213 protein-coding genes, 5 tRNA genes, 1 other RNA gene and 2 riboswitches are annotated in these 216,404 nt (G+C 42.2%); of the genes, 22 read left to right on the forward strand and 197 right to left on the reverse strand.

Features of this window, described 5'->3' with window-relative positions; translation table 11 throughout:
* Positions 1-523 precede the first annotated feature (523 nt).
* From DXC04_RS05900 to DXC04_RS05940, 9 genes are all read right to left on the reverse strand, one after another.
* Complete coding sequence (locus DXC04_RS05900; protein ID WP_021861151.1) at positions 524-2,512, reverse strand: 2-isopropylmalate synthase; 1,989 nt, start codon at positions 2,510-2,512, stop codon at positions 524-526.
* A gap of 163 nt (positions 2,513-2,675) precedes the next feature.
* On the reverse strand, positions 2,676-4,205 hold the full coding sequence (locus DXC04_RS05905; protein ID WP_118660400.1) for a sodium:solute symporter family protein: 1,530 nt from the start codon (positions 4,203-4,205) through the stop codon (positions 2,676-2,678).
* 451 nt (positions 4,206-4,656) lie between these two features.
* The gene (locus tag DXC04_RS05910) at positions 4,657-5,130 is read right to left on the reverse strand and encodes a methylglyoxal synthase (protein WP_021861153.1); all 474 of its coding nucleotides are present in this window, start codon (positions 5,128-5,130) and stop codon (positions 4,657-4,659) included.
* An 18-nt stretch (positions 5,131-5,148) separates the two neighbouring features.
* The gene (locus DXC04_RS05915) at positions 5,149-5,820 is read right to left on the reverse strand and encodes a hypothetical protein (protein ID WP_021861154.1); all 672 of its coding nucleotides are present in this window, start codon (positions 5,818-5,820) and stop codon (positions 5,149-5,151) included.
* A gap of 70 nt (positions 5,821-5,890) precedes the next feature.
* Complete coding sequence (locus tag DXC04_RS05920; RefSeq protein WP_118660402.1) at positions 5,891-7,927, reverse strand: DNA topoisomerase; 2,037 nt, start codon at positions 7,925-7,927, stop codon at positions 5,891-5,893.
* A gap of 16 nt (positions 7,928-7,943) precedes the next feature.
* Positions 7,944-10,061 (reverse strand): polyphosphate kinase 1, encoded by a 2,118-nt coding sequence (ppk1, locus tag DXC04_RS05925; protein WP_118660404.1) that lies wholly within the window; start codon positions 10,059-10,061, stop codon positions 7,944-7,946.
* 225 nt (positions 10,062-10,286) lie between these two features.
* On the reverse strand, positions 10,287-11,372 hold the full coding sequence (gene asd, locus DXC04_RS05930; protein ID WP_021861157.1) for an aspartate-semialdehyde dehydrogenase: 1,086 nt from the start codon (positions 11,370-11,372) through the stop codon (positions 10,287-10,289).
* Between the two features lie 25 nt (positions 11,373-11,397).
* On the reverse strand, positions 11,398-12,795 hold the full coding sequence (gene argH, locus DXC04_RS05935; RefSeq protein ID WP_021861158.1) for an argininosuccinate lyase: 1,398 nt from the start codon (positions 12,793-12,795) through the stop codon (positions 11,398-11,400).
* Positions 12,796-12,836: 41 nt separating this feature from the next.
* The gene (locus tag DXC04_RS05940) at positions 12,837-13,451 is read right to left on the reverse strand and encodes an epoxyqueuosine reductase QueH (RefSeq protein WP_117537256.1); all 615 of its coding nucleotides are present in this window, start codon (positions 13,449-13,451) and stop codon (positions 12,837-12,839) included.
* A 136-nt stretch (positions 13,452-13,587) separates the two neighbouring features.
* On the opposite strand from DXC04_RS05940, the gene DXC04_RS05945 reads away from it, so the two are divergent.
* Complete coding sequence (locus tag DXC04_RS05945) at positions 13,588-14,355, forward strand: ABC transporter ATP-binding protein (protein ID WP_021861160.1); 768 nt, start codon at positions 13,588-13,590, stop codon at positions 14,353-14,355.
* The gene (locus tag DXC04_RS05950; RefSeq protein ID WP_408640166.1) at positions 14,348-15,145 is read left to right on the forward strand and encodes an ABC transporter permease; all 798 of its coding nucleotides are present in this window, start codon (positions 14,348-14,350) and stop codon (positions 15,143-15,145) included. The genes DXC04_RS05945 and DXC04_RS05950 overlap by 8 nt, the downstream gene beginning before the upstream one ends.
* 144 nt (positions 15,146-15,289) lie before the next feature.
* Here the strand turns inward: DXC04_RS05950 and DXC04_RS05955 are convergent.
* The 17 genes from DXC04_RS05955 to DXC04_RS06035 form a co-directional block, all read right to left on the reverse strand.
* Positions 15,290-15,362, reverse strand: a tRNA-Thr gene (locus tag DXC04_RS05955).
* A 155-nt stretch (positions 15,363-15,517) separates the two neighbouring features.
* Positions 15,518-16,405, reverse strand: a complete 888-nt coding sequence (locus DXC04_RS05960) for a mechanosensitive ion channel family protein (RefSeq protein WP_021861162.1) — start codon at positions 16,403-16,405, stop codon at positions 15,518-15,520.
* A gap of 58 nt (positions 16,406-16,463) precedes the next feature.
* Complete coding sequence (gene pgeF, locus DXC04_RS05965) at positions 16,464-17,300, reverse strand: peptidoglycan editing factor PgeF (RefSeq protein ID WP_118660406.1); 837 nt, start codon at positions 17,298-17,300, stop codon at positions 16,464-16,466.
* Positions 17,301-17,310: 10 nt separating this feature from the next.
* A complete protein-coding gene (locus DXC04_RS05970; protein ID WP_021861164.1) occupies positions 17,311-17,664 on the reverse strand; it encodes a YraN family protein in 354 nt (117 codons plus the stop codon).
* Between the two features lie 26 nt (positions 17,665-17,690).
* Positions 17,691-18,362 (reverse strand): ribonuclease HII, encoded by a 672-nt coding sequence (locus DXC04_RS05975; RefSeq protein WP_118288513.1) that lies wholly within the window; start codon positions 18,360-18,362, stop codon positions 17,691-17,693.
* A complete protein-coding gene (gene lepB, locus DXC04_RS05980) occupies positions 18,355-18,921 on the reverse strand; it encodes a signal peptidase I (RefSeq protein ID WP_118660408.1) in 567 nt (188 codons plus the stop codon). The genes DXC04_RS05975 and lepB (DXC04_RS05980) overlap by 8 nt, the downstream gene beginning before the upstream one ends.
* Before the next feature lie 93 nt (positions 18,922-19,014).
* Complete coding sequence (gene lepB / locus DXC04_RS05985) at positions 19,015-19,575, reverse strand: signal peptidase I (protein ID WP_118660410.1); 561 nt, start codon at positions 19,573-19,575, stop codon at positions 19,015-19,017.
* Positions 19,569-20,420, reverse strand: coding sequence for a ribosome biogenesis GTPase YlqF (gene ylqF / locus DXC04_RS05990; protein WP_021859799.1), 852 nt, complete (start codon positions 20,418-20,420; stop codon positions 19,569-19,571). The genes lepB (DXC04_RS05985) and ylqF overlap by 7 nt, the downstream gene beginning before the upstream one ends.
* Positions 20,421-20,426: 6 nt before the next feature.
* Positions 20,427-21,089 (reverse strand): signal peptidase I, encoded by a 663-nt coding sequence (gene lepB / locus DXC04_RS05995; protein WP_118288515.1) that lies wholly within the window; start codon positions 21,087-21,089, stop codon positions 20,427-20,429.
* Between the two features lie 64 nt (positions 21,090-21,153).
* Positions 21,154-21,501 (reverse strand): 50S ribosomal protein L19, encoded by a 348-nt coding sequence (rplS, locus tag DXC04_RS06000; RefSeq protein ID WP_021859801.1) that lies wholly within the window; start codon positions 21,499-21,501, stop codon positions 21,154-21,156.
* A gap of 114 nt (positions 21,502-21,615) precedes the next feature.
* Complete coding sequence (gene trmD, locus DXC04_RS06005; protein WP_118660412.1) at positions 21,616-22,362, reverse strand: tRNA (guanosine(37)-N1)-methyltransferase TrmD; 747 nt, start codon at positions 22,360-22,362, stop codon at positions 21,616-21,618.
* 26 nt (positions 22,363-22,388) lie between these two features.
* The gene (gene rimM / locus DXC04_RS06010) at positions 22,389-22,895 is read right to left on the reverse strand and encodes a ribosome maturation factor RimM (RefSeq protein WP_118519298.1); all 507 of its coding nucleotides are present in this window, start codon (positions 22,893-22,895) and stop codon (positions 22,389-22,391) included.
* Positions 22,896-22,971: 76 nt separating this feature from the next.
* On the reverse strand, positions 22,972-23,202 hold the full coding sequence (locus tag DXC04_RS06015) for a KH domain-containing protein (RefSeq protein ID WP_021859804.1): 231 nt from the start codon (positions 23,200-23,202) through the stop codon (positions 22,972-22,974).
* Between the two features lie 24 nt (positions 23,203-23,226).
* Positions 23,227-23,472, reverse strand: coding sequence for a 30S ribosomal protein S16 (rpsP, locus tag DXC04_RS06020; protein ID WP_021859805.1), 246 nt, complete (start codon positions 23,470-23,472; stop codon positions 23,227-23,229).
* A 78-nt stretch (positions 23,473-23,550) separates the two neighbouring features.
* Entirely contained in the window at positions 23,551-24,903 is a 1,353-nt protein-coding gene (gene ffh / locus DXC04_RS06025; protein ID WP_021859806.1) for a signal recognition particle protein, read from the reverse strand.
* A gap of 4 nt (positions 24,904-24,907) precedes the next feature.
* Positions 24,908-25,252, reverse strand: a complete 345-nt coding sequence (ylxM, locus tag DXC04_RS06030) for a YlxM family DNA-binding protein (RefSeq protein WP_021859807.1) — start codon at positions 25,250-25,252, stop codon at positions 24,908-24,910.
* Positions 25,253-25,366: 114 nt separating this feature from the next.
* Positions 25,367-26,245 (reverse strand): S8 family peptidase, encoded by an 879-nt coding sequence (locus DXC04_RS06035; protein WP_117537270.1) that lies wholly within the window; start codon positions 26,243-26,245, stop codon positions 25,367-25,369.
* 152 nt (positions 26,246-26,397) lie between these two features.
* Between DXC04_RS06035 and DXC04_RS06040 the strand changes: the two genes are divergently transcribed.
* The 4 genes from DXC04_RS06040 to DXC04_RS06055 all read left to right on the forward strand — a co-directional run bounded on the left by DXC04_RS06040 (position 26,398) and on the right by DXC04_RS06055 (position 28,189).
* Complete coding sequence (locus tag DXC04_RS06040) at positions 26,398-27,030, forward strand: J domain-containing protein (RefSeq protein WP_021859809.1); 633 nt, start codon at positions 26,398-26,400, stop codon at positions 27,028-27,030.
* Between the two features lie 73 nt (positions 27,031-27,103).
* Positions 27,104-27,364 carry a chorion class high-cysteine HCB protein 13 gene (locus DXC04_RS06045; protein ID WP_117537271.1) on the forward strand — a complete coding sequence of 87 codons (261 nt, stop codon included), beginning with the start codon at positions 27,104-27,106 and terminating at the stop codon, positions 27,362-27,364.
* 120 nt (positions 27,365-27,484) lie between these two features.
* The gene (locus tag DXC04_RS06050) at positions 27,485-27,898 is read left to right on the forward strand and encodes a hypothetical protein (protein ID WP_118660414.1); all 414 of its coding nucleotides are present in this window, start codon (positions 27,485-27,487) and stop codon (positions 27,896-27,898) included.
* A 15-nt stretch (positions 27,899-27,913) separates the two neighbouring features.
* On the forward strand, positions 27,914-28,189 hold the full coding sequence (locus tag DXC04_RS06055) for a hypothetical protein (protein WP_118288518.1): 276 nt from the start codon (positions 27,914-27,916) through the stop codon (positions 28,187-28,189).
* 7 nt (positions 28,190-28,196) lie between these two features.
* On the opposite strand, the gene DXC04_RS06060 is transcribed toward DXC04_RS06055, so the two are convergent.
* Positions 28,197-28,673 (reverse strand): acyl-CoA thioesterase, encoded by a 477-nt coding sequence (locus DXC04_RS06060; RefSeq protein WP_021859933.1) that lies wholly within the window; start codon positions 28,671-28,673, stop codon positions 28,197-28,199.
* Between the two features lie 93 nt (positions 28,674-28,766).
* Here DXC04_RS06060 and truA point away from each other — a divergent pair, with 93 nt between their 5' ends.
* Positions 28,767-29,543: a tRNA pseudouridine(38-40) synthase TruA gene (truA, locus tag DXC04_RS06065; protein ID WP_118660416.1), complete on the forward strand. Its 777-nt coding sequence runs from the start codon at positions 28,767-28,769 to the stop codon at positions 29,541-29,543.
* A 177-nt stretch (positions 29,544-29,720) separates the two neighbouring features.
* Here the strand turns inward: truA and DXC04_RS06070 are convergent, their stop codons facing one another.
* Positions 29,721-30,335 carry an HD domain-containing protein gene (locus DXC04_RS06070; protein WP_118660418.1) on the reverse strand — a complete coding sequence of 205 codons (615 nt, stop codon included), beginning with the start codon at positions 30,333-30,335 and terminating at the stop codon, positions 29,721-29,723.
* 1 nt (position 30,336) lies between these two features.
* Positions 30,337-31,194, reverse strand: coding sequence for a patatin-like phospholipase family protein (locus tag DXC04_RS06075; protein ID WP_021859936.1), 858 nt, complete (start codon positions 31,192-31,194; stop codon positions 30,337-30,339).
* 477 nt (positions 31,195-31,671) lie between these two features.
* On the opposite strand from DXC04_RS06075, the gene DXC04_RS06080 reads away from it, so the two are divergent.
* Entirely contained in the window at positions 31,672-33,303 is a 1,632-nt protein-coding gene (locus tag DXC04_RS06080; protein ID WP_021859937.1) for an ABC-F family ATP-binding cassette domain-containing protein, read from the forward strand.
* Between the two features lie 212 nt (positions 33,304-33,515).
* On the opposite strand, the gene DXC04_RS06085 is transcribed toward DXC04_RS06080, so the two are convergent.
* The 4 genes from DXC04_RS06085 to DXC04_RS06100 form a co-directional block, all read right to left on the reverse strand.
* Positions 33,516-33,932, reverse strand: coding sequence for a hypothetical protein (locus DXC04_RS06085; protein ID WP_147366235.1), 417 nt, complete (start codon positions 33,930-33,932; stop codon positions 33,516-33,518).
* 257 nt (positions 33,933-34,189) lie between these two features.
* Complete coding sequence (locus tag DXC04_RS06090; RefSeq protein ID WP_118660422.1) at positions 34,190-34,690, reverse strand: hypothetical protein; 501 nt, start codon at positions 34,688-34,690, stop codon at positions 34,190-34,192.
* Between the two features lie 12 nt (positions 34,691-34,702).
* Entirely contained in the window at positions 34,703-35,221 is a 519-nt protein-coding gene (locus DXC04_RS06095; protein WP_021859940.1) for a hypothetical protein, read from the reverse strand.
* Between the two features lie 361 nt (positions 35,222-35,582).
* Positions 35,583-36,212 carry a histidine phosphatase family protein gene (locus DXC04_RS06100; RefSeq protein ID WP_118660424.1) on the reverse strand — a complete coding sequence of 210 codons (630 nt, stop codon included), beginning with the start codon at positions 36,210-36,212 and terminating at the stop codon, positions 35,583-35,585.
* A 177-nt stretch (positions 36,213-36,389) separates the two neighbouring features.
* Between DXC04_RS06100 and DXC04_RS06105 the strand changes: the two genes are divergently transcribed.
* Complete coding sequence (locus tag DXC04_RS06105) at positions 36,390-36,869, forward strand: S-ribosylhomocysteine lyase (RefSeq protein WP_118660426.1); 480 nt, start codon at positions 36,390-36,392, stop codon at positions 36,867-36,869.
* An 18-nt stretch (positions 36,870-36,887) separates the two neighbouring features.
* Here DXC04_RS06105 and DXC04_RS06110 read toward each other — a convergent pair whose 3' ends face one another.
* From DXC04_RS06110 to DXC04_RS06160, 11 genes are all read right to left on the reverse strand, one after another.
* Positions 36,888-37,424 carry a cysteine hydrolase family protein gene (locus tag DXC04_RS06110; protein ID WP_118660428.1) on the reverse strand — a complete coding sequence of 179 codons (537 nt, stop codon included), beginning with the start codon at positions 37,422-37,424 and terminating at the stop codon, positions 36,888-36,890.
* Between the two features lie 184 nt (positions 37,425-37,608).
* A complete protein-coding gene (rplT, locus tag DXC04_RS06115) occupies positions 37,609-37,965 on the reverse strand; it encodes a 50S ribosomal protein L20 (RefSeq protein WP_021859944.1) in 357 nt (118 codons plus the stop codon).
* Positions 37,966-37,998: 33 nt separating this feature from the next.
* Positions 37,999-38,196, reverse strand: coding sequence for a 50S ribosomal protein L35 (rpmI, locus tag DXC04_RS06120; RefSeq protein WP_021859945.1), 198 nt, complete (start codon positions 38,194-38,196; stop codon positions 37,999-38,001).
* A gap of 34 nt (positions 38,197-38,230) precedes the next feature.
* The gene (infC, locus tag DXC04_RS06125) at positions 38,231-38,725 is read right to left on the reverse strand and encodes a translation initiation factor IF-3 (RefSeq protein ID WP_021859946.1); all 495 of its coding nucleotides are present in this window, start codon (positions 38,723-38,725) and stop codon (positions 38,231-38,233) included.
* A 303-nt stretch (positions 38,726-39,028) separates the two neighbouring features.
* Positions 39,029-41,605, reverse strand: a complete 2,577-nt coding sequence (locus tag DXC04_RS06130) for a heavy metal translocating P-type ATPase (protein WP_118660429.1) — start codon at positions 41,603-41,605, stop codon at positions 39,029-39,031.
* A 19-nt stretch (positions 41,606-41,624) separates the two neighbouring features.
* A complete protein-coding gene (locus tag DXC04_RS06135) occupies positions 41,625-41,924 on the reverse strand; it encodes a metal-sensing transcriptional repressor (protein ID WP_021859948.1) in 300 nt (99 codons plus the stop codon).
* A 108-nt stretch (positions 41,925-42,032) separates the two neighbouring features.
* A complete protein-coding gene (locus DXC04_RS06140) occupies positions 42,033-42,545 on the reverse strand; it encodes a GNAT family N-acetyltransferase (RefSeq protein ID WP_118519291.1) in 513 nt (170 codons plus the stop codon).
* Positions 42,546-42,626: 81 nt separating this feature from the next.
* Positions 42,627-43,337 carry a tRNA (N6-threonylcarbamoyladenosine(37)-N6)-methyltransferase TrmO gene (gene tsaA, locus DXC04_RS06145; RefSeq protein ID WP_118660431.1) on the reverse strand — a complete coding sequence of 237 codons (711 nt, stop codon included), beginning with the start codon at positions 43,335-43,337 and terminating at the stop codon, positions 42,627-42,629.
* A complete protein-coding gene (locus DXC04_RS06150; RefSeq protein ID WP_118660433.1) occupies positions 43,334-45,034 on the reverse strand; it encodes an ABC-ATPase domain-containing protein in 1,701 nt (566 codons plus the stop codon). The genes tsaA and DXC04_RS06150 overlap by 4 nt, the downstream gene beginning before the upstream one ends.
* Before the next feature lie 2 nt (positions 45,035-45,036).
* On the reverse strand, positions 45,037-45,750 hold the full coding sequence (locus DXC04_RS06155; RefSeq protein WP_243112113.1) for a pentapeptide repeat-containing protein: 714 nt from the start codon (positions 45,748-45,750) through the stop codon (positions 45,037-45,039).
* A 14-nt stretch (positions 45,751-45,764) separates the two neighbouring features.
* Positions 45,765-46,307, reverse strand: coding sequence for a prolyl-tRNA synthetase associated domain-containing protein (locus DXC04_RS06160; protein ID WP_118660435.1), 543 nt, complete (start codon positions 46,305-46,307; stop codon positions 45,765-45,767).
* A 224-nt stretch (positions 46,308-46,531) separates the two neighbouring features.
* Here DXC04_RS06160 and DXC04_RS06165 point away from each other — a divergent pair, with 224 nt between their 5' ends.
* Positions 46,532-47,110, forward strand: a complete 579-nt coding sequence (locus tag DXC04_RS06165) for a Maf family protein (RefSeq protein WP_118660574.1) — start codon at positions 46,532-46,534, stop codon at positions 47,108-47,110.
* Here DXC04_RS06165 and DXC04_RS06170 read toward each other — a convergent pair.
* From DXC04_RS06170 to gpr, 58 genes are all read right to left on the reverse strand, one after another.
* The gene (locus tag DXC04_RS06170; RefSeq protein WP_021859955.1) at positions 47,107-48,348 is read right to left on the reverse strand and encodes an aspartate aminotransferase family protein; all 1,242 of its coding nucleotides are present in this window, start codon (positions 48,346-48,348) and stop codon (positions 47,107-47,109) included. The two genes, DXC04_RS06165 and DXC04_RS06170, sit on opposite strands and share 4 nt — an antisense overlap.
* 264 nt (positions 48,349-48,612) lie before the next feature.
* On the reverse strand, positions 48,613-48,789 hold the full coding sequence (gene rpsU / locus DXC04_RS06180; protein ID WP_004054229.1) for a 30S ribosomal protein S21: 177 nt from the start codon (positions 48,787-48,789) through the stop codon (positions 48,613-48,615).
* 143 nt (positions 48,790-48,932) lie between these two features.
* Positions 48,933-49,172, reverse strand: a complete 240-nt coding sequence (locus tag DXC04_RS06185) for a hypothetical protein (RefSeq protein ID WP_117537286.1) — start codon at positions 49,170-49,172, stop codon at positions 48,933-48,935.
* Positions 49,173-49,179: 7 nt separating this feature from the next.
* Complete coding sequence (locus DXC04_RS06190) at positions 49,180-50,031, reverse strand: bifunctional 5,10-methylenetetrahydrofolate dehydrogenase/5,10-methenyltetrahydrofolate cyclohydrolase (protein ID WP_118660439.1); 852 nt, start codon at positions 50,029-50,031, stop codon at positions 49,180-49,182.
* Positions 50,032-50,047: 16 nt separating this feature from the next.
* Positions 50,048-50,674: a cyclodeaminase/cyclohydrolase family protein gene (locus tag DXC04_RS06195; RefSeq protein ID WP_117537412.1), complete on the reverse strand. Its 627-nt coding sequence runs from the start codon at positions 50,672-50,674 to the stop codon at positions 50,048-50,050.
* A gap of 155 nt (positions 50,675-50,829) precedes the next feature.
* Entirely contained in the window at positions 50,830-52,233 is a 1,404-nt protein-coding gene (lpdA, locus tag DXC04_RS06200) for a dihydrolipoyl dehydrogenase (protein ID WP_118660441.1), read from the reverse strand.
* A 25-nt stretch (positions 52,234-52,258) separates the two neighbouring features.
* The gene (locus tag DXC04_RS06205; protein WP_118660443.1) at positions 52,259-53,257 is read right to left on the reverse strand and encodes a lipoate--protein ligase; all 999 of its coding nucleotides are present in this window, start codon (positions 53,255-53,257) and stop codon (positions 52,259-52,261) included.
* A 24-nt stretch (positions 53,258-53,281) separates the two neighbouring features.
* A complete protein-coding gene (gcvPB, locus tag DXC04_RS06210) occupies positions 53,282-54,712 on the reverse strand; it encodes an aminomethyl-transferring glycine dehydrogenase subunit GcvPB (protein ID WP_118660445.1) in 1,431 nt (476 codons plus the stop codon).
* Between the two features lie 3 nt (positions 54,713-54,715).
* Positions 54,716-56,026 carry an aminomethyl-transferring glycine dehydrogenase subunit GcvPA gene (gene gcvPA, locus DXC04_RS06215; RefSeq protein WP_118660447.1) on the reverse strand — a complete coding sequence of 437 codons (1,311 nt, stop codon included), beginning with the start codon at positions 56,024-56,026 and terminating at the stop codon, positions 54,716-54,718.
* A 37-nt stretch (positions 56,027-56,063) separates the two neighbouring features.
* Positions 56,064-56,444 carry a glycine cleavage system protein GcvH gene (gene gcvH / locus DXC04_RS06220; protein WP_021859963.1) on the reverse strand — a complete coding sequence of 127 codons (381 nt, stop codon included), beginning with the start codon at positions 56,442-56,444 and terminating at the stop codon, positions 56,064-56,066.
* An 86-nt stretch (positions 56,445-56,530) separates the two neighbouring features.
* Positions 56,531-57,619, reverse strand: a complete 1,089-nt coding sequence (gene gcvT / locus DXC04_RS06225; RefSeq protein WP_118660449.1) for a glycine cleavage system aminomethyltransferase GcvT — start codon at positions 57,617-57,619, stop codon at positions 56,531-56,533.
* 141 nt (positions 57,620-57,760) lie between these two features.
* A riboswitch (glycine riboswitch) is annotated at positions 57,761-57,856 on the reverse strand.
* 237 nt (positions 57,857-58,093) lie between these two features.
* Positions 58,094-60,733, reverse strand: coding sequence for an alanine--tRNA ligase (gene alaS / locus DXC04_RS06230; protein WP_118660451.1), 2,640 nt, complete (start codon positions 60,731-60,733; stop codon positions 58,094-58,096).
* Between the two features lie 89 nt (positions 60,734-60,822).
* Positions 60,823-62,334, reverse strand: a complete 1,512-nt coding sequence (locus tag DXC04_RS06235) for a 4Fe-4S dicluster domain-containing protein (RefSeq protein ID WP_021859966.1) — start codon at positions 62,332-62,334, stop codon at positions 60,823-60,825.
* A gap of 114 nt (positions 62,335-62,448) precedes the next feature.
* A complete protein-coding gene (gene asnA / locus DXC04_RS06240; protein ID WP_118288539.1) occupies positions 62,449-63,456 on the reverse strand; it encodes an aspartate--ammonia ligase in 1,008 nt (335 codons plus the stop codon).
* 64 nt (positions 63,457-63,520) lie between these two features.
* On the reverse strand, positions 63,521-65,920 hold the full coding sequence (locus DXC04_RS06245; protein WP_118660453.1) for a homocysteine S-methyltransferase family protein: 2,400 nt from the start codon (positions 65,918-65,920) through the stop codon (positions 63,521-63,523).
* A 26-nt stretch (positions 65,921-65,946) separates the two neighbouring features.
* Positions 65,947-66,594, reverse strand: coding sequence for a vitamin B12 dependent-methionine synthase activation domain-containing protein (locus DXC04_RS06250; protein WP_118288541.1), 648 nt, complete (start codon positions 66,592-66,594; stop codon positions 65,947-65,949).
* Positions 66,595-66,606: 12 nt separating this feature from the next.
* On the reverse strand, positions 66,607-67,479 hold the full coding sequence (metF, locus tag DXC04_RS06255; RefSeq protein WP_118288542.1) for a methylenetetrahydrofolate reductase [NAD(P)H]: 873 nt from the start codon (positions 67,477-67,479) through the stop codon (positions 66,607-66,609).
* Positions 67,480-67,711: 232 nt separating this feature from the next.
* Complete coding sequence (glgA, locus tag DXC04_RS06260) at positions 67,712-69,148, reverse strand: glycogen synthase GlgA (protein WP_118660455.1); 1,437 nt, start codon at positions 69,146-69,148, stop codon at positions 67,712-67,714.
* A gap of 68 nt (positions 69,149-69,216) precedes the next feature.
* The gene (gene spo0A / locus DXC04_RS06265; protein ID WP_021859972.1) at positions 69,217-70,008 is read right to left on the reverse strand and encodes a sporulation transcription factor Spo0A; all 792 of its coding nucleotides are present in this window, start codon (positions 70,006-70,008) and stop codon (positions 69,217-69,219) included.
* 145 nt (positions 70,009-70,153) lie between these two features.
* Positions 70,154-71,212, reverse strand: a complete 1,059-nt coding sequence (gene spoIVB, locus DXC04_RS06270; RefSeq protein ID WP_118660457.1) for a SpoIVB peptidase — start codon at positions 71,210-71,212, stop codon at positions 70,154-70,156.
* A gap of 149 nt (positions 71,213-71,361) precedes the next feature.
* Positions 71,362-73,038, reverse strand: a complete 1,677-nt coding sequence (gene recN, locus DXC04_RS06275; RefSeq protein WP_118660458.1) for a DNA repair protein RecN — start codon at positions 73,036-73,038, stop codon at positions 71,362-71,364.
* Between the two features lie 8 nt (positions 73,039-73,046).
* A complete protein-coding gene (gene argR / locus DXC04_RS06280; RefSeq protein ID WP_117537290.1) occupies positions 73,047-73,496 on the reverse strand; it encodes an arginine repressor in 450 nt (149 codons plus the stop codon).
* Between the two features lie 5 nt (positions 73,497-73,501).
* On the reverse strand, positions 73,502-74,335 hold the full coding sequence (locus tag DXC04_RS06285; RefSeq protein WP_118660460.1) for an NAD(+)/NADH kinase: 834 nt from the start codon (positions 74,333-74,335) through the stop codon (positions 73,502-73,504).
* Between the two features lie 14 nt (positions 74,336-74,349).
* Positions 74,350-75,156, reverse strand: coding sequence for a TlyA family RNA methyltransferase (locus tag DXC04_RS06290; RefSeq protein WP_021859977.1), 807 nt, complete (start codon positions 75,154-75,156; stop codon positions 74,350-74,352).
* Complete coding sequence (gene dxs / locus DXC04_RS06295; RefSeq protein WP_118660462.1) at positions 75,153-77,021, reverse strand: 1-deoxy-D-xylulose-5-phosphate synthase; 1,869 nt, start codon at positions 77,019-77,021, stop codon at positions 75,153-75,155. Before dxs ends, DXC04_RS06290 begins: the two co-directional genes overlap by 4 nt.
* 15 nt (positions 77,022-77,036) lie before the next feature.
* The gene (locus DXC04_RS06300) at positions 77,037-77,939 is read right to left on the reverse strand and encodes a polyprenyl synthetase family protein (protein ID WP_118519272.1); all 903 of its coding nucleotides are present in this window, start codon (positions 77,937-77,939) and stop codon (positions 77,037-77,039) included.
* On the reverse strand, positions 77,923-78,138 hold the full coding sequence (xseB, locus tag DXC04_RS06305) for an exodeoxyribonuclease VII small subunit (protein ID WP_021859980.1): 216 nt from the start codon (positions 78,136-78,138) through the stop codon (positions 77,923-77,925). Before xseB ends, DXC04_RS06300 begins: the two co-directional genes overlap by 17 nt.
* Entirely contained in the window at positions 78,131-79,342 is a 1,212-nt protein-coding gene (gene xseA, locus DXC04_RS06310; RefSeq protein WP_118660464.1) for an exodeoxyribonuclease VII large subunit, read from the reverse strand. The genes xseB and xseA overlap by 8 nt, the downstream gene beginning before the upstream one ends.
* 12 nt (positions 79,343-79,354) lie before the next feature.
* On the reverse strand, positions 79,355-79,756 hold the full coding sequence (gene nusB, locus DXC04_RS06315) for a transcription antitermination factor NusB (protein WP_021859982.1): 402 nt from the start codon (positions 79,754-79,756) through the stop codon (positions 79,355-79,357).
* On the reverse strand, positions 79,757-80,140 hold the full coding sequence (locus DXC04_RS06320) for an Asp23/Gls24 family envelope stress response protein (RefSeq protein WP_117537292.1): 384 nt from the start codon (positions 80,138-80,140) through the stop codon (positions 79,757-79,759). It abuts the gene before it with no gap.
* Positions 80,141-80,260: 120 nt separating this feature from the next.
* Positions 80,261-81,865: a peptide chain release factor 3 gene (locus tag DXC04_RS06325; RefSeq protein ID WP_021859984.1), complete on the reverse strand. Its 1,605-nt coding sequence runs from the start codon at positions 81,863-81,865 to the stop codon at positions 80,261-80,263.
* 120 nt (positions 81,866-81,985) lie between these two features.
* Positions 81,986-82,609: a SpoIIIAH-like family protein gene (locus DXC04_RS06330; RefSeq protein WP_118660466.1), complete on the reverse strand. Its 624-nt coding sequence runs from the start codon at positions 82,607-82,609 to the stop codon at positions 81,986-81,988.
* An 18-nt stretch (positions 82,610-82,627) separates the two neighbouring features.
* Complete coding sequence (locus DXC04_RS06335; protein ID WP_021859986.1) at positions 82,628-83,221, reverse strand: hypothetical protein; 594 nt, start codon at positions 83,219-83,221, stop codon at positions 82,628-82,630.
* Positions 83,205-83,555, reverse strand: a complete 351-nt coding sequence (locus DXC04_RS06340) for a stage III sporulation protein AF (RefSeq protein ID WP_021859987.1) — start codon at positions 83,553-83,555, stop codon at positions 83,205-83,207. The genes DXC04_RS06335 and DXC04_RS06340 overlap by 17 nt, the downstream gene beginning before the upstream one ends.
* An 8-nt stretch (positions 83,556-83,563) precedes the next feature.
* Positions 83,564-84,778 carry a stage III sporulation protein AE gene (locus tag DXC04_RS06345; protein WP_021859988.1) on the reverse strand — a complete coding sequence of 405 codons (1,215 nt, stop codon included), beginning with the start codon at positions 84,776-84,778 and terminating at the stop codon, positions 83,564-83,566.
* Complete coding sequence (gene spoIIIAD / locus DXC04_RS06350) at positions 84,775-85,161, reverse strand: stage III sporulation protein AD (protein WP_021859989.1); 387 nt, start codon at positions 85,159-85,161, stop codon at positions 84,775-84,777. The genes DXC04_RS06345 and spoIIIAD overlap by 4 nt, the downstream gene beginning before the upstream one ends.
* A 15-nt stretch (positions 85,162-85,176) precedes the next feature.
* Positions 85,177-85,371: a stage III sporulation protein AC gene (gene spoIIIAC, locus DXC04_RS06355; protein ID WP_021859990.1), complete on the reverse strand. Its 195-nt coding sequence runs from the start codon at positions 85,369-85,371 to the stop codon at positions 85,177-85,179.
* 11 nt (positions 85,372-85,382) lie between these two features.
* Positions 85,383-85,856, reverse strand: a complete 474-nt coding sequence (locus tag DXC04_RS06360; protein ID WP_199692530.1) for a stage III sporulation protein AB — start codon at positions 85,854-85,856, stop codon at positions 85,383-85,385.
* Between the two features lie 29 nt (positions 85,857-85,885).
* The gene (spoIIIAA, locus tag DXC04_RS06365) at positions 85,886-86,878 is read right to left on the reverse strand and encodes a stage III sporulation protein AA (protein ID WP_021859992.1); all 993 of its coding nucleotides are present in this window, start codon (positions 86,876-86,878) and stop codon (positions 85,886-85,888) included.
* A 139-nt stretch (positions 86,879-87,017) separates the two neighbouring features.
* Positions 87,018-89,105, reverse strand: a complete 2,088-nt coding sequence (locus DXC04_RS06370; RefSeq protein ID WP_021859993.1) for a polyribonucleotide nucleotidyltransferase — start codon at positions 89,103-89,105, stop codon at positions 87,018-87,020.
* A 236-nt stretch (positions 89,106-89,341) separates the two neighbouring features.
* A complete protein-coding gene (rpsO, locus tag DXC04_RS06375) occupies positions 89,342-89,608 on the reverse strand; it encodes a 30S ribosomal protein S15 (protein WP_021859994.1) in 267 nt (88 codons plus the stop codon).
* 132 nt (positions 89,609-89,740) lie between these two features.
* Positions 89,741-91,387: a Na/Pi cotransporter family protein gene (locus DXC04_RS06380; protein WP_118660468.1), complete on the reverse strand. Its 1,647-nt coding sequence runs from the start codon at positions 91,385-91,387 to the stop codon at positions 89,741-89,743.
* 12 nt (positions 91,388-91,399) lie between these two features.
* Positions 91,400-92,299, reverse strand: a complete 900-nt coding sequence (locus DXC04_RS06385; RefSeq protein WP_118660470.1) for a bifunctional riboflavin kinase/FAD synthetase — start codon at positions 92,297-92,299, stop codon at positions 91,400-91,402.
* A gap of 18 nt (positions 92,300-92,317) precedes the next feature.
* Positions 92,318-93,238: a tRNA pseudouridine(55) synthase TruB gene (gene truB / locus DXC04_RS06390; RefSeq protein WP_021859997.1), complete on the reverse strand. Its 921-nt coding sequence runs from the start codon at positions 93,236-93,238 to the stop codon at positions 92,318-92,320.
* 2 nt (positions 93,239-93,240) lie between these two features.
* Entirely contained in the window at positions 93,241-94,188 is a 948-nt protein-coding gene (locus DXC04_RS06395; RefSeq protein ID WP_021859998.1) for a DHH family phosphoesterase, read from the reverse strand.
* Positions 94,178-94,561, reverse strand: a complete 384-nt coding sequence (gene rbfA, locus DXC04_RS06400; RefSeq protein WP_021859999.1) for a 30S ribosome-binding factor RbfA — start codon at positions 94,559-94,561, stop codon at positions 94,178-94,180. Before rbfA ends, DXC04_RS06395 begins: the two co-directional genes overlap by 11 nt.
* 20 nt (positions 94,562-94,581) lie before the next feature.
* A complete protein-coding gene (gene infB / locus DXC04_RS06405; RefSeq protein WP_118660472.1) occupies positions 94,582-97,338 on the reverse strand; it encodes a translation initiation factor IF-2 in 2,757 nt (918 codons plus the stop codon).
* A 24-nt stretch (positions 97,339-97,362) separates the two neighbouring features.
* A complete protein-coding gene (locus tag DXC04_RS06410; RefSeq protein WP_186855643.1) occupies positions 97,363-97,653 on the reverse strand; it encodes a L7Ae/L30e/S12e/Gadd45 family ribosomal protein in 291 nt (96 codons plus the stop codon).
* A gap of 10 nt (positions 97,654-97,663) precedes the next feature.
* Positions 97,664-97,918 carry an RNase P modulator RnpM gene (rnpM, locus tag DXC04_RS06415; RefSeq protein ID WP_117537298.1) on the reverse strand — a complete coding sequence of 85 codons (255 nt, stop codon included), beginning with the start codon at positions 97,916-97,918 and terminating at the stop codon, positions 97,664-97,666.
* Between the two features lie 32 nt (positions 97,919-97,950).
* On the reverse strand, positions 97,951-99,144 hold the full coding sequence (nusA, locus tag DXC04_RS06420; RefSeq protein WP_118660474.1) for a transcription termination factor NusA: 1,194 nt from the start codon (positions 99,142-99,144) through the stop codon (positions 97,951-97,953).
* 18 nt (positions 99,145-99,162) lie between these two features.
* Positions 99,163-99,630, reverse strand: coding sequence for a ribosome maturation factor RimP (gene rimP, locus DXC04_RS06425; RefSeq protein ID WP_021860004.1), 468 nt, complete (start codon positions 99,628-99,630; stop codon positions 99,163-99,165).
* Between the two features lie 142 nt (positions 99,631-99,772).
* Complete coding sequence (locus tag DXC04_RS15520) at positions 99,773-99,949, reverse strand: hypothetical protein (protein WP_158575473.1); 177 nt, start codon at positions 99,947-99,949, stop codon at positions 99,773-99,775.
* A 72-nt stretch (positions 99,950-100,021) separates the two neighbouring features.
* Complete coding sequence (locus DXC04_RS06430; protein ID WP_118660476.1) at positions 100,022-100,396, reverse strand: hypothetical protein; 375 nt, start codon at positions 100,394-100,396, stop codon at positions 100,022-100,024.
* A 4-nt stretch (positions 100,397-100,400) separates the two neighbouring features.
* A complete protein-coding gene (gene nudC, locus DXC04_RS06435) occupies positions 100,401-101,282 on the reverse strand; it encodes an NAD(+) diphosphatase (RefSeq protein WP_118660478.1) in 882 nt (293 codons plus the stop codon).
* A gap of 16 nt (positions 101,283-101,298) precedes the next feature.
* Positions 101,299-103,539 carry a DNA gyrase/topoisomerase IV subunit A gene (locus tag DXC04_RS06440; RefSeq protein ID WP_118660480.1) on the reverse strand — a complete coding sequence of 747 codons (2,241 nt, stop codon included), beginning with the start codon at positions 103,537-103,539 and terminating at the stop codon, positions 101,299-101,301.
* A 12-nt stretch (positions 103,540-103,551) separates the two neighbouring features.
* On the reverse strand, positions 103,552-105,474 hold the full coding sequence (locus DXC04_RS06445; protein ID WP_021860007.1) for a DNA gyrase/topoisomerase IV subunit B: 1,923 nt from the start codon (positions 105,472-105,474) through the stop codon (positions 103,552-103,554).
* A gap of 102 nt (positions 105,475-105,576) precedes the next feature.
* Complete coding sequence (gene spoIIP, locus DXC04_RS06450; RefSeq protein ID WP_243112114.1) at positions 105,577-106,731, reverse strand: stage II sporulation protein P; 1,155 nt, start codon at positions 106,729-106,731, stop codon at positions 105,577-105,579.
* Positions 106,732-106,828: 97 nt separating this feature from the next.
* Positions 106,829-107,749: a GPR endopeptidase gene (gene gpr, locus DXC04_RS06455; protein WP_021860009.1), complete on the reverse strand. Its 921-nt coding sequence runs from the start codon at positions 107,747-107,749 to the stop codon at positions 106,829-106,831.
* Between the two features lie 194 nt (positions 107,750-107,943).
* Here gpr and rpsT point away from each other — a divergent pair, with 194 nt between their 5' ends.
* Positions 107,944-108,207: a 30S ribosomal protein S20 gene (rpsT, locus tag DXC04_RS06460; RefSeq protein WP_021860010.1), complete on the forward strand. Its 264-nt coding sequence runs from the start codon at positions 107,944-107,946 to the stop codon at positions 108,205-108,207.
* 122 nt (positions 108,208-108,329) lie between these two features.
* Here rpsT and DXC04_RS06465 read toward each other — a convergent pair whose 3' ends face one another.
* From DXC04_RS06465 to DXC04_RS06570, 22 genes are all read right to left on the reverse strand, one after another.
* Positions 108,330-108,974 (reverse strand): hypothetical protein, encoded by a 645-nt coding sequence (locus tag DXC04_RS06465; protein ID WP_021860011.1) that lies wholly within the window; start codon positions 108,972-108,974, stop codon positions 108,330-108,332.
* Between the two features lie 124 nt (positions 108,975-109,098).
* Positions 109,099-110,118, reverse strand: a complete 1,020-nt coding sequence (gene ilvC, locus DXC04_RS06470) for a ketol-acid reductoisomerase (protein WP_117537301.1) — start codon at positions 110,116-110,118, stop codon at positions 109,099-109,101.
* A gap of 92 nt (positions 110,119-110,210) precedes the next feature.
* A complete protein-coding gene (gene ilvN, locus DXC04_RS06475) occupies positions 110,211-110,741 on the reverse strand; it encodes an acetolactate synthase small subunit (protein ID WP_021860644.1) in 531 nt (176 codons plus the stop codon).
* Positions 110,742-110,879: 138 nt separating this feature from the next.
* Positions 110,880-111,761 (reverse strand): radical SAM protein, encoded by an 882-nt coding sequence (locus tag DXC04_RS06480; protein ID WP_118660482.1) that lies wholly within the window; start codon positions 111,759-111,761, stop codon positions 110,880-110,882.
* Positions 111,762-111,811: 50 nt separating this feature from the next.
* Positions 111,812-112,564 (reverse strand): ABC transporter ATP-binding protein, encoded by a 753-nt coding sequence (locus DXC04_RS06485; protein ID WP_118660484.1) that lies wholly within the window; start codon positions 112,562-112,564, stop codon positions 111,812-111,814.
* Complete coding sequence (locus tag DXC04_RS06490; RefSeq protein ID WP_118660486.1) at positions 112,561-114,573, reverse strand: ABC transporter permease; 2,013 nt, start codon at positions 114,571-114,573, stop codon at positions 112,561-112,563. The genes DXC04_RS06485 and DXC04_RS06490 overlap by 4 nt, the downstream gene beginning before the upstream one ends.
* Before the next feature lie 87 nt (positions 114,574-114,660).
* On the reverse strand, positions 114,661-115,965 hold the full coding sequence (locus tag DXC04_RS06495) for a sensor histidine kinase (protein ID WP_118660488.1): 1,305 nt from the start codon (positions 115,963-115,965) through the stop codon (positions 114,661-114,663).
* Positions 115,955-116,728, reverse strand: a complete 774-nt coding sequence (locus tag DXC04_RS06500) for a LytR/AlgR family response regulator transcription factor (RefSeq protein WP_118660490.1) — start codon at positions 116,726-116,728, stop codon at positions 115,955-115,957. Before DXC04_RS06500 ends, DXC04_RS06495 begins: the two co-directional genes overlap by 11 nt.
* Before the next feature lie 4 nt (positions 116,729-116,732).
* Complete coding sequence (locus DXC04_RS06505) at positions 116,733-117,338, reverse strand: coiled-coil domain-containing protein (RefSeq protein ID WP_243112115.1); 606 nt, start codon at positions 117,336-117,338, stop codon at positions 116,733-116,735.
* 2 nt (positions 117,339-117,340) lie between these two features.
* Positions 117,341-117,502 (reverse strand): hypothetical protein, encoded by a 162-nt coding sequence (locus DXC04_RS15860; RefSeq protein WP_243112116.1) that lies wholly within the window; start codon positions 117,500-117,502, stop codon positions 117,341-117,343.
* Between the two features lie 358 nt (positions 117,503-117,860).
* Positions 117,861-119,519, reverse strand: coding sequence for a glycoside hydrolase family 43 protein (locus DXC04_RS06510; RefSeq protein WP_118660492.1), 1,659 nt, complete (start codon positions 119,517-119,519; stop codon positions 117,861-117,863).
* Entirely contained in the window at positions 119,512-120,879 is a 1,368-nt protein-coding gene (locus DXC04_RS06515; RefSeq protein ID WP_118660494.1) for an MFS transporter, read from the reverse strand. The genes DXC04_RS06510 and DXC04_RS06515 overlap by 8 nt, the downstream gene beginning before the upstream one ends.
* Before the next feature lie 112 nt (positions 120,880-120,991).
* The gene (locus DXC04_RS06520; protein WP_118660496.1) at positions 120,992-121,825 is read right to left on the reverse strand and encodes an AraC family transcriptional regulator; all 834 of its coding nucleotides are present in this window, start codon (positions 121,823-121,825) and stop codon (positions 120,992-120,994) included.
* 386 nt (positions 121,826-122,211) lie between these two features.
* Positions 122,212-123,222, reverse strand: a complete 1,011-nt coding sequence (locus DXC04_RS06530; protein WP_118660498.1) for a GGGtGRT protein — start codon at positions 123,220-123,222, stop codon at positions 122,212-122,214.
* A gap of 54 nt (positions 123,223-123,276) precedes the next feature.
* Entirely contained in the window at positions 123,277-123,969 is a 693-nt protein-coding gene (locus DXC04_RS06535) for an iron-sulfur cluster assembly scaffold protein (RefSeq protein ID WP_021860656.1), read from the reverse strand.
* 154 nt (positions 123,970-124,123) lie between these two features.
* Positions 124,124-125,749 carry a GNAT family N-acetyltransferase gene (locus DXC04_RS06540; protein WP_118660500.1) on the reverse strand — a complete coding sequence of 542 codons (1,626 nt, stop codon included), beginning with the start codon at positions 125,747-125,749 and terminating at the stop codon, positions 124,124-124,126.
* Between the two features lie 7 nt (positions 125,750-125,756).
* On the reverse strand, positions 125,757-127,004 hold the full coding sequence (locus tag DXC04_RS06545; protein WP_118660502.1) for a competence/damage-inducible protein A: 1,248 nt from the start codon (positions 127,002-127,004) through the stop codon (positions 125,757-125,759).
* 1 nt (position 127,005) lies between these two features.
* Positions 127,006-127,548, reverse strand: a complete 543-nt coding sequence (pgsA, locus tag DXC04_RS06550) for a CDP-diacylglycerol--glycerol-3-phosphate 3-phosphatidyltransferase (protein ID WP_021860659.1) — start codon at positions 127,546-127,548, stop codon at positions 127,006-127,008.
* On the reverse strand, positions 127,548-128,870 hold the full coding sequence (rimO, locus tag DXC04_RS06555) for a 30S ribosomal protein S12 methylthiotransferase RimO (protein ID WP_117537312.1): 1,323 nt from the start codon (positions 128,868-128,870) through the stop codon (positions 127,548-127,550). The genes pgsA and rimO overlap by 1 nt, the downstream gene beginning before the upstream one ends.
* A 100-nt stretch (positions 128,871-128,970) precedes the next feature.
* Entirely contained in the window at positions 128,971-129,213 is a 243-nt protein-coding gene (gene rpoZ, locus DXC04_RS06560; protein ID WP_021860661.1) for a DNA-directed RNA polymerase subunit omega, read from the reverse strand.
* A 3-nt stretch (positions 129,214-129,216) separates the two neighbouring features.
* On the reverse strand, positions 129,217-129,837 hold the full coding sequence (gmk, locus tag DXC04_RS06565; protein WP_118660504.1) for a guanylate kinase: 621 nt from the start codon (positions 129,835-129,837) through the stop codon (positions 129,217-129,219).
* Between the two features lie 19 nt (positions 129,838-129,856).
* Positions 129,857-130,738: a YicC/YloC family endoribonuclease gene (locus tag DXC04_RS06570; RefSeq protein WP_021860663.1), complete on the reverse strand. Its 882-nt coding sequence runs from the start codon at positions 130,736-130,738 to the stop codon at positions 129,857-129,859.
* 144 nt (positions 130,739-130,882) lie between these two features.
* On the opposite strand from DXC04_RS06570, the gene DXC04_RS06575 reads away from it, so the two are divergent.
* The gene (locus DXC04_RS06575) at positions 130,883-132,622 is read left to right on the forward strand and encodes an Rqc2 family fibronectin-binding protein (RefSeq protein WP_118660578.1); all 1,740 of its coding nucleotides are present in this window, start codon (positions 130,883-130,885) and stop codon (positions 132,620-132,622) included.
* Between the two features lie 70 nt (positions 132,623-132,692).
* Here DXC04_RS06575 and DXC04_RS06580 read toward each other — a convergent pair whose 3' ends face one another.
* The 3 genes from DXC04_RS06580 to pheA all read right to left on the reverse strand — a co-directional run bounded on the left by DXC04_RS06580 (position 132,693) and on the right by pheA (position 136,529).
* Entirely contained in the window at positions 132,693-134,021 is a 1,329-nt protein-coding gene (locus DXC04_RS06580) for an MATE family efflux transporter (protein WP_021860665.1), read from the reverse strand.
* 1 nt (position 134,022) lies between these two features.
* Complete coding sequence (locus DXC04_RS06585; RefSeq protein ID WP_117537314.1) at positions 134,023-135,312, reverse strand: ATP-binding protein; 1,290 nt, start codon at positions 135,310-135,312, stop codon at positions 134,023-134,025.
* Between the two features lie 86 nt (positions 135,313-135,398).
* A complete protein-coding gene (gene pheA, locus DXC04_RS06590; RefSeq protein ID WP_021860667.1) occupies positions 135,399-136,529 on the reverse strand; it encodes a prephenate dehydratase in 1,131 nt (376 codons plus the stop codon).
* A 118-nt stretch (positions 136,530-136,647) separates the two neighbouring features.
* On the opposite strand from pheA, the gene DXC04_RS16180 reads away from it, so the two are divergent.
* The 3 genes from DXC04_RS16180 to DXC04_RS06605 all read left to right on the forward strand — a co-directional run bounded on the left by DXC04_RS16180 (position 136,648) and on the right by DXC04_RS06605 (position 138,455).
* Entirely contained in the window at positions 136,648-137,004 is a 357-nt protein-coding gene (locus DXC04_RS16180; RefSeq protein ID WP_334294206.1) for a putative ABC transporter permease, read from the forward strand.
* Between the two features lie 70 nt (positions 137,005-137,074).
* Positions 137,075-137,992 (forward strand): aspartate carbamoyltransferase, encoded by a 918-nt coding sequence (gene pyrB / locus DXC04_RS06600; RefSeq protein WP_118660506.1) that lies wholly within the window; start codon positions 137,075-137,077, stop codon positions 137,990-137,992.
* Between the two features lie 19 nt (positions 137,993-138,011).
* Complete coding sequence (locus DXC04_RS06605; protein WP_118288555.1) at positions 138,012-138,455, forward strand: aspartate carbamoyltransferase regulatory subunit; 444 nt, start codon at positions 138,012-138,014, stop codon at positions 138,453-138,455.
* Between the two features lie 256 nt (positions 138,456-138,711).
* On the opposite strand, the gene rnpB is transcribed toward DXC04_RS06605, so the two are convergent.
* From rnpB to DXC04_RS06655, 10 genes are all read right to left on the reverse strand, one after another.
* Positions 138,712-139,060, reverse strand: an RNA gene (gene rnpB, locus DXC04_RS06610) — RNase P RNA component class A.
* A 75-nt stretch (positions 139,061-139,135) separates the two neighbouring features.
* Complete coding sequence (gene rnhA / locus DXC04_RS06615) at positions 139,136-139,609, reverse strand: ribonuclease HI (RefSeq protein WP_118660508.1); 474 nt, start codon at positions 139,607-139,609, stop codon at positions 139,136-139,138.
* A 7-nt stretch (positions 139,610-139,616) separates the two neighbouring features.
* Positions 139,617-140,087, reverse strand: coding sequence for a MogA/MoaB family molybdenum cofactor biosynthesis protein (locus tag DXC04_RS06620; RefSeq protein WP_021860671.1), 471 nt, complete (start codon positions 140,085-140,087; stop codon positions 139,617-139,619).
* A gap of 75 nt (positions 140,088-140,162) precedes the next feature.
* Complete coding sequence (gene spoIVA / locus DXC04_RS06625; RefSeq protein ID WP_118660510.1) at positions 140,163-141,635, reverse strand: stage IV sporulation protein A; 1,473 nt, start codon at positions 141,633-141,635, stop codon at positions 140,163-140,165.
* Positions 141,636-141,718: 83 nt separating this feature from the next.
* Positions 141,719-142,132, reverse strand: coding sequence for a hypothetical protein (locus DXC04_RS06630; protein ID WP_021860673.1), 414 nt, complete (start codon positions 142,130-142,132; stop codon positions 141,719-141,721).
* A gap of 86 nt (positions 142,133-142,218) precedes the next feature.
* The gene (locus DXC04_RS06635) at positions 142,219-142,704 is read right to left on the reverse strand and encodes a sporulation initiation factor Spo0A C-terminal domain-containing protein (RefSeq protein WP_021860674.1); all 486 of its coding nucleotides are present in this window, start codon (positions 142,702-142,704) and stop codon (positions 142,219-142,221) included.
* 172 nt (positions 142,705-142,876) lie between these two features.
* Entirely contained in the window at positions 142,877-143,884 is a 1,008-nt protein-coding gene (locus DXC04_RS06640; protein WP_117537318.1) for an NAD(P)H-dependent glycerol-3-phosphate dehydrogenase, read from the reverse strand.
* Between the two features lie 19 nt (positions 143,885-143,903).
* A complete protein-coding gene (plsY, locus tag DXC04_RS06645; RefSeq protein WP_021860676.1) occupies positions 143,904-144,548 on the reverse strand; it encodes a glycerol-3-phosphate 1-O-acyltransferase PlsY in 645 nt (214 codons plus the stop codon).
* 2 nt (positions 144,549-144,550) lie between these two features.
* Positions 144,551-145,879, reverse strand: a complete 1,329-nt coding sequence (gene der, locus DXC04_RS06650) for a ribosome biogenesis GTPase Der (RefSeq protein WP_021860677.1) — start codon at positions 145,877-145,879, stop codon at positions 144,551-144,553.
* Positions 145,880-145,925: 46 nt separating this feature from the next.
* Positions 145,926-147,245, reverse strand: a complete 1,320-nt coding sequence (locus tag DXC04_RS06655; protein WP_118660512.1) for a DUF512 domain-containing protein — start codon at positions 147,243-147,245, stop codon at positions 145,926-145,928.
* Between the two features lie 165 nt (positions 147,246-147,410).
* Here DXC04_RS06655 and DXC04_RS06665 point away from each other — a divergent pair, with 165 nt between their 5' ends.
* A complete protein-coding gene (locus DXC04_RS06665) occupies positions 147,411-148,604 on the forward strand; it encodes a ribose-phosphate pyrophosphokinase (protein WP_021860679.1) in 1,194 nt (397 codons plus the stop codon).
* A gap of 158 nt (positions 148,605-148,762) precedes the next feature.
* Here DXC04_RS06665 and DXC04_RS06670 read toward each other — a convergent pair whose 3' ends face one another.
* The 13 genes from DXC04_RS06670 to DXC04_RS06730 form a co-directional block, all read right to left on the reverse strand.
* Positions 148,763-150,253 (reverse strand): polysaccharide deacetylase family protein, encoded by a 1,491-nt coding sequence (locus DXC04_RS06670; protein WP_118660516.1) that lies wholly within the window; start codon positions 150,251-150,253, stop codon positions 148,763-148,765.
* Between the two features lie 179 nt (positions 150,254-150,432).
* Complete coding sequence (locus tag DXC04_RS06675; protein ID WP_118660518.1) at positions 150,433-151,596, reverse strand: phosphoglycerate dehydrogenase; 1,164 nt, start codon at positions 151,594-151,596, stop codon at positions 150,433-150,435.
* 1 nt (position 151,597) lies between these two features.
* Entirely contained in the window at positions 151,598-152,680 is a 1,083-nt protein-coding gene (gene serC, locus DXC04_RS06680) for a 3-phosphoserine/phosphohydroxythreonine transaminase (protein ID WP_021860683.1), read from the reverse strand.
* Positions 152,681-152,710: 30 nt separating this feature from the next.
* Entirely contained in the window at positions 152,711-154,387 is a 1,677-nt protein-coding gene (gene ilvB / locus DXC04_RS06685) for a biosynthetic-type acetolactate synthase large subunit (RefSeq protein ID WP_117537323.1), read from the reverse strand.
* A 46-nt stretch (positions 154,388-154,433) separates the two neighbouring features.
* Entirely contained in the window at positions 154,434-156,107 is a 1,674-nt protein-coding gene (gene ilvD / locus DXC04_RS06690; RefSeq protein ID WP_021860685.1) for a dihydroxy-acid dehydratase, read from the reverse strand.
* A 33-nt stretch (positions 156,108-156,140) separates the two neighbouring features.
* The gene (leuB, locus tag DXC04_RS06695) at positions 156,141-157,226 is read right to left on the reverse strand and encodes a 3-isopropylmalate dehydrogenase (RefSeq protein ID WP_021860686.1); all 1,086 of its coding nucleotides are present in this window, start codon (positions 157,224-157,226) and stop codon (positions 156,141-156,143) included.
* Between the two features lie 184 nt (positions 157,227-157,410).
* Entirely contained in the window at positions 157,411-157,821 is a 411-nt protein-coding gene (gene cdd, locus DXC04_RS06700; RefSeq protein WP_117537324.1) for a cytidine deaminase, read from the reverse strand.
* A 14-nt stretch (positions 157,822-157,835) separates the two neighbouring features.
* A complete protein-coding gene (gene udp / locus DXC04_RS06705) occupies positions 157,836-158,624 on the reverse strand; it encodes a uridine phosphorylase (RefSeq protein ID WP_118660520.1) in 789 nt (262 codons plus the stop codon).
* Positions 158,625-158,846: 222 nt separating this feature from the next.
* Positions 158,847-159,584 carry a pyruvate formate-lyase-activating protein gene (pflA, locus tag DXC04_RS06710; RefSeq protein WP_118660522.1) on the reverse strand — a complete coding sequence of 246 codons (738 nt, stop codon included), beginning with the start codon at positions 159,582-159,584 and terminating at the stop codon, positions 158,847-158,849.
* A 40-nt stretch (positions 159,585-159,624) separates the two neighbouring features.
* Positions 159,625-161,877: a formate C-acetyltransferase gene (gene pflB, locus DXC04_RS06715; protein ID WP_118660524.1), complete on the reverse strand. Its 2,253-nt coding sequence runs from the start codon at positions 161,875-161,877 to the stop codon at positions 159,625-159,627.
* A gap of 297 nt (positions 161,878-162,174) precedes the next feature.
* Positions 162,175-162,480, reverse strand: a complete 306-nt coding sequence (gene yajC, locus DXC04_RS06720) for a preprotein translocase subunit YajC (RefSeq protein WP_021860691.1) — start codon at positions 162,478-162,480, stop codon at positions 162,175-162,177.
* Positions 162,481-162,571: 91 nt separating this feature from the next.
* A complete protein-coding gene (gene tgt, locus DXC04_RS06725) occupies positions 162,572-163,705 on the reverse strand; it encodes a tRNA guanosine(34) transglycosylase Tgt (RefSeq protein ID WP_117537419.1) in 1,134 nt (377 codons plus the stop codon).
* Positions 163,706-163,790: 85 nt separating this feature from the next.
* Positions 163,791-165,482 (reverse strand): L,D-transpeptidase family protein, encoded by a 1,692-nt coding sequence (locus DXC04_RS06730; RefSeq protein WP_021860693.1) that lies wholly within the window; start codon positions 165,480-165,482, stop codon positions 163,791-163,793.
* Between the two features lie 214 nt (positions 165,483-165,696).
* Here DXC04_RS06730 and aroC point away from each other — a divergent pair, with 214 nt between their 5' ends.
* A complete protein-coding gene (aroC, locus tag DXC04_RS06735; RefSeq protein WP_118660526.1) occupies positions 165,697-166,809 on the forward strand; it encodes a chorismate synthase in 1,113 nt (370 codons plus the stop codon).
* Positions 166,810-166,847: 38 nt separating this feature from the next.
* On the opposite strand, the gene DXC04_RS06740 is transcribed toward aroC, so the two are convergent.
* The 10 genes from DXC04_RS06740 to DXC04_RS06785 all read right to left on the reverse strand — a co-directional run bounded on the left by DXC04_RS06740 (position 166,848) and on the right by DXC04_RS06785 (position 177,965).
* Positions 166,848-168,503: a nucleoside kinase gene (locus tag DXC04_RS06740; RefSeq protein WP_021860695.1), complete on the reverse strand. Its 1,656-nt coding sequence runs from the start codon at positions 168,501-168,503 to the stop codon at positions 166,848-166,850.
* Positions 168,504-168,560: 57 nt separating this feature from the next.
* On the reverse strand, positions 168,561-169,361 hold the full coding sequence (locus DXC04_RS06745) for a Nif3-like dinuclear metal center hexameric protein (RefSeq protein WP_118660580.1): 801 nt from the start codon (positions 169,359-169,361) through the stop codon (positions 168,561-168,563).
* Between the two features lie 102 nt (positions 169,362-169,463).
* Positions 169,464-170,177, reverse strand: coding sequence for a tRNA (adenine(22)-N(1))-methyltransferase (locus DXC04_RS06750; RefSeq protein WP_118660528.1), 714 nt, complete (start codon positions 170,175-170,177; stop codon positions 169,464-169,466).
* A 13-nt stretch (positions 170,178-170,190) separates the two neighbouring features.
* Positions 170,191-171,303 carry an RNA polymerase sigma factor RpoD gene (gene rpoD / locus DXC04_RS06755; RefSeq protein ID WP_021860698.1) on the reverse strand — a complete coding sequence of 371 codons (1,113 nt, stop codon included), beginning with the start codon at positions 171,301-171,303 and terminating at the stop codon, positions 170,191-170,193.
* A gap of 38 nt (positions 171,304-171,341) precedes the next feature.
* Entirely contained in the window at positions 171,342-173,111 is a 1,770-nt protein-coding gene (dnaG, locus tag DXC04_RS06760; RefSeq protein ID WP_118519227.1) for a DNA primase, read from the reverse strand.
* A gap of 72 nt (positions 173,112-173,183) precedes the next feature.
* The gene (locus DXC04_RS06765) at positions 173,184-174,191 is read right to left on the reverse strand and encodes a deoxyguanosinetriphosphate triphosphohydrolase (protein ID WP_118660530.1); all 1,008 of its coding nucleotides are present in this window, start codon (positions 174,189-174,191) and stop codon (positions 173,184-173,186) included.
* Positions 174,192-174,398: 207 nt separating this feature from the next.
* Positions 174,399-174,483: transfer RNA gene (locus tag DXC04_RS06770), tRNA-Leu, on the reverse strand.
* Positions 174,484-174,619: 136 nt separating this feature from the next.
* Positions 174,620-175,174: a DUF5662 family protein gene (locus DXC04_RS06775; protein WP_118660532.1), complete on the reverse strand. Its 555-nt coding sequence runs from the start codon at positions 175,172-175,174 to the stop codon at positions 174,620-174,622.
* A gap of 107 nt (positions 175,175-175,281) precedes the next feature.
* Complete coding sequence (locus tag DXC04_RS06780; RefSeq protein WP_118660534.1) at positions 175,282-176,934, reverse strand: alpha-amylase family glycosyl hydrolase; 1,653 nt, start codon at positions 176,932-176,934, stop codon at positions 175,282-175,284.
* A gap of 29 nt (positions 176,935-176,963) precedes the next feature.
* Positions 176,964-177,965: a sugar ABC transporter substrate-binding protein gene (locus tag DXC04_RS06785; protein WP_021860703.1), complete on the reverse strand. Its 1,002-nt coding sequence runs from the start codon at positions 177,963-177,965 to the stop codon at positions 176,964-176,966.
* Between the two features lie 128 nt (positions 177,966-178,093).
* Here DXC04_RS06785 and DXC04_RS06790 point away from each other — a divergent pair, with 128 nt between their 5' ends.
* Entirely contained in the window at positions 178,094-178,393 is a 300-nt protein-coding gene (locus DXC04_RS06790) for a DUF1292 domain-containing protein (RefSeq protein WP_021860704.1), read from the forward strand.
* On the opposite strand, the gene DXC04_RS06795 is transcribed toward DXC04_RS06790, so the two are convergent.
* From DXC04_RS06795 to DXC04_RS06900, 22 genes are all read right to left on the reverse strand, one after another.
* Positions 178,388-180,220, reverse strand: a complete 1,833-nt coding sequence (locus DXC04_RS06795) for an ATP-dependent helicase (protein WP_118660536.1) — start codon at positions 180,218-180,220, stop codon at positions 178,388-178,390. The two genes, DXC04_RS06790 and DXC04_RS06795, sit on opposite strands and share 6 nt — an antisense overlap.
* 8 nt (positions 180,221-180,228) lie before the next feature.
* Positions 180,229-181,689: a glutamate--tRNA ligase gene (gene gltX, locus DXC04_RS06800; protein WP_021860706.1), complete on the reverse strand. Its 1,461-nt coding sequence runs from the start codon at positions 181,687-181,689 to the stop codon at positions 180,229-180,231.
* Between the two features lie 23 nt (positions 181,690-181,712).
* Positions 181,713-182,198 (reverse strand): threonine/serine exporter family protein, encoded by a 486-nt coding sequence (locus DXC04_RS06805; RefSeq protein WP_021860707.1) that lies wholly within the window; start codon positions 182,196-182,198, stop codon positions 181,713-181,715.
* A complete protein-coding gene (locus DXC04_RS06810; RefSeq protein WP_118660538.1) occupies positions 182,195-183,424 on the reverse strand; it encodes a GNAT family N-acetyltransferase in 1,230 nt (409 codons plus the stop codon). The genes DXC04_RS06805 and DXC04_RS06810 overlap by 4 nt, the downstream gene beginning before the upstream one ends.
* A 54-nt stretch (positions 183,425-183,478) precedes the next feature.
* The gene (locus DXC04_RS06815; RefSeq protein WP_118660540.1) at positions 183,479-184,624 is read right to left on the reverse strand and encodes an InlB B-repeat-containing protein; all 1,146 of its coding nucleotides are present in this window, start codon (positions 184,622-184,624) and stop codon (positions 183,479-183,481) included.
* 130 nt (positions 184,625-184,754) lie between these two features.
* Positions 184,755-185,909, reverse strand: a complete 1,155-nt coding sequence (gene grdD, locus DXC04_RS06820) for a glycine/sarcosine/betaine reductase complex component C subunit alpha (protein ID WP_021860710.1) — start codon at positions 185,907-185,909, stop codon at positions 184,755-184,757.
* A gap of 14 nt (positions 185,910-185,923) precedes the next feature.
* Positions 185,924-187,462: a glycine/sarcosine/betaine reductase complex component C subunit beta gene (gene grdC / locus DXC04_RS06825; protein ID WP_021860711.1), complete on the reverse strand. Its 1,539-nt coding sequence runs from the start codon at positions 187,460-187,462 to the stop codon at positions 185,924-185,926.
* A gap of 133 nt (positions 187,463-187,595) precedes the next feature.
* Positions 187,596-188,066 carry a glycine/sarcosine/betaine reductase complex selenoprotein A gene (grdA, locus tag DXC04_RS06830; RefSeq protein WP_117537328.1) on the reverse strand — a complete coding sequence of 157 codons (471 nt, stop codon included), beginning with the start codon at positions 188,064-188,066 and terminating at the stop codon, positions 187,596-187,598.
* 77 nt (positions 188,067-188,143) lie between these two features.
* Positions 188,144-188,461 carry a thioredoxin TrxA gene (gene trxA / locus DXC04_RS06835; protein ID WP_021860714.1) on the reverse strand — a complete coding sequence of 106 codons (318 nt, stop codon included), beginning with the start codon at positions 188,459-188,461 and terminating at the stop codon, positions 188,144-188,146.
* Between the two features lie 48 nt (positions 188,462-188,509).
* Positions 188,510-189,454 carry a thioredoxin-disulfide reductase gene (gene trxB, locus DXC04_RS06840; RefSeq protein WP_021860715.1) on the reverse strand — a complete coding sequence of 315 codons (945 nt, stop codon included), beginning with the start codon at positions 189,452-189,454 and terminating at the stop codon, positions 188,510-188,512.
* A 40-nt stretch (positions 189,455-189,494) separates the two neighbouring features.
* Positions 189,495-190,805 (reverse strand): glycine reductase complex selenoprotein B, encoded by a 1,311-nt coding sequence (gene grdB / locus DXC04_RS06845; RefSeq protein ID WP_117537329.1) that lies wholly within the window; start codon positions 190,803-190,805, stop codon positions 189,495-189,497.
* A gap of 20 nt (positions 190,806-190,825) precedes the next feature.
* A complete protein-coding gene (locus DXC04_RS06850; RefSeq protein ID WP_021860718.1) occupies positions 190,826-192,106 on the reverse strand; it encodes a glycine/sarcosine/betaine reductase component B subunit in 1,281 nt (426 codons plus the stop codon).
* Between the two features lie 67 nt (positions 192,107-192,173).
* Positions 192,174-192,560, reverse strand: coding sequence for a GrdX family protein (locus DXC04_RS06855; protein WP_021860719.1), 387 nt, complete (start codon positions 192,558-192,560; stop codon positions 192,174-192,176).
* 188 nt (positions 192,561-192,748) lie between these two features.
* Positions 192,749-192,861: riboswitch (glycine riboswitch) on the reverse strand.
* A 262-nt stretch (positions 192,862-193,123) separates the two neighbouring features.
* Positions 193,124-194,488 (reverse strand): alanine/glycine:cation symporter family protein, encoded by a 1,365-nt coding sequence (locus tag DXC04_RS06860; protein WP_118660542.1) that lies wholly within the window; start codon positions 194,486-194,488, stop codon positions 193,124-193,126.
* A 317-nt stretch (positions 194,489-194,805) separates the two neighbouring features.
* A complete protein-coding gene (gene purB / locus DXC04_RS06865; protein WP_021860721.1) occupies positions 194,806-196,239 on the reverse strand; it encodes an adenylosuccinate lyase in 1,434 nt (477 codons plus the stop codon).
* A gap of 47 nt (positions 196,240-196,286) precedes the next feature.
* Positions 196,287-197,714, reverse strand: a complete 1,428-nt coding sequence (purF, locus tag DXC04_RS06870; RefSeq protein ID WP_021860722.1) for an amidophosphoribosyltransferase — start codon at positions 197,712-197,714, stop codon at positions 196,287-196,289.
* 81 nt (positions 197,715-197,795) lie between these two features.
* Positions 197,796-198,482: an amino acid ABC transporter ATP-binding protein gene (locus tag DXC04_RS06875; RefSeq protein WP_118660544.1), complete on the reverse strand. Its 687-nt coding sequence runs from the start codon at positions 198,480-198,482 to the stop codon at positions 197,796-197,798.
* 11 nt (positions 198,483-198,493) lie between these two features.
* Positions 198,494-199,144, reverse strand: a complete 651-nt coding sequence (locus tag DXC04_RS06880; protein ID WP_118660546.1) for an amino acid ABC transporter permease — start codon at positions 199,142-199,144, stop codon at positions 198,494-198,496.
* Positions 199,145-199,219: 75 nt separating this feature from the next.
* A complete protein-coding gene (locus tag DXC04_RS06885; protein ID WP_118660548.1) occupies positions 199,220-200,041 on the reverse strand; it encodes an amino acid ABC transporter substrate-binding protein in 822 nt (273 codons plus the stop codon).
* Positions 200,042-200,154: 113 nt separating this feature from the next.
* On the reverse strand, positions 200,155-200,925 hold the full coding sequence (locus DXC04_RS06890) for a hypothetical protein (RefSeq protein ID WP_117537333.1): 771 nt from the start codon (positions 200,923-200,925) through the stop codon (positions 200,155-200,157).
* A complete protein-coding gene (locus DXC04_RS06895) occupies positions 200,900-202,183 on the reverse strand; it encodes a DUF5716 family protein (RefSeq protein ID WP_021860727.1) in 1,284 nt (427 codons plus the stop codon). Before DXC04_RS06895 ends, DXC04_RS06890 begins: the two co-directional genes overlap by 26 nt.
* Positions 202,184-202,201: 18 nt before the next feature.
* Positions 202,202-205,492 (reverse strand): DUF5717 family protein, encoded by a 3,291-nt coding sequence (locus tag DXC04_RS06900; protein WP_117537334.1) that lies wholly within the window; start codon positions 205,490-205,492, stop codon positions 202,202-202,204.
* A 128-nt stretch (positions 205,493-205,620) separates the two neighbouring features.
* On the opposite strand from DXC04_RS06900, the gene DXC04_RS06905 reads away from it, so the two are divergent.
* Positions 205,621-206,709 (forward strand): pyridoxal phosphate-dependent aminotransferase, encoded by a 1,089-nt coding sequence (locus tag DXC04_RS06905; protein ID WP_118660550.1) that lies wholly within the window; start codon positions 205,621-205,623, stop codon positions 206,707-206,709.
* Between the two features lie 29 nt (positions 206,710-206,738).
* Here DXC04_RS06905 and DXC04_RS06910 read toward each other — a convergent pair whose 3' ends face one another.
* The 3 genes from DXC04_RS06910 to DXC04_RS06920 all read right to left on the reverse strand — a co-directional run bounded on the left by DXC04_RS06910 (position 206,739) and on the right by DXC04_RS06920 (position 208,800).
* Entirely contained in the window at positions 206,739-207,749 is a 1,011-nt protein-coding gene (locus DXC04_RS06910; protein WP_118288483.1) for a GNAT family N-acetyltransferase, read from the reverse strand.
* 85 nt (positions 207,750-207,834) lie between these two features.
* A complete protein-coding gene (ispF, locus tag DXC04_RS06915; RefSeq protein WP_118660552.1) occupies positions 207,835-208,383 on the reverse strand; it encodes a 2-C-methyl-D-erythritol 2,4-cyclodiphosphate synthase in 549 nt (182 codons plus the stop codon).
* Between the two features lie 30 nt (positions 208,384-208,413).
* The gene (locus DXC04_RS06920; RefSeq protein ID WP_118660554.1) at positions 208,414-208,800 is read right to left on the reverse strand and encodes a hypothetical protein; all 387 of its coding nucleotides are present in this window, start codon (positions 208,798-208,800) and stop codon (positions 208,414-208,416) included.
* Between the two features lie 206 nt (positions 208,801-209,006).
* Between DXC04_RS06920 and DXC04_RS06925 the strand changes: the two genes are divergently transcribed.
* From DXC04_RS06925 to DXC04_RS06935, 3 genes are all read left to right on the forward strand, one after another.
* Positions 209,007-209,079, forward strand: a tRNA-Val gene (locus tag DXC04_RS06925).
* Positions 209,080-209,102: 23 nt separating this feature from the next.
* A tRNA-Met gene (locus DXC04_RS06930) sits at positions 209,103-209,176 on the forward strand.
* 73 nt (positions 209,177-209,249) lie between these two features.
* Positions 209,250-209,323: transfer RNA gene (locus DXC04_RS06935), tRNA-Met, on the forward strand.
* A 324-nt stretch (positions 209,324-209,647) separates the two neighbouring features.
* Here DXC04_RS06935 and DXC04_RS06940 read toward each other — a convergent pair.
* The 12 genes from DXC04_RS06940 to DXC04_RS06990 form a co-directional block, all read right to left on the reverse strand.
* On the reverse strand, positions 209,648-209,992 hold the full coding sequence (locus DXC04_RS06940) for a hypothetical protein (RefSeq protein ID WP_199692531.1): 345 nt from the start codon (positions 209,990-209,992) through the stop codon (positions 209,648-209,650).
* A 10-nt stretch (positions 209,993-210,002) separates the two neighbouring features.
* The gene (locus DXC04_RS16030; protein WP_279220496.1) at positions 210,003-210,137 is read right to left on the reverse strand and encodes a hypothetical protein; all 135 of its coding nucleotides are present in this window, start codon (positions 210,135-210,137) and stop codon (positions 210,003-210,005) included.
* A 24-nt stretch (positions 210,138-210,161) separates the two neighbouring features.
* Complete coding sequence (locus DXC04_RS06945) at positions 210,162-211,493, reverse strand: hypothetical protein (RefSeq protein ID WP_118660558.1); 1,332 nt, start codon at positions 211,491-211,493, stop codon at positions 210,162-210,164.
* 33 nt (positions 211,494-211,526) lie between these two features.
* A complete protein-coding gene (locus DXC04_RS06950; RefSeq protein ID WP_158580453.1) occupies positions 211,527-211,778 on the reverse strand; it encodes an ankyrin repeat domain-containing protein in 252 nt (83 codons plus the stop codon).
* Positions 211,779-211,912: 134 nt separating this feature from the next.
* Positions 211,913-212,440 carry a hypothetical protein gene (locus tag DXC04_RS06955; protein WP_118660562.1) on the reverse strand — a complete coding sequence of 176 codons (528 nt, stop codon included), beginning with the start codon at positions 212,438-212,440 and terminating at the stop codon, positions 211,913-211,915.
* Between the two features lie 68 nt (positions 212,441-212,508).
* A complete protein-coding gene (locus tag DXC04_RS06960) occupies positions 212,509-212,730 on the reverse strand; it encodes an ankyrin repeat domain-containing protein (RefSeq protein ID WP_158580455.1) in 222 nt (73 codons plus the stop codon).
* A 134-nt stretch (positions 212,731-212,864) separates the two neighbouring features.
* Positions 212,865-213,392 carry a hypothetical protein gene (locus tag DXC04_RS06965; protein WP_118660562.1) on the reverse strand — a complete coding sequence of 176 codons (528 nt, stop codon included), beginning with the start codon at positions 213,390-213,392 and terminating at the stop codon, positions 212,865-212,867.
* Between the two features lie 68 nt (positions 213,393-213,460).
* On the reverse strand, positions 213,461-213,667 hold the full coding sequence (locus DXC04_RS06970) for an ankyrin repeat domain-containing protein (RefSeq protein WP_199692532.1): 207 nt from the start codon (positions 213,665-213,667) through the stop codon (positions 213,461-213,463).
* A gap of 140 nt (positions 213,668-213,807) precedes the next feature.
* Positions 213,808-214,359 carry a hypothetical protein gene (locus DXC04_RS06975; protein WP_158580457.1) on the reverse strand — a complete coding sequence of 184 codons (552 nt, stop codon included), beginning with the start codon at positions 214,357-214,359 and terminating at the stop codon, positions 213,808-213,810.
* Positions 214,360-214,552: 193 nt separating this feature from the next.
* Positions 214,553-215,308 carry a phospholipase D-like domain-containing protein gene (locus DXC04_RS06980; RefSeq protein ID WP_118660570.1) on the reverse strand — a complete coding sequence of 252 codons (756 nt, stop codon included), beginning with the start codon at positions 215,306-215,308 and terminating at the stop codon, positions 214,553-214,555.
* Positions 215,305-215,697 (reverse strand): (deoxy)nucleoside triphosphate pyrophosphohydrolase, encoded by a 393-nt coding sequence (locus DXC04_RS06985; protein WP_242992896.1) that lies wholly within the window; start codon positions 215,695-215,697, stop codon positions 215,305-215,307. The genes DXC04_RS06980 and DXC04_RS06985 overlap by 4 nt, the downstream gene beginning before the upstream one ends.
* Positions 215,697-216,266 (reverse strand): hypothetical protein, encoded by a 570-nt coding sequence (locus DXC04_RS06990; protein ID WP_117537343.1) that lies wholly within the window; start codon positions 216,264-216,266, stop codon positions 215,697-215,699. The genes DXC04_RS06985 and DXC04_RS06990 overlap by 1 nt, the downstream gene beginning before the upstream one ends.
* Positions 216,267-216,404 lie beyond the last annotated feature (138 nt).

The following is a 216,404-nucleotide window of genomic DNA, read 5'->3' on the forward strand; positions in this document are numbered from 1 at the left end:
GTTATTCTACGCAAAATATCCTCAACACTATCGAAATCATCATTTTGGGTATATGAAAGTGAATATCCCGTCAAATTATACTGCTGTAATTTTTTGTTTCACTTTTACCTGATTTTGTAGAGATCCCTTTTATAAACTAGCTTCAGTTCCGAACATTACCACCCCTTTTCTTTCATTCAACCACGTCTGGATAATTTATCTTACATATATAGTAACAATCCACAACTCCATTTCGTGACATATAATATTAAATTTTTTAGAAACAGCAGGGAAATTCTGTTTCATGCATTCAGAAATCGCCCTGCTGTCGTGCTGCTTATATTATTATCTTTCTTTGATTAAAGCTTATCATTACTATAAGTATAGCAAAGTTTTGTTGCATTTGGAAGTTTTACTTACGGAATCTGCCACTGGAAGCTTCCTCCGGATACTATAACAATTAAAAAGCACCTCTCCCATGTCCTTTTACGGAACAACTGAAAGCGGTGCTTCATCTTATTTTCTCATTTTATTCTCTTCTTAATTATTTCTGATTGCGGAACTGAATCGGTGTCATGTTGTAAGCTTTCTTGAACATACGATTGAAATGTTCCACATTCTGATAGCCGACTGTGAGTGCAATATTTTCAACGGTCATATTGCTGCTCTTGAGTAATGCTTTTGCTTTTTTCATGCGGATTTTCTTTACCAGTTCGCCAAATGTCATGCCGGATTTTTCCTTAATATATTTGGAAATATATGGCTTGGACAGGTAGAATTTCTCTGCCAGATCATCCAGTGTCACATCAATATAATTTGCCTGAATATAATTCATAATCTCGATCATTCTTGCATCTTTGCATGTATCGGCGCTCCCAATATCTTCCAGCTTGTTGACTGCAACTGTCAGCGCTTCGATAGATGCTTTGATGATATCTGCATCGATACCAACGCCCCAGAATGGCTTGCCGTTGCAGAGGATTCCGACATAAGCAACAGCTTTGGAAGAAGATCCCTTTGTCAGAGAATGTTCTTCATAGAAGCTCAGTTCATAGCTAACGTTGAAATACTGTTTCAGTGCGTTGCTGACAGCGTCCAAACGTCCGTTACCCATTGCTGTGATCGTGCGGTTCTCATTCTGGTGATTGATCGTTACTTCTGCAGTAATTCCATCCGTCTGTTTGAAATGGCACTCGTCTACATGGAATACTGGTTTTGTATTAATGTAGTTATCAGAGAAGATCTGATATACCCATTCCGGACTCAACTCTTTGTGCGCCTTGTCGGATACGTCTTTTACAAGGTATCCGACCTCTGCACGCATCTGCTGTGGCAGGTTGATGCCGTGGCTCTGTTTCAGGATGTAGTTGACTCCACCCTTACCGGACTGGCTGTTGATACGGATAACATCGGAATCGTACTCTCTTCCGACATCCCTCGGATCGATCGGCAGATACGGAACTGTCCACAGATTGCTCTTGCTCTCTTCTCTGCACTGCATTCCTTTGGCGATCGCATCCTGGTGAGATCCTGAAAATGCTGTAAATACAAGATCTCCGGCATATGGCTGACGCTCGTAAACGTGCATTCTTGTCAGTCTCTCGTATGTCTCGCGGATCTCTTTCATATTAGAGAAATCCAGTCCCGGATCCACACCCTGTGAGTACATGTTCATACCCATAGTTACAATATCTACGTTACCGGTACGCTCTCCATTTCCAAATAAAGTTCCTTCGATTCTGTCTGCTCCTGCCAACATTCCAAGCTCTGCTGTTGCAACACCGCATCCACGGTCGTTATGTGGATGTAAGCAAAGAATAACATCATCTCTGTATTTCAAATGTTTATTTACATACTCTAACTGACATGCAAATGTATGTGGCATCGCATTCTCTACGGTTGTCGGAATATTGATGATCGCTTTGTTGTCAGCTGTAGGTTTCCATACATCCAATACTGCATTACAAACTTCTACTGCATAATCTACTTCTGTTCCATGGAAACTCTCCGGGCTATACTGGAATGTAAAGTTACCATCTGTCTCGTTTGCCAGTTTTAACAATAACTCTGCACCATCTACTGCAATCTTCTTAATTTCTTCTTTGCTTTTCTTAAATACCTGTTCTCTCTGTGCAACAGATGTAGAATTATAAAGATGTACAACTGCATGTGGAGCACCTTTAACTGCTTCAAATGTTCTCTTGATAATATGTTCTCTTGCCTGTGTCAGTACCTGTACGGTAACATCATCCGGAATCATATTTCTCTCGATCAATGTGCGCATGAACTGGTACTCTGTCTCAGATGCTGCCGGGAATCCGACCTCAATCTCTTTGAATCCGATATCTACAAGCATCTGGAAGAACTCTAACTTCTCTTCCAGACTCATTGGCTCGATCAGCGCCTGGTTACCGTCACGTAAGTCAACGCTGCACCAGATCGGTGGTTTTTCAATGTGATCTTTCTTTGCCCAATCGTATGTGACCTCCGGCGGCATAAAATAAGACCGCTGATATTTTTCATAATTTTTCATGTGTATTACCTCTCCTTCTATACAAAACTCATTGAATAATAATCATCAATTTAGTTGTTTATTTTTAACACTCACTTATACTAACACAGCTACATTAAAAAGGGAAGTGGTAAATTTAATCACTTCCCTTGATGTTTTTTAATTTGTTGTATTAGATTGTGTCTTATTTTGCCTCCAAAGAGCGTTTTTTCGTTATCACGACTTTTTCATCGTAACATTCAAAAATCTGATCCACCTTTCCGGTATCCGGTTTCGGTGATAATGCGCTCACTATCGGCACAATGATAAGTCCTGCGATCATCGCGATAGCTCCTGCATTGATTGGTGAAGCAATGTAGCCGATAAACATGTTCGATACGGTAATACCGACACCTGCTGCGAAGCTTGCCCATACAGCCGCTTTGGAAACTCGTTTCCAATACAATCCATACAAGAACGGTGCCAGAAATGCTCCGGCTAGTGCGCCCCAGGAAATTCCCATAAGCTGTGCGATAAAGGTCGGTGGATCTAATGCGATCGCTACGGAAAGCACGATGAAGAATACGATCAGTACCTGCATCGTCCGCACCTGCTTCTTCTCGCTCATATTTTTCATAACATTGTCTTTTAAGAAATCCAGTGTCAGTGTAGAACTGGATGTCAGTACGAGTGATGCCAGCGTGGACATGGATGCGGATAAGACAAGTACGATCACAATTCCGATCAGGATGTCCGGTAACGTAGACAGCATATACGGAACGATACTGTCAAAGACGACATTTCCTGTCTCATCGTAAATAGATGCATTGTCAAATAATCGTCCGAATCCTCCGAGAAAATAACATCCTCCGGAGATCACAACTGCAAATAATGTGGATATCACAGTTCCTGTATTGATTGCTTTCTCGTCTTTGATCGCGTAGAATTTACCGATCATCTGCGGCAGTCCCCATGTTCCGAGGGATGTCAGGATTACAACGCCTAACAGGTTCAGCGGATCCGGTCCGAAAAAGGATGTAAATGCGCCCGGCTGTCCCATCGTCACAGGTACATCACTTGGAATCTCTGCCATCTTGCGAATGGCCTGGATAAACCCTCCCTGTCCGCTAAGAACCGCTCCGATAACTCCGATAATTCCGCCTAACATGACGATTCCCTGGATGAAATCGTTAATCGCTGTCGCCATATAGCCTCCGAGGATAACATACACTGCTGTAAATGCTGCCATTCCGAGAACGCAGTATGTATATGGAATGTTAAATGCCATTCCGAACAGTCTGGATAATCCGTTGTATACGGACGCTGTATACGGTACAAGGAAAATAAATACGATTGCTGATGCAGTAATTTTCAGTGCCTTACTTCCGTATCTTTCTCCGAAGAAATCCGGCATTGTCTTGACATTCAGATGCTGCGTCATAACTTTGGTTCGTCTTCCCAATACAACCCATGCCAGCAAACTTCCGATAATCGCATTGCCAAGTCCGATCCATGTACTTGCAAGTCCGTATTTCCATCCGAACTGTCCTGCATAGCCGACAAATACAACTGCCGAGAAGTAGGATGTTCCATATGCGAAAGCAGTCAGCCACGGTCCTACTGACCTTCCTCCAAGAACAAATCCGTCAACACTGGTTGCATGCTTTCTTGAGTATACACCTACCGCCACCATCACAGCGAAGAATAATACAAGAAGTACAATCTTGATTCCCATAATAAACCCTCATCTTTCTTTTTACTTTTGTTTCTCTCGTTCCTTTTTAAGCAGAGGTTAGCTTCTCAATTCCTATCTTTCACCTGTTTTTTACTAACTCCGTTTCGCTCGTCGCTTTAAAGCGTAACGCTTTAAAGCATTAAAGTTTTAATTTCTTTTCATAGGATATCACAGCAACTGTGTACTTGTCAATAAATTTTCTCTCTTTCACCTTATCAATATTTGTAAAACCTGACACTGGCAGATTTCTCAGATACTATGGCAGTAAAAAACAACCACCTTGCATGTAATATTGTATTTATAACAATGTGTTCCTGCATGATGGCTGTTTTTTATTCTATATAATCTTTACGCTATAATACCTGTAGATTGTTCCATGCTTCGCACTCTCACAATCCCTCTCTCTATTCGCATATCGTGGTCTTAAAATCCCACTTTCATGCTCATATCATTACTTCATCTGATTCACACGGTCCTGGATCGTCTTGTTGAAGTTCTCAACCGTACGGTTGTAGCTTTCAGACATATATTTGGACTGCAGCATGAAATCTGCTGTTGCAAGGTTATTTGCAACCGGGATGTCATAAACAACGGCAATTCTAAGCAATGCCTTTACATCCGGATCGTGCGGCTGTGCCTCTAACGGATCCCAGAGGAATACCATGAAGTCAATCTGTCCTTCTACGATCTTGGCACCGATCTGCTGGTCTCCGCCTAACGGACCACTGTTGTAAGCTTTCACCGGAAGCCCGGTCTTCTCTGCGATCAGTCTGGCTGTTGTTCCTGTTCCGCATAAGAAATGATTTTTCAGAATGTCTTTATTTCTGTCACACCAATCTACAATTTCTTTTTTCTTTCCGTCGTGTGCTACCAGTGCAATGTGTTTTGTTTTCGCAATTTCAAATGATACATATCTGTCGTCCATATCTGGTCCTCCCTATCATTAATCTTCGTATTTCTCAACCACTTCACCCTGCTTTTTGTAAATGCTGTTTGCCGGCACATAACCGCGCACGCTGGAAAGCGGGTAAATATTGGTGTGGCTTCCGATCACACTTCCCGGATTCAGGATGGATCCACATCCGACTTCTACTTCGTCTCCGACCATAGCGCCGAATTTCTTGATTCCGGTCTCGATATTTTCTTTCGGTGTCTTCACAACAACCAGTTTCTTGTCTGATTTTACATTGGATGTAATAGAACCGGCTCCCATGTGGGACTTGTAGCCAAGAATCGAATCACCGACATAATTGTAATGCGGTACCTGTACTTTATTGAACAGGATAACGTTTTTAAGCTCTGTAGAGTTTCCGACAACCGCGCCTTCACCTACAATCGCATTTCCACGAATAAATGCACAGTGTCTGACTTCTGCGTTCTTTCCGATGATCGCAGGTCCGTGTACATAAGCAGATGGAAATACATTCGCTGATTTGGCGATCCATACATCCTCTCCTACTTTGTCATATTCCTCTTCCGGTAATGTTTTTCCCAGTTCCAGAATGAAAGCACTGATCTTCGGCAGCACTTCCCATGGATATGTCACACCTTCAAAAAGATTTTTTGCGATTGTCTCATCCAGTGTGTATAACTCCTTCACTGTTATTTCTTTCATTTGTTTCTTTTCTCCTTTACAGTAATCTCTCTTTTGTATCAGCATACCACGTTCTTAAGTAGCTGGCAAATCATTTACCTTTATTCGTCTTCTTATAAAACTGCGCGATCTTATCATAGCAGTTTCTGAGCTGGCTCTGATTTCTGAGTCCGCGCACACCCTCGGTGCGACTGACGATAAAATGATCCAGCTTCTGCATATATTCTTCGGAAGTGATGTCACCTTCCGCAACATAGTTGAGTCCTTTTTCCCAGCTTGCGGTCAGTTCCGGGTTAAGGAGTGAACGGATGGAATTCTGCACAACGTCATATACCATCTCTCCGAGCATGGACGGAGTTACGATCTGCGTCTTTTTATTAAGAGATAAATATTTGATGTTAAATAATTTTTTTAAAATCTCTCCCCTTGTTGCACTTGTTCCGATTCCGCTTCCTTTAATCTGTGCACGCAGTTCCTCATCTTCGATCAACTGCCCCGCATTTTCCATTGCAAGAATCAGTGAACCGGAATTGTAACGCTTCGGCGGTGATGTCTTTCCCTCTTTGATGTCTAACGCCTGTACCGGGAGAGACATACCCTTTTTTAACGTCTTGATCTTCTCAAAAAAGTTTACATCCGCCTCCATCTGTCCATCGTTTTGTCCGTCATCCGGACTGTCAGCGTTATTTGTCTTTGCTTTTTTCTTCGCCGGATTGCCTGCGACTTTCAGATATCCTTCTTCTGCCAGTACTTTGAAACTGGAGAAAAAGGACTCTTCCTTGATTTTCGTCACAATCGCAACTTTCTGGTATACAGCCGGTGGATAGAAAATACTCAAGAAACGTCGCACGATCACTTCATACACCTGTTTGGACAGATGGGATAAACCATTCAACGCCCCCATACCCTGTCCGGTCGGAATAATTGCATAGTGATCTGTGATCTGTTTGTCATTTACATACCTTGTCTTCTCCAGTCCTTTATGGGAACCGAAGGATACGATTTCTTTCAGATATGGAACGGCAACGTCATATTTCATCAGCCCGTTTAAGTTCTTGTGGATCTCTTTTGCCACTGCTGTTGAGAGGACACGGGCATCCGTTCTCGGATATGTAACCAACTTCTTCTCGTATAATTCCTGCACGATTCTGAGTGTCTCATCCGGGCTGATCTTGAATCTTTTGGAACATTCATTCTGGAGCTCCGCCAGGTTATAGAGAAGCGGCGGATTCTTCTTTTCCTTTTTCTTCTCAATGGAAGTGATCTGACAGGTCAGTGGTTCATTATTTTCTTTTAAATACTGAATGAGCGCCTCTGCTTTGTCTTTTTCTTTGAAACCATTTTCCTTATAAAGATCAAAGGATTCAAAATAGCGGGAGCCCTTCACGGCGCGCCATTCTCCCTCGAATGTCTGTCCGCTCTCCCCGATCGCACTGAGCACACGGTAAAATGGCGTCTCCACAAACTCACGGATCTCCCGCTCTCTGCGCACGACCATTCCGAGGACGCACGTCATGACACGCCCTACCGATATCACGGAATATTTTGTATTCAGGTAACTGGAAATACTGTTCCCGTATTTCAGTGTCAGCAGTCTGGAAAAATTAATTCCCATCAGATAGTCTTCCTTCGCGCGAAGATAAGCGGACGCCGACAGATTATCATACTCGGAGAGGTCTTTTGCTTCTCTGATCCCTCTTAATATCTCTTCCTCTGTCTGCGAATCAATCCACACCCGAAGCCTTTTCTTGCCGGTCACCTGTGCCTGCTGCTCCACCAGGCGGTAAATATATTCTCCTTCTCGTCCGGAGTCGGTACAGACATAGATTGTATCCACATCCGCTCTGTTTAATAACCCTGCCACGATCCGGTACTGTTTTGCAACACCCGGGATTACTTCGTATTTGAATTCCTGCGGAATAAAAGGCAGAGTCGCAAGGCTCCACCTTTTCAGTGACGGATCATACTCTTCGGGATAACTCATTGTAACGAGATGCCCAACACACCACGTTACAACGGCTTCTTCCGATTCCAGATATCCGTCTTTTCTCTTTGCAAAAATATTCAGTGCTTTGGCAAATTCCTGCGCCACACTTGGTTTCTCCGCGATATATAATGATTTCCCCATATATCTTATCTAACTCCTAGTGAAATATATTTTTTATCTTTGATAAAAGACCTTTTTTCTTCTTCGGTCGTTCTTTTGTTTTCTCTGCCGCCCGAATCATCTCGTCCATGAAAACTACCTGTGAATCAATATATGGTTCTGTCAGTTCTCTCTTTCTGTAAGTGCCATCTTTCTGCAAAATACGCGCTTTGATATTATCACTTAACATCACTTTCAAATCATGATTAATAATTTTCTTAATCTCTTCATCCAGCACCGGACACGCAACTTCCACACGTTTTTCTGTGTTTCTCGTCATCATATCTGCCGAACCGATATAGATCTTCTGTTCTTTTCCGGTTCCAAAGCTGAAAATACGCGGATGTTCCAGAAAGCGTCCGACAACGCTCATCACGCGCACATTTTCTGTATATCCCGGTACACCCGGAAGAATACAGCAGATACCGCGCACGAGGAGATCTACTTTTACACCGGCACAGGAAGCCTTAGATACTTTCTTAATAAAATCAACATCTGTGACGGAATTCATCTTCATCACGATGCGTCCTTTTATGCCTTTTTTAATCTCCTCATCCATCATTACAAGAATTTTCTGCTTCAGGCTGGTCGGTGAGACGATCAGATACGTATAATGACCATCCAGATTGCCCGTCGCCATATTATTGAAAAATGCAGACGCATCTTTTCCAATAGCCGGATCTGCTGTTATCAGAGACAGATCGGTGTACATTGTTGCTGTCTTCTCGTTATAATTACCGGTTCCTACCTGGGTAATATACTGGATATCTCCACGGTTCCGGTAAGTGATCAGGCAGATTTTGGAATGGACTTTGTAATTTTCAAATCCATAGATTACACGGCATCCGGCTTCTTCGAGACGCTCAGACCAGTCAATATTATTCTGCTCGTCAAATCTTGCCCTCAGCTCAATGAGAACGGTAACTTCTTTGCCATTCTCTGCTGCAGCACACAAATATTCTACCAGTCTCGCCTTACTTGCCAGACGGTAGATCGTAATCTTGATCGTCAGCACATTCGGATCTGTCGATGCTTCTTTGATGAGATTCAGGAACGGTTGCATACTTTCATATGGATAGAATAATAACAGGTCTTTCTTCCGGATCTGACGCATGATACTGCCATCTTCTACTGCCGCAGACGGCTGTGGTGAAAACGGCGGATAGATCAACGCTTTCTTCAATGGCTCCGGCAATTTTCCGCTAATTGCAAAAATATATGACAGCTTCATCGGCATCTTTGTCCGGAAAATCTGATCCGGAGTGATCTGGAATTTCTCGCAGAAAAATGCCTGCATATCTTCGCTTAATTTCTCAGCTACTTCCAGGCGTACCACTGCCATTTTTCTTCTCTTATGCAGGGTGCTCTTCATAAGTTTGCGGAAATCGTCCGTTACTTCCAGTGCCTCATCATCCGGCGCAACGTCTGCATTTCTTGTCACGCAAATGTAGTTTGCATCGGAAATGTCATACCGGGTAAAGACAAGATCCAGATATTCCATGATCACTTTTTCCATGCGGATATAACGGATATCCTTGCCTGGTAAATATAAAATATCGGAAATAAACTGCGGAATCGGAACGATACCCATATGCACTTTATTCTTTTTATCTTTCTGTGTAAGACTTGCCGTTACATAGATTTCTTTATTCAGAAGATGTGGGAACGGATGATTCGCATCCACAATCTGCGGAGACAATACCGGAAGAACCTGTTCTTTGAAATATTTCTTCACATATTTTCTTTCCTGCTGGTCTAACTCTTTAAAATCCAGCCCGCACACACCGTAAGGACTCAACTGACTCTTGATGTCAGCATAGGTCTTATCACGCTCTTTGTAAAGCGGTGCCACCGCAGCGTAAATCTTCTCAAGCTGTTCCATCGGTGTCATGCCGGACCGGCTGTCCGTTGCCTGCGCATCTGTATGTGCCATGTCAAACAGACTTCCGACTCGGATCATGAAAAATTCATCCAGATTGCTTGTGAAAATCGCTACGAATTTCATTCGCTCCAGAAGAGGAACGGTAATATCTCTTGCTTCTTCCAGTACCCGTTTATTAAATTCCAGCCAGGAAAGCTCCCGGTTCTGTGTATAATTCAAAATTTCTTTTTTCATGTCCTCTCATCCCTTCCTGTCTGTGCGTGATTATTTCTGTATTCTGCATGCTCCCACAAGATTACATCCTACTTTCGTATGTTTTCTATCATACCACATTCTGCCCGGACGGACAAGAAAGGAAGGCGTAAGCCCGATTGTGTCCCGGCTCGCCTTCCTTTTATGCATCTCTGGTATATCTTATGATACCAACGGATTACTACGTGCTAACGCACTCTGGTATCATTATTTCGCCTGAATGTATCCCTTGGCTGTAAGTGCTTCTGCGCAGAGCACAGCTCCACCTGCTGCTCCTCTGACTGTGTTGTGAGACAGACCAACAAACTTATAATCAAACATGCTGTCTTCTCTGAGACGCCCGATGGATACGCCCATTCCATTCTCGTAATCTACGTCCATTTTTACCTGCGGACGGTTGTCCTCTTCCAGATACTGGATGAACTGCTTCGGAGCACTCGGAAGTTCTGCTTCCTGTGGGAATCCTTTGAAGTTTACAAGCTTCTCGATAAGCTGTTCCTTTGTAGGCTTCTTCTCAAAATTGATAAACACTGCTGCTGTATGTCCGTTAAGAACCGGTACACGTAAGCACTGGCATGTAATCTTCGGTGACTCGGCAAGTGTGATCTGTCCATTCTCATATGTTCCGAGAACACGAAGTGGCTCCTGCTCACTCTTCTCTTCTTCTCCGCCGATATAAGGGATAATGTTCTCCACCATCTCCGGCCAGTCTTTGAATGTCTTACCTGCTCCGGAAATTGCCTGGTATGTTGTTGCAACAACTTCCTTTGGTCCGAATTCTTTCCATGCTGCAAGGCAAGGTGTATAACTCTGGATAGAGCAGTTTGGTTTTACTGCGATGAATCCTCTTGTTGTCCCAAGACGTTTCTTCTGGTCGTTGATCAGTTCAAAATGAGCCGCATTGATCTCCGGTACTACCATCGGTACGTCCTTTGTCCAGCGATGTGCACTGTTGTTGGAAACAACCGGTGTCTCTGTCTTCGCATATGCTTCCTCGATCGCACGTATCTCGTCTTTTGTCATATCTACAGCGCTAAATACAAAATCTACATCAGCAGCTACTTTCTCCACTTCATTAACATTGGCAACAACCAGTTTCTTCACTGCTTCCGGCATCGGTGTGTCCATCTTCCAGCGTCCGCCAACTGCCTCTTCGTATGTCTTTCCTGCAGATCTCGGGCTTGCTGCCACTTTTACTACTTCAAACCAAGGGTGATTTTCCAGCAGAGAAATAAAGCGCTGTCCTACCATACCTGTTGCTCCTAAGATTCCTACTTTTAACTTCTGTTCCATCTTTTCTCTCCTTCTTTAATTCTCTCTATTCACTTACACCATCTTCATATGCTGACAGATAATCCTGACAGATCTTTATTACCTGTGCCATCGCATCGTGTCCCGGCGCACCGATCGTCAGACGCTTATTTACACAAGTCTTTAAGCTGATAGCTTCATAAATATCTTCTTCAAATACCGGGCAGATCTCCTTGTACTCATCTAACGGAAGATCATCCAGTGCGATCTTCTTCTCGATACACAGAAGTACCAGTCTTCCGACAATACCGTGTGCATCTCTGAACGGAACTCCGTGATTTACCAGATAATCTGCCGCATCCGTCGCATTGGTAAACCCATGTCTTGCACTCTCTGCCATGCGCTCTTTATTGAACTGCATGGTCTTTAACATTCCTGTAAATAAAGCAAGACAGCCCTTTGTTGTATCGATTGCATCAAATACCCATTCCTTGTCTTCCTGCATGTCCTTATTATATGCAAGCGGGATTCCCTTCATCGTTGTAAGGAACGAATTAAGTGCTCCATACACTCTTCCGGTCTTACCTCTTACAAGTTCTGCAATATCCGGATTCTTTTTCTGTGGCATAATACTGCTTCCGGTGCTGTATGCATCATCAATCTCCACAAACTTATATTCATTGGTATTCCAGATGATCACTTCCTCTGAAAATCTGGATAAATGCATCATGATCGTAGACAATGCAGATAACAGTTCGATCAGATAATCTCTGTCGGAAACACCGTCCATACTATTAAGTGTCGGTCCGTCAAAGCCAAGCAGTTCTGCTGTATACTCACGATCCAGCGGGTATGTAGTACCTGCAAGTGCTCCTGAACCAAGCGGGCAGGTATTCATTCTCTTTGCAATATCGATAAGTCGCTCATGATCTCTCTTAAACATCTCAAAATATGCGCCCATATGATGTGCCAGTGTGATCGGCTGTGCTTTCTGTAAATGCGTAAAGCCCGGCATATAAGTGTCAAGGTGTGCTTCCATGATCTCAAGAAGTACTTCCATCATCTCTTTCACCAGATGATTAAGCTCTTTGATCTCATCTCTCGTGTAAAGTTTCATATCTAATGCGACCTGATCATTACGGCTGCGTCCGGTATGCATCTTCTTTCCTGCATCACCGATCCGGTCGATCAGTACCGCCTCTACGAAGCTGTGAATATCTTCATACTCAGAGGTGATCTCAAGCCTTCCTTCTTCTACATCTTTTAAAATTCCATTCAGTCCATCAAGGATCTGGTCTCTCTCTTCTTCGGTCAGGATTCCCTGTTTTGCCAGCATTCTGACATGTGCCATGCTGCCCTTCATATCCTGCGCATAGAATCTCTTATCAAAAGAAATCGATGCGTTAAAGTTATATACAAGCTGGTCTGTTTCTTTGGTGAAACGCCCGCCCCATAATTGTGCCATCAGCTCTACTTCCTTTCACAAAAATATTGTAAATAATTTTATCACATTTTGTCACGGTTTTCCATGGAAAATTCACATCCACAATAATCTTGTCGATATAGTCCATATATTTTCGATAATTCGATGGAACGTTTGTATCCATTTTTCTTCTTAAAATCAGATAACAGATATTCCACCTCGTATTCTTCACCCAACCGCTGTCCAATCTCATTTAAACGCTCTGCTTTCTTAAGCGGGCTGATACTGAGTGTCGTTGTAAAATAATCAAACCCGGCATTTTTAGCGATCTTTGCCGCTTCCCTTAAGCGCAGCTCATAGCACTTCATGCAACGTGCGCCTCCTTCTTTTACATGCTCCAGACCACTTGCCATCTCATAAAAGCGTTCCTTATCATACGGACCTGCCATAAAGGATATCGGATGCTTCGCAGGCAGCTCATCAATAAGCTTCTGCTGCTCCCAGATTCTTTTTGTATATTCGCTCTCCGGATAAATATTCGGATTATAATAAAAAACCGTGATCTCAAAATACTGGCTCAGATATTCCAACACATAGCTGCTGCATGGTGCACAACAGCTGTGCAGAAGAAGTTTTGGAACTCTCTCCTCCTTCGTCAGTTTTTCAAGTGTCTTGTCCAGTTCTTTCTGATAATTCATAAGTTACCTTCTCTCTGTTGTTTTAACATACTACAAAATTATAGCTTTTCTGAAATCCTATGACAAGTAAATACTTGCACTTATTTCTTATATTTACATAAACTAATATTAAATTCCTGTGCGGAGTCTGTAAAATATGGAACAAGTGCTTGAACTTCGACACATTTATTATTCCTATCACACGCCGGAAGGAGAGACACCGGCGCTTGCCGATATTTCTTTTTCTCTTTCCAAAGGAGAATTTATCGCCATCGTCGGACCGTCTGGCTGCGGCAAATCTACCCTGTTATCCGTGATCTGCGGTCTTCTGTCTCCGGAAAAGGGGCTGATCCGTATCAATGGCAAATACATGCGGGAAAGTACGACAAATATCGGATATATGTTACAGCATGATGAGCTGTTCGAGTGGCGGACAATTTTCAATAATGTCATCCTCGGACTGGAAGTACAGCATATGCTGACTGCAAAGACAAAAGAGAAAGCCGGAGAACTTCTGGATCTTTACGGTCTTGGAAATTTCAAAAATTCCCGACCTTCTGAGCTGTCCGGCGGCATGCGGCAACGTGCCGCTCTTATCCGCACACTCGTACTGGATCCGGATCTTCTGCTTCTGGATGAACCATTCTCCGCGCTGGATTACCAGACCAGACTCCAGGTCGGGGATGATATCGGACAGATCATACGGAAAGAAGGCAATTCTGCCATTCTGGTCACCCATGATCTCTCAGAAGCAATTTCCCTTGCTGACCGGGTGATTGTCTTATCCGGAAGACCGGCAACGATACAGCAGACGATTCCACTTATCTTTGACCTAGATCGGGATACACCGCTTGCAAGACGCAATGCTCCCGAATTTAAAACATATTTTAATCTGATCTGGGAGGAGCTGAATGCAAATGTATGAAATATCCAGAACACACGCGGACTATCTTAGGACAATACGAAGGCATAAACACATTGTACACATTTCCCGGATACTGATTCTTCTAAGTTTCCTCTTTATCTGGGAATTTACTGCAAATGTCGGTATCATCGATTCTTTTATTTTCAGCAGTCCGTCAAAGATTGTACAGTGCTTTGCAGGCATGGCTGCTGACTGGAGCATTTTCCTGCACATCGGTGTCACGATTTACGAAACACTCTTAAGCTTCCTGCTCGTCATTGCCATCAGTATCCTGATGGCAGTTCTTCTCTGGTTCAGCCCGAAGCTTTCAGAAATTGCAGATCCTTATTTGGTCGTGCTGAACAGCCTTCCAAAATCTGCTCTTGCACCGCTTCTGATTGTCTGGCTCGGTGCAAATAAAACGACGATCATTGTTGCAGGAATGTCTGTTGCCATCTTCGGGAGTATTTTAAACCTTTATACAAGTTTCCACACCGTAGATGCCGGGAAACTGATGCTGATCTACACACTTGGCGGCAGCCGTTTTCATGCGCTGTATAAAGTCGTTCTCCCCTGCTCACTGCCTGCCATCATCAGTAATATGAAAGTCAACATCGGGCTCTGTCTGGTCGGCGTTATCATCGGCGAATTTCTTGCCGCCAAAGAAGGGCTTGGTTACCTGATTATCTACGCAAGTCAGGTATTTAAAATGGATTGGCTTCTAATGTCTATTCTTTTGCTCTGCATCCTTGCCACTATCCTCTATTCGCTCATCAATCTTCTGGAGAGGCGGTGCAGGCGCCGTTATTAGAACAACCAAAAAGGACCATTCACTGCTACGTGACGGTCCTGTCTACATATCTTATTCTACAAACACGCAAATTCATCCTGAATCGCATATTCTGGTTTTTGAAATATATTCTCTGTAAGTCTTCTGAAAATAAATAATAAAAAAAGCTGGAAATCGGACTTGAACCGACGACCCCTTCATTACGAGTGAAGTGCTCTACCGACTGAGCTATTCCAGCATGGACTGCATCAACTCGCAGTCACAAATTATATTATACCTGATTTTTTTACTTTTGCAAGAACTTTTTTACGAAACCGATTTCAAACTGATTTTCAAATCGGCTTTTCCATTTTCAAACCAGTCTAATTTTTAAATCTGTTCCAGACTTCGTCCTTATGCGTTTTTGTTCATATGAACGGTCAGCTGGCGATACGGAATCTCAATCTGGTTCTCATCCATCTTCTCTTTAATGTTCTCCAGTATACGCCATTTTGCCTGCCAGAAGTCCGCACTCTTCGTCCAGGCACGGGCACCCAGAACAACAGAACTTTCACCCAGTTCATCTACAAATACGACAATCTCATCTTCTCGGAGCACTGCCGGATCATCATTTAACACATCCATGATCATTGCTTTCGCCTTTTTAAGATCCGCATCATAGGAAATATCTACCTTGAGATCCAGACGTCTCTCGTCCTTCGCTGTCGCATTGGTCAGACTGTTATTCGTCAGTATCCCGTTCGGTATGACAATTGTCTTGTTATCAATCGTTGTCAGTTTCGTGTAAAAGATCTGTATCTCTTTTACAGTTCCTTCATTTTTGTTCGTATCTTCAATAATGTAATCCCCGACTTCAAATGGCTTCAGGAGAAGGATCAATACACCACCCGCAAAGTTGGAAAGACTTCCTTGCATGGCAAGGCCGATTGCCACACCACCGGATGCGATCAATGCCGCTACAGAAGAAGCATCGATTCCAAATTTCGTTCCGATCATAAATAACAGAAGAAAATATAACGAAAACTTTAAAAGTGAATCAACGAATTGTTCTACACCTTTGTCAGCACCTGAGCGCTGCATGGATTTGCGTACGAGTTTGCGAATCCAGCGGATTACAATTCTTCCAATAAAGAAAAACACAAGTGCAAATACTACTTTTATTCCAAAAGAGATCAAATCGGGAATATGATTTTGCAGATATGTCGTAAACTGACTGACTTCTTTAACCGTATCCTGTGTCGTCTTTGTTGCGGCTTCTACCGTTTTTGTTGTGTCATCCATAGATTTTGTTATCCTCCTGCATATTTTTATATATGCTTTTTCTTACATATGCTTTCTCTTACACTTCTTGTAATGCCAGGAACGCACTTAAATTGCCTCTCGCATTGCCTGTTGTTCTATGTGAAAACAGCAGATCCGGGTTACAGTGTGTGCAGAGATTTGTCACCGCTATATGTTCTTTTAAAATACCGGCTTCTTCAAAGACTGCCTCATTGGCACGCCACAGATTTAACTGGTATTTTCCATTTTCTTTTTTATAAAATAATTCTTCCCAGAGTGACGCATCAAAAGCTTCTTTAAATTTTTCAATTACATCTTCGCTCACTTCATAGCAGTCCTGACAGATCGAAGGTCCGATCGCAGCGAGAATATCTTTCGGGTCACTGCCGAATTCTTTCACAAGCTTCTCTACTGTTACTTTTCCCATCTTGCCGACTGTACCACGCCATCCGGAATGGCTGAGTCCAATCGCTTTCTTCACCGGATCTACAAAGAAAAGCGGTACACAGTCTGCGTAAAATGTTACAAGGCAGATCCCCGGCACATTTGTAACCAGTCCGTCTGTCTCCATAAAATGTCTGCCTTTATCCTCCGGCATGACACGTGCAACATTCGTCGTATGTGTCTGGTGTGTGTAGGTAAAGTCTTCCTTATGTACACCGATTGCACCTGCGATACGTTCCTTGTTGATTTCCACATCCTTCGGATCATCGCCTCTTGTGATACTGATATTCATAGATGTCCAGCATCCTTTGCTGACACCACCCAGTCTTGTAGAAAATCCATGATTTACAATCCCAGTATTTTCGAACAACGGGTACGAAAGAAACGGCACATTATTTACTATCTTTTCATTAAAAATATGTTCGTCATTTTTATATTTGAATCCCAGCATATCGCTCCTCCTAATACGCCTCAAATGCATTTTTTACAAGACAGATCTCGTCATTCATAATTCCGATCACATCAAACCGACATGGTACTTCAGATAATCCGTGGTTTATAAGATAAATTCCTGCACATCGTGCGATCGTCCTCTGCTTCTTCACATCAACAGCCTCCAGCGGATGTCCGCCGGACGAACCATTCCGATACTTTACTTCACAGAAGACAAGATATTCACCGTCTCTTGCGATAATATCAATCTCGCCTGCACGGCATCTGTAATTGTATTCCAGTATCTCATATCCGTGCTTCTTAAGATATGCACCGGCTTCTTTCTCAAATTTGCTTCCGATTGCTCTGTTATTCTCTCTCATAAACAGATCTTGTCCTCATCTTTGTCCTATACAAAATGTGTAATAAATGTTTTCCTGTGTATCGGTGTCGCTCCAAGTTCTTTTAAGCCTGCAATATGCGCTTTTGTTCCATAGCCTTTATTTTTTGCAAAATCATACCCCGGCAGAACCTGGTCGTACTCGATCATCAGATGATCCCTTGTGACTTTCGCTACGATACTTGCCGCTGCAATGGAAATACTCTTCGCATCTCCCTTGATGATCGGCACCTGTGGAATATCCACTTCCGGAATCGTCACCGCATCATTGAGCAACAGATCCGGCTTTTTTCCGAGTTTTCCTGTCAGATCCTCAATTGCCATCCGCATTGCTTCATAAGTTGCCTGCAAAATATTGATCTCATCGATCCTTGCCGGACCAACCGCGCCGATCCCGACCGCAACAGCTTTTTCCATAATTTCATCATAGAGTAATTCTCTTTTTTTCTCAGATAATTTCTTAGAATCATTGAGATATAATATCGTAACGTCTTTTGGCAGCACAACTGCACACGCCACTACCGGACCCGCAAGCGGTCCGCGTCCGACTTCATCAATCCCGCAGATATGCGTATACTGCGCATATTCTTTCTCGTACGCGGACATGACTTCCAGTCTCTCCAGCTCTTTTCTAAGCTTCTCTTCTTTCTTGCGCAGTCTCTCTTCTTCTCTTTTATTCATGTTTGATCACTCCGAACTTATTCAGCGGATAAATTCTGATAAATGCTCTTCCAAGCAGATCACTCCGCTTCAATACTCCAACATACGGATCACGGCTGTCCTGGCTGTGATTACGGTTATCTCCCAGCACAAAATACTCATCGGAGCCAAGCTTAATTGGTTCTTCGGCAATTCCCGGTTCATCCATCACTTCTCTTCCGTAAATGTCACTGGTTAATTTCTTTCCATTAATATAAGTATAGCCATCCTTTACCTGGACAATCTCACCCGGCAGTCCGATAATTCGTTTAATATAGAATGTATTTTCTTCATATTTGTATGGAAATACGATAATATCATAGCGCGACGGGTCATGGAAACGATAAGATATCTTATCTACGATCAAATTGTCTCTATCCTGCAGTGTCGTCTCCATTGACTGTCCGCTGACTCTTGTTCTCTGTCCTACAAATGTTACGATCATCCAAGTCAGTCCGATGATCACTAATATGTATAAAATATATCCAAGAATCGTTCTTAACATGCTCTTTGAACGCTCCTTTTCTTTTCCTTTTGCCATTCTTAAAACCCCTTTCCGGATGCTCTCTTTCTAAAAAACTTTCATCCGTTATCTATCCGCGAAACCTTCTGTCGGCAGTTTTCAGCAGATATGCTACTTGTGCCGGAGCAGTCCGAATTTGTTAAACGGATAGATCCGAAGCCACGCTCTTCCCATCAGATCATTTTTCTTCAGTACGCCGACATCCGGATCACGGCTGTCCGTACTGTCATTGCGGTTATCTCCCAGCACGAAATACTCGTCTTTTCCAAGTTTTACCGGTTCTTCGGCAATTCCCGGTTCATCCATCACTTCTTTGCCGTATATATCACTGGTCAGTTTCTTTCCATTAATATATGTGTAACCATCCTTTACCTGCACTGTCTCGCCCGGCAGTCCGATGATACGTTTGATATAAAATGTATTTTCTTCAAACTTGATCGGAAATACAATAATATCATACCTCTCCGGATCATGGAAACGGTACGATAACTTATCTACGATCAGGTTATCTCCATTATGAAGTGTATTCTGCATGGAAGGTCCGCTGACTTTTGTACGCTGTCCTATAAATGTTACGATAAGATATGCAAGCCCGATGATCACTAACAGATATAAAAGCCATCCAATTAATGAACGCCCTGTGCTTTTCTTCTCTTCTTTATTATCTAACATACGCCCTCCGGATATTCCAGTGTCAGTCTGCCAAGACGTCCGTTACGGAAATCATCTAACAACAGCATGGCTGCCTTCTCTGTATTTAATTCATTTCCTCTGACAACACAGTTACGGTTCTTCGCAATCTGATGCAGTACTACATAAGGATCTTCATCCGGTTCTACGGCATATTTTTCCGGTAAAACATCCGGATAATATGTTCCGAGGAATTTAATAAGCTCTGCCGCCAGTTCTTCTGTATTTAAGATTTCATCCTTCATAGAACCGATAAATGCAAGCCGGAGTCCGACTGCCTGGTCTTCGAATTTTGGCCAGAGGATTCCCGGAGTATCCAGAAGCTCCACCTGCTTGTTCAGGCGGATCCACTGCTTGCCTTTTGTGACACCCGGTTTATTTCCTGTCTTTGCACAGGCTTTTCCTGCCAGTGCATTGATAAATGTAGATTTACCGACATTCGGGATGCCGACAACCATCGCACGTACCGGACGGTTTAAGATTCCTCGCTTTCTGTCGCGTTCGATCTTTTCTTTGCAGGCTTCACGGATCACACCCTGGATGGACTTGATCCCGCCGCCTTTTTTGGAATTGACCTTCACAACAGAGTATCCTTTGGCTTTAAAATATTCTGCCCACGCATCATTCCATTTATCTTCTGCAAGATCAGCTTTATTCAGTAAAACCAGTCTTGCTTTGTTTTTTCCTAGTTCATCGATATCCGGATTCCGGCTGGAAATCGGGATTCTGGCATCTACCAGCTCAATCACAAGGTCAATTAATTTAATATTTTCCTGCATCATACGCTTTGCTTTCGTCATATGACCAGGGTACCACTGAAAATGCATATATCTTTACCTCACAAATCCAAAATGTTTTCTCGGTAACGCAACAAACCACGCTTTTCCGTAAATATAACTGCGCTTCACATTACCGATATCTGCATCACGGCTGTCATCGCTGTTCTCTCTGTCATCTCCGAGGACAAAATATTCATCGGAAGCAAGTTTCATCTGCTCACCTACGATACCGACATCACTGATCTTCGATGTCTTGTAATCTTCTTCCAGTTTCTTTCCATCTATATAAACATTATTCTCGATAATCTGGATCGTCTCACCCGGCAATCCGACAATACGCTTCGTATAATAATGATCGTTCTCATTTCCTTTTGGTTTAAAGACAATAATATCTCCCCGCTTCGGTGTCGTAGCATTATACACAATCCGATTTACCAGTACAACATCTCCGTTCTTCAGAACCGGATTCATGGAATCGCCAACTACACTGACACGCTGTCCAAAATACCATACCGATACAAATGCCAGCAAGCAGACTACTGCAATCTGAAAGATCCATTTGAAAACGCCTGCAACGATGTAACGGTCCGGTTTGAAAGAAAACTTCTTCTGTCCGAATTGTTTTCTCCTGTACCTTCTGCTCCGATATTTTTTGCTTTTAAAATCTTTTCTCCGCAAATGTCTTCCTTTAAAAAGCGCCCTTCTCTTTCTTTTCATAAGATCCCCTTATATCAGAAAAGGACAACTACAAATATGTACTTGTCCTCTTTAAACCTGTTTCTTATTTTACTAATTCTTTAACTTTCGCTCTCTTACCAACGCGGTCTCTTAAGTAGTTCAGTTTAGCTCTTCTTACTTTACCTCTTCTTACTACTTCAACCTTCTCTACGTTTGGAGAATGAAGCGGCCAAGTCTTCTCAACACCTACTCCATTAGAAGTCTTTCTAACTGTGAATGTTGCTCTTGTACTTCCGCCCTGTTTCTTAAGAACTGTACCTTCGAAAACCTGAATTCTTTCACGGTTTCCCTCTTTGATCTTACCGTAAACTTTTACAGTATCACCAACGTGGAACTCCGGTGCATTCTCTTTTAACTGCTCAGCTTCAATATTCTTAATAATATCGTTCATTGTGTGACCTCCTTGTTTACTTGGATGTTCTTAATACGCTTCGTACCAGAGGACCATCTATTTTCTTCACAACATATGATATGTTATCATAATCCTAACCAAAAAGCAAGAACTTTATTCGCTTTTTGTCATTTCTTTCTGTATCTGCGCTGCAAGGATTCTCTCCTTGTCTGTAAGTTCTGCTTTTTTCAGCAGATCCGGACGGTTCTTCGCTGTACGGATGACAGACTGCTCTCTGCGCCATTTTTCAATATTGGCATGGTGACCGGACATCAGAACTTCCGGAACTTTCTTATCATGCCATGTCTCCGGTCTTGAATACTGCGGATATTCCAGAAGATTATCCTGAAAACTTTCAAACTCTGCGGAAACATCATTGTGGAGCACTCCCGGAACAAGTCTGGAAATCGCATCTACCATGATCATTGCCGGAAGTTCTCCTCCGGTCAGCACATAATCTCCAATCGATACATAATCCGTAACAATCTCTTCCAGCACGCGCTCGTCAATGCCTTCATAATGACCGCACAAGAATACGAGTTCTTCTTCTTCCGCAAATTCTTCTGCCATCTTCTGATTAAATGTCTGTCCCTGCGGCGACAGATAGACTACACGCGGACGTTTTCCGATCCTGTCTTCCAGTGCTTTGTAACACTGGTATACCGGCTCTGCCTGCATGAGCATTCCTGCGCCGCCGCCATATGGATAATCATCCACGCTGTTATGCTTGTTAAATGCATAATCCCGGATATTAATTGCTTCGATGGAAAGCAGTTCATTCTTTATCGCACGTCCGATAATACTTGTCTTAAGACCGCCCATCACCATCTCCGGAAATAATGTCATAATATAAAACTGCATTTGTTATGATTCCTTCCTGTAAGCAATCAGATCAGTCCATCCATCAGATGGATCATCATCTGCCCTTTTTCTATATCTACACTGCGGATACATTCTTTGATCGCAGGAACAAGCACTTCGCCGTGCTCCGCATTTTCAATCACATAAACATCGTTGGCGCCTGTCTCGATCACATCTTTTAATGTACCGAATATATTGCCATCTTCTGTGCATACTTCCATGCCGATCATATCCGCAATGAAATATTCGTCTTCTTCCAGCGCTACTGCATGTTCTCTTGTTACATAAAGCGAACATCTTTTATACTTTTCAATATCATTTATATTATCAATGCCTTTAAATTTTAAGATTACAAACTGTTTAAAAAATTTTACACTCTGAATTTCTAACGGCATTGTCTCTTTTCCTGTATCAAGAATGACCTGTTTTAACTTTTTGAAGCGGTTCACATCATCCGTAGTCGGAAAAACTTTGACTTCTCCCCGCACGCCGTGTGTCTGTGTGATCACGCCTACCTGAAGCATATCTTCCATTTACAAATCTCCTTCTGACTGCTTTAAAAAAGGACAGGTACTACTACAGACCTGTCCTGTAAGCATCCGTTGGTAATTAATCTAAAATATCAACGATTACTTTCTTATCTTCCTTTGCAGCTGCTGCTTTTACCACAGAACGAATTGCTTTTGCAATACGTCCCTGTTTTCCGATTACTTTTCCCATGTCGGAATCTGCAACCTTCACTTCCAGAACGGTAGCTTTCTTATCTTCACGTTCTGTTACAACAACACTGTCAGGATCATCTACTAAAGCTTTTGCGATAACTTCTACCAGCTCTTTCATAGCTGTGCACCTCCAGGGTATTAATTATTTCTCGATGCCTGCTGCTTTGAAAATCTTGCTTACTGTTTCTGTCGGCTGTGCACCTGTTCCTAACCATTTCTTAGCTGCTTCTTCGTCAACTGAGATTGCGCTTGGCTCACAGTTCGGATCATATGTTCCGATCTCGTCGATGAATTTACCATCTCTTGGTGATCTAGAATCTGCTACTACGATTCTATAAAAAGGAGCTTTCTTCTGTCCCATTCTTCTTAATCTGATTTTTACTGCCATTTTGTTTACCTCCAAATAAAATTTTATAAATATTTTTTAATTTCTATATATAATGCGTAATCACGCCTTATATCAATGTTAGAACGGCATGCGGAACTTGCCGCGTTTTCCGCCTTTTCCCATCATCTTCATCATCTTCTTCATCTCACCGAACTGCTTGACCATACGGTTCACTTCACTGATGTCCACACCTGCGCCTCTTGCGATACGATGCTTTCTTGAAGGATTCAGAACATCCGGATTTCTTCTCTCTTCCACAGTCATGGAATAAATGATTGCTTCCATGCGCGCCATGTTCTTCTCAGCCTGCGCTGTCTGCTCATCATCAAGACCTTTCATCTTGCCCATTCCCATACCGCCAAGTCCCGGCAGCATGCTCATGATGCTGGAAAGTCCACCCATATTTTTCATCTGCTTCATGCTTTCCAGATAATCCTCGAAGTCAAACTGTGCCTTCTTAAGCTTCTTGGACATCTCTTTGGCTTTCTCTTCATCAATCTGTGACTCTGCCTTTTCGATCAGTGTCAGCACATCACCCATACCAAGGATTCTGGATGCCATACGTTCCGGGTAAAACTGCTCCAAATCTGAAAGTTTCTCTCCCATACCTGCGTACAAAATCGGCTTTCCGGTAACTGCCTTAACAGAAAGTGCAGCACCACCTCTTGTGTCACCATCTAATTTGGTAACGATCACACCGTCAATGCCGATCTTATCATTGAAATCCTTCGCCACATTCACGGCGTCCTGACCGGTCATCGCATCAATTACAAGAATCGTCTGATGTACTTCTACGGTTTCTTTGATCTCCTGAAGTTCTGCCATCATATCTTCATCAATATGAAGACGTCCTGCAGTATCGAGGATCACCGGCGTGTTGCCATTCTTCTTCGCATGCTCGATCGCAGCTTTTGCGATATCTGCCGGCTTGTGGTTTTCTCCCATTGCGAAGACTTCCACTCCCTGTTTCTCACCGTTGACCTGTAACTGCTTGATTGCAGCAGGACGGTACACATCACACGCTACCAGTAATGGCTTCTTGCCTTTTAATTTATATTTGCCCGCCAGTTTCGCGGTCGTTGTTGTCTTACCTGCTCCCTGAAGTCCTGCCATCATAATGACAGTGATTGCACTTCCCGGCTGTAACTTGATCTCCGTTGTCTCAGAGCCCATCAGCTTAACCAGCTCTTCATTAACGATCTTGATCACCATCTGTCCCGGATTCAATCCATTCATGACATCCTGCCCAATGGCTCTCTCCTGGACATTCTTGATAAACTCCTTTACAACCTTGAAGTTTACATCCGCAGCTAACAATGCACGTTTAATCTCTTTTAATGCTTCTTTTACATCTGCCTCTGTAAGTCTACCCTTGCTCCGCAGATTCTTAAACACATTCTGAAGTTTTTCTGTCAGACTGTCAAATGCCATATATCTATAACTCCTCTATAATCTCATCCGATATCTTACGGATCTCTTTCACGATCTCTTCTGCACGCTCTTTCTCATAGCCATCCAGCAATTCCTTGATCGTTCCTGTCTTCTCTTTTATTGCCATGAACTTCTCTACCAGATGAAGTTTCTCTTCATATCCGCTCAATGTCTGATTACACCGTCGGATCAGATCGTGTACTCCCTGCCGGCTGATGCCTGCCTCTCTTGCAATCTCACCGAGAGACAGATCCTCCTGAATGAACTGTCCGTAAATCTCTTTCTGATGATCTGTCAGCAATTCTCCATAGAAGTCAAACAATAAAGCCTGTTCAAGAATTTCATTCATGTTTATCACCTGTGTTATCATACACGATAGCTGCGCAGGTGTCAAGTATTTTTTCTTGACACCCTGATTTTCTTCCTTTTTTCTTATTTTTCCTACTTCTTTCGTGCCTCATTTTTATGCAAGCAGCTGTTCCACACGCAGTGATCTGCCGCACCGCTTCAGCAAATATCTCTTCAGCTCCTCACCTTCCAGTTCCGGATATTTGCTTTTTGCAAGTGCAAGCGCACCTGTTACGACAGGTGTCGCCATTGACGCACCGCTCTTTCTTATATAAGGAAAAAACTCTTTTCTTTGAAAACAGCTTTCCCCGTTTACCGCTTCATATCCGCAGGATACAATTCCCTCTCCCGGCGCAAAAATATCCGGTTTCCACACACAGATTCTTTCCCGTCCTGTTCCGCTGCAGTATCTGCCCATGCCACTGCGCCTGTAAGCTCCGACAGTGAGTACTTTTTCATTTGTACCCGGAACACTTACTTTCCGGCTTTGCAGTCCATAATTTCCGGCAGACACAACGACCGTGATTCCACAGTTACACAGTTCCTCCACAGCTTCTGTAATGCGGTTCTCCTTGACCGGATCAAGTCCCACGCCGGCGCCAAGTGACAGATTCACAAGTGCAATTTTATTTTTCTTATTCACTTTTCTTACATGTTCCATTCCCCGTAAAATATGCATGGCATTTCCTTCCCCTTTTTCATCCAGTATTTTCACGATCAGAAGTTCCACTCCCGGTGCCATCCCTGCATACCTTCCACCGGACATTTTCCCGTCTCCGGCAAGAATTCCTGCCACATGTGTTCCGTGCCCGCTGTCATCATAAAGTCCGCATCGTCCATGCTGCATATCTGCAAATCCAATGACTCTTCCTTTAAAATCCGGATGTGGATATGCACCTGTATCCAGGATAGCAGCTCTCACACCTCTTCCTGTAATCCTTCCATTTATTGTATCCGGACATGCATATCCGATCTGGCGCTTTACGTTGTCCATATGATTATCACCTTTTTTATCAGCATATTCACCGGCATGCTTTCCGGCAGATATTATCCGCTAAAATTTTCCAGAATTTCAAATTGATTTCCTATAAAAACTGTCGTAATATAAATATGTTCTATTTACATAGACATATAAGGGGAGAATCTATGAAATCAAAAAATTATTATGACATTCTGGGTGTTTCTGTGAAAGCGTCTGCGGAAGAAATCACATCGGCGAAGAACGAACTGGCAAAAAGATACCATCCCGATGCAAATATGAAGAACGGCGTTGATACAACCAGCCGGATGCAGGAAATTCTCGAAGCATATAAAGTACTTTCAGATCCGGCACGCCGCAAGGCATACGACCGCTCCTTAACCGGGCGGAAAGCCGTTATGCGTACTTTTGATCTGTTCGATATAGAAGAAGAATCGAACGGCGACACCGGATTTGTCGTTTACTGGAAAGCAGCAAATACATTATATGATATCGTTCTGGAGAGTGAACCGTTATTTCACAAACGGGAGGCTAAAGGCAGACTGACTGCACTTGCCATCCGAGCCCTGCGCCCGATCATCACACTGCGGGAAGCGCAGATCCCGGAGCGCTACTGGCATCCGGATATTATGAACTGGCTACTTTTTACGTCTTACCAGAATCCAAACTATACTGTTACTTATCTGCTTGCGCTCTATGACACCCATATCAGATCAAGCCGCAGCATGGTTGAAAAGCTAAAAGCCCAGAACGCTGCTGCCAGATATGAACATACTGTCAGGAAATTATTAAAATATTAGCCGGTGCTTTACTCACACATCCTCCGGATTCGCATATGTTATTACTGTAAATATTTCATCGGAGGATTTTAATATGAGTGATTTAAGTGCTACAAACTGTGGCTGCGGATGTGACGCTGACAGATTCGGAGGCGGATGCGGCAACAATAACAACTGCGGATGTGGTTTCGGCAATAACAGCTGCCTGTGGATCATCCTTCTCTTATGCTGCTGTGGCGGATGCGGCAACAACAACGGATGTGGCTGTGGCAATGACAGCTGCCTGTGGATCATCCTTCTCTTATGCTGCTGCGGTGGTTTCGGCAACTGCGGATGTGGAAACGGATGCTGCTAATTCATCCTTCACACTGTTTCCGATATGATTCGGGATGGAGTTTATACTCCATCTCCTTTTTTATGTATATTTCCACGTTATTCCTCATATATATTTACAACGTAAAAGGAAGGAACTGCCATGGAAAAGAAAACACCCAGATCATTGCTACCGTTCGATGAACTGACCATGCCCGGGGACTTATATCTTCTGAAACTTCTTTTGCCGTTCATCCCCGCACATATGCAGAAATCACTTGCCATTTTTATTAAATATCTGGAACTTTCCTATACCTTGCGTACGTTTCAGGGATTTGCCCGGAAAGAATTTTCCCTGCAGTCTGTCTCCGAACTTCTTCCATACATGGATCCGGACAGCTCAGACAAATTCCGCCAGTTGGAAATGATGATGCAGATGTTTTCCATGTCAGAAAATGACACAGACTTTAATCCTTCTGATATTTTAAATGGAATGTTTACAGATAAACAGCAGGAAGAATTTGCTGCATACAGTCAGATGTTTGATGATGCGTTAAACAAAGATTTTGGAAAATGAAAGGAGTGTTTATCTATGGCAAATGAATGGATGAATCACCCGGATCTTAAAAATCTCGATCCGATCAAATTACAGCTGATCCGCACTGCTGCCGCCAATACAGGGAATAAAACCGGAAAGGATCTTGCTCCGGTTATGATGGCTCTTATATCCAGTGCCGGAAAGAAAGGGATCCGCTTCACTCCGGATGAATTTTCCCTGATCCTTGAGATCTTGAAAGACGGGAAATCGGATCAGGAGAAACAGAATATTGATCAGATGGTACAGATGGTAAAAGGTTATATGAAGTAATAGCATTCTAAAACCCTTCTTCCTTGCGGAGCATACGGATCTCCCGGCGCTTCTTTGCCTTTTCCCATTCCGCTCTCTCTTCTTCTGTCTCAAGAACGAGTCCCGGAACGTGCGCCGGTCTGTCATTCTCATCAAGACCAACCATTGTAAAATATGCACGATTGATGAGTGTACGTTCACTGTCCATATGCTCTACATAGGTGTCTACTTTTACTTCCATGGAAGTAGTTCCGACATACGTTACGCTTCCTATAATAATCACAACATCCTTTTGATACGCACCGTGGAGGAACTTCAGATTGTCTACAGATGCTGTGATCACATTCATTCTTGCATGTCTCTTTGCCGCGACTACAGCCACTTCATCGATCCACTGCATCAGGATTCCACCAAACAGACGATCTGCACCGTTTAGATGGTTTGGACGCACAATATGGATTGTCTCAACGACTGATTCAGATACTTTTCTTTCTTCTGCCTTCATAAAATAATCTTCTCTTTCTTATTTTCGTGTCTTTTATTATACCACAAGATTTGTTATACTAACACTACAAGCATACAAAAGGAGCATTTTAACATGAGAAATATAAAACTTACGATAGAATACGATGGCAGCCGTTATCAGGGTTGGACAAGACTTGGCAAGAATGAATCGAGCAATACAATTTTCAATAAGATCCAGGAAGTTCTGCGGAAGATGACCGGTGAATTTGTTGTGGATCTCTACTGTGGATGCCGTACAGAAGTTGGTGTGCACGCCTATGCACAGATTGTCAACTTCAAGACTGAGAGCACGATGGATGTACAGGATATCAAGCATTATCTGAACCGCTATCTTCCAATGGATATCGCGATTACAGATGTGGAAGAAGTCGATGACCGTTTCCATGCACAGTTGAATGCCAGATACAAGACTTATGTATACCGCATGACGATTTCCGATGTGCCGAGTGTATTCGACCGCAAGACAACTTACCACTGCTATAAGATTCCGGACAAGAAACGCATGCAGCAGGCTGCCCTGCACTTGATCGGCAAACATGATTTCAAGAATTTTTCAACCGTTAAGAAGACCAAATCTACTGTCCGTGAAGTTACAAACATTGAGATTTATGACGATATCGAAGAAATGCAGATCACACTCCGCGCCGATGATTTTCTTCATAACATGGCGCGTATCATTATCGGTACACTTCTGGATATCGGTTTTGGCACTCGAAGTCTTGATGATATCGATGCAATCTTTGACGGCACTGCCGATGCAAGTGCCCCGTGTGATCCGAAAGGATTATATCTGCAGGATATTGAATATGCTGCACCGGTCGGCAATGCACCAACAATGGGCGAGATATAGTTCTGGAGGCTTAAACAACAAAAGAGTATTGCAATTAGAACATCTCTCTATTTTGCAGTACTCTTTTCTTATCTTATATCCTTATTACTTTATAGTGTATCTCTTATAGTGTATCTCTTACATAGTTCCTTTCACGCTACATTTTTCTCTTCTGCAAGATTATTTTCACATTACATTTTATAGAAACCCTTTTTTATCCTGTAGCCCCATCTGTTCATCCAGTGCTTCATCTACAGCAGCGTCAATCTTATCCAACGTATCCTGACGTATCAGTTCCCGCATCCGTTCCAGATAAGGATGTGCTTTTGCCTGCTCCTGCCCATAAGTCAGCTGCAGATCATACTCCAGTGGCAGCCACGTATCAATCGACGCTTCATTGTGCTGGATTATAGCTTCCATCTTATCCAAAGCATGCACAATCTTCGCTTCCATCGTCTCACTTGCTTCCAGTTCTTCAAGAAGCATAAGAAATTCTTTTCGCTTTTTATCCGGCAGCACTTCTGCAATCTGATAAATCGCATCTTTCTCTGTCATCCGGTCTTCTTCTTTCTTCTCAAATGCCGGAACATCTCCTGTCACTGCTTCTCCCATATCATGCAACAGACACATTTTCATAATGCGGTCACTGTCACACTCTGGAAATGCATCCTCCACAAGCCACGCAAACATTATCAGCCGAAACGTATGCTCAGCCACACTCTCCGGACGTCCGCTGCTCGTACAAGAATGGCGGAGATTACATTTTAATTTCTCCGCAATCGTCATAAATTCTAACAGACTTCTCTGATCCATTTTATTCCTCCAGATATTTCATCATTGCATCGTACTGTTTTTCCATCAGCTTATAGCCATGATTATAGAAATTCATCAATGTATCATAGTCTTTCTCCAGACGGGAAACTGTCGGGATCAGTGGACGAAGCACGAAAATCTTTCCTTCTTCTTCCAGTTTCTCTACATGCTCCATTGTCTGATTATATACATGATTTCTGCGGATCGCTGCTCGCACCAGATTTGGATATTTCTTATATGCTTTCCGGTAAATTCCTGCCATTCCTTTGGAAATTGGTTTCTTTCGGTAGCCTGGATTCCTTGTCAGTATCAGAACAATCTTCTTATTGCCAAGCTCCATCGCACGGCGTAGCGGAATGGAATCCGCAATTCCACCGTCCAGATACGGAACTTCGTCAATATTTACAATCGGAGATACGAGCGGCATACTGCTGGATGCACGGCAAATCTTCATCAGTCTGTCAAAATCATGATCTTCCGTCATGTATTCTGCTTTTCCTGTCTCACAGTTTACTGTCACGATTTCGCATGTCATATCTGATGCGAAATATGTCTCATAATCAAACGGGAAGATTTCCTTCGGATATTTGTCAAATACCATATCCATATCCAGAATACTCTTCTCTTTGATAAACTCACGGAAGCCATAATAATAGCTATACTCTTTATCTTTATGAATCATACAGTCTCTCGTGCGTCCCGGCTGTTTCGACACATAATCCACCGCATTGCAGGAGCCTGCCGATACACCGATCACATGAGAAAAATACTGATCTTTCTCCATAAGATAATCCAGTGCTCCTGATGTAAATACACCTCTCGTAGCTCCGCCTTCTAATACAAGTGTTCCATTTATCATAAATTCCACGCTCCTTTTCTTTATATAGCTCGATTCTGTCACTTTCTATGCTCTATAGTATTTCTGATTACAGCCTGTCTTAATAGCAAACTTCTCTTGCCATGTATATTCTATAACATTTCCAGTTGCGGTCTGTCTTAATATCATTACTTCTGTAAATCTGTATATTCTATAGCACTTCCAGTTGCAGTCTGTTTTAATATCATCCCTTCTGTAAACCAGTATATCTATAGCATTTCCAGTTACTATCCTGTCTCAATATCATCAACCTGTATGTTCTATGATATTTCGGTTACTGCTTATCATAACATGATTTTTCAGGAAACGTAACCCCTATGCGACAACAAACCCGAAAAACAACCTCTGCGTCCAGCTTAAATTTCCTTGCCATTTTCCATCAACTCTGATAAGATAGGCTTTGTATGCAATGAAATTAATAATAAGAAGATAATCAAAATAACAAGGAGAATGTAAAATATGATCAGCACAAGCAATATTACACTGCGTGTGGGTAAAAAAGCATTATTTGAAGATGTAAATATCAAATTTACAGAAGGCAACTGTTATGGTCTGATTGGTGCAAATGGAGCCGGTAAATCTACTTTTCTTAAGATTTTATCCGGACAGCTTGAACCAAGCAAGGGAGAAGTCATCATCACTCCGGGTGAGCGTCTTTCTTTCCTGCAGCAGGATCATTTCAAATACGATGAATTTCCGGTACTGGATACGGTCATGATGGGAAATGCTCGATTGTACGAAATCATGAAAGAAAAGGAAGCCATCTACGCGAAAGAAGATTTCACTGATGAAGATGGTATCAAGGCAAGCGAATTAGAAGCTGAATTTGCTTCCATGAACGGATGGGAAGCTGAGTCTGATGCTTCTACTTTATTAAATGGTCTTGGAATCGGGACAGAACTTCACTATGAGACAATGAAAAATCTTGCAGGTCCTGAGAAAGTCAAAGTGCTTCTCGCACAGGCATTATTCGGCAACCCGGATATCCTGCTCCTCGACGAGCCGACCAACCACCTAGACCTGGATGCGATCGCATGGCTGGAAGAATTTCTGATCGGATTCGACAATACAGTCATCGTTGTATCCCATGACCGTTATTTTCTGAATAAAGTCTGCACACAGATCGCAGATATCGACTATGGAAAAATCAAACTGTATGCCGGTAACTATGATTTCTGGTATGAATCCAGCCAGCTTCTGATCCGTCAGATGAAAGAAGCCAACAAGAAGAAGGAAGAGAAAATCAAAGAATTGCAGGAATTTATTTCCCGATTCAGCGCTAACGCTTCCAAATCCAAGCAGGCGACATCCAGAAAACGTGCACTGGAGAAAATCCAGCTTGACGATATCCAGCCGTCCAGCAGAAAATATCCTTACATTGATTTCCGTCCAAACCGCGAGATTGGTAATGAAGTTCTGTCTGTAGAAGGCTTAAGCAAGACCATCGACGGTGAGAAAGTTCTGGATAACATTTCCTTTACACTGAACCGTGATGACAAAGTTGCTTTCGTTGGCGGTAATGAGCTTGCCAAAACCACTTTGTTTGAAATTCTCGCCGGTAACATGGAACCGGATGAGGGAACTTATAAATGGGGAATCACTACCACACAGGCATATTTCCCATTAGACAGCGGAGAAGAATTTGACAACGATTATACGATCGTTGAATGGCTGACTCAGTATTCTGAAGAGAAAGATGCTACTTATGTACGTGGTTTCCTCGGACGCATGTTGTTCGCCGGTGATGACGGTGTGAAACGTGTAAAAGTATTATCCGGTGGTGAGAAGGTGCGCTGTCTGCTTTCCAAGATGATGATTTCCGGTGCAAATGTGCTGATGTTTGACGAGCCGACTAACCACTTGGATATGGAATCGATCACTGCACTGAATACAGGTATGACCAAGTTTTCTGGCGTTATCCTGTTCTCTTGCCGTGACCACCAGATTGTCCAGACAACTGCCAACCGTATCATGGAGATTGTTCCGGGCGGAAAGCTCATCGACAAGATTACTACTTACGATGAGTACCTTGAAAATGACGAGATGGCAAGAAAGAGACAGACTTACACTGTTCAGGAAGAAGACAACTAAACAGCTCCGTGAGGATCGCATTTTTGCGATCCTCTTTTGTTATGTCTTGTTAGCGTTTTCTTTTAACTTGTTAGAGATTCCTTTTAGTTTATATCAGCTTGTTTGAGATACGTCAAACATACCCCTTACAGTTCTATTGTTTATATAGGGATATCACATCTCATTAGCTTGTTGGGGATACGGCAACCCGCCAGTCTGTATCTAATTTACAATTATCTATCTGAAAATCTAAAATAGCGATCTGCTTCTAATTCTGTAGGAAACATCTGTGCACCTATTTGTTTTAATTTTTCTTTTATCTGCCTCTCACATTTTCCCGACTTATGTATAGCATAATAAAAATAAAGTACTTCCTCTTTCTCAGGCATCTTCCTGTACAATTCCTCAATCATACATTCATTGTTCTTCTGTAATTCTTCAACCACAGCACCTTTTCCCCAGAAATAAAAGTCTGTTGTACTGCAGATCCAGCCAGTCAGCAGCTGTATTTTAGTTGCCATAGCATCCGTAGGAATCTGCCAGTGGCAGGTTCTATAGGCATTATTTTTAAAATTTGTTTCCGCATATTGAAGTATCTGGAAGAAATTATCTGCACCTTTATATGTTGTATGATAATCTTCTCTTTCCATGTAAATATCTTCCATCTCAAGCCATATGTTAGCAAGATTTGCCAGAAACTCTTCCGCAGGAACCATTGACACCCATTCTATATTTTGTAAAAGTCTTTCTCTGTCTTCTCTTGTTTCAGCCCGTTTTAAATATTCCCTGTCAAAAAACGGGCCGACTTTCATTTTATTTTTCATTTCTTCCTCACTGAAAATCCAAACATAACTCTGGATTCCGTTCTTTTCTCTAATGTCCCATCACGAATCTTTTTTAATTTGCTCTAAATTCCAATCACGAACCCTGAATCCGTTCCATTCTTTACTTTCTTCTTATAGGTGTCGCCCCATTTCGGTTCTCTGTATTTTACATTATAATTTGCTTTCCAGACACCATTCTCATTTACAATATCAGCATTCCAAGTAATCGCTGCACACTGTATTTCATCTGCTATATAATAACTCATCTCATATACTTGTTCCGGAACACCTTTTCCAAGAGCATTCTTCGGTATGCTGATATAATATTGATATTCTGTTGCGTCTTTGTCCCAGCTAAACAGCTTAATTTTATCATGACTTCTCTTCAGCCATGTATGCTTAACCGGCTTCTCTGAATCTCCGGAAACCTTAACTTTCACAACATTTACATCCTTAATCTCTTTTCCATTATATGTAATATGAATCTTACATGTTGTAAAATGATTCCATCCAATTCCTGCATACATTACAATTGCCAGACATACAACAACTACTACACACTGTGAAATTCTACTTTTCTTCATCTTTTTTCCTCCTTACCAGCTTCCTCTGCACGCGATTCGCTCGATTGCAGCGACCATTACAGTAGTTACAACATTCGCAGCCGCAATCACACCGAGACTCTTCTTTTTATCATGAATTTCATCCTGCACAATTGCATAAACAATCGGACATTCTATGATCAGCGTCAGGAACAGGTATGCACTGTTAATGGTATAAAAATCCATCGATTCAAATGTCTGTTTTATCGTTTCATATACTCCATCTTGATAATAAGTGGCAAAATACGGCACCATAAAAGATACGAGATTTGATATACAGACAGCGATCAGCACTCTTTTTTTATTCTGAATATGTAAAATATTTTTAATCATCAAATATTCGATCACAATTGTCAGCACAGCTACAAATGGCAATAGCTGATATGGTGCCGTCGTTGTAAACCATATCCAGGAAGAATCAGCATAGACAACTTTCGGAATACAAAGCACCAGTAAAACAATAAGCAGTATGCTCTCTTTTGTTCTTGCAAAAATTTTATCTGATTTTTTCATAGGCTTTTCCCTCCTTTTTCTCATTATAACAAATCAGTGCTTCAATTTATGACATATTTTCTGAAAATTCCTTTAAGATTCTCTTAATTCTTCTCTTTAATCATTTGAATCATTCTTATAAAACCGAAAGCTGGTAGCTATTCTTAATATTTATTGCGATTTTATTAATACAAACTGTAATAAAAAAAGAGAGAACCCTAATCGTCCTCTCCTACTCCTTTTTCAAGTATATTATATTGATTATATTGCTTATAATATTAGTCAGCAATGCTATTCCCAGAATCAAGTCTAATTCTTCTGTTACTGCCATATAGCATAGACATGCGAATGTCACCCATGATGTTATTATTATACTCTTCATCTACCAATTCTTCACCTTTTCTTTGTAAAATGTCCGGTTCTCATAAATAATCCGGGCAACGCCATCCTGCACTTCTACTTTTGTTACTGCACAGTTTTTATGTACACCAATATCCCAGTATGCTTCCAGCGGCTGATTCTTAATATTATTCATAAGCCCTGCAAGCGCTACACCATGGGTGGTAAGCAGTACACATTTACACGCATATTCCGGTGCATGTATCAGCCAGTCCAGAAATGCGCCGGTACGTTTTTTCACTGCCAGAAAATCTTCGCCACCCTGTGCAGGCTTGAAACCAACCGGATCATTAAAAAATGCTCTGAAAGATTCCGGAAGATCCCATCCTTCTTCTGCGCAGCATTTTCCTTCGTACTCTGCGAATCCCATCTCTATGATCCGTTTATCTTCTATGATCGGCACATCTTTCCCCGCAAGGATAAGCTCAGCCGTCTCTTTCGCTCTTTTTAACGGGCTTGTAAAACATATATCAAATGGTATGTCCTGAAGCGCTTCTCCTGTTTCCACTGCCAGTTGTCTGCCAAAATCATCTAAAGCGACATCCGCCTGTCCCTGCAGCCTACGCTCTTTATTCCATTCTGTCTCTCCGTGTCTCACCAAATATAATTCCATCCTCTAAAACTCCTTATATATCTCATGTCCACTGCACTTGACAGCGACATCTTCTCACTCATGTGCTGTTGCACATGTCTGTATCCCGTCAAAAGCAACAGTCTTAAAATATTTGCTACTCTTCCATAAAAATGCTATACTCTTACAGAATCATTGAAACAGGAGGATATTCACATTATGGAAAAAGTAACAAGTTTTACAATTAATCATCTGAAATTAAAACCGGGTATCTATGTATCGCGTATCGATCATGTAAACGGTAACCCACTCACAACTTTTGATCTTCGCATGACAACACCGAACAAAGAACCAGTTATGAACACAGCGGAAGTTCACACGATCGAGCATCTCGGTGCGACATTTCTTCGCAATCATCCAACTTACAAAGATCTGACTATTTATTTCGGACCAATGGGATGCCGTACCGGATTCTATTTGATCCTTGCCGGGGAGCTTACTTCTAAGGAAATCGTTCCACTCATCTGCGAAATGTTCCGGTTTATCGCAGATTTTAACGATGAAGTTCCTGGTGCGGCGGCAAGAGACTGCGGCAATTATCTGGATATGAACCTTCCGATGGCAAATTACCTCGCAAAGAAATATCTGACAGAAGTTCTGGATCACATTACCGATGATCGTCTCGTTTATCCGGAATAATTCTTACAGATAATTCTTCTAGCATTTGATCTGGCACATCCGCATAGCTGCCAGTGCTGTCTCATGACTGTCTGTTGTCACTCCGGCACAACAGTCTTTGTCAACATATACCGGCACTTCCGGCAATGCGGCTTTGCTAATCATTGCATTTGAAATCACACAGATATCTGTGCAAAGTCCGACAAGCGTAATCGATGTAATCCCATCCATGCCATTTCCACGCAGCTCTTCATCTTTTTTCTTTAACAGTTCTCCCAGCTCCATGCTTCCAAATGTCGGCTTATCGATCACAATGTCATTTTCACTGCGAAGCGCCTCTAACTGCGGGCAAATCTCCCAGCCTTTTGTACCACGGATACAATGTGCTACCGGAAGATTCCTGCCTTCCTGTGTATCCAGATAATTCTCTTCATGGGTGTCTCTCGTATAAATAATTTCACCGTCAAAGTCTTTAATTTTTTTTACAACATCCGGTACAATCGCTTTTGCTTCTTTCGTTCCAAGTGCACCGTCAATAAAGTCATTCTGCATATCCACAATAATTAATATATCCATGATCTGCCTCCTTAATGTTCCCCATACAAATTATCAGAAACGCCTTCCACCTTATTCTGATATTGTGGGCGGTTATCAAATACATCTTGCTCGCATGAATGTATTTTCCTCATCGCATTTACAAAAAGCAGTTACCGGAATTTCCAATAACTGCTTTGTATATTCTATCTATATTCTGCTAAAATTAAGCAAGTTTTGCTTTTGCAGCTTCTGCAAGTGCTGTAAATCCTTCAGCGTCATTAACAGCCATCTCTGCAAGCATCTTTCTGTTGATGTCGATGTTTGCAAGTTTCAGACCGTGCATCAGTTTGCTGTAAGAAAGACCATTCATTCTTGCTGCAGCGTTGATACGAGCGATCCATAACTGACGCATCTGACGTTTGCGCTGTTTTCTTCCTGCGTATGCAGATGTAAGAGCTCTCATAACAGACTGTTTTGCTACTCTATACTGTTTAGAACGTGCTCCTCTGTATCCTTTTGCTAATTTTAAAGTTCTATTGTGTCTTTTTTTAGCGTTTAATCCGCCTTTGATTCTTGCCATGTCTTATCTCCTCCTTCTATTCTCTACACTATCTTACAGATATGGTAATACTTTCTTCATGTTCTTTACATTAGTTGCATCTGTAATGATTGATTTTCTAAGATTTCTTTTTCTCTTTGTAGATTTCTTAGTTAAGATATGGCTCTTGTAAGCTTTATTTCTTTTTAATTTTCCTGTACCTGTTTTTTTGAAGCGCTTTGCAGCTGCTCTATTTGTTTTAATTTTTGGCATTGTAATATTCCTCCTTAGATTTATAAATGTATTTTTAACGTTTTTCAGTTAAAACCATGCTCATACTTCTGCCTTCCTGCTTTGCCGGTTTCTCGATCACAGCAACATCAGCAAGTGCCTGCGCAAAATCATCCAGAATGTGTTTACTCTGTTGCATATGCGCCATCTCACGGCCACGGAAACGTAAAGTGACTTTTACTTTATTTCCTTTACCGATGAACTTCTTTGCATTGTTCATCTTCGTATTCAGGTCATTCGTATCAATATTCGGTGAAAGACGTACTTCCTTAACCTCTACAGTTTTTTGCTTCTTCTTTGCTTCTTTTTCTTTTCTCGCCAGCTCATACTTATACTTACCGTAGTCGATGATCTTACATACCGGCGGCTGTGCCTTCGGAGCAATCTTTACAAGATCAAGATCTGCCTCTCTCGCAAGTTTCATGGCATCCTTGGATGACATGATACCAAGCTGTTCTCCACTTTCGCTTATCACACGAACTTCCTTATCTCTAATCTGTCCGTTAATCATTAAATCGCTAATGTTCCTGCACCCCCATTATAAAATAAAAAGTGAATAGTTTTCAGACTATCCACTTTCCTGTCACAATAAAATCAAATCTATCTAAAAATGATTCATGTTCAATATCAACCAATAGTCACCCGATTGTGCTATGGTGAGAGTGGATACTCTTCTTTGTTGTTTCACACAAAAGATAATTTACCATAAATTCATATTACTGTCAACTGTTAACTTGAATTTTCTTATCATTTTTCTTATCTTCTGTTCCTCTTCCACATTATAAGCCTCTTTTTTCTCAAATGCAATTGTTAATTAGCCGACTGAGACTACTTTGTAATCTTTGTCTTCTACTGCTTTTGTAAGTACATCATCTGCAACTTCGTGGCTCATCTTTACAACTGCTGTTCCTGCTTCGTGGCTGACAATTGCCTCTTCTACGCCGTCTAATGCTTCCAGCGCTTTTTTTACTGCTGCCTCACAGTGTCCACACATCATTCCTTCAATCTTCATTGTTTTCTCCATTGTTGTTTCCTCCTCTTTCTTTTCATTATTTTTAATTGCTGATCCTTCATCTGCCATTTCTACAGTTCCGGTTTTTGCAGCTTTTTTTAATTTTTTATCTTTGCTTGCATCCAACATGTTAAACCAGTTCAGACGCAATGCATTGCTCACAACACAGAAACTTGAAAGACTCATCGCTGCTGCGCCGAACATTGGATTTAATTTCCACCCAAAGATCGGATACCACAGTCCTGCTGCCAGCGGGATTCCGATCACATTGTAGAAAAATGCCCAGAACAGATTCTCATGAATATTCCGAAGTGTTGCGCGACTTAAACGAATCGCCGCCGGAACATCACTTAAGCGGCTCTTCATCAATACAACATCCGCTGCATCAATGGCAATATCTGTACCTGCACCTATGGCGATACCAACATCTGCTCTTGTCAGTGCCGGTGCGTCATTGATACCATCGCCGACCATCGCTGTCTTGCCCTGCTTCTTTAAATCACGGATCACTGCTTCTTTTCCGTCCGGAAGCACACCTGCGATTACTTCATCTACGCCTGCCTGCTTTCCGATTGCTTTCGCTGTCCGCTCATTATCACCGGTCAGCATGACAACATGGATACCCATATTCTGTAGTTCACGGATCGCACGCGGACTGTCCTCTTTCATAACATCCGCTACGGCAATGATTCCCATTAATTTGTCTTCTCTTGCGAAGAACAAAGGCGTCTTCCCATCTTCGGCAAGCTCCTGCGCCTGTTCTTTCATTTTCTCACTTATTTCAACCAGACCGCTGATATACCGGTAACTGCCTCCAACCAGCTTCTGTCCGTTTAACATACCGGAGAGACCATTTCCAGCTGCGATCTGGAAATCTTCCACTTCTGCAAGATCATCAAGACCTTCTGTGCCAAGACTTTCTACAGCCGATGTGATTGCTCGCGCCAGTGGATGTTCACTCTTTCGCTCCAGCACATACGCTGTGAAGAGCAATTCTTCCTCACTGACATTATCTTCCGCAACAAGATCCGTTACTTTCGGTTCTCCCTTTGTAATTGTTCCTGTCTTATCTAATGCGACAATCTCTGTCTTTCCTGTCTCTTCCAGGGAAACGGCTGTCTTAAACATTATTCCATGCTTTGCACCCATTCCGTTACCAACCATGATCGCAACAGGTGTTGCCAGTCCAAGCGCACACGGACAGCTGATTACAAGAACTGCAATTCCTCTTGCCAGTGCAAAACCAATCGTCTGTCCGGCGATCAGCCAGATCAGAGTTGTTACAGTCGCAATCCCGATAACTGCCGGCACAAATACGCCGGATACCCGGTCTGCGACTTTGGCGATCGGCGCCTTTGTAGCCGCTGCGTCACTGACCATCTGAATAATCTGTGATAAGGTCGTATCTTCTCCGACTCTTGTCGCTTCACATTTTAAAAATCCGGACTGGTTCATGGTAGCTGCCGACACACTGTCTCCAACTGTTTTGTCCACCGGAATACTCTCTCCGGTAAGTGCCGCTTCATCCACTGCACTGCTTCCTTCTATAACCGTCCCATCTACCGGAATATTCTCACCCGGTCTTACAACAAAGATATCACCAATCTTCACCTGATCAATTGTTACTTCTGTCTCTTTTCCCTGACAAAGAATGACTGCCTTCTTCGGCGCAAGCTTCATAAGTCCTTTCAGCGCATCGGTTGTTTTACCTTTCGATCTTGCTTCAAGCATCTTGCCGACTGTAATAAGCGTCAGGATCATTGCCGCTGACTCAAAATAAAATTCATGCATATAGGACATAACAAGCTCTGCATTGCCCTTCATCTGCGCATCTGTCATCGCAAATAATGCATACGTACTATATACAAATGATGCGCCGGATCCAAGTGCAACCAACGTGTCCATATTCGGTGCACGATGAATCAATCCTTTGAAGCCGCTGATAAAGAACTTCTGATTGATCACCATGATCACGATTGTAAATAGCATCTGGATAAGTCCCATCGCTACATGATTGCCGCTAAGGAACCCCGGCAGTGGCCAGTTCCACATCATATGGCCCATAGATAAATACAACAGTGGCACAAGAAAGCAAAATGACGCAATCAGTCTCTTCTTAAGAACCGGTGTTATCTTATCCTTCAGGAAATCTTCATCCCGGACTTCTTTTAATTTCTCCGTTCCTTTCATAGAAGCTCCGTATCCTGCCTTTTCTACCGCCTCTATAATCTGCTCTGGTGTAGCTGTCCCATCAACTCCCATTGAGTTTGTCAAAAGACTTACAGAACAGGATGTCACTCCGTCTACTTTCAACACAGCCTTTTCTACACGGGTACTGCAGGCTGCACAGCTCATACCCGTAACGTTATACTGTTCCATTCTGATCATCCTTCTCTTACTATTTCATCAGTTTTTGAAGTGTAGCTACCAGTTCATCCACTGTCTCTTCTTTTCCTTTGCGGATATCTTCTGCTACACAGGTTCGGATATGGTTTGCAAGCAACACTTTGTTGAAACTATTAAGTGCTGCATTCACAGCTGAGACCTGTACAAGAATATCGGTACAGTAAACATCGTTCTCCACCATCTTTTTGATTCCCCTTACCTGCCCTTCAATACGGTTCAGTCTGTGGATCAAATCTTTGTATTCTTTTTCCGAACGTTCTTTCGTTTTGTGACAGCATGTTTTTTCTTCCATATTCTTCACCTCTTTCCGGTCTATATTATATACCCCTCATAGGTATATTTCAACCATTGTTTTTCATTCTTACTGAATCTTTTTTTCGATACGGATGTCAGAATTTTTTTATAATATCTTTTCGAAACCTATGCGGAGTGCACCTTTCTCCGGTCCACCTGCCAGATGGATCTCTCCGCATCTTTCAAATCCGGCTTTTCCAAGTGCTCTCTGCATCGGAATATTCCCCGGGTGGGTATCAATACGCACACTTGAAAATCCAAGTGTTTCTGCCATACGGAACCCATGCGCAAACATCTTTCCTGCCACTCCTTTTCCTTTTGCTTCCTCTGCTACACATACGCGGTGCATTGCTGCATACGGTCCCGCACTAATCCACTCGCCTTCTATTTCATAATAAGATATGTCCGGTGTTGTCTGAAATGCAAAGATTCCAAGAATGATTCCATCTTCTTCTGCCACGTAAGTACATTGGTTCTTAATATCATTCTCCCAGATTTCTCTCGATGGATATCCTTTCTGCCACTGATCCAGTCCAAGATTTTTAAGTCCAGCCTTTGCCTGTGCGGTAATCTCACACATACGTTCCAGATCTTTCTCTCTTGCAATTCTAAATTCCATTTTGTTTCTCCATTTCTGTTTATTTTTCTTTGCTTTTCATTTTTTATTCTTTGAAATAATATTTGCCGCTATTATTTGCAATCATTGCATTTCATTTCTATCCTCTTCAATTTCACATACTTCAGCAACACCATCCACTACCCGGAAACGCACTTCCATTCCTGCAAAGCTCATTCCATATACCCTCTCCGGGTTTTCCTGATACGCCGGTCTTGGATCTTCTGCAAGTATTTCCTTTAAAGCCGGAATCTTTTCACGTTTTTCTTCAGATAGTGACTCTTCAATTTCAGGAGGGATTGATACTCCCAGACCGTATTCTTTTACTCGTCCTGCAAATCCAGCTTCTGCTTCCGGATACGCATCGATATGTGGTAAATATGGTTTCACATCATAAATTGGTGTCCCGTTCATCAGATCTGCTCCGCTTACGATTAGCACCGGTCCATCCTCATGTTCCCAGTCAATGGTTGTCAGTTTTACACAGGATAACCCCATTCCATTTGGACGAAATGGGGATCTAGTTGCAAATACACCGACTCTCTGATTTCCTCCAAGCCTTGGCGGGCGGACAGTCGGACGCCAGTTTGTACCCTCTGCCTCTGAAAAATCCCAGATCAGCCACAGATGTGAATACTCTTCCAGTCCACGGAACGCTTCCGGCTTGCGGTATTCCGGCAGGAAATGAATCTCTGCCTGTGTATTTACAAGGCCACTCTGCCTTGGGATTCCGAATTTTTCCGGGAAATCCCCTTCTATATATGCAATTGGCCGAATACTCTTTTCTGTCATCATAACTGAAGCCCCCGGTAACGGTTCAGACATGCGCAGAGTTCCTCTTTTCGCGGAAGTGCCAGATTGCCTGGAAGCTCACGCTCTCCGAGAACATCCTTTAACCCCTGTCTTTCTATATCTCTGTATAAAGATTCAACCAGTTCACAAATGGAAGTCTTCCCATTCATCCGATGTGTTTCCAGTTCTCTCATAAGATACCCCAAGCAGGTAAGCTGTTCTTCATCTGCCACTTGTTCTACATAACGCAGATCAATTGTTTCTGCTCCCAGCATAATACCATCTTTTCCCAGTGTTTTTAATTTGATTCTTCCTCTGTGTTCCAGTCCTGTATTTTTCTTTGGACATCTTTTCATGATCGGTTTCTGAATTTCTTTTTCTAAAAACTGAAGTCCCTGATATCCGGCTGTTGCCTCTTTTGCTCTGGACGTGATCTCACGTGGCTGGTAGCGGTCCATCTGCACGATCACATCTGCCACCTGAAAATAAGCCCCGGAACTTCCTGCTACAAGTACTGTTGAGATACCAAATTTCTTATAAAAATACTGCATCCGTTCTATAAATGGTGTGATTGGTTCCATATCTTTGTGAATCACTTTCTGCATCAGCTCGTCTCTCACCATAAAATTTGTTGCACTGGTATCTTCATCAATTAAAAATGTACTCGCTCCGGCTTCCATCGCTTCAATCACATTTGCCGCCTGCGATGTACTGCCGCTGGCATCTTCCGTATCAAAACTGACGGTATCTTTCTGATTTGGAAGATTACTTATAAACATAGAAATATCTGTATGTTTAATACTTCTTCCATCTTCTGCCCGAATCTTCACAGCATCCGGATCTGTGATCACATATTCTCTTCCGTCTCCGGCTATATGAGGATAAATCCCCATCTCCAGTGCTTTCAGAAGCGTAGATTTTCCATGATAGCCTCCGCCGACGATCAACGTAATCCCGCGCCTGATTCCCATTCCGCTTATCTCACCATAATACGGAAGCTTTAAAGTCACTCTCACAGATTCCGGTGATACAAACGGTACTGCATCTTTCATCGGCTTTTGGGATACACCTGACATTCTCGGCAGTACAGAGCCATCTGCCACAAAAGCCACCAGACCATATTCCTTAAGCTGTCTGCGGATTGCTTCCTGATCCTCCGAAAGTTCCATAACATTTTCAAGTTTCCTTATATCCAAATTTTTATAATAAAGTGTCTCCTGCACGCAAGACGGCAGATATTGAAAAAAAATCTTCTCCAGTTCTCGCGCATTTACCGTTCTTCCATTTGCCGGGAAGCCCACTTCAAACCGTAGAATAACGGTTCCGTCTTCCCTTATATCTGCGGCTGTCCGCTCCAGTACTTCCTGTCCGCAGTTTGTCACACGGATCAGACCACTTTTACCGGAACCTTTTGCCTGAAACGAATATTTTCTGATCCCGGATGCAAATATACGGATAAGCGCATCTTCAAGCGCCATCTTCTTCCACTGTTTATCATACAGTCTTTCTGGCAATCCTGCTGTTTTCTCCTCAACTTCTATATGTACTCTGGACGGTGCCGCAAACGGATCACCCTGCACATGGTCAATTCCAAGCACATATCCTGAAAACCGGTAACTGCCTTTCAGATTTTTGTATGCCGGATAGCTCTTACGATCGATCTGTCTTAATAAATTTCTTAATTCTTCTGCTGTTTTCATCTCTAATATGCCTCTGCTTCTTCTCTTGTCATCCAGAAATGGATACCGGTTGTGGAATCCATCCACCGGTCTTCGTTAAAATCTTTTACTTCCACCCACTCACCTCTTTTATATTCAAAGTTTTCATCTACGAGAGACCATGCCTCATCATAATTTTTTTTGAAATCGAAACTCTTGATCGTCAGGACCTTGGCTTTGTTGCACCGGCAGGACGGCTTTGTTGCTGACGTGCGAAGTGCATCTGCCGGAATCAGAAGCTGTACCATCCGGTCATTAACGCATTTCTTATATCCTAAAAATGCTCCCGTCTCCGGGCAGTGCAGACGGAACCACTGTGTCGCTTCGTCCGACTGTATATTTGTAAGATCTGCATTTTCCAGCACAGCCCCATAGAGGTTTGCGCCTTTTATATTGCAGTCACTCATATCGCAGAACCTGAAAGATGCGGTCCTCATATTTGCATTTTCAAAATTTGCACCGTGCATGGAGCATCCGTCAAACAGCGCATTCTCCACACTGCTGTAGTGGAAATCTACATTATTTAACATCACGCCATCAAAGGAACACAGTGTAAAATCCGTATTACTTAAATCCGTTCCGCTTAAATCTCCTTTTTCCAGCTGTACTTCACGAAATACAAGCCGTTCTCCCGGTTTCCTGTTTTCAAGCTTCTCTTTCAGGTCGGATAATTTCAATTCCTGCATCCTGTCATTCATATACTCACATCCTTTTACAAATCAACAATTTTAGCTCTATGATGAATATGCGGCAAAAATTTCTTCAACAGATCTTCTGTCTTAATCTTCAAATGCGTCGTATTGATTCCTGTATTGCATACAAAATACTCGCCCTCAACCACCTCTTTATCAAGAATAAGCTGTACATAATCATCTTCATCATTCAAAAGTCCGACAACACTTGCAGATCCCGGTTTTGTTCCCAGATGCTCCCACATATGCTCCGGTGAAGCAAATGACATATGTGATACGCCTAGTTTTTTACTGAATGAGGACGCGTCAAAGTCTTTCTCCTCCGGCATTACAAGAAGGAAAAATGTAGTCTTCTTCCGGTTGCACAAAAACACATCTTTCCGCACCGGTGCGCCAAGAACTTTACCGATATCCCTACACTCTTCCATGGAAGATGCCGGATCGTTATCGACTCTTTCAAATGGGATTCCAAGCTTGTCAAATACTTTATACACTTTCTGCTCCAGCGGCACACGCTCGCTGACATTTTCCGGTACTGTTGTTACAATTTCACTGATATACATTTCTATGTTCCTCCTGTCTGTTTCCTATTTTGCTATTATAACACAACACGCTTTTCTTCCAATATGGTCTTTCTATTTTTCTTATAATATAATAGCATTTTTCATTCGGTTTTTCAGAAAATACAAACAGTACTGTAATTAACTACAGAAAAAATATTGATTTTTACTTTCTTAGGGAAAACTGATATAATATGAAAGAATTTTCAAAGAAAGGAATTTTATTTATGAAATATATTTTAGCTTCTGCTTCTCCACGTAGAAAAGAACTGCTCAGAAAAACCGGCATTTCATTCGAAATCATGCCATCTTCCAAAGAAGAAGTCATTACCGAGGAATTACCGGCTGATGTTGTTACTGAACTGGCTTATCAGAAAGCCGCAGATATTTTTAGTCTTTACCACAAAATTCATGACGAAGATTTTACTGTCATTGGAGCAGATACTGTTGTTTCTTATAAAGATGAAATACTTGGCAAACCTGCCGATGAACAGGAAGCATTGGATATGCTTTCTATGCTCGCCGACCGTACCCACCAGGTCTACACAGGTGTTTCACTTCTAATCTGGAAAAATGGCAGAAAAATAATACGAACTTTTTATGAAAAAACAGAAGTTACATTCTACCCGATTATGAGAGAAGATCTGCTGTCTTATATCGCCACCAGCGATCCAATGGATAAAGCGGGTGCCTACGGCATCCAGGGGGATTTTGCTATCCATGTAAAATCTATCAATGGCGATTATAATAATGTAGTAGGTCTTCCAATCGGTCATCTGTATCAGGAATTGAAACTTGCATTTTAGCCTGCAAGTTTCAGCTCTTCGTACTTTTCTGCTGCGTCTGCAATGGCAGCTTTCATAATGATCATCAGTTCATCAATCTGTTTCTTTGTAACAATAAGCGGCGGGATCATACGGTTAACGCTGTCTCCGATCGCTGTGATCAGTGCCATGCGGTCCAGGCAGCCATGTTTTACTTCCAGTGCGATCGGTATATCATACTCACATCCAACAAGAAGTCCACGTCCTCTTGCTTCTTTTACATGTGGAAGTTTTGCAAGCTGTTCTTTCATATATTCTCCCATTTCTTTTGCATTTCCACTCAGATCGTTGTCCAGGATTTCACTGACTGCTGCATATGCTGATGCGCAAGCAAGTGCGTGTCCGCCATAAGTAGATCCGTGTGTTCCTGCTGTAAATGCTTTTGCAACTTTTTTTGTTGCGCAGCATGCTCCGATCGGCATTCCGCCACCCATTGCTTTTGCCATGGACACTGCATCCGGTTTTACGCCATATCCCATGTATGCCATCGGCGCTCCGGTACGTCCCCATCCGGTCTGTACTTCATCAAACAGAAGTAACATATCGTTATCATCACATAATTTGCGGAGTCCTTCAATAAATTCCTGTGTTGCAGGATGTACACCACCCTCGCCCTGTACAGGTTCGATCATGATCGCGATTGTATTTTTTGTAACTTTGGAAGCAAAATCTTCCAGATTGTTATATTCTGCATAAGAAAATCCTGGAAGCATCGGTTTGAACCCCATCTGGATCGCATTGTCTGTCTGACCGGTTGCAGACATTGCTCCGTAAGTTCTTCCGTGGAAACCATTTTTCGCTGTGATGATATGATATCTTTCCGGTCCGAAATTATCTGTTCCATATTTTCTCGCCATCTTGATCATACATTCATTTGCTTCTGTTCCGGAGTTTTGATAAAATATCTTATCCATTCCGATCGTATCACAGATTTTCTTTGCAAGTAATGCCTGCGGGATTGTATATGGATAATTAAATGTATGTACAATGTCACCTAACTGGTCTTTGATTGCAGCTTCTACTTTTGCATTTCTATTACCTGCACTGTTTACAGCAACACCACCGTAGAAATCAAGGTATGCATTTCCCTCTTCGTCATATATATACATTCCTTCAGCACGTTCTGCGATAAAATCATATCTTTCGTAAGTTTCTACCATGTATTTGTTGACAATTGCTTTCAGTTCCTTTGCTGATAAACCTGTATCTTTTAATCTCATTGTCTCATTCCTCCTAATAATAAATTTATCTTCCGCTTCGTGCGAGTGCGCATCCTGCGGAGCATTTTTATATATCTTTCAAGATATATTTTTGTTACACAGAAAATAGAATTTTCTGTGTACAGCGATAAAACACGCTTCGCGAGTTTTATCCGCTGATTAACGGTCGTCAAATGCTGCCATGCAAGCATGTCGCATTTTCCTCGTCGTTATAACAAAAAAGGACACTGTATCATCTGATACAGCATCCTTGCTTTGCACATATTAGTTATATTTGCGCTTTCTTGCAGCTTCTGATTTTTTCTTACGTCTTACGCTTGGTTTTTCGTAATGCTCTCTCTTACGAATCTCCTGCTGAATACCAGCCTTTGCGCAGTTTCTTTTAAATCTGCGTAAAGCGCTATCTAACGTTTCGTTTTCTTTAACGATTACATTTGACATAGTCTCACACCTAACCTCCCCTCCAGTCCTATATTGTGCATCATACGACTGATCGGGTATTTTTATTGCACTACATAAGATTATAGCACATATTTTCTTTACGTCAATGTTTTTCTTTAACTTTGGGAAAACTTTCCAATTTTTTATGCCATCTGGTGCTGTTTCATCATCATTGTTACTACACTGTAATACAAACTGAATGCAATCACTGCACACACACCGGTTGTCACAATATATTGTGGTATCCGACTTATGAACAGCGCAGTAAATGATGTTCCGTACAGCATGCTCAAAGCATACGTTGAGACAAAGAGCACTGTAACCAGATTACTTACTGCTGTTGCAACAACAAAACGCATACAGCTTTTTTTCTCCCATCCCATCTGTTTTTCATTCTATTCTGTTTTTTGCACTTCTTACAACGTGGCTTGCAAGCACGGACGTTGTTACACTGCCCACTCCTTTTGGAACCGGGCTGATATAAGAAGCCTTCTCCTTTATCTTCTCATAATCTACATCACCGCACATATTACCGTTTTCGTCAATGTTAATTCCTACATCCACCACAACAGCTCCTTCTTTTATCATATCTGCAGTAATAAATTTTGCTTTTCCTGCACAGGCAACGACAATATCTGCGTTCCTACATTCTTCTTTCAGATCTTTTGTTCTTGTATGACATACCGTGATCGTTGCATGATTTTTTAACATCATCATAGCCAATGGTTTTCCAACCACCATACTGCGCCCCACGATCGTCGCTTTCTTTCCTGTCAGATCTATGTGGAAATGACGAAGCATCTCCATAACAGCCTGTGCTGTGCATGGTGCATATCCTTCAGTCTCACCTAAAAATACTCTCGCACTGTTGAACGGACTCATGCAGTCCACATCCTTCTCCGGATGTATCATAAGCTTCACCGGTTCTTCATCCAGGCCTTCCGGCAATGGACGGAATAATAAAATTCCATCTACTTTCGGATCGTCATTTACTTCTGCAAATACGCGTTCGAAATTCTCCTGTGAAATTGTCTTCGGAAGTTCTACAACCTTACAGTCAATTCCTACCATTTCCATACGTTTTTTTGCGCTTCTTTCATACGCAAGGTCATCTCCTCTGGCGCCAACACGGATGATCGCAAGGCATGGATGGATTCCTTTTCCTTTTAACAGTTCCACATCCCGAATCAGCTCTTCCTTCATGGTCTTCGCAACTTCTGTTCCAAGCATTACTGTACTCATAGCCTTCTCCTCCGTATTAACTTTTAAGCTGGACACAGACACCGGCATAAATTCTTTCTTTGTATGCCTGCCCCTCTGCAATAAGCCGGTTTGCAGTTTCATTCAGTTCGCAGGCACGTTCCGCGTTCTTCATCAGACCTGTATTGATAAATACATTCAGTGAAGCACCCTCCAGTGCCGCCTGCGCAAACAGGATTCCAACACCGACATCACTGATCGCGATGCGGCTGCCCTTCTCTCCCAGTATCTCCAGAAGTTTCATGGATTCCAGAACTGTTTTCATGATCTCCATCGGAGTCAGACTTGCCTCGTACAAAGCCTGCTCCAGGATCCGCTCTTTCTCCGCCTTCTCCTCCGGCGTATTCTTCGGAAGTCCATATGCTTTTGACAATGGTTCAAATGCTTTTGCATCCTCGTCTGTAAGCACAATAAGACGATCTCTGATCTTCTCTAATCTTCCACATATCTCGATCATTTCTGCTTCTACATCCGCATACTTTTTCTTTCCGACTGTCAGATTGGCAACCATCATGCCAAGTGCAGCCCCAAAAGCACCAACAGCGGCGGAAGCTCCTCCGCCGCCCGGAACGGGTGCAGAAGAAGAAAGAACATTCAAAAATTCTGTTGTTTTCTTCTCCAGCATCATCCTTCATTCCTCCTGCCTTTTTATGCATTTTCCCAATAGCCGGAAGACGATATTGGAAATTCAGCTTTCGGCACTTTTTTCATTATATTTTAAAGTGCTGTCTGTTGCAACTAAATTTCTTCTATTTGGATGAATTTCTGTTAATTTTTATCTTATTTTTTCTTTTTTGGTGCAATATGGATTGCTCCACCTTCCAACTCTTCCAGTGCCTCCCCAATACCTTCATTGTAAGTCGGATGTGCGCGCATTCCTTTTAACAGCTGCGCTACTGTCATTTTATTTGCAACTGCTGTTGCGATCTCGCCGATCATATCTGTTGCACGTGCACACATCATCTGTGCTCCAAGAACAACATCTGTCTCTTCTTTTGCAACAATTTTAATAAAACTTCTCTCTTCTTTTGTGATTAATGATTTTCCGTTGGCGCTCATAATGAACTTACCTGTTTTTACCGGAATTTCCGCTGCCTTCGCATCATCCTCTGTTATACCTACCGAAGCAATCTCTGGCTCTGTATATACACAGCCCGGCACAACTGACAAATCAATGGATGGATCTTTTCCGTTCAAATATTCGATCACAACCACCCCCTGTGCACTTGCTGTATGTGCTAACTGCATTCCCTTGATCAGATCACCGATCGCATATACTCCCGGGATGCTGGTCTTGAAATGTTCATCTACAACAATTCTACCTCTTTCCATCTCCGGCACAGCATCTTCCGCAAACAATCCTTCTGTATTTGGAATACGTCCGACTGCGCAGAGAACATACTGGGCAGATGCTTCACATTCTTTCTCCTTTTCGGTATATTTGCAAACGTATGCGCCGTCTCTTTCCTCTACGGACTGTACGCCGGCAGATGTATGCACATCAATACCTCTCTTTTTCAGCAACATCTTAAGACTCTGTGAAATCTCTTTGTCCATATTCGGTACAAGTCTTGGCATTGCCTCAAGAATCGTTACTTTACATCCGAGTGCTGAAAATGCAGTTGCGAACTCGACACTGATAACTCCACCGCCAATAATTACGAGACTTTCCGGCATTTCTTCCAGCTTGAATAATTCATCACTGGATAATACCCCCTTAAGATCCATTCCAGGAAGTGGAAGCATAAATGGTTTACTTCCTGCTGCAAGAATAATATTTCTAGCTTCAAGTACCTGTATTTCTTCCCCTTCCACCTGTACTCTATGACTTCCAAGCAATGTTCCGTGTCCGGATACAAGTGTTACTCCGTTCGCTTTTAAGAGCTGCTCGATGCCCTGAACAAGCTGATCGGTTGTTCCCTGTTTGTATTCCAGAATCTTACTGTAATTAAAAGAAACATCGGATGCCGACACACCAAATTTTTCTGCTTCCTTCATCTCTCTGTACAGAGAGGATGCATGAATCATTGCTTTTGCCGGAATACAGCCGCGGTTCAGGCATGTCCCTCCAACACGGACATTCTCTACCAGCGCAACCTGCATGCCTTCTTTTGCTGCCTTGATCGCAGCCACATAGCCACCCGGTCCTCCTCCGACAACAATTACATCAAATTTATCACTCATGTTCTCGATCTCCTCTACAATCTGATTACCATTCGACGGTTTTTAACCAGGCAATAATGTCTTTCATCATTTGGTTTTCACCGTCATCTTCCGACCAGTACAGCCCAAGTTCTGTACAAATATTATCTTTTTTATACTTGATTCCCTTTAAATATTTTGGAATTTCTTCTGCTATTGCCGGCTTTAACGCATCTGTATACACAATAATATCTGCAATCCTACCTTCCTGCACACATATATCCAGTGATATCTGTCCCCAGTTAAACCGATGTGTAAGTGTCTCGTTAAACGGAATTTTACGCCCAAACTTCCAGTTCCATGAACCCAGACGTTCTGTAATATTATTAACCTCAGCCGGTTCTAATTTTTCCATTGACAGCACTTCAGCCTGCCCGCCATATACTTCTTCGAATGCTTCTCTGAGCGCTTCTTTCATGCGGTCCACTGTAATATCCGGAACCAGCTCTTTTATATTCACTACCCTGGATTTTACAGAATTTACACCTTTGGACTGTAATTTTTCTTTGGATACTGTCAAATATTTTGACATCTCATCCAGTTTTACATCCAACATGATTGTTCCATGATGATAGCAACGTGAACCTTCTTTGTAAAATGCATTTCCGGAAAATTTTCTTCCATTAATTAGAATATCATTTCTTCCGGATTTTTCAGTACAGACACCGAACTTTGCTACCGCTTTTTGAATAACTTCAAGCTGTCTGTCTACATTATAATTTTCTTCATTTACAAGGAAAGTAAAATTCAGATTACCAAGATCATGATAGACTGCGCCGCCGCCGGATAATCTTCTTGCCAGATATCCACCTTCATTTTCCAGCTTCTCTGTCAGACATTCTGCCCATGCATTCTGATTCCGGCCGATCACAACCGTATGCTGATTCTGCCACAGATATAAGATACATTCTTCTTTTTGACAGTGGAAGAAAAGATATTCTTCCACTGCCAGGTTTTTATAAGGATTATACTGCTCGCTCTCAATATATGTTAACTTATTAACCACTTTATTATTCTCCTGCCATTCTAATTAGTCTTCAAACTGATATCTAAGAATCGGATGTCTTGCTGCTCCTACTTCATCCATTCTTGTTACTGGTGTTGTCATCGGAGCATTATGAAGACTCTCTGCATCCTCACCGGCAGTCTCATACAATTTGCGGAATACTGCAATCGCCTCATCCATTGTCTCTTTAGACTCTGTCTCTGTAGGCTCAACCATTAATGCTTCGTCCACGATCAGAGGGAAATACATTGTCGGTGGATGGATTTCGAAGTCGAGAAGTCCTTTTGCAATATCCATTGCTGATACACCTGTCTGTTTTTTCAGATCTGCAAGACTCATAACAAATTCATGCATGCACACTTCATCATAAGCCATTGTATAGAGATCTTTTAATTTATTCATCATATAATTAGCGTTCAGAACTGCATTCTTGCTTGCTTCCGGAATTCCTTCTTTTCCAAGTGTCATAACATAAGCCAGGGCACGTACTACAACAAGGAAATTTCCATAAAAGTTCTTCATCTCACCAATACTGTTTTTTTCTTTTACAGCAACCAGTTTGTCTTCACCTTCTACAAGAATCGATGGAAGGAATGGAACAAGGAATTCCTTGCATCCTACCGGTCCACTTCCCGGGCCGCCTCCACCGTGCGGAGTTGAGAATGTCTTATGAAGATTCAGATGAATAACATCAAATCCCATATCTCCAGGTCTTACTGTTCCCATAACTGCATTTAAGTTTGCTCCGTCATAGTAGCAGAGTCCGCCACAGTCATGAATAATCTTTGTAATCTCAAGAATATTCTTATCAAACAGACCTACTGTATTCGGGTTTGTAAGCATAAGCCCGGCTACATCATCGCCTGCAATTTCTTTTAATTTTTCAATATCTACGCATCCATCCGGTCCTGAAGGAACACTCACTACTGAAAATCCTGCCATTGCAGCACTTGCCGGGTTCGTTCCGTGTGCAGAATCAGGAACGATAATCTTTTTACGTTTTTCATCTCCGTGGCTTTTATGATATGCTTTGATCAGAAGAAGTCCTGTAAACTCTCCATGCGCACCTGCTGCCGGTTGGAAAGTCATACGCTTCATTCCGGCGATCTCGCACAGATAGGATTCCAGTGTTTTTAATACTTCCAGACATCCCTGCACAGTCTCTGTCGGCTGTAACGGATGAATATCTGTAAATCCTTCCAATCCTGCTGCCACTTCATTAACTCTCGGATTATATTTCATAGTACAGGATCCCAATGGATAGAATCCATCGTTCACACCATGTGATTTCTTTGCCAGTTCTGTGTAATGTCTGCTAAGCTCGCCCTCTGAAAGCTCCGGCAGATGTAATTTCACTTCTCTTTTATCTTTTGCATCTAAAGTAACGACTGGTACATCGCACTCCGGAAGGTTCTGGCATTTCCTTCCTGTTTTGCTTTTTTCAAAAATCAGCATCCACTACACCTCCTTTAAGATCGATACTGCTTTGTCGATCTCTTCTTTTGTGTTCATCTCTGTACAGCACCAGAGAATCCGCTTGTCATCCAGTGGATATCCACCAAGGATGTCTTCGTCTTCCAGTGCCTTCAGTACTTTTTCAGAAGGTGTATCTGATACAGTTACAAATTCATGGAAGAAATTCTGTTTGTTTTCCACCTTAAATCCTGCTCCCGCAAGTTTCTCTGCCATGTAATGTGCTTTGGACATGCTCTGCTCGGCTGCTTTTGTCACACCTTCATTTCCCATGCAGGAAAGATATACACCAACAGCAAGTGCACAAAGTGCCTGGTTTGAACAGATGTTGCTGGATGCTTTCTCACGACGGATATGCTGCTCTCTTGCCTGTAATGTCAGAACATAGCCTTTCTTTCCGTTGTGATCTTCTGTCTCTCCGACAACTCGTCCAGGAAGCTTTCTCATCGTACTTTCCACGCATGTCATGAAGCCGAGATATGGTCCGCCAAATGCAATTGGAAGTCCGAGTGGCTGTCCGTCGCCAACTGCAACATCTGCGCCATACTCTCTTGGTGTCTTCAGTGCTCCAAGAGAAATCGGATTCACACTCATAACGTATTTAGCGCCTGCCTCGTGTGCCACTTCGCCGATTGTCTGTGCATCTTCCAAACTTCCATAATAATTTGGATGCTGGATCAGCACACATGCTGCCTGTTTATCAATATGTTCTTTCAGATAAGCAATATCTGTCACTCCGTCTTTTTCCGGAATTACTTCGATTTCTAATTCGTTACCGAAGCAATATGTTTTAATAACTTCTAACACACTTGGCATTACTGTTGCTGAAACAAATGCTTTCTTACGTTTTCTGTCAGCACACATTGCAACCGCCTCTGCTGCTGCCGTAGCTCCGTCATAAACAGATGCATTGGATACATCCATTCCTGTAAGATCCGCTATCATTGTCTGATACTCAAAAATGGATTGCAGAATTCCCTGACTGATTTCTGCCTGATACGGTGTATATGCAGTCTGTAAATTTTCTTTTGAAATGACATTGTTTACCATAGTCGGAATATAGTGTCTGTATGCGCCTGCACCACGGAAGATTGTCGGAAATACTTTATTTTTCTTTGCGATTCCTTTCATCTTTTTCAGAACTTCCATCTCTGACATTCCTTCCGGAATATCTAAGCCGCCCTGGATCTTAACCTGCTCCGGGATGTGGCGGAATAAATCATCGATGCTCTCATATCCGATTTCATTCAGCATCGCTTTTCGCTCATCTAATGTGTTTGGAACATAACTACCCATGTTCTTTATCCACCGCCTTTCTTCACATTCTTATGTATTAAGCCTCTTCGCTTTCTACAAATGCTTTGTATGCGTCAGCATCTAACAGTTCTTCTGTCTCTTTTACTTCACCAACTTTTACAAACCATGCATCATAAGGTGCTTCGTTGATAGATTCCGGAGCATCTAACAGTTCTTCGTTGATCTCTGTTACAACACCTGAAACCGGTGAGAATACATCAGATACTGCTTTTACAGACTCAACATCTGCGAATGCTTCTCCGACTGTTACTTCATCTCCAACTTCCGGAAGGTTTATAAATACAAGATCTCCTAATTCAGACTGTGCATAATCTGTTAATCCGATCACGCTTACGTCTCCATCCTCTTTTATCCACTCGTGTGATTTTGAATACTTTAATTCTGCTCTTAATTCCATTGTTTTAATCTCCTTTTCTTTTATGATATAATATGCCCCTGTTTGTGATACCCTCGGTTTCAGACCTTTTCCTGGCATCCTTATATTTATTTTGCTCTCTTATAAAACGGAAGTGCTACAACTTCTACATCAACCATACGTCCTCTGACATCTACCTGTAATTTTGTTCCTACATCTGTATAGTCAGTTTCCAGTAATGCCATTCCGACAGCCTTGTCAATGAAAGGACCTTTTGTACCGGATGTTGTATGTCCGATCACTTTGCCGTCTGCATATACATCCTGATGTTCACGGATGATTCCTCTTCCAATAACTTCCAGACCTACTCTCTTTCTCGTTAGTTCTGCATGTTCTTCCAGAGCTTTCTTACCGATGAAGTCATCTTTTTTCATCTTCACTGCGAATCCAAGTCCTGTCTCCAGCGGTGAAACATCATCATCCATCTCGTGACCGTAAAGTGGCATTGCTGCTTCCATGCGAAGTGTATCTCTTGCTCCAAGACCACACGGGATAAGTCCTTCTTCTTTTCCATTTTCAAGAAGTGTATCCCACATCTTCTCTGCATACTCGCTTGGCAGATATAATTCTACTCCATCCTCACCTGTGTATCCTGTCTTGGAAATGATACATGGGATTCCGGCTACTTCTGTGTCGAATACTGCATGGTAGTATTTCTGAGGAATGTTCTCTTCTGCTGTCAGCTTTCTTAAGATATCCATTGCTTTTGGTCCCTGCAGTGCAAGTTGTGCATACTGAGCAGATACGTCTGTAAATTTGACTTCTCCAAACTGATGATTTAACATCCACTGATAATCTTTATCTTTGTTTGCTGCATTGACAACAATAAAGTAATGATCATCGGAATGTTTGTAAACAATCAGATCGTCTACTGTTCCGCCATGTTCATTACACATCGGACTGTATCTTGCCTGTCCATCCACCATATTGTCAAAGTTATTTGTCAGTATCATCTGGATATTTGCAAGTGCATCCTTTCCTTCGCATAAAACTTCTCCCATATGAGATACATCAAATAGTCCTGCCTGAGTACGAACAGCCATATGTTCTTTGATTACACCTGCTTCATACTGTACCGGAAGAAGGTAACCTCCAAATGGTACGATCTTACCTCCTGCCTTCACATGTGCATCATAGAGTGGCGTTTTTAATTCCATGATAAAAATCCTCCTTTTTTCTCATCATGAACTGCTCTGTCAGCGGGTCTTGTTCCGTTAAAAGTTTGTCGGAGCAAAAAAATAAGAGACATGTCCTATTTCAGGACTTCCTGCCTCCCTGTCTGCTTTCTTTCAGAGCTTCGTCCGAACCCAATTCTTCTGCCTGAGAGTTTCGAATTACTTCTTGCCCCTTCGGCGCTATTACTTATTGCTAATAATCTCTCTTAGGTTCATCACCCGATCACTTTTCTTTTATTTTGACAGGCTTATTGTAACAGTCCTTAAATTATCTGTCAATAATTGTTTATTTTTTAACTTTTCTGTTATTTATAGGCAATTGCAACAGTCATTATAGTTATTATCTATAAAAAAGAAAGATACATTTTCACTTTTTTGTAGAAAATGTATCTTTCTTTATTTTCATTGTATTTTATTGTACTATTATCTGCGTATTTTCATACTTCTAAAGTGCACTTATGCAAGCTGTTCAGCCAGTACTTCTTTCGCTTTTGTGAGTGCATCATTCATGCCTTCCGGCTTCTTGCCCCCAGCTTGGGCCATATTCGGGCGGCCACCACCACCTCCTCCAACGCATGATGCACAAGCCTTGATCAGATTACCTGCATGTGCGCCTTTATCAATTGCTCCTTTGGTAGCCATAGCCATCAGGCTGACTTTACCATCTGTAGCCGATACAAGCACGACAACACCTTCGCCAAGCTTGTCTTTTAACTGGTCACCAAGATCACGGAGTCCGTTCATATCCACGCCTTCTACCTTTGCGGCGAGCAGTTTCACACCGACAACTTCTGTCACCTGATTCATCACATCACCTATAGCATCTTTGGCAAGCTTGCCCTTCAGGCTCTCCACTTCGCTCTTCAATGCCTTATTCTCAGCCTGCAGATGACTGATCTTCTCTTCCATATTATCCGGAGTTGTCTTCAACATCTTCGCAGCTTCGTGAAGCTTCTGCTCCTGTTCCTCGTAATATTCCATCAGTCCTTTGGAAGTCAGTGCTTCAATACGGCGCACACCGGCTGCGACACCGGACTCGGAAAGGATCTTAAATGCCATGATATCACCGGTATTTGCCACATGTGTACCACCACAGAACTCAATAGAGAAATCTCCCATGCTGACAACACGTACAATATCTCCGTATTTTTCACCAAACAGAGCCGCTGCTCCTGTCTTTTTTGCTTCCTCGATCGGCATGTTGCGCACAACAACCGGAAGATGATTACGAATTTCTCTGTTGACGATTGCCTCTACTTCTTTGAGCTGTTCTTCTGTCATAGCAGAAAAATGCGTAAAGTCAAAACGAAGTCTGTTCGCATTGTTCAGAGATCCAGCCTGTTCTACATGTGTTCCAAGCACCATGCGGAGTGCTTTCTGTAACAGATGTGTTGCACTGTGGTTATTTGCAGCAAGTGCACGGTTTTCACGATCAACCTCCATTGTCACTTTATCACCGAATTTGATCATGCCTTTTGTCACATGACCGACATGTCCGAATTTGCCACCGAGAAGTTTTACAACATCTTCTACTACAAATTCACCGTCTGCACTGCGGATCACACCTTTATCAGCTTCCTGTCCACCGCTTGTTGCGTAGAACGGAGTCTTCGCTACAATGACCGTTCCCTTTTCTCCGTCAGAGAGTGCATCTACAATCTCTTCTTCATTTGTAAGTGCTGTAACTTCTGACTCTGCTTCCATATTGTCATATCCGACAAATTCTGTTGTCAGTTCCGGATCAAGCGCATCATAAACGCTTGCGTCTGTACCACTGTAACTGTGTGTTCCAAAAGTTCCTTCGGACTTCGCGCGCTGTTCTTTCTGTGCTTTTTCAAAGCCTTCTTTATCATATGTCAGTCCCTTTTCCTCCAGGATCTCACTTGTCAGATCCACCGGGAATCCATAAGTATCATAAAGCTTGAATGCATTCTCTCCGGAAAGTACGGTTGTACCTTCTGCTTTCATATCTGCTTCCATGTCAGCAAGAATAGACAGTCCCTGATCGATCGTCTTGTTAAACTGCGCTTCTTCTTTTGCAATGACATTGAAAATAAAGTCTTTTTTCTCTTCCAGTTCCGGATATCCATCCTTGGAACCATCGATAACAGTCTGTGCCAGTTCTACGAGGAATGCTCTCTCAATGCCAAGCAGTCGTCCATGACGGCAGGCACGACGCAACAGACGCCGCAGCACATAACCTCTTCCACTGTTGGACGGCATAATTCCGTCAGAGATCATAAACGTGACAGAACGGATATGATCCGTGATAACACGGAGAGAAACATCTGTCTCATCGCTTGTTCCATAAGATACACCTGTAATGCGGCATACATGGTCGCGCAGTGCTTTCATTGTATCGATATCAAACATAGAATCTACATTCTGCACAATACATGCAAGACGCTCCAGTCCCATACCGGTATCAATATTCTTCTGTTCAAGTTCTGTGTAGTTGTTGTGTCCGTCATTGTCAAACTGTGTAAATACGTTATTCCAGATTTCCATGTACCGATCACATTCACATCCTACTGTACAATCCGGACGTCCGCAACCATATTTCTCACCGCGGTCGTAATATACTTCTGAACATGGACCACAAGGACCTGAACCATGCTCCCAGAAGTTATCTTCCTTGCCAAACTTGAAGATTCTCTCCGGTGCAATCCCAATCTCTTCATTCCAGATCTTCCACGCTTCATCGTCCTCAAGATAAACAGATGGATACAGACGATCCGGATCAAGACCTACAACTTCTGTCAAAAACTCCCATGTCCAGTGAATTGCATCGTGTTTAAAATAATCTCCAAACGAAAAGTTACCAAGCATCTCGAAGAAAGTACCGTGTCTTGCAGTCTTTCCTACATTCTCGATATCTCCTGTACGGATACACTTCTGACAGGTTGTCACTCTCTTTCTTGGTGGAATCTCCTGTCCTGTAAAATATGGTTTTAACGGCGCCATACCGGAATTGATAAGCAACAGACTCTTGTCATTGTGCGGCACCAGTGAAAAGCTTTTCATAGCCAGATGTCCTTTACTTTCAAAAAATTCAAGGAACATTCTACGTAATTCATTTACTCCGTATTTTTGCATAATTTCCTCCTCCAAACTCACTATCTCCTAATTATAATAAGATACCCGCCGTTTGTCAACGACAGGCATCTTTGCACATTTCTTCTTTTTTACTTTAATTCAATCTCTGCCAATTCTTTTGGCGGAAGTTTTTTCGTGGATGCTTTTACAAATTCTTTGATATTCTTCTGCGCTTTCGGAACCGGAATATTTGTTCCTGCACCTGCCACGCATCCTCCTGGGCATCCCATTCCTTCGATCAGACATCCGTTCATGCGTCCTGCTTTTGCAAGAGCAAGCATCTTCTTACACTCAGCCAGTCCTTCCGCATGTTCGATATTTACTTCTACATCCGGATAATACTCATGGATACATTTCTCGATTGCCTCTGCAACGCCTCCTGCTACTGCATACCCTCTTCCTGCTCCGGTCGCATCATGGAAAGACGATTCTGCTTCATACTGTGTCAGGTCAATATTCTTAGCATCGAACATTGCCTGCAGTTCTTCAAATGTAATAACAAAATCCACATCACTTCGCACATCCCGGCGCATCGCTTCCAGCTTCTTTGCCGCACACGGTCCAATGAATACCACTTTGGCATTCGGATGCTTCTGCTTGATCGTACGTGCAGTCGCAACCATCGGCGTTAACTCCTGTGATACCTGATCAATGAGGTCCGGAAAATACTTCTTAGCAAGCATCGCCCATGACGGACAGCAAGATGTAAGAAGGAACGGCAGTTCTCCTGTCACAACTTTTTCCACATAATGATGCGCCTCCGCAACTGCACCAATATCTGCCCCAAGTGCAACTTCATAAAATTCCGAGAAACCAAGTTCCTTGAGTGCCGCTTTTAGATTTCTCGGCGTGATATTATCTCCAAACTGTCCTGCATATGCCGGAGCAATCTCGGCAACAATCTCTTCACCATCTTTCAGTGCATGCGCTAACTGGAAAATCTGCGATTTATCAGAAATCGCACCAAACGGACAGTTTACCATACACATTCCACAGGATACGCATTTATCATTGTTAATGTAAGCTCTTCCCATAGCATCTGACTCAATTGCTCCTACACCACATGCCATTTTGCAAGGTCTTGCCTTACAGGAGATTGCGTCATACGGACAGGCGGATTTGCATTTTCCACACTTGATGCATTTTTCCTGGTCAATGTGAGATTTACCATTTACCATGGAAATCGCACTCTTCGGACAGACTTCCATACACGGATGTGCCAGACAGCCCTTACACATATTGCTCACTTCATATCCACGTTCCTCACATGCTGCACACGCTGACGGTATGACCTGCATAAGCGGCGGCTCATAGTATTTATCCGAAATATTACTCGCCTCCACACCGGCAGTCAGATGAACCGGTTTGTTCTCCGGACGGAGTGACAATCCCATAGCAAGACGAAGACGCTCCCTGACAACTGCTCTGGCTCTGTAAATGCTGTCCCTGTAAACAGGGCTTTCTTCATTCACCATAGCATATGGAATTGCTTCCATGTCGTCACAAAGCGTCTCATCATTTGCCTCGAAGCCAAGTCTTGCAACTTCTTCGAATACTTTCCGTCTCAAACGTTTGACTGTCGTATCTAATCCTCTGATCATATTGACACATCCTCCTGATTCTCTTTCCTAATAGGATTTCTCATAAACTCCTTTAAGTATAAAAAATCGTTAATACAGTGTCAATATTCCCGCATGTACAGAATTAAATACAACTTACAGTAATACGATATTATGCTCTTTGCATGTCTTTTTCATTTCTTCCGGCCAGATACTTGCCTGAACCTCTCCGACATGGGCACGATCCAGAAGCAGCATACAAAGTCTTGACTGACCGATACCTCCACCGATCGTATACGGCAATTCTCCATTTAAAAGCATCTTATGATACGGCAGTTCTTTGCGTTCCTCGCATCCGGCTTTTTTTAGTTGTTCTGCAAGAGATTTCTCATCTACACGGATACCCATGCTGGAAATCTCCAGTGCACAGTTCAGATTTTCAAACCAAAATAGGATATCTCCATTTAACTGCCAGTCATCATAATCCGGTGCACGACCATCATGCGGCTCCCCGCTTGCCAGCTTGTCACCGATCTGCATAACAAATACACAACCGTATTCTTTCGTAATCAGATTTTCTCGTTCTTTTGGTGTCTTATCCGGATAACGATCTTCCAGCTCCTGAGAAGTGATAAACGTCACTCCGTCCGGCAGATGTTTCACTGCCTGTGGATACTTATACCATACTTCATGCTCCATATGTTTGATCACTTTGAAAATTGTACGCACGGTATCTTTTAATGTCTCAACTGTACGCTCTTCTTTTGTAATTACTTTCTCCCAGTCCCACTGGTCAACATAACAGGAATGAAGATTATCCAGTTCTTCATCGCGGCGGATTGCATTCATATTTGTATAAAGTCCTTCGCCTGGTTTGAAGCCATATTCATGAAGGGCCATACGTTTCCATTTTGCAAGAGACTGTACAACTTCTACTTCTTCTCCTTTAATCCCTGCAATATCAAACTGTACCGGACGCTCCACACCATTCAAATTGTCATTCAGTCCGCTCTTCTTCGTAACGAAAAGAGGCGCTGAAATTCTTTCCAGATTCATCTCTTTTCCAAATTCTTTCTGAAAGGTGTCGCGAATGTACTTGATTGCTTCCTGCGTCTCTCTTACCGAAAGATGAGGGTCATATTTTTCAGGTAATATTAATGCCATGTTTCTTCCTCCTAGTTGTGACTTGTTTTATGTTTGCTCTATTGTTATGAATCTTCTTATCTGTCTATTCCCGTCCGAATACTTTCTGTGCATAGTATACGGATTGCATTGCATCTTTTCCATAGAAATCTGCATGGATCTGGTCTGCATAATCCTGATTTAGGACTGCACCGCCTACCATAACTTTACAATCCGGCTTTTCTTTGTTGAGCTGTCTGATCGTTTCTTCCATGCTGACTACAGTTGTCGTCATAAGCGCACTTAATCCAACCAGTTTAATATCTTCTTTTACTGCTGTCTCAACAATCAATTCCGGCGGTACATCTTTTCCAAGATCCAGAACATCAAAGCTGTAATTTTCAAGAAGTACTTTCACGATATTCTTGCCTATATCGTGAATATCTCCTTTTACAGTTGCAAGAATGATCTTGTCTTTTTCCTCTTCTTCTGTGCCGCTCTTTGCCAGTTCATCCTTCAATACCGCAAATGCAATCTTAGCGGCATCTGCACTCATCAAAAGCTGCGGAAGGAATACCGTACCTTTTTCAAATCCTTTTCCAACTCCGTCTAAAGCCGGAATCATCTCCTCATTGATAATATCAAGCGGTGCCATCGTCTTTACAAGCTCATAGGCTGCATGATGCGCTTCTTCTTTTAAGCCTTTTTCAATTGCACTCTTGAGCGTAATCTGCGTATCTTTGGCAACAGGTTTGTCTGCCTTTACGCTTCCGTATTGTCTGATATATTCTTCACAGTTCTCATCATAATTCATCAATGCACAATAAGAATAGTATGAACGCATCATATCTTCTGACAGAGGATTGATAATTCCTGCACTCAGACCGTTCTGCATTGCCATTGTGTAGAAATTGGAATTGACTGCCGGGCGGTATGGAAGTCCGAATGAAATATTCGATACTCCAAGCACCGTACAGACTCCATATATCTCCCTGACTTTTCTCAGAGATTCCAATGTGATCCGGGCGCCTTCCGGTTCTGAACTGATCGTCATTGTAAGAACATCGACAACAATATCTTTCTTCGGGATGCCATATTTTGCTGCTTCTGTAATGATCTTTCCGGCAATCTCCACACGTTTTTCAACTGTTTGTGGAATCCCGTCTTCATCGATTGTCAGCGCTACTACTGCTCCGCCATACTTTTTGATCAGCGGGAATACCTGATCCATGGACTCCTGCTTTCCATTCACGGAGTTTACCATCGGTTTTCCGTTATAGATACGCATAGCGGCTTCCATTGCCTGCTGGTCAACTGTATCGATTTGAAGTGGCAGGCTTGTAATACTCTGCAGGTTCATGACAACTTCACACATCATCTCTACTTCATCAATATCCGGAAGTCCGACATTGACATCCAGGATATGTGCTCCATGATCCTGCTGGGAAATCGCTTCACGCAGAATATAATCCATGTCGTGATCTTTGAGCGCCTGTTTAAACTTTTTCTTACCGGTTGGATTGATACGCTCTCCGATGATCAGCGGCTTCTCACCTAAAAATGCTGCTTTTCCGTAGGAAGATACGATCGTTCTCTCACAAACTTCCGGCAGTTTTCTTCTGCTCCATGCATCGGATGCTTTCACGCTTGCAATCATCTGACGGATATGCTCCGGTGTTGTACCGCAACAGCCTCCGATCACAGCAGCTCCTTTCTCAACAATCTTTATCATATATTCGGAAAATTCTTCCGGATCTACATCATAATAAACTTCTCCGTCCTTCTGTTTCGGAAGTCCGGCGTTAGGCTTGACAATGACCGGAACGGAAGTATATTTTAAAATCTCATCAAGGATCGGCATCATCTGTTCCGGTCCCATACCACAGTTAATACCGAGTGCATCTACGCGGAGCCCTTCCAGCATCGCAACTACAGACGGAACATCTCCACCTGTGAGAAGTTTTCCTTTTTCATCAAAGATCATCGTTGCAAATACAGGTAGTGATGTATTCTCTTTTGCAGCCAGTATTGCCGCTTTCACCTCATAAGTATCGCTCATTGTCTCAATGTGGATCAGGTCTGCACCGGCTTTTTCTCCATAAATGGCAACTTCTTTAAATGCATTATAGGCATCCTCAAAGTCCAGATCTCCCATTGGTTTTAATAATTTACCGGTCGGTCCGATATCAAGTGCTGCATACACTTCTCTTCCATCCGTAACACCTTCTTCTGCCGCTTTCTTTAAATTTGCAACAGAAGCATTCACAATCGCTTCCAGTGAATACTGCGAATCGTGAAACTTCAATGCATTTGCGCCAAATGTATTACTCAGTACAATATCGCTTCCAGATTCATAATATTTTTTATGAATCTGAACCATTGTATCTGGATGCTCAATGCTCCATGTTTCCGGAAGTTCTCCCGGTTTTAATCCATTTTCCTGCAAAAGAGTTCCTGTTCCTCCATCAAAAAACAAAAGCTCTTTCCCCAGCCTGTCTAATAGCATATTCTTGCTCCTTTATCTTTGATTTTCTATGATTCTCTGCGATAAATGCAGTCCTTCTTTCCACAGACCTCGCAACCCTTCTGATGACAGTTCTCCTGCGTCGTACTAAGACCGATCAAAGCGGTTACTGATTTTGTCGGTGTGAGCATACTACTTTCTGTCATCGTCAGACCAATCTTCTTCGATGCCTCCATCAATGTTAAAATCTCTCTCTGGTGAAGAATGGAAAAATCACCGTATCCCGGGCTGAATCGCGGGCGCAGATACAAGTCCTGTTTTTCCATCTCTGTGCGTATCTCTTCCTGCCTCTCATCCAAATACTCTTCTAACAGTGCTGCTGCACACGCCTGCATTACAACAGCTTTTGCCATTTCCGTATAAGAATATCTCTTAATGAGATAGTCCACTTCAATCCCTAGTGTCCCGCACAGCAGAACGACCTGACGGCAGCCTTTCAGATTCTTTGAAAGATTCCTGCTATGTATTTCCATCATCTCTATCCGGATCGTATCTGTCTGCTTCCACTGAAGTTCAAATGTACGATATATGCTTCTCGGTTTCGCAGTTTCATCCAGTTCTCTAAACGCATCTGCCACCAATCCAAGCGTCTGTTCATCCGCTTCCTGTCTTCCATATCCAAGATAGCGGATTGCTTCTTTGGTTCTGTTATCCATTCACTATCACACCTATCCGTTTTTTACGATATCAGATAAATTGTGCATAATTGCTGTTGCTACTGCCGGATTATTCATAGAATATACATGCACATGATTGATTCCATTTGCAAACAGATCAATAATCTGATCGGTTGCATATGCAATACCGGCCTGCTGCATTGCTTTCGGATCTTCGCCGAAGCGATCCAGTACATCACGGAATCTCTGTGGCAGCACTGTTCCGGACATCTCACTGATTCTCTTCATCTGGTTGCCTTTTGTTACCGGCATAATTCCCGGCACAACCGGAACCGCAATTCCGATTTCACGGATTCTATATAAGAAATTATAGAAAATTGTATTATCAAAAAACATCTGTGTTGTAAGGAAATCCACACCGCAGTCTACTTTTTTCTTCAGATTATAAATGTCATCTTTCTTATGTTCTGCTTCCACATGACCTTCCGGATAGCATGCAGCTCCGATGCAGAAATCACCCTTGCTTTTGATCTCTTCAACCAGCTCATATGCATATCTGTAATGATTCGGAAGTGGAAATTCAGATTCCTTCGGAATATCCCCACGGAGTGCCAGAACATTTTCAATATTATTCTTCTTCAACTCGTCAATTACGCGTGCTACATGTTCTTTTGTAGAAGAAACGCATGTCAGATGCGCCAGACTGGTAAGTCCCAAGTCGTCCTTGATATGTGATGCAATATTTACCGTATTCTTGCTAGTTCCTCCACCTGCTCCATAAGTTACACTCATGTAAGATGGTTTTAATGCACCAATCTGATCCGTAGCAGATAATACACTTGCAAATCCGGCATCTGTCTTCGGTGGAAATACTTCAAAAGATATGTGTGGTGTCTTTTCTTTTAAAATGTCTTTAATCTTCATATAATCTCCTTTTCTTTCTATGTAAATATATAATTATTCCTATAAAAGCTTTATTATATACGATAAAACAAATTTGCATAAAATGCAAGAAAAACATCCTTCTCATTCATATTCATTCATATGAACAGAAAGGATGTTTTCTCTTTTTAATACATTATTATATAATATTGTGGTTAAAACTCATTCACTATGATACCTGTGAATGTTTCATGATCTATGCTCCTGCAAACTTCTACATGCTTTCATATAAGTCTTCATACTGTTTTGCAGAATTCTTCCATGAAAAGTCCCGTTTCATGCCACGTTCTACAATCTTATTCCAGTCTCTCTTCTTATCATAATAGATACGCTCTGCATAGCGGATTGTTCCAAGCATCTCATGTGCATTATAATTCATAAAGCTGAATCCAGTTCCTGTCTTTTCATATTCATTATATGCTTCTACAGTATCTTTCAGTCCTCCGGTCTCTCTTACGATCGGAACTGTTCCGTATCTTAAGCTCATAAGCTGACTCAGTCCGCATGGTTCAAAGAGTGACGGCATCAAGAATGCATCACAGGATGCATATACTTTATGCGACATCTCTTCGGAATAATAAATATTCGCAGATACTTTATCCGGATACTTCCATGCAAAATGACGGAACATATTCTCATACTGTTCTTCGCCAGTACCGAGTGCCACGATCTGCACAGCATCCTGACAGAGCTCGTCCATCACATATGCTACCAGGTCAAAGCCTTTCTGGTCAGTCAGTCTGGAAACAATACCGATCATCATCGTCTTATGGTTCTTCTCCAGATTCAGTTCTTCCTGAAGCGCTGTCTTGTTCTTGATTTTCTCTCTCCGGAAATTCGATACATCATAGTTCTTCACAATGCTTGGATCTGTCTTCGGATTATAATCCTCATAATCGATTCCGTTCACAATACCGGACAGACAGTTCGTTCTTGCATTCATCAGACCGTCCAGGCGTTCTCCATAGAATGGCATCTTAATCTCTTCTGCATAAGTATTGCTTACGGTTGTGATCCGATCTGCATAGACAATTCCACCTTTCAGATAATTGGCATCCTCATATGCTTCCAGCTTATCCGGTGCGAAATAATACTGCGGCAGTCCCGTGATGTCACGAATCCGCTTCGTATCCCATGTGCCCTGAAACTTCAGATTGTGAATGGTCATGATCGTCTTGATTCCTCTATACCACTCATTACCATAGCGGAAATTATCAAGGTATACCGGAACGAGTCCTGTCTGCCAGTCATGACAGTGAATGATATCCGGTCTGAAATCAATAAGCGGCAGTGCACTTAAAACTGCTTTTGAGAAGAATGCGAACTTCTCAACATCTGTATAGGTATCTCCATATGGTGCGAAACCATTAAAGTAATATTCGTTATCTATGAAATAAAAAAGGATTCCCTCATATTTCATCTGAAGAATTCCTACATATTGTTTTCTCCAGTTCAGATCCATATAAAAATGTGTGACGTATTCCATCTTCTCTTTCCATGTCTCTTTCATACACATGTACTTCGGTAACATAACACGTACATCATATTTATCTTTATCAAAATACTTTGGCAGTGATCCAACTACATCGGCTAATCCACCTGTCTTGATAAATGGTACTGACTCTGAAGCTACAAATAGTATTTTTTTCATATTGCTTCCCTTCCTCTCGATCCACGATATACAATCATTATATCGTATTTTTGTCAAGAAGAAAAGTGTTATCTGTTCTTATATTCCAATCGAATCGTATCTGCGATCAGTGCTATGAACTCTGAATTTGTCGGTTTCCCCTTTCCAGTGCTCACCGTATATCCAAACAAATGATCCAGTGTATCCAGTTTTCCTCTGCTCCATGCGACCTCGATCGCATGTCTGATTGCACGCTCTACGCGGCTTGCTGTTGTCTGATGCATCTTGGCAACTGTCGGATACAGCACTTTTGTGATTGCATTTAGCACATCCATATCTTCCACTGCCATGATGATCGCATCTCTAAGGTAATGATACCCTTTGATATGCGCCGGGATTCCGATTTCATGGATCATATCTGTTACCCGGTTTTCAAGCTGCATCTGTGGCTGTGCCGGAAGCACACCACCTTCTTTCGCAACCGGCTTTATATTTTTTGTCATATTCTCTCCGGCATTTTTTATCCTTTTTATCACCGTATCGTTGTGGAACGGTTTCAGAATATAATAACTTGCCCCTTTCTTGAAAGCATCTTCCGTGATCCGTTCCTGTCCGATTGCCGTGATCACAATAAAATCCGGATGCTTTCTTAATTCCTGATCATTGTTTACCTGATCCATAACACTTAGTCCATCCATCTTCGGAAGGATCAGATCCAGTAATACTACATCCGGCTGTTTCTGCCTGATCATTTCATAGGCATCTTCTCCATTGTTGGCTTTTCCGACCAGCTTCAATTCCTTATCCGCATCAATCATATCGCCAAGTAAATCCAAAATTCTCTCATTATCATCAGCAATTGCTACGTTTATCTCATTCATTGCTCGAAATGCCCCCTTTCCGTTTGTCACAGGTTCTTTCTTTTTGTTAATTGTCATTATAAAGAGTGCCAAAATGTAAATCAAGAATTTAATGTCGTAAAAATCTGACGGTTTACGACTGCATTTTCCATTCATTTCCCATGTTCTACCGGGAGAGCATATTTTCTATGAAAATTGCGTAACCTTTTGTCGGATTATTAACCAGTACATGTGTCACCGCACCCACAATTTTTCCATCCTGCAGTAATGGGCTTCCACTCATTCCCTGGACAATGCCACCTGTCACTTTCAGAAGTTCCGGATCTGTCACTTCCAGAAGTATTCCTTTATTTGCTTCTTTCGCTTTTGTATTGATCTCCAGAATACGCACCTCATACTCTTTGACTTTTCCTTCTACAGCACAGCGGATCTTTGCTTTTCCTTTTCGAATCTCTTCTTTTTTTGCCGTTTCTACCGGCTTCTGTTCCGTAAAAAGCGTATCAATCCGTTCGACTTTTCCAAAAATTCCATTTTCCGTATTCTCACTGATTTTTCCAAGGATATTGTAGTTATTGTAAACAATGATTCCTTCCATGCCGCCGGGTGTTCCGTATTTTCCTTTCTGGATATCGCGAATACTCGTCGCATACACCCTGCCTTCTGAAATACTTAAAAGCTTATTCGTATCTACATCATGAATACCATGACCGAGCGCTCCGAAATGGCTGTCCGCATCCAGATACGTGATTGTCCCAAGTCCCTGTGCATTATCTCTCACCCAGATTCCGAGCTTGTATTCTTTTTTTACATCCCTGACTGCTTTTGTTTTAATCCGGATATTTTCACGGTTCCGCCGGATTGTAAGGACAACTTCCTCTTCTTTCAGTTTTTTCATCTCTTCGATCAGTTCATTTTTAGTCTTTACTGTTGCATTATTGACTTTCTGGATATAATCTCCTGCCTTTACAAGATGACCGGAGGGATTCTCTTTCACGCCGTCCTCACGCTCAATTGCATCTGTTCCAAGCACCATAACACCTTTTGTCTCCAGATAAATACCGATTGGCATCCCGCCAGGTATCACCAGCTTCTTGTCCATCGGACTGGCATTTACCTCCCTTTCAAAATCTTTCTGTCTTAATCGGATATAAGAATAGCTGCCACCTACTGACAATACAAAAACAAGTATTATGATCCACATTTTACGCCACCAGTATTTCCGCATAGTTTTCGCCCTCTCCCATTTATAATAAATCGAGCAGGCTGACTCCTGTCCGATTCGTATATCAGCACTTATCGCTATAATTCATAACATAAATAAAGATGGATATCACAAATGTAATATCCATCTTAGTATATGTTTCTTTTTCAATTCTATGCTTTCATCTGTCTTGCAAGTGTCTTCATTTCTTTCGCATTTTCTCTGACTGCATCTGTAATTTTTGCTCCACCTAAGATTCTTGCCAGTTCTTCTACCGACTCTTCTTCCGTAAGCTCGTGGATCCCGGTTGTCGTATCCAGATTGCCGACTGTCTTCTCAATCATGAAATGGTGATCTGCCATCGCTGCGATCTGCGCAAGATGTGTAATACAAATGACCTGATGATTCCTTCCGATCAGTGCCATTTTCTCAGAAACTTTCTGTGCAGTGCGCCCGCTGATTCCCACATCAATCTCATCAAAGATCAATGTCTCTGTGTCATCTTTGTCCGCCAACACGGTTTTGATCGCCAGCATAATGCGCGACAATTCGCCACCAGATGCAACATTCGTAAGTGGTCTTACCGGCTGTCCCGGATTCATTGAAATCATGAATTCCACTTCATCCATTCCTGCCGGAGTACATGCATCAAGAGTGCGAAACTGAATCTCAAATTTTACATCTGCGAAGTTCAGCTCTTTTAAGCTCTCCCTAATAGATTTCTCCAGCGTTTTTGCCTGTTTTCTGCGGATTTCAGACAATTTTCCAGCTGTCTTTTCCATCTTTTCTTTTGCTTTCTGACAGTTTTCATTCAAACTGCGAATGTAATTTTCATAGTCTTCCAACTTCTTTATTTTCTCCTGCTGCTCATCATAATATGACAGAATATCCGAAATCTGACTGCCATATTTTAATTTGAGATGATTGATCTCGTTGAGTCTCTGTTCCGTCTCATAAAGTTCCTCTTCAGAACATTCACAGGAATCCCTGTATTCAGACAAATCTCTGTTGAAATCATTTAACAGACTGTCAATCTCCGACAACTGGTCAAAAAGTCCCTGCACGGTATCATCGTAATCGCGGATTTCTCCAAGTGCACGGATTGCCCGACTTAAGCTTTCGCTTGCATTTCCTTCTTCCTGGCTGGTAAATGCATAGGCCTCTGCCGCCCCGTCTGCGAGCTTCTTACTGTTGACTATAAAACGATAAGCCGTCTCCAGCTCTACATCTTCCCCTTCACGAAGCTCTGCCTTTTCGATCTCTTCCGTTTCAAACTGCAGAAAAGAAAGCTCTTTGGCTCTGGACGCCTCATCCTGATCTGCCTCTTCCAGTTCTTTCATCCAGCTCCGGTACTCCCGGTAGTTTTCAGTTATCTTTTTTTTCAGTTCACTGATTTCATCCTTGGCAAATGCATCCACAATTGCCAGATGATTCTTCTTGTAGAGAAGTGACTGATGCTCGTGCTGTCCGTGAATGTCTATCAGCACCGATGCCACTTCTTTTAAAAGTGTCATCGTCACAGTCTCTCCATTGATCCGGCTTACACTTCTGCCTTCCATCAGACGTCTGGAGAGAACTACCATTCCATCTTCCGGGTAGACATCCAGTTCTTTCAGCCTGTGCAGTTGCTTTGCATTTTCAATCTGAAAGTTCAATTCAACAAATCCATATTCTGCTCCTTTGCGGAGCATATCTTTGCTGTATCTGGCTCCAAGCGCCAGATTGACAGATCCTAAAATAATAGATTTACCTGCTCCTGTCTCACCGGTCAGAATATTCAGTCCGTCTTTTAACTCTACTTCGATCTCATCGATCAATGCAAGATTTTTCACATATAAACGTTGTAACATGCAGCCTCCTACAAGACAATTTTTCGAATCTTATCCATCACTTTCACAGTATCTTCCACACTTCTGACTGCACACATGATCGTATCATCCCCCGCAATACTTCCGACAATCTCTGTCCATTTCATTGCATCCAGCGCAGCACATACTGCCATTGCCATTCCTGCAACTGTTTTGATCACAAGAATATTCTGTGCCATGTCCATAGATACATATCCGTCTCTTAAAATACGGATATATTTTTCACTCATGCCATTTTCCGTCCCCTGATGGATTGCATAACACTGCTTTCCATTTTCAGACGGAACTTTTGTCAACTTCAGATCACGGATATCCCGTGATACCGTTGCCTGCGTAACTTTGAATCCTTCCTTATTCAGATGATCTGCAAGTTCTTCCTGCGTCTCGATCTGAAATTTACTAATCAGTTCAATAATTTTCGCATGTCTGTTTACTTTCATGACCATTAATTTCCTTTCATTTTTCTACGCAATGTTTCCAGAAAACTGACTTTATTCAGTCTTAAGATCTCTGTTCTGGTAGCGGATCTGCGGATGGTAATCCGCTCTCCTGTATGCATCATAAGCATCTGGGCTCCGTCAAAAGATACCAGCACTTCCTCTTCTGTACCGTTTCTGCCTTCTCCGATCTCAATCTCAATCTCATCTTCACCGGATAAAATCACACTGCTCGTATTCAGTGCATGCGAACAGATCGGTGTGACTACAAGCAGCGATGCTGTCGGTTCTACGATCGGTCCGCCCGCAGAGAGATTGTATGCGGTAGAGCCGGTCGGTGTCGAGATAATGATTCCGTCCGCTTCATAGCAGTTCAGCAATTCTCCATTTACCCATATACGGAAATGAATGATGCGAATTCCACCGTTTCTTGATACAACAATATCATTCAGTGCAACGTCCTTCACAGACGCTCCGTATACTGCTTCCAGCATCATTCTGGATTCCAGCGTATATTCTCCTCTCAATAGCTTCTCAATGGATTCGTCCAGATCTGTAAGCTCTACTTCTGTCAGATAACCGAGTGTTCCCATATTTACCCCAAGCATCGGAACATCCCTGTCATGCAGAATCCTTGCAGCTTCGATAAAACTGCCATCGCCTCCAATTACGATCACACAGTCAATGCCATCCGGAATACTCTCTTCAATTATTTTCTTTTCTTCATCTTTACGACAAACCGAACAGATTTTGCCGTAATCCTCGATTATTTTTTTTATGTGTCTTGTCACAGAATGATCTTTGTCTTTTCCATCATTCGTGACAATGAATATATGCTCCATATCTGTTACCTGTATTATTTGGTCAGGGATTCAAATGCACGCTTTGTTATTGCTTCTATATCGAAATTTTCTGAAATCTCTGCCTGTCCTTTACTTTTTTTCAAGTGTACAAGGTACTCAATATTTCCCTCCGGTCCGCGGATCGGTGAAAATTCCAGTTCCAGTACATCAAAACCGATGGAAACTGCATATGCCGTAACCATCTCAATGACTTCTACATGGGTACTTCGTTCTCTTACGACACCTTTTTTTCCGACTTTCTCTCTTCCTGCCTCGAACTGTGGTTTGATAAGCGCAACAATCTCCCCGTCTTCTGTCAGGTAATTGTAGATCGGAAGAAGCACTTTCGTAAGCGAAATAAATGACACATCAATGGACGAAAACTGTACCGGTTCCCCAATATCTTCCGGTGTCACGTAACGGATATTTGTCTTTTCCATGCAGACAACACGGTCATCCTGTCTTAATTTCCAGTCAAGCTGACCACGTCCGACATCAATCGCAAATACTTTGACTGCACCATTCTGTAGCATACAGTCTGTAAATCCACCTGTTGAAGATCCGACATCCGTGCATGTCTTTCCTTTTACACTAACGTCAAAATTCTTCAGTGCTTTTTCGAGTTTCAATCCGCCGCGGCTGACGTATGGCAGTGTATGTCCGCGCACTTCAATCTTGCTTTCCTCTTTAAATAATGTTCCCGGTTTGTCTTCTTTCTGGTCATCCACATAGACATTACCGGACATGATGATCGCCTTGGCTTTTTCTCTGGACGCCGCCAGATTACGCTTTACAAGCAAGACATCCAAACGTTCTTTCATATCTGTAACTCCTTATATGTTTCCATGATTTTCTCTGTCACTGACTGTGCATCAATACCAGTCTCTTTGCGAAGCACTTCCACACTTCCGTGTTCTACATAATTATCCGGAAGTGCAATCGGCAGAACGTGGCAGGAAAGCTGTTTTCTCGCTGCACATTCCAGCACCTGCATTCCATAGCCGCCAGTTATAACATTTTCTTCCAGTACAGCGATCAGTTTGTGATTTTTTGCAAGCCTTGCAATACATTCTTCATCTATCGGCTTTACAAAACGTCCGTTTACGAGCGTGCAGGAATACCCTGCATCTTTGAGATTCTTTCGTACTTTTACCGCTTCTTCAAACATATGTCCCATACTGATGAGTGCGATCCCACTCTCCTCGCAGATCATCTCGCTTTTGCCATATTCGATCGGTGCACGATATTCAACATACTGATCGTACGCTGCACCTCTTGGATACCGGATTGCAACTGGGCCGTCAGATTTCAGTGCAAAGCGAAGCATGTCTGCCAGTTCCCATTTATGTTTAGGTGACATCACTGTCATATTCGGAATACTGCTTAAAAATGACAGGTCAAAAATTCCCTGATGTGTCTCTCCGTCACTTCCGACCAGTCCTGCTCGGTCAACGGCAAATACAACAGGGAGCTTCTGAAGTCCCACGTCATGGATGATCTGGTCATATGCTCTCTGCAGAAAAGAAGAATAAACCGCCACAACCGGACGCATGCCTCCCGCTGCAAGTCCTGCCGCAAATGTCACAGCATGCTCTTCTGCAATTCCTACATCAAAAAAACGATCAGGGAACATACTGTGGAAACGGGACAACCCGGTTCCATCTTCCATTGCAGCTGTAATTGCTGTAATGTCCGGATTCTCTTTTGCTTCTGCACACATAACTTTTCCAAACACATCGGTATAGGTATCCTTTTTCTTCTTCTCTGATACCTCACCTGTCGCAATGTCAAACGGGCTAATGCCATGGAATTTGCCTGGATGTTCTTCTGCCGGCGTATAACCTTTGCCTTTCTTCGTCAGAACATGGACAAGAACCGGTCCCTCTATTCTCCGTGCTTCGGAAAATACACGGCAAAGCGTAGGAAGATCATGTCCTTTTACCGGTCCGAGATATGTAATTCCCATATCTTCAAAAAACATACCCGGAACAATCAGCTGTTTGATACTGCTCTTCGTCCGGCGGATCTGTTCGATCAGAGAATCCCCGACCTTCGGGATCTTCTCAAGCGTCGTTGTCACGCCTTTCTTCAACCCGGTATAAAAATCTGCTGTCCGGATCTTTGCCAGATATCTGGACATTCCTCCGACATTTTCAGAGATCGACATATGATTGTCATTCAGCACAATAATAAAATTACTGTTCAACTGGGACGCATTATTAAGCGCCTCAAACGCCATTCCACCCGTCATCGAACCATCACCGATCACGGAAATCACACTATAGTCTTCTCCTTTCAGGTCTCTCGCTCTTACATAGCCAAGACCTGCTGATATGGACGTAGAGCTGTGTCCGGTATCAAATGCATCACAATCGCTCTCCTTACGCTTCGGGAACCCACTCATGCCGCCGTATTTACGCAGGTTTTCGAAACCATCTTTTCTTCCGGTCAGAATCTTATGGGTATAAGACTGGTGTCCGACATCCCAGATAATCTTATCTTCCGGCATTTGGAATACAAGGTGCATTGCCATTGTAAGCTCTATAACGCCAAGATTCGATGCGAGATGTCCACCTGTCTTGCTGACCGTCTCTACAAGAAATTCACGAATCTCCTCTGCCAGTACCGGGAGTTCCTCTTTTTTTAAATTCTTTATATCATTTGCTTTCTGAATTCGTTCCAACATCACGAACGTCCTCTCTTATTTCACTCTATGGATCAGTTTGATGATCAACTCTTCCAGATAATCATTCTCTCCCGGAAGTTCATGTAAAAGAGCAATTGCTTCTTTTGATCTTTCTTCTACAACTGCTGATGCTTTCTCTATACCATACAGAGTTACATATGTAGTCTTCTCATTCTTCTCATCACTGTGGATTGGCTTTCCAAGCACTTCTTCCGTACTTGTCACATCCAAAATGTCATCCTGTACCTGGAATGCGATACCGATATTCGATGCCATCTGCTCAACTTTTTCAAGCTCCTCATCTGTAGCACCTGCAAGGATCGCTCCAACCATCATAGATGCTTCGATCAGCGCAGATGTCTTCAGTTCATAGATCGTATCCAATACTTCCCTGTCGATCTGTTTTCCGGTCTCTTTTACATCAATGACCTGTCCTCCGATCATTCCATGAATGCCGGCTTTTTCCCCCAACACCTGAAGTGCTTTTCCAATCTTAAGGCTGTCCTGAGGACAAAGCTCAAATGCGTGAAACGCAGTCTCAAATGCATAATTTAAAAGTGCATCTCCCGCAAGGATTCCCATATCTTCGCCATACACAACATGGGTAGTCTTTCTACCTCTTCTGTAATCGTCATTATCCATCGCCGGCAGATCGTCATGCACAAGGGAATACGTGTGAATCATCTCAATTGCTGCCATAAACGGTTCGATCGCTTTCATTGTTCCTCCAAAAAGCCGGAATACTTCCTGCATCATCATCGGACGAAGCCTCTTGCCACCTGCCATCAGACTATATTCCATAGCCTCCGTGATAATCTTCTGATAACCACTCTGCACCGGCAGATATTCCCGCAGTAATTGTTCTATCTCTATTACCTTTTCCTGTTGTAACTGTGCAAAATTATTGTTCAAACTCATGCGTTTCTCCTTCATTATCCAGCACCAGTATCTTTTTCTCTACTTTATCTATCTTTTCATTACACATCTTAAGTGTATCCACGCCTTTATGATACAGTGCAAAAGCTTCTTCCAAAGAGACCTCACCCTGCTCCATCTCCCGGATCACATCTTCCAGTTGTGTAAATAACTTTTCCAGAGTCTGTTCTTTCTCAGCCATGTCTCTCCTCCTTCGTCTCTTCTGCACATACTTTGATCGTACCATCCGTGACATAGATTGTAAGCTTATCTCCCACGTCTACCTGTCCGATTCTTTTCACTGCTTTTCTGTCTGCTGTTTCTACGTAAGAAAATCCTTGATTCAGCTTTTCAAGCGGAGACAGCTTCTTCATTTTCTCCAGATCAACCGTAAAGCGCATCTTATTCTTCTGCAGACTGTTCTCCATAAGAAGACGCAGTTTCTCTTCGTAATCTACTATGCGTTGTCTGTAATCACGCACCTGATTTTCCGGATGGAGATACATAAGCTTCGTCTGATATTCCCGCAGACGCAGACGCTGCATACGAATCTGCTGTTCCAGAAGTCTTGTAGCTTTCTCACGATATTCAATCATCGTCCGTTCTGTCAAGCGATAGTCATAAACTGCAAGTTCTGCAGCCGCAGACGGTGTCGGTGCCCGAAGATCCGCCACATAATCAGCGATTGTCGTGTCTGTCTCATGTCCGACTGCGGAAATCACAGGTGTCTCACATTCAAAAATCGCTCTTGCAACTGCTTCTTCGTTAAACGCCCACAGATCTTCGATCGATCCGCCTCCACGTCCAACAATCATTACATCTACGCCATATGCATCCAGTGTCTGTATTCCTGTAACAATACTCTGCACTGCACCTTCGCCCTGCACAAGCGCCGGATACAGGATCAGCTGTACAAATGGATTCCGCCGCGAAGAAATATTCATAATATCCCGGATCGCAGCGCCGGTCGGTGCTGTCACAATTCCAACAGTTTTCACAAAAGACGGAATCGTTTTCTTATATTCAGGGGCGAACATCCCCATCTCACCAAGCTCCTGTTTCAGTGCCTGAAAACGTTCATAGAGTACTCCTTCGCCATCCAGACGAATCTCTCTTGCATAAAGCTGGTAAGAACCACTTCTTTCATAAACACTGATTCCGCCAAATACAACAATCTGCTGCCCTTCTCTCATATGAAAAGCGAGCCCGCCTCGCTGCCCGGCAAACATAACGCAGGCAATCGTTCCGGACTCGTCCTTTAACGAAAAATATATATGTCCCGATGTGTGGTATTTACAGTTGGATACTTCGCCTTTTACATAGATACGGTTCAGCATATAATCCTGCGTAAACATATTCTTAATATATGCATTTACCTGTCTGACCGTATATACGTTCTGTGTCATGCTACACCTCTTCTACGCCTTTGCCAGTTTTGCAAGCACGCCATTTACGAAAGACGGACCTTCGTCACTGCTGTATTTTTTAGCAAGTTCTACTGCCTGATCGATCGCAACACCAACCGGAACCTCATCGTCCCATTTCATCTCATAGACTGCGACACGCAGGATGCTTAAGTCTACTTTGTTCATACGACTTGTCTTCCAGCCTTTCGTATGTGTATTGAGCAGCGCATCAATCTCTTCTCTCTTCTCGGCAATATGTTCTGCTTTCTCACGGATGTACTCCATGTCTCTTTCTTTTACATCATCCAGCTGTTCAAAATAAAGCTGGATCTGCTCCGGAATCTCTTCGCCTTCATTAAAATCCAATCCGAAAACCATCCGGAAAATGTGTTCTCTTAATTCTGATCTTCTCACTTAGTCTTCCTCCGGTACTTTCACGCCTGCAACGCGAATATTCACATCTGCAACTTCCAGTCCTGTCATGTTCTCGATGGAAGATTTGACCTTCTCCTGTACTTTTACAGAAATGTCTTTGACTCCATATCCGTATAATAAATTGAGTGTCAGGGATACTGTAACAATACCGTCCAGAACATCTACTTTCACGCCTTTGGAAAGAGACTTCATTCCAAGCTTACTGATCAGTTCTCTTGTTGCATTGCCTGCCATAGAAGCAACACCCTCTACTTCCATCGCAGCCAGTCCTGCGATGATTGCAACAACTTCATCTGCAATCTTCACTTCTCCGATGTTGGCGTCATTTTTTATTGTATAAGCATTTCTTTCTTCTTTTCCCATTTCAGAAACCTCCTGTCTGGTTTATTCGTTCTTATCATTATAACAAATTTCTATTCTTTTGCAAATAGCCAGCACAAAAAACTTCCATCTGCCGACTTCCTTTTCTCGCAATCTCCCGGATTAAGATCTTCCAAACTCCTCCAGTATCAGTCCGTCGTTTCTTTCCTGTGTCATACGGATGCTCCACTCATTTACAAACAGAAGCAGCGGTCTTCCTTTGAGATCCTTGATCTTCTTCATATCCGATGTTCCGGAAAGTTTGTCCATATCCACTTCCTCATTGCCGATCCAGCGGATGTATTCATATGGAAGACTGTCCATACGGATCTCTACGTTATACTCATTCTCCAGACGATATTTTAATACGTCAAACTGCAGAACACCGACAACGCCGACGATAATCTCTTCCATGCCTGTATTGTATTCCTGGAAGATCTGAATCGCACCTTCCTGCGCAATCTGGTTGACCCCCTTGATAAACTGTTTTCTCTTCATCGTATCTACCTGACGGACTCTTGCAAAATGCTCCGGTGCAAATGTCGGGATACCTTCATATGCATACCTCTTTGCTGAAGTCGTCAGTGTATCACCGATTGAGAAAATGCCCGGATCAAACACACCGATAATGTCTCCGCCATAAGCTTCCTGCACCAGATGTCTCTCGCTAGCCATCATCTGCTGTGGCTGCGACAGACGTACCTTCTTGCCGCCCTGAATATGGAACACATCCATTCCTGCCTCGAATTTACCGGAACAGATACGCATAAATGCGATACGGTCTCGGTGCGCCTTGTTCATATTTGCCTGAATTTTAAATACAAATGCTGAGAAATCTTCTTCCTCCATCGGATCAATGAGACCTGCATCTGATTTTCTCGGAAGCGGTGAAGTTGTCATTGCAAGGAAATGCTGAAGGAATGTCTCTACACCGAAGTTCGTAAGTGCAGATCCGAAAAATACCGGTGAAAGTTCTCCCTTGCTGACCAGCTCCTGATCGAACTCGGCTCCTGCACCGTCCTGCAGTTCAATCTCTTCTTCTAACTGGCTCTTCTGATCCGCTGTAATAAGATCTGCAATCTCCGGATCGTCAATATCGATCTTGCGCACCTCACCTTGTGTTGTTCCTTTTCTTGTATCTGAGAACAGCTCGACTTTCTTTGTATTTCTGTCATAGACACCGCGGAACTCCTTACCGGAACCGATTGGCCAGTTTACCGGACAGGTTGCGATTCCCAGCTCGTTCTCGATATCATCTAATAATTCAAATGTATCCATCGCTTCGCGGTCCATCTTATTGATAAAAGTAAAAATCGGGATATGACGCATCGTACATACTTTGAACAGTTTTCTTGTCTGCGCCTCTACACCTTTGGATGCATCAATGACCATTACAGCTGAGTCTGCCGCCATCAGAGTACGGTAGGTATCCTCCGAGAAATCCTGATGTCCCGGTGTATCCAGGATGTTGATACAGAATCCATCATAATTAAACTGTAATACCGATGAAGTTACAGAAATACCTCTTTCCTTCTCAATCTCCATCCAGTCTGATACTGCATGCTTTGCTGTTGCCTTTCCCTTGACACTTCCTGCCTGGTTAATGGCTCCTCCGTAAAGCAGGAACTTCTCTGTTAAAGTTGTCTTACCTGCATCGGGATGGGAAATAATTGCAAACGTTCTTCGTTTTTTAATCTCATTTGTTATTTCATTTGTTATCTCTGACATATATTCCAACACTCCTACATTAGTATATCCGTTTATAGACACTGTTAATCAGTATAACATATCCTCTGTAAATGCTCAAACAAAAATCCCGCTGCTGCGGGATTTTCCATATATTTTATTCTATTTTTTACTGCCTGCCGGTGTGATCACAATATTTTCAGCTGCCATTCCGGTCTTCCTTATAACAATGTCTTCAATTTGTGCCCGGTTTGCTTCACTTAATTCTTTGGCATTTACCACAACATCTGCGGATTCTTCGGAAAGACTGACTACACTGTCTGTAAATCCTTTGGCAGAAAGCATCGTCTCCGCAGCTGCCTCTTTTTCTGCAATTTTTGTAAGCTCAACCATTTCATTTACCGCTTTTTTCTTCTGCTCTCCTGTCAGTTGTTTATTGTCTATGATCTCCTGCAGGGACTCTTTATTTTTAGCCCGCACCTGTTCTCTTGTGATCTTTGCCTGTGATACGATGGATGTGGCATCTCCTCCTGTCAGTACCGCCTCGCCCGGCGTACTCGTCTGCGCTTCATTATCCCCGTCCTGACTCTTAATATCCGAGGATGCACTCTGACTGTCCTCCTGTGAAATATCCAGAAGTTCCTGACTTGCCACTTCACTTCCTGTCTCACTGGATTTTGCCTTATCCGGGAACAGGCGTCCGGAATAATTCAAATATCCTGCTGCCGCTATCATCACCGCCAACGCTGCAATGATCACCTGATTTTTCTTAAACACTCGTTTCACGTTCTCTCCTCCTGCCTTTTATGGTTTCTGATTCTTTTTCATTATTCTAATCTTATGCGTGTCTATTCCAAATAATGCCTGCACCGCTTCCGTAATATGTTTAGCTACTTCAGGATTATCACCCCCTGTGGCAAGCACGACAACACCTTCAACCTGCGGTGTCAGTTCTTTCGTTACATATGGGCTGTCTCCATTACTGTTTTGCTTTTTATATACCGTTTCTTCAGACAGGGAATCTTTATCTGTCGTACGCTCTCCGCCCTGATGATCGGACTCTTTTACCTGCTCACTCTGAGTGTCACGATCTTTCTCTATCACTTTTTCCGCTGTTGATGCAAGTGTCAGCATCACTTTCACTTCTCCGGCGCCATCCATCTGCGACAACATTTCTTCCAGTTCCTGTTCCATCTCTTTTGTATAACTTTCACGGTCTGTTATCACGCTCTGCCCGGTTCTGCTTCCGACAGTTTTCCTATTTTCTTTTTCCTTACCGGCAGGCAATGTAATAACTAATAAGAGTACTCCGGTAAGAAACAGGATTAGAAGCTGGTCCTTCTTCAGTTTTTCCCCTTTCCACAGCAATTCTTTTAACATCTTAAGGCTGAACTTCAATCTCTTTCACCTCTATTTTTTTCTGCTCATCCTGCGCTTTCCCGTTTTCTACTGCATCTGCTGTTTCCGTCATCTGCTTCCGGACTTTTGTTTCTGTCTTCTGAAGCTTATCCTGAAACTCCTGCCAGTCTGCATCCTGCAAAATCTCTGTCTTCAAGTCGCCTGCGTGCACCGTCTTAAGGACCGGGGTAAGAAGCAGTGCAATCAACACAAGTCCTGTAAAAAAACGGATATATTTCCGGTAATCGCTGTCCGGAAGCATTTGTAAAAGAGCCGTTACAAGAACCAGATAAAAGCTTAAGTTCTTCACCCATTCATAGATTTTGTCGATCATTTCCCCTCCTATTCTCCGGTTGTAGCTGCGACCACAACAATTGTCAGAAGAAATAAAAGCCCTGTTGTAAACAGCACACGCATAAAAAGCCGTAGTCCGTCTCCCACACTTTCAATACAGCCAATCACACGCGCATCGGAAACCGGCTGCAGAAGAGCCGCCGTGAATTTATAAAGTAGCACGACCAGCCCGACTTCTACGAGCGGAACCAAACATAAGAGTACCGCAAACAGTGCGCCCACGACTCCAATTCCATTTTTGACCAGTACGAGTGTACCAATCGTCACTTCCGCAGCGCCGCCCAGAAGATCCCCCACACCCGGTATGGCTTCCATTCCTCTTGTCACAAGACTCTGCTTCACATCATCGACGGACGGACCGATCAGTCCCTGCACCAGATTCCATCCGACTACAGCAGCCAACATTGTCCGGAGCGTCCAGGAAACAAGCATTTCCAGAAAGCCGGCAAATTTGCTCAGATAATCTTCTTTCGAAAGATAATTGAGCAGTCTCAATATCATGTAAATATGGATCATCGGCAGCAGGATCTTGGCAATTACAAGTTCTACCAGATAAATAATAAAAAGCACAAGCTGATAAAATGCGATCGCTGTTACACTGCCTTTCGCAATCGCTACAGCAAGAAAATACAGCGGGCAAAATACACCCATAAATGCAGTCAGTCCTTCTACACCGGTGCTTACCCATTCCGTTACCGCAAGAAATACTTTCAGACACAATGCGATCAGCAAAAGATACAGAACATAGAAGCCGGTTTCTGAGAGCTGGCCGCTTTCAAACACCTGTGAAAAATTATGAAACAATGCCGCCAGAAATGCCAGAAATACAATCGGAATCAGATATTTTCTTCCGCTTTCCACAGCCTGAAAAAGCTTGTCTCTTAACATTTTTCCTGCCTGGCTTAAAAATTCTTCATAATCCCCTTCTGTAATTTTCCGGAGCATCTCTTCTAAATTATAATTCTTTTCCGGAAACATCTGATCTATGTAGTTCTGCATCTCATCAAAGGAAAACTGCTGTATCCATTTTTCTGTCTCTGTCTGTGCATCTTCTGATATCCCTGTTTCATATGCCGGTTCTGCTGCATACACATATTCCATCTGAAAACCTGCCGGAAATCCAGTCAACAGTATAAACAGGATTGTAAGTCCAGGTACTATTTTCCCACAGCGCATCTTTTTCTGTTTAACCTTTCTTCTCATGACAACACCTTCCGGATCGTGTCCAGAATCGCAAGAAGCACCGGAAAACTAAGTACCATGATTGCAAGTTTCCCGAAAATCTCAATCTGTCTTGCAATCGTCTGATATCCCGCATCTTTGCAAATGTTCGATGCAAATTCTGCCACATAAGTAATTCCAAGCATTTTGAACAATGTTCCCATATACATATCATCAACCGATATATATGTACCGATTTTTCGTATTACTTCCGCGATTGTTTCTATTTTCTCGAGTACAGAAAAGAAAATAAGAAGACTCAGCGCTATGCTGATATAGATTCCATACTCCGGTTTCTGCGCTTTAAACTGCACAGCAAGAAGCATACCTGCAACAGCAGCTGCGCAAATCTGTATGATACTCATATGCCCCCTTCTTTCCTACAGGTAAAATAACTGCCGGATATTCTGAAACAACTGGTAAATGTATGGCACGATCCAGAACAATACAAGCAGAAGTCCTGCAAAGCTTGTTAAAAATGCCTGTTCTTCCCTGCCACTATGTTTCAGCACCTGACTGAGTACCGATACTAAAATCCCGACAGCCGCAATCTTAAATATCAGATTTACATCCATCTCTTCCTCCTTCAGATCAGAAGCACGACTGTCAGAATCCCGCCCATGATCCCCATAAGATAATAAAGTCTCATCTTCGTGTACATCTGTTTCTGTATCTGCCTTAACGATTCCTCCACTTTCTCTTCATACAGCTCCAGAGAACGGATCTGCATCTTAAGATCCAGATTTCCAAGTCTTGCACCGACTTCTTTCAGATTCTCTTTTTCTTTTCTTGAAATCATCAGACCCACAAGACAGACATCTGCCGATTCCTGCCATATTTTTACGAATCGTTTTTCTTTTTTACATCGCATTTCATTTCTCATCATAAGAAGCCAGTTACGGTACGGATCTTCACATTTTTCTGCAACGGATGCAAACACTTCTTCCAGGCTGGACCTGGCATAGCAGATCTCACTTTTTAATAAAGAAATAAGATACCGTATCTTTTGCAGTTCTTCGTATTCCTCACGAATCTTATGTGCATGCCTTGTCCCTTCCATGGAAGCCGAGAAAAGGATAAGAAAAGCGCCTATGGCTTTCCACATTTTTCATCACCTGCCATGCCGGTATAGCCCGCTGTGTTGGACTGTCCGACAAAAGAATACAGTGTATTCCCCCTGTCATCATAGATGCCGCCAACTTCACCGACTTTTCCTTCTCCTGATAAGACAATATATCTTTCAAAACGCTTCTGTTTGATCAATGTGCCAAGTACCGGCTTTCTCTTCACTTCCTGCATGGATTCTCCATGTACGGTCGCAAGCATTTTGCAGCCACAGTGCATTGCATACTCTATGGCATGTACATCCTGCGCCGTGCCGATTTCATCAACTGCTACGACTTCCGGTGTCATGGAACGGATGAGCATGATCATTCCTTCTGCCTTCGGGCAGGCGTCCAGGATGTCTGTCCGCATCCCGACATGATTCTGCGCAACACCCTGATAACATCCTCCGATTTCCGAACGTTCATCTACAATACCCACTGTTTTCCCGCTGATGTATGTATTCCCTTCCGAAATCTGCCTTACAATATCACGCAGAAGTGTTGTTTTTCCCTGTCCCGGTGGTGACACGATCAGGGTGTGAAAAAGCGATCGGTTTCGTGTTATATATGGAAAAATCCAATCGGCACATCCCATCACTTCATGGGCTATCCGGATATTTACGGACGAAATATATTTTAGATTCTTCACATGTCCTCCTTCTAAAATCGCCTGTCCTGCAAAACCAATCCTGTGCCCGCCCTCCACAGTCAGAAATCCCTGCCTCATCTCTTCTTCGTATGCATACAGCGAATAATGGCTCACATATTCCAGCAATTCCCGCACTTCTTCTTTTGTCGCAATATAAGGTCTCCCCCACTCATCTTTCAGCATATATTCCCTGCCATCCTGAAAATAAAAAACCGGCTTCTCAATGCGTACTTTGATCTCCTGCAGTTTTTCATAATCTTTCACGATCTTCTGCATCTGGATTCTTAATTTCCCCGGTAGTAACGATAAGATACATTCTTCTTTCATGTTTTGTCCACCTCTTATCTCCAATATATGCCCGGGACAGTTATTTATTCCTGAAATCCACAAAGGACCGTACCGGATAACCCGGCACGGTCCTTATTTATCATACTGTCTTTTATTTTACAACGTATCACGCAGCAATTTATTCTGCAACATCTTTCATGCTGAATGAAAATCTTCCCATCTTGTCTTTTCCAAGGCATACAACTTTGACTTTATCGCCAAGTGTCAACACATCTTCAACATGGTTTACACGCTCTTTGGAAATCTTGGAAATGTGAACCATTCCTTCTTTTCCCGGTGCAAACTCAATAAATGCTCCAAATTCTTTGATACTGATAACATGTCCTTCCAGAACCTGTCCTGCTTCATAATCTGTAACAATGATGTGAATCAGCTTCTGTGCTTCTTCCATGCTCTTGGCATCTGTTCCGCAGATGGATACTGCTCCGTCATCTGTAATATCAATCTTCACACCAGTCTGCTCGATGATCGCATTGATCGTTTTGCCTCTCTGTCCAACAACATCACCGATCTTCTGAGGATCGATCTGCATCTGGATAATCTTCGGTGCAAATTCACCAACCTCTGTTCTCGGCTCTGCGATTGCTTTTGACATACACTCATCCATGATGAACAGACGAGCCTGTCTTGTACGTGCGATTGCTTCCTCAACGATCGGTCTTGTAAGTCCGTGGATCTTAATATCCATCTGGATTGCTGTGATACCCTTCTTTGTACCAGTTACCTTAAAGTCCATATCACCAAAGAAGTCTTCCAGTCCCTGTATATCTGTAAGTACCAGATAATCATCATCTGTATCTCCTGTTACAAGTCCGCATGAGATACCTGCAACCATAGCTTTAATCGGAACACCTGCAGCCATAAGTGACATACAAGATGCACATGTAGAAGCCATTGATGTAGATCCGTTAGACTCAAATGTCTCGGATACGGTACGGATTGCATACGGGAACTCTGTCTCACTCGGAAGCACCGGAACCAATGCACGCTCTGCAAGTGCTCCATGTCCGATCTCACGACGTCCCGGTCCTCTGGATGGTCTTGTCTCTCCAACAGAGTATGACGGGAAGTTATAGTGATGCATATAACGCTTTGTTGTCTCTTTTTCATCCAGTCCGTCAAGTCTCTGTGCCTCTGACAGTGGAGCCAGTGTGCAGATATTACAGATCTGTGTCTGTCCACGTGTAAACATAGCAGAACCATGTACTCTAGGAATCAGATCTACTTCTGCAGCAAGTGGACGAATCTGGTCGATTGCTCTTCCATCCGGACGCTTATGATCTTTCAGGATCATCTTGCGGACAGTCTTCTTCTGATACTGGTAAATTGCATCTCCAAGAACAGCAAGCCATTCTTCATTATCAGCAAACGCTTCCTCTAACTTATCTGTAATCTGACGGATATTTTCTTCTCTTACCTGTTTATCATCTGTAAATACAGCTTCCTCCATAGTCTCCGGCGGTACGATTTCTTTAATTGCTGCAAATAATTCTTCCGGAATCGCAAAACTCTCATAGCTGTGTTTTTCTTTTCCGCATTCTGCAACGATTGTATCAATAAATGCGATTACTTTCTGGTTCACTTCATGAGCTGCGTAAATCGCTTCGACCATCTGTGCTTCCGGAACTTCATTCGCTCCTGCTTCGATCATGATAACTTTCTCTCTTGTAGATGCAACCGTCAGCGCCATATCAGATATTTCTTTCTGTTCTGCTGTCGGATTAAATACAAATTCACCGTCAACCAGTCCAACCTGTGTTGTAGAGATCGGTCCGTCAAACGGGATATCAGAAATTGTAGTCGCAATTGCTGCTCCAAGCATAGCTGTCAACTCCGGTGAACAATCCTGATCTACAGAAAGTACCAGGTTCTCCAATGTAACATCATTACGGTAATCCTTTGGGAACAGTGGTCGCATCGGACGGTCGATAACACGGCATGTCAGGATCGCATTCTCAGATGCTTTTCCTTCTCTTTTGTTAAATCCTCCCGGAATCTTACCTACGGAATACATTCTCTCATTATATTCTACACTTAACGGGAAGAAATCGATTCCTTCTCTTGGCTTCTCAGAAGCAGTTGCTGTACAAAGTACAGTTGTATCACCATAGTGCATTAAAACTGCACCGTTCGCCTGCTTCGCTACTCTACCAACATCTACGCGAAGTGTTCTTCCGGCTAATTCCATCTCATACTTCTTATACATAGTATTCTCCTTTTATCTTCATTCATCTGTTCTGCGAAAGAAGGATACCGAAACTACTGAAAAAGACACTCTCTTTTCGCTACCACCGGACAATATCCTTTTCAGTGGTCTCGGATTATATCTCCCTCGTCCACAATCCAATATATTATAGCATATCTTATGTAAATACACCATATCTTTTTTCTACAAAAAATTCCGACTGCATAACGCAATCGGAATTTTTATTAAAATCATTATTATTTTCTAAGTCCAAGTTTCTCGATCAGAGCACGATATCTGTTGATATCTGTCTTCTTCAGGTATGCAAGAAGTCCTCTTCTCTGTCCTACCATCTTAAGAAGTCCTCTTCTTGAGTGATGATCCTTCGGGTTAGCTTTGAAATGATCTGTCAGGTCATTGATTCTTGCTGTCAGGATAGCTACCTGTACTTCCGGTGAACCTGTATCTCCTGCTGTTCTTCCAAAGTCTTTAATGATCTGTTCTTTCTGTTCTTTTGAAACCATTGTGATTTCCTCCTTTTAATTCTCTTAATTATCGCCTGATATTAAGCAACGGTTGGAGTATCCTGTTACCGAACACCGGCTGTTCATACCAGATGAGTATAACACAACACTTATCCTCTGTAAAGGATTATTTTACTCTTCTTCTTCATCAGATTTGTATTCATCCGGTACCATGATCGCAAATGCGATATTGGTTCCATGGTCGGCTACACGCTCCAGACCGGATACTGCATCCGCAAAGATCATTCCTGCTTCCGGTGTACATTTGTTCTTCGTCAGCCGCTTGATATGTGATCTTTGCAGTTTCTTTTCCAGCTCATCAATGGCATCTTCCAGTTCCAGAATCTCACGCATATGTTCTTGATTTCCATTTGTAAACATATCCAATGCATATTCCAGAAGTGTCTGTACCGACTTCATCATATCATTCATCTGACGTATCGCCTTGTCGCTTAATTTTACGCCGGAATCAATTCTCTCTCTTGCAGCCTCAGCCATATTTTCTGCATGATCACCGATTCTTTCAATATCATTTACTACATGGAACAGTCCTCCCAGCTTATCTGCATCTGCAGTCGGAAGTTCCAGCTCATTTGCTCTCACAAGGTAATCCGTGATCTTACTGTTCATAAAATCAATATATTTTTCGGTTTTGTATACCTTTTCAATTGCTTCTCCGTCCAGCTCACAGAGTGCATGCATGGACAGTTCCAGATTGCTCATTGCAACCTTTCCCATATGCTCGATCTCATGGATTGCATCCATAACTGCCGTTGCAGGTGACATCATAGACTGTTTGATATAATTCAGTTCGTACTCATCTTCGTCTGTATCATCATTTCCCGGAACTACTTTGTAAGTCAGCTTCACGATCCAGCCCATAAACGGGAACAACATAGCCACTTCTATGATTTTCATCAGAGAATGTGTATTGGCAACCGCACGTGCCACATTTCCACCGGAAATTCCAAGCAGTGCACCTGTGATCGGTTTGGTAAATATAAAGATCACAGTAAACATAATTGCAGATCCGATCACGTTAAATAAGAAATGAATCATCGCTGCTCTCTTTGCATCTTTTCTTCCGTTCAGGCTGGCAAGAAGTGCAGACACGCAAGAACCGATGTTACAGCCAAGAATTACAAACGGACAGATCATAAACTGGATCAGATTCTGTGATGCCATCAAAATAATAATACCAACCGTTGCCGAAGAGCTCTGCAAAATAGAAGTCGCAATAAATCCGACAAGGATCGCAATAAACGGACTGCTTAAAGAGCTTAAAAATTCTTTTACAATCGGTGACTGTTTTACAATGGTCAAGGATTCACCCATAACTTTCAGCCCCATAAACAAAATGCCAAATCCCAGAATCACATCACCGGCTCTCTGCACCTTCTGGTTCTTACAGAACATGGACATAATCACACCGATGATTACAAATAGTGGCGCTATGTCCGACAGATTAAATGCGATCAACTGTCCGGTGATTGTAGTTCCGATATTGGCTCCCAGAATAATTCCGGTTGCCTGCATCAGATTCATCAGTCCGGAGTTTACAAAACTCACGACCATAACTGTTGTAGCATTGGATGACTGGATGATCGCTGTAAAGATCATACCTACCAGCAGTCCGATAAATCTGTTTTTCGTAAAGACTGCCAGAATACTTCTCATTTTGGCGCCGGCTGCTTTTTCAAGGCTTTCGCTCATCTGGCTCATACCATATAAAAACAGTCCAAGTCCGCCAAACAGAGAAAATATAGTTATTATATTCATCTGTTTCTCCTTTTACTCTTTTTCAAAGTATTCTCTGACATACTGTATATCCTGACGGACTCGTACCTGCATTTCCTTAATGGAAGAAAATTTATGTTCCGGGCGTCGGAATTCCAGTAATTCAATTTTAACGTTTTTTCCGTATGCATCTCCGCTATATCCATATAAATAACTCTCGATCAGCACTCTGTTTTCATCTGATACGGTTGGCTTGACTCCGATATTGGATATTGCGCCATAAACTTCCCCATCAATATAAACACGGCTTACATACACTCCTTTTGGCGGCAGTACTTTATGCGCCGGCCATTCTACATTACATGTGGGAAATCCCAACTCACTTCCCAGATGTTTTCCATGTTTTACAATTCCTTCTACCGGGTATGGATATGTCAGAAGGTAATTCGCGGTTGTAATGCTTCCATCTTTGACCAGACTCTTAATAAAACTGCTACTGATCTCCCGATGCTTAAACCGTGCTTTTTCAACTACGATTGCCTTATAATGATATTTTTCGGCATACGCCTCCAGCATATGCGCATCGCCTTCTTTTCCATATCCAAAATGAAAATCAGTCCCTACAACCACATATTCAGCATGAAAAACACCCTTTATAACTTTTTTAATAAAATCTTCCGCACTCATGTGCCGGAGTTCATCTGAAAACGGACATTCCACAAGATAGTCTATTTTGCCGTCCATTCTTTCTCTTCTCTCATCCGGAGTCATAAGAATGTCTTTTTTATTCATCTCAAATGCACACAAAACACTTTTTATATTTCCATTTGTGCAGCATCTGAGCACTTCTTCAACTAACTTCTGGTGGCCCTTATGCACTCCGTCAAACTTTCCAAAGGTCACTGCTGACTTTTCGGTTTCTGTATATTCATTCAGACCTTCTATATATTGCATATTTTTCCCTCTCATGTTCTATACATCCGGCGTATAAAACATTTTTACAAGTTTGTATTTATTTTCGCTTTTCTTATAATCGTACAGACCGATAAACTCCTCCTTTGAATTGTAGAGCCTCACTCTGTGGACGTCCGAAATACTGTGCCCGTCTGGCACATCCCCCACTGCATCATTCGGAAGTGCGTTACCATTATATGCGAATTTGTCCCATTTTTCCGTCACACACAATGCCGGATAGTGTGCAAACATTGCGTCGACCGGTGTTATGATTTCAGAAAGTCTGCCGTCTGACACAAAATTTTCCACTTCTGCAAGCGTCTTCGCTTCCGTGAGCACAAAAGAACTCACCTTAGTACGGACAAGCTCTTCCATACAGCCGCCGCATCCTAACTTCGCACCGATATCATTGCAAAGCGTACGGATATACGTGCCTTTGGAACAGTGCACCCGCATCTTCACATGCGGCAGATCCATTTCCAGAATATCAATAGAAAAAATTTCAACATTCCGCGGTTTTCTCTCCACTGTCTTTCCTTCTCTTGCAAGCTCATAGAGCTTCTTTCCACCAATCTTAATTGCCGAATACATCGGCGGAGTCTGCGCATAAGCACCGACAAAAGAAGCCACCACACTTCTTACATCTGCCTCTGTCACAGTACCGGTCTGCTTTTCACTCAGTACAGTTCCGGATATATCCTGTGTATCTGTTTCCCGCCCAAGCAGCAGTACCGTTTCGTATGTTTTATCTTTGTCTGTTAAAAGATCACATAATTTTGTTGCTTTACCAAAGCAGACCGGCAACACACCGGTCGCATCCGGATCCAGTGTTCCTGTGTGTCCGATTTTCTTCTGCCCGACAATTCTGCGTAATTTTGCAACGACATCATGTGATGTATAGCCTTTTTCTTTGTAAATATTTATAATGCCATGAATCATAGTTACTCCTCAAGCTGCGCTACGATCTGTGCGGAGACATTGTTCAACACATCAAACGGCTGACCTGTCATTGTAAAGCCTGCCGCTTTTTTATGTCCGCCGCCGCCAAAATACTGTGCGATCTTGCTGACATCCACATCGTCATTCGAGCGGAGACTGACTTTGAATTCATTCAGCTTTAATTCATACATGAAAATCGCAACTTTTGTATCTTTTGTATTGCGCAACTGACTTACGATTCCTTCCAAATCTTTCGGTTTTACACCATAGAATTCCATCTCTTTCTGCCGTACATAAGTTGCAATGCACTGTCCATCCAGGAGAAGGATACTCTCTAAGAGTGCACGTCCTAAAATCTGGTTCTGTTCGTATGTTTTTTCATAAAATGTATCATGAATAATCTCCGGCGCATCGATTCCTTTTTCCATCAGTACTGCCGCCGCCCGCATCGTATCCGGTGAAGTGCAGGAATACTGGAATACACCGGTATCGTGTACGATTCCAAGATACAACGCTTCTGCCGTCTCTTTGCTGATACGCTTCTTATCCAGCAGTTCATACACCAGTTCCGATGTGGAACTTGCATCCGGCCGGATCACATTATCCATCGCAAAGCTTACATTGCTGATGTGATGATCCACACAGAATGTGTGTGCTGCCTGTTCAAAAAGCGGTGCTGAAAATCCAAGTCTTCCCTTATCTCCACAATCCAGGCAGATAAAGAGATCATAGACTTTATTCTCCGGGATTTCTGAACGGATTTCCTCAATTCCTTTCAGGAATTGAAAAGAATCTGGGATTTCTTCCAGATATACCGTCACTTTTTTATCTGGATAATTCTCAATGATATACTGACGCAGTCCCATACAGGAACCTACACAGTCTCCGTCCGGTCTTACATGACCACCGATTGCGATTTCTTTTGCTCCGCTCAGTATCTTATTCAGCATCTTCGTCACCTTCTGTTTTCATTCCTTTTGTCACTTCATCGATCTTTTTGGACATATTTACACCATATTCGATCGACTGATCCAGAACAAATGTAATCTCCGGTGTGTTACGCATATTTAATGTATGCGCAAGCTCCCGGCGGATATAACCTTCTGCACTCTGCAAACCTTCCAGTGTATCTTTCTGTGCTTTTTCATCACCGAGCACACTGATATAGGCTTTACAAGTCTTAAGATCCGGTGCGACTTCTGCCGCAACAACAGAAGTCCATGGAGCAACTCTCGGATCTTTGAGCCCGCCCCGGATAATACTACTTAATTCGCGCTGTACTTCTGTATTTACTCTTGTATTCTTAATGCTACGTTTTCTCAAATTGCTCTCCTCTTTTCTTCCTATCTAGGAATCTCAACCATCTTGAATGCTTCTACAAGATCGCCTTCTTTTACATCATTGAAGTTTGCAAATACGAAACCACACTCATAGCCTGCTCTGACTTCTTTCACGTCATCTTTGAAACGTTTAAGGGAAGCAAGTGCACCTTCAAATACAACGATGCCATCTCTTGTGATACGCACAGAACAGTCTCTTTCAAATGTTCCATCCAGTACATAAGATCCTGCGATCGTACCAACACCGGATGCTTTGAACAGCTGACGTACTTCTGCATGGCCTAGTACTTTTTCTTCAAATACCGGATCCAGAAGTCCTTTCATGGCTGCTTCCACATCTTCGATCGCATTGTAGATGACACGATACAGACGGATATCTACACCTTCACGGTCTGCGGTTTCTTTTGCTGTTGCATCCGGACGTACATTAAATCCTATGATGATCGCGTTAGATGCAGATGCAAGGCTTACATCAGATTCATTGACCGCACCAACACCGCCATGGATGATTTTTACAACAACTTCATCATTAGAAAGTTTCAGAAGACTCTGTTTGATTGCTTCTACAGATCCCTGTACGTCTGCTTTTACAACGATGTTTAATTCTTTTAAGTTACCTTCCTGAATCTGGTTGAACAGATCATCCAGAGACAGTTTTGATTTTGTTTCTTCCAGAAGTTTTACTTTGCTCTGTGAAATAAATGTCTCAGCAAAGTTTCTTGCTTCTTTATCATTTGCACATCCGACAAATACTTCTCCGGCATTCGGTACATCATTGAGTCCGAGAATCTCTACCGGCACAGATGGACCTGCTTCTTTGACGCGGCGTCCTTTGTCGTCCATCATTGCTCTGACTTTACCATGTGCAGATCCTGCTGCGATCGCATCTCCGACACGCAGTGTTCCTTTCTGTACAAGGACTGTTGAAACCGGACCTCTTCCTTTGTCGAGCTGTGCTTCTAGGACAAGTCCTCTTGCACGTCTGTTTGGATTTGCCTTTAATTCCATTACTTCTGCAGTCAGTACGATCATTTCCATCAGATCTTCCAGACCTTCTCCTGTCTTTGCAGATACCGGGACAAAAATTGTGCTTCCGCCCCAGTCTTCCGGAATCAGTTCATACTCTGTCATTTCCTGTTTTACTCGCTCGATATTAGCGCTTGGTTTATCGATCTTATTAACTGCAACGATGATCTCAACACCGGCTGCTTTCGCATGGTTGATTGCTTCTACTGTCTGCGGCATTACACCATCATCTGCTGCTACAACAAGGATTGCGATATCTGTAGAGCTTGCTCCACGCATACGCATTGCTGTAAACGCCTCATGTCCCGGTGTGTCAAGGAATGTAATCTTCTCACCTTTAACATCTACGACATAAGCACCGATATGCTGGGTGATTCCTCCGGCCTCGCCGCCTATTACATTCGTATGACGGATTGCATCCAGAAGAGAAGTTTTACCGTGGTCAACGTGTCCCATAACACATACAACCGGCGGACGTTTTTTCATTTTCTTCTCATCTTCTTCCTCTTCTTTTAAGAGTTCTTCGATAACATCCACAACTTCTTCTTTTTCACATAATACATCAAATTCCAGCGCAATCTCTTCTGCTGTATCATAATCGATCTCCTGGTTGACTGTTACAACTTTGCCCTGCATAAACAGCTTTTTAACAATCACAGAAGGGACAACTTTCATCTTGTCAGCAAGCTCTTTGATCGTCAGAACTTCCGGAATTACGATAGACTTAATCTCTTCTTCCTGTTTCTGCTCCTTCGGCTGTGGTTTCTGCATTGGCTTCTTGTTATTCTTTGGCATTCTTTCTTCTTCATCACGGCGGTAATCTTTTTTCTTATGCTCATCCTTGCCTTTGCCCTTGTTACTTCTCTGCGGCTTCTGTGTCGGTGCCTCAGGTGCCGGAATTGAAGGTCCGTTATTTCTTCTGTCATTATTTCTTCCGCTGCGGTCGTTTCTTCTATCATTATTTCTTCCGCCACGGTCGTTTCTTCTGTCGTCATTTCTTCCGCCGCGGTCGTTTCTTCTGTCATCATTTCTTCCGCCGCGGTCATTTCTTCTGTCGTCGTTTCTTCTATCATTATTTCTTCCGCCACGGTCATTTCTTCTGTCATCATTTCTTCCGTTGCGGTCGTTTCTTCTGTCATCATTTCTTCCGCCGCGGTCATTTCTGTTATCGTTACGACCGCTTCTATCACCGCGCTCTGATCTTGTTGTACGCTCAGAATTCGGTCTGTCGTTATTTACACGTTTCTCGTTATTCTTCACTACTTTTTCTTCTCTCTTTTCTTTATTCTCTTCCTTTATCTCCGTTTTCACTGCCTGTTTCTCTGCTGTCTTCACTTCTGCTGCTTTGGCTTTCTCTGCTGTTTTAACTCTCTCTTCTGTCTTCGGTGCTTCCGGTTTTACCGATCCTTTTGCCGGTCTTCCGTTGTTCACCTGCATCGGACGCCCCTGGGTCATGGTCTGCTTTGTCCCCTGACGTCTTCCATGCTTATTGCCATTCTGTGTATTCTGCGGCCGGAATACATGAACGATATTTTTCTTTTTCGGTGCTTCACCGGATTCCCCCTCTGTTTTCCGGTTCTTACTGAAATGTTCTTTTACCTGACCGGCAGCAGTCTCTTCCAGTGCACTCATGTGATTTTTCACTTCTATTTTTTTGCTCTCCAGGAACTCCAGTACATCCTTACTCTGTACATTCAGCTCCTTAGCTAATTCATATACTTTGATTTTTGCCATATATTAACTACCTCCTTTATGCAATTATTCTTCTTCCGTTTCCAGATGTCTGCGAATTCCCTTTGCAAGACCTTCATCCAGAATTGCAAGGGATGCACGAAATTCTTTTCCCATTGCATGCCCTAAGGTATCTTTATCTTTGTAAAAATAAATCGGTACCTGATAAAATTCACACATATTGCGGAATTTCTTCTTTGTATTCTCAGACGCATCTCCTGCTACGATCACAAGATATGCTCTTGCGGATTTTACTTCCTTTTCTGTACTGAACTCACCACTGGCAACTTTTCCGGCTTTTGTAGCAAGCCCGATCATTGACAATGCTTTACTGTGACTCAAGATGCTCCATCTCCTTTTCCAGCGACTCATACACTTCTTTCGGAATTGCCTGCTTAAAAGAGCGCTCCAGTCCTTTGCTCTTAATTGCCTGTGACAGGCACTCTCTGTTCGGACAAATATACGCTCCTCTGCCATTCTTCTTGCCGGTTGCATCCAGAACAAATTCCTGTTCAGAAGTACGGATCACCCGGATCATCTCTTTTTTATTCTTCATTTCCCGGCATCCTACGCACTGACGCATAGGTATTTTTTTATTCGCGCTCAAACAATCACCTATTCTTCTGTTTCACTGATTTCTTCCGGTTTCTCAGTTTCTTCTACAAGATCCAGATCCATATCTACGTCTGCGATCTCTTCTTCGTATCCGTCTTCCACTTCTTCTTCAAAGACACCTTCGCTCAGTTCCATATAGTTTTCCGGAAGTTCTCCTGATTCAATTGCCTGTGTTTCACTCTTAATATCAATTTTATAACCGGTCAGCCTTGCCGCCAGCCTTGCATTCTGTCCTTCTTTACCGATTGCAAGTGAGAGCTGGTAATCCGGCACGATCACGCTTGCGACCTTCTCATCCGGATCTGCCATTACGGAAATAACTTTCGCCGGGCTTAAAGCATTCTCGATCAGGATTGCCGGGTTGTCACTCCAGTTGATAATATCGATTTTCTCACCGCGGAGTTCATTTACGATTGCATTAACTCTTGCACCGTTCATTCCGACACAGGCTCCTACCGGATCAACATCCGGATCATTGGACCATACAGCAATCTTTGTTCTGCTTCCGGCTTCTCTTGCAATACTCTTGATCTCTACGATACCATCTTTTACTTCTGTTACTTCTGATTCAAAGAGACGTTTTACAAGTTCCGGATGTGTACGGGATACAAGGATCTTCGGTCCCTTCGTTGTATTCTTAACTTCTACGATATATAATTTGATTCTCTCTGTCGGTTTGAATACTTCACCTTTTACCTGTTCGTTCTCTGTCAGCATCGCATCTGCTTTACCAAGATTAATACTCACATTCTTGCCAACATAACGCTGCACGATACCTGTTACGATATCTTTTTCTTTCTCAAAGTACTGATCATATACAACTTTCCTCTCTTCTTCACGAATTTTCTGAAGAATCAGGTTCTTGGCATTCTGTGTTGCAATTCTTCCAAATGATTTGGATTCGATCGGTACATGTACGATATCTCCAATGTCATATTTACCATCCATCTTTCTTGCATCTTCCAGACTGATCTGTTCCAACGTATCTTCTACATCTTCCACAACTTCTTTCTCAGCATAGAGCTGGTAATCACAGGATTCACGATCCATGATCACTTTAATGTTATCAGCCTTGCCAAAATGACTCTTGCAGGCATTCAGCAGCGAATTTTCGATTGCATCTAACAGACTCTCTTTGCTGATATCCTTTTCTTTCTCTAAAATATTCAACGCTTCTAATAATTCTGTGTTCATGATTATCCTCCTCCTAAACTAAAAATCGAACGCCTGGCGAATCAGCGCTATCTCGCCTTTTTCAAATGTTTTCAATGTTTCATCATCAAGCTCAATTGTTACCGTGTCTGCATCGTATGCTTTCAGGATTCCGGTAAATTCTTTGCGCTTATCTATCATACGGTAAGTACGGATCTCAACTTCCTTATTCAGATTACGTTTGTAATCCTTCTCCTTCTTAAGCGGTCTTCCCAGTCCCGGAGAGCTGATCTCCATAATATAGCTGTCTTCAATATAATCTTTCTCATCCAGAATGTCTGACAGTCTGCGGCTTACTTTCTCACAGTCATCTACACTGATTCCGCCCGGTTTGTCAATGTAAGCACGTAAATACCAGTTGCTTCCTTCTTTCACGTATTCTACATCGACCAGTTCAAATCCATATTCTTCTACGATCGGTGTCAGATATTCTTCTGTCTTCTGTTCGTAAATTTCTCTTTTTGACAACGCTAAACTTCCTTTCTCTGATTTAAAGTAAGATACTGTAGCAACAAAGAAGAGTGAACTTTCGTCCACTCTTCTGTCATCGGGTTGCTTATGTTACTATGTGTCAGTATAACACTGTTTCCTTTTAAAATCAAGGAATTATTTATATTTTGCCTATTTTATATACATAATTTGCACGCATATGTTTTTTCTGTCTCAACTTTACTGTTTTTATTTTCTTTTTCCCTTTTTCTTTCACAGTAATTTTCATATTTTTATAATAGGTTTCATAATAACTTCCTGTGGCTTCAACGTAATACCCGCAATTTTCACCAAGCATCCTGTCTCCGTTGATTGTCCGGAAATCCGATAACTGTACTTCACATTATAAATCCAGAAAACTTCAGGATGATCATAGCTGAAGGCATCTACTGCATTTTGTGCAATTTCTGTCTTCTGTTGATTGTCCGGTAACATACTGCTGCACCATCCGGTCATACAGCGCTTTTGACTCTCCTTCCAGCTGATTGCCAAAAGACTCTTTGTACGCAGTAACACTCTGTGCATAGCGTGAAATTCCGACATTTTTTACATTGACTTTTCCGGAAGGTTTTAAGTTTCCTGTCACCTCTTTTTGATGACTCTCCTGCTGACTGTTTTTCAGTTCTTTATTCATTTTTTTCGGCTGGTCTTGTTCAGTAGCATACACCCTGTCCATTTGTCCCGCCGGTGATAATAACATCACAGCCAGAGCAATAATAAGTATTCCAGCAATTCGTTTTTTCATTCTGCTATACTCTTCCTTCTTTAAATGCCATCATCATGTCATTTGTAAGGCTTAAATCTTCACGCTCTACCGGCATCTTCTCCCGGTCAAACCATTCTGCCATTGCCAATTCTTCTCTGTCGAGATTAATTTCTTCCTCTCCATCCAGATCACAGAAGAATCCCATCAGCAGTGTATCGGAGAAAGACCATGGCTGACTTTTGTAATAACGAATATTTTTAACCTTCAGGCCTACTTCTTCCATGACTTCTCTTGATACGGTTTCCTCTATCGATTCTCCGATTTCGTTAAATCCTGCAAGCAGTGCATAATTTTTATAAATTCTGCCTGTGTATTTGGACATCAGGATTCTATCTCCATGAGTCACACCGATGATCACAGCCGGGCAGATTTTGGGAAATTCCATCAATCCGCACTTCGGACATTTTAACATTCTCTCTTTTCCATCTGCTTTCATACGCGTTCCGCAATAACCGCAGAAACGTCTCGTATCATACCAGCGCTGTAACTGCCATCCAGTAATCGCTGCAAACGCCTGATATTTTGGCTTTGCACTGCGGAAATATTCTACAGCCTTCCACACATATCCGGCTACTTGCAGGCGTTCCACACTCACAGATGTATTCACATCATCTACAACTTCCATCTTATCTGTCGTCTTATGATTCAGAAGATAGTACACTTTTTCATCAATCGTGAACAGATAAATAAGTTTCTCCCCGGCAGTCTCTGACGCTTTGCAGATCTCTGCGACTTTCGGAAATGCAATCTCTCCTTCTGTCACAAGCACTTCTCTTCCATCATAGTAAAGCACATAATCCTCTGCTTCCGGTTTCTGTGGTCTGTATGTATTATCATACTGATGTGGTGCAATTTCCTGTATCATTTGTCCATCCCCTTATTTATGCCCTTGTCTTTGTTCCTGTTCCGTCACGTTTTGCCATTTTCAGTCGATTTAATGTCACTTCTTTTTCTTTGTACATGACCTTTGTCTCGGTTCCTTCTTCAAACAGATAAACATGTTCCAGCTCGTCTTCTTTCCGGAGTTTGATTCCACGCACACCAATTGCACCTTTCTTCTTCTCCGAAACTTCATCTGCCGCAAAACGCAGAAAATATCCATCTTTTGTCTGTAAGACGACCTGCTGGTTATCGGTGATCACCTGAATGCTTACTACTGCATCATCTGCCTGTAATTTCGTAGCTGCGATCGTACGTTTTGCCACCTGGAATTCCTGTCCGTCTACCTTTTTGATCATGCCCTGTTTCGTTGCAAATAATAATTTTGCATAACGGGTTTGTTCTGCATCACAGATATAGACAATTTCCTCTGCGGTGCTATCATAATTACTTACATTGTCGATTGGCAGACCTTTGTCACGGAATTTTCCGTGCGGCAGATCTAACACTTTGATCTGATGCATTTTACCTCCCGCTGTAAATACACACAGTTTTCCGGTATTCATCGCATGCAGGACATATTTATTCTCACTGTCCGCCGCTTCTTTATTTCTCTCATATGTTGCGGCATCTACCGTTCTGGCATAACCGAAACGATCCATCAGGAAGACAACTTCCTGTTCTTCGATCTTATTCTCTTCAAAGACAGCCTCTTCTGCATTTTCAATAACAGTCCGTCTCTTTCTGCCGAATTCTTTCTTGATCTGATCTAAATCTTCCATGATCACTGCTGCCATGGAATCATAATTATTCAGAATATCTTCGTATTTTGCAATATTTGCAAGTGTCGTCTCATGCTCTTTCATAAGCGCTGCGATTTCCAGACCAATCAGTTTATAGAGCCGCATCTCCAGAATGGCATTTGCCTGACGTTCTGTAAAACGGAGCATTGCCGCCATTTTTCTGGAAATATTAGATTTAAACTTAATATTTTCCGTAATTCCTTTTGTCAGACATGCTCTGGCGTCTTTTACAGACTGACTCCCGCGCAGGATCTCAATGATCAGGTCAATGACGTCACATGCCTTGATAAGACCCTCCTGGATCTCTTTTTTATCCTGCTCTTTCGCAAGCAGATTTTTATATTTTCTCATTGTCAGCTCAAACTGAAAATCCACATGATGCTCAATGATCCTTTTGAGTCCCATCGTCTCCGGGCGCCCATTTGCAACAGCAAGCATATTTACGCCAAAGGTATCTTCCAGACGTGTTTTCTTATATAACATGTTTGTCAGATTGGTTACATCTGCACCTTTTTTCAGTTCAATAACAATCCGGATTCCTTCCTTAGATGACTGATTGGAAATATCTACAATATCACTTGTCTTCTTTGTCTCTACAAGATTGCAGACATCGTTTAAGAATTTTCCAATTCCGGCTCCGATCATCGTATATGGAATCTCGGAAATGACAAGACGTTTCTTGCCACCCTTCATCTCTTCGACATCCACTTTTCCACGAAGTTTGATCTTGCCGGTTCCACTTTCATAAATACTCACAAGATCGTCTTTATTTACAACGATTCCTCCTGTCGGAAAATCCGGTCCTTTGATATATTTCATCAGCTGTCTCGTACTGATATCATTATTTTTCATATATGCTTTGACAGCATCTACAACCTCGGCAAGATTGTGTGTCGGGATACTGGTTGCCATCCCGACCGCGATACCTTCCGCACCGTTTACAAGAAGGTTCGGGATACGGACCGGCAGAACTTCCGGCTCTTTCTCTGTCTCATCAAAATTCGGCACGAAATCAATGACATCTTTATCCAGGTCAGCCAGATACACTTCCTGCGTAATCTTCGCAAGCCTTGCTTCTGTATAACGCATGGCGGCCGCTCCGTCTCCTTCGATGGAGCCAAAATTTCCATGTCCGTCTACAAGTATCATTCCTTTTTTAAAATCCTGTGCCATCACGACAAGTGCATCATAAATCGAGCTGTCACCGTGCGGATGATATTTACCCATCGTATCCCCAACGATACGGGCGCATTTCCGATATGGCTTGTCATAGCGGATACCCAGTTCGTGCATATCGTAAAGCGTACGTCTCTGTACCGGCTTTAATCCGTCACGTGCATCCGGCAGCGCTCTGGCAACAATAACACTCATCGCATAGTCAATATATGATTTTTTCATCACTTCCGAATACTCGGTTCTTATGATCTGTGAATCCTGCATCTTTCTTCTCCTTTATACGTCCAGTTCTGCCTCTGCAGCGTTTTCATAAATAAATTCTCTTCGCGGCGGTACTTCTGTTCCCATCAACATCTCTGTCACTGCAGAAGCCATTCTCGCATCTTCAATCTCAACTCTTTTTAAAATACGGGTTTCCGGATTCAGTGTTGTCTCCCAGAGCTGCTCTGCATCCATCTCGCCCAGACCTTTGTACCGCTGCAATGTAAACGGACCTTCGTGTGTCTTCCGGTAACACTCCAGCGCTTTGTCATCGTACAGATATTCTTCTTCGCCTTTTTTCGGCATCGCTTTATAAAGTGGCGGCATCGCAATGTAGACATGTCCTTCATCGATCAGTTCTTTCATAAAACGATAGAACAATGTAAGAAGCAGTGTCGAAATGTGTGCACCATCCACGTCCGCATCTGCCATGATAATGATCTTATCATAACGGAGTTTGCTGATATCAAAATCATTTCCATAACCTTCCGAAAAGCCACAGCCGAATGCATTGATCATCGTCTTGATCTCCGCATTTGCAAGCACCTTGTCGATCGTTGCTTTTTCTACATTCAGGATCTTACCACGGATCGGCAGGATTGCCTGATACATACGGTCACGCGCTGTTTTTGCAGATCCTCCGGCGGAATCTCCCTCGACAATAAAAATCTCACATTTTGATGCATCACGGCTTTCACAGTTTGCAAGCTTTCCGTTGCTGTCAAAAGAATATTTCTGCTTTGTCAGAAGATTGGTCTTCGCTTTTTCTTCTGTCTTACGGATCTTTGCCGCTTTCTCTGCACAGCCGATCACTTTCTTAAGCGTTTCCAGATTACGATCAAAATAACGCACGATTTCATCGCCGGTCACCTTACTTGTCGCTTTTGCCGCATCCGGGTTATCCAGTTTTGTCTTCGTCTGTCCTTCAAAGCGGGGATCCGGATGTTTGATGGATACGATTGCAGTCATTCCATTTCGGATATCTGCTCCGGTAAAGTTCGCATCTTTATCTTTCAGAATTCCAAGTTCTCTTGCATATTGGTTGATCACGGTCGTAAATGTCGTTTTAAATCCGGTCAGATGCATTCCGCCTTCACTGTTGTAAATATTATTACAGAAGCCAAGAATGTTTTCATGGAACTCATTGACATACTGGAATGCCACTTCCACTTCAATTCCGTCCGCAGTTCCTTTAAAATAAACCGGCTCATGGATCTTCTCTTTCTTTCCATTCAGATCCTGGATAAATCCGATGATTCCTTCCGGTTCGTGGTAGGTGATCTTCTCTTTTTTCCCGTCTCTTAAGTCTTCAAAAACGATCGTCAGCTCTGGATTCAGATATGCCGTTTCATGCATACGGCTTTTTACATCTTCAGCCTTGAATCTTGTTTTCTCAAAAATCGTTCCATCCGGCAGGAAATTTACTTTTGTTCCGGTTTTTCTTGTTTTTCCAAGTTTTGGAAGAAGACCATCTACCAGCTCTACGACCGGATTTCCTTTTTCATATCTGTCATGGTGGATATAGCCGTCACGGCTGATCTCCACATCCATATATACGGACAGTGCATTTACAACAGAAGAACCTACACCGTGCAGACCTCCGCTTGTCTTATATGCCGAGTCATCGAACTTACCACCGGCATGAAGCGTTGTATAGACAAGACGCTCTGCCGGCACACCTTTGGCATGCATATCGACCGGCACACCACGTCCATTATCTGCAATCGTGGCAGAACCGTCTTTTTCCAGTGTGACATGGATCTCGCTGCAGTATCCTGCCAGATGTTCATCTACCGCATTATCTACAATCTCATAGATCAGATGGTTCAGACCTTTTGTAGATACGCTTCCGATATACATTCCCGGTCTTTTTCTTACCGCTTCCAGACCTTCTAATACTGAAATACTCTCCGCATCATATGTGTTTTTCTTCGCCATTCCTTCTATATCCTCTCTCTTTTTTCCACATGTTTCCGTTTTTTCTATACTTTTCCATACTTTGTATATATTAGCATAAAATCCGGCACGAAGTAAATACTTTTATGGATCCACCACCGCATCTAAAAGGTCTGCGAGGACTTTCATCGATCTTTGCATTTCTTTTACCGTATTCGTCTGCGCACCTGCCTCGATCAGCAGATATTTGGGCATCAGATGCATATTATAGCGATAATTTTTCAGATAAATCCTTCTTGTGAAACCAGGGTATTTTTTTGCGGCAGCAAGCTGCATCTGCATGGAAAATGCAAGATTATCCTGTATGTATGGATTCTTAAGATAAGCAATATCTCCATTCTTCTTCGTCCGGCTTAGTCCATTAAAGAACATGATCTGTCCGGTTTTCTTTCCATCTATGGATGTTACCAGATGTGTGTTGTTTCCGACACCGTCTCTGTGCAGGTCGATCACAACTTCAATCGACGGATATTTTTTCAGGATTTTCCTCACCTTTACTTCTGCAAGCTGGTATGCACGGCTACGATCCATTTTCCCGCCAATCAGATCATACACTCCTTCGTGGTGCATTGTCGGGATCCGGTAAGTATCATTTAACTCTTTCGTCAGAATATCTCCCATACCGACAATCGATGTTTTTTTATCTCCCGCTTTGGAATCTTTAAATGCCTCCTGGGAATGGGTATGATAAATTAGAATCTTCGGTTTGCTTCCGTCTTTTCTGATCTTCATATTCTTTTTCAGAAGTTTTCCGGCATCCAGCTCCTTTGCATCCGTCTTTGTTGTCTGATCTACGGTATAAAAATGGCTGCGCAGATATGCATAATTTTTCAGCTTCTTTTCGGATATCTTTGCAGTCTGTGTTTTTTCTGTTTTCTCTTTGTTGTTTTTTACAGTTCCGTCCTCCAGCACTTCATTTTCATCTTCTGCCTGTTTCTTTAAAATCAGACGGTAAGTATCTTCATCCTCAACCGCCAGCGTCTTTTCTTCTTCCCCATTTGCCATATATCCGATTGGAAATAATAGCTCCATCTGATTGATAAGCCATTTTTCAAAGGATTCTTTTCCTGTTTCTTCTATATACATAAGTTCCGGCATATGCAGCTTCCAGGCACATTTTAAAATTTCCCGGTTCACATATTCTCTTCCTTGATATGGATACTTTGTTTTTCTGGCAAGCATAGTTCCTGCCCATGCAGCGGCAAGCAGGCATACTGCCATCAGGACCATTACTGCCATGCTTTTTCGCTGCCTCTTTCCGGAAGTTCTTCTGCACCAATTTTTCATCTCTTCTCTTTTCTCATATCTTTTCTTAACACTATATGATGTGCAATTTTTAAATATGTGCCTGTCCGGCAGCAAGAGCATTTAACGCTTCCGAGATTGTATAGCTTGTCCGCTCCATCGTTTCATCGATATCTTTCGGTGTAACAAACATCCCATACAGATACGGCGGAATCAGATGTTCTTTATTTTCTCTCATTCCTTCGTCCCGGCATTTTGCAACATATTCTTCGATAGAATCACCTACAATCGTCGCGGCATCAACAACAGTCGGGACACCAATGGCGATTACCGGAACCCCCACCGTCTCCTCTGTGATCGCGTTTCTGTGATTTCCAACGCCGGAGCCCGGCGCGATTCCGGTATCTGCAATCTGGATTGTCCGGTTCAGCCTTCTCACACTTCTTGCAGCAAGCGCATCGATCGCAATTACAAAATCCGGTTCTGTCTCTTCCACAATTCCCCGCACGATCTCTACTGTCTCCATCCCGGTCTGTCCCATGACACCCGGTACAACTGCACTTACGAGCCGGTCCGCCTCCCCGCCAAGTGCATATTTTCCATATTCTTTCACCAGATGTCTTGTAATATCCAGATGCTCAACAACAAGCGGTCCCAGTGCGTCTGGCGTGACATTCCGGTTACCCAGTCCAATGATCAGAATACTCTGTCCATCTTCCTTCTCTGGCAGGCACCCCTCAAGTACTTCCATTAATTTCCCTGAAATCTCTCTGTGATAGCTCTCATCTGCTTCTGCCATTTTCGGTGCTTCCAGCGTGATATAATTTCCTACTGGTTTTCCCATCACTGCAGCACCGTTTTCTGTCTCAATCCGTACTGTCGTCACACGCACTTCACACATGTCATCATAGGTTTCTTCCACAGCAACTCCAGGAATCTCAATCTGATCCGAGACAAATCGTTCTCTCTGCTCCAGCGCAAGATCCGTCCGCACATTATATCGATCCATCATTTTTGTTTCCGCCTTTCTTCTACATTTTTTCACCTGTATTTCCTAGTTTTTACAAATAATTGATAAATATGTATTGACAGAAAAGCTTTCGTGACATAAAATAAGTTCGTATGTTTCGTTAGAACGTCCGTGTCCGGATCTAACGAACTGGAAAATCGACAACAGATCGAAATATTTAATCGGAGGTGGACAGATTGGCTAACATCAAATCTGCAAAGAAAAGAATTTTAGTAAACGAAACAAAGGCTGCTAGAAATAAAGCAATCAAATCTAAAGTTAAAACTTATGTAAAGAAAGTTGAGACTGCAGTAGCAAAGAAAGATGCTGAAACAGCTAAAGCTGCTTTAAAAGATGCCATTGTTGAAATCAACAAAGCTGGAAGCAAAGGTGTTTATCACAAAAATACATGCTCCAGAAAGATTTCCCGTTTAACAAAAGCTGTTAACGGAATTGCTTAATTATAGAATGACATATTAAAAAAACAGCCATACCGTCATGTGGCTGTTTTTTTGTTGCTGTTTTCTCCGTCAGGAACTGTCAGCGACAGTTCCGCCGAGGTTGTTTTTAATGAATATAACTTCTATTCTAACTTAGAATATCCAAAGCTGTTCACAAGCGCTTCTACCCTCTCGCCCTTCTGGCACATTGGACAATTCAGAGAATCATAAGCATGATATGCCGGTACGTCTGCACTTGTGAAGATTGTCTTAATCTCCATTCCAGCAACTTTTGTAACAGCACTGAAGATCGAACATACTCCACATACATTTCCACCATAATAAAGAACAGACTCAATGGCACGCATGATTGTCTTTCCGGTTGTAACAGATGCAGCAAGGATCAATACCTGTTGATTCCTAATCATACGTAGTTTGTTATCACGGAACATGATCTGTCCCTGCATATTGTACTCCGGTGTGATCACAGAAATATTATTCCCCGCACTCAGAGACATCTGGCTCGAATTCGCAAGATGCTCTGCCATAAATGTTCCGATCACTTCTGTCTCATCCAGACATACAATCGTATCGATCGTTGCATTCGTCATATATGCATTGGCTAATTCCTTCGCTGTCTCTTTTGCATTGTTATGACGAGTCTTGACTGTTGACATATCGATATATGTATTCAGATGCGAGTTACTCGTCGCAAAATGTCCTTTCATAATTTTAATACGTGCTTTTGGATTTCTGGTGGATCTTAAGTCTTCTAATCTGCTATCCATGATGCTCACCACTCCTTTCTAAATCTATATCCAGATTACCACGAAAAAAGGACGGCGTAAAGATGAACTTTACACCGTCCGTTATTTCTTTTACAGTCAGATTTTAAACGCTTCGACTTACTGATTAATTGTTGATCAGTTTGTCTTCTCCGTTCCAGCTGTACAGTTTTCTGATCTCTTCTCCGACTTTCTCTGATGGATGCTCGGAAGCAAGTTTTCTCATTGCTTTGAAGTGTACCTGACGTCCTGCTGGTGACATATCTACTAAGAATTCTTTTGCAAATGTTCCGTCCTGGATGTCTGTCAGGATCTGTTTCATAGCTTTCTTTGTATCTTCTGTGATGATCTTCGGTCCTGTAATGTAATCACCATACTCAGCTGTGTTAGAGATAGAATATCTCATTCCTGCGAAACCGCTCTGGTAGATCAGGTCTACGATCAGTTTCATCTCGTGAATACACTCGAAGTAAGCATTTCTCGGATCATATCCAGCTTCGCAAAGTGTCTCGAAACCAGCCTGCATAAGTGCACAAACACCACCGCAAAGTACTGCCTGCTCACCAAAGAGGTCTGTCTCTGTCTCTGTTCTGTATGTAGTCTCAAGAAGACCAGCTCTTGCCCCACCAATTGCAAGACCATAAGCAAGTGCACGATCCCATGCTTTTCCCGTAGCATCCTGCTCTACAGCGATCAGACAAGGAGTTCCTTTACCAGCCTGATACTCACTTCTTACAGTATGTCCCGGTGCTTTTGGTGCGATCATTGTTACATCGACATTCTTCGGTGGTTTGATACATCCAAAGTGAATGTTGAAACCATGAGCGAACATTAACATGTTACCTTCCTCAAGGTTTGGCTCGATGTCTTTTTTGTACATATCAGCCTGTAACTCATCGTTGATCAGGATCATGATGATATCAGCCTGTTTTGCTGCTTCTGCTGCTGTGTATACTTTGAATCCCTGAGCTTCAGCTTTTGCCCATGATTTACTTCCTTCATAAAGTCCTACGATAACATCACATCCTGACTCTTTTAAGTTCAGTGCATGTGCATGTCCCTGGCTACCATAACCGATGATAGCAATCTTCTGTCCGTCTAATACAGATAAATTACAATCTTCCTGATAAAAAATTCTTGCTGCCATTTTAGCATTCCTCCTAAATAATATAATAAATTTTTATTGTGTTATAAATATATCATTAAACGAAAGTATCTTTCGTTTAATACCATAAAGTATCACTCCTGTGTGAGTGTCTCTACATTGCCGTCCTGGTCGATGAGTGTTACATCTTTCATGCCACGGTTCAGACCTGTAATTCCGGTTCTTGCAAGTTCCAGAATATCATACCCTCCCAGAAGATTTAAGAAAGCATCCAGCTTGGACTGTGTACCGGTAAGCTCAACCATCAGGGAATCCTTCTCCACATCAACGATCTTCGCACGGAAAATATCGGCTACTGAGATGATCTCTGAACGCTCCGACTTGTTTGCCTTTACCTTAACCATAATCAGTTCACGGTAAACGGAATCTGACGGCTCCAAAACCTTAATCTCAATAATGTCTTCCAGCTTTCTGACCTGCTTTTCAATCTGGGATAAAATCAGTTCATCACCACTTGATACGATTGTTATCCTTGTAAACCTTGGATCAGCGGTAACGCCTGCTGTAATGCTATCAATACTGTATCCCCTTCTACTGAACAATCCTGAAATCCGACTTAAAACTCCTGGATTGTTGTCAACTAATAATGAAAAAACTCTCTGCATGACTGCACCTCTCTTTCGTTATATTTAAAAAACAGAGTGCGTTCTGTTTTTATATAATAGCAATACCCGTCACTTTTGTCAAGCATATACGAATATCTTTTTTGTTTTCTTTTTTATTTCTCTTTTATTTACCTGCTCCTACGACCACGATTCCGAAATATAAGCGATTACTTCTTCCTTTTTCTCCTGCCTGATAATCTCATCCGCAATCTTTTTTATCATCTTTTCTTTGTCTTTTTTTAAGTTCCCGCGCACACGGAATTCAATAAAATCATGAAACCCGTCATAAGCAAGATCCATTGGTTCCAACTCTTCCAGCAACAGCTTTTCTTCTTTCAGATTCTCCAATTCTGTTGCCGGTTTGAAATTGCCGTTCCGAATCTCCTGATATAACGGTGCATCTGTATGTAAAAACATAGAGAAATTAATCACTCTTTCCGGCTTTGTCTCATTTAAGAATGCCGCTAATGCCCTGGCATTTTCCATGCCTTTTCCATGTCCTGCAACTCCTGTCATAATATGTGCGTCAAATACAATACCTGCGTCCTGTATTCTTTCAATTGCCTTTTCCGCCTGAGAAATCGTATGATCTTTTTTCATAAAAGCAAGCACCTCTTCCAGACCACTCTCAATGCCCAGATACAGATGCTCCACTCCCAAACTATGTAATTGTTCCAACTCTTCCGGTGACTTTGCAAGGATTCCTGTAACGGTTGCATCCATGCGTACAGATGGCCCTTCCGGAAAATATTTTCTGACAAGCTTAAGGATCTCTGCCAGTTCTTCCGTCGGGAGATCAAATGCATTGCCATCGCCTAAAAATACGGCTTTGGGCTTTCCTCCGGCTTCTTTCACACGGATCAGATCATGTTCTACCTGGGCAAGTGGAAGTTTACGGAATTTTAAATGTTTGAATAATGTGCAAAACCTGCACCGGTTATAAGAACATCCTACCATCACCGGCAGCATATAAGATGAACGCTCCATAGGTGCGCGGCAGATCTGACCTTCATATTCCATATGCATCCCTCTCTTTCTTTTTTGGATGCATTCTATTATATCATGTTTTTCTATAAATCTGCCATCTTTCCGAGAATCCTGAAATAAAATCTTTCTTGTTCTTTAACTCTTTTCATTTCTTCCAGGATCTTTCCATCTTTCAAAAGGAGAATCCTGTCACAGTAGCTTGCCATTTTCGGATCATGTGTCACCATAATAATCGTTTTTTTATACTCCGTATGAATCCGTTTTAATGTGTCAATAACAAGTTGTCCGGAATGGGAGTCGAGATTCCCTGTCGGTTCATCTGCAAGAATCAGTTCCGGATCATTGATCAGTGCCCTGCAGATTGCCACTCTCTGACGTTCTCCACCGGATAATTCATATGGATTTTTCTGAAGCAGTTTTCCAATTTCAAATTGTTCTGCCAGATTTTTTGCTTTTTTTTGCATCTCTTTCACCAGACTTTTCTTCAGAATCATTGGGAGCATAATATTTTCTTCCACAGACAGGCTGTCCATCAAATAAAAGTCCTGAAATACAAATCCAATCTTCTGATTCCTTATTTCTGCCAGTTTATCACCATATAGAGAATCCGTATCTTCTCCCGCAAACTGTATTTTTCCTTTTGTCGGCTTATCAATCATACCCAGATTTTTTAAAAGTGTTGTTTTTCCACAACCGGATTTTCCCATAATTCCGACAAATTCACCCTGCTTCACTTCAAATGAAATTCCTTTTAACACTTTTACATCTTCTTCACTTTCTTTCCATGTCGATTTTCTATAATTCTTAATAAGATTTTCTACTTTTATAACGCTCATCTTCTATTTCCTTCCTCCACTCTCTTTGCAACCCATTTTTTTAATAGTTCAAGCATGACTTCTGTAAGCAATATATATCCTGCTGACAGACAGCCCCAGTAAATCCATACTTCTTTTCCATGCACAACTCCAAGATAAGATTCCCGTATTTTCTCCATCTCTACATAACCGGCAGAGAGCAATAACACAGCAGCCGTCGTAATTTCCGGAAGAAGTTTTACTTCCCATGCAAGCGTTCTTTTCTTCATTTTCTTTGTAATCCCCATACATGACAGGAACTCATAACGTTTCCTGTAATCCGGCAGTTCAGATGCCATCTTTACAAATAACGCAAAGTTTCCACTTACAAGCAATGCAAGAAAAAAGAACGCTTTATTTGATAATTGAAAGAGCAGGCTTTTTTCCAGCTCTGTTACAAATGTTGCAGTTACATAAAGTGTTTTCTGTACTTCATCTGTCAGTCCATAGTCCTGATTTCCATATTTATTTACATATTTCTGTAATTCTTTCGTTCCCTGTTTTTCTGTACGATCCGGAAATGAAAATAAATATAACAGATCCGGTTCTTCTTTTTCTTTTTTTAATTTCTCATGCCATTTATTAAAATAATTTTCAGAAAATACTACAACATTCTCTGCCTCTACACCGATCCTGTATTTTCCGAACCAGTTTCCTGCTTCGATTCTTTTCATTCTGTACAGATGATCCCTGTCTTTACTTGCAATCGGATGATTGGACTCCGGACTGACATATTCATCTTTTCCCTTATCAAAGCTGCCAGGCATCAGCCATGTGTATCCTTTGCGTCCATAATCCATCGCTCCCATGGTTACTTTTTTCCCATTGTAGGTTTTGTATTCATTTTGAATATATACAATCTCTTTATTCTTAAGATGAACCTGTTTTCCGGATAACTGCTCATATGTTTTCTCTGAAATTCCAACCAATTCAACACTATAACCACTCACCCGGATCATTGGAAATTTTTTTACACTTCCTTTGTATTCCTTTACACACTGATTTACAAAGTTTTGATTTTCTCCTGTATCTTTTCCCATCCATACTGCATCGTACGGAAAATATTTTTCCTGCCCTGAAATTGGAAGAATCTCTGCAATCTGTACACCGCAATAACCAACCGCTGCAAACTGTACGGTAAATATCATTAAGAAAAACAACATATTACTTTGATATCGGCTGTACAATCCATTTAATCCGAGAAGATGTTTCAGATAAAATTTTCTTCTTTTATGTAGTATCTCTAGCAAGATCCCTCCACCAAATAAAACTACAAAAAATGTTCCAAAATTCAAAAATAAATGAGAATACAGATATCCATAATCCAATGAATATCTGGCATAGATCCAATATCCTGCCGCTATAAGCAAAACTCCTGCTACTGTAAATACCAGCCACTTTCTGCTCTGTGGTTTTTTCTCTTTCTTCTTTCCATCATTCATCAGATCCTGCAGTCCATGATTATCTGCCCACACAAGCAGGGAAAATGCTACCGCAAGGAATACTGCCACGCTTAATTTACATGTATCCATATAGACAGAGACTGTAATCGGAACACGACGTATATATTCCGAAAAAAAATAATGCCATGCTTTCAAAACACCTCCAAGCATAAGCCGTCCTGCAAGCATTCCGGCAAATAAAGTTCCCAGGCAGCCTGAAAAATACTCAAAAAGAATCATTCCATACATTTTACGCCGTTTCATTCCAAGTACATAAAACAACTGATACTCTCTGAGTCTTAACCGCATAAATTTCTGCATAGAATATGTCATAATCGCCACACTGAAAATGCAGACCAGAATACATGCAAACATAACATCCTGTATCGTTCCAAAATCTGCAGATGCATCCTTCATAATTACTTTCGATACAGAATACAAGCCTAAAAACACAAAAAATTCTGCGACTCCTATAATGTTCCCTGTAAAATAGACAAAATAATTTTTCCAACTGCTTTTGAAATTTTTTAAAATAATCTGATATAACAAAAACCCACCTCCATCAGTTACTTATCCTTTTCTAAGAATAAGCACACTGACAGAAGTGGGCAATACCCTCGCCATAAACGGTATTTTTCAGGACATGAAAAAGGAAACCTGTACTTCGAATCTGTCCTTTGTGACCAGATATCTGATTGTTCCTTCATATTTTTCAACAATGCGTTCTACACTTATAAGACCGTAGCCATGGAATTTTTGATTCTCTTTCTGGGAAATCCATCTTTTTCCTTCCCTCACCGGCTGTTTTTCCATACTGTTAGCAATGTTTATAAAAAGCATATTTCCCGGATTCTGTATTTCTGTTTTTATCCATTTTTCTCCTTTTTCAACTTTTTCACTTGCTTCCAGCGCATTATCCAGCAGATTGCCAAATAAAATACAGATTTCATTTTCTTCCAATACAAATTTTTCAAGTGAACAGGCGGTTATCTTCCATACAATTTTCTTTTTTTTTGCCATATGCATCTTCAGATTCAGCAGAAGATCCAGTGGCTGACAAGTCGTCCATGGATAGAACTTCACAGATTCATACTCCGGTGTAATCTTATCCAGATAACTCCGAAGTTCTTTCCAGTCCTGCCTCTTCTCATATTCTTTTAATAAGAGCAGATGATTTTTCATATCATGATTGATTCTCCGGTTCTCTTCCAGTGCTTCTTTCAGATTTGCATAATTATTTTCCATCATCGTATTTTGAAATTCAATCATCTGATTCTCTCTTTGCAGGCTTTCATAGCGGAAAATAAATTTACTGAACTGCCATAACAGCCAGATCAGCAGGAGTGCTATTACATTTGCAGTCACAATATTCTGAAAATACCATTTGGTTCCTTCACCCATCAACATCAACTGATAGATCAGAATTACAATATGTAAACCTGCTCCAAATGTTACAATCAGTCCTTTATATTCCTCTGCGATTCTCTTTATGGTTTTCTTTTTGCAAATAAAACAGACATAACCAAGAAATATTACACCCGCGATCAGGCAGCTTACTGTTTTTGGCAGCATGTCCAATTTCCACATCTTGGATGGATTCTGGCTTGTTCCCTGCATCAGAACTGCCCATGATGCAATAAATACTTCCAAAAAACTTAAACCACCATAGCAAACAGCAGGTACTCCAAATGCAAATGCGTACGCCTCTGTGCCAAGTGCAACACAAATAAAGCCGCACAGTGTGAGTAAGAACACTGTCAGATACATTCCGATCGGATACTCTTTACCTGCCACAAGTAAAACCACAGTTCCCACACTTCCGGCATATATAAATCTGTCTGCTTTTCTTCCTGCCGTTGTTGGCATTCCCTGTTTCATCAAATATGCAGACATCAGTGCCTCCAGAACTGCAAGTATAATAATAATGCTTCTATATCCCATGATATCTTTTCTTCCTCTCCCAGTACTGTCTGACACATTCTTTTAATTCCATCAGATGCCTTCTTGCAATTCTTACTCTCACACCGCCGGAAAGTTCAAGTTCCATTCCGTGTATCTGTATGACTTTCTCTATATTGACAAGGCAGCTACGGTCTGCATATACAAAATCTCTGTGCTGTAATTCCTCCCACAACGTTTTCATATTGATCTGTTCTCTGTAAACCTTATCCTGTGTGTAATACTCTACATATTTCTTTCCTTTTGCTTTCTGAATATAAAGAATATCTCCATATCGGATTTTCTGCATACCTTCTATCGTTTCAAGCACGCGGTATGAGTCTTCTTCCTCTCTCCGCTGCTGCAATATATTTCTTAAAACTTCTGGTATCCGAACTTTCATCTCTTCTTTCAGAATATACTGATATGCATCCAGACGGTAACTTTCAATCGCAAACTCTTCATGTGATGTAATAAAAATGAGGGGAATTGCTTCCCCCTTTTCCTGTGCACGTTTCTTGTTCAGCCACTTTCCGAGTTCAATTCCATTCATCGTATCCATCTCGATATCAGAAAATACGGCAAGATATTTTTCATCCTTTTTCACAGATTCCAGAAATTCTTCTGCCATACAAAACAACCGCACATTAATCTTATCTGTCATATTCTTTTGTTTCAGCGTCTCTGTTACATATCTTCCGATAACCTTTAACATCTGCACTTCATCATCTATGACTGCTATACTTTTCTTTTCTGTTTTTCTCATAAATTTATCTGTTGCCTTCTAATTCTGCCAGCTTTCTTCGAAGCAATTCCACCTCATTTCTGGCTTCATCCAGCTGCCCTTTCGTTTCATCCAGCCGTCCTTTCGTTTCATCCAGCTGTCCTTTCGTTTCATCCAGCTGTCCTTTCGTTTCATCCAGCTGTCCTTGGGCTTCATCCAGTTTTCCTTTCGTTCCAACCAGCTCATCCTTCGTCTCATCTAATTCCTTCTGCATGTCATCAATCATTAACTGCACTGTATTACGATCCATCTCCAGTAATTCCTTTGAAAACATAGCCATCACCTCTTCTATATTCCGGCACATATCATAGATCTGACTGTACAAATCTTTAAAATCCGGATACTTCTCAATGATTGCGATGATCTCTTCCGGTCTGTCCATACATAGGAAAGCAAGCCACGCTTCCAGACGATTCGCAATCTTTATTTCTCCATTTTTATTGTGCTGAATCTTCTGAAAAATGTCAAGCGGAACAAATAAATATTTTTGAAGCAGATTCATTTCCAGACCAGTATCTGACTCCTGCTCAAACCGATGTATATATGTATCTGGAAAGTGTTTAAATTCTTCCAGCTGCACTACCATATCCATGATCAGCAGACTATTTTCATCTGCAAGTCTTCAAGAAATTCCTTCCTTCTTTCTTCTCTCCAGCTATAAAACATATCCTTCAACTGTTTGTCCTTCTCAATATCCTTCATTACTTCTTCCCGTGAACGGATCACCGGAAAATACTGACGTAATTTGTTTGTCATGGCAAACGCTCCTCTTCCTGATGCAGTCATAAAACTTTCCTGCATTTTTCATCGTTACTTTTTACATCTTGTTACAAACTAATTTTTTACTAAAAATCAAATTAAATATTTAAACAAATATTACATATCAAAGGCAAACTGACATCGTAACATCTTCACATGACACTCAGCAATCGTTTCCCTCTAAAATTAAAGTTTCTGGATTTTGCTCCAAACCGGAGCATTTGAATATTCGTATTTTCTAATACAAATAGAATCTCTTTAGAACTATAAGATATAACTTGTGTTTACTTTACCAGAAAAGCCCACAAAACACAAGTTGTATTTTGCAGGCTTTCTCTCCTGAAATTATTTTCAATTATTTTTCTTCCGGTGCCGGCACTCCTTTTTCTTCATCTGCCTCGTAAGAGAAAAAATCAAAATCGGCATAATGTTTATGCAATACACGGTCTGCACATGTAAGACCTACAAATGTTCCTGTGAACTCACCATATTTACAATACTCATCAGAGAACTTCGTTGTGTCAAATGTCCTTCCGATTCTTGTATAATTCTCACCGTCATAACTCCACTCGAACCAAAGCTGCCTTCCCTCAATCCGAAGTCTCAGATAAATCGGAACATCCTCCACTGCAATTCTCGTATCCAGATATTCTGTCTTTTCTCCATTTTCAAGCTGGATGATCGACAGTGCACTTCCACCCAGTGTCTGACTGTAATATTTACGCAGATTAATATAATTCATATTATCGTAATAAATGATCAGTCCGGCACTGTGCTGGTATACTTCCGGCTTGTATTCCATCTTTGTTGTAACCGTTGCATAGACACTGGTCAGTTTTCTTGCAAGGATACTGACCTTATTCAGCGATGTTCTGGACTCCTGTCCGCGGATTCTCACATAACCCGGACGGGCTTTTACATCAGCAAAACTCTGTGGCATAATACGTGGTGCATAATACCAGTTTCCAAGCTCCTCACCGTCAAAATCATCAAAATCCGGAATCTGTGGAACCGGATATTCCGGCAGTTTGCTTTCTTCTACATATTCTTTCGCCAGATTATCTCCATCTGCCATGCGAAGCCATCCGTCTTCGGTCCACTCCATTTTCTGTATTGCTGTCTCTCTTCCAAGCGTGCAGCGAAGCTCCGGTGCAAACGGTCTGGAACAGAGATGTACCAGATAAACCTCGCCAAGAGAAGTTTCTACATAACTTCCGTGACCGGATTTCTGCAGAACGCTGTCCGGATTGAAATATTTCGGTTTCAGATGATCCGGATCATGTCTTTCATTCGACTCGCCCGGAACACTTGTTACGATCGGATTCTTCGGATCCCCCTCATATGGTCCCCATACATTTTTGGATCTTCCCATCGTCACGCAGTGATTGTATCCGGTTCCGCCTTCCGCACACATAATATAATAATAACCATTTCTCTTTGTAAGATGCGGTGCTTCGATACATCCTCTATCTGTACCGCCGCGCCAGATTCGTTTCGGATATCCGACTACTGCCTTTTCTTTCGGAGAATACTCAACCAGACAGATCACACCCGGTTTTTCATATCCTTCTCTTGTCTCCCACTCCAGAGAAACAATCCATTTTCTTCCGTCATCGTCGTGAAGAATAGAAGCATCAAATCCTGCGGAATGTAAATAAACCGGCTCACTCCACGGTCCACGAATGTCTTTTGCTGTTACAAGATAATTGTCTACATCAAAATATCTTGCATTCATGGAATTCATCACACCATATACGACATAGAACAGATCTTCCTCTTCACAGTAAGTAAGGCACGGCGCCCAGATTCCTTTTGCTGATGGAAGTTTTTTCAGATCTACCTGTTCATCTGTCAGCACATGTGTATACAGCTCCCAGTTTTTCATATCCTTTGAATGATAAATCGGGATTCCCGGCATCCACTCAAACGTGGATACCGCAATATAATAATCGTCTCCTTTTCTGCAAATACAAGGATCCGGATTAAAACCTTTGAAAATCGGATTCTTAATCATTGTCCGCGACACCTCTTCCTTCTTTTAAGTCTGTTACGATTCCATCGTATTCTTTATCCAGTTTGTAGAAGCACATGATCGCTACGATCAATACTGCTGATAACACCGGAATGTAGATAAATAACGCATTGATCGCTGTCAGTGCAGATGCACTCTGTGCTACCGCTTTTTCTGCATATCCTCCAAGTGCCAAAATCCATCCGAGCATAGCGGATCCAAGACCATTTCCGACTTTGAATCCAAAGCTTGAAGCACTGTTGATCAGTCCTTCTGTACGATATCCGGTCTTCCACTCTCCATATTCGATCGTATCCGATACAATCGCAAACATGCAGGAAGAAATTCCGGCATTACCAACACCTTTTAATCCAGATGCGATCATGATTCCGATATAACTTGTTCCGACAAATGCAAACATTGCAAATCCGAGTCCATAGATGATTGCTCCGAGAATCAGCATATTTCTCTTACCGATCTTCTTAATGATAAATGCGGTAAAGAACATTGCCACGATCTGTACGATACTTGCTACAAGATTCATCGGTCCGACCAGATTTGGATTTTTCAGTACAACTTTTGCATAATAAACAGCAGCTCCGCCGTTCAGAGAATAAATGATGAAAATAAATACCAGTGTCAGTGTGATCATGATCCAGTATTTATTCTGGAATAGTAAGCGAATTCCTTTGAAGAACGGGATCTTCTCCTGCTTTGTATATTCAGAAGGTTTTACTCTCTCTTTCGTTCCTGTAAATGTAATTAAAAAAATGATAACTGCAAGTACTCCGAACACTGCAAATGCTTTCGTCCATGCAGATGCGTTATTTCCAAATGCCTGTACAAGCGGAAGTGTCAGGTTTGTGATGATCAGCGTTCCGGTTGTTGCAAGGATCATACGGAAAATACTTAAAACAGATCTCTCGTACTGCTCCTGTGTGATCAGAGCATTCAGGGTTGCATATGGTACATTGATCGCTGTATAGATCACAGACGATACTAAGTTATATGTAATGAAAATGTATGCGATCTTCTCTGTCTGCCCCAATCCTGACGGTACACTGAACAGGAGGATTCCGGCAATTGCAAACGGAATTGCCATCCGTAAGATCCACGGTCTGCATTTCCCCATTTTGGATTTGGTACGGTCTACGATCACTCCCATGATCAGATCCGTAACACCGTCAAAGATACGTGAAACGAGCATGATCGTTCCTACGATACCGGCACTGATATGCACATAATCTGTGTAGTAAAACAGCAGAAATGCTGACATTGCGGAATAAATGATGTTACATCCCAGGTCTCCGCATCCATAGGAAAATCTTTCCCAGAAACTGATTTTCGTCGTTTTTTGTTCCATTTTCTCTCTCCTTCTTATGTATGCTTTTCTTTCTATCTGCATTTATCATAACAGGCATTTTTCATCTTTAGAACAAACAAAAGCGACCTAAAAATAGGACGATTCCGACTTTTTATTTCTCTCTCGATTTCTTTCTTGCCTCTTTGGGAGTACATCCATAATTTTCTTTGAATGTACGCATGGCAACACGGTAATTGGTACATCCGTGTGCTTCAAAAATTTCTCCGATAGAAGCGTCTGTTACAAGTAATTCTTCATGCACCTTGGCAATCCGGATCGCATACAGATATTCCATCAGTGTCATACCAATCTGCTTCTTGAAAAATCTTGCCAGATAATCTTCACTGTATCCAAAATGTGCGGCAATCTCCGGGACAAGACATTTTTCTCTGTGATGCTCTTTTAAGTAGACCATGATCTCATTTACACGTTCCAGATTTTTCTGATTACGGTCTGCTTCTTTTCTTACAATTTTTTTAGAGTAAGAATGAGCCAGCGTGTACAGAAGTTCATACAGCAAACTGTTAAAACGCAGCAGATAAGCCTCCGGACGGATATCGTAGACAATATGCATATCTTCAAAGATTTTCTTCATCTTCTGAAGTCTTGTCTTATCAATCTCATTTTCCGGATGCATATCCACTTCAAACTGATACAATTCAATATCCGGAATGTACTTAGTAAGCATCTCTTTCGGGATCTGTAATACAAGAGCCCTGTTCTTCCCACTCAATACGGAATGCATCACCCTGGAATTAATAATATTAAATTCTCCTGCCTGCAGCACATTTTTCTGGTTCTCGGTCGTCACGGTAATACTTCCTTCCAGCATATACACCAGCTCCAGACTGTCATGCCAGTGCGGTGCGACATAACTTCCTTCATCTACCGATAAATAAAACCGTACTTCCATATCCGGGTTACGCGATACAATTTCGTGACGCATAATTTCAATCCTTTCCATTTTTGTAAAGTATAACACATACTGCGTAAAAACAAAAAGAAGATATTCTATGTTATATGAATCATCAGCCGCATGAATTAGCTGCTTTAATACTTTATGAAATATAATATGAAAAATCAAGAAAAAATATATGAATATGCTATAAAAGAAATGGTTAGTCACAGCATTAAAGATGTTACAGAATCTGTTTATACAGTTCGAGATCTCGAATGGCTAAGAAACGACATGGAGAAGTTAGAATAAAACGGCTGAAAAGTGTTACTAATACCGTGTTACTAATACGTTACTAATATGTTACTAATCAACCGCTTTTTCTTATCTTTTATTCAATTCTACTAAGTCGAAAACCCTTGTAAATTGGGCGTTTCTTAGAATTTACCTGACTTTGCAGCTTCCTCGATGGAAACGGCTACAGCTACAGTCATACCAACCATCGGGTTGTTACCTGCGCCAATCAGTCCCATCATCTCAACGTGAGCCGGTACAGATGAAGATCCAGCGAACTGTGCATCAGAGTGCATACGTCCAAGTGTATCTGTCATACCGTAAGAAGCCGGTCCTGCTGCCATGTTGTCCGGGTGAAGTGTACGTCCTGTACCACCACCGGAAGCAACTGAGAAATATTTCTTACCCTGCTCGATACATTCTTTTTTGTATGTACCTGCAACCGGGTGCTGGAAACGTGTCGGATTTGTAGAGTTACCTGTGATAGATACATCTACACCTTCTTTGTGCATGATTGCAACACCCTCACGAACATCGTTGGCACCATAGCAGTTAACTTTAGAACGAAGTCCTTCAGAGTAAGCGATTCTCTGTACTTCTTTCAGTTCTCCTGTATAATAATCATACTCTGTCTGTACATATGTGAATCCGTTAATTCTGGAAATGATCTTTGCAGCATCTTTTCCAAGTCCGTTCAAGATAACACGAAGAGGTTTCTTACGAACTTTGTTTGCTTTCTCAGCGATACCGATTGCTCCTTCAGCAGCTGCGAATGATTCGTGACCTGCCAGGAATGCGAAACAATCTGTATCTTCTTCCAGAAGCATCTTTCCTAAGTTACCGTGTCCAAGACCTACTTTACGCTGATCAGCTACAGATCCCGGAATACAGAATGCCTGAAGGCCTTCTCCGATTGCTGCCGCTGCGTCTGCTGCTGTCTTACATCCTTTTTTGATTGCGATTGCTGCACCTACTGTGTATGCCCAGCATGCATTCTCAAAACAGATTGGCTGAATACCTTTTACCTGATTGTATACATCAAGTCCGGCATCCTTTGTGATTTTCTCTGCTTCTTCGATAGAAGCAATGCCATAGCTGTTTAATACTTCATTGATTTTATCAATTCTTCTCTCATATGATTCAAATAAAGCCATTTAATTGTCCTCCTGAAATTTTACCTGATATGTAATACCTGTACGCTATCGCGATTATTCTTTACGTGGGTCGATGATCTTAACTGCATCTTCAACACGTCCGTACTGTCCTTTTGCTTTCTCCCATGCATCATTCGGTGTGTCACCTGCTTTGATGAAGTCTGTCATTTTACCAAGGTTTACAAACTGATATCCGATGATTTCATCGTGGTCATCTAAAGCGATACCTGTAACATATCCTTCAGCCATCTCAAGATAACGAGGACCTTTTGCTAATGTACCATACATAGTTCCAACCTGAGAACGAAGTCCCTTACCAAGGTCTTCCAGTCCTGCACCGATCGGAAGTCCGTCTTCAGAGAATGCACTCTGTGTTCTTCCGTATACGATCTGAAGGAATAACTCTCTCATTGCTGTATTAATCGCATCACAGACAAGGTCTGTATTCAATGCTTCCAAAATAGTCTTTCCCGGAAGGATCTCAGATGCCATAGCAGCAGAATGTGTCATACCTGAACATCCAACTGTCTCAACAAGGGCTTCCTGGATAATTCCTTCTTTAACATTCAGTGTCAGTTTGCAGGTTCCCTGCTGTGGAGCACACCATCCAATACCGTGTGTCAGACCTGAAATATCTTTAACTTCTTTTGCCTTTACCCATTTTGCCTCTTCCGGAATCGGAGCTGGTCCGTGATTTGCACCCTGAGCTACCGGACACATCATCTCTACTTCATGTGAATAAATCATTATAAAACTCCTTTCAACTATGTGTGTGTTTTCTCTTGTAGGCATTGTTATATGTTTAACGCCGTACTTGATTTTATTTTCTCATAAATTCTTTTACTCGTCAATTGTCACTTTTTATCAAATTCCGGCGCTTTCTGCGCCTTTTCTCTGCATTTTACCTGTCAAGTCCCTTCCAGAACGCTGTATCTGCAACGGAACTCTTAATTTCGTCGAATGTATACGGTGCTGTCACCCATGCATATTTTGTACTCTGCTTACCGGATGAAGCGCTTCCCATATTGAATCCGATCTCGATTCCGTCTTTGCTCACAAAAAAATTTGGAACATAAGCTCCTGTTTTGTCATTGCCTTCCAGTGCCTTTTTCATCTCAGCCGTAGTAAGGTCGGTAAGAAAACTGCTGTCACCGGTCTCTTTCTGCATGATCTTTGCCCAGTTTTCTACAAATGTGTCATCCAGCTTTACAATATCTCTGACTTCGTAAATTTTCCCGTCACGCAGACGGATATTTACAGTACGAAGATCTGTCTGATACTCGCTGTATTCACCTCTGGCACTTGTATCTTCAAATACAACACTGATAAACTCATTCGTTGCATAGGTCACTTTGCATTTTACATAACTGATCAGTGCCGGTGTGTTTGCTTCGATTACTTTCTGCTTGATCTTCTCATCCGGATGTGTGTAAATCTCATCCACGGTAGACATTGCACAGTTTTTTATTGTTTTATTAATTTTATCTGCATTCTTTCCTTTCAGACCACTGATCTGTGGATAAGCAACATTAAAATCAATGATTGTAGAAGTCTTTTCCGAATCACGGAAGCTGTATGTCTCATTTTTCACCTTGTAAGAAAGATTATCTGCCTTATAGGCTTCTATCTTATCAACGCCTGACACACTGCTTTCGTCTGTCTTGTTCTGGCTGTCTGAACCACTGTTTCCATTATTCTCATCATTATCGTATATATCATCCGAATCATCCCAGCTGTCACCGTCATCCTCATACGGCTGATCTTCTGTGATTCCTACGTCGTCTTTTGCTTTATAATAGATAAAACTTCCAAATAAAAATGCGCCGCCGACCGCTACGATCAAAAGTATGATCGCCGCAACAACTCCAACGATGACCGGTACTGCAGATCTCCGCTGTGGCATCTGTACCTGATGACTGTATGTTCCTGCTGGTCCCTGCCCGTTTTCTTCCGGTCCCGGGCCATAACTATAAGAGCCGCTTGAAGAACTGCCTGCACCGTAACCATAAGTATTCTGTCCCGGATTTCCGGTGCCGTAATGATAACTATACTGTCCGTATGCACTCTGCACCAGCTCCGCCTCCATCGGTACAAAACGGATTCCATCCTTTTCCTGTTCTTCTGTCACCTTGTGCATTCCAAGATGCTCGTATGTCTCTACAGCCTGTGGCGCAGCATTTACTGTAATCTTAGAAGTATGCACTTCTCTTGCCGCAAATGCAACAGCTGCCAGATAAAGCATACGTCCGATACCGTGTCTTTGAAATGCCTTTCGTACAAAGAACAGACTGATGTGCCCGCTGTTTGTAACTGCGATCATTCCACAAATCTGCACACCTTCAAACGCACCAAATATAGTCACTTCCTGCCGTTCAAACATCTCGCGGAAAGAGTCATAACTGATAAATTCATGGAAACGCCCGACGCCTTCATCAGTATATGCCGGTGCAACATCTTCTGCAAATACTTCTGCCGCCAGATGCAGTGCCGGCAAAAGTTCCTGTATCTGTATTTTTCTGATATTCATTTCGGATTTAACTCCTTTCTTTTACCAGTTCCTCCCGCAGGAATGTCAGAGCACGCACAACGGCATAATCTCTGTTTTTCGCACGATTTCCGGTAAAATGAAATTCTTTTACTTCTGTATGTCCCTTTACATAGCATCCAATATAAACCAGTCCGACCGGTTTCTCTTTGGTTCCGCCCCCAGGCCCTGCAATACCGGTCACCGCCAGTGCGGCATCTGCTCCGGCTGCTTTTGCTGCACCTTCTGCCATCTCTCTGGCAGTCTGTTCGCTTACTGCGCCGTATGCTTCCAGTGTCTCTTCTTTTACACCAAGCAGTTTGCTCTTTGCACGATTGGCATAAGTAATATAGCCTTCTTCATACACTTCCGATGCACCTGCAACATTCATGATCCGTCCTGCGAGCAGACCAGCCGTACAGGACTCTGCGGTTGTCACTGTCATCTTCTTCCCTTTCAGGAGTTCCACAACTGCATCTTCCAGCGTCACATCTTCTTCAGTTGTGTAGATTTTATCTCCGAATCTGTGGAACAGCTCATCCATCATCGGCTTCATTAAAGCATCTGCCTCTTCTTCACTCTTTGCTCTGGCTGTCACACGGAGATGTACTTCTCCTGTCTTTGCATAAGGCGCAAGTGTCGGATTGGTCTGTGTCTCCAGAAGATCCGTAATAACCGTCTCCACTCTGCTTTCTCCCATAGAGCAGATCTTCACCATTTTAGAATAAATACCTTCCGGTTGTAAGCCATTCAGATATGGAGCAATCTTTGACTCAAACATTGGTTTCAGTTCATTAGGAGGACCTGGAAGCAAAATCGCTGTCTTGTCGTTTTCTTCCAGTATCAGTCCGGGAGCCGTTCCATTGTCATTATCAACAACAACCGCGCCTTCCGGAACCATTGCCTGTTTCCAGTTATTTGCTGTAATATTGCGGTTGTGTACCCGTGCAAAATAATCTTCGATTCGGACTCTTGTACGTGCATCTTCGTACAGTTCTTTTCCAAATACTTTTGCTGTCACTTCTTTTGTCAGGTCATCCTTTGTAGGACCAAGTCCACCGCCAAGAATCACAATATCACTTCTTGACAGTGCCAGACGAAGCGCATCTTCCAGTCTCTTCTCATTGTCCCCGACAACACTCTGGTGATAGCAGGAAAGGCCCAGACCTGCACACTTTTCAGACAGATATGCTGCATTTGTATTTACGATATTTCCAAGCAGAATCTCTGTTCCGACAGAGATAAATTCAACTGTCACTTTACATTCCTCCCTGCGTAAGAACCTCAACATTTTTCGCAATATAATCAATTAAAGAAACAATGGTCAGAATCAGTGCTGCCCACATCAGGACTGTTCCGATCACATCAAATACCCCGCCCAGATCCATGATCATCACGATCACCATAAACATCTGTGAAACGGTCTTAAATTTTCCCCAATAACTTGCCGCAATGACAATGCCATTGTCAGAAGCTACAAGACGGAATCCGCTGATAATAAATTCTCTTGCGATAATAACGATTACAAACCATGCCGTCAGCTTGCCAAGCGGAATGAGACAGATCATTGCAGAACATACAAGCAACTTATCTGCAAGAGGATCCATGAATTTTCCAAAGTTTGTAACCAGACCTCTTGCTCTAGCAATCTTACCGTCCAGCATATCTGTAAGACTTGCCACGCAGAAAATAACAAGCGCGATCCATTTATTGGCTGCACCGCCTGCGTCCGTCAACATAAAAAAAACAAAGAAAGGTACCATGATAATTCGTAATACTGTCAGCTTATTTGGTAAATTCATTACAACAACTCTCCTATCAAATCATATTCTACTGCACCGGTCACTTTCACTCTTGCGAAATCTCCCGACATCAGTTCTTCATCTGTATTAATAAAAATCAATCCGTCAACGCCCGGCGCATCTTTGTAAGTACGTCCGACATATGCATTCTCATCTGCAACTTTTCCCTCGATCATGACAAGCACTTCTTCACCGATCATATCTTCTGCCTGTGCAAATGCAATCTCCTGCTGCAACTCCATGATCTCAGCCTGTCTGTCTTCTTTGACTTCTTCCGGTATCTGATCCGGCATCTCTGCCGCCGGTGTGTCTTCCTCCGGCGAATATGTGAATACGCCGAGCCGGTCGAATTCCATCTCGTCTACAAACGCTTTCAGCTCTTCGTGCTGCTCTTCTGTTTCTCCCGGAAAACCAGTGATCAGTGTTGTGCGAAGTGTGATGTCCGGAATTTCCCGTTTTAATTTTCCAATGATTTCTTCTAACTGTGCTTTGGAAGTTCTTCTTCCCATGCGCTTTAAGATTTCATCGTTAGCATGCTGAATCGGCAGGTCCAGATAATGACAAAGCTTCTTTTCTTCTTTCATAACCTGGATGAGATTATCATCAATCTCTTCGGGATAACAGTACAGAATACGGATCCAGCGAATTCCATCTACCTTGCACAATTCACGTAAAAGCTTATGCAGAGATTTTTCTCCGTAAATGTCTTTTCCATATAACGTTGTCTCCTGTGCCACAAGGATCAGTTCTTTTACGCCCTGTTCAGCCAGATCTTTTGCTTCCTGTATCAGCCGCTCCATCGGAACACTGCGGTAATTTCCACGAAGCTTCGGAATGATACAGTAAGTACAGTGCTTATCACAGCCTTCTGCAATCTTCATATAAGCATAATGTCCACCGGTTGTCACCAGACGCTTTGTATCGACAAGCGGAAGTGCATTCACATTTTCAAGTTCCACATGTCCGGCACCCGCCAGTGCTTCTTCCACTGCTTCTACAATCTTATCATAGGCTGTTGTTCCAAGAACCGCATCAACTTCCGGAATCTCATCAATGATCTCCTGACGATATCTCTGTGCCAGGCATCCGGTTACGATCAATGCTTTCAGTCGCCCTTCCGTCTTATATTCTGCCATCTCCAGAATCGTCTGTATACTCTCTTCTTTTGCATCGTGCACAAAACAGCATGTGTTGATCACAATGATATCTGCCTGTGTCTCATCATCTACAATCTGATATCCTTTTGCATCCAGGAGGCCCAGCATAACCTCAGAATCTACCAGATTCTTATCACAGCCCAGTGAGATAAATAATATATTCATTCTTACGTCTCCTCTTACTCTTTTATCAGAATTTATCCTTCTATCAGAAGAAAGGCAGATACCATCTGGCATCTGCCTTACATACATTACCTGTCAGACTCTATTCTTCCTCGTCTTCTGCTGCAATTGTAATCTTCGCCTGATTCAGCTCGTCAATTGCGATAGAAAGTGGCTTCTCTCCCGGCTTTGTATCTACTAACGGCATAGAACCATCGATGATCTCTCTGGCTCTTTTTGCTGTTGCCATAACGATAGAGTATCGGCTGTTGACAACCTTTGTCTCGCCTTCCTCGACGTCTTTGTTTACCACTTTCATTAAATCTGTGTAAGATGGGTGTAACATACACTATTCTCCTTTCAACTCTTCTTTCATATGTTCAATAAATGTGTGATTTCTGAAACTTCTTCTATGCTCTCCCTGAATGATCTCATGCATCTGCTGCACGCATTCCTGAAGATTGTCATTGATGATCAGATAATCGTATGCATCCATGCCTTCCGCTTCCTGTGCGGCTCTGCTTAAACGACTCTCGATCACATCCTGTGTCTCTGTGCCACGTCCTTCCAGACGTCTGCGAAGCTCTGCTGCACTCGGCGGAGTTACGAACAGTAATAATGTCTCCGGGAACTTTTCTTTCACTTTTAATGCACCCTGGATTTCTATCTCAAGAATCACATCTTTCCCTGCTTCTAACTGTTCTTCCACGTATGCACGCGGTGTACCATAGTAATTCTCCACGTATTTAGCATACTCTATCAGTTCATCTTTCGCAATCATTTTTTCAAATTCTTCGATCTCATGGAAGAAATATTCCCGTCCGTCTACCTCTCCAGGTCTCGGAGTTCTCGTCGTTGCTGATACAGATAAAGCATAATTATCATACTGCTTCAGCAGTTCTTTCATTAAAGTTCCTTTACCGGAGCCGGAAAATCCGGAAACAACAATGAGTATTCCTCTCTCTTTCATTTGCTCTTCCTCACACTTCTTATTCGATATTCTGAATCTGTTCTCTGACTTTTTCAATCTCTGTCTTCAGTTCGATTCCGATATTGGAAATCTCCAGATCATTCGCCTTTGACAGGATTGTATTCGCTTCCCTGTTCATCTCCTGCGCAATGAAATCCAGTTTACGTCCGATTCCACTGTCTTCTGATTCCAGCGTCTCTTTCATATGTACAACATGACTTCTCAAGCGTACCACTTCTTCATCGGTACAAATCTTATCTGCGAAGATCACAACTTCTGCTGCGATCCTGCTCTCCTCAATCTGTGTATCTTCGAGAAGTTCTTTTACTTTATTTTCCAACTTCTCACGATACTCCGCAATAATCTTCGGGGAACGCTCTTCAATCTGTTCAACCAGTGTCAGCAGATGATCCAGTTTTTCGATCAGATCTTTCTTAAGATTCTCTCCCTCCAGCGTTCTCGTCTCAACAAACTGCTTCACAGCACCGTCCAGTGCCTTCTTAAGTCCCTTCCACAGTTCCTCTTCGTCAACAGCCTGCTCTTCCATCGTAATGACTTCCGGATAACGTGAAAGCGCAGATACACGGATGTCATTCTCCAGTGAGAATTTTTCTTCCATCTGTTTAAAATAAGACAGATACTCAGTTGCCAGTGCCTCATTATATTTCAATACAACCTGTCCCTCTGAAGAATCCTCATAAGTGATAAATATATCGACTTTTCCTCTGTGTACACTTTTTTTTAAATGATTACGGATAGATGTCTCGAAAAAATTTAATTTCTTCGGCATACGGATATTGGCATCCAGATATCGATGGTTCACGCTTTTCATCTCAACTGTAAATTTACGTTCTCCGTCGGTCACTTCACAACGTCCGAATCCCGTCATACTCTTTATCATAATAGAAACCTCGTTCCTGTTTTATTAACGCTCTACATATTACAGACCGTTTTCCATCGTCCATTATAAGCCATTTGGAAAACAGAGTCAACTATGATATACTATACAAATGAGCCTGAAATCAGACAGAAAGGAGCTATTTTTATGGCATTTGACGGAACAACTGTTGCAGCAGTTACAAAAGAACTTACCGAGCAGCTCTCCGGCGGGCGGATTGCCAAGATCGCACAGCCGGAAACCGATGAGCTTCTCTTTACAATAAAGACACCACAAGGGCAAAAGCGCCTATATATCTCAGCCAGTGCATCTTTACCGCTTATTTATCTGACAAATGTAAATAAGCCAAGTCCGATGAATGCGCCGAATTTCTGCATGCTTCTGCGCAAACATATCGGAAACGGACGCATTACCAGGATCACACAGCCGGGACTGGAACGGATTATACAGATCCAGATCGAGCATCTGGACGATTTAGGTGATCTCTGCCAGAAGACACTGGTTGTTGAGATTATGGGCAAACACAGCAATATTATTTTCTGCGATGCAGACGGACGGATCATCGACAGTATCAAGCACATCTCCGCACAGATGAGTTCTGTACGTGAAGTATTGCCGGGCAGACCGTATTTTATTCCGGATACAATGGGTAAAAAAAACCCTCTGACGGTAGATGCTGATACTTTTATTTTCACATTAAAAGAAAAACCATGCCCGCTGGGCAAGGCGATCTATACAAGTTTCACAGGTATCAGCCCGGTAATCGCAGAAGACATCTGCTTTCTTGCCGGCATGGATTCCGGTATAACGCCAAAAGAATACGAAGACGATCTTCTGTTCCATCTGTATCGTCAGTTTTCTTATTATATAGAAGATGTAAAAGCAGGAAATTTTCACCCGGTCATCTACACAGATGGTGAGACGCCAAAAGAATTTTCTGCACTTCTGTTATCACATTTTGATACTTTTACAAAGCAGGAATACGATTCAATCAGCGAAGTACTCCATACTTACTATGCAACGAAGAACACGCTGACAAGAATCCGACAGAAAAGTGCAGACCTGCGTCACGTTGTCCAGACTGCATTAGAACGTGCACGTAAGAAATACGACCTGCAGAAAAAGCAGTTAAAAGATACTGAAAACCGGGAAAAATACAAAGTTTACGGAGAACTGATCAATACCTATGGATACAATCTTGCACCGGGTACAAAAGAACTGACAGCACTTAACTATTACACCGGCAAAGAGATCACTATTCCGCTTGATCCGTTCAAAACACCACAGGAGAATTCCCAGAAGTATTTTGCACGTTATAATAAGCAGAAACGTACTTTTGAAGCACTGTCAAAACTTCTCACAGAAACTGGTGACGATATCCACTATCTGGAATCGATTAGCAACGCTCTGGATATTGCCCGAAGCGAAGCAGATCTGGCACAAATTAAGGAAGAACTGATTGAAAGCGGTTATGTCCGCCGGAAATATACGAAAAAGAAAGTGAAATTAAAAAACAAACCAATGCACTATATCTCTTCCGATGGTTATCACATCTACGTCGGCAAAAACAATCTGCAGAACGATGAACTGACCTTCTCTTTCGCAAATGGCGGTGACTGGTGGTTCCACGCAAAAGGTGCTCCGGGTTCCCATGTCATCGTCAAAACGAATGGGGATGAACTTCCGGATCGTACTTTTGAAGAAGCCGGAAGACTTGCTGCATACTATTCCAAGAGCCGTGGCAGCGATAAAGTTGAGATTGATTATGTAGAGAAAAAACATGTAAAAAAACCAAATGGAGCCAGACCGGGATTTGTAGTTTATTACACCAACTACTCTCTCATGATCGACTCTGATATCAGCAATATAAAAGCCGTGCAGGATTAATCCCCGCACGACTTTTTCTGTCATATCTCCCATAATGTTTTCTATATTATTCCGTCCTGTGTGAAAAAACTCATATCTTCTTTTTCTTCATATATAAAACTCCCGTTATATCAGCAAGAAACCATCCGATTATAATTGCCCACCAGATCATCCGCACTCCCAGTAATGGTGCCAGTGTATACGCAAGCAACACCCGTGTTCCAAGAGAAATCACAGTCAGCACAACCGACATTTCCGGTTTCCCAGTTCCACGGTAATACGCATACAGAAGAAACAGAAGTCCGATTCCACAGTAAAATGCGCCTTCAATCCGCAAATACTGTACACCAATCTGCAATACTTTCACTTCGGTTGCTTTCACAAAGATCAGCATCAGCGGTCTTGCAAACAAAAAGATCAGCACAGATACAATTCCACAGAAGATAAGAGATGTTTTCACTGCTGCCCGCACGCCTTCTTTCACTCGTTTTTCATCTTTTGCGCCATAATTCTGCGATGTAAAGATAGAGAACGAATTGCTGAACTCCTGTGCCGGCATGTAGGCAAAGGAATCAATCTTCACTGCTGCTGCATAAGCTGCCATTACCGCAGTTCCAAAACTGTTGATCAGTCCCTGGATCATCAGGATACCGAAATTCATCACCGACTGCTGCACACTTGCGGCTAGCGAAAACCGTACCACTTCCGGCAGTACTTCTTTTGAACATGCCTCCTTCAATGAAATGCCATTTCCTATGAAGCGTAGCTCCGGCTCCTTCTTCCAAAGATAGTAGCCGATTCCGACTCCCGATATGATCTGCGCAATCACAGTCGCCCACGCAGCTCCTCCAACTCCCATTTTCCATTTCACAACAAGCAAAAGATCAAGAATAATATTCAGCATAGATGCGATTGCCAGAAAGAGAAGCGGCGTTACCGAATTTCCAACTGCTCTCAGCAAATACGCAAAAAAATTATACAAAAATACAAAGAAGATTCCCCAGAAGATCACCCATACATATTTTTTCATATATGTATAGATATCTTCCGGTATCCGCATCAGCTTAAGAATCAGGTCCATTCCTGCAAATACAGCAATATTTACAATCACAGAAATGATTCCGATAAAGAGAAAAGACGCAAGAATCGATTCCTGCATCTTTCTTTTATCTCCTTTTCCATAGTAAAAGGAAAAAACGCTGCCGCTCCCCATACACAGTCCGATCAAGACAGATGTCAGAAATGTCATAAGCGTATATGCCGCCCCGACTGCCGCCAGCGCTCCCGCTCCCAGAAATTGTCCGACTACCCATGTATCCGCAATGTTGTAACATTGTTGCAGAAGATTTCCGACAATCATCGGTCCTGCAAATACAAGCATCGTTCTTTGTACATTTCCATGTGTCAGATCTTTTTGCATGTTATCTTGTCCCCAGGAGATAGTCAATAAACTGCTGTGCTGTCCGTCCGGATAAGCCGCCGTGGCTTAATTCCCACTTATTTGCTTCCAGAAGCAGTTCATCTTCCGGCATATCTATGCCATTCTTTTCTGCAAGAGCAAGTACAATCTCCTGAAATTCCTTCTTCGCCGGTTTTCCAAAGTAAATCGTAACGCCAAAACGAGCAACCAGCGATAATTTTTCCTGCACGGTATCATTTGTATGAAGCTCTTCGTCTCTGTCTTCTTTGTCCTTGAATGTTTCGCGGATCAGATGTCTGCGGTTCGATGTTGCATAGATCAGAATATTATCCGGTTTCTTCTCCAGCCCGCCTTCAATGACCGCTTTCAGATATTTGTACTCAATTTCAAATTCTTCAAAAGAAAGATCATCCATGTAAATGATAAATTTATAATTCCGGTTTTTGATCTGTGCGATCACGTCATTCAGATCCTGGAACTGATGCTTGTACACTTCAATCATACGCAATCCCTGATCATAATACTGATTCAGGATTGCCTTGATGGATGTGGATTTACCGGTTCCTGCATCTCCGAATAACAAACAGTTATTTGCACGTTTTCCTTCTACGAATGCCTTCGTATTATCAATCAGCTTCTTCTTTGCGATCTCATATCCAACCAGATCATCCAGGTGTACATGTGCAATCTTGGTGATCGGCACGATCTGTGCACTCTCATCTGTATGCTCAATCCGGAATGCTTTGTGAAGTCCCAGTTTTCCAACGCCGAATTCCTTATAAAATCCTGTTATTTTCTCTTTGAAATCCTGTGCGTCTTCTGCTTCTGCGAGGCTCTTTGCCAGATCACAGATACGGTCACGGATACGCTTGTTAAATACATTACCGTGACTGCTGTCTCCTGCATATTCTTTGATCATGGATATGCAATCCACGCCAAATGCCTCTTCCATCTTTCTAAAATCATAATCAAATAATTCTTTGAATATCTCAAAATCATGCAGCGCAACCTGGTTCAGACTTCCATCGATTGCTCCTGTAATCTCACAGGAAGTACTGTATGCATTTTCATGGCTTGCCAGAAGGTATGTAAGATATGTATGCCACAGATTTCCTTCAAATCCATGACTCGCTGACAGTTCTAAAATGTCATTCATCTGCTCAAACAGCAGACCTTTCATATCTTCTGTATTATAATAATCGTTATCATAGTTTTCCATCAGGAACGTCATATCTGTCAGGATCTGACCGTCTTCCATATGTTTGTAAAGCATTAATTCTTTTGTTCTCATCTTCTTGCTCCTTGCTTATCTCCTGTCACTTACACTTTTATTCGCTCTTACAATCCTGTACATCGCAGAAATTATATATACTGAAACTAATAATTTCCAAGGATCCTCATATTGCGGCTTTCCTCTCTCAGTCCGCGGATTGCATTTTTCACAGCCGGATCTGCCATATTTCCTTCAAAATCAATAAAGAAACGATACTCCCAGTTTTTTCCCTCAATCGGGCGGGATTCAATCCGTGTCATATTCAGATCATTGTAAATGAAATGCGACAGCAGTCTGTACAGCGAACCGCTCTCATGTGGCAGTTCCAGGCAGATGCTGATCTTCTGTGCGTGCTTTAAAAATACTTTCTGGTTTGTAACCACAATAAAGCGTGTACAGTTTGTCTGATCATCATTGATATTCTCTTCTAATATTTCTAATCCGTGTACCTCTGCCGCATAAGCACTGCATACAGCTGCCTGTGCCTGATCTTTGTCATCCCGTATCTTACGCGCCGCAATCGCTGTATTCGCCACACTGATCTGCTGCCAGTCGCTATGGTCATCCAGAAAATGTGATGCCTGCATCAACGCAACACCTTTGGAATACACACGTTCAATATCTGTAAGTTTTGCTCCCGGAACTCCGGACAGTGTATGAATGATCGGAATGATTGTCTCACCTACGATATAATTTTCAAACTCAACAAGCAGATCGTACATCTCATCTACGGAGCCGGCTGTTGAATTCTCAATTGGCAGCACGGCATAATCTGCTGCCCCATCTTCGATCGCTTCCATTGCTTCACGGAATGTCCGCACATAAAAACTATTGCAATTTTCACCAAAATAATCTTTTGTAGCTGCCTGACTGTATGCACCTTCTGTTCCCGGAAATACGATTCTTGCATTTTTCGCATCCAGGGATTCCATCTCAATAAACGGAAGTCTCCCAAGTGCTCCTGCCTTTACAAGCTGCTGGTACTGTAATTTACGGCTCATGGACATTAACTGCTCATACAATTCACGTACACCTTTTTTATTAAATTCAGAAGAAGCTTTCTCTGACACTGCCTGTAATTTATTCTTCTCTCTCTGGCGGTCCAGAACCTTCTTCCCATTCTTGATCTTATACTCGCCGACCTGTGCACATACTTTCATACGTTCTTCGTACAGGCGGACCATCTGATCATCTATCTCATCTAACTGCAATCTCAATTCTTCTAATGATGCCATCGTCTGTTCTCCTCGCTTTTTTACATAAACCGTCAATTATTATAATACATTTTGCGTATAAAATCTACATTTCCTCCTTATACTATCTTCCATGAAGCGAAAATTTCTCCAATGCGGAATGTTCGGCTGGTGTATCGAAATTCTCTATACCGGTCTTCGTTCCCTGAAAAAAGACAACCACACATTAACCGGACACACTTCCATCTGGATGTTTCCCATCTACGGAATGGCATGCCTGTTCTCTCCTATCTGCCGACGGATCCAGCATTTTCCTGCCTTTGTACGTGGGTGCTTTTACACCGTCTGTATTTTCTTTACAGAATATACGACCGGAAGCCTCCTCAGGCACTTCCATGCATGTCCGTGGAATTACAGCCATGCACGCTTCCAGATCCGCGGATTAATCCGGTTGGACTATGCACCGTTATGGTTTTTCACCGGATTATTCTTTGAAAAAATTCTCTGCAGACATTGAAAAACCTTTTTATTTATTATATGATGTATGAAAGATTTTCAATAGATTTGAAAATAACAGGAGGTTTTTTATGAGACATTTGATTAGTCCACTGGATTTTTCTGTGGGAGAACTTGATAAACTGATGGATTTGGCGAACGATATTGAAGCCACCCCGGAGAAATACGCACATGCCTGTGCAGGCAAGACACTGGCAACTTTATTTTATGAACCTAGTACACGTACCCGTTTAAGTCATGAAGCAGCGATGTATAATCTTGGCGGTAATGTTCTAGGTTTTTCTTCTGCCAATTCAAGCTCTGCCGCAAAAGGCGAAAGCGTTTCCGATACACTCCGCATGATATCTTGCTATGCAGATATCTGTGCAATGCGCCATCCAAAAGAAGGTGCCGCAACTGTTGCATGCAAACATTCCGGTATCCCGGTTATCAATGCCGGGGACGGCGGACACCAGCATCCGACCCAGACTTTAGCTGATCTTCTTACAATCCGTTCTTTAAAAGGACATCTGGATAATATGACGATCGGTCTCTGCGGCGATCTGAAATTCGGACGTACTGTACACTCTCTGATCCATGCATTAGTAAGATATCCAGGTATCCGTTTTGTACTTATTTCCCCGGAAGAATTAAAACTTCCAGGCTACATCCGTTCCGATGTATTGGATAAGAAGAATATCCCTTACGAGGAAGTAGAACGTCTGGAAGATGCACTTCCAAAACTGGATCTTCTCTACATGACACGTGTACAGAAAGAACGTTTCTTCAACGAAGAAGATTATGTACGCATGAAAGACTTTTATATTCTGGATGCCGCTAAGATGAAGCTTGCCCCGGAAGATATGTATGTCCTTCATCCGCTTCCAAGAGTAAATGAAATCTCCGTAGAAGTAGATGATGATCCGAGAGCCGCTTATTTCAAACAGGCACAGTACGGTGTTTATATCCGTATGGCTCTGATCCTTACATTGTTAGAGATTGAAGTATAAGAAGGGAGCATACATAATCATGTTAAATAATACATTAAGTGTTGGAAAAATCGAAGAAGGTTTTGTTCTGGATCATATTCAGGCAGGACGAAGCATGGATATTTATAAATATCTGCACCTGGACAAACTGGACTGTTGTGTCGCTATTATCAAAAATGCGAAAAGCAGTAAGATGGGCAAGAAAGATATTATGAAGATCGAGTGTCCGATCGACTTTATGGATCTGGATATTCTCGGATTCATCGATCATAATATTACAGTAAATATTATTAAAGACTCACAAATCGTAGACAAGAAAGCACTTCATCTTCCGAAGAAGATCACAAATGTGATCCGCTGCAAAAATCCGCGCTGTATTACTTCTATCGAGCAGGAATTGGATCATGTCTTCGTACTGACTGATCCCGAAAAGGAAGTATACCGCTGTCTCTACTGCGAAGAGAAATATCACGGACGCGGCTAATTTAACACAAGTAAAGCTGACATTAATAGCTTATTTGAATCATTCTGGCACAGCGACAAAACACGCTTTGCGAGTTTTGTTCGCTGATTAGCGGTTGTCAATGCTATCATCAAGCATGACGCGTTTTCCTCGTCGCCATAACATAAAAAGCAGCTCATATCGAGCTGCTTTTTATTATGATGACAAACTAAAATCCAAATCAGCTTGGAACGGATAGCATCATCTATAATACATTTTTCAAATCGTTTCACAAATATATGCAAGCAAAACGATAAGCCGGGTTATGTCGTTGGGTAATCATCTTTCTAGACCTGCCGTTACCGGCAGGTTCAAGCGACCTACCTAAGACGTGACGGGCCGCCACATCGTCTTTATCCGGTCTTGCTTCGGATGGGGTTTACATCTGCCTTCGCTGTTACCAGAGAAGCGGTAGTCTCTTAAACTGCCATTCCACCCTTACCTGCATGCACAGGCGGTATATTTCTGTTGCACTTGCCTTGGAGTCACCTCCACCGGACGTTATCCGGCATCCTGCCCTATGAAGCCCGGACTTTCCTCGCCTGTCCCCTTTCGGTCCTGACAGCCGCGATTACCTGTCTTACTTGCAATTTAATAAATATAACACATATCTTTCAGAACTGCAATATCAATTTTTCTTTGTTTTACTTACACTTCTATATCTACTGGATCGTATCATCACTCAGGTCATTTCCATCTGCCGCAGTTGTGGCAAGTGTATCGCACCGTTCATTCTGCGGGTGTCCGTCATGTCCCTTCACCCAGATAAATGTAACCTGGTGAGGTTCTTTTGCTTTCAACAGACGTTTCCAGAGATCTGCATTCTTCACCGGCTCATTCTTGCCGCGCTTCCATCCCTTCTTCAGCCAGCTGTCGATCCAATGCTGGTTAAAAGCATCTACAACATACTTGGAATCCGAATATAATTCCACCTCGCACGGTCTGTTTAACGCTTCCAGTGCCACGATCACTGCCATTAATTCCATCCGGTTATTCGTTGTCTTTTTATATCCCTGTGACAGTTCTTTCGTATGCAGTGTTCCTTTCGGATCTACATACTCAAGCACTGCTCCATACCCTCCCGGTCCGTCCGGGTTTCCCCTCGCCGCACCGTCTGTATATATCTTTACCTGCATATGATTCCTAATTCTCTTTCTGACCTAATTCTGCTGCATGAACGATTTCTGGAAGAATATATTCCAGAGACTCTTTGGCTGCACCTGCTTTTCCCGGAAGGTTCACGATCAGTGTATTACCTCTGAATCCGGCAACACCACGGTTTAACATAGAACGTTTTGTCAGATGCATCAAGTGCATACGGATTGCTTCCGGAATCCCCGGTACTGGTCTGTCAAGAATCTCTGTTGTTGCTTCCGGTGTAACATCTCCCGCTGCGCATCCGGCTCCGCCTGTTGTCAGGATAATGTCTGCCATATTACCATCTGCCATTCTCTGCATAACTGTAGATAATACCTTCTTATCTACAGGAAGTGCTTTTGCAAAGATCACATGCTGTCCTGCTTCTTCCACAATCTTGCGGATAACCTTTCCGCCTTTATCTTCTTCCTGTTCTTTATATACCTGCGTATTTGCAGTTAAAATTGCTACTTTCATATCGTACCTCCATAAAACCTCTTTCTGTTGTCCATATAGTAGAATTTTAACGCTTTTGATACAAGAATGCAATCCTTAAATTATAATACAGACCATTCCGCCATTGCTGTCATTTACGATCTTTTTCATTGTATCCTGTAGTTTTTCCTGACTCTTTTCGTTGATCGCCGCCATTTTCCCGCGCATGCCGTCCATTACGAGCTCTTCTACTGATTTTCCGAAAATATTTGTCTCCCAGATGCCTTCTTTTTCTTCAGACTGCTCTTTCAGATATTTCAGAAGATCCTGTGCCTGCTGCTCATTTCCAACGATCGGCGCGATCTCCGTCTCCACATTGGCTCGGATCAGATGGATCGATGGCGCCTGCGTGTGGATCTTTACACCGAATTTATTTCCCTGCCGGATCAGTTCCGGCTCATCCAGTTCGATTTCTTCTTTCCTTGGACTCACCATGCCATACCCACGCATCCGTACAGACGCAAGCGCATCCCGGATTCCTTCATATTCTTCTTTCAGTTTCGTAAGCTTTCGCATTGCATCGATCAGTTCATACTGACCACGGATCGGTGTTCCTGTAAGAGACGTCATCCACTCATAATAATAACTCTCGCCAACGTCGATCTGTATTTGTATGCGGCCTGTGTCTGTCTCAATATTCCGTATATGTACACGATCTATGTAACTGCTGTCCCATTCCGGCACTTTTCCTGCCACGTCCTGTATCCGACCGTACATATCAAGAATTTTTCGGACGTAGCTGATTACTTCTTTCCGGATCTCATGATCCGCCGGCAACATCTCCACCCATTTCGGGACAAAAAATTCGATTTCTGAAACCGGAAATTCATAGAGAACTGTCTCCATGATTTTTGTAATATCCTCCGGTTTTAACTTTTCACAGTTCACAGTCAGCGCACGGACACCATAAGTTTCTTCCAGCCACCCGGCTGTTTCCTGCGCCTCTTTTGCATATGGTTTCTTTGAATTTACCAATACAACAAACGGCTTGCCAATGTTCTGTAATTCCATGATCGTCTTTCGTTCTGCTTCCAGATATGCCTCTCTGTCTATTTCTGTGATTGTTCCATCTGTTGTTACTACAATCCCGATCGTCGCATGCTCATGGATCACTTTTCTTGTGCCCACTTCCGCTGCATGTGTAAACGGAATCTCTTCTTCAAACCAGGGAGTCTTCACCATCCGTTGTGCATTTTCTTCCAGATGCCCCGTTGCCCCGTTTACCATATAGCCTACACAGTCGATCAGCCGGAGTTTCAGGTTCAGGTCTTCCTGCAAATGAATGACTGCCGCTTCCTTTGGAACGAATTTCGGTTCGGTTGTCATAATTGTTTTTCCGGAACCGGACTGTGGCAATTCATCTCTTGTCCGTGCCTTTGCATGCTCATCCTCCATATAAGGCAGCACCAGCACATCCATAAATCTCTTGATAAATGTAGATTTTCCGGTCCGCACAGGTCCGACCACACCTATATAGATTTCTCCGTTCGTTCTTGCTTTTATATCCTCGTACATCTGAAACGTGTCCATATGAATACCCCCTTGTTATGCTGATAACAGTTTATGCCGCCAACACATCCGTTTAGAACACGTTTCTCTTTGTTTTTTTGTTTTCACAGTCCCTGATAAACAAGCTGGCTGTGTTGTTTTAATGCAAGATCGCAGATCCCGATCCATCCTTCCATCTCTTCTATAACTTCCCGTCTTGTCACCGGTACTTCCCGGTAACAGATATCCGAATCTTCCTGTATCGTCAGGCAGAAATTTTCCGGCGACGCAAGAAACAATGCCTTCCACGGTCGTATGATCTCCAGTATCCGCTCTACTTCCATTTCCGTGATTACAGCGAATCCCTCGTCCGGGAATCCTTCCAGCTCGATCTGGTCATTCCAGCTTGTATGAATCCATCTCATACTATCCTGAATATACCGCATCAGATGATCCGATACAAAAATATACTCTTGTTCCGACGGAATCAATAATTCTTCTTTCATTCCCCTTACTATAAATTGATGTGCTAAAGCCATAAATTTACTCCCCCATCTGTTTTTGTTTTAAACATAGCACATTCATTTCCTGAAAGTATTCGTTTTTTCCACCTGTTTATCGACCTTTATCGACCTTGCACGGATGACTCCTGCACTTTTCTTGCCAGTGTATGAATGACGGTTCCGTTTGTCGGCCGTCCTGTCTTATACTCGATCATCCCACTGCCAAAGTCATCCAGTCTCTGTAAATTTCCTCTCGTCCAGACTTTTTCAATTGTTGTCCTTATATTCCTCTCTACATTTGCTGCATTCGTGCTGTATTTTTCCGCCACAGCCGGATACAGTTCTTTTGTAATGCTGATCTGTCGTTTTTGTTTCTGGATAAAATAAAAGATCCCCTCTTCCAGATAAATCGTGCCACAGGCACTGGATGGGAATCCTAATCCTTGTAATTCTTTTCTGATACTCTGTCTGTAATCTTCCCGGATAATAAAGCCATTTTCTTTGTCCGTTCTTATTTGAAAGTTTCCTTCCAGGAAGCAATTTCTTTCTCCGTACTGCAGTTCCAGTTTCAGGTTTACATTGATACTTTTTCCTCTACTCTCGTCCATAAGTTCCCCTATGATACTTCAGCCAGCCGTTTTCAACCACTGCTATTAACTTAACTCTATTATATCGGTATTTTTCCCTGTTTTCTACAGAGTATTTACATATATTGTTGCGAAGAGCCACTTGACACACACAATCAAGTGGCTCTTCGCAACAAATGTCATATTTATATTTTTACCATTTTAATGTCATATGTTCTGTTTTGCTGTCACGCAGCATCAGTTCATCTACTGCTTCTCTCGGATCTTTTCCTTCAAACAGCACTTCATTCACTTTATTAACGATTGGAAGTGCCACATCGTATTTCTTTCCAAGCTTTGCAGCAGCTTTCGCTGAGTATACACCTTCAACTACCATCTTCACTTCATCCATCGCTTCCTGCATGGACATTCCCTGGCCCATCAGATAGCCCGCCTTACGGTTACGGCTGTGTACACTGGCACAGGTTACGATCAAATCACCGATTCCGGTAAGGCCTGTAAAACTCTCGATACTTCCGCCCATTTTTACACCAAGCCGGGCAATCTCAGCAATTCCTCTTGTAATAAGCGCAGCTTTTGTATTATCGCCATAGCCAAGTCCATCTGCAATACCTGCAGCCAGAGCGATTACATTTTTCAGAGAACCTCCCAGCTCCATACCCAGCATATCCGGACTGATATACACACGGAATACTTTATTCATAAACTTATCCTGCAGATAAGCGGCTGTCTCTTCTGTCTTTGCCCCGATTACGACTGCTGTCGGAAGTCCGCGTCCAACTTCTTCTGCATGACTCGGTCCGGATAAAACTGCCACATCCGCCTGCGGGATTTCTTCCTCGATCTGCTGTGACAGCGTCATCAGCGTATCTTCCTCAATACCCTTTGCAACATCGACAATAATCTGCCCATCTGCAACATACGGTTTCATACTCCGTGCCGTGCTTCTTGTAAATTTAGACGGAACCGCAAGAACAAGAAAATCTTTTCCTTTGATCGCAGACTCCATATCGGAAGTAAAGAGCATATCCTCCGGAATCTTAACACCCGGAAGTTTTGATTCATGTTCTCTTTTTTCCGAAAGCATCTGCACTTCCTCTTCACTGATCGACCATACTGTCACTTCATGCCCGTTGGAATGAAGCAAAAGTGCCAGTGCAGTTCCCCAGCTTCCGGCTCCCATAATACCTACTTTTACCATAATACCTCCTCCTAACATTTTATTTATTTTTACCGACACTGAGTTTGTTCTCTGTACCGGCTAACAGACGTTTAATATTTTCTTTGTGCTTGTAAAATGCAGACAGCATCAGAAGTGCAGCGATAATATACATTTCCATTAAATGCGCACCCTGCATTCCAAATCCGCCCATCTTCCCATATACAATAATCTCTATCAGATAAATGATAACAACTGCCAGTGATCCGAGTGATACATATCTGGTCACTCCTACGATCAAAACGAAAGACACAAGACAGATCAGTACCATCCATACATTTGTTGTACTGACAAGAAGACCTGCCGTAGCCGCAATTCCCTTGCCTCCTTTAAAATGCATGTAAAACGGATAGTTGTGTCCAAGCACCGCACCCATTCCTGCATACATAGAAAGAAGCGGAAGAATGTCTCCATAATTTTTCGCAAACAGAAGATGCACGACCACTACTGCGAATACACATTTGAAGCAATCACCTAAAAATGTCACCGCTCCTGCTTTCCAGCCCATTGTGCGGAGTGCATTCGTTGTTCCTGCGTTGCCGCTTCCCTGTTTGCGGATATCTACATGATGTGCCTTTCCATAGAGATAACCGGTCTGGAACAGTCCAAATATATAGCCGATCACCAAACATACGATACGTTCCATAACTAACGGTCTTTCTCCTTTCGCTCACGAATAAAAAACTTCAGTGAAGTTCCCTTAAAACCAAAAGCTTCCCTGATCTTATTCTCCAGATATCTGGTATATGAAAAATGCATTAGCTCTTTGTCATTTACAAAGATGACAAAACTCGGCGGCTTAACCGCAACCTGCGTAATATAGTAAAGCTTCAGACGTTTTCCTTTGTCTGACGGTGGCTGCTGCATGGCAACCGCCTCTGACATGATCTCATTCAGGACACCTGTAGCAACACGAAGTGTCTGATTCTCGATCACCATGTCGATCATATCGAATAATTTCGGAAGTCTCTGCCCCGTCTTTGCAGACACATACATAATCTCTGCATAAGGCATAAATGAAAGAATTCTTCGAACTTCATTCTCATACTCACGCATTGTCTTATCATTCTTCTCAATTGCATCCCATTTATTCACAACAATAATGATGCCTTTTCCTCTCTCATGTGCGATCCCGGCAATCTTCGCATCCTGTTCTGTCACGCCTTCTTCTGCATCGATCACGATCAGCACCACATCTGCACGTTCCACCGCAGTTACTGTACGGATAATACTGTAACGTTCCAGTTCTTCTTTGATCTTATTCTTGCGGCGGAGTCCTGCTGTATCGATAAATACATATTCTTTTCCATTATGAATAATGTTCGTATCAATTGCATCTCTTGTTGTACCGGCAATATCTGATACGATTACACGGTCTTCTCCGACCAGCTTGTTGATGATCGAAGACTTTCCAACATTCGGCTTGCCGACGATTGCCACGCGTGGACGTTCATCCTCTTCCTCTTCCCCGGTATGTTTCGGAAAATACTTGATCACAGCATCTAACATATCGCCGATCCCGAGACGTGAAGATGCAGAAATCGGATGTGGATCACCGATTCCCAGATTATAAAACTCATATACATCTGCCATGAATTTCTGAAAACTGTCCACTTTATTGACAACAAGCACGACCGGTTTACCGGAACGTCTGAGCATATCTGCTACTTTCGAATCGGCATCCACCAGTCCCTGTCTTACATCTGTAATGAAAATGATCACATCCGCAGTATCAATTGCGATCTGCGCCTGTTCTCTCATCTGTGAAATAATAATATCCTTGCTCTCTGGTTCAATACCACCGGTATCGATTAATGTGAAGTCTCTGTCAAGCCAGCTGGTGTCTGCATAAATACGATCTCTTGTTACTCCCGGAGTATCTTTTACAATCGATATCTTCTCGCCTGCCAGCACATTGAAAAGCGTTGACTTTCCTACATTCGGCCTTCCTACGATAGCCACTACTGGTTTACTCATCTTTTATCTCCTATACTTTATATCTTTATGAATCTTTTGTTATCTGTTATTCTTTTTCGTGTTTCAAAACGGCTTCTATAAAATCTCGCCCGCTTGATTTTACAATATCTGTCTTTACTTGTAAAGCCTCTTCTACCTGATCTCTTGTCAGATCGTCCAGAAAATCCTGCTCCTGTATACGCACCATATTACATGGAAGAAGCAGACATGTTCCAAGCGGCTGATCCGTAAGCTGGCTGATCAGATCTCTTCCGGTAATCAACCCTGACACGGTGATCTTCTCTCCAAAGAAATCATTGCGTATACCATAGACATGGATCTTTGTCTTTGTGTATTTCTTTTCAATCGCCGATGCCATCTTACAAATCAATGGATACGCCAGCACTCCTGTCGCAATTGACACTTCACGTTCTGTGTCATCCCCCTCCAGCCCGGCATATTCTTCTGCAAATTCATTCTGTAAAAGCCGCATCATGCCAACACCGTTCTCCAGTTGCAGATAACCATCATAGCGTTCCTCTTCCGGCATCTCTTCTTCAGCGAGAATATACCATTCATCTCCGGCATGAATGAAATGATAACCATATTCATCATATGCCTTTTTCTGCCATTTATGGATAATGGACAGCACTTCTTTCGCATCTTCCTTCGTGAATGATTCCAGCGGATACAGTCCTTCTCTGTATTTCGTAAGCCCAACCGGTACAACCGACACGCTCTGAAGACACGGAAGATACTTCATCATGTCACGTATGCTCCTCTCCAGCTCCTCGCCATCGTTCACACCCTTACACAATACGATCTGACCGTTCATCGTAATTCCACCTTCATACAGCCGGTCGATCTTCTTAAGTGCTTCACCTGCAAACCGGTTATGCAGCATCTTACAGCGAAGTTCCGGGTTCGTCGTATGAAAGGATATATTGATCGGCTCCAGATGATACCGTATGATACGTTCCACATCATCATCACTCATATTCGTCAGGGTGATATAATTCCCCTGTAAAAAAGACAGTCTAGAATCATCATCTTTAAAATATAATGTCTCGCGCATCCCCTTCGGCATCTGATCAATAAAGCAAAACATACATTTATTCCTGCAGGAACGATATTCATCCATCAGTCCCTGTCCAAATTCAATTCCCAGATCATCCTCGTAATCTTTCTCAATCTCCAGTTCCCACTGTTCTCCCGTCGACTTTTCAATGAGCACCGTCAGAAAGTCATCATTTACCAGAAAGTGATAGTCAAAAACATCCCCGATCTCCTGTCCGTTGATCGAAATCAGCCTGTCTCCTTTTTCAATTTCCAGTTCTTCTGCGATACTTCCCGGAAGAACTTTATCAACAATGTGTACATGTTTCATATATACGCCCTGTTTCCTTTCTCTTTAACTATATTATTATAACTTACATAGACAGAATTGACAAGAAGAGGAAAAATAGTCATTTGGAAAGATTGACCTGTTCCTATAAATAGTGGTATAAATAAATAAGAGCTATAAGCGAAAAATATACTTAAGGAGATTATTATGCCAAACATAAAATTAATGGAATCCTCTTTACCGGTAGCACCGTTAAAGATTGCCGCACATGCAAGTTGTATTGATCTCGGAAAGAAAGTAAATGATTATATTGTTTCTTTTCGCCAGAACACACTGACAGAGAATCACACTTCTCCTTTATTCCGTGCGTACAGTACCGACAACTATCTGATTGACTGTGACTGTCCACGTTTCGGCACTGGTGAATCCAAGGGACTTCTTGGTGAATCCATCCGTGGAAAAGATCTTTTTGTAATGGTTGACGTCTGCAACTACAGTTTAACCTATACTGTAAGTGGTCATTTGAACCATATGTCACCGGATGATCATTATCAGGATCTGAAACGAATCATTTCTGCTGCAAACGGAAAAGCACACCGTGTGAATGTAATCATGCCATTTCTGTATGAGAGCAGACAGCATAAACGTACCAAACGAGAATCTCTGGACTGTGCACTCGCACTTCAGGAACTGATCGATATGGGTGTCAGCAATATCATCACTTTCGATGCTCATGATCCACGTGTTCAGAATTCAATTCCATTACACGGATTTGACAGTTTCAACCCACCGTATCAGTTTATGAAAGCACTGCTCCGCGCTGAACCGGATCTGATTGTAGACAAAGATCATCTGATGATCGTAAGCCCGGATGAAGGTGCAATGCATCGTGCCGTTTATTTTTCAAACGTACTTGGTGTAGATATGGGAATGTTCTACAAACGCCGTGATTATTCTACCATCGTAAATGGGAAAAACCCGATCGTTGCCCACGAATTTCTCGGTACAGATATCAAGGGCAAGAACATTATCATCATTGATGATATGATTTCTTCCGGTGAGAGTATGTTAGACGTTGCAAAACAGATCAAAGAGCGTGGCGCCCGCCGTGTATTTGTCTGCACAACTTTCGGCTTATTTACAGAAGGCTTTGAGAAGTTTGATGAATATTATGAAGCAGGGTATATCGACCGCGTAATTACAACAAACCTTACTTATCTTCCACCGACTGCACTTGAGAAGCCTTATTTCGTAGTTGCCGATATGAGTAAATTCATTGCGCTGATCATCGATTCTCTGAATCATGATATCACAATGAGTTCCGTACTCGTTCCGACAGATAAGATTCACAAACTGCTCGACAGACATAACACTGATCTTGCTGCCAGACATATTATTTAATTCTTACATAGATTATAAAATGATGATAACAATTCTTCCAAATTATTATAATACCTGGGAGAATCTGTTATCGGCAATTTATACTAATACAATAACAGCAAAAAAAGAAAGGTGACTTGCATACTCTGCGAATCATCTTTCCTTTTTATTTATAACTTCTATTCTTCTGATTCCTGATTTTCTTTTGCTTTGCTTAGTGTCTTTGCCGTAAAGTCACAATACTTCACACCATTCTCCAGCTTCTGACCTTTGGCTTCTGCCATCTCAGAAATTGTCACAAGTTGATAGCCCTCTTTTTCCAGTTTCGGGATCAGTTTCAATGCAGCATCCACACTTTCTGTATGAATATCATGCATCAGGACGATATCACCATCTCCTACATTGTTCATAACCGTTTCAATCGTCTTCTGCGCATTTCTTGTCTTCCAGTCTAAAGTATCAATATTCCACAGGATCATCGGCATCTTAACCTTCTCATGCATAACACCACCGATTGCTCCATATGGAGGTCGAAGCACAGTTGCTCCTCTTCCGACTATTCCTTTTATCAGATCATTGGTCTTATCTACCTGATCCTTCAGGCCCTTGGCATCCTGTTTTGAAAGATTCGCATGATTATAAGAATGATTTCCCAACTCACAACCAATCTCTTTCATCTTCTTCAATGCATCTTTATGAATAGAAACATTCTGTCCGACCATAAAGAATGTTGCATGTGCGTTGTACTTCTCCAATGCCTTCAACAGCTCCAGCGTTCTTGGTCCCGGGCCATCATCAAATGTAAGCGCTACCATAGGTTTCTTCGGATCAACTTTTCCCGCTTTTTTAGAAATCAGATTACCTTTTTTGTCAAATTTGCAGACAGACAGACCAATATTCACTTCGCCGGTTACCATCTTTCCATCATTTTCAAAATAATATGTATTCTTTCCAATCTTCTGCCAGCCGGTTACTGCTCCTCCGGACTTCGTCATATAATACTTATCCGAGCCATTCTTCTGCCAGCCGGTCTGCATGATTCCTTTTTTATTGAAATGATATGTTGTACTTTTAATTGTATGCCAGCCAGTCGCCATCTTGCCATTCTCATCAAAATAATAAGTATCACCACGGGATACAACAAAATCAGATTTGACATAAGTACCATCGTAACGTTTAAATTTATTCTTCTCCCACCGTCCGACTTTATTCTTTACACGGACTTTTCCGTCCTTGACTGTAAGCTGTATTTTCTTACTCCAGTCATCATCCAGCTTCTTCTGTAAGGACTCACTCAGCTTAATTGTTGCTTTATAACTTCCCTCTGTCTTCGGATCAACTTTACAGATAATCTTATAGCCTTTTCCCTTTTTCAGATCTCTGATAAAATCCTTTGATGTATATTTGCTTTTCTTGTCCAACGTAGGTCCATCATCCTTCTCAACTTTTACCTTCGCCTTCAATGTTGGAACATCTTCTCCCTGCAATATTGCAACATTCTCAAATTGCAGTGTCAGTACAGCTTTTTTACGAAGAACTCCGGCTATCATATATGCAAGAATTAATACGATACATACTGCGACAATTGTAATCAGACAGCGCATCTGCCGATCCCTTTTTCGTCTCTGCTCATGTTGCTTAATTCCGTATTGATGCCTTGTGCCACTCATTCGTATTCCCCCTCATTCCATAATCTTTTTCAACACTTATTCAGTATACTCTTCTTCGACATAATTCGCAATGAAAGTAATATTACTTTTTTATTAAGAATCCTTTAAGATTGTTACAAAAATCCCCTTGAATTCCAATTACTGAAAATCAAGGGGATTGCATCATCTGTCCTATAATTTTAAGCCAGAATACGAACCCGGAGTACCTCTCCTACCGCTTTTAATTCTTCTACAACACCTGCCGGCACCGGTGAATCAATGTCGATCATTGTATATGCATATTTACCTTTACTCTTATTTGTAAGATCTGCAATATTCATATTATCTTTTGCCAAAATCGTTGTAAACTGGCCGATCATATTCGGTACATTGTGGTGCAGAAGCAATAATCTCGTATTCTCTCCACGAATGCCCATATCACAGTCCGGATAATTGACAGAATTTTTTATATTTCCATTTTCCAGATAATCTTTCAGCTGTTTTGCTGCCATTACTGCACAATTGTCTTCTGCTTCTTCTGTAGATGCTCCCAGATGCGGGATAACAATTGCACCTTTTACTCCTGTCACTGTAGGTGTCGGGAAATCTGTCACGTAATGTTTCACATGTCCGGATACAAGTGCATCTACCATTGCTTCTTCATCTACAAGAATATTTCTTGCAAAATTCAGTATTACTACTCCGTCTTTCATCAGACTAATCGCATGCTTATCGATCATTCCTTTTGTGCTGTCCAGTGCCGGAACATGAATCGTAATATAATCACAGTCACTGTATAACTCATCCACTGTCTTAGCATGATGGATACTTCTGGAAAGTCTCCATGCAGAATCAACAGACACATACGGATCATATCCATACACATCCATGCCAAGGTGTGTCGCTGCATTGGCAACCAGAACTCCGATTGCTCCAAGACCGATCACTCCAAGTTTCTTTCCTTCCAGCTCACAGCCTGCAAATGCTTTCTTCGCCTTTTCTGCGTCTTTGGCAATATTGCCGTCTTCTTCATTTTCCTGTACCCAGCCAATACCGCCAATGATATCTCTGGATGCGAGCAGCATGCCTGCCAGCACCAGTTCTTTAACTCCGTTTGCGTTTGCACCCGGTGTATTAAATACAACAATACCTTCTTCTGCGCATCGCTCCAATGGAATGTTATTCACGCCGGCTCCGGCTCTTGCCACTGCTTTCAGATCTTTTGAAAATTCCATCTCATGCATAACAGCGCTTCTGACCAGAATCGCATCTGCTTCTTTCGCCTCGTTTACAGGTATATATTCTTCTGTCAACTGATCCAGCCCCACCTGAGAGATTGGATTCAGGCAATGATATTTATACATACTACAGATTCTCCTCTTCAAATTTCTTCATAAATGCAACTAATGCTTCTACGCCTTCAATCGGCATTGCATTGTATATACTTGCACGCATACCTCCGACTGTACGATGTCCTTTCAGATTCTCCAATCCTGCAGCTTTTGCTTCTTTTACAAATTTCGCATCCAGTTCTTCATCTCCTGTAACAAAAGGAACATTCATCAGAGAACGATCTTCTTTTACAACTGTTCCTTTGAACAGTTTACTCTGATCCAGATAATCATACAGGATCTTTGCTTTCTTTTCATTACGCTCTTTCATGGCAGCCAGACCGCCCTGTTTTTTCAGCCATTTAAATACTTTTCCGCAAATATAAATGCCATAAGCCGGTGGTGTGTTATACAGAGATTTTGCATCTGCCTGTGTCTTGTAAGTCAGCATTGTCGGTGTACCCGGCAGTACATCTTCTGTGATCAGATCTTCACGGATGATCACAATCACTACTCCTGCAGGTCCGATGTTCTTCTGAACACCGCCATAGATCACACCATATTTGCTTACATCTACCGGTTCGGACAGGAAGCAGGAAGATACATCTGCTATCAGCGTCTTGCCCTTTGTATTCGGTAATGTTTTGTATTTTGTTCCATAAATCGTATTATTTTCACAAATATATACATAGTCTGCATCTTCAGAAACCGGGAGATCACTGCAATCTGGGATATAAGAAAATGTTTTATCAGCAGAAGATGCGATACGGTTTACTTTTCCGTATTTTTCTGCTTCTGCTGCGGCTTTTTTTGCCCACTGTCCGGTAATAATATAATCTGCCACTCTGTTCTTCATCAGGTTCATCGGGATCATGGCAAACTGCTGTGATGCACCACCCTGTAAAAAGAGCACTTTATAGTTATCCGGAATGTTCATCAGTTCTCTAATATCCGCTTCTGCAGTGTCAATAATTTCTTGGAACGACTGCGAACGATGACTCATTTCCATTACCGACATGCCGGTTCCATTGTAATCCAACATCTCGTCTGCTGCTTCTTTTAATACCTCTTCCGGCAAAACTGCCGGTCCTGCTGAAAAATTGTACACTCTTTTCATAGTCGTTCCTCCATCTAGCTAATTTATATGTTATTTTGTTTCCAGATCGGTCTCGTCAAAAGCTTCGCTGATCGCAGCTCCAGGTGCTACCATCGGCCATACTTTATCATCCTGATCGATCTGACAGTCTATCACAACAGGTTTCCCTGATGCTAACGCTTCTTTGAACGCCTCTTTAAATTCCGCCTGTGTTGTTACGCGGACACCTTTGGCACCCATTGCTTCTGCCAGTTTTACAAAATCTACTGCATCATTCAGTACAGTTGCTGAATAACGCTGTCCATAAAACAGATTCTGCCACTGGCGTACCATACCAAGTACATGGTTGTTGATAACAACCTGAATCACCGGAATGTTATGTCGGGTTGCTGTCGCAATCTCATTCATATTCATACGGAAACATCCGTCTCCTGCAATGTTGACAACAGTCTTATCCGGTCTTCCGGTCTTAGCTCCAAGAGCAGCTCCAAGTCCATATCCCATCGTTCCAAGTCCGCCGGATGTCAGCAGTGTTCTTGGCTTTGTATATTTGTAATACTGTGCTGCCCACATCTGATGCTGTCCGACTTCTGTGGAAATGATTGCTTCACCATTTGTCTGGCGGTAAATCTCCTCTACAATGAATGGACCTGTAAGCGCTTCCGGATGATAAGTCAGTGGATATTTTTCTTTGTAATCCATAATTTTCTTCATCCATTCCGGATGGCTCTGCTGCTCTAATTTTGCATTTATTTTTTCAAGAATTACTTTGATATCTCCAACTACACCTTCTGTGATCAGCACGTTTTTGTTCATCTCTGCTGCGTCCACATCAAACTGTAAGATTTTTGCATTCTTTGCAAATTTCTTTGCATTTCCTGTTACACGGTCACTGAATCTTGCACCCACTACGATCAAAAGATCACACTCGCTGACTCCGTAGTTGGATGCTTTTGTTCCATGCATTCCAAGCATTCCTGTATATGCCGGATCGTTTCCTGGAAATGCACCTTTTCCCATAAGGGAATCCGTTACTGGCGCATCTACTTTCTTCGCAAATGTATATAATTCTTCACTTGCTTCGGAAAGGACAGCTCCTCCACCTACAAATATGTACGGTTTCTTAGATTTTTTAATTAATTCCAATGCTTCCGCTAGTTCTTCTTCTGAAATCTTATCAGATGGTTCTACCGGTTTAATCTCCTCTTTTATATATTCTGTCTTATTTGCTGTAACATCTTTCGGAATATCAATAAGGACCGGTCCCGGTCTTCCGGATTTGGCGATCACGAACGCTTTACGGATCGTGTCAGCCAGATTGGCCACATCTTTTACAATATAATTATGCTTTGTGATCGGCATTGTAATACCGGTAATGTCAATTTCCTGAAAACTGTCTTTTCCAAGAAGTGACACTCCTACATTACAGGTGATCGCTACTACCGGAATAGAATCCATGTATGCGGTAGCGATTCCTGTCACAAGATTCGTAGCACCCGGTCCGCTGGTGGCGAAACATACACCAACTTTACCGGTTGCTCTCGCATATCCATCCGCTGCATGTGCTGCGCCCTGTTCGTGGGAAGTCAGGATATGAGTAATCTCATCACTGTGTTTATATAATTCATCATAGACATTTAAAATTGCGCCTCCCGGATATCCGAAAACAGTATCTACGCCCTGCTCTTTCAGACATTCGATGACGATCTCTGATCCTGTCAACTGCATACCTATCTTTCTCCTGTTCTGTAACCTTACTCTCTTATGTCTTGTCTTATGACTGTTTTGGAACTTCCAGAATAGCTCCTCTGTTTCCGGATGTTACCATAGAAGCATATCTTGCCAGATAACCGGTTGTAACTTTCGGCTCTCTCGGTGTCCATGCTGCTTTTCTCTTAGCCAGTTCTTCATCAGATACATCCAGTTCCAGTTTCAGATTCGGAATATCAATCTTAATAATATCTCCTTCTTCAACTAACGCAATCGGTCCGCCAACTGCGGCTTCCGGTGAAACATGTCCGATGGATGCTCCTCTGGATGCTCCACTGAAACGTCCGTCTGTAATTAAGGCAACACTGGAACCAAGTCCCATTCCTGCGATTGCAGAAGTCGGGTTCAGCATCTCACGCATACCCGGTCCACCTTTCGGTCCTTCATAGCGGATTACAACTACATCACCTTTTACAATTTTGCCACCCTTGATTGCTGCGATTGCGTCTTCTTCGCATTCAAATACTCTTGCCGGTCCTTCATGTACCAGCATCTCATCTACAACTGCGGAGCGTTTTACAACACTTCCGTCCGGTGCAAGATTACCTTTCAATACTGCAAGTCCGCCTGTTGGTGTATATGGATTGTCGATTGGACGGATAACTTCCGGATTTTTGTTGACTGCTTCTTTAATATTTTCTCCGACGGTTTTACCTGTAACCGTCATACACTCTGTATGCAGTAAGCCTTTTTTATTCAGCTCGTTCATAACTGCATATACACCGCCGGCTTCATTCAGGTCTTCCATGTAAGTCGGGCCTGCCGGTGCCAGATGGCAGAGGTTCGGTGTCTTCTCGCTAATGCCATTTGCAAAATCGATTTCAAAATCCATACCGATCTCATGAGCGATTGCCGGCAGATGCAGCATACTGTTTGTAGAACATCCCAGTGCCATATCTACAGTCAATGCATTTAAGATTGCTTCTTTTGTCATAATATCTCTTGGGCGGATATTCTTCTCAAGCATCTCCATAACTTTCATACCTGCATGTTTTGCAAGGCGGATTCTCTCAGAATATACGGCCGGGATTGTTCCGTTACCGCGGAGTCCCATTCCAAGCACTTCTGTCAGACAATTCATGCTGTTCGCTGTATACATTCCGGAACAGGATCCACATGTCGGACATACTTTATTTTCAAATTCACACAGATCTTCATCTGTCATTGTTCCTGCTGCATTGGCTCCAACCGCCTCAAACATGCTGGACAAACTTCTCTTTTGTCCTTTTACATGACCTGCAAGCATAGGACCGCCACTTACAAATACTGTCGGCACATTAATTCTTGCCGCTGCCATCAGAAGTCCCGGTACATTCTTATCGCAGTTCGGCACCATAACCAGTGCATCAAACTGATGTGCCATTGCCATTGCTTCCGTAGAATCTGCGATCAGATCTCTTGTTACAAGGGAATATTTCATTCCGATATGTCCCATTGCAATTCCGTCACACACAGCGATTGCCGGAAATACAATCGGTGTTCCACCTGCCATGGAAACTCCCTGTTTTACCGCATTAACGATTTTGTCCAGATTCATATGTCCCGGCACAATCTCATTATATGAACTTACGATTCCGACCAGTGGTCTTTCCATCTCTTCCTGTGTAAGACCAAGTGCATTAAATAATGAACGATGCGGTGCTTGCTGTTTTCCTTTTGTTACTGTATCACTTCTCATGTTTCTTTCCCTCCTGTAACCTTATTGACATTCCTATTCGATATATCCTGCGATCAGATCTCCCATTTTCTCAGTTCCAACCTGTGTCTTTCCTTCTGACATGATATCAATCGTACGATATCCTTCTTTTAATACTTTTTCAACCGCATTCTCAATTGCATCTGCTTCTTTATCCAGATCGAAGCTGAATCTTAACATCATTGCCGCAGATAAAATTGTTGCGATCGGGTTTGCGATTCCTTTTCCTGCAATATCCGGCGCAGAACCGCCGCTTGGCTCGTACAGGCCAAATTTGGTTTCATTAAGGCTCGCACTTGCCAGCATTCCGATGGAACCGGTTACCATACTTGCTTCATCAGATAAAATATCTCCAAACATGTTCTCTGTAAGAACTACATCAAACTGTTTCGGATCTCTGACAAGCTGCATTGCACAGTTGTCAACGAGCATATGTTCCAGTGTCACTTCCGGATAATCCTTCGCAACTTCTTCTACAACTTTTCTCCACAATCTGGAAGAATCAAGTACGTTTGCTTTGTCTACACTTGTTACCTTCTTTCTGCGCTTCATAGCAATGTCAAAACCACGCTTTGCAATTCTGCGGATCTCATTTTCATTATATGTAAGTGAATCGTGCGCAGTTATCACGCCGTCTTCTTCTATGGTCTTTCTCTCACCGAAATAGAGACCTCCTGTCAGTTCACGCATGATCATCAGATCAAATCCGCCTTCTGTAATTTCTTCTTTTAATGGGCATGCGCCTTTCAGTTCATCATAAAGAATCGCCGGTCTTAAGTTAGCAAATAAATTCAGTTCTTTACGAATCTTTAAAAGTCCTGCTTCCGGTCTCTTGGACGGCTCTAACTGATACCAAGGTGAAGTCTTTGCATCTCCTCCGATGGATCCCATCAGCACTGCATCACTTGCTTTTGCTTGTGCAACTGTCTCACTCGTAAGCGGTACTCCGTGTACATCAATAGAAGCTCCACCCATCAGAAGCTGTGTGTAATTGCATGTATGTCCGTAAACATCTGCAACTTTGTCGAGAACCTTCATTGCTTCTGTTACAATCTCCGGTCCGATTCCATCCCCTTTGATCACACCAATATTTAAATTCATAATCGCTCTTCCTTCCTGTGTAAATATATCTTTCAACGCACTCACGTATCTATAAGAACCTGCCACCGGCAAAATCTTTCGAATATTATATCGCTTAAAACAGAGTGCGCTCTGTTAATATAAATAATATACATCCTATAATATCTTATTTCCTTACAGCTTTCAAGACTTTAATACGCTAAAATTACAAATTATCTGCGCCGAAACCAAGTGGCAATAATTCTTTCAGGCTGTAAGTTACATATTCATCCTGACTTTTTGCCAGAATAATCTCTAATTTATCAGGATCTGCGAACTCCTGCATCACCTGTCTGCACACTCCGCATGGCGGGCAATAAGTATGCATACCTTTTGTATCTTCATTCACTATACAGATCTTTGTAAAATGTCGTTCTCCTTCACTGACCGCTTTAAAAAATGCCGTTCTCTCCGCACAGTTGCTTGGCGTATATGCAGCATTTTCAATATTACATCCGGTGTAGATTTTTCCACTCTCTGTAAGAAGCGCCGCACCGACTTTAAATCCCGAATACGGTACATAGGCATATTCAAGCGCAGAAAAAGCTTCTCTGATCAGTTGTTGTATACTGTCCATCTGTCGCTCCTTCCTTATATTTTCTGTTTTTTCCGATCTTCTCTTATCAGGCTACGGATTGCCTCAACCGCAGTTTTTATTGGAAGTTCCGTATCATGAACTACCGGATTGTCCAGACCTTCTTTTGCGCGTTCCTGGTTTGCCATCACCAAAAGCACGGTTCCTATCCGCACGCGAAGATAACTTCCTACTATATACAATGCAGCAGATTCCATCTCAGACGCAAGGCAACCCATTCTCTTCCATGCTTCCCATTTGTTCAGCAGCTCATAGCTTACCGGTTTGCTCTCCGGTGCATGCTGTCCGTAAAAGGAATCTTTACTTTCCACTACCCCGGCATGATAGGGAACGCACATCTCCTTCGCCGCTCCGATTAATGCATTCACAACTTCTATATCTGCTACAGCAGGATATTCTATCGGCGCATATTCTTTACTTGTTCCTTCCATGCGGACTGCTCCGGTTGCAATAACCAGATCTCCGCTTTTTACAGAAAGATCAATTCCTCCGCTTGTACCGACACGGATGAATGTATCTGCTCCTGCCTTTACTAATTCCTCCAGAGCAATTGCCGCCGAAGGACCTCCAATTCCGGTAGATGTGACACTGACCTTTACTCCGTTCAGCGTTCCGGTATAAGTTACAAACTCCCGGCTGTCTGCAACCAGTTTTGCATCATCCAGATGTTCTGCAATCTTCTTACAGCGTTTTGGATCTCCCGGAAGAATAACATACTTTCCAACTTCACCGGGTGCGACCTGTATATGATACTGTCTGTTTGGATCTTCCGAATAATTCACCATATCCCAATCCTCCCTTATCATTTTTCTTCTTATTATATCATGTTTTCCCGGATAGCTCCATAGCTGCCATTTGTCACAGCATTTTCCTTGTCGCAAAAAAAGAATGTGCCTTGGCACATTCCAGTATTTTCATATACTTTTATAAATATGATATTAAGGGAAAAAGCCAAAAAACCACTCATGTGCAAGCACATTGTGATTTTTTGGCTTTTGTCCCTGGCATCATAAATATTTTGCAGTCTTCAGAATCTCATTCGCATTCTGAATTCTTTCCTGCGTCGGAGGTTCGATGCCTTCCAGTCCGTAAGGGATACCAAGTTCTTTCCACTTGTATACTCCCAACGTATGATATGGAAGCACTTCCACACGTTCTACGTGATCAAGTTTCTCTATGAAATCATGCAGTTTCCATAAATAGTCGTCCCTGTCACTTCTTTCCGGCACCAGTACATGACGAATCCACATAGATTTACCTGTATCCGACAGGTATTTTGCCATATCAAGAATGTTGTCATTCTTCTGTCCGGTCAGAAGCACATGCTGCTCCTCATCCATATGCTTAATATCTAACATTACAAGATCTGTTACTTCCATCAGCTTTTCAAATTTAGAAAAGAATGGTTCTTCTCTTGTAAATGGATTACCACAGGTATCTAGAGTTGTGTGAACTCCTTTTTCTTTCGCTTTTGTAAACAGCTCCAGCAGAAAATCAATCTGCAGGAGTGGTTCTCCTCCACTGACGGTAATACCGCCCTTACTTCCCCAGTAAGAGCGGTATCTCAATGCTTTTTCAAGCAGTTCATCTGCTGTGTAAGGCGTTCCTGCCTGCATATTCCAAGTGTCCGGATTGTGACAGAACTGACAGCGCATTGCGCATCCAGATAAAAAGATCACATACCGTACACCCGGTCCGTCAACGGAGCCAAAACTTTCCAGAGAATGGATATATCCTTTCGTCATTGTTTTGCTCCTTTAATACTTTTCAAATCAAATGTTCAAACTACATCTGCTCGTGGCATGTTCTTGCGATTACGTCTAACTGCTGCTCACGTGTCAGGTCAATGAACTTAACAGCGTATCCGGATACACGGATTGTAAAGTTTGCGTATTCCGGTTTCTCCGGATGTTCCATAGCATCACGCAGTTTTTCTACACCAAATACATTGACATTCAGATGATGTGCTCCGCGGTCAAAGTATCCATCCATAACATGTACAAGGTTTTCTTTTCTCTCATCATCGCTGTGTCCAAGTGCGCTCGGGCTGATTGTCTGTGTATTGGAAATACCATCCAGTGCCAGCTCATATGGAAGTTTAGCTACGGAGTTCAGTGAAGCTAACAGACCGCTCTTCTCTGCGCCGTATGACGGGTTAGCGCCTGGTGATAACGGCTCGCCACCTTTTCTTCCATCCGGAAGAGATCCTGTCGCTTTACCATATACAACGTTAGAAGTAATTGTAAGGATAGATGTCGTTGGTACAGAATTTCTGTAAGTGTGGCATTTGTTCAGCTTGTGCATAAATGTCTTCAGAAGCCAGATTGCCATGTCATCTGCACGGTCATCATCGTTACCATATCTTGGGAAGTCTCCCTCGATCTCAAAGTCAGTTGTAATTCCGTCTTCGTCACGGATTGGTTTAACCTTTGCATATTTGATAGCGCAAAGGGAATCTACTACATGAGAGAATCCTGCAATACCAGTTGCGAAAGAACGTTTTACATCTGTATCGATCAGTGCCATCTGTGCTGACTCATAATAATATTTGTCATGCATATAGTGGATCATGTTCAGTGTATCAACATACAGCTTGCTTAACCACTCCATCATCTCGTCATATCTTTCCATCACCTCATCGAAGTCAAGATATTCCGATGTGATTGGTCGGTAAGCAGGTCCTACCTGAACTTTGTTCTTCTCATCAATGCCACCGTTGATTGCGTATAACAGACACTTAGCAAGGTTTGCACGTGCTCCGAAGAACTGCATCTCTTTACCTGTCTCTGTTGCCGATACGCAGCAGCAGATTGAATAGTCATCGCCCCATACCGGACGCATAACATCATCGTTCTCATACTGGATTGAGCTTGTCTCTACGGAAATCAAAGCTGCAAACTTCTTAAAGTTCTCTGGCAGTCTTGAAGAATATAATACTGTAAGGTTTGGCTCCGGTGACGGTCCCATGTTCTTCAATGTGTGCAGGAAGCGATAATCATTCTTTGTTACCATAGAACGTCCATCCTGTCCAAGGCCAGCTACTTCCAGTGTTGCCCATGTCGGATCTCCTGAGAACAGCTCGTTGTAAGATGGGATTCTTGCAAATTTAACCATACGGAACTTCATTACCATATGGTCGATCAGTTCCTGAGCTTCTTTCTCCGTCAGTTTTCCGGCTTTTAAGTCTCTTTCAATATAAATATCAAGGAATGTAGAAATACGTCCGACACTCATTGCAGCTCCGTTCTGAGTCTTGATTGCTGCAAGGTATCCGAAATACAGCCACTGTGCTGCTTCTTTTGCATCTTTTGCCGGCTCTGAAATATCAAATCCGTAAGCAGCAGCCATTTCCTTCATCTCTTTCAACGCTTTGATCTGATCTGCAAGCTCTTCACGGAGACGGAAATCTGTTCCTTTCATACCATGTCTTGCATAACGCTCAAAATCATACTGTTTCTTTTCAATAAGAAAATCGACACCATACAATGCAACACGACGGTAATCACCTACGATACGTCCTCTTCCGTAAGTATCCGGAAGACCTGTGATGATCTTGTTATGTCTTGCTTTTTTCATCTCCGGTGTATAGATATCAAATACTCCCTGGTTGTGTGTTTTATGATATTTTGTGAAAATCTCATGCAGCTTTTCGCTTGGCTGATATCCGTAAGTTGTACATGCCTGCTCAGCCATCTTAATACCACCATATGGCATAAACGCTCTCTTAAGCGGTTTGTCTGTCTGAAGACCAACTACTTTTTCAAGATCCTTTGTTTCCTCACTGATGTATCCCGGTCCATAAGCTGTAAGTCCGGATACAACTTCTGTCTCCATATCAAGGACTCCGCCTTTGGCACGTTCTTCTTTCTGCAGTTCCTGAAGCTTTTCCCATAATGTGTTGGTTGCTTCTGTAGGACCTTCCAGGAAGGACTCATCTCCCTCATATGGTGTGTAGTTTTCCTGAATAAAATCTCTTACGTCTATGGAATGTCTCCAGTTCTCTCCGGAGAAGCCTTCCCACTGTTCACGCTGTGTCATCGCACATACTCCTTTCATCCTTCGTTTTCTGTTTTTCGTTGCAAAGTATATCATCTTGTGAATAAAATAGCAAGCATATTTTTGATAATCGTTCTCATTACAACGCTTGTACATGATTTTGTGCAATTTTGCCTGTTTTTGCGCCTTATATTGTATTTTCGCACGTACAAAACTGGTCTTTTTTATATAGTTTTTCTATATCTATATAGGTGCATGCAATATGCTAACATCAAGAATATATAAAAAAGGACGCCCTCTACGGACATCCCTTTCTGATATCTTCTTCAATTATATCTCTTATTCAGCAGATGCCTTCTCGACCTGTGCAATTGCTGCTTTCTGCATCGGGATACGGCAATTCTTGTTGTTACCGAATTCCACGATCAGATCATCATCACTGATGTCGATGATCACACCGTAAAAACCGCTTGATGTGAGTACTGTATCTCCAACTTCCATCTCTGCGATCATAGCCTGTACTCTCTTCTGTTCTTTCTTCTGTGGTCTGATGAATAAAAACCAGAATCCACCAAAGATCAATGCATATATTAAAACTAAAACAATCCCGTTTACCGGTGAACTCTGTGCTGCTAATGTAAACATATTTCTTCCTCCTAATATTTTTAAACACTATTGCTATCATACACAATAATGCAGGCTCTAGCAAGCTATTTCCCACAATTTCATAGAAATTTTACGAATTATTCCCCGAAACTGCGTCCAGTTTCCATTTCTTATATTCCTTATATCTTCCCGCTTCTATAGCATCCCGTATTTCTTCCATCATCGTATTATAGAAATACAGATTGTGAAGCACGCAGAGCCGCATGCCGAGCATCTCTTTTGCTTTCAGCAAATGTCTGATATACGCTCTGGAATAGGAACGGCATGCCGGACACTGGCATCCTTCCTCGATCGGCTTATCATCCAGTTCAAATCTGGCATTAAAAAGATTCAGTTTTCCATGATTCGTATAGACATGTCCATGTCTTCCGTTACGGCTTGGATATACACAGTCAAAGAAGTCTACTCCACGGTCAACCGCCTCCAGAATGTTTGCCGGTGTGCCGACTCCCATCAGATACGTCGGTTTGTTCTCAGGCAGATGCGGTACAACCGCATCCAGAATCCGGTACATCTCTTCATGTGTTTCTCCGACCGCAAGTCCGCCGATCGCATAACCATCCAGATCAAGTTGTGCAATCTCCTGTGCATGGCGGATACGGATATCTTCATAGACGCCACCCTGGTTAATTCCAAAAAGCATCTGCTGCTTATTGATCGTATCCGGAAGACTGTTCAGACGGTTCATCTCTGCCTTACAGCGTTTCAGCCATCTGGTTGTCCGGTCAACCGATTTTTCCATATAATCTCTTTTTGCAATACTCGACGGACATTCATCAAATGCCATTGCTATTGTAGACGCAAGATTAGACTGAATCTGCATACTTTCCTCCGGTCCCATAAAAATCTTGTGCCCGTCTATATGGGAGTTGAAATAAACTCCTTCTTCTTTGATTCTTCTGAGTCCTGCCAGAGAAAAAACCTGAAACCCGCCGGAATCTGTAAGGATTGGCTTATCCCAGGTCATAAATTTATGAAGACCGCCCAGCTTTTTCACAACTTCATCTCCCGGACGCACATGGAGATGATACGTATTTGAAAGTTCCACCTGCGTCTTGATCTGCTGGAGGTCATCTGTGGAAACTGCGCCCTTGATCGCGGCCGCCGTTCCCACATTCATAAATACAGGTGTCTCTATAACACCATGCACTGTATGCAATCTTCCTCTTTTGGCAAGACCATCTTTTTTAATTAATTCATACATGATCTTATCCTCATTGCTTTCTGTGATTTTCATCATTTACTGCTTATTATCTCTTTATTCCTTAATTGCTGCCAGCAGCACTTTTCTAATTATGACATACAACCGGCACATCTTTGTATACCAGTTCATACATCTTCGGTGCAACTGATGGCGGTAAATTGACACAACCATGGGAACCGTGTGATTTATAACGGCTTCCTCCGAAAGTCGGCTGCCATGAAGCATCATGAAATCCAATTCCTCCATTGAAAGGCATCCAGTATTTAACCGGCGTCTCATAGGAATAAGTACCATCCGGTCTTCTCTCACCACGAAGTGTTGCATTCTTTGTTTTATATGTCAGAGAATACACGCCCGGAGGTGTTGCATTGCCTTTGTTCGGATTACCGGTTACAACATCTGTGCTGAGCACAACTTTACCCTTCTTAATAAAGTATGCTCTCTGATTCGTTAAGTCTACCTCTGCATAAGTATCTCCCATATCCATCGTATCATGGGATGCTGCTTTACTTAAATATTTCGGTTCACGGGTGACTGTCTCACCTTTTTTGATATTCTTTGTCAGCTCTTTGTATTCGCTGTCCTGCGCTATGCACCAGCCATAATCTCCGCCATCCACTTTGACTGTGTTTCCGGTTGCGGTTTTGAAAGTGCGTGTCTTTCCTCTGGTATTATATTTGGACGCAAGACTCTGAATATACTTCTTCACCGCATCTTTGTCAAACTTCACTTTCATCTTCTTGTTTACTTTCACCCATTGTGAAATAACAGAAGAATCTACGACTTCTGTCTTCGGACTGAAATCATATGTAACCTTTGCTCCGAGATAACTGTTCATCTTCTCAGCCGCATCTTTGACTTCCTGTGAGTCTTTTGTATAATCCGGCTTAATATAGCATCCCTCTTTTGTAAGATCCAGTTCTGACTGGAATCCGTCTAATGCTTCCTTAATTGCTTCATTGAACGCATCTTCATCAATCTCTGTGCCGATAACTTCCGGTTCAATCTCAAATCGGGTATCCATGAATTTCGGATATGCATTTTTTGATTTAGTTTGGTTCTTCTTATCCATACAATTCAGGCCACTGACCTCATCTGCCAGTGCTTCTTTGTCGTATTTTACACCAACTGAAGCCTCAATCTGCGGATGATTCCAAAGTGATATGATCCACAGGAAATTGTTCTGCTGTTTTATGCATTTTGCAAGTTCATCAGACTGCACATACTCCAGGGAAATGTCAGATCCGTCAATCTCTTCTGTACTTCCGTCAGATTCTTTCAATGTAAGTACATAATCTCCGACATCTTTCTTTAACTTGCTCTCCACCTGGCTTACACTCTTAAGCGCAACATCGTTGCCATTGATCTTCGTATAGAACATAAAATGGCTTCCAAAATAAAGTGCAATTCCGATATAAACTACAGCGAGGATCCCCACGATAGTTCCGATCACTTTTCCTGCTTTTTTCTTACGTCTGCGTTTTTTGTATGCTTTTGATGCCTCTTTTACTGCGTCCGACTCTACCTCGCCTTCTTCACCCTCAAAGTCCTCAAAGTCCTCATAATCCGGTTTTTCATCATAACCTGCCGCATGAGTTTTCTTTGCTTTTCTGTGGCTGATTTCTTCATAATCATCTTCATCAAATTCTTCGAATCCATCTTCATCGAAATCATCTTCATCTATTGAATCACGGATCTCAGACTTATGAAGATCACCATATAATTCCCGCATTGTTTCTTCGATAATCTCATCGGCTCTTTTGTCATTCTTACTCATAAGCGCTTACTCCTTTTTTATTCACATGTCCCATTATAATATGCATATCCATAAAAGTACAGACTAAATTTTAAGGAAAATATGAAGAATTTTTGAATATCCGCCCTTATTCATCCGTTGCGCTTTTCTCCTGCTTCCTATATAATAAGTTGTATCGTTTTACATACCGAACAATTTCAAAGACTACATATTATAGAAGAAATGGAGAACAACTATGGCAGGTTCAACTTTAGGAAATTTATTTACAATCACAACCTGGGGCGAGTCACACGGTGCCGCAATCGGGGTTGTTATAGACGGATGTCCTGCGGGACTTTCTTTAGATGAAGAAGATATTCAAATCTATCTCGACCGCAGAAAACCGGGGCAGAGCCGCTTTACAACTGCAAGAAAAGAGTCCGATAAAGCACGTATTTTATCTGGCGTTTTTGAAGGTCATACAACCGGAACGCCAATTTCCATCATGGTCGAGAATACAGACCAGCGTTCCAGAGATTATGGCAAGATCAAAGACTGCTATCGTCCGGGACATGCAGATTACACTTTTGATGCCAAGTACGGTTTTCGCGACTACCGTGGTGGCGGACGTTCTTCCGGTCGCGAAACGATCGGACGTGTTGCAGCCGGAGCAATCGCCGCAAAGATATTAAGACAACTCGGTATCACCATTACAGCTTATACCCGTTCCATCGGAGATATTGTCATTCCGGAAAATGAATATCATTACGATCAGATTACAGAAAATGCACTCTATATGCCAAATAACGATTACGCAGCCAGGGCTTCGGACTACCTTGCTGAATGTATCAGAAAGCAGGACTCCTCAGGCGGCATGATCGAATGTGCGATCACCGGTGTACCTGCCGGTATCGGAGAGCCCGTATTTCATAAACTGGACGCTGCACTTTGCAGTGCGGTTATGTCCATCGGTGCAGTCAAAGGTGTGGAGATTGGCGACGGTTTCCAGGCTGCTGCCGCACTTGGAAGTAACAACAACGATTCTTTCCGTCTTGACGCTGGTAAGCTTACCAAAGCAACAAATCACTCTGGCGGTACACTCGGAGGTATGAGCGACGGCAGTCCGATCATACTGCGGGCGGCAGTCAAGCCAACGCCATCTATCTCCCAGCCACAGGATACCGTCATGAGAACAGACTGTCAGGAGCTTACAGATACTACAATTGAGATTACCGGGCGCCACGATCCTGTCATTGTTCCCCGCGCTGTCGTTGTCGTAGAAGCAATGACGGCTGTCACAGTACTGGATCTGCTCATGCGCAACATGAGTTCCCGACTGGACAGCCTCATCAAATTCTACCGTTCCTAAATTATCACAGCAATTATCTCAAATCATATGTTCAAGAATTAAATTTGAAAACATCCACCTCCAATGAATTCCCGCAGTAGGGAGTTCGTTGGAACGTTTTCACTTCCGATTCCCACAAAATAATCCAGGAATTTTAACAATCGTTTTGCTTCTACATATTCCGGTGCTTTTCTGTCCACTCCGAACAGAAGTGCTTCCACATATGGTTTCAATACAGCAAGTTCATAAATCAACGCCGAATTGAACATCACATCCGCTTCTTCCTGATATGGGAAAATATTCTTCTCTTCCCCTTTTCTTACAGATGGCCACATATTGATTGTCCGCGCAACCGAAGCGCCTCTTGTTCTTGCATCCCGGACAATTCTCCGGAGCAGACGTCCGTCTGTTGTCGGAATCCGGTTATGCTCATCAATATTCAGCTGTGTCAGTGCACTGATATAGATCTTGAATTTATTTTCATCCGGAAGACTCTGCGTCAGTTTCGGATTCAGGCAGTGGATTCCTTCGATGACGAGAACATCATTTTTTCCCAGCTTCTTCACGTCCGGTCCGTATTCCTTATGTCCGGTCACAAAATTAAACCTTGGAAGAACAACTTCCTTTCCTGCAAGCAGATCTCCCAGTTGTCTGTTAAATAACTCCACATCTACTGCTTCCAGACATTCAAAATCAAAATCTCCGTTCTCGTCCACCGGATTCTCTTCCCGTTCCACAAAATAATTATCTACCGCGATCGGATGCGGCACCAGACCACAGGCACGAAGCTGTACTGACAGTCGATGGGAAAATGTTGTCTTTCCGGATGATGACGGACCGGCGATCAGGATAAATTTTAATTCCGGTCTGGCAGCGATCGTTGCAGCTATTTCCGCAATTTTTTTCTCCTGTAATGCTTCCTGGACGAGTACTGTCTCCCGCACATCACCTTTGGTAATCCTGTCATTCAGTGCACCAACAGTCTCAATCCCCTGCATATCACCCCAACTTGTGGATTCTTTTAATACATGGAATAATTTGTTCTGCGGCTCAAATGGCGGAACAATTTCCGGTTCCTTCTGTTCCGGCATCTGGAGCACAAATCCGTCATCATAAAGATACAATTTAAAGTATTTTAAATACCCGGTGCTCGGAACCATATATCCATAATAATAGTCTTCAAATTCATTAATGCTGTAGATATTTACTTTGGAAACCCTGCGGTACGCAAACAATTTCTCCTTATCATGCATACCGTATCTGGCAAATGTCGCAATCGCATCATCGGTATTTACAGATTTCTTATTGATTGGAAGATCTGCCTCTACCATCTGATGCATCCGTGCTTCTACCTGATCCAGGAACTGCTGATCCAGTACAACATTGCCTTCAATTGTACAATAATATCCCTTACTGACGGAATAGTGGATCCGGACTTTATCAACATTCTCGTGTTCTGCCACATCATAAATTGCTTTAACAAGCAAAAGGCTCATGCTTCTTTTGTATGTTTTGTGCCCACTGTCACATGCTGTTGTCTCAAAGTTAAGTGTACAGTCTCTGTTTACTTTCTTGTGAAGTTCCTGTAATTTACCATCAACCGTGACAAGTACGATATCATGGGAATATTCTTTCTGATATTCTTTTGCGATCTCCAGATAGGTTGTTCCGGCTTCATACTGTCTGATCTCGTCATGGATTTTTACCTGATACATTTCACATCATCCTTTCTTTGCATCTGTCCGAAAATGTCTGTGCAACATCTGCCATTCCTATACCACCGTAAACGGATGATGGATGGCAGCACTTATAACCGCTGTCTGCGGAAACGCTTCCTGCAGATAATTCTTCATATCTTCTATAAAAATGTGTTCCACACCATAATGTCCTGCATCAATGATTGCAAGTTCCTGTGCAACTGCATCAATCCCCTCGTGATGATCGATATCTCCGGTAATCAATACATCCGCCTTTTTTGCCAGCGACTGTGTGATCACGCTTTTTCCGGAACCCGGACAGAGAGCGATCCGCGATACCTGTTGAGCAAGATCACCAAATACTTTCACTTGCGGAACCCCATATGCTTTCTTTACTCTATCGCAGCATTCTTTTAAAGTTACCGGTTTCTGCCAGCTGCCAATCTCACCAATGCCTTCCGGATACTCCTCACCTGTTTCCGGCTGTATGCGCATTCCGGTAACATCCAGTACTTCTGTATCATTGAGCCCCAGAAGATTGCCTGCAAGCTCAGCCATCCTGCATACATCGTAATTTGTATGCATTGCATAATAAGAAATATCATTACCGAGCAGCTGTAACAGACGTCTGCCGATAAAATCCCGGTTGTTGATCTGTTTCATACCGCCAAAAATCAACGGATGATGTGTTACAAGCATATCTGCTTTCTGACAGATCACATCCTCCACCACTTCATCTGTCGCATCCAGCGCAACATAGATTTTACGGACTTCTTTATCGTCTCTTCCGGCAAGAAGTCCGACATTATCCCAGGAGAGCGCCGCATCCTTTGGATATACATTTTCTATTTTTTCCATGATCTCTTTACAGAGCATACTATTCACCTCTGTTTCCTGTATTCCCGTTTCCGGGTTTCTCATTTATTTTCTATTATAATATGCTGTTAATCAGATATCTCCGGCTATAATACTTACAGATTATTCTGCATTATGCACATCCGTGATTCGTTCCAGTGCTTCTTTTGTTCTTAGCATCTCTTCTGCAAGCTCTGCTTTCCTCACCTGAATACTTGTACTGTCTGCCTGTTTATTTAACTGCTTCAAAATCTTCTCCTGGATCGCACATTCCCGCAACAGGAAATCCTTTAGCACCGGATGCTTTTTTTCAAGTAATTTCTTTCCATAATAGTATTCATACTCTTCATAGGTTTCCGACTCTCCATGCTCCACTTTGAGAATCGGATAGTATTTGCCATCTTCTTCCACCATATCCTCATCGACGATCAAAAACTGTTCCTGCGTAAGATACCGTCGTACTTTGTCAATCTCTGACTGTGGCTGTAAAATACAGGTTTTCATCTGATTGATCACATCTTTACCATCTTCCAGAATATGGATCACAAGTCCACCACCCATTCCAGCGGTGATAAGCGTATCTGCTTCTCCCGGAACAAGTGCCTGTGTACCATCCGACAATCTTGTCTCAATCCAATCCGACAGTCCCTGTTCTTCAATATGTATTCTCGCCCGCTCAAGCGGTCCTTTATTAATATCCATAGCGATTACCCGTGATGCGATCTTCTCCTGTATCAGATAAATCGGGATATAGCCATGGTCAGTTCCAACATCTGCAACAGAGGCGCCCTCTGTCACAAGAGCTGCAACTGCGTACAGTCTTTTTGATAGTTCCATAGGCGCCTCTTTCTTAGTCTAAATAATCTCTTAATTTTCTGCTGCGGCTCGGATGACGAAGCTTACGAAGTGCTTTTGCTTCAATCTGTCTGATACGCTCACGCGTAACGTCAAATTCCTTGCCAACTTCTTCCAGTGTACGTGCACGTCCGTCATTCATACCAAAACGCAGTCGCAATACTTTCTGTTCTCTCTCTGTCAGCGTGTCCAGTACTTCATCCAGCTGTTCTTTCAGAAGAGTCTGTGCTGCTGCCTCTGCCGGCACCGGTACATTATCATCCTGAATAAAGTCACCAAGATGACTGTCCTCCTCTTCACCGATCGGAGTTTCCAGTGACACCGGTTCCTGGGAAATCTTAAGGATCTCACGCACTCTGTCTACCGGCATGTCCAGCTCAGCAGCGATCTCTTCCGGCGTAGGTTCACGTCCTAAATCCTGCAATAACTGTCTGGAAACACGGATCAATTTGTTGATCGTCTCTACCATATGCACTGGAATACGGATCGTTCTTGCCTGATCGGCAATTGCTCTTGTAATCGCCTGACGGATCCACCATGTTGCATACGTACTAAACTTAAATCCTTTATGATAATCGAATTTCTCTACTGCTTTGATCAGACCTAAGTTACCTTCCTGAATAAGGTCAAGAAACAACATGCCTCGTCCAACATATCTCTTTGCAATGCTGACAACAAGTCTAAGGTTCGCTTCTGCCAGTCTCTTCTTGGCGCTCTCATCGCCTTCTGCCATACGTTTTGCAAGATCTACTTCTTCTTCCGCTGTCAGAAGCGGAACTTTACCGATCTCTTTCAGATACATTCTGACCGGATCTTCAATGCTGACTCCATCCGGAACAGACAGGTCAATCTTCTCAACATCTACTTCATCCTCGTCTGAGATTACAATATCCGAATCATCAATATCGTCATCATCGGAGCTGATACGAAGCACATCGATATTCTGTCCTTCCAGATATTCAAATACTTTCTCCATCTGTTCAGAATCCAGATCGATATCATGGAAGAAGTCATTGATTTCCTGAATCTCAAGAATCCCTTTTTTCTTCTTTCCAAGCTTCACCAGTTCTTTTAATCTCTCTTCAAATTTTGCCATGTGTTCGTCCATGTAATGCCATCCTCTCATTGCTTGTTTATATTTTATCCCTAATTAATGGAAATATGCAGTTTCTCAAGGTCCTGCAGCTGACGTTTTGCTTCCATCAGACGCTGCAGTCCTGCAATATCTGTCGGCGCAAGATTCCTTGCTGCCTCTTCAATGCTGTGGTTCTTCACACGGATGATTGTTTCTTTCAATGCTTTCTCCTGCTCCCCAAGAGTTGTCAGTTCCTTGATTTTCGTGTGGAACAGACTCGCAACTTCGCGATGTTCTTCCTCATCCGTAAAATGATTCATAATCTGTGCCGGATTCACCTGCTGTTTCTCATATTGTTCATACAATATAGAAGCAACTGTCCGATATATATCGCCGGTAAAATCTTCCGGTGAAATGTATTTACAGATCTGTGAAAATATATTCTCATCTTCGATCAGCCACGTCAGAAGCACCTTCTGGGACGTAATATTCCCATCTTCTTTCTTCTCTTTTCGTGTCTGTTTCGGTCTGGAAACCGGCTTTGCCAGTCCCTGCTGTACGGCAGTCTTCACAACTAATTTGCGAAGCTCTTCATATCCCACGTGATATGCCTGCGCAACAGCTTCTATGTAATTATTGCGCTCAATCTCTTCTTCAAACTCTCCAAGCCGTCTTGCAACTTCCCGCATAAAATCAGTCTTTCCTTCCGGTGAATGCATATCATAATCCCGCTCCAGAACTTCCAGGCTGAACATGAATCCATTCCTTGCTCTGCCAATCCGTTCTTCAAAAGCTTCCGCTCCGAGATTCTTGATAAATTCATCCGGATCTTTGTAAGGTTCCATACGGATAATCTTTGCCGTAATCCCTACATCCTTAAGAATCGGGATTGCGCGCAGTGCTGCTTTCGTCCCTGCCTCATCACTGTCGTAAGTCAGATATACTTCCTTCACGTAACGCTTGATCAGTGAAGCATGTCCCGGTGTCAATGCAGTTCCTAAAGATGCGACCGCATTGGTAAATCCTGCCTGATGCAACGAAATCACATCCATATACCCTTCGCACAGAAGAAAATATGGCTTTCTTGTGCTTCTTGCACGGTTCAATCCGTACAAGTTCCTGCTCTTGTCAAAAATCAGTGTCTCCGGAGAGTTCAGATATTTTGGTTTCGCATCTCCCATCACGCGACCGCCAAATCCAATCACACGGCTGTTCACATCCATGATTGGGAACATCACACGATTCCAGAACTTGTCATGCGCACCATGCCGCTCATCAATACTGATCAAACCAGCCTTCGCAATCATCTCGTCCTTATATCCTCTTTCTTTCAGGTAACGGTACAAATCGTCGCTATACTTATTGGAATATCCCAGCCCAAAAGCCTTAATCGTATCATCCGACAGTTCCCGCCTCTTTAAATAAGAAAGTCCGGCTTCTCCTTTTGAACTCTTAAGCTGTACATAAAAATACTGTGCTGCGATCTTATTGATCTCAAGCAGAATTGCCTTCAGATCAGCTCTCTCCTTCGCCTGTGCAGAATATTCCATTTCCGGAAGTTCTACCCCGGCCTTGTCAGCCAGATATTTCAGTGCTTCCTGAAAAGTATAATTTTCATACTCCATCAAAAATGTAAATACATTCCCACCTGCACCACAGCCAAAGCAATAATACATCTGCTTCCCGCGGCTTACTGAAAATGATGGAGACTTCTCATTGTGAAAAGGACACAGACCGAAATAAGAGCTGCCCTTTTTTTGTAATTTCACATAGCTGGAAATCACATCCACAATGTCATTGCGGGATCTGACTTCCTCTATAATCTCATCAGAATAATACATATACTCCGCCCTTTTTCTTTGTCTTAAAAATACCCTCATGCTAAATATTCAACAAAGAACTTTGATTTCCTTTTAATATTTCCAAGATTCTGGGATAAAATATTCCTGAAACTTCTTTACGGCATAGTTATCCGTCATTCCGGCAATATAATCACACACGATCATTTCTTCCGGCTCACCTCGTTCTTCCAGAATGGTCAGAAATTCTTCTGGCATTGCCTCCAGATGTTCCATATAATACTGATACAGACTGGTGATCATATGAATGGCTTTTCCTTCCTCACCTTTTGCATCCTGATTTGTATAAACACGTTCAAACAAAAATTCTCTGAGTCCGCTCATCGCATCCTGGATCTCCGGTGACATCACGATCTTATCACGATCCATACTGGATATGATCACATCATGCACCATCGTATTCAGCCTTTCTCTTGTCGTCATTCCGAGAATATCCGTATAACACTTCGGAATATCTTCTATCCTCAGGATTCCTCCACGGATCGCATCATCAATATCGTGATTGACGTACGCAATTTTATCCGACAATCTCACAATCTGTCCTTCCAGCGTATGCGGATTTCCACTAGTCTTATGATTTTCAATCCCATCAACTACTTCCCAGGTCAGATTCAGTCCCTGTCCCTGTTTTTCCAGATATTCTACTACACGCACACTCTGTATATTATGACTGAATCCAGATGGACTGACACTGGCAAGCGCACGTTCCCCTGCGTGTCCGAACGGTGTATGCCCCAGATCATGTCCCAATGCGATTGCCTCCACCAGATCTTCGTTCAGTCTCAACGCTTTCGCGATTGTTCTTGCATTCTGCGATACTTCCAATGTATGTGTAAGTCTTGTCCGGTAATGATCCCCCTTCGGATAAAGAAAGACCTGCGTCTTCTGTTTTAACCTGCGGAATGCTTTACAATGTAAGATTCGGTCTCTGTCTCTTTGAAATACCGGTCTGAGATCACACTGTGGTTCCGGTCTTTTTCTTCCCCGTGATGCAATACTTTTCGCTGCATAAGAACTTAAATATTCTAATTCACGCTCTTCGAGCTGCTCTCTGATCGTCATAACAGTACCCTCCTTGACTCTTCCCGCATATTTACAACAACATATTTCAATGCTATATTACTTTTATTATAAAAAATTAGATTTTGTCCGTCAATGAACAGCAACTCTAAATTAAGGCGGGAATCACAGGAACCATTAAAACAATCCTATTCAAAAAAAGAGCGGGAACCCTTGAAAAAATCAAGGATTCCCACCACAAATAAAAAATGCGGAAGATGGGACTTGAACCCACACAAGCGCAATGCTTACAAGATCCTTAGTCTTGCTCGTCTGCCAGTTCCGACACTTCCGCATAGGACGTTGAGCTTATTTTTATTTATCTCTCTCGCTCTGTCCGTAGATTATAATACTATAACCCAACCTAAATGTCAACATATTTTTTGAACTTTTTTAATTTTTTTAAATCTTTTTTCAATCGTGACATTTTCCTATATCATATTCTGGCGTTTCAATTCTCTGACCTGCTCTCTTACATACTTGAATGTTGCACGCTCACCTTTTTCTGCCAACATCTTCAAAAGCTTATGTATAAGTGCCGCTGTCTCCGGATGGATCATCTTGCCAAGCTTCGCCGCACCTTTCTCATAATACTGAAGCGGCTCTTTGTCTGTATACTTATCACCCAGATAAGTTTTGGATGCTGCGATCCGGTCCATAAACATCTCATACACATACTTTACCGGCATCTTCTGTCCTACAATCCCCTCTCCCGGAACTATACTGTAATCAATCCAGTATTCATAATGATGCTTATTACGACCTTTGTGATGCAGCCACGCTGTAGAATATCCGGTTGCTTCACGTTCTGCATTATTCGGGCTTCTTGTTCCCTGATAATACTTACAGCCGACCAGAAATTCTGTCGGAGAATATTTGGACAGATCATGAAGCAGCCCTTGCTTGTATAATCCAACTTTAAAACAATGTTTCATAACCAATAGTTTGTGGTGATTGATCGTTTGCAGATGTTTTAACGCCTTCATACTTATATCTCCATTCCTCTTCATTTATTCTTTGTCATTTCTTTCACATACTTTATATTTATTATGCACTTTTTTTCAATAACTTTCAAGAGAGTATCCCTGTTTTCTTATTTTGCAACCAGGACAACTATTGTTCTTTCTTCAATTTCGATAGATTTCTGTCCACCCAAACAGATCATTTCAGCTTTTATACCGTCTTTTGTGGAAGCGGCAAGATACCATTTTTTATTTTTCGGAAGAGATGGCAGAGCAAATGTATGACGGATCCAGTGCATATTATAAGCGACATAGCAGTCCTCTGCTTCAAGCGATGTTCCACTGTAATATACGCCCAGCTGTCTACTTGCGACTTCCTTCTCTATTCTCCATGCATATTCTCCGTGGTAGGATACATCCGGAACTCCGCATCTAGTCGTATCTGTTCCGCTCATCTCCTGCGCCGGATGGAATACTTTATAACGTTTGCGGAATGCGATCAGATCCCGCACGAAATCATGCAGTTCCTGATGCGTCGTCAGTTTTTTCCAGTTCACCCAGCCTGTTGAATTGTCCTGACAATAGACATTGTTATTTCCTTTCTGTGAATTGCCAAACTCATCCCCCGCCAGCAGACACGGTGTCCCCTGTGCCAGAAATACAAGAAACAGCGCATTATACAGCTGTCCTCTCCTTAAGCTTACAACCGCTTTCTTCCTTGATGGGCCTTCTGCTCCGCAGTTCCAGCTGTAATTATAATCCGGTCCATCCTGGTTATTTTCTCCGTTCGCTTCATTGTGTTTTCCTTCATAGGATACAAGATCCATAAGCGTGAAGCCATTATGTGACGCAATATAATTGAAGCTTCCTTCTTTCTCCGACAGGTGACGTAGCCAGTAAGTCACTGCTTCCACCATACCCTCGTCTCCTTTTAAGAAACGGCGCATCACATTCTGAAATTCCGTATGATGAACCATCAGCTTGCAGTCCTGTAAATACGGATCTTCATACGCTGCTCTGGTTGATACTGCTGCCGGATTCAGGATATATCCGTCTATATGATATTCCTGCCTGTAATAGCGCAGGCAATCCAGCACCTGATAGATCGGCGTCTCCGGACAAAAGGGCATTTCCAGCACGACTTCAATTTCCGATGCATGACATGCTTTCACCATGTTTTTCAACGAACGCACACCGTCAGATATAGCAGAATAGCTGTTCTTCGGTGCAAAGAAATACCCAGGTCCATATCCCCAGTAATTTGGCTTTCTTTTTCCTTCCAGAAATGAATAAACCGGCATACACTGAATCTGGTTGATCCCCAGGTCTTTCAGATAAGGAAGCTTTTCTATGACGCCTTCAAAGGTTCCTCTGTGTGCAACCTTTGAATAACTATCCTGTGTAAATCCACGCACGTGAAGGCTGTACGCAATAACATCCTTATATGCATAAGCCGGATATCTGTCATCCTCCCAGTCATATTCTGTGATCAGGACCTGACTCTTATTCTCTTTTGTAAATGCTTTTGTGTACGGATCAGTCACAACTTCTTCATCCATCAGATACTCATAGGCATATGCACCTGACTGGATATCCGTCACCTTTACTGTATATACCGCACCTTCACTTTGCCGCATCGGATATCTGGCACATGGTTCTTTTTCCCCTGCATGATACAGGAGAAGGCAACATGCCTTCCCCTTCTTCGCTGCAACGGAAAAACTGACTCCATCTTCCTGTACCGTAACCCCCATCGGTAACTGCTGCCCTTGTGTATTCTTCATTCTTTGTGTCCTTTTTCCCTTTCTGTACTCTATTGCCAACCATCTGTGCCGTACATATCTACATTATCTTTATTGATCATAAAGACTTCTTCATAGACTTCCTTCTCATAATCGTTTCCATCCAGAATATTGTCTGCTGTCTCTGCAGCTTTCTTTCCTATGTTAATCGGTGACTGTGCTGCTGTTCCTACAATCTGGTTCTCTCTTTTCTTTAATTCTTTCTTAATATCCGGTGACCCATCCACACCGTAAATCAGTACTTTATCATTACCGACAACATTCACTGCTGTCTTTGCCGCAACCGCAAGCTGGTCATTGCCACACATGATCGCAGTCAGATTCGGGTATTTCTTCAACATCTTCTCTGCTGCCTTCAATGCTTTGTTAAATTTTCCTTTTGTATCTGCTCTGTCTACTACTTCAAACCCTTTTTCTGCTTTGGAGATCGCCTCTTCAAATCCGGTGATACGTTCATTCATGGAATTCTGTGTCGGGCATTCCAGAATTGCAACGGTTCCTCCGTCCGGACTCTTTTTGATCAGATCTTCTCCGCAGATATATCCTGCATTCTTATTATCAGAGCCTACGTAGGCATCCACATAGGACATCTCTTTTACCTGCGTATCTACATTAATGATCTTCACACCGGCATCCTTAAGTTTCTTAAGAGATGGTGTGATCTTCTCCCAGTCTACCGGGCTTAAAATAATGGCATTGATACCATCCTTGATCATCTCATCAATCTGCTTTGCCTGTTTGTCCGCATTCCCGCCTGGATCTTTTGTGATCAGAGTAGAATCATCTGCTTCCACAACTTCTCTCGTCGCACTTTCCAATGTAATAAAATACGGGTTCTCCATATCGATCACGGAAAATCCGATTAAGTACTTTTCCTGATCTGCATTTTCGTCTGTATCTTCTTCGGCTGTTGCATTATCTTCCGGTGTTCCTACATCTTTTTTGCATGCAGTCATTCCTAACATGCAGACTAACAGGACTGCCAGAAGCAATGATATTTTTTTTCTTAACATGCTGTTTTCCTCCTTATGTACACGCAGATTTATTTTACAACATTTTTCTTAATTTGGCTACTACATCCTTGCTTTTTGCCTGTTCCTTTGATAGAGTTAAGTTATCTTAGAAAAAGGAGAATTATATTATGAGTGAACAGAATATGAACACAGATGAAGAGCAGATCACAGTAACTCTTACAATGGAAGATGATGAAGAGATTGACTGCGCAGTTTTAACTACATATTCAGCAAACGGAAGAGAGTATATTGCGCTGCTTCCTCTGAATGAAGAAGGTGAGAGTGAAGACGGTGATGTTTATCTCTACCGCTACGAAGAAGTAGACGGCGAGCCGACACTTGGCAATATCGAAGACGATGACGAATACGACATCGCTGCCGATGCATTTGACGAGTGGATGGATGAGCAGGAATTTGAAGAATTATAAGAAGAGCTCTTTTACAAAACGGGAAGGACTGCAGTCTTTTCCGTTTTTTTCTTTTACATAACTGATGACAAGCTGGCGTTTTGCCCGTGTCATCGCCACATAGAACAAGCGTCTCTCCTCTTCCGTCTCATCCTGCATGACAGCCCGCCTGTATGGCATGCTGCCCTCATTTGCGCCAAGGATAAATACGGTATCATATTCCAATCCTTTCGCCCCGTGCATTGTCAGCATACAAATGCCTTCTTTTTGCGTTTTTCTGCTGTTTTCCCATAAATTTTCTTCATATTGCTCAATGTGCGCAAACCACTCTGGAATTGTCGCATACGCTTTTGCTCTCTCCTGAATCTCATCGAGCACCTCAAACAGTTCTTCTGTACACAGTCTGCGGTAAGCGGCATATTCTTTCAGAAATGCATCATAACCGACTCTTTTTCGTATATACTGGATCACTGCATACGGACTTTTTCCTGCAATCATCTTCATATCCCATTCCAGTTGATCAATGCGATCCTGCATCCATTTTTTATTTTGGTAATATTTCCTCAGACTTTCATAATCTGCCCTGTCACTGCGCATGCTGTCCCGGCTGATGTAGCGGTTCGGGCGGTTTGCAATCCTTAAAAGGTCTTTCCTTGTGACAATTCCTTCTGCCAGGTGCAGATAGCTTTTGATATCCTGTCCGATAAAATGTTCATATATATTATATAAATGTTCTTTCATCTGAAACGGTATCTGATGCTCCATCAATGTTTCCGCCATCACTCTTGCCTCAGCAGCAGTGCGGTATAAAATCGCAATTTCTTCATACTGTATTCCACTTTTTAAAGTTTCCCTTATCCGGCCCAGAATATACCTGCTTTCTTCAAACGGATCTCTCACTTCCTGTACATGAACTGTCAGATCTGCTTTCTGTTCTGCCTTGATTTTCTTCAAAAAGCGATTTTTATTATTTGTGATCACACGCAGCGCTCCATTCACAATATGTGCTGTTGAACGGTAATTCACATCCAGCAGGATTTGCTTTGCCTGCGGATAATCTTTCATAAACTGCTGCATAATTCCCGGACTCGCTCCGCGGAATCCGTAAATAGACTGGTCATCATCCCCCACTACAAACAGATTGGCGTTTTCGCCCGCCAGCATCCGCAGGACATCATACTGTACCCGGTTAATATCCTGAAATTCATCCACCAGAATATACGGGAAACGTTTTTGCCATTTTGCCAGTATATCCGGTCTGCTCTCAAACAGGCGGCTACACTCCAGCAGCATATCCTCAAAATCCAGCTTATGAAGACGCTTCTTTTCCTTCTCATAAGCAGTATAAATATCCCGAAAACGATTTTCGCCATATTGCTTTGCTTCATATGTTTCTATATTGTAGCGGTGATTCTTCACATTCCCAATCTCCTCCGACAGATTCTTAAGAAAATCTTCTTCCCGGAGCAACTCTTCATCCTCACCCCAGTCCGTCTTCGAAACGATCCCTGTAAGCAGATTTTTTCGTTCTTCTTCCGTCAGAAGATTCGCGGAAGTAAGTCTGTAAGCCCACTTTAAAATCCCGTAATAAACACCGTGAAATGTTCCAAATGTCACCGCTGATGCCTGCTGTTTCATAACTTTGGCAAACCGCTGTTTCATTGACTTTGCCGCATACTTTGTAAAGGTAAGGACCAGAATTTCTTCTGGTCTTACCTTATAATTCATGATCAGATATTCAATTCTTTTTGCAATGGTAAGAGTTTTCCCTGAACCGGGACCGGCAAGAACCATACAAGGTCCTTCCTTATGGGCGACCGCCTCTTTCTGAGCATGATTTAATTGCATATATACCTCTATTTGCTTAATAATTCAATACCTTTTTTAATTCTGGCTACAGATTCTTCTTTGCCAAGAATCTCCATAATCTCTGTAGCACCGCCAGGTGTGCTCTGTTTTCCGGATACCGCAGTACGGATCGGCCACATAACGAAACCAGTCTTGACACCTTTTTCATCAACATATTTCTTCAGAAGAGCAAATAAAGCATCATTGCTGAAATCATACTGCTCTTCCAGGAGCGGAAGTACTTCTTTTAATACTTCCAGAGAATTTTCTTCGTTTGTTTTCATCTTCTTATGACAGTACATTGCTGTGTCATATTCCGGAAGTTCTTCAAAGAAATCAATCTGATCCTTGATATCCGGGAAAATCTCAATTCTTGTCTTAACTAATCCGGCAATCTTCTTCAAATCATAATCTTTTGTAATAACTTCCTGAATATACGGTTTTGCCATTTCAAAGAATTTGTCTTCGTCCATGGCTTTCAGATATTCTCCGTTCATCCATTTTAATTTCACAATATCAAATACAGCCGGAGACTTGCTCATATGACGGTAGTCAAATGCTTTCACAAGTTCTTCCAGTGAGAAAATCTCCCGATTATCAGATGGGCACCATCCAAGAAGTGCAACATAATTTACAACTGCTTCTTTCACAAATCCCTGATCGATCAGATCTTCATAAGAAGAATGTCCGCATCTCTTACTCAGTTTCTTATGTGTCTCGTCTGTGATCAGCGGACAGTGCACATAAGTCGGAATCTCCCATCCAAATGCTTCATAGATCTTGTTGTACTTCGGTGCAGAAGATAAATATTCATTTCCACGTACAACGTGTGTAATTCCCATCAGATGGTCATCAATAACATTCGCAAAATTGTAAGTCGGATATCCGTCAGATTTGATAAGGATCAGATCCTCCAGCTCATTATTCGGAACCGTAATATCTCCATAAATGTCATCTTTGAAAGTTGTTGTTCCTTCTGTCGGCATATTAAAACGGATAACGTAAGGCTTACCTGCATCCAGATTTGCCTGTACTTCTTCTTTGCTCAGTCCCAGGCAGTGTTTATCATAGACAACAATCTCTGCACTTCCCTCTCCGTCTACTTTGCTTTTCAGTGATTCCAGACGTTCCTTATCGCAGAAACAATAATAAGCATCTCCCTGCTCAATCAGCTGTTTGGCATATTTCAGATACAGTCCGGATTTGTTTCTCTCGCTCTGTACATATGGTCCAACTCCACCATCTTTGTCCGGGCCTTCATCATGAACGAGTCCTGTCTCTTCCAGTGTATGGTAGATGATCTCCAGCGCTCCGTCAACGAAACGCTCCTGGTCTGTATCTTCAATACGAAGAATAAAATCTCCATCCTCATGTTTTGCAATCAGATATGCATACAATGCTGTTCTTAAATTCCCGACATGCATTCTTCCTGTCGGACTTGGGGCAAATCTTGTTCTTACTTTACTCATGATTCTTATCTCCTAACTATATATTAATTTAAAATATTTTTCTTTTTTCTGTGATATTTCAGCTGCTTCCAGTAGCCTTTCTGGAACACATCTCTCGGAATGGATAATACAATGGCAATTCCAAGGACTATTCCAAACGAAACCTTGACTGCTTCCAGGCCTTTTGATGCTGCCATTCCCAACTGATTCATAACCAGATAATAAGTTGTATAATAAATCCCGGCACCCGGCACCATCGGAATCACTCCGGATACAAGGAATATCGTGATTGGGCATTTCATCCGCACGGTCAGCATACGTGATAATAATACCACTACCAGTGTACCACAAAAAGAAGCAATTGCAGCCGAAAGTCCTGCATATTCTTCCAGTATCAAATACACACACCAGCCTGCTGCACCTGTAATTCCACATCCGATGTAAAAATGTCTCGGCACACTAAATAATACTGCAAACGCAACCGCTCCTGCAAATGCACAGACTCCATTGGCAATCAGTTCTACTATCATCCGACAATTCCTCCTAACGTGTGATAAATGCTAAGAGTCAGTCCGACGCCGATCGCAATATACACAAATACTAATAATGTATCAATCATTCTGACTGTTCCCGACAGAAAATCACTGTCTGCAATCTCGCGGATTGAATTGACAAATGCCATTCCAGGAACCAAAGGCATAAGCGCACCAATGATCATACCATTTAACTGCACCGGTGCAAGCCATGGCACCTCTCTCGCTGCAAGCGCCAGCCCGGTAATGATCACGCCACCTGCAATATTACTGATAATCTTAGACATATGATATCTTCTCGCCAGCAGTACCCAGCAATAGAGGATACAGCCAATAAAGAACGCAACAACGCTTTCTCTCGCCGTCGCTCCAAGAAGATATCCAAGACATCCACTTGCAAATCCGGCACCTATGATCTGTACAACCGGACGTATCGGCTCAATTTTGTCGATCTCTTTTAATCGTTTCTGCGCCTCTTCCAGTGACATCTTCCCGGCTGATATCGCTCTGGAAAGCGAATTTACTTCCGCAACAATCCCCAGATGTGTTCCCGATAAAGGTACATTCTTCACCTTTGTGTACACTTCTTCTTCTCCGCTCTTCGCCGTAACAAAGATGGCATGACTCAGAGTAAATATATCTACCTGATCAATATGAAAACGGTTGCATATCCGCGTCATCGTCTCTTCTACACGGAAGATCTCGCCACCATTCTTCAAAAGGATCCTTCCTGCTTCCAGTGCCACATCCACGACTTTTTTTATATCAATCTCTGCTTCCAGCCGCTTCTTAAAATATACCATATCTGTAAGCGGAATTCCATCATCATAAACAGGTTCTTTGTATTTTTTCAGAAAATATCCTGCTAAAATATGAGAATTAGAAAATCCACATTTTTCAAAAAAGCCAAGCAGTTTTCTGCAATTTCCGATTCCCACATACAATTCGTCACACCGGTCACTGTAATGCTCACAAATATAATGAACCATATATTTACCGTAGCCACATCCACGCGCTTCTTCCATGGTTACAATGCTCAAAATCTCGCACTTCCGGTTTTTCCGGAATCTGACAGCACAGATCGTTTTGATCACTCCGTCTTCCTTTAACAGAAACAGATCCATTGTATCCAGTTCTTTTTCCAAAGCTTCTTCGTTCGGATCCGCAAACTGTAATAAATCAAGATATTGGATTTTGTTGTCTTTTACTTGTTGAATTCTCATGCGTAGCTCCTATGTACCTAATCCAACACATTATATCACCACATTTTCCAAATATCAACCTCGCGGTGTTGCAACAATTTCTCCATTTATTCTGTACAATACACCTTCTTCACTGTAATAATAAGGATTTCCGGACGCTGCTTCTATATAAAGAAGATTTGGAAGTCTGTCAAAAATTCCTTCTGCGATATAATGAATGTTCGCCGGAATATATACTTCCATGATCCGATCTTCCACTCCATCAAATGCACTTGCCGCAATCCCTGTGCATGAAGCAGATGTTGGAAGCACAAGAAATCCGTCTCTCAGCATTGCATCTGCATTGGTACATGCTGTTACGTAACCATTTGCATCACATACAAATCCATCAAATTCTTTCCAGCCGGCATACAAACGGATATTTTTCACATCTATTACTCCTGAAAATGGCTTTGTACATCCTACATCTTCATACCATCCGGTAAATACTTTTCCAAGTCTTGTCGGTACTTCAAAATCCTTTTCTGAAAATGTCTTTTCTGCAAAAGAATACTCACGAGTTGCCGGAATACCACCGTTAGCATCAAGTGTCACACTCCATGGAACTTCCGTCTCCAGCTTTTTCTTTGTATCTTCTGCCACCGAAGAATCCGAAAGAGCCGTCTTCACAGATTCTTTGACAGTTGCCGCCTTTGTCTCATTTTCAGATTCACTAACTGTTGCTGCATACGATCTCTTCACAGACTTTTTCATAGCAGGCTTTGAAACTCTGGTTGCTGATCTCGCAACTGATGATCTCGCAACTGGTGCTTTTGCAGCGGTCGATTTTGTAACTGATGCTTTTGTTTTAAGTGCTGATTTTACATCTGTCTTTCCAGACACTGTCATTCCCATAGCTGCTTTTCTATGTTCAGACATATCTTTAAAATTAACTTTCGCTCCTGCTGTTCCTGCAAATAGGTTCGCTCCTGCTGTTCCTGCAAATAGATTCGCTCCTGCCGGTCCTGTATATGTTTCTTCTGTCACCGCCTGGTGCATGGCGGCCCCGTCCGGCAATCCTTCTCCTTTTCCCTTCCAGGTTGTCACGCCCAGATATAAGAGTGCCAGACTTACCAGAACAAATATTCCGGTCACAGTATTTCTTGTTGTCATCTTACTGCGGAATGCACATATTCCTTCCAGTTCCAATCCCTGATTTAATTTCTTTAATACGAGTTCCATAATGCCACCAGCCTTTCCGGTTCTTTCTCTTATAAGTTCATTATAAATTGACTCACAAATAAAAGAAAGTGGCGTCTTGACACATTGTCAAAACGCCACCCGGTCAGACTATGACTTTTTTATCATCAGACTAATTAATATATCCGGCTTTCTTTAATTCTTCTTCAGCTTTTGCAAGATTTGCATCCGATACACGGATGATCGGTCCGGTACATCCCATTCCGCTCTCTGCATAAATATTGAGTTTCCACAGGACTTTAACTGCATCCTCAAGATCCATAACTTCGATTCCTGCGATCTGGCTTGTAACGATCTCCTTCGGTGGCTCTTTTACATCTTCTTCAGCCGCTGCCGGTTTGTTCGCTGCCTTTCTTGCTTCAAGAATCGCTTTTAATCCAGCTTTGTTTGCTGCTGCAAACTCTGCTTTTGCGATTTCAAATACTTTGCTTCTTACAAGCTGTGCTGCATAGCGGATAGCTCCTGCGATAAGCGGTGCTCCACTTGCTCTTGATACGATCATGACTAACTGGTCATATCCTTCTCCGATTCCAGGTCCATATCCGTAACCTGTTGCCTCATAGCTTCCTCCCGTTGTGTATGAAGACAGCATCTTAATCAGGATATTTCCTGTAAGGGAATCTGTTACCATGATATCCGGAGTTCCCTGCAGTACGTCATTTCCTCTCATGACACATCCACCGTCTGCTCTTGCTGACTCTGCAAATGTAATGTCATATCCGTTTTCTTTTAATTCTTTTAATGCTTTTTCTGTCTGGCGTGCACCGTCTACATTCAGGATTCCAACTGTAGGATTTACTTTTCCACATGCTTTTGCTGCAATGATTCCGTAAATCGTATTCTTGATCATTCCTTCGATACGGTCTGCACTAGATGTTCCGGTTGTATTTGCCACGAACATTTCTTTTCCCTTGGATGGTGTGATCGCACGTCCGACTGTGGATACTCCGATCGGGAATGGGAAATGCATGGTAACTGCTCCGTCTACTTCCTTGTTTGCCAGCATTTCTTCCATCTTTTTGTGGCCTTCCTCATCATCTGCCACTTTGACGGTTGTAACGCCTTCTGCTTCCAGAGATCCAATGTAATAAACATCAATCCCTTCTTTTGCAGCCATGAGCGCTGCTTCCATCGCATTCTCTTCGCCATGCTCAGATCCCATTCCTGTAAGCGCGATCTTCGGTCTTTTACCAAAGCTTCCTGTTTCCAGTCCCTGCGCCATCTCAAGGAAGGTCTCTGCGATCATTTTTTCAATTTTATCTGCCATTATAATGTACCCCCTTATTCTGCCATCAGGGTCGCTGCAAAATCTTTCATTGCTTTTGCGATTAAGCCTTTTACTTCTTCCTCTGATACTCCGGATGCTGCTTCTTCTTCAGCTGCTGTATTTCCGTGAATTACGAAAGATACTCCATCGAATAAGTTTGTCATACGTCCAAGGAACAGACTTCCTTTTCCGATGATCATGGCATTTTTGATCTTTCCTTCTAAGATATCTTCACGTGCAAATCCTACAAATGGTACTCCTGACGGGATATGTCCCTGTGTCGGTGCCCATCCGGTCAGTCCGTGATCTTTTGTAAATGCTGCCAGCTCTTTTCTGTCAAGCTCGCCTCTCTTTACTGCCAGAGCAGCGATCATCTTATAGTTTGCAAGCGGTACATCTCCTGCTCCTGCCGGTTTTGTGATATCCGGGTTCTGCATCTCCGGTGAGAATTTATCGATATCTGTAATCTTCATTCCTGCTCTGTCAAGCGGATCAGCTACCAGGCTTCCGATTACGTTCTGCGGTGCAGATCCAGTTCCTACTGTGTGGCGTCCTAACATGTTCAGATCGATCTCCGGGTTTACTCCGTCGTTCTCTGCGATGATCACACAGAATCCGCCCAGGCAGTCCTCTAAGATCGGAAGTTCTTTTTTCACATGGTCTTTTCCGTTCATTCCTAATTTAGCTGTACATCCACCTGCTGTAACAGCTACGCATTTGTATGCTCCGGATTTAACGAGTGCTGCTGCTTCGATCAGTGCGTGTGTCGGTGCTGCACAGAATCCTCTTGCGTCAGATCCTGTAGCGTTAGACAGTCCGGCAATCTCAGCTGCTGCTTTAGCGAAGTTTCCTCCACCTCTCTGGTTCATATCTCCACATGCTTCCTCAGCACAATCGATAACATACTCTACGTCAGATTTTTCGATTCCTGCATTTTTAACTCCGTAAAGCAGTGCTAAAACACTAGATGCTTTACTCATTAAGTTTTCATGCATAACGTGAGAAGATAAGTTTACATCGATATCATGAGCTGGTTTTACACATCCAACTAATTTGTCTTCGAAGTAAAGAGGCTCTGCGTGATCGTCTTTAATCAGTGCTTCGATCTCATCGATCTCTACACCTTCATGTAACAGAGCTACAATATCTTCAGTGATAACCGGGTCAGCTGCAAATGCATCTTTGTGTGCTGCTACGAATGCTTTCTCCAGTCTTACTACTTCAAACATATCACAAGCCTGAACTAAAAGAAGGAACTCTTCTTCCGGCATGATCTCACCATATTTTCCATAACGCTCTGCGCCTTCCATCTTCTTGTCGAAGTATGGGAACTCAATCTCAGCTAACTGATCCGGATGAGCATTTCCGATGTATGTCTGGTTCGGCCAGTAAGCTACAACATCCTCATAAGAACGTAAGTGCTTCGGTACCTCTTTCAGATACTCTGATTCCGGGTTAACGATTCTTTCTGTTGTCTGAGTTGTTCCATTATATAAAACCATATCTGGAGTGTGTGCTAATACATAGCTTGCTCCCTTAATTACACTGTTCATTGGTTTTCCACCTTTCCTTTTACGTAAACTTTTACTTTGTCGTATACAATCAAGACAAAAAGAGGGCTCCCCTTATGCGGGGATCGCACCGGGTTCGCCCTCTAAACACAACATGATCTTTAACAAAAAATGATTAGTTTTCTGCTGCCTGCTCTCTGATAGCATTCATCTCATCTACGATGTCGTCTACGTCAAGAACCATTTCCATCATGCTTACCTGTTCATCATAAACTGCTTCGTCAAATTCCTTTTTGATCTCTGGCTCACATACGTGATAAGTCGTAAGTCCAAGCTGGACTCCTGTCAATGGACCTGCGAAAGTAGGATCGCCTAACATTACAGTCTCAGCTGCAAGACCTGCAGCTTCGCCTTCTGCTGCACCAAGAACTACTACTAAGTTCTCTGCACCATACTCCTCTGCGAACTCTTTTACTCTCTTCTGGTTTTCCAGATCCATTGCGCCTGCGCTTGTTCAGACGAAACATTCCGTTGATGAGAAAATTACTTCAGCACCAGCTGTTTTTACGCATTCTGCGATAGCCGGTCCCGGAATTCCATCACGGTCTCCGATAATTATTGCTTTTTTGCCTTCTAAAATAGCCATAATTACTCTTTCTCCTTTCTTGTATTGTATACTAACAACTTGATCAAATATCTATGATTATAGAAACAACATCCAGATTAGATGTATTTCTTAATCAACTCTTCGATAGACTCTGGTGTACAATCATCTTTTACCAGCTCTTCTACTTTCTCTCCGTCTTTGTAAATTGCCATAACCGGCAGACCTAAGATTTTCTGAGAGATTGCAAGACGACGTGCCTTTGTTGTATTCAGGCATGTGAATTTCATCTTGTCACCATATGTATCTGCATATTCATGTACTTTTGGCATCAGAGCCTGGCATGGAACACATCCATCACCGAAAAAGTCTACAAATACATATCCTTCTGCTTTTAATACTTCTTCTTCAAATGTTTTCTTATCTACTTCTAACATTGCTTATCTCTCCTTATTAAATACAAAATTTGACGAATTAAAAAGGTTTTAGAAATAATCTGACATACTTCTCTCAACCTGAACGGCTGCGATTGCTCCGTCAGCTGCTGCAGTTACTACCTGCCTCAGGCTCTTCACGCGAACATCACCTGCTGCATATACACCCGGGATGTTTGTATGCATGTCTGCATCTGTCTTGATGTATCCACGCTCATCCATGTCGATAATTCCTTCAAACGGTTTTGTATTCGGTACTGTTCCGATAAATCCGAACACACCAAACATTCCGTCTTCTTCATCTGCTTCCACTGTTGTAACTTCACCAGTTTTCACATTTTTCACTTTCATCCACTGGAGAATATCATCTCCACCGACTTCTTCTACAACTGTATCCCACATAAAGTGCAGTTTTGGGTTCTTGAAAGCCTTTTCCTGAATGGATTTTGCAGCACGAAGTTCGTCACGTCTGTGAATGATTGTAACTTTTCTTGCAAATTTTGTCAGATACATAGCTTCTTCTACTGCGGAGTCTCCTCCACCAACTACGTATACCTCGAAATCCTCAAAGAAGTTTGCATCGCATGTTGCACAGTAAGAAACACCTTTTCCTGTGAACTCTGCTTCCCCTTTGCATCCGATTGGTCTTGCATGAGCTCCTGTAGCGAGGATGACATGTCTTGCTTTGTATTCTGCTTTTGAGCTCTTTAACACTTTTACATCTCCCTCAAGAGATACTTCTGTAATTGTGTCAGATACACGCTCAGCTCCGAATTTAGCTGCCTGTTCTGTCATTCTTGCGATCAGGGACGGTCCGGACTCACCTTCTACGATCTGTCCCGGATAGTTCTCGATCTCATCTGTGATTGCAATCTGTCCTCCGTCCTGTCCTTTTTCAAGAATCAGTACAGAAAGACGACTTCTTCCTGCATACAGTCCTGCCGCTAATCCGGCAGGTCCTGCACCAAGAACGATAACATCATAAATCTTATCCATGTCTGTTACGTCTCCTTTTCATTAATAGTATTCTCATACTCTACTCGAAAATAGTCTGTCCGTCAACCTCTGTTGTAAGAGCTTTCAGAGCTTTCTCTACGATCTTACGACGAAGTTCTTTTTCCTCATCTTTATCCAGTGCCGGATTTCCAAGTGGATGAGGGATTGCGATAGCCGGAACGATTCTGTTAGCACCAACTGTCATGGAAATTGGTGTTACTGTACAGATATGTACTACCGGAATTCCTGCTCTCTCAATTTCTTTTACCATCGTTGCACCGCAACGTGTACAGGTACCTCAAGTAGATGTGAGGATTACTGCATCTACTCCATCAGCTACCAGTTTCTTGGAGAATTCATCAGCAAATGCTTTTGCAGATGCAACAGCAGTACCATTTCCTGTTGTAGTATAGAATAAGTGATGTAACTCACCGATAATTCCTTCTTTTTCCATATCACGAAGAACGTCAACAGGAAGTACACGGTCAGCATCTTCATTTGCGTATACTGGATCGTATCCACCATGAGCTGTCTCATATGTGTCTTCTGTCAGATCCGTAACACCTGTAATATCATACTCACCATAGTGGGAAGCACTTGAACTTTCGATGTGATCCGGATTTCCCTTCGGAACGATACCACCGGAAGTAACTAATGCGATCTTAGCATGTGCAAGGTCTTTTACAGCCGGATTCGGATCAACTCTGTCGAAGTCTGGCATTGGGAACTCTGTCTCGAAAGGTTTTCCAGCCAGTTTCTTAATGAGCATCTTAACAGCTCTCTGAGATCCTCTTTCTTTTTCAAAGAAGTTTACACGAATACCGTTCGGCATATATCCTTCTTCTGCAGAAGAACCGATTTTCTCACCTTTTCCAAGTTTAACAGCCAGAGGAGCCATCTTCTTAACAGCGTCTCTCATACCTGCTGCACTGTTCTTTGTAGAGACCATGTATACCTGGTTTTTAAACATATCAGCACCTGGGTTCTCTACATACATACCAGTCAGGGAAGGAATACCAAGTTCTTCCTGAACTGCTGCTGCGATAGTACCGCAGGCAACTCCGTAACGTCCAGCGTTGAAAGCCGGTCCTGCAATAAAGATGTCCGGAGCCTGTTCTTTAACCATCTCAAGAATCTCTGCTTTTGCTTTTTCAAGATTCTCGTTGAAATAAGAGTCACCACATACGATTGTTGCAATGATCTCTGCTTCGTCTTTAAAATTCTGTGTTAATGCCATACCTGGTCCAACAACTTCGCCAACACGCAGTTCAACCGGGTAATCTGCTTTTTCTTCTCCACCAATCTGTGCAAAGAACTGATTGATGTAATGAACAACTTTTAATTTAGCCATTATTCTATATCCTCCATTCCTTATCTTGCACTCAGTTTATTGAAACCAGTTTCGTTTGTTGCGCCTGTCAGAACCTGAAGCTCAACTTCAAGAGATCCGTCCTCGCGCAGTGTCTCTTCACTTGCACCAGCAATCTTTGTTACATAGTCAAGAGTTCCAATTACTTTGTCAAGTTTCGGCAGGATAACTACCTGGTTTGCATTTCCGCCTGTTACTACTGCATCAGCAGCCTGATCAGCATCAGCAAGTGACTGAGATTTTCCATCACGTCCGGCATACTCGTCTGTGATGATTACAGTCTTAACGCCTTCTGCTTCAATCTTCTTACAATTCATGATAAGGTCTGTATCCGGGTTACCGAATCCTTCCTGAGATACAATAACTCCATCCAGGTCTAACATCTTGCAAAGTTTTGCTGTCCAGTCAGAAGAACGCTGTTTATCAGCAAGATATACGTTCTCGTTTGTGATAATCTGGCAAACAAAGTTTAATGTTTTTCCGTGCTGTTCAAATAAGTCATGTACAACCGGGTTGTTCAGATGAACATATGTAGGGTTCTTATCACATGCAGATACACAGTTACCGGAAACAATTGCTCCGTCCATGATCTCTGTAGGGCTTAAAATTGTAGGAACGATTTTCTTAGCATCTACACCATATACATATGTGTCATGAAGAAGTCCCTGGCTCTGAAGCATCTGTACATATGCAACTCTCGGCAGGTCCGGATATTTTTCCATTCCTTCTTTGATTGTGCATGTCTCGTAAACTTTTGTCTCATCCGGTGTCAGATCACGTGCTAACTCACCAATGTAAGTTGCAACTCTGAATCCAGCGAAACGAACTGCTTTTTCGTATTCATGCTGTTTGATATTGTCAATTGGCTCACATACCATAACCAGGTTTAATGTCTTGGAGAATGGTGTGTAATCTGCTCCAGGACCTGTCATATCAATGATACCTTCCTGGAATCCCACGATCTTACCAGCTGTAACAACAGCCATTCCTTTTAATGCGTAAGTCTTTCCTTCTCCAACTGTGTCTACTTTAGAGATAACTCCCGGGAAGATTCCTCCTCTTCCTTCAACTTTAACTCTAGGTTCGATAACATCTTTAACAGGTGTGATTCTTACAGACTCACCCGGTTTTGCAATGTCAAATGATACGCTCTTAATCTTTTCGTCCTCAAGAGCTACTGCCTTAACGGCTTCTTCGGATACATAAAGGATTCCGTCTTCAATCTTTGACTCAGATGCAAACTGAATATCCTTGATGTAAATGTGTCCCATTTCTAATCTCACTTTAAGTTCCCTCCTTAAAAAAATTATATTGTTTAAGCTGCAACGCTCGACAACCTCACTCAATGACTTACCAGGCATCTGCTGATGCCAGGCCGCTTTCCAGCAGAGTCCAGTCAATCAACTGAAAATCTTCCAGTACGCTTTCTCCATATCGTCCAGTCTTATCTTGGAATTTATGGCATGCATCGATTGCATTTTCTATAATCGTAAGCGACCTTCTGTCCACTTCCTCCTTTCCAGCTGAAATCAAAACCGATTTGTATGGTGTCTCATTTGGCTTCACGCTTCCGGATAACGGATGCGTCAGAAGTAAATGTCCGTCATGTATTCTGTCTCTGACTTCCCGGAGAAGTCCTTCATAAGTAGTTTCCAGATATATTACTTCGTGTGTCTTCTCAAGCTTATCGAAGACCAGTGGATTATTGGTCAAGACTATATATTTCCCCCTGTTCATCCTGAACCGTATCCTCCTTTCCGGCCTGTTGCCTCGGCAATCGATAAATACAATAAAAGTCATCGGTATTCCAAATAAAAAAGGACGTCCAGATATACAATTATATCTACGGCGTCCTTCCTGTCTTTTGCCCTGATAAATTGAAATCATCGATAAGCTTTATCACACAGCACAAGATTCAGAATGTGGTACATTTTCCAGTCCTTTTGCCTGAAAGTTTCACCTTTTTGCATACCCACCATGTATGTCCGGCTTGCCTCTTCGGCGGCTGATCCGTTCAACTCTCTCTTGGAAAACATCATCCCACGAATATTCTTTTCATAGAAAATCATTACACAATTTTCATAGACATTTTTTATATTATTTATTGCCTGTATCTATAATAACTTATTGTAACTTTTTTTGCAACCCATTATACTAATTAATATTATTTTAGTGAGTATGCACAATTTCCATTCCTGATTTTTGTTATATTTATTAGTCGATTTTATAATATTTATTAAAACGTCTATAAAAAACAACATTTATGATTGTCCTGCATTTCATCCACTTATAGATAATATCTATTTATTCTTTTTAAAGTTCTGATAGTAATCATCATGCAACTTCTTAATCGTACCGCTCAGAACAATCAGACCGATAAAGTTCGGAATTACCATCATGGAGTTGAAGCAGTCTGCCATATTCCATACGAGATCTACCTGTGCAAGTGATCCAAGCACTACGCACACAGCAACTAATACGGAATATACTTTTACAGCTTTTGGTCCAAACAGATACTTAATATTTGCCTGTCCAAAGAAATACCAGCCAATAATTGTTGAAAATGCGAAGAAGAACATACAAATCGCGATAAAGATATCTCCGCCTTTTCCATACAATGTAGAGAATGCATACTGGCTTAACTCTGCACCTGTCTTACCACTTGGAATAGACTTCGTTGTAATAATTACAAATGCTGTCAGGTTTAGTACGATAAACGTATCGATAAATACACCGATCATTGCAACAAATCCCTGCTCGACCGGATGATCTACTTTTGCAACTGCATGCGCATGTGGGGTAGAACCCATACCAGCCTCATTAGAGAACAATCCTCTTGCAACACCTTTTGTAAGCGCAAGTTTTAATGTCGCACCCACAGCACCACCGGATACTGCTGACGGATTAAATGCTCCAACGACAATTGCCTGGAATGCATATGGAATATTCTTATAATTATAAATAATAACAATCAGCGCACCAAGAATATAGAAAGCTGCCATGATCGGTACGATCGTCTCTGTTACTTTTGCGATACGCTGCATACCACCTACGAATACAAATAACGCGATCAGTGCAACTACAACACCAACTGCTGCCTGTGGCACACCAAATGCTGTATGGAAGGCTGCTGCGATGGAATTGGACTGTACTGCATTACCCATAAATCCAAGCGCCAGGATGATCAATACTGCAAAAATTCCGGCAAGTACTTTTCCAAACGTTCCTTTAAATGCTGCACGGATATAATATACAGGTCCTCCTGTGATCTCTCCGTCAGATCCTACCTGCTTATACTTCTGTGCAAGTACAGCCTCGCCAAAGATCGTTGCCATTCCCAGGAATGCTGCAATCCACATCCAAAAAATAGCTCCCGGTCCTCCGATTGCAAGAGCGGTCGCCGCTCCGGCGATATTACCGGTTCCTACCTGAGCTGCAATTGCTGTTGCCAGTGCCTGGAATGATGACATTCCATCTTTGTCAGCATTGCCTTTTTTACTGAACAGGCCGCCAAAAGTCCGGCGCATTCCTTCTCCAAATCCACGTACTTGAATAAAACCAAGCTTAAATGTGAACCAGATTCCACCTCCGAGAAGTGCGATGATCAACACATAATCAGACAGATAGTGCTGAATTGTCAGAACAAGATCGTTTAATGTTTTCATTGTTACATCCCCCTTTTCTTTGTATAGATTTTCCGTATATTTATACGAACTTATTCATTACACCTATCATAACACTTATCTATATACAGCGCAATATGTACAAAACCTTCTATATTTTCTTTGTGTATTTTATACATTGTGTGCAATCGCGCTTATTATTTTACATACAAAAAACGGCGTAAACTCGTTCGCTTACACCGTTTTTTTGTCAAGTTATTTTCATCATTAAAGATTTTTTCGTCACAATTACTATTGCACGTTTGTAACTTCTATCTATTCGTTTCATCTATAGATATTCTTTATATATTCCATATATTTTACACGTTAATTTCCGCTGTCATTCCAAGAATTTCTTTATTCTCTTCAAGCATTGGGCGTACAACATTGTTCAGATAATTGTCTACCTGAACCGGTGCGCGTCCAACATATTTGGACGGATCCATTGTCTTCTTCAGTTCATCAACACTCAGATTGAATGCCGGATCTGCTGCAATCAGTTCCAGAAGATTATTGTCCAGCCCTTTTTCTTTTACATTGCGTCCTGCTTCCATAGAAAGCTCACGGATTCTTTCATGTAACTCCTGACGGTCACCGCCTGCTTTTACAGCATCCATCATAATATTCTCTGTTGCCATAAATGGAAGCTCTGACATCAGACGTTTCTCGATTACTTTCGGATATACAACCAGTCCATCTACAACATTCAGGCAGAGATCCAGAATACCATCAATTGCAAGGAATCCTTCCGGCACACTCAGACGTTTATTTGCGGAATCATCCAGCGTTCTCTCAAACCACTGCGTTGCAGATGTGATTGCCGGATTCAGCGCATCTACTATCACATATCTGGATAAAGATGCAATTCTCTCGCTTCTCATCGGATTACGCTTGTAAGCCATTGCGGATGATCCGATCTGTGTCTTTTCAAATGGTTCTTCTACTTCTTTTAAGTGCTGAAGCAGACGGATGTCATTGCTGAATTTGTGTGCACTCGCAGCAATTCCTGCCAGTACATTAATTACTCTTGTATCTACTTTTCTGGAGTAAGTCTGTCCTGAAACCGGATAACATGCCTCAAATCCCATCTTCTGTGCGATCATTGGATCGATCTTATCAATCGTCTCCTGATCTCCATCAAACAGTTCCTGGAAACTTGCCTGTGTACCGGTAGTCCCCTTTGAGCCAAGCATCTTCAAGCTTCCTTTTACATACTCCAGATCTTCCAAGTCCATCATAAATTCCTGCATCCACAAAGTTGCACGTTTTCCAACCGTTGTCGGCTGCGCCGGCTGGAAATGTGTAAATGCAAGCGTCGGCAGATTCTTATGCTCATCCGCAAATTTGGCAAGTTCTGCAATTACATTTACCAGTTTTTTCTTCACAATATCCAGTGCCTCGGACATCAGGATAATATCTGTATTATCTCCTACATAACAGGATGTTGCTCCAAGATGAATGATTCCTTTCGCCTTCGGGCACTGTTTTCCATATGCATATACATGAGACATTACGTCATGACGCACTACCTTTTCACGTTCCTTTGCGACATCATAATTAATGTCTTCTGCATGCGCTTTTAATTCATCAATCTGTTCCTGGGTGATTGGAAGTCCCAGCTCTTTCTCCGTCTCTGCAAGTGCGATCCACAGTTTTCTCCATGTGCGGAACTTCTTGTCCGGCGAGAAAATATACTGCATCTCTTTGCTGGCATATCTTTCTGAAAGTGGGCTCTGATATCTGTCGTTTGTCATCGTTTTTTTCTCCTTATTCTGAATTATATTTAAATAATTTATATCTTCTACTCAAAGGCAAGGGATACATCTCTGCCCGGCACTTTCATCGGATAATTGCCTGTAAAACAGGCATCACAGTAACTTAAATCCCCAACCATATCTTTCAACTTCTCAACTTCCATATATCCAAGAGAATCGGCTCCGATCATCTCCCGAATCTGTTCTGTCGTATGTGAATGTGCAATGAGCTGATCATCTGACGGAACATCTGTACCGAAATAACATGGATGCAAAAACGGCGGCGAGCTGATTCTTACATGCACTTCTTTTGCCCCTGCTTTCTTCAACATCTTAATAATATTCGCACTTGTTGTTCCGCGAACAATCGAATCATCTACCATAACAATTCTCTTGCCTTTTACAACTTCTTCAATTACATTCAGCTTGATCTTTACACTACTCTCTCTCTGGCTCTGTTTCGGCTTAATAAATGTTCTTCCGACATAGCTGTTCTTATGAAATGCCATTCCATAAGGGATTCCTGACTGTTCAGAATAGCCTTTTGCAGCCACCAGACCGGAATCCGGCACACCAACAACCAGATCTGCCTCTACCGGATAGGACTCTGCCAGTGCCTTTCCAGCAAGGATACGTGCATGATAAACATTCACATTATCGATCGTACTGTCCATACGCGCGAAATAAATATATTCAAAAATACATCTTGCCTGCTTCTCAGGCGAAATTGCCATAGACTTATCAGAAGTAATACCATTCTTCGTAATTGTTACGATCTCTCCCGGCTCCACATCACGTACAAACTCTGCATCTACAGCAGCAATTGCGCAACTCTCTGATGCGAGAAAATATGTATTGTCTCTCTTACCGATACACAGTGGTTTCAATCCAAATGGATCTCTCGCTCCGATCAGTTTACGCGGTGAACTCACGACCAACGCATAGGCACCTTTGATCTTCTTCATCGCATTTTTTACTGCATCTTCTGCGCAGGAAACATTCAGTCTTTCACGTGCAATATGATAAGCGATCACTTCCGAATCAATCGTTGTCTGGAAAATAGCTCCGGTATACTCCAGTTCTCTTCTCAGCTCGATCGCATTCGTTAGATTACCGTTATGCGCAATTACCAGTGTACCTTTGACATATTTCAGTACAAGCGGCATCGCATTCTCTGCTCTCGTTCCTCCTGCTGTTGAATACCTGACATGTCCAACGCCCAGATTACCGTGCAGTGTCTGTAACGCTTCTTCATCAAACACTTCATTTACAAGTCCCAGTCCCTTTTTTGAATGCACTTTGCGTTCACCATATGTATCTGTCACAGCAATGCCGCAGCTTTCCTGTCCTCTGTGCTGTAACGCAAAAAGCCCATAATATACAGATGGGGCAACATCGCCTCCGTCCATATCATAGGCTCCAAACACTCCGCATTCCTCGCTCAAACCTGTTGTCATTTTTTCCAATTCACCCATGAATGCAAGACTCCTTATTCGTTTTCAATTTACTCCATTACTCGATTAGTATAATACAAGGTCTGCCGAAAATCAATACATTTAATTTTCGGCAAACTTTCCTAAGAACTCTTTCATACGCTCGTTGTCCGAACCAAATACTTCTTCCGGCGTTCCCTGGAGTGCGATCACACCGCCGTCCATAAATATGATATGGTTGGATACATTCTTTGCAAAATTCATCTCATGTGTAACAATCACCATCGTCATATGCTCTGCCGCAAGGTCTTTGATAACCTTCAATATCTCACCTGTCAGCTCTGGATCAAGTGCTGATGTAGGTTCATCAAAGAAGAGAATATCCGGTTTCATTGCAAGTGCTCTTGCGATAGATACACGCTGCTGCTGTCCTCCCGACAGCTGGAAAGGATATGCGTTTTCCTTATCAGCAAGTCCCATCTTTTTAAGAAGTTCCCGTGCCTCTTTGTATACTTCTTCTTTGTTTCTTTTCTGCACACGAAGTGGCGCATCCACAATATTTTTCAGAACTGAAAAATGAGGGAACAAATTAAAGTTCTGGAAAACAAGACCGAATGTACCATTATAATGGATCTCGCCGAAATCCGGTGTCTCCAGTCCCGTTGCACAACGCAGCAGTGTAGATTTTCCCGAACCGGACGGTCCAATAATGCCAAACACTTCTCCTTCTTCTACTTTCATGGAAATGTCTTTTAGAACTTCCACTTCTCCGAAACTTTTTTTCATATGATTAATTTCCAATAAGCTCATGACATCTCCTCCTATCTATAATAATTCAGTTTCTTTTCCAGAAACTCAAGCAAAAATGCCACAATCAGGTTAAATACATAATAGAAAATTCCCGCAAATACATATGGAAGCATCGTCGTCTGTGATGCAGCCAGTGCTTTAGAGATTGTAAACATCTCCATAATTCCGATTGTAAATGCAAGGGATGTATCCTTTACAAGTGTAATCGTCTCATTCGTAATAGATGGAAGAATGATCTTGATTACCTGCGGAAGAATAATGCGCATAAATGTCTGTGCCTTGCTGTATCCTAATATCTGTGCCGCTTCATACTGTCCTTTCGGCATGGATTCAATGCCACCTCTGTAGATTTCGGCAAAATATGCCGCATAGTTTAACACAAATCCGATTGCAACTGCACTGTTCTTCCAGCTTGGACTGTTTGTGATGCCGAATATATAATATGGGCCGAAATAAATTACCATAAGTTGTAACATGAGCGGTGTTCCACGCATGATCGATATGTATGCCTTAAAAATAGTACGGATAACTACATTTTTTGCCATACGTCCAAACGAAACCAGAAGCCCAAGCGGTAATGAAAACAACAGTGTCACTGCAAAAAGCATTAATGTGACTACCATTCCTTCCCCCAGCTTCGATAACATAATTGATACTGTCATAGGAATGTCTCCTCTCCTAGAAAAATGGGCCGTCTGTAAAGACAGCCCCTTTTGATTATTTTATAATTATTTTAATTATTTACCAATGATCGTAATATCTTTCTTAAACCACTTTTTGGAAATCTTAGCCATCGTTCCGTCTTTTGCCATCTCTTCCAATGTGCTCTCTACCTGATCACGGACTGCTTTATTTCCTTTGGCAAATCCTACTCCGTATTCCTCTGCTGCAATCTCATAATCCAGGATTGTGAAATCAGCTTTTCTCTTTTCAATCTGGTAAGCAGCTACAACTGTATCCATAGCAACTGCATCTGCGGATCCGGATTCCAGATTCATAAGTCCTGTATTATAATCTGCTACAACTTCCAGATTGCCAAAAGTTGAAGACAGATCTGCCTTTTCTTTTAACGCAGCCTGCGCAGAAGAATCTGTCTGAACGTCTACGACTTTTCCTTCCAGATCTTTTTCGGATTTGATACCAGAATCTTTTCTGACTACAAATACCTGTTCATTGTTAAGATATGGTTTGGACCATGTATACTTATCTTCTCTTCCATCCATGGTAAATCCGTTCCAGATACAGTCAATTCCACCGGATTTTAATTCTGCATCTTTCGAATCCCATGCGATTGGTTTTGCGACGTACTTCCATCCCTGTCTCTTGCACACTTCCTGCGCCAGTTCCAGATCGAATCCTGTATATTCGCCATCGTCACCAACAAATCCCATCGGTGGGAAATCCTGGTCAAATCCTACGGTAAATTTGTCACCGGACTTCTTCTCGGTATATTCTTTCTTACTACTTTTGTCAGAGCTATTATCCTTGCTTCCACAGCCTACGAACACTGTCATTGCAAGTAGCGTCACTGCAAGCACCATCGCCAGTCTTTTTTTCATAACTTCATCCTCCTGTATTCATGGTATGTCTGCTTTGCATACTGCGTTGTTTTATCAATTCATCAATTGATTACTTTACCACGCTAAATTGCTCTGTTATAGTATCATATTCTTTATTTCTTGTCAATCCCACGATATCGGCGTTTTCGGTATTCAATTTCTTTTCCTTCTTCACCAATCTCAATATCGGCACGGATATCTGCTCTTTTTTCTTTTAATTCCGCATCAATACCAAGATATCTGGAATTGCCTGACAACATCTTTGTATACTCTTCCTCCGGAAGCGCATGATAGTTGCAGTAAAGATACGCTTTTAACACATCTTCGTTCTCCTGCAGTTTGTAAGATTCTTCATACGCCTGTGCCGCTTCCTCATACAAAAAAAGTCTGCCGTATGCACTTCCCAGACAACCATACACTTTTGCATAAAACGGCTTTCCTACCGAATCATCCCGCTTACCATCAATGATCGTCCGGTAAACAAGAATCGCATCTGCGTATTCTCCGTTTTTCATCAGGCTGTCCGCTTTCAGCTTGAATCTCTCCACTTCTCTCTGATCCTGCAGCTTTTCCAGAATACTCTGTATCTTTATAATCTCCGAAGATGCATACATTGTTGACTGTTGCAATATCTTAAGAATAAAATCTTCTTCCGTGCAATGGTTATCCAGCTCTTCCTGCAGCGCATCTGCAAGTTCATACATCTGCAGCTCCGTCCTGATCCACTCACACAGCTGTCTGTTGATCAGTGTATAGTCGATCAGATAGAGATTATTACAGATGAAATAACACAGCTCCTCTAATGTATAGATCCTGATATGGCCTCTGGCAATCACATATGGTTGTCTGGCATGTTTTTTATGACATAGAATTAAACTGCCCATTGATTCCTCCTAAATGTATAACCTTTTCCACCTGAAAATCCGAAGCTTCAAAAAATTCTCCAAAGCCGACATCCTTGAATGTCATCTTACAGGTTCTTTCATCCAGAAACATCACTTCGATCCGCAGGCGGAGTGAATAATCTCTCCGCTCTTTCAGACCATCCAGAGATACTTTTTCTACCTGGAGTTCATCTCCGGCAAGAGTCTCCACATGAATCTCAATATCAGATGTATCTTCCAGGATTACCTCCCATTGTCCATCTGCTTCATACCAGTGTGTTCCCCAAGCAACGACCGGATACCATCCTTCTTTGCCACCAATGCGCATACGCAGACTGATCTGTTCTGTCATGCGTGTGTCATCCAGATATACCGGTCCTTCATTATAATTGCGATATTTTCGCATGGAAGTGTAGCAGGCACCTTTACTGTACAGATTATCACCCACGAATGCACGTCTTCCGTTGCAGAGCACTTTCAATGAATTCGGATACCATTTATTTTCAAATGCCGCCCCGGTCAGGTACACAGACGATACGACCTTTTTCTCAAACACATTCTGGATAAACAGCCGGAAACTTTCATCCGCGCTCTTCGCTTTTTCCCTATTCAGCACAGGGTAAATCGCTTCCATCTCCTGGATCTGCGCACTTGCGACTTCATCTACCGTCACAAACATATCACGGTTCTGACCATTTGCCACATTCATCCTCCGGAGCATATACGCTCTGATCGTCTGTCCATCGCAGAAAAACATCGCTGATTCATACTGCCACAGCTCTTTTGGCTGATAAAACATATAGTGGCAGAATCCTTCTTTGTAATCCTGCACGTAAATATTCTCCTTGTCTACGCCAAGATGCCTGCCGATTCCTTTGAGCATCTTAGACATATCAATATTCGTATATGGCGTAGAAAATGTAATAAACCGGATATCTTCAAAATCCTCCAGTGTAAGTCCTACGAATTTTGCCAGAAGCCAGACTGCATCGTGGACTTTACTTCCAATCCGCACTTTCTTACGCTGCACTGCCTTGCCGAACAGATCTGACACCACGCAGGACGGATTCTTCTGTTCCAGCAGTTCTGCTTCCTTTCCATATACCCATTGTTCTTTTATATAACCTAATTTCAGAGGGATCAGCGACTGTCCCTGTGCATACTCAAACGTCTGCGGTTCGTCGCTTTTCTCATCGTAATAACTGATCTGACAGGTATTTTCATTCAGATCATAGCCAATAATACTGCCTCTTCTCACGTTATTTCTTCCTCTCTGTTATTCATACATCCTAAAAAGACTGTCTGCCATCTTCTCTTCCTCTTCAAAATCCATGATCGCTTTTCTCTGGTTCGCAGGGGACATAGAAAGCATTGCATTCAGTTTTCCGTATTTGCCGGTCTTCACTGTATGCGCATTCGTCAGCACTTTCTTCTCCGTTGTTGTGATTTCATTTCCAATCGTATCCTGGAAATAATAATGCAGTTCTTCATCTTCATACAACACGAACTGTTTTACATAAATATTCTCATATGCCGGGAGCAGATTCTCTGTCTTATATCCAAGTGTCTCTTTCCCACCTTTGCGGATCTTGTAAAACAGCTTCACCTTATGTCCCGGCTCCGCACGGTATGCCAGCATAGTACGATCATACAGCTGAAGCTCTGTCAGCCACTGCGCCCGGTACTTCATATAGAACGGAAAGATCAGCTGCTTTTCCGTCAGTCTCCGAAGTTCTCTGTGCAGAACTTCTTCCAGTTCATCCGGATATTTTCTGCCGGCATAGTACTTAAGTAGCGCAATCTTGCAGATATCCGGCAGCGTTTCCTTCTTCTCACACTCGTTAGCAATGATCTCAAAAACACTGGATTTCGTATCTCTGCCATTTATTACATACTCTCTTGACGCATACGTCAGGTATGCCTGTTTCAGTCGAAAATATACATTATCAGACAGATAATAATCTTCAAAAATAGCTTCCTCATCAAACATATCTTCTGAAAATAACATCTGCGTAATGATCCGTTCACTGATCTTGCCGGATGCAACCTGATATTCCCGCAGCACTTTCCAGAGCCGCTTCATATCTGCAGTTGCACCACAGTAATAATTTGCCAGATAAGTCAGCGTTGCTTTGTCATACTGATGTCTGCGGAACATCTCAAAACACAGATACGTCAGGAAATCATCTTCTTCGTAATTCTCTTCCCGGATTCTTCTGCTGCAAATGCAGAACACATCTTTATCTTCGAAATAGCTTAAGCCTTTAACATAAATATTTTCAAAAGTCGGAGTCTCTTTCTCCTCGCTGTCTTTCCATTTGCCGACAGATGCACCATATTTCTTGCAGATTTCCAGAAATCTCGGTTCATAGAACAGACGCTTTGTCTCATATGGAATAGAATCCGTATAATAACGTCCCTCTATCGACTCCCAGATGATCCTTGCTTCTTTGTCATACAGATAGACAATCACCGGCTCATCTTCGGTATATGGGACACGCTGTCTGATTTCTCCATTCTTCTCAATGACAAGCACACAGTTCATATGTGGCACTTTCGTTGAAATCGAATATGCGTAGCAGACATCGCGCATTGCTTCCATATGCTCGGAATCCATATCTTCAGTACAGAAATGCTTATATAAAATACGAAGATATTCTGTGATATGTCGCTTTCTGAGCTGATCCATCGCAAATGTCTTCATCTGCTCTTTGTATCCTTCATACAGTTCTTCACTGTCTGCTTCATAAGTCAGAAGATTAGCGTAAAGAAATGCAGCCTTCTCGTATCCGAGTGTATTTCCATGCATAAAATACAGGAAAACAGACTTCGGAAGCGGTCCGTTTACACTGGATGGATCCAAAGTATTCATATAATACTCATATAACTGGGCAATCTTAAGCTCGGAATCTACTGCTTCCTGATACCAGTGAAAATATTTTTTCTGATTCTTATTTCCCTTGATCAGAAGAATACAGATCGTATTGAGTATCATCGGATCTTTATAAACCTTATAAATCCGCTCTAAAATGCGGAATAACAAATCACTGTAGGACTTATGCTGACTTGCAAAATTCGCCACATATAATGCCAGTTCCTTCGTCATCAGCCGATATTTGGTTGCAAAATTCAACACCTGTAATTCAAATTTGCCAAGCTTTTTCAGAAGTGTCGGCTTCGCCTGATAGCACAAATAAGCTTCCAGATAGAACATAACACCATGTGTTTCAAACTCAAACTGCTGTTCCAGCACTTCCAGTCTCTTGTATGGATTCTTGTATCTTCCGTCTATCTGTAAAATCATATAGAGAAGCAGCCAGGAATCCTGATGGCGCATATAGGTCTTGCCAATCTCATCCAGTACACGCTCCATATGGCTGTCATTCTCACGGATCAGCGCCGTCAGGAACAGGTAATAACAGTTTGTGATCGGATCCTTTCCGATTGCGAAACGGTTATAGTTATAATTCTCCAAAATCCATTTTGCTTCTTCAAACTTCTTACCAATAATATAAACATGTGCCTGCAGAAGTTGGTAAATCTCGCTCATCGGCTTAATTCTGCGGATAGCGGCAACATTTTCAATCGCATTCTCCACCCATGTATCCAGCTCGATACGTCCTGCCATATAGCCGATATATTCTTTTAAAGACTGCGCATATAACAGTTCCGGTACATAATGTTCCTCATCATATTCCTGATTCTGTAATACTTCAATCTCGTAGGACAATGCCTCATACGGAGTAATGAACCGGATTGTTCCATAGTTTCTTCCGCCATGCAAATATTCCGGACGTACCAGATATTCCATCTCATAACTGTTTCCGACAAAATCTTCTGTTGTCAGATCCGGCTTGGTAACACGTAAAAACGCTCCTTCTGTCTCAATATGGATCGGCATGAAGCCCCATGTGTTCTTTACGATCGTAATCGTTCCTTTATTCGGTTCTTTGATATCTTCAAAGAGCATTCCTTCTCCCTGTAGCGTCAGGAAAATACATTCCTTCTGCTTAATACCGACAAGGAACTCTTCCATTGCCTGTTCGCCAAGCGACCATTTTCGCATATTATCATAGAGATAAAACGTCCGCTCATTCTCATATTTGACAATCTCGTAAAATTCTCTGGAGCGGAACAGTCTTCCTGCTTCTGAGAAATCCTTGATCGCAAGCTTCCTGAAATCATCTGTACTCTGTACTTTACCATAAGTTGTCATAACATATGGCTTTTCGATGATCGCTGTAAAAGCAAGCTCATATTCACCTCCGGAACATACGACCGTGATCTTACCGCGTTCTACATGTCCCGGTTTTAATCCCTTCCCATCATAAGTAAATTCAATCCTGGATGTGACTCCGTCAAATCCCTGATCTTTAAAATGGATACGAAAAGAAGACGGGTATAATATTCCCCGTATCTTTCTGTCATTATTGCTTTTTATTAAGAAACTTCCTCTATATACTTCTCCCTCGCCGATAATCATGACCAGATTCGTCTCTTCGAACACAACTTCCGGCTGTTCTACGCTGAAGTCTCCTTTAGAAAATCTTTGTATCTTATTTTTCAAGACTTACACCTGCATCTTTCGTTGCTTTTTGTAAAAAACATACTATAATGAATTATAGCATTGTTTGTTTGGTAATTGCAATGCTGTTAGAATAAAATCTAAGGATAACCCCGGAAAGGAACATAGATATGGATAAAAAACCTGAATTTCACGGAAGCGATCTGGAGCAGATTGAAGCCTATTATCATATTCCGAAAGAAGAAATCGTCTCTTTCGGTGCAAATGTAAACCCGCTTGGATTGTCCGAGCAGTTAAAGAAAGATCTGGCTTCGCATCTGGATGTGATCACACGTTACCCGGACCGTGATTATAGATCTCTGAAAAAAGCAATCAGCAAATACACCGGTGTATCTGCCGATCATATTGTTATAGGAAACGGATCGACAGAGCTGATCTCGCTTCTCATTTCCACACGCACCCCGAAAAGGGCACTGGTACTTGGACCTACTTATTCTGAATATGCCAGAGAATTATCTTTAAATGGTGGTTCCATGGATTTTTATAATCTAAAAAAGGAACAGGATTTCCAATTAGATATCGATGACTTTATAACGACGTTAAAAACAGACTATCAGCTTGCGATCATCTGCAATCCGAATAACCCGACTTCTTCTGCGCTCACAACAAGTGAGATGGAACGTATCCTCGTAGCTTGCCGGGAATACGGAATCTTTGTTATGATCGATGAAACTTATGTAGAATTTGCACCGGATATTGAAGCAGTCAGCGCAGTCAGTCTTATTCCAAAATACGATAATTTCATGATCATCCGCGGTGTCTCCAAATTCTATGCCGCCCCGGGGCTTCGTTTCGGATATGGTATGACAAGCAATGAGGCTTTCTTAAAAGATCTGCTTCTCTACCAGAATCCATGGAGTCTGAACAGCATTGCCGCATATGCCGGTGAACGCATGTTTTCCGATACTGATTATTATAAGAAAACCCGCGAACTGATCTGTTCCGAACGCACATACATGTTTGATGAACTCAAGAAAAATCCGAACTTCAAACCATACAAAGCCTATGCGAACTTTATTCTTGTTGAGATTTTGAAAGAGGGCGTTACTTCCTTTGATGTATTTGAAAAAGCAATCAAAAACCGGCTCATGATCCGGGATTGCTCCTCTTTTGAATCATTAGCCGGTGAATTTTTCCGTTTCTGTATCATGAATCCTGCCGATAACCGACGTCTTCTTGATGTATTAAACCAGATTTAAGTACTTTTCTTTTATTTTCCGGTTAAGCATTATACAACTTCATTTAAGTATATTTGGGAAAGAGGGATGATTTTTTTCATTTCCTCTTTCATTCTTTCGGTCATATGGACGCCATCTTCCTCACAAAGTTCTTCCACTGTCTTTGCACCAAATACAAAGCTTGTAAGTGCCGCAATCGGGATCTCCCCTTCGGAATTTTCCGGTTTGCCATCCATCAGCATTGCCCCGGAAATCTCTGTTCCGGTGAGCACCAGTGTGCGGTTATTCTCTTCAATGGCAGAATCGGTTACTGTAAAACATACGCATAACAATTCCTGCAATCTGAGCGACATCAACATCCGGCGTACATCAACAATCCTTGTCATAATCTTCGGGGTCTCATCTTCATCCTCATCCGGGAACCAGATCCTGCAATCCTCAATCCCCGTTTCATTCTGAAACAGCATCAGTTTTCCACCGTCACTGTCACATTCCCGCATTAACCTTAGGTAGTATGCGCCGTCACGTTTCACATATACATCTTTATCTGCCGCAAGCTTTTCATTTGCCCACTCAGCAAGTGTATCGCAATCTTCTTCCGTAAGCGGGCGAATACAAATGCCTGCCGCTTCTTTCATCGCCACATCTGCTAAATTATATACTCTGCGTTTCTGTTCATAAACCGTCCGGAAATCATGTGGTGTATAGATTGCTTCTGCTGCCGGCATCAGAAATGTAAAATTCTCTCCTGATGCATACATATCCTGAAGTGCCCGCCTTAACAGCGCCGCCATAAACCCACGTCCGCGATACTCCTTTCTTGTCGCTACTGCAACGATGTAATGCGCCTGTTTTTCCACACCATTTACCATTAATGTATATGGATTCAGGTGCAGCATTGCGCAGATCTCACCATCTTCTTCCACTACATATATATCATTATCTCTCGTTTTTTCTGAAAAATAATAATCCACAAATCCTTTGCTGTCCTCCGTAAATACTTCCTCATACAATGGACGCACTTTGTTATGCTCTTCCTGACTTAACTTACGAATCTCCATTCTTCTTCCAGTCCTTTATATTTCATATAATGATATAGTAATTTCCCAACTCAACTATAATACTTGCATCTTGTCCTGCCCGACTTTACTTTCCCACATTCGGGCAGCCACCACATCCTGCGCAGCCGCCGTTCTGCGGACCGACCTGGTAACTGTAATTAGCAATCGTATCCAGTGATGCGATAGCCTGTGAGGAGATTCCTTCACCTGTTCCGGTAAATCCAAGTCCTTCTTCTGTAGTTGCTTTAATATTTACCTGATCTACATCAATGTGAAGTGCTTCTGCCACATTTTTACGCATCTGCTCAATATGCGGTGCCATCTTCGGTCTCTGCGCAATAATGGTTGCATCAATGTTACCGATGACATATAATTTCTCGTCGATCAGCTTTCCAACATGCTTCAGAAGTTCAATACTGGACGCTCCTTTATATGCCGGATCTGTATCCGGGAAATGTTTTCCGATATCACCAAGAGCTGCCGCTCCCAGAAGTGCATCCATAATCGCATGCAGCAGCACATCCGCATCCGAATGTCCCAGAAGCCCCTTCTCATAAGGGATCTCTACTCCTCCAAGAATCAGTTTGCGGTTCTCTGTCAGTTTATGAACATCATATCCCATTCCAACTCTCATACTGTTATTTCCTTTCCCAGAATATATTTCTTATTCTGTAACATTATTGTGATCTGTATTCTCTTCCTGCCTTTTGGCTTCACTGTGATCTGCTCCCACCGGTTCATCACTCTTCTGTGTATCTGTATTGCCTAACAGCTTGTCCCGGTTCAGTTTACCGTCTTCATCCACATCGCTCTCTAATAATTCCTCGCAGTCCAGCTCTTCTCCGTCATTTTCCACATACTCATGCTTCACTGCCATCACGACTGCCTTCGCACACCATACGATTCCAAGTACAGCAAATGCCACACCCAGCACCAGATAAAGCGTTGCATTCTCCGGCCTGTTTGTCATCGTCTTCTTTATCAGATCAATTCCCAGATATCCAAGATATCCCCCTACAATAATTCGAAAAAATACGCGACCTTTTGTCATTTCATGTCCTCCTGCCTGTGTTTTATTAATGTCTGCCGATTTTATAACTTCTATAAAACTTCTTATAATTCGCACAAATCGGCTGTTTTTCGCACATCTGAGCATATTATATCACATACTTACAATTTTTTGCAAAAAAAGTGTTGACATTTCCTCACTTTTGATTGTATAATAACGAAGTCGGTTTGAGAGAGCCGGGTAAATATGGGATCATAGCTCAGCTGGGAGAGCATCTGCCTTACAAGCAGAGGGTCATAGGTTCGAGCCCTATTGGTCCCATACTTATAAAAATATTTCTTTATGGCGGGATAGCTCAGTTGGCTAGAGCACACGGTTCATACCCGTGGTGTCGCTGGTTCAAATCCAGTTCCCGCTACTTTAAAAAGACTTGTTCTTGCAAGTCTTTTTACATCCGTAATATTAACAGTACTTACGGGCAATATTTTCATGGCGGGATAGCTCAGTTGGCTAGAGCACACGGTTCATACCCGTGGTGTCGCTGGTTCAAATCCAGTTCCCGCTACTTTAAAAAGACTTGCAATTGCAAGTCTTTTTTCAATTCATATCCGGAATATATTCCATTTATTTGTGTTTTTATTCTAGTTTATTTTACTAAAATATTTCAAAATTACCTACACATATCAAAATATCTACGCAAAACAAACTTCTAAGTTCTACCCTGCCCCCGAACTTCTGTATTCAATTGTCTCTTCTTCTCAAAAAATGAATTTCTCGCCCGAACACGGGCATTTTTGACTGTATAGTAATCCTTTCTTTACAGCTTTTTGTAACTTTCTTTTCAGCTCATTTTTTCACAGCTCTTCACTGCCTTCTTTACAGCTCGTTTTTACACACCATAATATAAAAATTGTTTTTCATCCGGTTTGAACTTATACTTGTCAGTCATCTCTTTCTTATCTCCCATTTTCATCTTACAGGTGTGTTGTACAATCCATTTCCCGTGTTCCTGCACATAATTAATATCCCACTTCGCAACTGTAGATGTTCCATCCGGAAAATGATAATATTCCATTACTGCATTCATATCCGGAACATTGCCCACTTCATCTTTTAACGACATCTGCAACTTCAAAAAATATTTATCAATATCCGGTTCCCATTTTATCCTGACTTGGTTTTTATCTGAAACCACCGTTACTTTCTGCTGCTTTCCTTCTTTATACACTTTCACTTTTAAATTATCATACGATGAAATCTTTTTTCCGTTTACACGTATCGTCACCTGACAGTTCATCTAATCCGGTGCTCCCGCGAAGAAAATCATACTCCCAAACACCAGCAGGATTGCCACAACGCTCCAGACTTTTCTTCTGCACATATCATCCACTCCCCTTGTAAATTTATTTCTCCAGTTCCATAATATCCATTATCCGCATATTCTCCCCGCTTTCATCATCCACGTACACAACATACAGCTTGTCTCCATATGTCTGGAAATCATAACGGATAATCTCGTCACCTTTACCGGTCTTGTAACCCTTTATCTTCTTCGTCCAGAGCGGCGTATCCTGACCGGTTTTGTAATAGCTCACCTTTCCATCCTTGAATGTTGCATAAGCATCTGCTGACATGAAAACAGCCTGCTCTTTTTCAAGCTCATACTTCGCTGTAATCTTCTGCTTCTCCATATCATAGTAAATCAGTTCACCACCACTGTATCTTGCCGCTTCATAACCTGCTCCTGTGTAATGTTCCATGCCACCCAAACGGTAATCTTCCAGTTGAAGCATAAGCATATTTCCGGATACTTTCATATCTACCGGTTTGTATTTTTCGGACTGATACAACTCTTCATTTTTTCCGTCGGCATTTGTTTTATAAATACGGAAATCCTTTGATTCATTACGAAAATCCCATGCATACAAGGTATCTTTATAGGATGCCAGTAATTTTCCATCTTGTAAATCCGTATCCAGTTGATGTACTCGTTCTCCTGTTTTCTTATTTACCATAACCGTAGCCAAAAAATCTCCCGCAGACGTATCCTTAAGCAGTAACCGATAACCTACTTCTCTGTCTTTTGTCTTTTCCCGCTTACAGCTGCCTGCATGATAAAGCTCCATATCCGGTGTCGTAATCTTTGTATGTTCTATCCAGTGCTTATCCCAATCTATAAATGCGCCTTTGCCTGTCTGTATTTTTAGTTCACCTAAATCCACCGTTTTTCGGACATTCTCTGCATCCACTACATATAACATCTTCTGATATGAATCATCTTCCCCTGTACTGCAAATAATATAAATATATTTTTTACCGAGAAATGCCTTTTCAATCCTTCCATCCGCATCCATTTTCCGCTCAGCAACCAGCTTGCCATCCGCATCATACTGGCGCAGCGCATCCCAAGAATTCACATAAATATATTTGCCATTTGTATAAGTTCCTGCATCTTCCAGCGCCGACTGAAGTTTTCCACTTTTCGGATCTACAGTTCTTAATTTCTTATCCGAATAATCATAATAATATGTCTTATCACCCAGCATTGCCAACATTCTCGCATCACCGGTTCTCGCATTATGAAGAACCCTGCTGACATTATAATTTCCTTTTGCTTTCTCCAAATAATAACTGATCGGATTTGTCCGCATCCAGAACAGGTAATAACCAGCCAGATAAATAATCACCAACAGACAGACCAACACGATCCATAAACTCTTTCTCTTCTTTTTCATAACCGTTCTCCTTTGTGTTCACAAAAAACACTCCTACTTCAAAAAATCAACATCCGAAAAAAACTGATTTTCCTTCGCAATGTCATATGCCGTGTTGCCATCACCGTCCTTCTTGTTCACATCCGCTCCGTGCTTCACCAGATACTTTGCAATATCTTCGCTTGTGCACTCTGCCGCCGCATGCAGAACGGTATGTTTTACTGCTGATTCGTCCTCATCACCTGCAGACTCGGCATCATCATCCAGCGAAATCTCCTGATTCACATCTACGCCGATTTTTATCATAATCCCACATATGCAGTAACAAACAATAGCTCTCTTTTGTGACATATAATTTCAAAGTTTTAGAAACAGCAGGAAAATTCTGTTTCACGTATTCAGAAATAGTCCTGCTGTCTCATTTGCATTATACTAATACACTAAAACACGTCCAGGCCCAGTTTCACTTTAAGTGTTGTAAACCATCCATATGCATTCCACTTATCATATTTGATAGTAGCTTTTGATTCTATTAGCTGATTTGATTTATTGGTCCATTTGATGATAATAGGTATTTCCGTTTTTTCTTCCGCACCGCTTTCCGCTTCTATAAAATCATATACTTTTTTCCCTTTTAATATATTTTTTTCTGCTGGCGTTTCTAAATCATCAGCTATATACATTTTTGTAGTTGCTTTATCAAATGAACCATATTCTTTTGTTAAAACTGTAATCTCTTTTGGCGTATGATTTTCTTTTGGAATTATGTAGCCTCGCACAAATCCTAATGAATCTGGAATTAAATATATTTTCCACGCTTTATCATCACTCACTGATTCTGCATAATCATTTTTCATAACCGCAGAATTTAAATAAATAGGAAAAATATTAAAAAATATAATTAAAATCAAATAGAATATAAATATTATTCCAACTATTATACATATCCATTTCTTTTTTACTTTCATTACTTCATTCAACCTCCTTTGTGTTCACCCCAAACACCCTACTTCAAAAAATCAACATCCGAAAAAAACTAATTTTCCTTCGCAATGTCATATGCCGTATTCCCATCACCGTCCTTCTTGTTCACATCCGCTCCGTGCTTCACCAGATACTTTGCAATATCTTCGCTTGTGCACTCTGCCGCCGCATGCAGAACGGTATGTTTTACTGCTGATTCGTCCTCATCACCTGCAGACTCGGCATCATCATCCAGCGAAATCTCCTGATTCACATCTACGCCGATTTTTATCATAATCCCACATATGCAGTAACAAACAATAGCTCTCTTTTGTGACATATAATTTCAAAGTTTTAGAAACAGCAGGAAAATTCTGTTTCACGTATTCAGAAATAGTCCTGCTGTCTCATTTGCATTATACTAATACACTAAAACACGTCCAGGCCCAGTTTCACTTTAAGTGTTGTAAACCATCCATATGCATTCCACTTATCATATTTGATAGTAGCTTTTGATTCTATTAGCTGATTTGATTTATTGGTCCATTTGATGATAATAGGTATTTCCGTTTTTTCTTCCGCACCGCTTTCCGCTTCTATAAAATCATATACTTTTTTCCCTTTTAATATATTTTTTTCTGCTGGCGTTTCTAAATCATCAGCTATATACATTTTTGTAGTTGCTTTATCAAATGAACCATATTCTTTTGTTAAAACTGTAATCTCTTTTGGCGTATGATTTTCTTTTGGAATTATGTAGCCTCGCACAAATCCTAATGAATCTGGAATTAAATATATTTTCCACGCTTTATCATCACTCACTGATTCTGCATAATCATTTTTCATAACCGCAGAATTTAAATAAATAGGAAAAATATTAAAAAATATAATTAAAATCAAATAGAATATAAATATTATTCCAACTATTATACATATCCATTTCTTTTTTACTTTCATTACTTCATTCAACCTCCTTTGTGTTCACCCCAAACACCCTACTTCAAAAAATCAACATCCGAAAAAAACTAATTTTCCTTCGCAATGTCATATGCCGTATTCCCATCACCGTCCTTCTTGTTCACATCCGCTCCGTGCTTCACCAGATACTTTGCAATATCTTCGCTTGTGCACTCTGCCGCCGCATGCAGAACGGTATGTTTTACTGCTGATTCGTCCTCATCACCTGCAGACTCGGCATCATCATCCGGCGAAATCTCTGTCAACACTTTCATATTCTTCTCTTTTGCATATCTTTCCCCACTTTGCATAAAATGATGTTATATATATAATAACGTTTGTTTCTCTTGTTTTGTTACAGAAAAGCTTAAAAAATCCGAAAGAATTTCTTAATTTTGGTCGAAATAGAAGAATTTTATTTTATAATTCCCCTTGTTTTTTTATTTTCAACTTTCACTCCTGCAAAATCTGTTGGATAAATACCTTTATGGCTTTTGTTATCTTTTATTATTACCGGTCGGAAATATTTTTTATTTGCCCATAATTTTTTCCCATTGCAAAATTTTAATATGTATTTATCCGATGTCTCTACCATACTCTCTAAATTATCTTTTTCAAATTTTCTTCCTTTTGTCTTGCAACCACAATAGCATATTATTTCATTATCCTCAATTTTAATTTGATAAATCATACGCGCATGCATTCGTCCAACACACACTATGACACTTAGCACTGCTGCAATAAAAACATACAAGAAGATTTGTTCTTCCAGTGTAATGTCGATTATATAATTCATTGACACATAAAGTGTTACTATAACAAAAAAGCAACAAATAATTTCAAATATTTTATCAAAAATCAGAAACCATCGTGCGTTATTTATACATTCTTTTTTCATATCTGTATCTTCCTCCCAAAAACTGCTTACTATAAATATAGCGGTAAACATTGCCTTACTATAATTCATCCCCCGCAGAAACACTATATTCTGCATTAAATGTGCGCAACTATACCGCATTTGGTATTCTGTGGGGTATTACCCTATCTTTTTGGCAAAAGTAAAATATAAAATTCAGTATTTATGCTGCGTAGCACCACTTTCGCACATAAGTGTTCAACTATTATTTTACTCCTAGTTCAATTTCAAAGGGGTATCTATCTTAAAAATCCAATTTTGAATTTGCTATTTTCCTCATTTTCACAAACTCCTCTGCAAATTTTCTTGCGGTATCTCTATTATGATCTATGTCCCAATTTTCTTTATTATAATTTGCTGCGTTTGTAAAATTAAACGTTCCATGCATTGCTACATCCAAATCAATTACACAGAACTTTCTATGCATAATATTTTTATATCCGGATTCTATATCCACACGATATGTTTCAAAGTCATCTTCCAATTTAAATGGAGCACTATCATTTACCTCGTTATCATCAATAATAATTTTTATATCCAGCCCCTTCTGCTTCTTTTTTAGCAATTCGTGGTATATTACCGGATTCGTAAACCAAGCCATCACTATCCAGATCAAAAATTTTGCATCCCTAATTTCTTCTACAATTCTTTTTTGTATATCTTCAAACAAAATTTCTTGGCTCACATCTTCATATTCCGTATTCAAAATACCTGGTCGAAAAAAGATGCCCCAATACTCATAATCGTCATTCGGCGGATAAATCTCTCTACATTTACTATCAATATAATCCTTATATTTTTTTATTTCTTGCAATTTTTCAGGAATAATACTAATAATTATGTGCTCTTTTCTGTGATCCGGAAGATGATATGTAAACTCATATTCTTCCTGAAAAGAAATCGTCGAAATTTTTAACAACTCGATAATTTTATCTTTATCTTCATTGTCCTCTATCTGAATTGTATCTATCAGTAATTTTTTATACTGTTTTTCTGTCATTCACCTTCCTCCATTCTCATACCTATTTTTTCAATCAACGCCAAATCTGCTGGCAACCATTGAACTGAATCCAGCTCATCTTTCCTTAACCACTTAGCAGCTTCTGCTTCCTTCAGTACCAGCTCTCCGGTTATTGTCTCACACCAAAAACAATCCATAGAAAGATGGAAGTTCGGATAATCGTATTCAATGGTGTCTATCAAATCATACACTTCGATATCTGTATCTAATTCTTCCCTTATTTCACGTTTGAGCGCCTGCTCTGGCGTTTCTCCTTCTTCTATCTTTCCACCAGGAAATTCCCGTTGTCCTTTGAACTCCCCATATCCTCTAGCTGTAGCAAATATCTTACTCTTTTCCTGTATGGAATCACAGATAACTGCTGCCACTACTCTAAGTCCTGGTAAGCGGATGCTGTTCCGGTTACTTTCCGTTCTGCATAGATCACATTGTCTTCCAGCCCGGACAGGTTCTGAATCAGCTTCTCTCCGGTGTCTGCTCCGGTTGTGTAGGATACCATGCCGTCCTCGTAGAAGTAGTTCGTCACTTCTCCGGCTTCTTTCTTCTGGATGCGCTGTCCGTCTCCATTGTACAGGTTTTCCTGTGTCAGGCTGACCGTCTCGTTGCCGGATGTACCGCTCTTCTTCGTTACAGTTGCAGTACTTAAGCGGTTTTCTACATCATAAGTATTCTCTACGCTGTCTCCCGTCTCCTTATCGGTCTCTTTGATCTGGTTTCCATTGACGTCATACTCATAAGAAATGTCATTCTTTACGGTATCGCCTTTCGTTGTTTTTACCCTTAAGAGCTGGTTCAGACCATTGTAGGTGTACGCTGTCTCCTCTTCACCTTTGACTTTCTTTGTGCGGTTTCCTGCGGAATCGTAGCTGTAAGTCGTGGTGGTCTTTTCCTCATTCTTCTTATGGTCAGTCACAACACTCTTCATCAGTCTTCCCATTGTCTGGTATCATTTCTCATCCAACCACGTCCGAATAATTAATCCCACATATGCAGTAACAAACAATAGTTCCCTTTCGTGACATATAATATTAAAGTTTTTAGAAACAGCAGGGAAATTCTGTTTCATATATTCAGA

Origin of the sequence: Dorea sp. OM07-5, assembly GCF_003481355.1 — a bacterium.
Taxonomy (GTDB): domain Bacteria; phylum Bacillota; class Clostridia; order Lachnospirales; family Lachnospiraceae; genus Dorea_D; species Dorea_D hominis.

Bases quoted from the DNA above. Each gene is read 5' to 3' on its own strand.
- DXC04_RS05900 (WP_021861151.1), bottom strand. From the start codon at position 2,512: ATGAAAAATTATGAAAAATATCAGCGGTCTTATTTTATGCCGCCGGAG.
- DXC04_RS05905 (WP_118660400.1), bottom strand. From the start codon at position 4,205: ATGGGAATCAAGATTGTACTTCTTGTATTATTCTTCGCTGTGATGGTG.
- DXC04_RS05910 (WP_021861153.1), bottom strand. From the start codon at position 5,130: ATGGACGACAGATATGTATCATTTGAAATTGCGAAAACAAAACACATT.
- DXC04_RS05915 (WP_021861154.1), bottom strand. From the start codon at position 5,820: ATGAAAGAAATAACAGTGAAGGAGTTATACACACTGGATGAGACAATC.
- DXC04_RS05920 (WP_118660402.1), bottom strand. From the start codon at position 7,927: ATGGGGAAATCATTATATATCGCGGAGAAACCAAGTGTGGCGCAGGAA.
- ppk1 (WP_118660404.1), bottom strand. From the start codon at position 10,061: ATGAAAAAAGAAATTTTGAATTATACACAGAACCGGGAGCTTTCCTGG.
- asd (WP_021861157.1), bottom strand. From the start codon at position 11,372: ATGGAACAGAAGTTAAAAGTAGGAATCTTAGGAGCAACAGGTATGGTA.
- argH (WP_021861158.1), bottom strand. From the start codon at position 12,795: ATGGCACAATTATGGGGCGGGCGTTTCACCAAAGAAACAGACCAGCTT.
- DXC04_RS05940 (WP_117537256.1), bottom strand. From the start codon at position 13,451: ATGAATTATCAGAAAGAACTGGACAAGACACTTGAAAAACTGACGAAG.
- DXC04_RS05945 (WP_021861160.1), top strand. From the start codon at position 13,588: ATGGAACAAGTGCTTGAACTTCGACACATTTATTATTCCTATCACACG.
- DXC04_RS05950 (WP_408640166.1), top strand. From the start codon at position 14,348: ATGTATGAAATATCCAGAACACACGCGGACTATCTTAGGACAATACGA.
- DXC04_RS05960 (WP_021861162.1), bottom strand. From the start codon at position 16,405: ATGGATGACACAACAAAAACGGTAGAAGCCGCAACAAAGACGACACAG.
- pgeF (WP_118660406.1), bottom strand. From the start codon at position 17,300: ATGCTGGGATTCAAATATAAAAATGACGAACATATTTTTAATGAAAAG.
- DXC04_RS05970 (WP_021861164.1), bottom strand. From the start codon at position 17,664: ATGAGAGAGAATAACAGAGCAATCGGAAGCAAATTTGAGAAAGAAGCC.
- DXC04_RS05975 (WP_118288513.1), bottom strand. From the start codon at position 18,362: ATGAATAAAAGAGAAGAAGAGAGACTGCGCAAGAAAGAAGAGAAGCTT.
- lepB (WP_118660408.1), bottom strand. From the start codon at position 18,921: ATGGCAAAAGGAAAAGAAAAGGAGCGTTCAAAGAGCATGTTAAGAACG.
- lepB (WP_118660410.1), bottom strand. From the start codon at position 19,575: ATGTTAGATAATAAAGAAGAGAAGAAAAGCACAGGGCGTTCATTAATT.
- ylqF (WP_021859799.1), bottom strand. From the start codon at position 20,420: ATGCATTTTCAGTGGTACCCTGGTCATATGACGAAAGCAAAGCGTATG.
- lepB (WP_118288515.1), bottom strand. From the start codon at position 21,089: ATGAAAAGAAAGAGAAGGGCGCTTTTTAAAGGAAGACATTTGCGGAGA.
- rplS (WP_021859801.1), bottom strand. From the start codon at position 21,501: ATGAACGATATTATTAAGAATATTGAAGCTGAGCAGTTAAAAGAGAAT.
- trmD (WP_118660412.1), bottom strand. From the start codon at position 22,362: ATGCAGTTTTATATTATGACATTATTTCCGGAGATGGTGATGGGCGGT.
- rimM (WP_118519298.1), bottom strand. From the start codon at position 22,895: ATGGAAGATATGCTTCAGGTAGGCGTGATCACACAGACACACGGCGTG.
- DXC04_RS06015 (WP_021859804.1), bottom strand. From the start codon at position 23,202: ATGAAAGAGCTGGTAGAAGTTATCGCAAAAGCTTTAGTAGATGATCCT.
- rpsP (WP_021859805.1), bottom strand. From the start codon at position 23,472: ATGGCAGTAAAAATCAGATTAAGAAGAATGGGACAGAAGAAAGCTCCT.
- ffh (WP_021859806.1), bottom strand. From the start codon at position 24,903: ATGGCATTTGACAGTCTGACAGAAAAACTTCAGAATGTGTTTAAGAAT.
- ylxM (WP_021859807.1), bottom strand. From the start codon at position 25,252: ATGAATGAAATTCTTGAACAGGCTTTATTGTTTGACTTCTATGGAGAA.
- DXC04_RS06035 (WP_117537270.1), bottom strand. From the start codon at position 26,245: ATGGACAACGTAAAGCGCCAGATCGGATATGCATGTCCGGATACAATA.
- DXC04_RS06040 (WP_021859809.1), top strand. From the start codon at position 26,398: ATGAAATCAAAAAATTATTATGACATTCTGGGTGTTTCTGTGAAAGCG.
- DXC04_RS06045 (WP_117537271.1), top strand. From the start codon at position 27,104: ATGAGTGATTTAAGTGCTACAAACTGTGGCTGCGGATGTGACGCTGAC.
- DXC04_RS06050 (WP_118660414.1), top strand. From the start codon at position 27,485: ATGGAAAAGAAAACACCCAGATCATTGCTACCGTTCGATGAACTGACC.
- DXC04_RS06055 (WP_118288518.1), top strand. From the start codon at position 27,914: ATGGCAAATGAATGGATGAATCACCCGGATCTTAAAAATCTCGATCCG.
- DXC04_RS06060 (WP_021859933.1), bottom strand. From the start codon at position 28,673: ATGAAGGCAGAAGAAAGAAAAGTATCTGAATCAGTCGTTGAGACAATC.
- truA (WP_118660416.1), top strand. From the start codon at position 28,767: ATGAGAAATATAAAACTTACGATAGAATACGATGGCAGCCGTTATCAG.
- DXC04_RS06070 (WP_118660418.1), bottom strand. From the start codon at position 30,335: ATGGATCAGAGAAGTCTGTTAGAATTTATGACGATTGCGGAGAAATTA.
- DXC04_RS06075 (WP_021859936.1), bottom strand. From the start codon at position 31,194: ATGATAAATGGAACACTTGTATTAGAAGGCGGAGCTACGAGAGGTGTA.
- DXC04_RS06080 (WP_021859937.1), top strand. From the start codon at position 31,672: ATGATCAGCACAAGCAATATTACACTGCGTGTGGGTAAAAAAGCATTA.
- DXC04_RS06085 (WP_147366235.1), bottom strand. From the start codon at position 33,932: ATGGAAAGAGAAGATTATCATACAACATATAAAGGTGCAGATAATTTC.
- DXC04_RS06090 (WP_118660422.1), bottom strand. From the start codon at position 34,690: ATGAAGAAAAGTAGAATTTCACAGTGTGTAGTAGTTGTTGTATGTCTG.
- DXC04_RS06095 (WP_021859940.1), bottom strand. From the start codon at position 35,221: ATGAAAAAATCAGATAAAATTTTTGCAAGAACAAAAGAGAGCATACTG.
- DXC04_RS06100 (WP_118660424.1), bottom strand. From the start codon at position 36,212: ATGGAATTATATTTGGTGAGACACGGAGAGACAGAATGGAATAAAGAG.
- DXC04_RS06105 (WP_118660426.1), top strand. From the start codon at position 36,390: ATGGAAAAAGTAACAAGTTTTACAATTAATCATCTGAAATTAAAACCG.
- DXC04_RS06110 (WP_118660428.1), bottom strand. From the start codon at position 37,424: ATGGATATATTAATTATTGTGGATATGCAGAATGACTTTATTGACGGT.
- rplT (WP_021859944.1), bottom strand. From the start codon at position 37,965: ATGGCAAGAATCAAAGGCGGATTAAACGCTAAAAAAAGACACAATAGA.
- rpmI (WP_021859945.1), bottom strand. From the start codon at position 38,196: ATGCCAAAAATTAAAACAAATAGAGCAGCTGCAAAGCGCTTCAAAAAA.
- infC (WP_021859946.1), bottom strand. From the start codon at position 38,725: ATGATTAACGGACAGATTAGAGATAAGGAAGTTCGTGTGATAAGCGAA.
- DXC04_RS06130 (WP_118660429.1), bottom strand. From the start codon at position 41,605: ATGGAACAGTATAACGTTACGGGTATGAGCTGTGCAGCCTGCAGTACC.
- DXC04_RS06135 (WP_021859948.1), bottom strand. From the start codon at position 41,924: ATGGAAGAAAAAACATGCTGTCACAAAACGAAAGAACGTTCGGAAAAA.
- DXC04_RS06140 (WP_118519291.1), bottom strand. From the start codon at position 42,545: ATGGAATTTAGAATTGCAAGAGAGAAAGATCTGGAACGTATGTGTGAG.
- tsaA (WP_118660431.1), bottom strand. From the start codon at position 43,337: ATGATGACAGAAAAGAGTATTCGGCCAATTGCATATATAGAAGGGGAT.
- DXC04_RS06150 (WP_118660433.1), bottom strand. From the start codon at position 45,034: ATGAAAACAGCAGAAGAATTAAGAAATTTATTAAGACAGATCGATCGT.
- DXC04_RS06155 (WP_243112113.1), bottom strand. From the start codon at position 45,750: ATGAATGACAGGATGCAGGAATTGAAATTATCCGACCTGAAAGAGAAG.
- DXC04_RS06160 (WP_118660435.1), bottom strand. From the start codon at position 46,307: ATGTATATCAGTGAAATTGTAACAACAGTACCGGAAAATGTCAGCGAG.
- DXC04_RS06165 (WP_118660574.1), top strand. From the start codon at position 46,532: ATGAAATATATTTTAGCTTCTGCTTCTCCACGTAGAAAAGAACTGCTC.
- DXC04_RS06170 (WP_021859955.1), bottom strand. From the start codon at position 48,348: ATGAGATTAAAAGATACAGGTTTATCAGCAAAGGAACTGAAAGCAATT.
- rpsU (WP_004054229.1), bottom strand. From the start codon at position 48,789: ATGTCAAATGTAATCGTTAAAGAAAACGAAACGTTAGATAGCGCTTTA.
- DXC04_RS06185 (WP_117537286.1), bottom strand. From the start codon at position 49,172: ATGGGATGGGAGAAAAAAAGCTGTATGCGTTTTGTTGTTGCAACAGCA.
- DXC04_RS06190 (WP_118660439.1), bottom strand. From the start codon at position 50,031: ATGAGTACAGTAATGCTTGGAACAGAAGTTGCGAAGACCATGAAGGAA.
- DXC04_RS06195 (WP_117537412.1), bottom strand. From the start codon at position 50,674: ATGCTGGAGAAGAAAACAACAGAATTTTTGAATGTTCTTTCTTCTTCT.
- lpdA (WP_118660441.1), bottom strand. From the start codon at position 52,233: ATGAGTGATAAATTTGATGTAATTGTTGTCGGAGGAGGACCGGGTGGC.
- gcvPB (WP_118660445.1), bottom strand. From the start codon at position 54,712: ATGCTGATTTTTGAAAAAAGCAAAACAGGAAGGAAATGCCAGAACCTT.
- gcvPA (WP_118660447.1), bottom strand. From the start codon at position 56,026: ATGGGTAGTTATGTTCCAAACACATTAGATGAGCGAAAAGCGATGCTG.
- gcvH (WP_021859963.1), bottom strand. From the start codon at position 56,444: ATGGAATTAAGAGCAGAATTAAAGTATTCAAAATCACACGAGTGGATA.
- gcvT (WP_118660449.1), bottom strand. From the start codon at position 57,619: ATGGAATTAAAAACGCCACTCTATGATGCACATGTGAAGGCAGGAGGT.
- alaS (WP_118660451.1), bottom strand. From the start codon at position 60,733: ATGCAAAAATACGGAGTAAATGAATTACGTAGAATGTTCCTTGAATTT.
- DXC04_RS06235 (WP_021859966.1), bottom strand. From the start codon at position 62,334: ATGATCAGAGGATTAGATACGACAGTCAAACGTTTGAGACGGAAAGTA.
- asnA (WP_118288539.1), bottom strand. From the start codon at position 63,456: ATGGCATTAATATTACCTGAAAAATATGACCCTCATCTTTCGGTAAGA.
- DXC04_RS06245 (WP_118660453.1), bottom strand. From the start codon at position 65,920: ATGCTATTAGACAGGCTGGGGAAAGAGCTTTTGTTTTTTGATGGAGGA.
- DXC04_RS06250 (WP_118288541.1), bottom strand. From the start codon at position 66,594: ATGGATAACAGAACCAAAGAAGCAATCCGCTATCTTGGATATGGAAGA.
- metF (WP_118288542.1), bottom strand. From the start codon at position 67,479: ATGAAGATTAAAGACATTTTAAAAGAAAAGACACCACACATATCTTTT.
- glgA (WP_118660455.1), bottom strand. From the start codon at position 69,148: ATGAAAAAAATACTATTTGTAGCTTCAGAGTCAGTACCATTTATCAAG.
- spo0A (WP_021859972.1), bottom strand. From the start codon at position 70,008: ATGAATGAGATAAACGTAGCAATTGCTGATGATAATGAGAGAATTTTG.
- spoIVB (WP_118660457.1), bottom strand. From the start codon at position 71,212: ATGCGGAAATACTGGTGGCGTAAAATGTGGATCATAATACTTGTTTTT.
- recN (WP_118660458.1), bottom strand. From the start codon at position 73,038: ATGTTACAACGTTTATATGTGAAAAATCTTGCATTGATCGATGAGATC.
- argR (WP_117537290.1), bottom strand. From the start codon at position 73,496: ATGAAAGTAAACAGACATGCGAAAATTATTGAACTGATTAGTAAATTT.
- DXC04_RS06285 (WP_118660460.1), bottom strand. From the start codon at position 74,335: ATGGAGCATATATTCATTGTCACGAATGATGGAAAAGACAAAGATCAT.
- DXC04_RS06290 (WP_021859977.1), bottom strand. From the start codon at position 75,156: ATGAAAGAACGTTTGGATGTCTTGCTTGTAAAGCGTAATCTGGCGGCG.
- dxs (WP_118660462.1), bottom strand. From the start codon at position 77,021: ATGTTGGAACGAATTCAGAAAGCAAATGATATAAAGAATTTAAAAAAA.
- DXC04_RS06300 (WP_118519272.1), bottom strand. From the start codon at position 77,939: ATGAGTTTGAACAATAATTTTGCACAGTTACAACAGGAAAAGGTAATA.
- xseB (WP_021859980.1), bottom strand. From the start codon at position 78,138: ATGGCTGAGAAAGAACAGACTCTGGAAAAGTTATTTACACAACTGGAA.
- xseA (WP_118660464.1), bottom strand. From the start codon at position 79,342: ATGACACAGAACGTATATACGGTCAGACAGGTAAATGCATATATTAAG.
- DXC04_RS06320 (WP_117537292.1), bottom strand. From the start codon at position 80,140: ATGGGAAAAGAAGAAAGAAATGCTTATACAATAAAAAATGACGCCAAC.
- DXC04_RS06325 (WP_021859984.1), bottom strand. From the start codon at position 81,865: ATGTCAGAGATAACAAATGAAATAACAAATGAGATTAAAAAACGAAGA.
- DXC04_RS06340 (WP_021859987.1), bottom strand. From the start codon at position 83,555: ATGATCGACAAAATCTATGAATGGGTGAAGAACTTAAGCTTTTATCTG.
- DXC04_RS06345 (WP_021859988.1), bottom strand. From the start codon at position 84,778: ATGAGAAGAAAGGTTAAACAGAAAAAGATGCGCTGTGGGAAAATAGTA.
- spoIIIAD (WP_021859989.1), bottom strand. From the start codon at position 85,161: ATGAGTATCATACAGATTTGCGCAGCTGCTGTTGCAGGTATGCTTCTT.
- spoIIIAC (WP_021859990.1), bottom strand. From the start codon at position 85,371: ATGGATGTAAATCTGATATTTAAGATTGCGGCTGTCGGGATTTTAGTA.
- DXC04_RS06360 (WP_199692530.1), bottom strand. From the start codon at position 85,856: ATGGAAGGGACAAGGCATGCACATAAGATTCGTGAGGAATACGAAGAA.
- spoIIIAA (WP_021859992.1), bottom strand. From the start codon at position 86,878: ATGAAAGAAGAATGTATCTTATCGTTACTACCGGGGAAATTAAGAATC.
- DXC04_RS06370 (WP_021859993.1), bottom strand. From the start codon at position 89,105: ATGTATAAGAAGTATGAGATGGAATTAGCCGGAAGAACACTTCGCGTA.
- rpsO (WP_021859994.1), bottom strand. From the start codon at position 89,608: ATGGTTTCAAAAGAACAGAAAGAACAGATCATTAAAGACTTTGGAAGA.
- DXC04_RS06380 (WP_118660468.1), bottom strand. From the start codon at position 91,387: ATGAATATAATAACTATATTTTCTCTGTTTGGCGGACTTGGACTGTTT.
- DXC04_RS06385 (WP_118660470.1), bottom strand. From the start codon at position 92,299: ATGCAATATATAGAAGGTCTGAATGAATATACAGAAACCGAAAAGTCA.
- truB (WP_021859997.1), bottom strand. From the start codon at position 93,238: ATGATTCATGGCATTATAAATATTTACAAAGAAAAAGGCTATACATCA.
- DXC04_RS06395 (WP_021859998.1), bottom strand. From the start codon at position 94,188: ATGCTGAATAAGATACTGAGCGGAGCAAAAGAAATCGCAATCGGTGGT.
- infB (WP_118660472.1), bottom strand. From the start codon at position 97,338: ATGGCAAAAATCAAAGTATATGAATTAGCTAAGGAGCTGAATGTACAG.
- DXC04_RS06410 (WP_186855643.1), bottom strand. From the start codon at position 97,653: ATGATCGGGCTTGCTACAAAAGCCGGAAAAGTTGCCAGTGGTGAGTTC.
- rnpM (WP_117537298.1), bottom strand. From the start codon at position 97,918: ATGCGTCAGTGCGTAGGATGCCGGGAAATGAAGAATAAAAAAGAGATG.
- nusA (WP_118660474.1), bottom strand. From the start codon at position 99,144: ATGAACACAGAATTATTAGAAGCGTTGAATATTTTAGAGAAAGAAAAG.
- DXC04_RS15520 (WP_158575473.1), bottom strand. From the start codon at position 99,949: ATGCTTGGTGAAAATTGCGGGTATTACGTTGAAGCCACAGGAAGTTAT.
- DXC04_RS06430 (WP_118660476.1), bottom strand. From the start codon at position 100,396: ATGAAAAAACGAATTGCTGGAATACTTATTATTGCTCTGGCTGTGATG.
- nudC (WP_118660478.1), bottom strand. From the start codon at position 101,282: ATGATACAGGAAATTGCACCACATCAGTATGATAATACATACAGACCA.
- DXC04_RS06440 (WP_118660480.1), bottom strand. From the start codon at position 103,539: ATGCAGGATTCACAGATCATAAGAACCGAGTATTCGGAAGTGATGAAA.
- DXC04_RS06445 (WP_021860007.1), bottom strand. From the start codon at position 105,474: ATGGCGAAGAAAAACACATATGATGCGGAGAGTATTTCAGTATTAGAA.
- spoIIP (WP_243112114.1), bottom strand. From the start codon at position 106,731: ATGGCAGTAATGGTCCTGATGGCAGTATGCCTGCTTGCCGCTGCATGG.
- gpr (WP_021860009.1), bottom strand. From the start codon at position 107,749: ATGATGGATCGATATAATGTGCGGACGGATCTTGCGCTGGAGCAGAGA.
- DXC04_RS06465 (WP_021860011.1), bottom strand. From the start codon at position 108,974: ATGGATAGCAGATTAGAAGACTTAAGATCCACCAGAAATCCAAAAGCA.
- ilvC (WP_117537301.1), bottom strand. From the start codon at position 110,118: ATGGCAGCAAGAATTTTTTATCAGGAAGATTGTAATTTATCTGTATTA.
- ilvN (WP_021860644.1), bottom strand. From the start codon at position 110,741: ATGCAGAGAGTTTTTTCATTATTAGTTGACAACAATCCAGGAGTTTTA.
- DXC04_RS06480 (WP_118660482.1), bottom strand. From the start codon at position 111,761: ATGGAATATGAAGGTCAGATCTGCCGCGCACCTATGGAGCGTTCATCT.
- DXC04_RS06485 (WP_118660484.1), bottom strand. From the start codon at position 112,564: ATGAGCGTTATAAAAGTAGAAAATCTTATTAAGAATTATAGAAAATCG.
- DXC04_RS06495 (WP_118660488.1), bottom strand. From the start codon at position 115,965: ATGGGATATAGAAGCATTATTATTATACTTGCAGTTCTGGAGGCACTG.
- DXC04_RS06500 (WP_118660490.1), bottom strand. From the start codon at position 116,728: ATGAGAAAAACAGAAAAGAAAAGTATAGCAGTCATAGATGATGAAGTG.
- DXC04_RS06505 (WP_243112115.1), bottom strand. From the start codon at position 117,338: ATGGATATGGTAGTGCAGCTGGAAGAATTTAAACACTTTCCAGATACA.
- DXC04_RS15860 (WP_243112116.1), bottom strand. From the start codon at position 117,502: ATGACAAACAAATTACGTCAGTATTTTCCGGTGATCCGTTCACGGGAA.
- DXC04_RS06510 (WP_118660492.1), bottom strand. From the start codon at position 119,519: ATGATTAAGAATCCGATTTTCAAAGGTTTTAATCCGGATCCTTGTATT.
- DXC04_RS06515 (WP_118660494.1), bottom strand. From the start codon at position 120,879: ATGGAACAAAAAACGACGAAAATCAGTTTCTGGGAAAGATTTTCCTAT.
- DXC04_RS06520 (WP_118660496.1), bottom strand. From the start codon at position 121,825: ATGCGTCACGAAATTGTATCGCGTAACCCGGATATGGAAGTACGGTTT.
- DXC04_RS06530 (WP_118660498.1), bottom strand. From the start codon at position 123,222: ATGGCTTTATTTGAATCATATGAGAGAAGAATTGATAAAATCAATGAA.
- DXC04_RS06535 (WP_021860656.1), bottom strand. From the start codon at position 123,969: ATGATTTATTCACATGAAGTAGAGATGATGTGTCCGGTAGCTCAGGGT.
- DXC04_RS06540 (WP_118660500.1), bottom strand. From the start codon at position 125,749: ATGAATATCAGAAAAATACAGATACAGGAACTTTTGCCGGCACTGCAT.
- pgsA (WP_021860659.1), bottom strand. From the start codon at position 127,548: ATGAATTTACCAAATAAGCTGACAGTATTACGAATTATCATGGTACCT.
- rimO (WP_117537312.1), bottom strand. From the start codon at position 128,870: ATGAATATATTATTTATCTCACTGGGCTGTGATAAGAATCTGGTAGAT.
- rpoZ (WP_021860661.1), bottom strand. From the start codon at position 129,213: ATGTTACACCCATCTTACACAGATTTAATGAAAGTGGTAAACAAAGAC.
- gmk (WP_118660504.1), bottom strand. From the start codon at position 129,837: ATGAAAGAGAGAGGAATACTCATTGTTGTTTCCGGATTTTCCGGCTCC.
- DXC04_RS06570 (WP_021860663.1), bottom strand. From the start codon at position 130,738: ATGATAAAGAGTATGACGGGATTCGGACGTTGTGAAGTGACCGACGGA.
- DXC04_RS06575 (WP_118660578.1), top strand. From the start codon at position 130,883: ATGGCATTTGACGGAACAACTGTTGCAGCAGTTACAAAAGAACTTACC.
- DXC04_RS06580 (WP_021860665.1), bottom strand. From the start codon at position 134,021: ATGCAAAAAGATCTGACACATGGAAATGTACAAAGAACGATGCTTGTA.
- DXC04_RS06585 (WP_117537314.1), bottom strand. From the start codon at position 135,312: ATGAGAACAAAAGAATTAATGCTTTACAAACATATGGAAGACGGTCAG.
- pheA (WP_021860667.1), bottom strand. From the start codon at position 136,529: ATGGCATCATTAGAAGAATTGAGATTGCAGTTAGATGAGATAGATGAT.
- DXC04_RS16180 (WP_334294206.1), top strand. From the start codon at position 136,648: ATGTTCGGCTGGTGTATCGAAATTCTCTATACCGGTCTTCGTTCCCTG.
- pyrB (WP_118660506.1), top strand. From the start codon at position 137,075: ATGAGACATTTGATTAGTCCACTGGATTTTTCTGTGGGAGAACTTGAT.
- DXC04_RS06605 (WP_118288555.1), top strand. From the start codon at position 138,012: ATGTTAAATAATACATTAAGTGTTGGAAAAATCGAAGAAGGTTTTGTT.
- rnhA (WP_118660508.1), bottom strand. From the start codon at position 139,609: ATGCAGGTAAAGATATATACAGACGGTGCGGCGAGGGGAAACCCGGAC.
- DXC04_RS06620 (WP_021860671.1), bottom strand. From the start codon at position 140,087: ATGAAAGTAGCAATTTTAACTGCAAATACGCAGGTATATAAAGAACAG.
- spoIVA (WP_118660510.1), bottom strand. From the start codon at position 141,635: ATGGACACGTTTCAGATGTACGAGGATATAAAAGCAAGAACGAACGGA.
- DXC04_RS06630 (WP_021860673.1), bottom strand. From the start codon at position 142,132: ATGGCTTTAGCACATCAATTTATAGTAAGGGGAATGAAAGAAGAATTA.
- DXC04_RS06635 (WP_021860674.1), bottom strand. From the start codon at position 142,704: ATGGACGAGAGTAGAGGAAAAAGTATCAATGTAAACCTGAAACTGGAA.
- DXC04_RS06640 (WP_117537318.1), bottom strand. From the start codon at position 143,884: ATGGTAAAAGTAGGTATTATGGGAGCCGGAAGCTGGGGAACTGCACTG.
- plsY (WP_021860676.1), bottom strand. From the start codon at position 144,548: ATGGAACGTATCGTATGTTTGGTGATCGGCTATATATTTGGACTGTTC.
- der (WP_021860677.1), bottom strand. From the start codon at position 145,879: ATGAGTAAACCAGTAGTGGCTATCGTAGGAAGGCCGAATGTAGGAAAG.
- DXC04_RS06655 (WP_118660512.1), bottom strand. From the start codon at position 147,245: ATGAAACATGTACACATTGTTGATAAAGTTCTTCCGGGAAGTATCGCA.
- DXC04_RS06665 (WP_021860679.1), top strand. From the start codon at position 147,411: ATGCCAAACATAAAATTAATGGAATCCTCTTTACCGGTAGCACCGTTA.
- DXC04_RS06670 (WP_118660516.1), bottom strand. From the start codon at position 150,253: ATGAGTGGCACAAGGCATCAATACGGAATTAAGCAACATGAGCAGAGA.
- DXC04_RS06675 (WP_118660518.1), bottom strand. From the start codon at position 151,596: ATGTATAAATATCATTGCCTGAATCCAATCTCTCAGGTGGGGCTGGAT.
- serC (WP_021860683.1), bottom strand. From the start codon at position 152,680: ATGAAAAGAGTGTACAATTTTTCAGCAGGACCGGCAGTTTTGCCGGAA.
- ilvB (WP_117537323.1), bottom strand. From the start codon at position 154,387: ATGCAGTTGACAGGATCAGAGATCGTCATCGAATGTCTGAAAGAGCAG.
- ilvD (WP_021860685.1), bottom strand. From the start codon at position 156,107: ATGAGAAGTGATACAGTAACAAAAGGAAAACAGCAAGCACCGCATCGT.
- leuB (WP_021860686.1), bottom strand. From the start codon at position 157,226: ATGAATTTAAATATTGGTGTGATCAAAGGGGATGGAATCGGACCGGAG.
- cdd (WP_117537324.1), bottom strand. From the start codon at position 157,821: ATGGACAGTATACAACAACTGATCAGAGAAGCTTTTTCTGCGCTTGAA.
- udp (WP_118660520.1), bottom strand. From the start codon at position 158,624: ATGGTGAATTATTCGGAAGATCCAAACAGACAGTATCATATACAGGTC.
- pflA (WP_118660522.1), bottom strand. From the start codon at position 159,584: ATGACGAAAGGATATATCCATTCTCTGGAAAGTTTTGGCTCCGTTGAC.
- pflB (WP_118660524.1), bottom strand. From the start codon at position 161,877: ATGACACAGCGTGAACAGTGGGAAGGCTTCTCCGGAGAGAACTGGAGA.
- yajC (WP_021860691.1), bottom strand. From the start codon at position 162,480: ATGTTTACATTAGCAGCACAGAGTTCACCGGTAAACGGGATTGTTTTA.
- tgt (WP_117537419.1), bottom strand. From the start codon at position 163,705: ATGTATGAATTAATTAAAAAAGATGGTCTTGCCAAAAGAGGAAGATTG.
- DXC04_RS06730 (WP_021860693.1), bottom strand. From the start codon at position 165,482: ATGAGTAAGAATGACAAAAGAGCCGATGAGATTATCGAAGAAACAATG.
- aroC (WP_118660526.1), top strand. From the start codon at position 165,697: ATGGCAGGTTCAACTTTAGGAAATTTATTTACAATCACAACCTGGGGC.
- DXC04_RS06740 (WP_021860695.1), bottom strand. From the start codon at position 168,503: ATGTATCAGGTAAAAATCCATGACGAGATCAGACAGTATGAAGCCGGA.
- DXC04_RS06745 (WP_118660580.1), bottom strand. From the start codon at position 169,361: ATGCTCTGTAAAGAGATCATGGAAAAAATAGAAAATGTATATCCAAAG.
- DXC04_RS06750 (WP_118660528.1), bottom strand. From the start codon at position 170,177: ATGGAACTATCAAAAAGACTGTACGCAGTTGCAGCTCTTGTGACAGAG.
- rpoD (WP_021860698.1), bottom strand. From the start codon at position 171,303: ATGGACGAACACATGGCAAAATTTGAAGAGAGATTAAAAGAACTGGTG.
- dnaG (WP_118519227.1), bottom strand. From the start codon at position 173,111: ATGTATTATTCTGATGAGATTATAGAGGAAGTCAGATCCCGCAATGAC.
- DXC04_RS06765 (WP_118660530.1), bottom strand. From the start codon at position 174,191: ATGACGATCAGAGAGCAGCTCGAAGAGCGTGAATTAGAATATTTAAGT.
- DXC04_RS06775 (WP_118660532.1), bottom strand. From the start codon at position 175,174: ATGAAGGCGTTAAAACATCTGCAAACGATCAATCACCACAAACTATTG.
- DXC04_RS06780 (WP_118660534.1), bottom strand. From the start codon at position 176,934: ATGAAGAATACACAAGGGCAGCAGTTACCGATGGGGGTTACGGTACAG.
- DXC04_RS06785 (WP_021860703.1), bottom strand. From the start codon at position 177,965: ATGTTAAGAAAAAAAATATCATTGCTTCTGGCAGTCCTGTTAGTCTGC.
- DXC04_RS06790 (WP_021860704.1), top strand. From the start codon at position 178,094: ATGAGTGAACAGAATATGAACACAGATGAAGAGCAGATCACAGTAACT.
- DXC04_RS06795 (WP_118660536.1), bottom strand. From the start codon at position 180,220: ATGCAATTAAATCATGCTCAGAAAGAGGCGGTCGCCCATAAGGAAGGA.
- gltX (WP_021860706.1), bottom strand. From the start codon at position 181,689: ATGAGTAAAGTAAGAACAAGATTTGCCCCAAGTCCGACAGGAAGAATG.
- DXC04_RS06805 (WP_021860707.1), bottom strand. From the start codon at position 182,198: ATGATAGTAGAACTGATTGCCAATGGAGTCTGTGCATTTGCAGGAGCG.
- DXC04_RS06810 (WP_118660538.1), bottom strand. From the start codon at position 183,424: ATGAGAATTCAACAAGTAAAAGACAACAAAATCCAATATCTTGATTTA.
- DXC04_RS06815 (WP_118660540.1), bottom strand. From the start codon at position 184,624: ATGGAACTCGTATTAAAGAAATTAAATCAGGGATTGGAACTGGAAGGA.
- grdD (WP_021860710.1), bottom strand. From the start codon at position 185,909: ATGGCAGATAAAATTGAAAAAATGATCGCAGAGACCTTCCTTGAGATG.
- grdC (WP_021860711.1), bottom strand. From the start codon at position 187,462: ATGAACAGTGTAATTAAGGGAGCAAGCTATGTATTAGCACACACTCCA.
- trxA (WP_021860714.1), bottom strand. From the start codon at position 188,461: ATGTTAGAAGTAGATAAGAAAACATTTGAAGAAGAAGTATTAAAAGCA.
- trxB (WP_021860715.1), bottom strand. From the start codon at position 189,454: ATGGATAAGATTTATGATGTTATCGTTCTTGGTGCAGGACCTGCCGGA.
- DXC04_RS06855 (WP_021860719.1), bottom strand. From the start codon at position 192,560: ATGAACAGGGGGAAATATATAGTCTTGACCAATAATCCACTGGTCTTC.
- DXC04_RS06860 (WP_118660542.1), bottom strand. From the start codon at position 194,488: ATGAAAACATTAAACGATCTTGTTCTGACAATTCAGCACTATCTGTCT.
- purB (WP_021860721.1), bottom strand. From the start codon at position 196,239: ATGACAAACGACAGATATCAGAGCCCACTTTCAGAAAGATATGCCAGC.
- purF (WP_021860722.1), bottom strand. From the start codon at position 197,714: ATGGGTGAATTGGAAAAAATGACAACAGGTTTGAGCGAGGAATGCGGA.
- DXC04_RS06875 (WP_118660544.1), bottom strand. From the start codon at position 198,482: ATGAGCTTATTGGAAATTAATCATATGAAAAAAAGTTTCGGAGAAGTG.
- DXC04_RS06880 (WP_118660546.1), bottom strand. From the start codon at position 199,144: ATGACAGTATCAATTATGTTATCGAAGCTGGGGGAAGGAATGGTAGTC.
- DXC04_RS06885 (WP_118660548.1), bottom strand. From the start codon at position 200,041: ATGAAAAAAAGACTGGCGATGGTGCTTGCAGTGACGCTACTTGCAATG.
- DXC04_RS06890 (WP_117537333.1), bottom strand. From the start codon at position 200,925: ATGGGCAGTTTAATTCTATGTCATAAAAAACATGCCAGACAACCATAT.
- DXC04_RS06905 (WP_118660550.1), top strand. From the start codon at position 205,621: ATGGATAAAAAACCTGAATTTCACGGAAGCGATCTGGAGCAGATTGAA.
- DXC04_RS06910 (WP_118288483.1), bottom strand. From the start codon at position 207,749: ATGGAGATTCGTAAGTTAAGTCAGGAAGAGCATAACAAAGTGCGTCCA.
- ispF (WP_118660552.1), bottom strand. From the start codon at position 208,383: ATGAGAGTTGGAATGGGATATGATGTTCATAAACTGACAGAGAACCGC.
- DXC04_RS06920 (WP_118660554.1), bottom strand. From the start codon at position 208,800: ATGACAAAAGGTCGCGTATTTTTTCGAATTATTGTAGGGGGATATCTT.
- DXC04_RS06945 (WP_118660558.1), bottom strand. From the start codon at position 211,493: ATGAAAAAGAAGAGAAAGAGTTTATGGATCGTGTTGGTCTGTCTGTTG.
- DXC04_RS06950 (WP_158580453.1), bottom strand. From the start codon at position 211,778: ATGATAAAAATCGGCGTAGATGTGAATCAGGAGATTTCGCTGGATGAT.
- DXC04_RS06955 (WP_118660562.1), bottom strand. From the start codon at position 212,440: ATGAAAGTAAAAAAGAAATGGATATGTATAATAGTTGGAATAATATTT.
- DXC04_RS06960 (WP_158580455.1), bottom strand. From the start codon at position 212,730: ATGATAAAAATCGGCGTAGATGTGAATCAGGAGATTTCGCTGGATGAT.
- DXC04_RS06965 (WP_118660562.1), bottom strand. From the start codon at position 213,392: ATGAAAGTAAAAAAGAAATGGATATGTATAATAGTTGGAATAATATTT.
- DXC04_RS06970 (WP_199692532.1), bottom strand. From the start codon at position 213,667: ATGAAAGTGTTGACAGAGATTTCGCCGGATGATGATGCCGAGTCTGCA.
- DXC04_RS06975 (WP_158580457.1), bottom strand. From the start codon at position 214,359: ATGAATTATAGTAAGGCAATGTTTACCGCTATATTTATAGTAAGCAGT.
- DXC04_RS06980 (WP_118660570.1), bottom strand. From the start codon at position 215,308: ATGACAGAAAAACAGTATAAAAAATTACTGATAGATACAATTCAGATA.
- DXC04_RS06990 (WP_117537343.1), bottom strand. From the start codon at position 216,266: ATGGGAAGACTGATGAAGAGTGTTGTGACTGACCATAAGAAGAATGAG.